Origin of the sequence: Methylobacterium sp. CB376, from assembly GCF_029714205.1 — a bacterium.
In the GTDB taxonomy this organism is placed as follows: Bacteria; Pseudomonadota; Alphaproteobacteria; order Rhizobiales; family Beijerinckiaceae; genus Methylobacterium.
Window position 1 is genome coordinate 5948147 of the sequence record NZ_CP121648.1, and the last position, 225842, is coordinate 6173988.

The 225842-nt window shown below is 68.5% G+C and carries 198 protein-coding genes, 2 tRNA genes and 22 pseudogenes (1 of these 222 cut by a window edge); 97 read left to right on the forward strand and 125 right to left on the reverse strand.

Going from position 1 to position 225842, the window contains the following annotated elements:
- The first annotated feature begins 229 nt into the window (after positions 1–229).
- The 13 genes and pseudogenes from QA634_RS27395 (at position 230) to QA634_RS27455 (ending at position 12462) form a co-directional block, all read left to right on the forward strand.
- Positions 230–694: a CoxG family protein gene (locus QA634_RS27395; protein WP_012335139.1), complete on the forward strand. Its 465-nt coding sequence runs from the start codon at positions 230–232 to the stop codon at positions 692–694.
- 276 nt (positions 695–970) lie between these two features.
- Positions 971–1852 carry a DUF707 domain-containing protein gene (locus QA634_RS27400; RefSeq protein ID WP_012335140.1) on the forward strand — a complete coding sequence of 294 codons (882 nt, stop codon included), beginning with the start codon at positions 971–973 and terminating at the stop codon, positions 1850–1852.
- A gap of 175 nt (positions 1853–2027) precedes the next feature.
- Positions 2028–3137 carry a UDP-galactopyranose mutase gene (gene glf, locus QA634_RS27405; RefSeq protein WP_012335141.1) on the forward strand — a complete coding sequence of 370 codons (1110 nt, stop codon included), beginning with the start codon at positions 2028–2030 and terminating at the stop codon, positions 3135–3137.
- Between the two features lie 227 nt (positions 3138–3364).
- Positions 3365–3865, forward strand: a complete 501-nt coding sequence (locus tag QA634_RS27410) for a (2Fe-2S)-binding protein (RefSeq protein WP_012335142.1) — start codon at positions 3365–3367, stop codon at positions 3863–3865.
- Between the two features lie 76 nt (positions 3866–3941).
- Positions 3942–6311: a xanthine dehydrogenase family protein molybdopterin-binding subunit gene (locus QA634_RS27415; RefSeq protein WP_012335143.1), complete on the forward strand. Its 2370-nt coding sequence runs from the start codon at positions 3942–3944 to the stop codon at positions 6309–6311.
- A 16-nt stretch (positions 6312–6327) separates the two neighbouring features.
- A complete protein-coding gene (locus tag QA634_RS27420; protein ID WP_012335144.1) occupies positions 6328–7131 on the forward strand; it encodes an FAD binding domain-containing protein in 804 nt (267 codons plus the stop codon).
- A 187-nt stretch (positions 7132–7318) separates the two neighbouring features.
- The gene (locus QA634_RS27425) at positions 7319–7648 is read left to right on the forward strand and encodes a HigA family addiction module antitoxin (RefSeq protein WP_012335145.1); all 330 of its coding nucleotides are present in this window, start codon (positions 7319–7321) and stop codon (positions 7646–7648) included.
- The gene (locus QA634_RS27430) at positions 7645–8547 is read left to right on the forward strand and encodes an AAA family ATPase (RefSeq protein WP_012335146.1); all 903 of its coding nucleotides are present in this window, start codon (positions 7645–7647) and stop codon (positions 8545–8547) included. The genes QA634_RS27425 and QA634_RS27430 overlap by 4 nt, the downstream gene beginning before the upstream one ends.
- A pseudogene (locus QA634_RS27435) lies at positions 8544–9727 on the forward strand (vWA domain-containing protein). Before QA634_RS27430 ends, QA634_RS27435 begins: the two are co-directional and overlap by 4 nt.
- Positions 9728–9776: 49 nt before the next feature.
- Positions 9777–10100, forward strand: coding sequence for an XdhC family protein (locus QA634_RS27440; protein ID WP_012335148.1), 324 nt, complete (start codon positions 9777–9779; stop codon positions 10098–10100).
- 36 nt (positions 10101–10136) lie between these two features.
- On the forward strand, positions 10137–10823 hold the full coding sequence (locus QA634_RS27445) for an XdhC family protein (protein ID WP_012335149.1): 687 nt from the start codon (positions 10137–10139) through the stop codon (positions 10821–10823).
- A gap of 9 nt (positions 10824–10832) precedes the next feature.
- Positions 10833–11860 (forward strand): annotated as a pseudogene (locus QA634_RS27450) (molybdopterin-binding protein).
- Positions 11857–12462 (forward strand): nucleotidyltransferase family protein, encoded by a 606-nt coding sequence (locus tag QA634_RS27455; RefSeq protein ID WP_012335151.1) that lies wholly within the window; start codon positions 11857–11859, stop codon positions 12460–12462. The pseudogene QA634_RS27450 and the gene QA634_RS27455 overlap by 4 nt, the downstream one beginning before the upstream one ends.
- Before the next feature lie 134 nt (positions 12463–12596).
- Here the strand turns inward: QA634_RS27455 and QA634_RS27460 are convergent, their stop codons facing one another.
- Together QA634_RS27460 and QA634_RS27465 are read right to left on the reverse strand one after the other, a co-directional pair.
- Positions 12597–13172 carry an exopolysaccharide biosynthesis protein gene (locus QA634_RS27460; RefSeq protein WP_026190719.1) on the reverse strand — a complete coding sequence of 192 codons (576 nt, stop codon included), beginning with the start codon at positions 13170–13172 and terminating at the stop codon, positions 12597–12599.
- A 290-nt stretch (positions 13173–13462) separates the two neighbouring features.
- On the reverse strand, positions 13463–13732 hold the full coding sequence (locus QA634_RS27465) for an usg protein (RefSeq protein WP_012335153.1): 270 nt from the start codon (positions 13730–13732) through the stop codon (positions 13463–13465).
- 317 nt (positions 13733–14049) lie between these two features.
- Between QA634_RS27465 and bcsS the strand changes: the two genes are divergently transcribed.
- Positions 14050–14796, forward strand: coding sequence for a cellulose biosynthesis protein BcsS (gene bcsS / locus QA634_RS27470; protein ID WP_012335154.1), 747 nt, complete (start codon positions 14050–14052; stop codon positions 14794–14796).
- On the opposite strand, the gene QA634_RS27475 is transcribed toward bcsS, so the two are convergent.
- The gene (locus QA634_RS27475) at positions 14719–16320 is read right to left on the reverse strand and encodes a cryptochrome/photolyase family protein (protein ID WP_012335155.1); all 1602 of its coding nucleotides are present in this window, start codon (positions 16318–16320) and stop codon (positions 14719–14721) included. The genes bcsS and QA634_RS27475 overlap by 78 nt on opposite strands.
- A gap of 6 nt (positions 16321–16326) precedes the next feature.
- Entirely contained in the window at positions 16327–17073 is a 747-nt protein-coding gene (locus tag QA634_RS27480) for an SDR family NAD(P)-dependent oxidoreductase (RefSeq protein WP_012335156.1), read from the reverse strand.
- A 143-nt stretch (positions 17074–17216) separates the two neighbouring features.
- On the opposite strand from QA634_RS27480, the gene QA634_RS27485 reads away from it, so the two are divergent.
- Complete coding sequence (locus tag QA634_RS27485; protein ID WP_012335157.1) at positions 17217–18083, forward strand: methionyl-tRNA formyltransferase; 867 nt, start codon at positions 17217–17219, stop codon at positions 18081–18083.
- 3 nt (positions 18084–18086) lie between these two features.
- Positions 18087–18257 (forward strand): DUF2256 domain-containing protein, encoded by a 171-nt coding sequence (locus QA634_RS27490; RefSeq protein WP_198293016.1) that lies wholly within the window; start codon positions 18087–18089, stop codon positions 18255–18257.
- A gap of 137 nt (positions 18258–18394) precedes the next feature.
- Here the strand turns inward: QA634_RS27490 and QA634_RS27495 are convergent, their stop codons facing one another.
- From QA634_RS27495 to QA634_RS27550, 12 genes are all read right to left on the reverse strand, one after another.
- Entirely contained in the window at positions 18395–20404 is a 2010-nt protein-coding gene (locus QA634_RS27495; protein WP_012335159.1) for a putative bifunctional diguanylate cyclase/phosphodiesterase, read from the reverse strand.
- Positions 20405–20712: 308 nt separating this feature from the next.
- A complete protein-coding gene (locus QA634_RS27500; RefSeq protein WP_012335160.1) occupies positions 20713–21882 on the reverse strand; it encodes a multidrug effflux MFS transporter in 1170 nt (389 codons plus the stop codon).
- Between the two features lie 191 nt (positions 21883–22073).
- Positions 22074–22310 (reverse strand): hypothetical protein, encoded by a 237-nt coding sequence (locus tag QA634_RS27505; RefSeq protein ID WP_012335161.1) that lies wholly within the window; start codon positions 22308–22310, stop codon positions 22074–22076.
- Positions 22311–22349: 39 nt separating this feature from the next.
- Positions 22350–22955, reverse strand: coding sequence for an acyl-homoserine-lactone synthase (locus QA634_RS27510; protein ID WP_012335162.1), 606 nt, complete (start codon positions 22953–22955; stop codon positions 22350–22352).
- Between the two features lie 79 nt (positions 22956–23034).
- Positions 23035–23772 (reverse strand): LuxR family transcriptional regulator, encoded by a 738-nt coding sequence (locus tag QA634_RS27515; RefSeq protein ID WP_012335163.1) that lies wholly within the window; start codon positions 23770–23772, stop codon positions 23035–23037.
- Between the two features lie 363 nt (positions 23773–24135).
- Positions 24136–25791 (reverse strand): chaperonin GroEL, encoded by a 1656-nt coding sequence (gene groL / locus QA634_RS27520; protein ID WP_012335164.1) that lies wholly within the window; start codon positions 25789–25791, stop codon positions 24136–24138.
- Positions 25792–25834: 43 nt separating this feature from the next.
- Positions 25835–26149 carry a co-chaperone GroES gene (gene groES, locus QA634_RS27525; protein WP_012335165.1) on the reverse strand — a complete coding sequence of 105 codons (315 nt, stop codon included), beginning with the start codon at positions 26147–26149 and terminating at the stop codon, positions 25835–25837.
- A 426-nt stretch (positions 26150–26575) separates the two neighbouring features.
- Complete coding sequence (locus tag QA634_RS27530; RefSeq protein WP_012335167.1) at positions 26576–26812, reverse strand: hypothetical protein; 237 nt, start codon at positions 26810–26812, stop codon at positions 26576–26578.
- A 155-nt stretch (positions 26813–26967) separates the two neighbouring features.
- Positions 26968–27912 (reverse strand): aliphatic sulfonate ABC transporter substrate-binding protein, encoded by a 945-nt coding sequence (locus QA634_RS27535; protein WP_012335168.1) that lies wholly within the window; start codon positions 27910–27912, stop codon positions 26968–26970.
- A 432-nt stretch (positions 27913–28344) separates the two neighbouring features.
- Positions 28345–29169 (reverse strand): Bax inhibitor-1/YccA family protein, encoded by an 825-nt coding sequence (locus QA634_RS27540; RefSeq protein ID WP_012335169.1) that lies wholly within the window; start codon positions 29167–29169, stop codon positions 28345–28347.
- A 191-nt stretch (positions 29170–29360) separates the two neighbouring features.
- Positions 29361–31949, reverse strand: a complete 2589-nt coding sequence (locus QA634_RS27545) for an ABC transporter permease (RefSeq protein WP_012335170.1) — start codon at positions 31947–31949, stop codon at positions 29361–29363.
- Positions 31950–32138: 189 nt separating this feature from the next.
- The gene (locus QA634_RS27550) at positions 32139–32834 is read right to left on the reverse strand and encodes an ABC transporter ATP-binding protein (RefSeq protein WP_012335171.1); all 696 of its coding nucleotides are present in this window, start codon (positions 32832–32834) and stop codon (positions 32139–32141) included.
- A gap of 54 nt (positions 32835–32888) precedes the next feature.
- On the opposite strand from QA634_RS27550, the gene QA634_RS27555 reads away from it, so the two are divergent.
- Both QA634_RS27555 and thpR read left to right on the forward strand, forming a co-directional pair.
- Positions 32889–33662 carry an arylesterase gene (locus tag QA634_RS27555; RefSeq protein WP_012335172.1) on the forward strand — a complete coding sequence of 258 codons (774 nt, stop codon included), beginning with the start codon at positions 32889–32891 and terminating at the stop codon, positions 33660–33662.
- A gap of 55 nt (positions 33663–33717) precedes the next feature.
- Positions 33718–34260 carry an RNA 2',3'-cyclic phosphodiesterase gene (thpR, locus tag QA634_RS27560; protein ID WP_012335173.1) on the forward strand — a complete coding sequence of 181 codons (543 nt, stop codon included), beginning with the start codon at positions 33718–33720 and terminating at the stop codon, positions 34258–34260.
- Between the two features lie 11 nt (positions 34261–34271).
- Here thpR and QA634_RS27565 read toward each other — a convergent pair whose 3' ends face one another.
- Both QA634_RS27565 and QA634_RS27570 read right to left on the reverse strand, forming a co-directional pair.
- Positions 34272–34877 carry a TetR/AcrR family transcriptional regulator gene (locus QA634_RS27565; RefSeq protein ID WP_012335174.1) on the reverse strand — a complete coding sequence of 202 codons (606 nt, stop codon included), beginning with the start codon at positions 34875–34877 and terminating at the stop codon, positions 34272–34274.
- A gap of 123 nt (positions 34878–35000) precedes the next feature.
- Positions 35001–35198: a hypothetical protein gene (locus QA634_RS27570; protein ID WP_012335175.1), complete on the reverse strand. Its 198-nt coding sequence runs from the start codon at positions 35196–35198 to the stop codon at positions 35001–35003.
- Positions 35199–35405: 207 nt separating this feature from the next.
- Here QA634_RS27570 and QA634_RS27575 point away from each other — a divergent pair, with 207 nt between their 5' ends.
- On the forward strand, positions 35406–35975 hold the full coding sequence (locus QA634_RS27575; RefSeq protein ID WP_012335176.1) for a glutathione peroxidase: 570 nt from the start codon (positions 35406–35408) through the stop codon (positions 35973–35975).
- Positions 35976–36047: 72 nt separating this feature from the next.
- Here the strand turns inward: QA634_RS27575 and QA634_RS27580 are convergent, their stop codons facing one another.
- From QA634_RS27580 to QA634_RS27610, 7 genes and pseudogenes are all read right to left on the reverse strand, one after another.
- A complete protein-coding gene (locus QA634_RS27580) occupies positions 36048–37178 on the reverse strand; it encodes a sulfate/molybdate ABC transporter ATP-binding protein (RefSeq protein WP_012335177.1) in 1131 nt (376 codons plus the stop codon).
- Between the two features lies 1 nt (position 37179).
- Complete coding sequence (cysW, locus tag QA634_RS27585) at positions 37180–38037, reverse strand: sulfate ABC transporter permease subunit CysW (protein WP_012335178.1); 858 nt, start codon at positions 38035–38037, stop codon at positions 37180–37182.
- Entirely contained in the window at positions 38030–38926 is an 897-nt protein-coding gene (cysT, locus tag QA634_RS27590; RefSeq protein ID WP_012335179.1) for a sulfate ABC transporter permease subunit CysT, read from the reverse strand. The genes cysW and cysT overlap by 8 nt, the downstream gene beginning before the upstream one ends.
- Positions 38923–39858, reverse strand: a complete 936-nt coding sequence (locus QA634_RS27595; protein ID WP_236728904.1) for a sulfate ABC transporter substrate-binding protein — start codon at positions 39856–39858, stop codon at positions 38923–38925. The genes cysT and QA634_RS27595 overlap by 4 nt, the downstream gene beginning before the upstream one ends.
- A gap of 75 nt (positions 39859–39933) precedes the next feature.
- Positions 39934–41319: pseudogene (gene cysN, locus QA634_RS27600) on the reverse strand (sulfate adenylyltransferase subunit CysN); the annotation flags it as partial.
- A complete protein-coding gene (cysD, locus tag QA634_RS27605) occupies positions 41319–42254 on the reverse strand; it encodes a sulfate adenylyltransferase subunit CysD (RefSeq protein WP_012335181.1) in 936 nt (311 codons plus the stop codon). The gene cysD and the pseudogene cysN, both read right to left, overlap by 1 nt.
- Complete coding sequence (locus QA634_RS27610; protein ID WP_012335182.1) at positions 42251–43042, reverse strand: phosphoadenylyl-sulfate reductase; 792 nt, start codon at positions 43040–43042, stop codon at positions 42251–42253. The genes cysD and QA634_RS27610 overlap by 4 nt, the downstream gene beginning before the upstream one ends.
- Before the next feature lie 265 nt (positions 43043–43307).
- On the opposite strand from QA634_RS27610, the gene QA634_RS27615 reads away from it, so the two are divergent.
- The 3 genes from QA634_RS27615 to QA634_RS27625 all read left to right on the forward strand — a co-directional run bounded on the left by QA634_RS27615 (position 43308) and on the right by QA634_RS27625 (position 47709).
- Positions 43308–43805, forward strand: coding sequence for an Lrp/AsnC family transcriptional regulator (locus tag QA634_RS27615; protein WP_012335183.1), 498 nt, complete (start codon positions 43308–43310; stop codon positions 43803–43805).
- A 109-nt stretch (positions 43806–43914) separates the two neighbouring features.
- Positions 43915–45684 (forward strand): diflavin oxidoreductase, encoded by a 1770-nt coding sequence (locus QA634_RS27620; RefSeq protein WP_012335184.1) that lies wholly within the window; start codon positions 43915–43917, stop codon positions 45682–45684.
- 216 nt (positions 45685–45900) lie between these two features.
- The gene (locus tag QA634_RS27625; RefSeq protein WP_012335185.1) at positions 45901–47709 is read left to right on the forward strand and encodes an NADPH-dependent assimilatory sulfite reductase hemoprotein subunit; all 1809 of its coding nucleotides are present in this window, start codon (positions 45901–45903) and stop codon (positions 47707–47709) included.
- A 105-nt stretch (positions 47710–47814) separates the two neighbouring features.
- Here the strand turns inward: QA634_RS27625 and QA634_RS27630 are convergent, their stop codons facing one another.
- A complete protein-coding gene (locus QA634_RS27630; RefSeq protein ID WP_012335186.1) occupies positions 47815–48681 on the reverse strand; it encodes a branched-chain amino acid aminotransferase in 867 nt (288 codons plus the stop codon).
- Between the two features lie 99 nt (positions 48682–48780).
- Positions 48781–49230: a cupin domain-containing protein gene (locus QA634_RS27635; protein WP_012335187.1), complete on the reverse strand. Its 450-nt coding sequence runs from the start codon at positions 49228–49230 to the stop codon at positions 48781–48783.
- Between the two features lie 267 nt (positions 49231–49497).
- Here QA634_RS27635 and QA634_RS27640 point away from each other — a divergent pair, with 267 nt between their 5' ends.
- On the forward strand, positions 49498–50439 hold the full coding sequence (locus QA634_RS27640; RefSeq protein ID WP_012335188.1) for an alpha/beta hydrolase: 942 nt from the start codon (positions 49498–49500) through the stop codon (positions 50437–50439).
- A 148-nt stretch (positions 50440–50587) separates the two neighbouring features.
- Here QA634_RS27640 and QA634_RS27645 read toward each other — a convergent pair whose 3' ends face one another.
- Positions 50588–51064, reverse strand: a complete 477-nt coding sequence (locus QA634_RS27645) for a MucR family transcriptional regulator (protein WP_012335189.1) — start codon at positions 51062–51064, stop codon at positions 50588–50590.
- Positions 51065–51251: 187 nt separating this feature from the next.
- On the opposite strand from QA634_RS27645, the gene QA634_RS27650 reads away from it, so the two are divergent.
- The gene (locus QA634_RS27650; RefSeq protein ID WP_012335190.1) at positions 51252–51479 is read left to right on the forward strand and encodes a hypothetical protein; all 228 of its coding nucleotides are present in this window, start codon (positions 51252–51254) and stop codon (positions 51477–51479) included.
- Between the two features lie 144 nt (positions 51480–51623).
- On the opposite strand, the gene QA634_RS27655 is transcribed toward QA634_RS27650, so the two are convergent.
- From QA634_RS27655 to QA634_RS27670, 4 genes are all read right to left on the reverse strand, one after another.
- Positions 51624–51851 carry a hypothetical protein gene (locus QA634_RS27655; RefSeq protein WP_012335191.1) on the reverse strand — a complete coding sequence of 76 codons (228 nt, stop codon included), beginning with the start codon at positions 51849–51851 and terminating at the stop codon, positions 51624–51626.
- Between the two features lie 164 nt (positions 51852–52015).
- Entirely contained in the window at positions 52016–52225 is a 210-nt protein-coding gene (locus QA634_RS27660) for a cold-shock protein (RefSeq protein ID WP_012335192.1), read from the reverse strand.
- A 211-nt stretch (positions 52226–52436) separates the two neighbouring features.
- Positions 52437–52643: a hypothetical protein gene (locus tag QA634_RS27665; protein WP_012335193.1), complete on the reverse strand. Its 207-nt coding sequence runs from the start codon at positions 52641–52643 to the stop codon at positions 52437–52439.
- A 72-nt stretch (positions 52644–52715) separates the two neighbouring features.
- A complete protein-coding gene (locus QA634_RS27670; protein ID WP_012335194.1) occupies positions 52716–53036 on the reverse strand; it encodes a DUF6496 domain-containing protein in 321 nt (106 codons plus the stop codon).
- Between the two features lie 190 nt (positions 53037–53226).
- Between QA634_RS27670 and QA634_RS27675 the strand changes: the two genes are divergently transcribed.
- Positions 53227–53616 carry a hypothetical protein gene (locus tag QA634_RS27675; protein WP_012335195.1) on the forward strand — a complete coding sequence of 130 codons (390 nt, stop codon included), beginning with the start codon at positions 53227–53229 and terminating at the stop codon, positions 53614–53616.
- Positions 53617–53813: 197 nt separating this feature from the next.
- Here the strand turns inward: QA634_RS27675 and QA634_RS27680 are convergent, their stop codons facing one another.
- Positions 53814–54020 (reverse strand): hypothetical protein, encoded by a 207-nt coding sequence (locus QA634_RS27680; protein WP_012335196.1) that lies wholly within the window; start codon positions 54018–54020, stop codon positions 53814–53816.
- A 175-nt stretch (positions 54021–54195) separates the two neighbouring features.
- Here QA634_RS27680 and QA634_RS27685 point away from each other — a divergent pair, with 175 nt between their 5' ends.
- Positions 54196–54768 carry a type 1 glutamine amidotransferase domain-containing protein gene (locus QA634_RS27685; protein WP_012335197.1) on the forward strand — a complete coding sequence of 191 codons (573 nt, stop codon included), beginning with the start codon at positions 54196–54198 and terminating at the stop codon, positions 54766–54768.
- A 163-nt stretch (positions 54769–54931) separates the two neighbouring features.
- Here the strand turns inward: QA634_RS27685 and QA634_RS27690 are convergent, their stop codons facing one another.
- From QA634_RS27690 to tesB, 4 genes are all read right to left on the reverse strand, one after another.
- Positions 54932–57469: an FtsK/SpoIIIE family DNA translocase gene (locus tag QA634_RS27690; RefSeq protein ID WP_012335198.1), complete on the reverse strand. Its 2538-nt coding sequence runs from the start codon at positions 57467–57469 to the stop codon at positions 54932–54934.
- A 363-nt stretch (positions 57470–57832) separates the two neighbouring features.
- On the reverse strand, positions 57833–59335 hold the full coding sequence (locus QA634_RS27695) for an ammonium transporter (RefSeq protein WP_012335199.1): 1503 nt from the start codon (positions 59333–59335) through the stop codon (positions 57833–57835).
- Positions 59336–59372: 37 nt separating this feature from the next.
- Complete coding sequence (locus tag QA634_RS27700) at positions 59373–59711, reverse strand: P-II family nitrogen regulator (RefSeq protein WP_012335200.1); 339 nt, start codon at positions 59709–59711, stop codon at positions 59373–59375.
- A gap of 378 nt (positions 59712–60089) precedes the next feature.
- Complete coding sequence (gene tesB, locus QA634_RS27705) at positions 60090–60959, reverse strand: acyl-CoA thioesterase II (RefSeq protein WP_012335201.1); 870 nt, start codon at positions 60957–60959, stop codon at positions 60090–60092.
- A 133-nt stretch (positions 60960–61092) separates the two neighbouring features.
- Between tesB and QA634_RS27710 the strand changes: the two genes are divergently transcribed.
- The gene (locus QA634_RS27710) at positions 61093–62352 is read left to right on the forward strand and encodes an FAD-dependent monooxygenase (protein ID WP_012335202.1); all 1260 of its coding nucleotides are present in this window, start codon (positions 61093–61095) and stop codon (positions 62350–62352) included.
- A gap of 429 nt (positions 62353–62781) precedes the next feature.
- Here the strand turns inward: QA634_RS27710 and mdoH are convergent, their stop codons facing one another.
- Both mdoH and QA634_RS27720 read right to left on the reverse strand, forming a co-directional pair.
- Positions 62782–64893, reverse strand: coding sequence for a glucans biosynthesis glucosyltransferase MdoH (gene mdoH, locus QA634_RS27715; RefSeq protein WP_012335203.1), 2112 nt, complete (start codon positions 64891–64893; stop codon positions 62782–62784).
- Positions 64893–66581: a glucan biosynthesis protein D gene (locus tag QA634_RS27720; protein ID WP_012335204.1), complete on the reverse strand. Its 1689-nt coding sequence runs from the start codon at positions 66579–66581 to the stop codon at positions 64893–64895. Before QA634_RS27720 ends, mdoH begins: the two co-directional genes overlap by 1 nt.
- A gap of 161 nt (positions 66582–66742) precedes the next feature.
- On the opposite strand from QA634_RS27720, the gene glmU reads away from it, so the two are divergent.
- The 5 genes from glmU (at position 66743) to glmS (ending at position 71991) form a co-directional block, all read left to right on the forward strand.
- Positions 66743–68098, forward strand: coding sequence for a bifunctional UDP-N-acetylglucosamine diphosphorylase/glucosamine-1-phosphate N-acetyltransferase GlmU (glmU, locus tag QA634_RS27725; RefSeq protein WP_012335205.1), 1356 nt, complete (start codon positions 66743–66745; stop codon positions 68096–68098).
- Positions 68099–68219: 121 nt separating this feature from the next.
- Positions 68220–68735: a DUF4188 domain-containing protein gene (locus QA634_RS27730; RefSeq protein WP_012335206.1), complete on the forward strand. Its 516-nt coding sequence runs from the start codon at positions 68220–68222 to the stop codon at positions 68733–68735.
- A 316-nt stretch (positions 68736–69051) separates the two neighbouring features.
- Entirely contained in the window at positions 69052–69318 is a 267-nt protein-coding gene (locus QA634_RS27735) for a hypothetical protein (protein ID WP_012335207.1), read from the forward strand.
- Positions 69315–70004 (forward strand): anti-sigma factor, encoded by a 690-nt coding sequence (locus QA634_RS27740; protein WP_012335208.1) that lies wholly within the window; start codon positions 69315–69317, stop codon positions 70002–70004. Before QA634_RS27735 ends, QA634_RS27740 begins: the two co-directional genes overlap by 4 nt.
- A gap of 160 nt (positions 70005–70164) precedes the next feature.
- On the forward strand, positions 70165–71991 hold the full coding sequence (gene glmS / locus QA634_RS27745; RefSeq protein ID WP_012335209.1) for a glutamine--fructose-6-phosphate transaminase (isomerizing): 1827 nt from the start codon (positions 70165–70167) through the stop codon (positions 71989–71991).
- A gap of 48 nt (positions 71992–72039) precedes the next feature.
- Here glmS and QA634_RS27750 read toward each other — a convergent pair whose 3' ends face one another.
- Positions 72040–72639: a cation transporter gene (locus tag QA634_RS27750; RefSeq protein ID WP_012335210.1), complete on the reverse strand. Its 600-nt coding sequence runs from the start codon at positions 72637–72639 to the stop codon at positions 72040–72042.
- A 190-nt stretch (positions 72640–72829) separates the two neighbouring features.
- On the opposite strand from QA634_RS27750, the gene QA634_RS27755 reads away from it, so the two are divergent.
- The 3 genes and pseudogenes from QA634_RS27755 to QA634_RS27765 all read left to right on the forward strand — a co-directional run bounded on the left by QA634_RS27755 (position 72830) and on the right by QA634_RS27765 (position 75571).
- Entirely contained in the window at positions 72830–73186 is a 357-nt protein-coding gene (locus tag QA634_RS27755; RefSeq protein ID WP_012335211.1) for a hypothetical protein, read from the forward strand.
- Positions 73187–73223: 37 nt separating this feature from the next.
- A pseudogene (locus QA634_RS27760) lies at positions 73224–73490 on the forward strand (dihydroxy-acid dehydratase); the annotation flags it as partial.
- Positions 73491–74128: 638 nt separating this feature from the next.
- The gene (locus QA634_RS27765; RefSeq protein WP_150108734.1) at positions 74129–75571 is read left to right on the forward strand and encodes a methyl-accepting chemotaxis protein; all 1443 of its coding nucleotides are present in this window, start codon (positions 74129–74131) and stop codon (positions 75569–75571) included.
- 36 nt (positions 75572–75607) lie between these two features.
- Here QA634_RS27765 and QA634_RS27770 read toward each other — a convergent pair whose 3' ends face one another.
- Positions 75608–76495 carry a cation diffusion facilitator family transporter gene (locus QA634_RS27770; RefSeq protein ID WP_012335213.1) on the reverse strand — a complete coding sequence of 296 codons (888 nt, stop codon included), beginning with the start codon at positions 76493–76495 and terminating at the stop codon, positions 75608–75610.
- A 163-nt stretch (positions 76496–76658) separates the two neighbouring features.
- Positions 76659–76859 carry a hypothetical protein gene (locus tag QA634_RS27775; RefSeq protein ID WP_012335214.1) on the reverse strand — a complete coding sequence of 67 codons (201 nt, stop codon included), beginning with the start codon at positions 76857–76859 and terminating at the stop codon, positions 76659–76661.
- Between the two features lie 100 nt (positions 76860–76959).
- Between QA634_RS27775 and queA the strand changes: the two genes are divergently transcribed.
- The gene (gene queA, locus QA634_RS27780) at positions 76960–78048 is read left to right on the forward strand and encodes a tRNA preQ1(34) S-adenosylmethionine ribosyltransferase-isomerase QueA (protein WP_012335215.1); all 1089 of its coding nucleotides are present in this window, start codon (positions 76960–76962) and stop codon (positions 78046–78048) included.
- Positions 78045–79181, forward strand: coding sequence for a tRNA guanosine(34) transglycosylase Tgt (gene tgt, locus QA634_RS27785; RefSeq protein WP_012335216.1), 1137 nt, complete (start codon positions 78045–78047; stop codon positions 79179–79181). The genes queA and tgt overlap by 4 nt, the downstream gene beginning before the upstream one ends.
- 150 nt (positions 79182–79331) lie before the next feature.
- On the opposite strand, the gene QA634_RS27790 is transcribed toward tgt, so the two are convergent.
- Positions 79332–80417: a hypothetical protein gene (locus QA634_RS27790; protein WP_012335217.1), complete on the reverse strand. Its 1086-nt coding sequence runs from the start codon at positions 80415–80417 to the stop codon at positions 79332–79334.
- Positions 80418–80518: 101 nt separating this feature from the next.
- On the opposite strand from QA634_RS27790, the gene QA634_RS27795 reads away from it, so the two are divergent.
- The 11 genes from QA634_RS27795 to QA634_RS27845 all read left to right on the forward strand — a co-directional run bounded on the left by QA634_RS27795 (position 80519) and on the right by QA634_RS27845 (position 92058).
- Positions 80519–80594: transfer RNA gene (locus QA634_RS27795), tRNA-Lys, on the forward strand.
- A 1266-nt stretch (positions 80595–81860) separates the two neighbouring features.
- A complete protein-coding gene (locus QA634_RS27800) occupies positions 81861–82763 on the forward strand; it encodes a LysR substrate-binding domain-containing protein (protein WP_012335218.1) in 903 nt (300 codons plus the stop codon).
- A 102-nt stretch (positions 82764–82865) separates the two neighbouring features.
- The gene (locus QA634_RS27805; protein WP_012335219.1) at positions 82866–84419 is read left to right on the forward strand and encodes an FAD-dependent oxidoreductase; all 1554 of its coding nucleotides are present in this window, start codon (positions 82866–82868) and stop codon (positions 84417–84419) included.
- A gap of 14 nt (positions 84420–84433) precedes the next feature.
- Positions 84434–85261: a transporter substrate-binding domain-containing protein gene (locus QA634_RS27810; RefSeq protein WP_150108735.1), complete on the forward strand. Its 828-nt coding sequence runs from the start codon at positions 84434–84436 to the stop codon at positions 85259–85261.
- Positions 85262–85305: 44 nt separating this feature from the next.
- Positions 85306–86052, forward strand: a complete 747-nt coding sequence (locus QA634_RS27815; RefSeq protein ID WP_012335221.1) for an amino acid ABC transporter permease — start codon at positions 85306–85308, stop codon at positions 86050–86052.
- Positions 86049–86885: an amino acid ABC transporter permease gene (locus QA634_RS27820; RefSeq protein ID WP_012335222.1), complete on the forward strand. Its 837-nt coding sequence runs from the start codon at positions 86049–86051 to the stop codon at positions 86883–86885. The genes QA634_RS27815 and QA634_RS27820 overlap by 4 nt, the downstream gene beginning before the upstream one ends.
- Positions 86872–87654 (forward strand): amino acid ABC transporter ATP-binding protein, encoded by a 783-nt coding sequence (locus tag QA634_RS27825; protein WP_012335223.1) that lies wholly within the window; start codon positions 86872–86874, stop codon positions 87652–87654. The genes QA634_RS27820 and QA634_RS27825 overlap by 14 nt, the downstream gene beginning before the upstream one ends.
- 202 nt (positions 87655–87856) lie before the next feature.
- Positions 87857–88843 carry a pyrroline-5-carboxylate reductase family protein gene (locus tag QA634_RS27830; RefSeq protein WP_012335224.1) on the forward strand — a complete coding sequence of 329 codons (987 nt, stop codon included), beginning with the start codon at positions 87857–87859 and terminating at the stop codon, positions 88841–88843.
- Positions 88834–90894: an NADH:flavin oxidoreductase gene (locus QA634_RS27835; RefSeq protein WP_012335225.1), complete on the forward strand. Its 2061-nt coding sequence runs from the start codon at positions 88834–88836 to the stop codon at positions 90892–90894. The genes QA634_RS27830 and QA634_RS27835 overlap by 10 nt, the downstream gene beginning before the upstream one ends.
- 9 nt (positions 90895–90903) lie before the next feature.
- On the forward strand, positions 90904–91119 hold the full coding sequence (locus tag QA634_RS27840; protein WP_265576430.1) for a hypothetical protein: 216 nt from the start codon (positions 90904–90906) through the stop codon (positions 91117–91119).
- A 48-nt stretch (positions 91120–91167) separates the two neighbouring features.
- Positions 91168–92058 carry a mandelate racemase/muconate lactonizing enzyme family protein gene (locus QA634_RS27845; protein WP_265576431.1) on the forward strand — a complete coding sequence of 297 codons (891 nt, stop codon included), beginning with the start codon at positions 91168–91170 and terminating at the stop codon, positions 92056–92058.
- A gap of 88 nt (positions 92059–92146) precedes the next feature.
- Here the strand turns inward: QA634_RS27845 and QA634_RS27850 are convergent, their stop codons facing one another.
- The 3 genes from QA634_RS27850 to QA634_RS27860 all read right to left on the reverse strand — a co-directional run bounded on the left by QA634_RS27850 (position 92147) and on the right by QA634_RS27860 (position 95574).
- The gene (locus QA634_RS27850; RefSeq protein ID WP_012335226.1) at positions 92147–93451 is read right to left on the reverse strand and encodes an NAD(P)/FAD-dependent oxidoreductase; all 1305 of its coding nucleotides are present in this window, start codon (positions 93449–93451) and stop codon (positions 92147–92149) included.
- A gap of 7 nt (positions 93452–93458) precedes the next feature.
- Entirely contained in the window at positions 93459–94190 is a 732-nt protein-coding gene (locus tag QA634_RS27855; protein WP_012335227.1) for an HAD-IA family hydrolase, read from the reverse strand.
- A gap of 436 nt (positions 94191–94626) precedes the next feature.
- The gene (locus QA634_RS27860; protein WP_012335228.1) at positions 94627–95574 is read right to left on the reverse strand and encodes a LysR family transcriptional regulator; all 948 of its coding nucleotides are present in this window, start codon (positions 95572–95574) and stop codon (positions 94627–94629) included.
- 757 nt (positions 95575–96331) lie between these two features.
- Between QA634_RS27860 and QA634_RS27865 the strand changes: the two genes are divergently transcribed.
- Positions 96332–97537, forward strand: coding sequence for an ABC transporter substrate-binding protein (locus tag QA634_RS27865; RefSeq protein WP_012335229.1), 1206 nt, complete (start codon positions 96332–96334; stop codon positions 97535–97537).
- Between the two features lie 123 nt (positions 97538–97660).
- Positions 97661–98726, forward strand: a pseudogene (gene tnpC / locus QA634_RS27870) (IS66 family transposase); the annotation flags it as partial.
- A 1-nt stretch (position 98727) separates the two neighbouring features.
- Here the strand turns inward: tnpC (QA634_RS27870) and QA634_RS27875 are convergent.
- The 7 genes and pseudogenes from QA634_RS27875 to QA634_RS27905 form a co-directional block, all read right to left on the reverse strand.
- Positions 98728–99033 (reverse strand): annotated as a pseudogene (locus tag QA634_RS27875) (CoA-transferase); the annotation flags it as partial.
- A 68-nt stretch (positions 99034–99101) separates the two neighbouring features.
- A complete protein-coding gene (istB, locus tag QA634_RS27880; RefSeq protein ID WP_012290057.1) occupies positions 99102–99977 on the reverse strand; it encodes an IS21-like element ISMtsp8 family helper ATPase IstB in 876 nt (291 codons plus the stop codon).
- Entirely contained in the window at positions 99974–101257 is a 1284-nt protein-coding gene (gene istA / locus QA634_RS27885; RefSeq protein ID WP_012290058.1) for an IS21-like element ISMtsp8 family transposase, read from the reverse strand. The genes istB and istA overlap by 4 nt, the downstream gene beginning before the upstream one ends.
- Before the next feature lie 150 nt (positions 101258–101407).
- Positions 101408–101578: pseudogene (locus tag QA634_RS35955) on the reverse strand (CoA-transferase); the annotation flags it as partial.
- Positions 101579–101681: 103 nt separating this feature from the next.
- Positions 101682–102470 (reverse strand): SDR family oxidoreductase, encoded by a 789-nt coding sequence (locus QA634_RS27895; protein ID WP_012335232.1) that lies wholly within the window; start codon positions 102468–102470, stop codon positions 101682–101684.
- Positions 102471–102519: 49 nt separating this feature from the next.
- On the reverse strand, positions 102520–103872 hold the full coding sequence (locus QA634_RS27900; RefSeq protein WP_012335233.1) for an MFS transporter: 1353 nt from the start codon (positions 103870–103872) through the stop codon (positions 102520–102522).
- Positions 103873–103981: 109 nt separating this feature from the next.
- A pseudogene (locus tag QA634_RS27905) lies at positions 103982–104920 on the reverse strand (3-keto-5-aminohexanoate cleavage protein).
- Positions 104921–105384: 464 nt separating this feature from the next.
- Here QA634_RS27905 and QA634_RS27910 point away from each other — a divergent pair.
- The 3 genes from QA634_RS27910 to QA634_RS35965 all read left to right on the forward strand — a co-directional run bounded on the left by QA634_RS27910 (position 105385) and on the right by QA634_RS35965 (position 107580).
- Positions 105385–106464, forward strand: a complete 1080-nt coding sequence (locus tag QA634_RS27910) for an AraC family transcriptional regulator (protein ID WP_083784819.1) — start codon at positions 105385–105387, stop codon at positions 106462–106464.
- 426 nt (positions 106465–106890) lie between these two features.
- Positions 106891–107235, forward strand: coding sequence for a hypothetical protein (locus QA634_RS35960; RefSeq protein WP_168169191.1), 345 nt, complete (start codon positions 106891–106893; stop codon positions 107233–107235).
- Between the two features lie 234 nt (positions 107236–107469).
- Positions 107470–107580 (forward strand): ArsR family transcriptional regulator, encoded by a 111-nt coding sequence (locus tag QA634_RS35965; RefSeq protein ID WP_083784790.1) that lies wholly within the window; start codon positions 107470–107472, stop codon positions 107578–107580.
- 57 nt (positions 107581–107637) lie between these two features.
- Here the strand turns inward: QA634_RS35965 and QA634_RS27920 are convergent, their stop codons facing one another.
- Positions 107638–108207, reverse strand: a complete 570-nt coding sequence (locus tag QA634_RS27920) for a DNA-3-methyladenine glycosylase (RefSeq protein WP_012330759.1) — start codon at positions 108205–108207, stop codon at positions 107638–107640.
- Between the two features lie 488 nt (positions 108208–108695).
- Here QA634_RS27920 and QA634_RS27925 point away from each other — a divergent pair, with 488 nt between their 5' ends.
- Both QA634_RS27925 and QA634_RS27930 read left to right on the forward strand, forming a co-directional pair.
- Complete coding sequence (locus tag QA634_RS27925) at positions 108696–109790, forward strand: hypothetical protein (RefSeq protein ID WP_168169173.1); 1095 nt, start codon at positions 108696–108698, stop codon at positions 109788–109790.
- Positions 109791–109846: 56 nt separating this feature from the next.
- Complete coding sequence (locus QA634_RS27930; protein WP_012335237.1) at positions 109847–110119, forward strand: DUF2312 domain-containing protein; 273 nt, start codon at positions 109847–109849, stop codon at positions 110117–110119.
- Between the two features lie 36 nt (positions 110120–110155).
- On the opposite strand, the gene recD2 is transcribed toward QA634_RS27930, so the two are convergent.
- Positions 110156–112390 (reverse strand): SF1B family DNA helicase RecD2, encoded by a 2235-nt coding sequence (gene recD2 / locus QA634_RS27935; protein ID WP_012335238.1) that lies wholly within the window; start codon positions 112388–112390, stop codon positions 110156–110158.
- 279 nt (positions 112391–112669) lie between these two features.
- On the opposite strand from recD2, the gene QA634_RS35610 reads away from it, so the two are divergent.
- The 3 genes and pseudogenes from QA634_RS35610 (at position 112670) to QA634_RS27945 (ending at position 114999) form a co-directional block, all read left to right on the forward strand.
- Entirely contained in the window at positions 112670–113113 is a 444-nt protein-coding gene (locus tag QA634_RS35610) for an alcohol dehydrogenase catalytic domain-containing protein (protein ID WP_322597448.1), read from the forward strand.
- Between the two features lie 119 nt (positions 113114–113232).
- Positions 113233–113684, forward strand: a pseudogene (locus QA634_RS35615) (zinc-binding dehydrogenase).
- 889 nt (positions 113685–114573) lie between these two features.
- Complete coding sequence (locus QA634_RS27945) at positions 114574–114999, forward strand: cupin domain-containing protein (RefSeq protein ID WP_012335239.1); 426 nt, start codon at positions 114574–114576, stop codon at positions 114997–114999.
- Positions 115000–115077: 78 nt separating this feature from the next.
- Here QA634_RS27945 and QA634_RS35970 read toward each other — a convergent pair.
- Positions 115078–115203 (reverse strand): annotated as a pseudogene (locus tag QA634_RS35970) (recombinase RecD); the annotation flags it as partial.
- A 319-nt stretch (positions 115204–115522) separates the two neighbouring features.
- On the opposite strand from QA634_RS35970, the pseudogene QA634_RS27950 reads away from it, so the two are divergent.
- A pseudogene (locus tag QA634_RS27950) lies at positions 115523–115792 on the forward strand (transposase); the annotation flags it as partial.
- 237 nt (positions 115793–116029) lie between these two features.
- Here the strand turns inward: QA634_RS27950 and QA634_RS27955 are convergent.
- A complete protein-coding gene (locus QA634_RS27955) occupies positions 116030–117043 on the reverse strand; it encodes an IS110-like element ISMtsp9 family transposase (protein WP_012332367.1) in 1014 nt (337 codons plus the stop codon).
- A gap of 203 nt (positions 117044–117246) precedes the next feature.
- Here QA634_RS27955 and QA634_RS27960 point away from each other — a divergent pair.
- From QA634_RS27960 to QA634_RS27975, 4 genes and pseudogenes are all read left to right on the forward strand, one after another.
- Positions 117247–118629, forward strand: a pseudogene (locus QA634_RS27960) (IS1182 family transposase); the annotation flags it as partial.
- A gap of 68 nt (positions 118630–118697) precedes the next feature.
- Positions 118698–119471: pseudogene (locus tag QA634_RS27965) on the forward strand (nitric oxide dioxygenase); the annotation flags it as partial.
- A gap of 53 nt (positions 119472–119524) precedes the next feature.
- Complete coding sequence (locus tag QA634_RS27970) at positions 119525–119950, forward strand: PAS domain-containing protein (protein WP_012335242.1); 426 nt, start codon at positions 119525–119527, stop codon at positions 119948–119950.
- Positions 119951–121398: 1448 nt separating this feature from the next.
- Positions 121399–121608, forward strand: a complete 210-nt coding sequence (locus QA634_RS27975) for a hypothetical protein (protein WP_012335243.1) — start codon at positions 121399–121401, stop codon at positions 121606–121608.
- A gap of 27 nt (positions 121609–121635) precedes the next feature.
- On the opposite strand, the gene QA634_RS27980 is transcribed toward QA634_RS27975, so the two are convergent.
- A tRNA-Ile gene (locus tag QA634_RS27980) sits at positions 121636–121711 on the reverse strand.
- Positions 121712–122506: 795 nt separating this feature from the next.
- Here QA634_RS27980 and QA634_RS27985 point away from each other — a divergent pair.
- Together QA634_RS27985 and QA634_RS27990 are read left to right on the forward strand one after the other, a co-directional pair.
- Positions 122507–122743: a hypothetical protein gene (locus tag QA634_RS27985; RefSeq protein ID WP_083784741.1), complete on the forward strand. Its 237-nt coding sequence runs from the start codon at positions 122507–122509 to the stop codon at positions 122741–122743.
- Between the two features lie 33 nt (positions 122744–122776).
- Positions 122777–123070 (forward strand): annotated as a pseudogene (locus QA634_RS27990) (transposase); the annotation flags it as partial.
- A gap of 298 nt (positions 123071–123368) precedes the next feature.
- Here QA634_RS27990 and QA634_RS27995 read toward each other — a convergent pair.
- Both QA634_RS27995 and QA634_RS28000 read right to left on the reverse strand, forming a co-directional pair.
- Positions 123369–124427 (reverse strand): annotated as a pseudogene (locus QA634_RS27995) (IS256 family transposase).
- Between the two features lie 259 nt (positions 124428–124686).
- A complete protein-coding gene (locus tag QA634_RS28000) occupies positions 124687–124872 on the reverse strand; it encodes a hypothetical protein (RefSeq protein ID WP_012335244.1) in 186 nt (61 codons plus the stop codon).
- Positions 124873–124952: 80 nt separating this feature from the next.
- Here QA634_RS28000 and QA634_RS28005 point away from each other — a divergent pair, with 80 nt between their 5' ends.
- Positions 124953–126164 carry an extracellular catalytic domain type 2 short-chain-length polyhydroxyalkanoate depolymerase gene (locus QA634_RS28005; protein ID WP_012335245.1) on the forward strand — a complete coding sequence of 404 codons (1212 nt, stop codon included), beginning with the start codon at positions 124953–124955 and terminating at the stop codon, positions 126162–126164.
- A 231-nt stretch (positions 126165–126395) separates the two neighbouring features.
- Here QA634_RS28005 and QA634_RS28010 read toward each other — a convergent pair whose 3' ends face one another.
- Complete coding sequence (locus tag QA634_RS28010) at positions 126396–127235, reverse strand: hypothetical protein (protein WP_012335246.1); 840 nt, start codon at positions 127233–127235, stop codon at positions 126396–126398.
- 164 nt (positions 127236–127399) lie between these two features.
- Between QA634_RS28010 and QA634_RS28015 the strand changes: the two genes are divergently transcribed.
- On the forward strand, positions 127400–127705 hold the full coding sequence (locus QA634_RS28015) for a hypothetical protein (RefSeq protein ID WP_150108736.1): 306 nt from the start codon (positions 127400–127402) through the stop codon (positions 127703–127705).
- Between the two features lie 643 nt (positions 127706–128348).
- On the opposite strand, the gene QA634_RS28020 is transcribed toward QA634_RS28015, so the two are convergent.
- From QA634_RS28020 to QA634_RS28030, 3 genes are all read right to left on the reverse strand, one after another.
- A complete protein-coding gene (locus QA634_RS28020; RefSeq protein ID WP_265576680.1) occupies positions 128349–128510 on the reverse strand; it encodes a hypothetical protein in 162 nt (53 codons plus the stop codon).
- Positions 128511–128714: 204 nt separating this feature from the next.
- Positions 128715–129479 (reverse strand): hypothetical protein, encoded by a 765-nt coding sequence (locus QA634_RS28025; RefSeq protein ID WP_012335248.1) that lies wholly within the window; start codon positions 129477–129479, stop codon positions 128715–128717.
- A 296-nt stretch (positions 129480–129775) separates the two neighbouring features.
- A complete protein-coding gene (locus QA634_RS28030; protein WP_012335249.1) occupies positions 129776–130798 on the reverse strand; it encodes a lytic transglycosylase domain-containing protein in 1023 nt (340 codons plus the stop codon).
- A gap of 756 nt (positions 130799–131554) precedes the next feature.
- Here QA634_RS28030 and QA634_RS28040 point away from each other — a divergent pair.
- A complete protein-coding gene (locus tag QA634_RS28040) occupies positions 131555–131752 on the forward strand; it encodes a hypothetical protein (protein WP_265576432.1) in 198 nt (65 codons plus the stop codon).
- An 8-nt stretch (positions 131753–131760) separates the two neighbouring features.
- Here QA634_RS28040 and QA634_RS28045 read toward each other — a convergent pair whose 3' ends face one another.
- Positions 131761–132192, reverse strand: coding sequence for a MucR family transcriptional regulator (locus QA634_RS28045; RefSeq protein ID WP_012335251.1), 432 nt, complete (start codon positions 132190–132192; stop codon positions 131761–131763).
- Positions 132193–132431: 239 nt separating this feature from the next.
- Positions 132432–132902 (reverse strand): MucR family transcriptional regulator, encoded by a 471-nt coding sequence (locus QA634_RS28050; protein ID WP_012335252.1) that lies wholly within the window; start codon positions 132900–132902, stop codon positions 132432–132434.
- A gap of 114 nt (positions 132903–133016) precedes the next feature.
- Here QA634_RS28050 and QA634_RS28055 point away from each other — a divergent pair, with 114 nt between their 5' ends.
- Together QA634_RS28055 and QA634_RS28060 are read left to right on the forward strand one after the other, a co-directional pair.
- The gene (locus QA634_RS28055) at positions 133017–133817 is read left to right on the forward strand and encodes a hypothetical protein (protein ID WP_012335253.1); all 801 of its coding nucleotides are present in this window, start codon (positions 133017–133019) and stop codon (positions 133815–133817) included.
- 127 nt (positions 133818–133944) lie between these two features.
- Positions 133945–134256 carry a PilZ domain-containing protein gene (locus QA634_RS28060; protein ID WP_012335254.1) on the forward strand — a complete coding sequence of 104 codons (312 nt, stop codon included), beginning with the start codon at positions 133945–133947 and terminating at the stop codon, positions 134254–134256.
- An 8-nt stretch (positions 134257–134264) separates the two neighbouring features.
- On the opposite strand, the gene QA634_RS28065 is transcribed toward QA634_RS28060, so the two are convergent.
- The 5 genes from QA634_RS28065 to QA634_RS28085 all read right to left on the reverse strand — a co-directional run bounded on the left by QA634_RS28065 (position 134265) and on the right by QA634_RS28085 (position 138653).
- On the reverse strand, positions 134265–134429 hold the full coding sequence (locus QA634_RS28065) for a hypothetical protein (RefSeq protein ID WP_168169174.1): 165 nt from the start codon (positions 134427–134429) through the stop codon (positions 134265–134267).
- Positions 134429–135409 carry a transporter gene (locus QA634_RS28070; protein ID WP_043701670.1) on the reverse strand — a complete coding sequence of 327 codons (981 nt, stop codon included), beginning with the start codon at positions 135407–135409 and terminating at the stop codon, positions 134429–134431. Before QA634_RS28070 ends, QA634_RS28065 begins: the two co-directional genes overlap by 1 nt.
- Before the next feature lie 255 nt (positions 135410–135664).
- On the reverse strand, positions 135665–135841 hold the full coding sequence (locus QA634_RS28075; protein ID WP_265576433.1) for a hypothetical protein: 177 nt from the start codon (positions 135839–135841) through the stop codon (positions 135665–135667).
- 567 nt (positions 135842–136408) lie between these two features.
- Positions 136409–136618, reverse strand: coding sequence for a hypothetical protein (locus QA634_RS28080; RefSeq protein ID WP_043701676.1), 210 nt, complete (start codon positions 136616–136618; stop codon positions 136409–136411).
- Positions 136619–137144: 526 nt separating this feature from the next.
- Complete coding sequence (locus tag QA634_RS28085) at positions 137145–138653, reverse strand: cation:proton antiporter domain-containing protein (protein ID WP_265576434.1); 1509 nt, start codon at positions 138651–138653, stop codon at positions 137145–137147.
- A gap of 105 nt (positions 138654–138758) precedes the next feature.
- Here QA634_RS28085 and QA634_RS28090 point away from each other — a divergent pair.
- Positions 138759–139052, forward strand: a pseudogene (locus QA634_RS28090) (IS6 family transposase); the annotation flags it as partial.
- A gap of 50 nt (positions 139053–139102) precedes the next feature.
- On the opposite strand, the gene QA634_RS28095 reads toward QA634_RS28090, so the two are convergent.
- Positions 139103–139840: a GntR family transcriptional regulator gene (locus tag QA634_RS28095; RefSeq protein ID WP_168169175.1), complete on the reverse strand. Its 738-nt coding sequence runs from the start codon at positions 139838–139840 to the stop codon at positions 139103–139105.
- Positions 139841–139967: 127 nt separating this feature from the next.
- On the opposite strand from QA634_RS28095, the gene QA634_RS28100 reads away from it, so the two are divergent.
- Together QA634_RS28100 and tnpC (QA634_RS28105) are read left to right on the forward strand one after the other, a co-directional pair.
- Entirely contained in the window at positions 139968–141158 is a 1191-nt protein-coding gene (locus tag QA634_RS28100; protein ID WP_012335261.1) for an ABC transporter substrate-binding protein, read from the forward strand.
- 126 nt (positions 141159–141284) lie between these two features.
- Positions 141285–142540, forward strand: a pseudogene (tnpC, locus tag QA634_RS28105) (IS66 family transposase).
- A gap of 171 nt (positions 142541–142711) precedes the next feature.
- On the opposite strand, the gene QA634_RS28110 reads toward tnpC (QA634_RS28105), so the two are convergent.
- From QA634_RS28110 to QA634_RS28125, 4 genes are all read right to left on the reverse strand, one after another.
- The gene (locus QA634_RS28110) at positions 142712–143953 is read right to left on the reverse strand and encodes a TAXI family TRAP transporter solute-binding subunit (protein WP_043701679.1); all 1242 of its coding nucleotides are present in this window, start codon (positions 143951–143953) and stop codon (positions 142712–142714) included.
- Positions 143954–143979: 26 nt separating this feature from the next.
- Positions 143980–144957: a hypothetical protein gene (locus QA634_RS28115; protein WP_012335263.1), complete on the reverse strand. Its 978-nt coding sequence runs from the start codon at positions 144955–144957 to the stop codon at positions 143980–143982.
- Between the two features lie 650 nt (positions 144958–145607).
- A complete protein-coding gene (locus tag QA634_RS28120) occupies positions 145608–146138 on the reverse strand; it encodes a hypothetical protein (RefSeq protein ID WP_012335264.1) in 531 nt (176 codons plus the stop codon).
- 55 nt (positions 146139–146193) lie between these two features.
- The gene (locus QA634_RS28125) at positions 146194–147972 is read right to left on the reverse strand and encodes a Rieske (2Fe-2S) protein (RefSeq protein ID WP_265576435.1); all 1779 of its coding nucleotides are present in this window, start codon (positions 147970–147972) and stop codon (positions 146194–146196) included.
- 955 nt (positions 147973–148927) lie between these two features.
- On the opposite strand from QA634_RS28125, the gene QA634_RS28130 reads away from it, so the two are divergent.
- Entirely contained in the window at positions 148928–149059 is a 132-nt protein-coding gene (locus tag QA634_RS28130) for a hypothetical protein (protein ID WP_265576436.1), read from the forward strand.
- Positions 149060–149759: 700 nt separating this feature from the next.
- On the opposite strand, the gene groL (QA634_RS28135) is transcribed toward QA634_RS28130, so the two are convergent.
- Together groL (QA634_RS28135) and groES (QA634_RS28140) are read right to left on the reverse strand one after the other, a co-directional pair.
- Positions 149760–151400 carry a chaperonin GroEL gene (groL, locus tag QA634_RS28135; protein WP_012335266.1) on the reverse strand — a complete coding sequence of 547 codons (1641 nt, stop codon included), beginning with the start codon at positions 151398–151400 and terminating at the stop codon, positions 149760–149762.
- Positions 151401–151489: 89 nt separating this feature from the next.
- Positions 151490–151777: a co-chaperone GroES gene (gene groES / locus QA634_RS28140; RefSeq protein ID WP_012335267.1), complete on the reverse strand. Its 288-nt coding sequence runs from the start codon at positions 151775–151777 to the stop codon at positions 151490–151492.
- 949 nt (positions 151778–152726) lie between these two features.
- Between groES (QA634_RS28140) and QA634_RS28145 the strand changes: the two genes are divergently transcribed.
- Positions 152727–154487 carry a sensor histidine kinase gene (locus tag QA634_RS28145; RefSeq protein WP_012335268.1) on the forward strand — a complete coding sequence of 587 codons (1761 nt, stop codon included), beginning with the start codon at positions 152727–152729 and terminating at the stop codon, positions 154485–154487.
- A gap of 68 nt (positions 154488–154555) precedes the next feature.
- On the opposite strand, the gene QA634_RS28150 is transcribed toward QA634_RS28145, so the two are convergent.
- From QA634_RS28150 to QA634_RS28175, 6 genes and pseudogenes are all read right to left on the reverse strand, one after another.
- On the reverse strand, positions 154556–154930 hold the full coding sequence (locus QA634_RS28150; RefSeq protein ID WP_012335269.1) for a histidine kinase: 375 nt from the start codon (positions 154928–154930) through the stop codon (positions 154556–154558).
- 149 nt (positions 154931–155079) lie between these two features.
- Positions 155080–156180, reverse strand: a complete 1101-nt coding sequence (locus tag QA634_RS28155; protein WP_265576437.1) for a sensor histidine kinase — start codon at positions 156178–156180, stop codon at positions 155080–155082.
- Positions 156181–156897: 717 nt separating this feature from the next.
- Positions 156898–158172 (reverse strand): sn-glycerol-3-phosphate ABC transporter substrate-binding protein UgpB, encoded by a 1275-nt coding sequence (gene ugpB, locus QA634_RS28160; protein WP_445928374.1) that lies wholly within the window; start codon positions 158170–158172, stop codon positions 156898–156900.
- A 139-nt stretch (positions 158173–158311) separates the two neighbouring features.
- Positions 158312–160633 (reverse strand): ATP-binding protein, encoded by a 2322-nt coding sequence (locus QA634_RS28165; RefSeq protein WP_012335272.1) that lies wholly within the window; start codon positions 160631–160633, stop codon positions 158312–158314.
- A gap of 717 nt (positions 160634–161350) precedes the next feature.
- Positions 161351–161491 (reverse strand): annotated as a pseudogene (locus QA634_RS28170) (IS3-like element ISMtsp5 family transposase); the annotation flags it as partial.
- The gene (locus QA634_RS28175; protein WP_012335273.1) at positions 161488–162609 is read right to left on the reverse strand and encodes an IS630 family transposase; all 1122 of its coding nucleotides are present in this window, start codon (positions 162607–162609) and stop codon (positions 161488–161490) included. The gene QA634_RS28175 and the pseudogene QA634_RS28170, both read right to left, overlap by 4 nt.
- A 46-nt stretch (positions 162610–162655) precedes the next feature.
- Here QA634_RS28175 and QA634_RS28180 point away from each other — a divergent pair.
- Positions 162656–162859: pseudogene (locus tag QA634_RS28180) on the forward strand (GMC oxidoreductase); the annotation flags it as partial.
- Positions 162860–162936: 77 nt separating this feature from the next.
- Here QA634_RS28180 and QA634_RS28185 read toward each other — a convergent pair.
- Positions 162937–163398 (reverse strand): annotated as a pseudogene (locus QA634_RS28185) (ABC transporter substrate-binding protein); the annotation flags it as partial.
- Positions 163399–163526: 128 nt separating this feature from the next.
- Here QA634_RS28185 and QA634_RS28190 point away from each other — a divergent pair.
- Together QA634_RS28190 and QA634_RS28195 are read left to right on the forward strand one after the other, a co-directional pair.
- The gene (locus QA634_RS28190) at positions 163527–163952 is read left to right on the forward strand and encodes a hypothetical protein (RefSeq protein ID WP_150108738.1); all 426 of its coding nucleotides are present in this window, start codon (positions 163527–163529) and stop codon (positions 163950–163952) included.
- 137 nt (positions 163953–164089) lie between these two features.
- Positions 164090–165490, forward strand: a complete 1401-nt coding sequence (locus QA634_RS28195) for an IS30-like element ISMtsp4 family transposase (RefSeq protein WP_012330561.1) — start codon at positions 164090–164092, stop codon at positions 165488–165490.
- A gap of 122 nt (positions 165491–165612) precedes the next feature.
- Here the strand turns inward: QA634_RS28195 and QA634_RS28200 are convergent, their stop codons facing one another.
- Positions 165613–167133 (reverse strand): sensor histidine kinase, encoded by a 1521-nt coding sequence (locus tag QA634_RS28200; RefSeq protein ID WP_012335274.1) that lies wholly within the window; start codon positions 167131–167133, stop codon positions 165613–165615.
- A gap of 209 nt (positions 167134–167342) precedes the next feature.
- Here QA634_RS28200 and QA634_RS28205 point away from each other — a divergent pair, with 209 nt between their 5' ends.
- Together QA634_RS28205 and QA634_RS28210 are read left to right on the forward strand one after the other, a co-directional pair.
- Positions 167343–168365: an IS110-like element ISMtsp17 family transposase gene (locus tag QA634_RS28205; protein WP_012335275.1), complete on the forward strand. Its 1023-nt coding sequence runs from the start codon at positions 167343–167345 to the stop codon at positions 168363–168365.
- A gap of 301 nt (positions 168366–168666) precedes the next feature.
- On the forward strand, positions 168667–169629 hold the full coding sequence (locus QA634_RS28210; protein ID WP_012333161.1) for an IS481-like element ISMtsp15 family transposase: 963 nt from the start codon (positions 168667–168669) through the stop codon (positions 169627–169629).
- 12 nt (positions 169630–169641) lie between these two features.
- On the opposite strand, the gene QA634_RS28215 is transcribed toward QA634_RS28210, so the two are convergent.
- From QA634_RS28215 to QA634_RS28225, 3 genes are all read right to left on the reverse strand, one after another.
- A complete protein-coding gene (locus QA634_RS28215; RefSeq protein WP_012335276.1) occupies positions 169642–170010 on the reverse strand; it encodes an IS3 family transposase in 369 nt (122 codons plus the stop codon).
- Entirely contained in the window at positions 170007–170297 is a 291-nt protein-coding gene (locus tag QA634_RS28220; protein WP_157182184.1) for a hypothetical protein, read from the reverse strand. Before QA634_RS28220 ends, QA634_RS28215 begins: the two co-directional genes overlap by 4 nt.
- 376 nt (positions 170298–170673) lie before the next feature.
- Complete coding sequence (locus QA634_RS28225) at positions 170674–171834, reverse strand: alpha/beta hydrolase (RefSeq protein WP_012335277.1); 1161 nt, start codon at positions 171832–171834, stop codon at positions 170674–170676.
- A 122-nt stretch (positions 171835–171956) separates the two neighbouring features.
- Here QA634_RS28225 and QA634_RS28230 point away from each other — a divergent pair, with 122 nt between their 5' ends.
- Positions 171957–173402, forward strand: a complete 1446-nt coding sequence (locus QA634_RS28230) for a sensor histidine kinase (RefSeq protein WP_265576438.1) — start codon at positions 171957–171959, stop codon at positions 173400–173402.
- A gap of 165 nt (positions 173403–173567) precedes the next feature.
- Positions 173568–173942: a histidine kinase gene (locus tag QA634_RS28235; protein ID WP_012335279.1), complete on the forward strand. Its 375-nt coding sequence runs from the start codon at positions 173568–173570 to the stop codon at positions 173940–173942.
- Positions 173943–174475: 533 nt separating this feature from the next.
- On the opposite strand, the gene QA634_RS28240 is transcribed toward QA634_RS28235, so the two are convergent.
- On the reverse strand, positions 174476–174607 hold the full coding sequence (locus QA634_RS28240; protein ID WP_265576439.1) for a hypothetical protein: 132 nt from the start codon (positions 174605–174607) through the stop codon (positions 174476–174478).
- A gap of 210 nt (positions 174608–174817) precedes the next feature.
- Here QA634_RS28240 and QA634_RS28245 point away from each other — a divergent pair, with 210 nt between their 5' ends.
- Both QA634_RS28245 and QA634_RS28250 read left to right on the forward strand, forming a co-directional pair.
- Entirely contained in the window at positions 174818–175342 is a 525-nt protein-coding gene (locus QA634_RS28245; protein WP_012335280.1) for a hypothetical protein, read from the forward strand.
- Between the two features lie 51 nt (positions 175343–175393).
- Positions 175394–175966, forward strand: coding sequence for a PRC-barrel domain-containing protein (locus QA634_RS28250; protein ID WP_012335281.1), 573 nt, complete (start codon positions 175394–175396; stop codon positions 175964–175966).
- A gap of 8 nt (positions 175967–175974) precedes the next feature.
- Here the strand turns inward: QA634_RS28250 and QA634_RS28255 are convergent, their stop codons facing one another.
- From QA634_RS28255 to QA634_RS28265, 3 genes are all read right to left on the reverse strand, one after another.
- Positions 175975–176223: a hypothetical protein gene (locus QA634_RS28255; protein WP_150108740.1), complete on the reverse strand. Its 249-nt coding sequence runs from the start codon at positions 176221–176223 to the stop codon at positions 175975–175977.
- An 8-nt stretch (positions 176224–176231) separates the two neighbouring features.
- Positions 176232–176960 (reverse strand): type 1 glutamine amidotransferase domain-containing protein, encoded by a 729-nt coding sequence (locus tag QA634_RS28260; protein ID WP_012335282.1) that lies wholly within the window; start codon positions 176958–176960, stop codon positions 176232–176234.
- A 293-nt stretch (positions 176961–177253) separates the two neighbouring features.
- Positions 177254–177682 carry a dienelactone hydrolase family protein gene (locus QA634_RS28265; RefSeq protein WP_322597463.1) on the reverse strand — a complete coding sequence of 143 codons (429 nt, stop codon included), beginning with the start codon at positions 177680–177682 and terminating at the stop codon, positions 177254–177256.
- Positions 177683–178025: 343 nt separating this feature from the next.
- On the opposite strand from QA634_RS28265, the gene QA634_RS28270 reads away from it, so the two are divergent.
- Positions 178026–179087, forward strand: a complete 1062-nt coding sequence (locus QA634_RS28270; RefSeq protein ID WP_012335283.1) for a dihydrodipicolinate synthase family protein — start codon at positions 178026–178028, stop codon at positions 179085–179087.
- A 592-nt stretch (positions 179088–179679) separates the two neighbouring features.
- Here QA634_RS28270 and QA634_RS28275 read toward each other — a convergent pair.
- Positions 179680–179991, reverse strand: a complete 312-nt coding sequence (locus tag QA634_RS28275; RefSeq protein WP_012335284.1) for a hypothetical protein — start codon at positions 179989–179991, stop codon at positions 179680–179682.
- Between the two features lie 150 nt (positions 179992–180141).
- Positions 180142–180354 carry a tautomerase family protein gene (locus tag QA634_RS28280; protein ID WP_012335285.1) on the reverse strand — a complete coding sequence of 71 codons (213 nt, stop codon included), beginning with the start codon at positions 180352–180354 and terminating at the stop codon, positions 180142–180144.
- 136 nt (positions 180355–180490) lie between these two features.
- Here QA634_RS28280 and QA634_RS28285 point away from each other — a divergent pair, with 136 nt between their 5' ends.
- Entirely contained in the window at positions 180491–182089 is a 1599-nt protein-coding gene (locus QA634_RS28285; protein ID WP_265576440.1) for a winged helix-turn-helix domain-containing tetratricopeptide repeat protein, read from the forward strand.
- Positions 182090–182220: 131 nt separating this feature from the next.
- On the opposite strand, the gene QA634_RS28290 is transcribed toward QA634_RS28285, so the two are convergent.
- From QA634_RS28290 to QA634_RS28300, 3 genes are read right to left on the reverse strand one after another with little or no spacing between them, the layout of a single operon-like run.
- Entirely contained in the window at positions 182221–182532 is a 312-nt protein-coding gene (locus tag QA634_RS28290) for an AtuA-related protein (RefSeq protein ID WP_012335287.1), read from the reverse strand.
- Between the two features lie 19 nt (positions 182533–182551).
- Positions 182552–183889, reverse strand: coding sequence for an acyclic terpene utilization AtuA family protein (locus tag QA634_RS28295; RefSeq protein ID WP_012335288.1), 1338 nt, complete (start codon positions 183887–183889; stop codon positions 182552–182554).
- Positions 183890–183905: 16 nt separating this feature from the next.
- Positions 183906–185267 (reverse strand): CitMHS family transporter, encoded by a 1362-nt coding sequence (locus QA634_RS28300; RefSeq protein ID WP_012335289.1) that lies wholly within the window; start codon positions 185265–185267, stop codon positions 183906–183908.
- A 119-nt stretch (positions 185268–185386) separates the two neighbouring features.
- Between QA634_RS28300 and QA634_RS28305 the strand changes: the two genes are divergently transcribed.
- From QA634_RS28305 to hmpA, 4 genes are all read left to right on the forward strand, one after another.
- A complete protein-coding gene (locus QA634_RS28305; protein WP_012335290.1) occupies positions 185387–186271 on the forward strand; it encodes a LysR family transcriptional regulator in 885 nt (294 codons plus the stop codon).
- 241 nt (positions 186272–186512) lie between these two features.
- Positions 186513–186851 (forward strand): winged helix-turn-helix domain-containing protein, encoded by a 339-nt coding sequence (locus QA634_RS28310; protein ID WP_083784745.1) that lies wholly within the window; start codon positions 186513–186515, stop codon positions 186849–186851.
- Positions 186852–186898: 47 nt separating this feature from the next.
- A complete protein-coding gene (locus tag QA634_RS28315) occupies positions 186899–187405 on the forward strand; it encodes an IS630 family transposase (RefSeq protein ID WP_043701682.1) in 507 nt (168 codons plus the stop codon).
- A 737-nt stretch (positions 187406–188142) separates the two neighbouring features.
- Positions 188143–189354 carry an NO-inducible flavohemoprotein gene (gene hmpA / locus QA634_RS28320; protein WP_012335291.1) on the forward strand — a complete coding sequence of 404 codons (1212 nt, stop codon included), beginning with the start codon at positions 188143–188145 and terminating at the stop codon, positions 189352–189354.
- Between the two features lie 306 nt (positions 189355–189660).
- Here the strand turns inward: hmpA and QA634_RS28325 are convergent, their stop codons facing one another.
- Genes QA634_RS28325 through QA634_RS28360 form a run of 8 tightly spaced genes read right to left on the reverse strand, consistent with a single transcriptional unit; the run spans position 189661 to position 199971 of the window.
- The gene (locus tag QA634_RS28325; RefSeq protein ID WP_012335292.1) at positions 189661–190626 is read right to left on the reverse strand and encodes an amidohydrolase family protein; all 966 of its coding nucleotides are present in this window, start codon (positions 190624–190626) and stop codon (positions 189661–189663) included.
- A 37-nt stretch (positions 190627–190663) separates the two neighbouring features.
- Positions 190664–191602 (reverse strand): amidohydrolase family protein, encoded by a 939-nt coding sequence (locus QA634_RS28330; protein ID WP_012335293.1) that lies wholly within the window; start codon positions 191600–191602, stop codon positions 190664–190666.
- An 11-nt stretch (positions 191603–191613) separates the two neighbouring features.
- Entirely contained in the window at positions 191614–192534 is a 921-nt protein-coding gene (locus tag QA634_RS28335; RefSeq protein WP_012335294.1) for an SMP-30/gluconolactonase/LRE family protein, read from the reverse strand.
- Positions 192535–192568: 34 nt separating this feature from the next.
- Positions 192569–193888, reverse strand: a complete 1320-nt coding sequence (locus QA634_RS28340) for an MFS transporter (RefSeq protein ID WP_012335295.1) — start codon at positions 193886–193888, stop codon at positions 192569–192571.
- 59 nt (positions 193889–193947) lie between these two features.
- The gene (locus QA634_RS28345; protein ID WP_012335296.1) at positions 193948–194622 is read right to left on the reverse strand and encodes an RraA family protein; all 675 of its coding nucleotides are present in this window, start codon (positions 194620–194622) and stop codon (positions 193948–193950) included.
- Between the two features lie 42 nt (positions 194623–194664).
- Complete coding sequence (locus QA634_RS28350; RefSeq protein WP_012335297.1) at positions 194665–195579, reverse strand: DUF1932 domain-containing protein; 915 nt, start codon at positions 195577–195579, stop codon at positions 194665–194667.
- Positions 195576–198638 carry a D-2-hydroxyglutarate dehydrogenase YdiJ gene (gene ydiJ / locus QA634_RS28355; RefSeq protein ID WP_012335298.1) on the reverse strand — a complete coding sequence of 1021 codons (3063 nt, stop codon included), beginning with the start codon at positions 198636–198638 and terminating at the stop codon, positions 195576–195578. The genes QA634_RS28350 and ydiJ overlap by 4 nt, the downstream gene beginning before the upstream one ends.
- 7 nt (positions 198639–198645) lie before the next feature.
- The gene (locus QA634_RS28360) at positions 198646–199971 is read right to left on the reverse strand and encodes an MFS transporter (RefSeq protein ID WP_012335299.1); all 1326 of its coding nucleotides are present in this window, start codon (positions 199969–199971) and stop codon (positions 198646–198648) included.
- Between the two features lie 560 nt (positions 199972–200531).
- On the opposite strand from QA634_RS28360, the gene QA634_RS28365 reads away from it, so the two are divergent.
- On the forward strand, positions 200532–201236 hold the full coding sequence (locus QA634_RS28365) for an IclR family transcriptional regulator (RefSeq protein ID WP_012335300.1): 705 nt from the start codon (positions 200532–200534) through the stop codon (positions 201234–201236).
- 414 nt (positions 201237–201650) lie between these two features.
- Here QA634_RS28365 and QA634_RS28370 read toward each other — a convergent pair.
- Positions 201651–202273 (reverse strand): annotated as a pseudogene (locus QA634_RS28370) (dihydrofolate reductase family protein).
- Positions 202274–202412: 139 nt separating this feature from the next.
- Between QA634_RS28370 and QA634_RS28375 the strand changes: the two are divergent.
- A pseudogene (locus tag QA634_RS28375) lies at positions 202413–203649 on the forward strand (IS3 family transposase).
- 135 nt (positions 203650–203784) lie between these two features.
- Here the strand turns inward: QA634_RS28375 and QA634_RS28380 are convergent.
- The 6 genes from QA634_RS28380 to QA634_RS28405 all read right to left on the reverse strand — a co-directional run bounded on the left by QA634_RS28380 (position 203785) and on the right by QA634_RS28405 (position 206928).
- Positions 203785–204750, reverse strand: a complete 966-nt coding sequence (locus tag QA634_RS28380; RefSeq protein ID WP_150108742.1) for an NADP-dependent oxidoreductase — start codon at positions 204748–204750, stop codon at positions 203785–203787.
- 10 nt (positions 204751–204760) lie between these two features.
- On the reverse strand, positions 204761–205198 hold the full coding sequence (locus tag QA634_RS28385; RefSeq protein WP_012335304.1) for a cupin domain-containing protein: 438 nt from the start codon (positions 205196–205198) through the stop codon (positions 204761–204763).
- A gap of 200 nt (positions 205199–205398) precedes the next feature.
- Positions 205399–205548, reverse strand: coding sequence for an SDR family oxidoreductase (locus QA634_RS28390; RefSeq protein WP_083784820.1), 150 nt, complete (start codon positions 205546–205548; stop codon positions 205399–205401).
- A gap of 17 nt (positions 205549–205565) precedes the next feature.
- Positions 205566–205847: an SDR family oxidoreductase gene (locus tag QA634_RS28395; RefSeq protein WP_050777519.1), complete on the reverse strand. Its 282-nt coding sequence runs from the start codon at positions 205845–205847 to the stop codon at positions 205566–205568.
- Between the two features lie 76 nt (positions 205848–205923).
- Positions 205924–206217, reverse strand: coding sequence for an SDR family NAD(P)-dependent oxidoreductase (locus QA634_RS28400; RefSeq protein WP_050777520.1), 294 nt, complete (start codon positions 206215–206217; stop codon positions 205924–205926).
- A 60-nt stretch (positions 206218–206277) separates the two neighbouring features.
- Positions 206278–206928, reverse strand: a complete 651-nt coding sequence (locus QA634_RS28405; RefSeq protein ID WP_012335305.1) for an HD domain-containing protein — start codon at positions 206926–206928, stop codon at positions 206278–206280.
- A gap of 201 nt (positions 206929–207129) precedes the next feature.
- On the opposite strand from QA634_RS28405, the gene pdxR reads away from it, so the two are divergent.
- Together pdxR and QA634_RS35975 are read left to right on the forward strand one after the other, a co-directional pair.
- Complete coding sequence (gene pdxR / locus QA634_RS28410) at positions 207130–208548, forward strand: MocR-like pyridoxine biosynthesis transcription factor PdxR (protein ID WP_012335306.1); 1419 nt, start codon at positions 207130–207132, stop codon at positions 208546–208548.
- A gap of 972 nt (positions 208549–209520) precedes the next feature.
- Complete coding sequence (locus tag QA634_RS35975) at positions 209521–210102, forward strand: M23 family metallopeptidase (protein ID WP_415926922.1); 582 nt, start codon at positions 209521–209523, stop codon at positions 210100–210102.
- 440 nt (positions 210103–210542) lie between these two features.
- On the opposite strand, the gene QA634_RS28420 is transcribed toward QA634_RS35975, so the two are convergent.
- From QA634_RS28420 to QA634_RS28460, 9 genes are all read right to left on the reverse strand, one after another.
- Positions 210543–211646, reverse strand: a complete 1104-nt coding sequence (locus QA634_RS28420; RefSeq protein WP_322597449.1) for a L,D-transpeptidase family protein — start codon at positions 211644–211646, stop codon at positions 210543–210545.
- 369 nt (positions 211647–212015) lie between these two features.
- A complete protein-coding gene (locus tag QA634_RS28425; RefSeq protein ID WP_012335307.1) occupies positions 212016–212774 on the reverse strand; it encodes an SDR family oxidoreductase in 759 nt (252 codons plus the stop codon).
- Positions 212775–213805: 1031 nt separating this feature from the next.
- Positions 213806–214360: a hypothetical protein gene (locus QA634_RS28430; RefSeq protein ID WP_012335308.1), complete on the reverse strand. Its 555-nt coding sequence runs from the start codon at positions 214358–214360 to the stop codon at positions 213806–213808.
- Positions 214361–214746: 386 nt separating this feature from the next.
- Complete coding sequence (locus tag QA634_RS28435) at positions 214747–216234, reverse strand: dihydroorotase (protein ID WP_012335309.1); 1488 nt, start codon at positions 216232–216234, stop codon at positions 214747–214749.
- 23 nt (positions 216235–216257) lie between these two features.
- Complete coding sequence (locus QA634_RS28440) at positions 216258–216977, reverse strand: ABC transporter ATP-binding protein (RefSeq protein WP_012335310.1); 720 nt, start codon at positions 216975–216977, stop codon at positions 216258–216260.
- Positions 216974–217735 (reverse strand): ABC transporter ATP-binding protein, encoded by a 762-nt coding sequence (locus QA634_RS28445; protein WP_012335311.1) that lies wholly within the window; start codon positions 217733–217735, stop codon positions 216974–216976. Before QA634_RS28445 ends, QA634_RS28440 begins: the two co-directional genes overlap by 4 nt.
- 1 nt (position 217736) lies before the next feature.
- Complete coding sequence (locus QA634_RS28450) at positions 217737–218690, reverse strand: branched-chain amino acid ABC transporter permease (protein WP_012335312.1); 954 nt, start codon at positions 218688–218690, stop codon at positions 217737–217739.
- A 1-nt stretch (position 218691) separates the two neighbouring features.
- Positions 218692–219561 (reverse strand): branched-chain amino acid ABC transporter permease, encoded by an 870-nt coding sequence (locus tag QA634_RS28455; protein ID WP_012335313.1) that lies wholly within the window; start codon positions 219559–219561, stop codon positions 218692–218694.
- A gap of 132 nt (positions 219562–219693) precedes the next feature.
- A complete protein-coding gene (locus QA634_RS28460; protein ID WP_236728876.1) occupies positions 219694–220896 on the reverse strand; it encodes an amino acid ABC transporter substrate-binding protein in 1203 nt (400 codons plus the stop codon).
- Between the two features lie 131 nt (positions 220897–221027).
- Here QA634_RS28460 and QA634_RS28465 point away from each other — a divergent pair, with 131 nt between their 5' ends.
- From QA634_RS28465 to QA634_RS28475, 3 genes are read left to right on the forward strand one after another with little or no spacing between them, the layout of a single operon-like run.
- Entirely contained in the window at positions 221028–221834 is an 807-nt protein-coding gene (locus QA634_RS28465; protein ID WP_283026960.1) for a GntR family transcriptional regulator, read from the forward strand.
- Between the two features lie 16 nt (positions 221835–221850).
- Positions 221851–222174 carry a hypothetical protein gene (locus QA634_RS28470; RefSeq protein WP_012335315.1) on the forward strand — a complete coding sequence of 108 codons (324 nt, stop codon included), beginning with the start codon at positions 221851–221853 and terminating at the stop codon, positions 222172–222174.
- Positions 222168–223181 carry a CobW family GTP-binding protein gene (locus QA634_RS28475; protein WP_012335316.1) on the forward strand — a complete coding sequence of 338 codons (1014 nt, stop codon included), beginning with the start codon at positions 222168–222170 and terminating at the stop codon, positions 223179–223181. The genes QA634_RS28470 and QA634_RS28475 overlap by 7 nt, the downstream gene beginning before the upstream one ends.
- A gap of 144 nt (positions 223182–223325) precedes the next feature.
- On the opposite strand, the gene QA634_RS28480 is transcribed toward QA634_RS28475, so the two are convergent.
- The 3 genes in view from QA634_RS28480 to QA634_RS28490 are tightly spaced (each overlapping or abutting the next) and all read right to left on the reverse strand, a layout consistent with a single transcriptional unit that may run on beyond the window.
- Positions 223326–224027, reverse strand: coding sequence for a TetR/AcrR family transcriptional regulator (locus QA634_RS28480; RefSeq protein ID WP_012335317.1), 702 nt, complete (start codon positions 224025–224027; stop codon positions 223326–223328).
- Positions 224017–225765, reverse strand: a complete 1749-nt coding sequence (locus QA634_RS28485) for a hydantoinase B/oxoprolinase family protein (RefSeq protein ID WP_012335318.1) — start codon at positions 225763–225765, stop codon at positions 224017–224019. Before QA634_RS28485 ends, QA634_RS28480 begins: the two co-directional genes overlap by 11 nt.
- Positions 225762–225842, reverse strand: the final stretch of a protein-coding gene (locus QA634_RS28490) for a hydantoinase/oxoprolinase family protein (RefSeq protein WP_012335319.1). Its footprint extends 2013 nt past the window's final position; only the last 81 of its 2094 coding nucleotides appear in the window; its start codon lies off the right edge, out of view — the gene reads right to left on this strand; it ends in the stop codon at positions 225762–225764. Before QA634_RS28490 ends, QA634_RS28485 begins: the two co-directional genes overlap by 4 nt.

A 225842-nucleotide genomic window follows, 5' to 3' on the forward strand; every position in this document is an offset into this window, starting at 1 on the left:
GAGCCCGCCCCCGATGTCCGGGTGACGGGCGGTCCTTGGCAAAATCCTTAGCAAGCGCCGCACCACTCCACAATCGGGCGGAGGCGGGCGCGGGATCGGGAGCCGTCGGGGCACCGGCTCGCGGCACCGGCTTGCGGCGCCGGCTTGCGGTGCTGGCTTGCGGTGCTGGCTTGGGCGCGGGGGCTTCGCTATCGTCGGGCGAGAACGGAACCCCGGGGGAACGCGCGCGATGGCGATGACGATGAGCGGCGAGGTGGTGCTGCCCGCCGACCAGCGGACGGTGTGGGAGAAGCTCAACGACCCCGAGGTCCTGCGGCGCTGCATCCCGGGCTGCGAGAGCCTCGAGAAGGTTGGGGAGAACGAGCTGCAGGCCTCCGCCAAGGTCGCGGTCGGCCCCGTCAAGGCGACCTTCAAGGGCCGGGTGACGCTCTCGGACATCGACGCGCCGAACGGATACCGCATCTCCGGCGAGGGCCAGGGCGGGGTGGCGGGCTTCGCCAAGGGCGGCGCCTCGGTGCGCCTCGAAACCGTCGAGGGCGGCCAGACCAAGATGACCTACGACGTCGATGCCAGCGTGGGCGGCAAGATCGCCCAGCTCGGCGGCCGCCTGATCAACGGCGTGGCCAAGAAGTACGCGGACGGCTTCTTCGAGACCTTCGCCAAGGAGGTGCAGGGCGGGCAGGCCTCCGGCTGAGGCGAGGCGGTCCCGAACGCGGGGGCGGCCGGCGGGCGGGCCGGAACGAGGCCCGCCGCGGGGCCGGGCGCGCCCCGGGACCGCGGCAACGCGCGAGGGCGGCGGCGCGGCGCGCCCGGGCCGCTCCCCCTTGAAATTCGCCGGCGACACCGGCGGGCCCGGTTTGAGGCGAGGCGCCGCAGGGTGGTCCGATTGCCGAAACCTGCGCCGTCAGCCTATTTCTGACGCAGAGTTAGCGGGCGTCGATCCGGGCATCGCTGCCGATCCGAGAGGGCCATGCCGAGAAATCTGGTGATCGTGAGGGCCGGGGATCGCTCGGCTCATCCGGAATGGCTGCGCGACCCCCATCGCAACTGGGATCTGGCGATCAGCTATTACGGTGCCGATCCCGAGCAGCTCGGACATGAATTCGTCTTCAAACACGTCATGCCGGGATCGAAGTTCACGGCGGTCGCCGCATTACTTTCAGAATACAGGGACACGGTCTATTCATACGAACGCATCGTCTTGGCAGACGACGACATTCAGACCGATACCGCCACACTCAACCGCTTCTTCGAGATTACGGAGGAGTACGGGCTCGAACTCAGCCAACCGGCGCTGCATGAGGACAGCTTCTTCAGCCACGCCGTCACCTTGCGCAACCCGCTCTTCAAACTCAGATTCTCGAACTTCGTCGAGATCATGTTGCCGTGCTTCGCGAGAGATTTGCTCCGCACGGTGGAAAGGTCATTCGGAGAGAACCGCAGCGGCTGGGGACTCGATTTTCTCTGGCCGCGGCTGGTCTCCGCGCGGGACAGGATCGCGATCGTGGACGAGACGCCGGTCCTCCACGACCGGCCGGTCGGCGGTCCGATGCACGGCTACTTCGCCGCGCAGGGCATCGACCCGCTGGCGGACCGGAACGGCGTCCTCGCGAAATACGCCTTCCGGCAGGGGCCGGCCGTCGCCACGGGGGGCATCGGCACCGACGGCGCCGAGTACGGGCTGGACGGGCCGTCGCGCGACGCCTTCATCGCGCGCCTGCTGGCGGGATACGCGCAGGTCCGGCCGAGGCAGGAGGTGAGCTTCGACCAGCTGGTCCGGGACAGCCTGCGACCCGCGCCGGAGCCGGGCCGAGGGGCGGGCGCGGCCGCGCCCGGCGGCTCCCCGGCGTAGCGGGGGCGGACGGATCCGCCGACGCGGCGCGGCCCAGGCCTCCCCGGGCGGCGCGATGCCGGCTCGCCGCCGGCCTCGCGGCAGGAACGAGAACCGGGCGCGGCCCTCGTTCCGCGCGACTGCCCGCCGGCCCGGCCGGGCGATCGGACAGGGGCGGATCGACCGGAGCATGGTCATGGTGGATTGGTTGATCGTCGGAGCCGGCTTCGTCGGGGCGGTGGCGGCGGAGCACCTCGCGCGCGTGCACGGCCAGACGGTCCTCGTGATCGACCGCAGGGATCACGTCGCCGGAAACGCGCACGATGCCCGCAACGAGGACGGGATCCTGCACCACCGCTACGGGCCGCACATCTTCCACACCAACGCGCCGCGGATCGCGGATTACCTCTCGGGCTTCACGGAGTGGCGGGATTACGAGCACCGCGCGGTCGCGCTGATCGAGAACCGGCTCGTCCCCATCCCGTTCAACTTCACCTCGCTCGACATCGTGTTTCCGGCCGGCAAGGCGGCCCGGATCAAACAGAGGATGATCGAGCGGTACGGTTTCGGAGCCAACACGACGATCCTCGCGCTCAGATCCGAGCAGGACGGGCTGCTGAGGGAATGCGCGGACTACGTGTATGAGTACGTCTTCCTCGGCTACACCAGCAAGCAATGGGGGTTGCGGCCGGACGAGATCGACGCGTCGGTCACCAATAGGGTGCCGGTCCGGGTGTCGTACGACGATCGCTACTTCCAGGACAGTTTCCAGAAGATGCCCCGCGCCGGGTACACCAGGATGTTCGAGCGCATGCTCGCGTCGCGCCTGATCGAGGTCAGCCTGGCAACCGAGTGGCGGGACGTCAGAGATCGCGTTCGTTACAAGAATGTTCTCTTCACCGGCGCGATCGACGAATTCTTCGATTATCGCCTCGGCGTCCTGCCCTACCGGAGTCTCGAATTCGAGATGCAGGTCTACGATCAGCCGCTGCACCAGCCGGTCGCGCAGGTCAACTACCCGAACGGCGAGCGCTTCACGCGCATCACGGAGATGAAGCACCTGACCGGGGAGAGCGGCCCGAGAACGATGGCGGCGATCGAGTACCCGATCCCGCATCGCCCCGGCGAGACGGTTCCGTACTACCCGATCCCGCGGGCCGACAACGAGGCGCTGCACAGGGAGTACGTGCTGCTGAACCGCGCCAAGACCGTTCACTTTGCCGGGCGGCTGGCGGATTACAGGTATTACAACATGGACCAGGCGGTCGGGCGGGCGATCTCCCTGGTGAGCAAGCTGCGCGGATGACGCCGCGGACGCGGGCGGCGCGGCCGCGCGCCGATCCCGCCCCCGCCGGCACAAACCGCGCCATTTGGCACCCGAGAGTCCCCCAAAGCCCGCCTTGACCGCCCGCCGCGGCCGGTTGACACTCGTTTTCGAACGATTCCGAACCAAGAGGGTGGCCGGCCCGGGCGCCCGGCGCGAAGGATCCGCCGCAAGGGTCCGGCGGGCAGGCCGACGAGGAGGAAAGCACCATGAGCTCCGTCAGCCTGACGGTGAACGGCAAGGCCGTGACCGCCGAGATCGAGCCGCGCACGCTGCTCGTCCAGTTTGTCCGGGACACGCTGCGCCTCACCGGCACCCATGTGGGCTGCGACACCAGCCAGTGCGGCGCCTGCGTGGTGCATCTCGACGGGCAGGCCGTGAAGGCCTGCACCGTGCTGGCGGTCCAGGCCGACGGCCGGCAGGTCACCACGATCGAGGGGCTGGCCGAGCCCGGCGGCGCCCTCCACCCGATGCAGGCGGCCTTCCGCGAGCATCACGGCCTCCAGTGCGGCTACTGCACGCCCGGGATGATCATGACGGCGGTCGACCTCGTGCGGCGCAAGGGCCACGCCCTCGACGAGGCCACGATCCGGCACGAGCTCGAGGGCAACCTGTGCCGCTGCACGGGCTACCACAACATCGTCAAGGCGATCGCGGCCGGCGCGGCCGCGATGGGCGGCGAGCCGCCCCTGCGGCAGGCCGCCGAGTAGCGCGCGGGGTTCACCGGCCCGCCAGAGGCCCGGGGACCCGCGAGGGACGCCATCGACGAGGGACGGGAGAGGGAACATGACCGCGAGCGGCATCGGCGCCCCCGTGCGCCGCAAGGAGGACCAGCGCTTCATCACCGGCAAGGGCCGCTACGTCGACGATCTCAACCGGCCGGGCCAGGCCTACGCCTATTTCCTGCGCTCGCCCCACGCCCACGCGGAGATCCGCGGCATCGACGCCGCCGCGGCCCGGGCGATGCCGGGGGTGATCGGCGTGTTCACCGGCGAGGACCTGGCGGCCGACAAGGTCGGCGGCCTGATCTGCGGCTGGATGATCCACTCCAAGGACGGCAGCCCGATGCGGGCCGGGCCGCACCCGGCCCTGGCCCAGGGCAAGGTGCGCTACGTGGGCGACCACGTCGCCTTGGTGGTGGCCGAGACCCTGGCCGCCGCCCGCGACGCGGCCGAGGCGATCAGCGTCGACTACGCGGTGCTGCCCGCGGTGGTCGAGACCGCCCGGGCGCGGGGCGCGGAGGTCGCCGTGCACGATGTCGCCCCCGACAACGTGGTGTTCAGCTGGCACCTCGGCAGCCGGGAGAGCGTCGAGGCCGCCTTCGCTCGGGCCAGGCACGTCACCAGCCTCGACATCGTCAACAACCGCCTGGTGCCCAATCCGATCGAGCCGCGCGCCGCGATCGGCGAGTACGACGAGGCCGAGGAGGCCTTCACCCTCTACACGACGAGCCAGAACCCCCACGTCGCCCGGCTCGTCCTCTCGGCCTTCATCGGCATCGCGCCCGAGAACAAGCTGCGGGTGGTGGCGCCCGACGTCGGCGGCGGCTTCGGCTCCAAGATCTTCATCTACGCCGAGGAGACGGTCTGCGTCTGGGCCGCCAGGAAGGTCGGCCGGCCGGTGAAGTGGACGAGCGACCGCACCGAGGCCTTCCTGGCCGACGCGCATGGGCGCGACCACGTCACCCGGGCGGAGCTCGCCCTCGACGAGAACGGCCGCATCCTCGGCCTGCGGGTCCACACCACGGCCAATCTCGGCGCCTACCTGTCGACCTTCGCCTCCTCGGTCCCGACCTACCTGTACGCGCCGCTCCTGTCGGGCCAGTACAACATCCCGGCGATCTACTGCGAGGTCGACGGCGTCTACACCAACACCGCGCCGGTCGACGCCTACCGGGGAGCCGGCCGGCCGGAGGCGACCTTCGTGATCGAGCGCCTCGTCGAGGTCGCGGCCCGGCAGATCGGGCAGGACCCGGCCCGCTTCCGGCGCCGCAACTACATCAAGAGTTTCCCGCACCAGACGCCGGTCATCATGACCTACGACGTCGGGGATTACGTCGCCTCCCTCGACAAGGCGCTGGAGGCCGCCGACTACCAGCACTTCCCGCGGCGGCGCCGCGAGAGCGCGCGGCGCGGCAAGCTGCGCGGCATCGGCTTCTCCTCCTACATCGAGGCCTGCGGCATCGCGCCCTCGCAGGCGGTGGGGGCGCTGGGGGCGGGCGTCGGCCTGTGGGAATCCGCCGAGGTGCGGGTGAACCCGACCGGCTCGATCGAGGTGCTGACCGGCTCGCACAGCCACGGCCAGGGCCACGAGACCACCTTCGCGCAGCTCGTCAGCGACCGGCTCGGCGTGCCGATCGAGAGCGTCAGCATCGTGCACGGCGACACCGACAAGGTGCAGTTCGGCATGGGCACCTACGGCTCCCGCTCGGGGGCGGTCGGGATGTCGGCCATCGCCAAGGCCCTCGACAAGGTGGTCGCCAAGGGCCGCAAGGTCGCGGCCTTCGCCCTGGAGGCCGCCGAGGGCGACATCGAGTTCAGGGACGGCCGCTTCGCCGTGGCCGGCACCGACCGCTCCCTGAGCTTCGGCGAGGTGGCGCTGCAGGCCTACGTTGCCCACAAGTTCAGCGGCGCCGAGCTGGAGCCCGGCCTCAAGGAGGGCGCCTTCTACGACCCGACCAACTTCACCTTCCCGGCCGGGGTCCACGTCTGCGAGGTCGAGGTCGATCCCGAGACCGGCCAGGTCACGATCGAGCGCTTCACCGCGGTCGACGATTTCGGCAACGTCATCAACCCGATGATCGTCGAGGGCCAGGTCCATGGCGGCATCGCGCAGGGCGTCGGCCAGGCCCTGTTCGAGGGCGCCGTCTACGACGCGGACGGCCAGCTCGTCACCGCGAGCTTCATGGATTACCGCATGCCCCGGGCCGCCGACCTGCCCTCCTTCGCGGTCGGGATGACCGTGACGCCCTGCCCGTCCAACCCGCTCGGCATCAAGGGCTGCGGCGAGGCCGGCGCCATCGCGGCGCCCGCCGCCGTGATCAACGCCCTGACCGACGCCCTCGGGCACGAGAACATCGCCATGCCGGCGACCCCGCTGGCGGTCTGGCGCGCCGCGCAGGCCGCCCGCCAGCCCGAACCCGTCGCCGCCGAGTGAACCGGGAGCCCGCCCCATGTACGCCTTCGAGTATCACCGCCCCGCGAGCCTCAAGGAGGCGGTCTCCCTGCTGACCCGGCAGGAGGACGCCAAGCTCGTGGCCGGCGGCCACACCCTGATCCCGACGATGAAGCAGCGGCTCGCCGCGCCCGGCCACCTGATCGATCTCGGGGCCATCCCCGACCTCGCCGGGATCGAGCGCACGCCCCGCGCGGTCACGATCGGCGCCATGACGACCCACGGCGCCGTCGCGGACTCGCCCGAGCTGCGGGAGGCGATCCCCGCGCTGGCCGAACTCGCCGGCCTGATCGGCGACCCGGCGGTGCGCCACCGCGGCACGATCGGCGGCTCGATCGCCAACAACGATCCCTCGGCCGACTACCCGGCCGCCTGCCTCGCGCTCGGCGCCACGATCATCACCAACACGCGGCGCATCCCGGCCGAGGAGTATTTCCGCGGACTGTTCGAGACCGCCCTGCAGGAGGGGGAGATCGTCACCGCGATCTCCTTCCCGATCCCCCACAAGGCGGCCTACGAGAAGTTCCGCAACCCGGCCTCCCGCTACGCCCTGGTCGGCGTCTTCGTGGCCAAGCGCCCGAGCGACATCCGCGTCGCCGTCACCGGGGCGGGCGCGAACGGGGTCTTCCGCTGGCGGGAGGCCGAGGAGGCCCTGGCCAAGCGCTTCTCGGCCAAGTCCCTCGACGGGCTCAAGGCCTCGCCGGACGACCTGATCGGCGACCTCCACGCGGATGCCGCGTACCGGGCGCACCTGATCGGCGTCATGGCGCGCCGGGCCGTGCAGGCCGCGACGGACCGGTGAGGGGACGCGCCCCGCCGGGCGGGCCGCGTGAGCCCTGTCCGGCAGGACCGCGCATGGGCGGCGGATCGATCGGTTCGGGGGTGAGTCGCGCCGGCACGCGGTCGGTCTCGGCATCCGGCACCTGGCGCACCGCGTTCGACATGGGTGAGGGCGAGATCTACAACCTCGACCTGGAGGATGACCATCGATGGCCGAGCCGCCGATCCGGATCGGGATGAAACCCGCGCATCCCGGCGAGTTCATCCGCGCGGAGGTGATCGAGCCGCTCGACCTCTCGGTCGGCAAGGCGGCGGACATCCTCGATGTCCGCCGCGCGACGCTCTCCGACCTGCTCAACGGCAAGGCGAGCCTGTCGCCCGAAATGGCCTTGCGGGTGGAGAAGGCCTTCGGCGTCAGCATGGATACGCTGCTGCACATGCAGGCAGGGTTCGATGCGCATGCGATGCGCGAGCGGGCGGACAGCATCCTCGTGACGCGCTACGTCCCGGTCTCCGACCCGGAGACAGGGACCGCATGACCCCGCCCGCCTCGATCGACGCCACCCTCGACCTCCTCGCCGCGGCCGGCTACGTCGCCGACCGGGCGCTCGCCACGGTGGCCTTCCTGTCGCTGCGCCTGAGGCGCCCGCTCTTCCTCGAGGGCGAGGCGGGCGTGGGCAAGACCGAGATCGCCAAGGTCCTGGCCGCGAGCCTGGGCCGGCCGCTGATCCGGCTGCAATGCTACGAGGGCCTCGACGTCGCCTCGGCGGTCTACGAGTGGAACTATGCCGGGCAGATGATGGCGATCCGCCTCGCGGAGGCGGGCGGCGGGGTCGACCGCGACCGGCTCGAATCCGAACTCTTCTCCGAGCGCTACCTGATCCGGCGACCGCTCCTGCGCGCCCTGGAGCCGGGGGAGGGCGGCGCCCCGGTGCTGCTGATCGACGAACTCGACCGCACCGACGAGGCCTTCGAGGCCTTCCTGCTCGAGATCCTGTCGGATTTCCAGGTCACGATCCCGGAACTCGGCACCGTGCGGGCGCCCGAGCCGCCCATCGTGGTGCTGACCTCGAACCGCACCCGCGAGATCCACGACGCGCTCAAGCGCCGCTGCCTCTATCACTGGGTCGATTACCCGGACGCGGCGCGCGAACTCGCCATCCTGCGCCGGCGCGTGCCCGGCGCCGGGGAGGCGCTCGCCCGCGACGTGGTCGCCTTCGTGCAGGCGATCCGCAAGGAGGACCTGTTCAAGGCGCCCGGCGTCGCCGAGACCCTCGACTGGGCGACCGCCCTCGTCGAGCTCGACGCCGTCGCCCTCGATCCCGCCCTGGTCTCCGACACGCTCGGCGTGCTGCTGAAGTACCAGGACGACATCGCGGCGATGCAGGCCGGGCGGGCCAAGGCGCTCCTCGACGAGGTGCGGTCGGCCGCGCGATGACGGGCCGGCTGCCGGACAACATCGCCCACTTCGCCCGCGCCCTGCGCAGGGCCGGGCTGCCGGTCGGGCCCGGGGACGTCATCGACGCGGTCGAGGCCGTGGTGGCGGCCCGGATTGGCAGCCGCGAGGACCTCTACTGGACGCTCCACGCCGTCCTGGTGCGCAAGCACGAGCATTCGGTGCTGTTCGAGGAGGCGTTCCGCCTGTTCTGGCGGCGGCGCGACCTCATCGAGGCGCTGATCGCCCAGATGGCGCCGGTCGCGCCGGCCCGGGGGCGCGAGCCGCCGAAGGCCGGGGCCCTGCGGGTGCGCGAGGCGCTCGCGCCCGACGCCCCCGGCCCCGGCCGAAGCAGGACGAGGCGGCCCTGCGCGCCACCCTCACGGTCTCCGAGCGCGAGGTGCTGAAGGCCAAGGACTTCGCCCAGATGTCGACCGAGGAGGTGGCGCAGGCCCGCCGCCTGATCGCCGCCCTGGCGCTGCCCGACGACGCCGCCCGCACCCGGCGCTTCGCCCCGACGGCGCGCGGGCGGATCGACCCGCGGCGCAGCTTCCAGCGCACCCTGCGCGCCCAGGGAAGCATCGACCTCGCGTTCCGGTCGCCGCGGGTGCGGCCGCCGCCGATCGTCGCCCTCGCCGACATCTCGGGATCGATGGCGGAGTACTCGCGCCTCTTCCTCCACTTCCTGCACGCCCTCGGCGAGCGGCGCCGGGTGCACAGCTTCGTCTTCGCGACGCGGCTCACCAACATCACCCGCGAACTCGCCCGGCGCGACCCGGACGAGGCGCTCGTCCGGGCGAGCGCCCGGGCCCGCGACTGGGAGGGGGGCACCCGCATCGCCGCGGCCCTGCACGCCTTCAACCGGCACTGGTCCCGCCGGGTGCTCGGCGGGGGCGCGGTGGTGCTGCTGTTCACGGACGGGCTGGAGCGCGAGGTGACGCCGGAACTGACCTTCGAGATGGACCGGCTGAAGCGCTCCTGCCGCCGCCTCGTCTGGCTGAACCCGCTCCTGCGCTTCGACCGCTTCGAGGCCCGGGCGGCCGGCATCCGGGCGATGCTGCCCCACGTCCACGATTTCCGGCCGATCCACAGCCTCGCGGCGATGGAGGATCTCTGCCGCGCGCTCGGCGCAGGGCCGGTCCGCGCCGACGACCCGCGCGCTTGGTTGCGCCGGGCCGGCTGATGCCTACCTTCTCGGCAGCGCGCCCGCGGCGGGGCGCCGGAGATCCCCGATGCTCTCCACCGACACCGACATCCTCTCGGCCGCGCAGGCCTGGCGCGAGGCCGGGCGCGGCGTGGCGCTCGCCACCGTGATCGAGACCTGGGGCTCGGCGCCCCGCCCGGTCGGCAGCCACCTGGCGATCGACCAGGAGGGCAATTTCCTCGGCTCCGTCTCGGGGGGCTGCGTCGAGGGCGCGGTGATCACCGAGGCGCTGGAGGTGATCGAGGAGGGGCGCCCGCGCGTGCTGGAATTCGGCGTCGCCGACGAGACCGCGTGGCGGGTCGGGCTGTCCTGCGGCGGGCGGATCCGGGTGCTGGTGGAGCGGGTCGCGTGAGGGGGAGCCCGGCGAGGGTCCGGCGCGGGGAACGCCATGCAGCTTGATCTCCTGAAGGCCCTCAACGCCGAGCGCGCCGCGCGCCGCGCCGCGATCCTGGTGACCGCCCTCGACGGCTCCGCGCAGCGCCTCGTGCGCGAGGCCGAGGCCGCCGCCGACCCGCTCGCGGCCGAGCTCCTGCCCCGCTTCCGGACGGGCCGGAGCGGCCTCGCCGAGGCGGAGGGCGGGCCCGTCTTCCTGACCGTGCAGGTGCCGCCGCCGCGGCTGGTGATCGTCGGCGCGGTCCATATCAGCCAGGCGCTGGCGCCGATGGCCCGCCTCGTCGAGCTCGACGTCACGATCATCGACCCGCGCACCGCCTTCGCGACGCCCGAGCGCTTCCCGGACGTGCCCCTCGTGGCGCTGTGGCCGGACGAGGCCCTGGCGGGGCTGCCGCCCCTCGACGCCTACACGGCCGTCGCGGCGCTGACCCACGACCCGAAGATCGACGATCCCGCGCTGGTCGCGGCGCTCGCGGCGGAGTGCTTCTACGTGGGGGCGCTCGGCTCGCGCAAGACCCACGCCCGGCGGGTCGAGCGGCTGCGCGAGGCGGGCCTGTCCGAGGAGCGGATCGGGCGGCTGCGCGCCCCGATCGGCCTCGCCATCGGCGCGGTGAGCCCGGCCGAGATCGCCGTCTCGATCCTCGCCGAGATCGTCGCGGCCCTGCGCCGCGCCGGCCCGTGAGGTGAGCCGATGAGGTTCGGTCCCGTCCCGGTCGCGGATTCCGTCGGGCTGATCTCGGCCCACGCGGTGCGGGCGGGCGGCGCGGTGCTGCGCAAGGGCAGCCGGATCGGCGCCGAGGAGGTCCGCCGCCTCGCCGAGGCCGGCATCGCCGAGGTCGTCGTCGCGGCGCCGGAGCCGGGCGACGTCGGCGAGGACGAGGCCGCCCGGACGATCGCCGCGTCCGTGGCCGGGGAGGGGATCGAGCTCGCCCCTCCTTTCACCGGCCGCGCCAACCTCCACGCCGCCGCGGCGGGCGTGCTCGTGCTCGACGGCGGCGCGATCGCGGCCGTCAACGGGGTCGACGAGGCCGTCACCCTGGCGACCCTCGCCCCGTTCAAGCCCGTCGTCGCCGGCGAGATGGTGGGCACGGTCAAGATCATCCCCTACGCGATCCCGGGCGACGTCCTGCGCCGGGCGCGCGAGGCCGTCCCCCGCCCGGCCGTCGCGGTGGCGCCCTATCGCCTGCGGCGGGTCGCGGTGGTCTCCACCCTGCTGCCGGGCCTCAAGCCCAGCGTCGTCGACAAGACGCTGCGGGTCCTGGGGAGCGCCTCGCGCCGGCCGGCGCCGCACTCGCCGCCGAGACGCGGGTGCCGCACCGGGCCGAATCCGTCGCGGCCGCCCTGCGCGAGGCGGTGGCGGCGCCGGCCGACCTCGTCGTGGTGTTCGGCGCCTCGGCCATCGCGGACCGGCGGGACGTGATCCCGGCCGGGTTGTCGGCGGCGGGCGGGCGGGTCGAGCATCTCGGCATGCCGGTCGATCCCGGCAACCTCCTGCTGCTCGGGCGCCTCGGGGAGGTCCCGGTGATCGGGGCGCCGGGCTGCGCCCGCTCGCCGAAGGAGAACGGCTTCGACTGGGTGCTGCACCGGCTGCTCGCCGGCATCCCGGTCGGGCGCGCGGACCTCGTCGGCATGGGGGTCGGGGGGCTGCTGATGGAGATCGTCTCCCGGCCGCAGCCGCGGGAGGGCGGCGCCCCGGCGGAGGCGGAGGACGGGGCGTGAGCCCGCCGGTCGGCCTCGTGCTGCTCGCGGCCGGCCGCGGCACCCGCTTCGGCCCGGCGCCCAAGCTGCTGGCGCCGCTCGACGGGGTGCCCCTGGTGCGCCACGCCGCCGAGGCGGCCCTGCGCGCCGGGATCGGGCCGGTCGTCGCGGTGTTCGGCCACGCCGAGGAGGCGGTGCGCGCGGCGCTCGCCGGCCTCGACCTCGTCCTCGTGCGCAATCCCGCCTACGCGCAGGGGCTGTCGACCTCCCTGCGGGCCGGGCTCGCGGCCCTGCCGGAGGCGGCGGAGGGCGCGATCATCCTGCTCGGGGACATGCCGCGCGTGCCCCCGGCGCTGCTGGCCGGCCTCGCGGCGGCCTTCGCGGGGACCGACGCGGCCGTGGTGCCGGTCTGCGCCGGGCGGCGCGGCAACCCGGTGCTCCTCAACCGCCGCCGGCTCGCGGCGGAGCTCGCGGCGCTCGCCGGGGACCGGGGCGCGGGGCCGCTCCTCGCCGGGCGGAGGGACGTGCGGGAATGGCCGGTCGAGGAGGCCGGAATCCTCCTCGACGTCGACACGCCCGAGGCCCTCGCCGGCCTCGCGCGATCCCCGAACGATCCGCTCTGAGATGAATCATCCGCTGTCCGAACGATCACGTCCGAAAAGCGGATCCCGGATCACACGCCCGCGCGGCGCTTGGGCGACGCCGACATCCGCATGGCCGAAATGGGAGATGGCGACGCGACCCGTCGGATGTCGGATCAGGCGATCCCGAGGCTGAACAGGCCCACGACGGCGCTGAACACCGCGTAGACGAAGCCGAGATTCAGCAGCACGCCGAGCGCCCCGACCCCGAGCCCGGCCATCACCACGATCCCGTCGCGCTCGACGAGGCCGAGCCCGACCAGGGACACGGCGAGCCCGAGCGGGATCTGCCCGACGATCGGCGCGGCGACGATCAGGACCAGCGCGAGGGTGAGCAGCAGCAGGCCCATCGCCCGCATGCCGACCTCGTTCTCGAAGACGCGCATGCGCGGGCGCGACCAGCGCTCCAGGCGCCGCAGCAGCGGCACCGCCCGGGCCACCGCCCGCTGCAGGTCGGAGCGGGCAATCGAGCGGCCGAGCAGGGCGCGCGGCAGCCAGGGCGCCGACATCCCGGCCGCGATCTGGGCCGCCACCAGCGCCAGCAGCAGCCCGCAGATCAGCGGGATCGGCGGCGGCATCGGCAGGCAGTTCGGCAGGCCGAGCAGCACCACCAGCAGGGCGAAGGCCCGGTCGCGCAGCACCGCCACGATGTCCCCGACCGTGAGACGGTCGGCCTCCTGCGCGGCCAGCACCGTCAGGACGTCGGAGGTTCGCGTCGGTTTGGTCAAGGGGGTGCCGTCCGCTGCCTCGGTCGCGGCGCCCGCTCTAACCTGTTCTTTCCCCTCGGCCAACCCGACCGCCCGTCGTGCGGGCGATGCGTCGCATTCGTCGTCCCGGTCCAGGAGCCCGACCGGCTCCCGGGGCGCCGCCGCCAACCGCGCGCGCGTGCTCGTCATCCGCAGCCATCCTCGCGCCCCCGCGAGAGGGCAACCGGGCCGTCTTCAGCCGAGCAACCGGGCTTTCCTGAGGCAGGCCCCCCGGTTCAGTGCAGCGTGAGCACGCCGTTCACCGTCCGGAACTCGGCCGGCTTGATGAGTTGCGAATGGGACACACGCACCGAATGGAGCGGGCCTTCCAGCTCGCGCTCCCAGAACGCCAGGAAATCGTGCAGGACCGGGAATTTCGGGGCGAGATCGTAATCCTGCCAGACGTAGGTCTGCAGCACCCCGGGATGGTCGGGCATGCGGTACAGGATCTGCGCGGTGGTCAGACCATAGCCCTCGAGTTGACGCAGGAACTCCCTGGAAACCATCGGACCTCCTTCCTCGGCCGAACCGATCGCGGCCGCGCAACTTGCCGGCTAACGGTCCGATGATGGGGTGAAGGCACCGTTAAGCTCAAGACCAAAAATCGGCTTTCGCGTGCAAAAACAAGGCTTTGGCAGCATCCGCGAGGGATTGCTAGCAGCCCCGCGCCGGCCCTGCCGCGTGCCGGACTTCCTCAGAGGAAGGCGCGGCGATCCCGATTCGTTCCGACATCTTGCGATTTTCCTAACGGAAGAGAGTTGACTCGAAAGACGATGGAAAAGACTTTTCCATCGGTTTGCACCGCACCGCACCGGATCGTCCCTTGCGCGGCCCGAATCAGCTTCGCGGATGGGGCGATCTCGCGGCGGCCTGCGGCGCGCTGCTCTGGGCGCAGGCGGCCGCGGCCGAGGGCCGGGACGAGGTCCGGGCGGTGCTGTTCGGCGGCCTCGATGCGGGCCGCTCCACCTTCGTCAACGCGGGCGTCAAGGCCGCGCCGGGCGGCCTCGTCAGCGACGGATTCGTCCTGCTCGGCGGGTTCGGCACCGGCCTGCGGAGCGAGCGCGACTGGTACGGGCGCCCGGCCCCGGACGGGCGGCGCCCGCCGCGGGTGTTCCGCCACACCGTCCTCGCCAACGCCCTGGGGGGCTGGCAGTGGCTGCGGGAATGGGGCGTCGTCGCGGTCCTCGTCGGTCCCGAGATGTCCTTCGAGACGCTGGGCACCGGCGGCGCGCCGCGGCGCGCCCTGCGCTTCGGCCTGCGCCTCCACGCCGAGGTCTGGGCCCGGCCGACGCCCGAGACCCTCCTCACCGTCACGGCGATCACCGGCAGCGCCCGCCGGGATGGCTGGGGCCGGGTCTCCTGGGGATGGCGGGCGGGCCCGGCCTATCTGGGCCCGGAGGCCGCCCTCTACGCCGACGCGACCGGCTACCGGAAGTGGTCGCTCGGCCTCCACCTCACCGACTTCGCCCTCGGCGAGGCCAACGGGCGGGTCTCAGCCGGATGGCTCTACGAGGAAAAGGTCCGGCGTCCCGGCCTCTTCCTGGCGACCTGCCTGTGGCTGCCCCTCTGACCCGTCGAGCCCCGCGAGGAAGCGCGCGGCATCGGCCAGGATCTCCCGGCGGCGGGAGGCGGGCATCCGCGCGAGGGTGCGGTAGGGCATGGCGAGGCGCGGGTTGCCCGAGAGCCGCTCCGCGTGGGTGATCAGGAAGGCCCAGTAGAGGTAGTTGAAGGGGCAGGCCCGCGTCCCGCTCTTCAGCCGCACGTCGTACGCGCAGGCGCGGCAGTAATCCGACATGCGGTCGATGTAGGCGCCGGAGGCCGCGTAGGGCTTGGAGGCGAGCAGGCCCCCGTCCGCCCACAGCGCCATGCCGTGGACGTTCGGGAGTTCCACCCACTCGTAGGCATCCGCGTAGACGACCAGGAACCACTCCTCCAGCGCGGCGGGCCGGATCCCGGCGAGGAGGGCGAAGTTGCCGAGCACCATCAGGCGCTGGATGTGGTGGGCGTGGGCGTGGGCCCGCGTCGCCGCGACGCTGTCGGCGAGGCAGCGCATCGCCGTCTCGCCCGACCAGTAGAACCAGGGCAGGTCGCGCGCCGCCCCGAGGGCGTTGGTGGCCGCGTAATCCGGCATCCTCGCCCAGTAGAGGCCGCGCACGTATTCCCGCCAGCCGAGGATCTGGCGGATGAAGCCCTCGACCGCGTTGAGGGGCGCGCGCCCCTCCGCGTGGGCGCGCTCCGCCGCCCGGCAGACCTCCTCGGCGTCGAGGAGGCCGAGATTGAGGGCGGGCGCGAGCAGCGCGTGGTAGAGGAAGGGGGCGCCCGCCCGCATCGCGTCCTGGTAGTCGCCGAAGGCGGGCAGGCACTCGTCCAGGAAGTGGCGCAGGGCCGCCAGGGCCTGCTCCCGCGTCACCGGCCAGCCGAACCCGTCGAGATCGCCGAAATGCCCGGGGAAGCGCCGGGCCACGAGGGCGATCACCTCCCGGGTGACCGCGTCGGGCGGGAAGCGCAGGCGCGCGGGGAGGCGGTGATCGGCCGGAAGCTTGCGGCGGTTCTCCTGGTCGAAGTTCCAGCGCCCGCCGACCGGGGCGCCGTCCCGCATCAGGAAGCCGGTCCGGCGGCGCATCGCCCGGTAGAAGGTCTCCATGCGCAGGCTCGCGCGCCCCTCCGCCCAGCGCGCGAAGGCCTCGCGCGGGCAGAGGAAGCGGATGTCGGCGCGGATCTCGACCGGAACGCCGAGCGTCTCCGACCAATCCCGCATCATCGCGAGCACCCGCCACTCGCCGGGCTCGGTCACCACCACCCGGTCGGGCCGGTGGCGGGCGACCGCGCGGGCGAGTTCCCCACCGAAGGAGCCGGTATTGCCCGCATCCTCCAGCGCCACGTAGTCGACCGCGACGCCGCGCGCCCTCAGCTCCGCCGCGAAGTGGCGCATGGCCGAGAGGACGAGCGCGATCTTCTGCTTGTGGTGACGGACATAGGTCGCCTCCTCGGCGACTTCGGCCATCAGCACCACGTCGCGGGCCGGGTCAAGGTCGGTCAGGCCGGCGAGGCGCGGGTGGAGCTGGTCGCCCAGCACGAAGCGCAGCGTCCGCACGGCGCCTCAGCCCCTGGTGCGGACGCGCGAGCGCCCGCCATCGACGCCGATCACCTGGCCGGTGATCCAGCCGGCCTCCTCGCCGACCAGGAAGGCCGCGAGGCCGCCCGCATCCTCGGGCCGGCCGAGGCGCTGGAGCGCGTGCATGCCGGCGATGCCGTTCGCCACCGTCTCGTTGGCGGTGAGCGGCGCGGCGAGCGGCGTGCGGGTGAGGGAGGGGGCGACGACGTTCACGCGCACGCTCGGGGCAAGTTCGGCCGCGAGCGCGCGGGCGAGTCCCTCGACGGCGCCCTTGGCCATCGCCACGCTGGCATGGGCGGAAAAGCCCTGGGCGACCGCGACCGTGGAGAACAGCACGACCCCGCTCGTGCCCGTCCCGGCCCCCTCCCGCAGCGCGGGCGCGGCGGCCTGCACGGCCAGGAAGGCGCCGAGCGCGTTGAGGCGGAAATCGGCCTCGATCTCCTCCGCCCGCAGCCGCGCGACCGGCCGCAGGGTGATGCTGCCGACCGCGTAGACGAGGCCGCCGAGCGCGTCCCCGGCCTGCGCGGCGGCGCGCGCGGCGGTGGCCGGGTCGGTGACGTCGCCCGCCGTCACGGTCGTGTCGCCGAGTTCGGCGGCGGCCGCCGCGAGCCGGCCCGCGTCGCGGGCGACGAGGTGGAGGGGCCGGCCGCGCGCCCGCAGCGCCCGGGCCGCGGCGAGGCCGATCCCGCCCGTGCCGCCGAAGATCAGAACCCGTGCCGCCCCGCCCGTCATGCCGCCCCCCTTTGCCGCGCGCCTCGCCGCTCGCCTTGCGGCTCCCCTTGGCCCGCGTCCGGCGCTAGGTATGGCGGGACGGGCTCGGGTCAGCCGAGCTGAACTGCCGCAGGGGCCGGCGGCGATCCGGGGGAGCCAGGGGCATGAAGTTCGCCTTCGCGGGGATCGACTTTCTCGGCGGCGTCTTCGAGGCCCTGGCGGGGGCCGGCTGGCAGCCGATCAAGCTCTTCACCCGGCCCTGCGACGGCATCTACGACTTCAACGACAGCGTGGTGACGCTGGCGCGCCGCCACCGGGTGCCGATCCAGCTCTCGCGGGTGCGGCCGGCGGATCTCGACGCGCTGACCCAGGAGCACGGCCGCGACTGGGCGCTCGTCGTCGCGGGCTATCCCTGGCTGATCACCGGCTGGCCGGGCCGGGTGCGCTACGCGCTCAACTTCCACCCCTCGCCGCTGCCGACCGGCCGCGGCCCCTACCCGCTGTTCAAGGCGATCCTCGATTCCTACGAGACCTGGGGCGTCACCGCCCACGTCCTCGCCGAGGAGGGGTTCGACACCGGCGACATCCTCGCCCAGGAGCTCTTCCCGCTCTCGCCCGGCGAGACCCACGAGACGCTGCTCGCCCGCTGCCAGATCGCCGCGATGCGGCTGGCCGCCGGACCGATCGCCCGCGACCTGCCCGCCCGCTGGCGGGCCCCGGAGCCGCAGGGCGACGGCTCCTACTGGCCGCGGGTGACGGATGCGGACCGCACCCTCGATTTCCGCCAGCCCGTCGCCGCGGTGCTGCGCAAGGTGCGGGCCTTCGGGACGATCGAGACCGTGGCGCGGCTCAACGACGCCCGGGTCTTCGTGGCGGCGGCCGACGGCTGGGTCGAGCCGCACCGCTACGCGCCGGGCGCGATCGTGCACCGCCACCGCCGCCACGTGCTGGTGGCCGCCCGGGACGGCTTCGTGCAGATCACCCGCTGGAGCACGCTGCCGCTGGCGGAGGCCGGCCAGACCGGCCGCTGAGCCGTGCCGCCGATGCGCCGCAAGGGCGACCTGCCCGAGAAGATCTGCGCCCAATGCGGCCGGCCCTTCGCGTGGCGGCGCAAGTGGGAGCGGGTCTGGGAGGAGGTGCGCTACTGCTCGGATCGCTGCCGCCGGGAGGCGAAGCGGGGCGGGGCGGGGCGGAGCCGGTCCTGAGCCGTCATCCGCCATCCGGTTGATGGCTTCGCCATCTCCGATTTCGGCCATGCGGATGTCGGCGTCGCTCAGGCGCCGCGCTCAGGCGCCGCGCGGGCTCGTGATCCGGGACCCGCTTTGATCAAGCGGATCCCGTATCAGGCGGCGCGCGACCGCGGCAGGATCCCGCCGGGGCCGGGCGTCGGGCAGAGCTCGCGCAGGGGCGCCGGCTTGCCGAGCAGGTAGCCCTGGACCAGGCGGCAGCCGAAGCCCCGCAGGCGGTCGAGCTGCTCTTCCGTCTCCACGCCCTCGGCGACGCATTCCAGGCCGAGATACGTGCAGAGGTGCAGGATCGTCTTCACGATCGCCTCGCCGGTGGGCGTGTCGACGCTCGCCACGAAGCTGCGGTCGATCTTGATCCGGTCGAGCCCCAGCCGGTGCACGTAGCCGAGGCTCGAATGGCCGGTGCCGAAATCGTCGAGGGCGATCCGGCTGCCCAGGGCACGGAGCTTGCCGACCGAGCGGCCCGCCGCCTCCAGGTCGGCCATCAGCGCCGTCTCGGTCAGCTCGAAGGTCAGGCGGCTCGGCGCGACGCCGCTGCGCAGGATGAGCGCGACGATCGCGTCGGTCGCCTCGGGCGAGCTGAGATCGTGCGAGGACAGGTTGAAGGACAGGCCGACCGCTTGCGGCAGGTGGTCGATCTCGCCGAGCGCCTTCTCCAGGAGCAGGAGCGTCAGCCGGTGAATCAGGCCGCAGCGCTCCGCGACCGGGATGAACCGGCTCGGCGGGACCGCGCCGAGGAGCGGGCTCCGCCAGCGCGCCAGCGCCTCCACCGTCCGAACCGACCCGGAGGCCAGGTCGTAGACCGGCTGGTAGTGCAGCTCCAGCTCGGCCTCCAGTCCCGCCGCCTGCAGCGCCGCCTCGACGGCGCGCTCGGCCTGGATCAGGTCGTCCTGCTCCTTCGAGTAGACCGTCACGGCGCCGCGGCGATGCTGCTTGGACTGGTAGAGGGCGTGGTCGGCGTGGTCGAACAGGGCGGCGCCGTCGCGGTCGGCGGCGCTGGCGAAGGCGACGCCGCAGGAGCAGCCGGGGGACAGGAGGATGTCGCCGGCGCGGAACGGCTGCCTCAGCAGGTCCGAGACCTCCCGGCAGAAGGCGGCGACGTCGCGGCCGAGGGCCCGCGCGTCGATCAGGGCGCCGAACTCGTCGCCGCCGAGACGGGCCACCCTGACGGCCTTCCCCGCGAGGCTCCCCAGGCGGCGGCCGGTCTCGGCGAGGACGCGGTCGCCGGCCGAATGCCCGTAGCTGTCGTTGATGGACTTGAAGTGGTCGAGGTCGAAGATCGCCAGGGCCAGCTCCGCCCGGTCCGGCCCGTCGCGCAGGCCGTCGAGGGCCGCGAAGAAGTAGCGCCGGTTCGGCAGCCCCGTGAGGCTGTCGGTGTGGGCGAGGCGGAAATTCTCCTCGGCCAGGAGCCGCATCTCCTCCTGCTTGCGGATCAGGGCGGCCTGGGAATGGATCAGCTTCAGGAACGAGTCGTAGTTGGCGCGCAGCACGCGCACCATCACCATCACCACGAAAGCGAGGTTGAGCGAGATGGCGCCGAAGACCGCGTTGCCGGTCGTGAGGTAGTGCGCCAGGAAGACCGCGGTGACGATCGCGGTGACGAGGAGGGCGCATGCCGGCAGGTGCATCAGGCAGAAGATGCAGGCGATGACCGTGATGGCCACGAAGAGCGCGACGTGGCCGCGCTCGAAGGGGCCGCCGTAGCCGTCGAGCATGACGGCCCAGACCACGAAGGCGAGGGACAGGAAGGCGGTGAGAACGACCGTCCGGCGCATGCGGGCCGCCGCCTCGGCCGCGTCGACCCGCCCGGCGTCGAGCCGGTACCAGTGGATGCCGCGGCCGATGCAGATCGGGACCAGGAGGGCGAGCACCCCGACCGTCAGCCAGGGCGGCGCCAGCCGCGCATGCGTGAAGGCGACGGCGACGGCGTTCGCCGTCAGGCAGGCGTAGAGCGCGGGGATCTGCTTCTTGATCTCGGCGAATTGCGCGACGCGGATGCGGTCCCGGAGCGGGTCGGCCGCCTCGGCGCCGAGCCCGCGCGCCCGCAGGGCGTCGCCGGCGCCCCGCGCGAGGGCCGACCATGCCGCGGCCAGAAGGGACCGCATCGGGCCCGGCCCCCGCGGGCCGGTCGGATGACCGGGGACGTCGTGCGGCGCCGATGCGTCCCCGGGTTCCGCGGACCTCAGATCGGGCATGCGCCATTCCCCAACGTCGAAGCACCCGGATCGCGATTCACGCCCCGGTGCCGCGAGTGCAGCCTAGAAACCGAAGATGCTCGTCGTCGAGCTTTGCCGATCAATTCCTAAGGCTTGCATAATCCTCCGGCTCGGCACTGGGGCGAAGTCAGGACGGCCCAAGCAAAAGCCGCGGCGGCGGGCGACGGCTGCACGACCGGGATCGGGGCCGGCCCGCCTCAGCCCCGCCGGAGGGCCAGGGCCGCCAGGCTGGCCGCCGCGAGCAGGGTCACGGCGACCGGCGTCGCGGTGCCGTCGTGCCACGCCGCGACCGAGACCGTGAACGCGGCCCCGAGGGTCATCTGCAGGAAGCCGTAGAGGCTCGACGCGGCCCCGGCGGCGTGCGGGTCGACATTCATCAGCCCCGCCACGGCGTTCGGGCCGAGGAGCCCGATCCCGACCGCGTAGAGGACGAGGGGCAGGATCAGGGTCGCCACGCCGAGCGCGCCGCCGCGATCGACGGCGAGCAGCGCCAGCGCCCCGGCGAAGCACAGGCCGTTGCCGAGGCGCGCGGCGCGCCGGATCGGCATCCGCCCGGCGAGGCGGCCGGCGATCCACGCCCCCGCCACCATGCCGGCGACGACGAGCAGGCAGTCGAACCCGACCTGCTGCGGCGTCCGGCCCAGCCGCTCGCCGAGCAGGAAGGGCGCCACCGCCAGGAAGGCGTAGAGGCTCGTCCCCGCGCAGGCGCCCGCCACCACGTAGGCGCGGTAGACCGGCGCCCCGAGGAGGCGCAGGTAGGAGGCGGCGACGGCCGAGAGGCCCGGCAGGGCGACCGGGTGCCGGTTCGTCTCCGGCAGGCCGCGCAGCACGAGGGCGCCGAGGACGGCGACCAGGGCGGCGAGGAGCACGAACACCGCCCGCCAGCCGAGCGCCCCGCCCACGACGCCGCCGATCGCCGGCGCGAGGGCGGGCGTCAGGGTCATCGCCATGGTGAGGAGCGCGAGCTTGCGCGTGGCGTCCTCCGCGGTCGAGACGTCGCGCACCATGGCGCGGCCGAGCACGAGGGCGCCGCAGGCCCCGAGCGATTGCAGCACCCGCGCCGCCACCAGGACGCCGATGCTGCGCGCCGGGATCGCCAGGAGCAGCCCCGCGAGGTAGAGCGCCATCCCGGCGATCAGCACCGGGCGGCGGCCGTAGCGGTCGGAGAGGGGGCCGTAGACGAGTTGTCCGCAGGCGAGGCCGACGAGGTAGAGGGTGATCGTCAGCTGCGCCACGACCGGCGAGGTGCCGAGATCCGCCGCCGCGGCCGGGAGCACCGGCACGAAGATGTGCAGCGCCACGGTCCCGGTCATCGTCACGGCGACGAGCAGCGGCAGCGAGGCCCGGGCGGGCGCGTCCTTCGTCACGGTCTCGTCGCATCCCCTGGCTGGACGCGAGAGACCCGCGCCGGCGCGCTGGCGCCTCCCTCCGCGGGGAGGGCCCCGCGCGCGGCGTCGCGCCGCGCCCGCGGCCTCGCCCCGCGGACCGCGAGCTTAAGTCGAGCCGCGCCGGGACTCCCATGCCGGATCGGCATGGCAGGGTTCCGCCCCGTCCTCCATCAGTTGAGCTTGGGCTCGCCGCTGGCATCGTCCCGGCCGGACTCGCGAAACACCTCCCAGGCGGCGCGGATCAGCGCCTGGACGGCCGGCCGGCCGGCCACCGCCGGGTCGGGGAGGAACTGCAGGTCGATCGCCGCGGCGGCGGCGCGCAGGATCGCGAGTTCGGCCTGCACGTCGTCGGAGCGGCGCGCGCCCTCGGGCAGGAGCGGGCGCGCGGAGGGTGAATCGCGGTGCATCGGGGGATTCCTGGCAGGGGCTGGACTGGGGCGAGGGGGTCAGGCGGCGGCCAGGACCGGCCGGTCGGCGCCGCGCACGGCCCAGAGCTGGCGCAGGGTGCGCTCGTCGAAGCCCGCCTCGACGGCGATGATCTCCTCGCCCTCGATCACCCGCGGCAGGCCGAGCGGGAAGGCGCGGAAGTGGAGCTGGATCAGGCGCAGGAGCCAGGAGGTCGGGTTCTGCGAGATGAAGCGGGAGACGCCCCGCGGCAGGCCCCACTCGACGATCCCGGTGGTCAGCGCGAGCGCGACCGGGTTCAGGCGCCGGCCGGAGATGCGAGCCCGGTCCGAGACGCAGATCCGGCCCCATTCCCAGATGTGCGGCGCCGACGGCGCGGGCCCGTCGCACAGCTCGGGCAGGACGGAGGAGAGCAGATAGGGCCGCGTGGTCGGCAGGAGGCGAGAGTATCCGACAAGATCATCCCCCTGAATGGCAAGAAGATGAACCGCGTGCTCGTCATCGAACTGATCAACCTCCCGTTGATCCGGCCTCCTCAGATCGCTCCAGCCTTTGTCCTTGACGAAGATGTCGTGGCGGAGCCGGTAGGCCTGCTCCATCTCGGCCGCGTAGAGGTGGATGTTGGTGGCATCGACAACGTGAATCATCGGGAGGCTCCGGTGGTGCGGAGTCCCTTCTACGCATGGCAGCGGGCCGCCATAGTCCAAGAACTTGTACTTTGGGAATTCAACTGATGATACCGAGTCGCAATCCCAATGCAACCGCATGGGCGCGGCTCGTGGTGCCGAGCTTGCGGCGCACGGCGCGCAGGTGGCGGATCGCGCCGTGCGCGGAGATGCCCATGGCGTCGGCGATCTCCTGGTCGGACTTGCCGTCCGCGGCCCATTGCAGGCTCTCGCGCTCGCGCGGGGAGAGCGGCTCGGCGAGGGGGCCCGTCTCGCCCTTGGCGAGCAGCAGCACCTGACCGAGCGCGTAGGTCCCCACGAGGGTGAGCATGCCGCGCACGGCGGGGCTGAGGTCGAGCTTCTCGCCGACGAAGCTGACGCCCGCCGTGTCGCCCTCCAGGGTCAGGAGCGGCAGGGTGAAGCCCTCGCGCAGGCCGAACTCGCCCGCCTCGTCGAGGACGCGGCGGGCGGCGCGGTCGTCGGGGGCGCAGAGGCCCGGATCGGACCACGCGAAGCCGCTGCCGCGCTCGCCGACGCCGCGCACCACCGGGTCGTGGAGTATGTAGTCCCGGGCATAGTAGCGCCGCGCCCACTCGTCCGGGTAGGTGCCGGCGAACACGGTCGGGCGGCGATCGCAGGGCACCGCGTCGCAGATCCGCAGGGTGGCGAGCAGCACGTGCTCGACGCCCACCCCCGCCAGGGTCCTGAGGAGCTGGTCGCGGACATTCTCGGGCGTCGCCGTGCGGTGGATGGCCTGGAGAACCTCGCGAGCGAGATCGAGCGATCGCTTGGACATCATCGTCCCCTTCCGGCGCCGGGCCGCGCGGGCAGGCCGGAGCCGGGGCGCGGGCCGCCGCCATCCCCCGCCATCCCCCGCCTGCCGCAAGATTTCGATGCAAATTCCGTGACAAACGCCGAGCAGAACGCCCAGAGCTGCCCGATCCTGCCTCAACCCGGGCACTGCGAAAAGCCCCGAGAACTTGGACGCCTGGGGACATGGAGGGCACGGAAACCGAAGAGAAAGATTTTCTTGTCCAGGAAAACCACCATAAGCTGCAGCGGTCCGAACCATGGTTAATGATGGTTGTCAACCGCCGGCGGGCCGGAACGCAGAAGGGCCGCCTCGCGGCGGCCCTTCGCTCCGAGTCGGTGGTGGGACGGCTCAGAAATCCATGCCGCCCATGCCGCCCATGCCGCCCATGCCGCCGCCGCCCGGCATGGCCGGCGGGGCCTCCTTCTTGGGCGCGTCGGCGACCATCGCCTCGGTCGTCACCAGCAGGCCGGCCACCGAGGCAGCGTCCTGCAGGGCGGTGCGCACGACCTTGACGGGGTCGACGATGCCGGCCTGGATCAGGTCGACGTAGGTCTCGTTCTGCGCGTCGAAGCCGAAGGTGGCCGAGCCGTTCTCGGCGACCTTGCCGACCACGATCGAGCCCTCGACGCCGGCATTCTCGGCGATCTGGCGGATCGGGGCCTCAAGGGCCCGCACCACGATGTTGATGCCGGCCTGGACGTCGGGGTTGTCGCTCTTCACGCCCTGGGCCGCGGCCTTGGCGCGCAGGAGGGCGGCGCCGCCGCCCGGGACGATGCCCTCCTCCACGGCCGCGCGGGTCGCGTGCATGGCGTCGTCGACGCGGTCCTTCTTCTCCTTGACCTCGACCTCGGTCGCGCCGCCGACCCGGATCACCGCCACGCCCCCGGCCAGCTTCGCCAGGCGCTCCTGCAGCTTCTCCCGGTCGTAGTCCGAGGTCGTCTCCTCGATCTGCGCCTTGATCTGCGCCACCCGCGCCTCGATGTCCGCCTTCTCCCCGGCCCCATCGATGATCGTGGTGTTCTCCTTCTCGATCCGCACCCGCTTGGCCCGCCCGAGCATCGGAAGCGTCACGTTCTCCAGCTTGATGCCGAGATCCTCCGCGATCATCTGACCGGCGGTCAGGATCGCGATGTCCTCCAGCATCGCCTTGCGCCGGTCGCCGAAGCCCGGCGCCTTCACGGCCGCCACCTTCAGACCGCCGCGCAGCTTGTTGACCACCAGCGTGGCCAGCGCCTCGCCCTCGATGTCCTCGGCCACGATCAGCAGCGGCTTGCCGGTCTGCACCACCGCCTCGAGCACCGGCAGCATCGCCTGCAGCGACGACAGCTTCTTCTCGTGGATCAGGATGTAGGGATCCTCGAGCTCGGCGATCATCTTCTCCGCGTTCGTGATGAAGTACGGGGAGAGGTAGCCGCGGTCGAACTGCATGCCCTCGACGACGTCGAGCTCGGTCTCGGCCGTCTTGGCCTCCTCGACCGTGATCACGCCCTCGTTGCCGACCTTCTGCATCGCCTCGGCGAGCATGCGGCCGATCTCCGCGTCGCCGTTGGCCGAGATGGTGCCGATCTGGGCGATCTCGTCGTTGCGGGTGATCTTGCGGGAGTTCTGCTTCAGGTCCTCGACGACGGCGGCGACGGCGAGGTCGATGCCGCGCTTGAGGTCCATCGGGTTCATGCCGGCGGCGACGTACTTGGCGCCTTCCTTGACGATGGCCTGGGCCAGCACGGTCGCCGTGGTGGTGCCGTCACCCGCGAGGTCGTTGGTCTTCGAGGCCACTTCGCGCACCATCTGGGCGCCCATGTTCTCGAACTTGTCGGCGAGCTCGATCTCCTTGGCGACCGTCACGCCGTCCTTGGTGATCCGCGGAGCCCCGAAGCTCTTCTCGATCACCACGTTGCGGCCCTTCGGGCCGAGCGTCACCTTGACGGCGTTGGCCAGGATGTCGACGCCGCGCAGCATCTTCTCGCGGGCATCGGCGGAGAAACGAACGTCTTTGGCTGCCATAATGTCACTCCTCGGGAGACATGACGTGGATCGAAGGCCCCGCTCAGGCGGCCTTCTTGACGGCCTCGGTCGCCACCAGGATGCCGAGGATGTCGGATTCCTTCATGATTAAGAGGTCCTGCCCGTCGATGCGGACCTCGGTGCCCGACCACTTGCCGAACAGCACCCGGTCGCCCGCCTTCACGTCGAGGGGGACGAGCTTGCCGGCCTCGTCGCGGGCGCCCGGCCCGACGGCGACGACCTCGCCCTCCTGGGGCTTCTCCTTGGCGGTGTCCGGGATGATGATGCCGCCCTTGGTCTTCTCCTCCGCGTCGATGCGGCGGACCACCACGCGATCATGGAGCGGTTGGAACGTCATCGAGTGTCTCCAGCGCTTCTCAACCATGTCGTACAGGGCCGGGCTCTCGCCTGAGCCGCCCGGCCGCCGCCAAGCTGGGAGCGCGGACACCGCCGTTCAAGGGGGCGCCGAAAAAATTTTGGCACTCCCTGTTCGGGAGTGCCAGGCAGGGCCGCCCGGCGCGGGGGTGGGTCAGGCCGGGGGCGCGAGCCCGGCGCGCCGCTCGCGCAGCTGGCGGCGGGCCCGCGGGCGCGGGGCGCGGCCCTCCGGGCGGGGCGCGCGGGGGCGCGCGCCCGTTCGGCGGCGGGGGCGGCGGGGCGGCGAAGAGGGGCGTGGGCGCGCAGGCGCTGCAGCGGTCCCGGGCGCCGGCGCCGAGGATCTCGCGCAGGAGGGCGGCGCCGTCCGGGTCGCCCTCCAGGAGGTCGGCGCTGAAATGGGGCATCGGCGTCAGCGCTCGGCGAGGCGCAGGGGCGCGGCGCCGATCACCCGCACGGCGGGCCGCGGCGCGGTCCCGGTGCAGGCCGCCGGACGGTAGGGCCAGGCGGCGCCCGCGCAGGCGTCCGGCGCCGCCGGGGCCGGCGCCGCATGGCTGAGGGCGGCCGGGCGCGGCCCGTGCCCGTTCGCCATCACGACGATGCCGGCCGCCAGCATCGCGCCCAACAGGATCAGTCTCGCCACGCCCATCATGACCGCCCCCGCCCCGTTCCGTCCCTGATTTCAAGCTGAGCTGCGTATAGGGGGCGGCCATGTCCGGGATTTTGCGTCGGACGCGGCGGTTCGGGGCGAAATATTGCGTCGCGCCGGCGCGACGCAATATTTCGTTAACCGGCCGGCGCGGATCAGGCCTTGGGGATCCAGGCCCAGGCGATGTCGCGGACCCGGATCGCGCGCGGGATCAGGCCGAGGCGGTGGAAGCGGTCGGCGGTGGCCTGCTGGCCGTCCAGGACCGCCTCGTCGATCGGCTTGATCCGGAAGCGGGTGCGGGCGACGATCGCCGCCTCGACCTCGAGTTGGATGCCCTGCGCCTCGTGCAACGTCCGCGCGTAGGCGTCGCGGTTGGCCTCGGCCCAGGCGGCTTCCCGCGCCAGCACGTCCGCGATCTGACCGACCACCTCCGGGTAGGTCTCGGCGAAGGCCCGGTTGGCGAGGTAGAAGCTGTGCGGGTTCGCCACCTCGTGGTTGTGGGCGAGGACGCGGGCCCCCTTGCCCTCCGCGATCGCCAGGTAGGGATCCCAGATCGACCACGCGTCGATCGCGCCGCGGGCGAAGGCCGCGACGCCGTCCGCGGGGGCGAGGTAGACCGGGTTGATGTCGCCCCAGCCGAGGCCGCCCTTCTCGACCGCCGCCACCAGGGTGGCGTGGGCGCTCGATCCCTTGGGCACCCCGACCGTGCGGCCCCTGAGGTCGGCGAGGCTGCGCAGCCCCGAGCCCTCGGGCACGATCACGGCCTCGCCGCCCGCCTCCTGGGCGGCCACGTACAGGAGGTTGCCGGAGGCGGCCTGGGCGAAGATCGGCGGGGCGTTGCCCACCGTGGCGAAGTCGATGGCGCCGAGGTTCAGCGCCTCCAGCATGGGCGGGCCGAACTGGAACTCGACCCAGCGCACCGGGACGCCGAGCGGCCGGAAATGCGCCTCGTAGACGCCGCGCTGGCGGGCCGAGACGAACAGGCCGGATTTCTGGAAGCCGAGGCGCAGTTCCCTGGGCAGGGCCGCGGCCGCGCGGGCGGGAAGGCCGCCGGCGGCGAGGAGCGCCGAGGCGCCGGCGAGGAGGTCTCTGCGTCGCATGGGGCAGGTCCTTCGAGGGTGTCCGGGATCGCGGATCCCGTGTTCGGAGACCCGAACACAGCCCTCTCGCTTAAGGCGACCGCAGGGGGAATCAAGACTTCGCGCGATATCTAGACGGCGCAGCACGGGAATGTGCGACGGTCCGCGGCGAGTAGACCTGACGATATCGCCAATTTTGTTCTTCCGAAGCGGATCCGTCCGGAAGAAAGCTCGCGCTCCGGGGGCGGGAGGCGAAAACACCGTCCCACGATTGCGGCATTCGCGCCCAGGTGCGGGCGGGGAGGGAGCCGGCGAGCGGGCGCGGTCGGCCGGGGGCCGATCACCCCGTCGCGGGCGTCCCGCAACGGCGCCCCGCCCGACCGCCCCCGCGCAGCAAAAACCCCGGCCGCCGGGGGCGGCCGGGGTCCGCGAGGCCCCGCAGAGATGCGAGCGTTACTCGTTCCGGTTGCCCATCAGGGCGAGCAGGAACTGGAACATGTTGATGAAGTCCAGGTACAGCGTCAGCGCGCCGAACACCGAGACCTTGGCGGCAGCCTCCTGGTCGAAGTTGCCGTACAGGTACATTTCCTTCAGCTTCTGCGTGTCGTAGGCGGTCAGGCCGGCGAAGATGAGCAGGCCGATCACCGAGATGGCGAATTGCAGCGCGCTCGAGGCCAGGAAGATGTTGACCAGGCTCGCGATCACGAGGCCGATCAGGCCCATGACCAGGAACGAGCCGATCCCCGACAGGCTGCGCGCGGTGGTGTAGCCGTAGAGGCTGAGACCGCCGAACGCCGCCGCGGTGATGAAGAAGACCTGCACCACGCTGGCCCCGGTGTAGCGGAGCAGCAGCGTGGAGAGCGAGGCGCCCATCACCGCCGCGAAGGCCAGGAAGGTCGTGCGGGCGCTCGCCGCCGACATCCGGTCCATGCGGAAGGAGAAGAAGAAGATGAAGGCGAGCGGCGCCAGCGCCACCACCCACATCAGGGGCGTGGTGTAGAGGGTGATGCCGAACTGCGTCAGGTACTGGCCGCCGATCCGCACCATCTGGCCGGCGCCGTTGCGGGCCGCCTCCGCCGGAACGGCGGTGGTGGCGAGCTTGTTGACGCCGAGCGCGACCAGCGCCGAGACGGCGAGGCCGAGCACCATGTTGTTGTAGACGCCGAGCATGAACGCGCGCAGGCCCTGGTCGACCTCGACTTGGCCGCGGGCGTAGCCCGAGGGGGCTCCGTACCCGGTCGCGCCGCCCTGCCGGAACGGGCTGTTCTCGAATGCCATGGGAGATTCCTTCGGAAGCTCTCTAGCGTGGGAGTTCGTGATCGAGGCTCACGCGATCCTCGGACGCCGAAACCGGGCGTCGTGCGCCGAATATGAGAGGCCGGGCTTGTCCGCACAAGGGTCGGTGCCGGCCCCGCACCCCAGAGAAGGGGGCCGTCAATCGGCCGCAGCCGGTTCGAGGGATTAAACGCTCACAGATTTCGTAAGTAAGGCGCCGGCTTCTGACCGAGGATCCTGAAGGTCCCGGCGAGCCCGAGACCGACCGCCACCACCACCGCGAGGGCGCAGGCGAGGAGCGCCCCGGAGAGATCGAGCCGGAAATCGATCCGCATCACCTGGGTGACGATGACGAAGGCGGCGAGCGTGCCGGCGGCGAGGCCGAACAGGGCGGTGGCGAGGCCGAGCACCCCGTATTCGAGGGCGTAGGCGCCGAGCAGCCGCATCCGCGTCGCCCCGAGCACCTTGAGCACGACCGCGTCGTAGAGGCGCGCCCGGTGGCCCGCCGCCAGCGCGCCCGCGAGCACGAACAGGCTCGCCACGAGGGCGACGCCGCTCGCGCCGCGGATCGCGAAGACGAGCTTTCCGACGATGTCGTTCACCGCGTCGAGGGCGTCCTTCACCCGCACGCTGGTCACCGACGGGAAGCGCAGGGCGGCCTCCCGCAGGATCCTCGCCTCCAGGGCCGGGTCCGGGCCCTCCGGCAGGGTCAGGGTCGCGAGGTCGGCGTGCGGCGCCCCCCGGAAGGTGCCGGGCGAGAACACCATCACGAAGTTGATGCCGAGGGTGCGCCATTCCACGTGGCGCAGATTGGCGATCTTCACGGTGAGGTTGCGGCCGAGCACGTTGACCGTGACGCTGTCGCCGACCTTGAGGCCGAGGGCCCGGCCGAGCTGGTCGTCGAAGGAGACCAGCGGCGTCGCGGCCTGCTCGGGATTCCACCACGCCCCCTCGGTCACCCGCGAGCCGTCGGGGAGGTCCTGCGCGTAGGTGATGCCCCGGTCGCCGTCGAGCACCCAGGCGGCGTCCTCCGGCGCCTTGATCTCGCTCGCCGGCCGCCCGTTGAGGGCGACGATGCGCCCGCGCATCATCGGCGCCCGCTCGATCTTGCCCCGCGGCGCCTCGCCGCCGAGGAACTGGTCGAAGGCCGCGGCGTCCCGGCCCGGAATGTCGAGGAAGAACAGGCTCGGCGCCCGGGAGGGCAGCGAGCGGGTCAGGGTGCGGGTGATGCTGGCGTCGATCAGGCTCAGCGCCACCAGGAGCGTGATGCCGAGCCCGAGCGAGAGCACGATCGAGGGCGTGAGCGCGCCCGGGCGGTGGAGATTGGCGAGGGCGAGCCGCGGCGCGGCGCCGCGCGGGCGCGGCAGCCGGCGGGCCAGCGCCATCAGGGCGAGGGCGACGCCCCGCAGCAGGCCGAAGGCGAGGCCCGCCGCCACGATGAAGATCAGGGCGACCCGGCGGTCGAAGGCGGTGAGGAGGGCGAGCGCCACCAGCCCCGCGAGGGCGAGGCCGAGCACGACGAGGTAGCGCGGGCGCGGCCAGCGCCGCTCGGGATCGACCGTGTCGCGGAACAGCCCCGACACCGCGACGTCGTGGGCGCGCCCGAGGGGTCCGATCGCGAAGGCCAGGGCGGTGAGGAACCCGTAGAGGGACGCCACCGCCAGCTCGCCGGGGGCGAGCGTGGGCGTGAGCGGCACCGGCAGCAGGTCCGCGAAGGCGAGGACGAGCCCGTAGGGCAGGGCGGTGCCGACCGCGAGCCCGATCGCGATGCCGATCGCGGCGATCAGCATGACCTGCGTCAGGTAGAGGGCGACGACCTGCCCGCCGGGGGCGCCGAGGCTCTTCAGGGTGGCGATCGAGGCGCGCTTGCGCTCGACGAAGCCGCGCACCGCGTTGGCGACGCCGACGCCGCCCACCATCAGGGCCGTGAGCCCGACCAGGGTGAGGAACTGGGTGAAGCGCTCGACGCTGCGGGCGAAGCGCGGATCGGCGTTGAGCCGCGAGCGGATCTCCCAGCCCGCCTCCGGCAGGGCGGCGCGCACCGCGTCCGCGGCCCGCTCGACCTCCGCGTCGGAGGGATCGGCGAGCCGGACCCGGTAGACCCAGCGGTTGAGGCTGCCGGGCTGGAGCAGGCCCGAGGCCCGCAGGGCCGCCTCGCTGGTCAGCAGGCGCGGCCCGAAGCCGATCCCGTTGGCGATCTTGTCCGGCTCGGCCTGCAGCACGGCCCTGAGCGCGATCGTGGCGCTCCCGACCGTGACCCGGTCGCCGATCTTGAGGTCGAGGCGGGCGAGGAGGGCGGGATCGACCGCCGCCCCGAAGGCGCCGTCGCGCTCCGCCAGTAGGGTCTCGCGCGGGAGGGCCGGCGCGGTGACGAGGTCGCCGGAGGAAGGGTAATCCGGCCCGACGGCCTTCAGCTCGACGAGCGCCGCGCCCTTCTCCCCCGCCACCGCCATGGCGCGGGTGAAGGCCACCACGGAGACGCGGCCCTTCGCCTCCAGGACGGCCCGCTCCGCCGGGCTCGCCTCCCGGTGGATCAACCCGAAGGCGAGGTCGCCGCCCAGGATGGTCCGGCCCTGCTCGGCGAGGCCCCGGGTGAGGGAGCGCGACACCGAGGCGACGCCGGAGATCGCCGCGACCCCGATGGCCAGGCAGGCGAGGAAGACCGCGAAGCCGCCGAGCCCCCCGCGCAGCTCGCGCAGGGCGAGGCGCAGGATCAGCGGGAGCCGCGACGGGACCGCCGGGCGGCGCCCGGGGGCGCTCAGGGGAGGCAGGCTGCCGTGCATGGGGGTGTCCTGCGGGAGGCTGGGGATGCCCTGCGGGGGCGAGGGGCGCGGGCGGCAAGGGCGCGGGCAGCAAGCGGCCCGGGCGGGATCACGCCCCGCCGCCCGGGCCGGCCTCGCGGCGACGGCCGGGCGATGGTCCCTCCCCGCGCGGGGGAGGACGGCGCGGTCGCGGGGAAGGCCGACACGCGGTCACGCCGCCGCCGCGGCCTCGATCCGCCCGGAGCGCAGGCGCACCGTGCGGTCGCAGAGCCGGGCGAGGCCGGGATCGTGGGTCACCAGCACCAGGGTGGCGCCGCGGTCGCGCTTGAGGGCGAAGAGCAGTTCGACGATCGCGGCGCCCGTCGCCTCGTCGAGGTTGCCGGTCGGCTCGTCGGCCACCAGGATCGCCGGGTCCGGCGCCACCGCCCGCGCGATGGCGACCCGCTGCTGCTCGCCGCCCGAGAGCTGGGCCGGGTAATGGTGCAGGCGGTGGGCGAGGCCGACCGCCGCGAGGTCCCGCTCGGCCCGCGCCTGCGCGTCCGGCAGGTCGGCGAGTTCGAGGGGGAGCGCCACGTTCTCCAGCGCCGTCATCGTCGGCACGAGGTGGAAGGACTGGAACACGATGCCGATCCGCCGTCCGCGGAACCGGGCGAGGGCGTCCTCGTCGAGCCGCGACAGGTCCGTGCCCTCGACGAGGACGCGCCCGGAATCCGGCCGCTCCAGGCCCGCCATGGTCATCAGCAGGGTCGACTTGCCCGAGCCCGAGGGTCCGACCAGGCCCACCGCCTCGCCGGACGCCACCGCGAGGGAGATGCCCCGCAGGATGTGGACCCGCGCCGCGCCCCGCCCGAGGCTGAGCTCGACGCCGTCGAGGGCGATGGCCGGTGCGCTGGCCTTGTCGGTCATGGATCCGTCGCCGATCTGTGGGGGGCGTCGCGGAGAACGCCGGAGGGATGAGAGTTGAGCCGCATTGACGACCGCGCGGACGACCGCGCGGGCGGGCGCCCGACCGATATGGTCGGTCGCCGCCGCCTCCGCCAGCGCCTAGGCCGCGACCATGGCGGTCTCGCGACATTCCCGGTCCCCCGCCCGCTCCTGCGCCCGCTCCTCTGCCTGCTCCTCTGCGCCGCGATGACGCTCCCCGCCGCCCCCGCCCGCGCCGCGGAGCGCGCGCTGCACCTCGTCGCGCTCGGCGACAGCCTCACGGCCGGCTACGGCCTGCCGGCCGAGGCGGCCTTCCCGACCGTTCTGGAGCGCGCCCTGAAGGCGAAGGGACTCGCCGTCACGGTCGAGAATGCGGGCGTGTCGGGCGACACCACCACGGGCGGGCTCGACCGGCTCGACTGGTCGGTGCCGGAGGGCACCGACGGCGTCATCCTCGAACTCGGCGCCAACGACATGCTGCGCGGCACCGACCCGGCGGTCGCCGAGAGGAACCTCGACGCCATCGTGGCGCGGCTGAGGGGGCGGGGCATCCCCGTGCTGCTCGCCGGCATGAAGGCGGGGCGCAATCTCGGCCCGGACTACGTGGCGCGGTTCGACGCGATCTATCCGCGCCTCGCGGAGCGCTACGGGCTCGTCCTCTACCCGTTCTTCCTCGACGGGGTCGCGGGTAATCGCGGCCTGACCCTGGCGGACGGGCTGCACCCGACCGCCCGGGGCGTCGAGCGCATCGTCGCCGGCATCCTGCCCACCGTCGAGACCTTCGCGGCGCGCCTCGGCAAGGCGCCCTGACCGCGCCCGGCGACGCGCCCCGGCGGCGCCCCGCACCGAGAGGACGGAGAGTTCCATGCCGCGCCTGTTCACCGGCCTCGAGATCCCGCCCGAGACGGGCGCGGCGCTCAGCCGCCACCGCTTCGGCCTGCCGGGCGCCCGCTGGGTCGAGCCCGCCGACTACCACATCACCCTGCGCTTCATCGGCGACGTGGACGGGGGGCTCGCCGAGGAGATCGCCGAGGGCTTGGGCGAGACCCGCCCGCGCGGGGCGCTCCCCGTCGTCCTCGACGGGCTCGCGAGCTTCGGGGGCGACCGGCCGCATTCCGTCCACGCCCGGGTCGCGCCCTCGCCGGCCCTCGACGAGGTCCGGGCCGAGCAGGAGCGGCTGATGCGCCGCCTCGGCCTCAAGCCCGAGACGCGGCGCTTCACGCCCCACGTCACCCTGGCGCGGCTGCGCCGGCAGGCGACCCGCGAGGGGGTGGCGCAGTACCTCGCCGAGCAGGGCGTCTTCGCGCCGCTCGCCTTCACGGCGGAGCGGGTCGTGCTCTACTCGTCGCGGGACTCGGTGGGGGGTGGGCCCTACGTGGTCGAGGCCGCCTATCCGCTGGAGGCGTGAGCCGCCGCGGCTCACGCCGCCCGCAGGCCCGCCAGCAGGAAGTCGATCATCCCGTCGAGGGGCGGGGCGACGTCGCCGGGGCAGCGCTGGATCAGGACCGGGTGGCAGTAGCGCAGGATCGCCGTCTGCACGTAGCGGGCCGCCTGGGCCGGATCGCCCACCCGGAACTCGCCCGCGGCGACCCCCTCGGTGATCACCCGCTCCAGCACGGCGGTGATGCGGTCGACGTGGTGGTGGCAGACGCCCCAGCTCTCGGTCATCGCCGCCTCCACCATCTCGTGCATGCGCGGATTGGCGGTGATGCGCTCGGCGCTGTCGCGGTGGAGGGTGTGGATGATCGCGCGCAGGCGCTCGGAGGCGGGGCCGGGCCGGTCGGCCACGGCGGCGATCATCGCCTCGACCTCGCCGGTCAGGCGCTCGACCACGGCCTCGTTGATCGCCTTCTTCGAGTCGAAGAAGCGGTAGACGTTGGCCGGGCTCATGCCGAGGGTCTTGGCGATGTCGGCCACCGTGGTCTTCTGGTAGCCGATCTCCTGAAAGAAGCGGGCGGCCGTCGCCAGGATGCGGCAGCGGGTGGTGGGCGCGGTGGACTCGTCCGGCGGCTCGGCAGCGATCATCGGACGAGCCTATACGACGACCTTGGACCGGTTCAAAAGTGCATCGCCCCGCCCCCGGGCGGTTTGCCCGGGCTGTCGCGCATTTGCGTCACCCCGGCCGGCTCAAGAGCCGGATCGGCCGGCTCACGAGCCGAATTGCGAGCCCAGCTGCTCCAGGTATTCCGCCAGATCAACGCCGCCGACGCGCATGCCGTACGCGAAGCGCATGCCGGGACGGATCGGGATGCTCTCGCGCCGCGTGGTCAAGGTGAAGGGCCGGGTGCAGACCCATCCCCCGTCGCGCCGGTGCTCGAAATAGTCCAGGATCTCGTGCCGGTCCATGATCGTCTCCGCGAGCGTCGCTCTCGCACCAACGTGGCCGGGAACGGAAAGTTCATCGTGCGGCGTGCTGCGCCGCGCTACGGCTCAGCTTGGCCGGTCTTGCCGGACGGGCGCGGTCAACATTCTCGTGAGCGCGGCGCCGACGCCTTGCCGGCGCGGCCGCCCCGGCCGATCTTGCGCGGGTCATCCGATGCGGAGACCCCAACCATGTCGATCGCCCGCCGCGAGGCGCTCGCCCTGCTCGGCGGCCTGCTGGCGCTGCCGGCCCGGGCCGCCCCTTCCCCGACCGGCCTGACGGCCGCCTCGTTCTCGTTCGAGACGGTGGACGGCACCGTCCTCGCCCTGGCGGAGATGGAAGGCAAGCCGATCCTCGTCGTCAACACGGCCACGGCCTGCGGGTTCGCGCCGCAGCTCGCCGGGCTGCAGCAGCTCTGGACGCGCTTCGGCCCGCGCGGGCTGACGGTGATCGGCGTGCCCTCGGGGGATTTCGGGCGCCAGGAGCCCCTGGACGGCGCCGCGATCCGGGAGGCGATGCGGCGCTCCCACGGCGTGACCTTCCCGGTCGTGGCCAAGACCTCGGTGACGGGACCGGGGGCGCACCCGTTCTACCGCTGGGCCGCGGGCGAGCGGCCCGGCGAGACGCCGCACTGGAACTTCCACAAGTACCTGGTGGGGCGGGACGGCCACGTGGCGGCGGCCTTCGCGACCGCGGTCGAGCCGACGGACCCGCGGGTCATCACGGCGATCGCGCGGGAACTGGAGCCGCAGGCCGGGTGAGGGGAGGCGGGCGCCCCGTCACCCCGCCCGCCGCGAGGGGCCTCGCGCCGGTCGGTTCGGCAGCGAACCGGATCAGCCCCGCGGGAACACCCGGGCCTCGCTCGCCGTGAGCGCCACCCGGTCGCCCTTGCGGTAGACCTCCGTCACCTTGACCTCGACCGCCCCGTCGGCGCCGTCGAGCTGGATCTCCGCCACCGTCCCGCGGGCGGTGCGGCGCCACTCGCGCACGGTGCCGAACAGGGCCGCCTCGCCCTGGCCCACGCTCATGTGCCAGGGGCGCAGGCAGAGATCGACCGGCCCCTCCGGCCAGTCGGGCGAGGCCGCCAGGGTCGGCCGCCCCTCGACATGGACGCGGCCCGCCCGGATCTCGGCGTCGAGCCGCGCCGTCTCCCCGACGAAGGACATCACGAAGCGCGAGGCCGGGTCGTCCTGGACCTCGTGCGGCGCGCCGACCTGCTCGATGCGGCCCAGGTTGAGGATCGCGATCCGGTCGGCGAGTTCGAGCGCCTCGTCCTGGTCGTGGGTGACGAAGACCGTGGTCTGGCCGGTCTCGCGGTGGATCTCCCGCAGCCAGCGCCGCAGGTCCTTGCGCACCTGCGCGTCGAGGGCCCCGAAGGGCTCGTCGAGGAGCAGCACCGAAGGCTCGACCGCCAGCGCCCGGGCGAGCGCCACGCGCTGGCGCTGGCCGCCCGAGAGCTGGGCCGGGTAGCGCCCCGCCAGGGTCGGCAGCTGCACGAGGTCGAGCAGGTGGCCGACCCGGCGCTTGATCTCGGCCTCGGAGGGCCGCCGCGCGCGCTCGCGCGCCCGCAGGCCGTAGGCGATGTTCTCGAACACCGTCAGGTGCCGGAACAGCGCGTAGTGCTGGAACACGAAGCCGACGCCGCGCCGCTGCACCGGCACGTCGGTCGTGTCGCGCGGCCCGAAGAACACCCGGCCCGCATCCGGGATCTCCAGCCCCGCGATCACCCGCAGCAGCGTGGTCTTGCCCGAGCCCGAGGGGCCGAGCAGCGCCAGGAGCTCGCCCGGCGCGATGGTCAGGCTCACCCCTTCGAGGGCCGCCGGGCCGTCGCCGCTGTAGCTCTTGACGATGCCCTCGACCCGCACCTCGGTGCCGGTGCTGCTCATGGTGCGCGCGGCCGCGGCCTCCCCGCCGCGGGCCTGCACGCGGGGCGCGGCGAGGGCGTCGGCGTAGCCCGCCACCATCTCAGTGCGCTCCCCGGCCCGCAAGGGCGTCGGCGTGGCGCCATTCCAGGAAAGTCTTCCCCGCCAGAGTGATGAGGGCGAGGAGAGCCAGGAGCGAGGCGATCCCGAAAGCCGCGACGTAGTTGTACTCATTGTAGAGGATCTCGACGTGGAGCGGCATGGTGTTGGTGAGGCCACGGATCCGTCCCGAGACCACCGAGACGGCACCGAACTCGCCCATCGCACGGGCGTTGCAGAGCAGGACGCCGTAGAGCAGCGCCCAGCGGATGTTGGGCAGCGTGACCGTCCGGAAGACCCGCCAGGGGCTCGCCCCGAGGGTCAACGCAGCCTCCTCGTCGGTGGTGCCCTGGTCCTGCATCAGCGGGATCAGCTCGCGCGCCACGAACGGGAACGTGACGAAGACCGTCGCCAGCACGATCCCCGGCACCGCGAAGATCACCTCGATGCCGTGGCGCTGCAGGAAGGGCCCGAACAGGCCCTGGGAGCCGAAGATCAGCACGTAGATCAGCCCGGCGACGACCGGCGAGACCGAGAAGGGCAGGTCGATCAGGGTGATCAGGAGGTTGCGGCCGCGAAAGTCGAACTTCGCGACGGCCCAGGAGGCGGCGATCCCGAACGCCACGTTGAGCGGCACCGCGATCACCGCGACGAGCAGCGTCAGGCGGATCGCCGCCTGCGCGTCCGGCTCCGCGAAGGTCGCCAGGTAGGTGGCGAGGCCGCGGCTCAGCGCCTCCGTGAACACCACGACGAGGGGCAGCAGCAGGAACAGGGCGAGGAAGGCCAGGGCCGCCAGGACGAGCGCGAGGCGCACGCCGCGCGGCTCGGTCAGGTAGGCCGGGCGGGAGACCGGCTCAGACATGGCCGAACCTCCGCCGGCTGTGATCCTGGATCAGGTTGATGGTGAGCAGCGCCCCGAACGACATCAGCAGCATCACGGCGGCGATCGCGGTCGCGCCAGTGTAGTTGAACTCTTCCAGCTTGATCACGATCAGGAGCGGCGCGATCTCGGACACGTAGGGCAGGTTGCCGGCGACGAAGATCACCGAGCCGTACTCCCCCACCGCCCGCGCGAAGGCGAGGGCGAAGCCGGTGAGCACGGCCGGCAGGAGCGGCGGCAGGATCACGGTGGCGAGGGCGCGCGGGCGCGACGCGCCCAGGATCGCGGCGGCCTCCTCGCTCGACTTGTCGATCTCGGCGACCAGGGGCTGCACCGTGCGCACGCAGAAGGGCAGGCCGACGAAGACGAGTGCCACCAGGATGCCAAGCGGCGTGTAGGCGACCTTGAGGCCGAGCGCCTCCAGGGGCGCGCCGAGCCAGCCGTTGCCGGAATAGAGCGTCGCGAGGCAGATGCCGGCGACCGCGGTCGGCAGCGCGAAGGGCAGGTCGACGAGCGCGTCGATCACCCGGCGGCCGGGGAAGCGGTAGCGGGTCAGCACCCAGGCGATGAGCAGCCCGAACACCGCGTCGATCGCCGCCGCCGCCAGCGACAGGCCGAAGGAGGTGCGCAGGGCCGCGAGGTTGCGCGCGTCGGTGAGGAGGGCCCACAGGCCGGCCGGGCCGATCGCCGAGGCGCGCAGCAGCAGCACCGCGAGCGGGATCAGCACCAGCAGGCTCAGGTAGGCGACGGCGAAGCCGAAGGTCAGGCGGAAGCCCGGCAGGGCGCTCGGCCGCCGGAACGTCCGCCGGGCGGCCCGCGCCGCCGGCGCCGGCCCGGCGCCGGGCGATCCCAGGGCCGAGGCCGTGCTCACTGCCGCGCCTTCAGGATTGCGTCGAAGACGCCGCCATCGTCGAAATGGGTCTTCTGCGCCTTGCCCCAGCCGCCGAAGGTGTCGTCGATGGTGACGAGCTTCAGCTTCGGGAAGCGGGCGAGGTCCTCCTTGGCGGCGGCGGATTCGTCGCGCGGGCGGTAGAAGTTCTTGGCGATGAGGGCCTGGGCCTGTTTGCCGTACAGGAATTGCAGGTAGGCCTCGGCCTGGCGGCGGGTGCCCTTCTGGTCGACGTTGCCGTCGACGAGCGCCACCGGCGGCTCGGCCAGGATCGAGAGCGAGGGGACGACGATGTCGAACTTGCCCTTCCCGAACTCCTCGTCCGCCAGGAAGGCCTCGTTCTCCCAGGCGATCAGGACGTCGCCGAGGCCGCGCTGCACGAAGGTCGTCGTGGCGCCGCGCGCGCCGGTATCGAGGACCGGCACGTTCTTGAACAGGGCCGCCACGAAGGCCTTGGCCCTAGCGTCGTCGTTGCCGTTCTGGGCGAGCCCGTAGGCGTAGGCCGCGAGGTAGTTCCAGCGCGCGCCGCCCGAGGTCTTCGGGTTCGGGGTGATCACCTGGATCCCCGGCCTCACCAGGTCGTTCCAGTCCTTGATGGCTTTCGGGTTGCCCTTGCGCACCAGGAACACGATGGTCGACGTATAGGGCGTCGCGTTGTGGGGCAGGCGCTTCTGCCAGTCCGCCGGGATCTTCCCGGTGCGGGCCGCGATCGCGTCGATGTCGCTGGCGAGGGCCAGCGTCACGACGTCGGCGGGGAGCCCGTCGATCACCGCCCGGGCCTGCGCGCCCGAGCCGCCGTGGGAGGCGCGCACGGTCACGCTCTCGCCGGTCTTCTGCTTCCACTCGGCCGCGAAGGCGGCGTCGATCGCCCGGTAGAGCTCCCGGGTCGGATCGTACGAGACGTTGAGCAGCACCGCCTGCGCCTCGACCCGCGCGGGCGCGGCGAGGCCGAGGAGGGCCGCCCCGGCGAGGAGCGCGAGCCCCTTCGCCCCGAACAGCCGGCGCAGGCCGGAGAGGAACCCGCCGCGGCGGGCGGCGACCGGGTCTCGCGCCGGGCCTTGGGCTGAAACTTGGGCCGGGACTTGGACGAGGCCGAGGGCGGCCGTGTCGGTGGAGTCGCGGTCGATCAGGATCAGGCTGCCGGTGTCGCGGTTCTCCCGGTAGGCGTCCACCGCCACCGGCCGGTCGAGGCTGAGCACCACGTCGCCGATGTCGTTCACGGCGAGCCGCTCGGCGGGCTCCGACAGGCCGGTCTCGGGATCGATGCGCGAGACGATGCGCTCGACGGTCGCGTTCGCCGTCGCGGTGCCGATCTTGGCGATGAGGGTCGCGCCCGCCGCGACCTCGCTCTCCCGCGCCCAGAACAGGCGCACGTCGAGCCGGTCGGCGACCCGCGGCGGGGCGCCCGCCGCCGCGATCACGCTGCCGCGCGAGGCGTCGCGCTCGTCGGCGAGGACCAGCGTCACCGACTGGCCGGCCACGGCCTCGTCGAGGTCGCCGTCCGCCGTGAAGATCCGCGCGATGGTCGAGGCTTGGCCCGAGGGCAGCAGCGCGACGGCGTCGCCCGGCGCCACCCGGCCCGAGGCGATCATTCCGGAGAAGCCGCGGAAATCGGGGTTCGGCCGGTTCACCCACTGCACCGCCATGCGGAAGGGGGCGGCCTCCTCCTCCGCGTGGGCCGGCACCTCCTCCAGGTGCTGCAGCAGCGGCGGGCCGGCATACCAGGGCGCGGCGGCGCCCGGCAGCACGACGTTGTCGCCGTTCGCGGCCGAGAGCGGGATCGCCGTCACGTCGGCGAAGCCGAGCGGGGCCGCGAAGGCGCGGAACTCGCCCGCGATCGCCTCGAAGCGGGTCTCCGACCAGCCGATCAGGTCCATCTTGTTGACGGCGAGCACGACGCGCCGGATGCCCAGCATCGAGACCAGGAGCGCGTGGCGCCGCGTCTGCCGGCTCAGGCCCTTGCGGGCATCGACGAGCAGCACCGCGACGTCGGCCGTCGAGGCGCCGGTCGCCATGTTGCGGGTGTACTGCTCGTGGCCGGGCGTGTCGGCGACGATGAAGGAGCGCCGCTCGGTCGAGAAGAACCGGTAGGCGACGTCGATGGTGATGCCCTGCTCGCGCTCCGCCTGCAGGCCGTCGACCAAGAGCGCGAGGTCGATCTCGCCGCCGCGCGTGCCGTGGCGGCGGGAATCGCGCTCCAGCGCGGTCACCTGGTCGTCGAAGATCTGCTTGGTGTCGTGCAGCAGGCGCCCGATCAGGGTCGACTTGCCGTCGTCGACGGAGCCGCAGGCGATGAAGCGCAGCACCTCCTTGCGCTGGTGGGCGGCGAGGAAGGCCTCGTAGCCGAAGGCGCGGGTGGACTGGTGCACCGTCATCAGAAGTAGCCTTCCTGCTTCTTGCGCTCCATCGCGCCCGCCCCGTCCTTGTCGATCACCCGGCCCTGGCGCTCGGAGGTGCGGGCGGCCAGCGTCTCGCCGATGATCTCCGGCAGGGTCGCGGCCTCGCTCTCCACCGCCCCGGTGAGCGGGTAGCAGCCCAGCGTGCGGAAGCGGACCTTGCGCAGTTCGGGCGTCTCGCCCGGCTCCAGCGGCAGGCGCGCGTCGTCGACCATGATCAGCTGACCCTCGCGGCGCACCACCGGCCGCTCGGCCGCGTAGTAGAGCGGCACGATCGGGATGTTCTCCCGCTCGATGTAGAGCCAGATGTCGAGCTCGGTCCAGTTCGAGAGCGGGAAGACGCGCAGGGATTCGCCGCGCCTCTTCTTGAGGTTGTAGAGGTGCCAGGGCTCGGCGCGCTGGCGCTTCGGGTCCCAGCGGTGCTGGGCGGTGCGCAGCGAGACGACGCGCTCCTTGGCGCGCGAGGCCTCCTCGTCGCGCCGCGCGCCGCCGAAGGCCGCGTCGAACCTGTGCTTGTCCAGCGCCTGGCGCAGGGCCTGGGTCTTCATCACGTCGGTGTGGACCTCGGAGCCGTGGCTCACCGGGCCGATGCCGCGGGCGAGCCCGTCCGGATTCGTGTAGACCAGGAGGTCGAGGCCGAGCTCCTTCGCGCGCCGGTCGCGGAAGGCGATCATCTCGCGGAACTTCCAGGTCGTGTCGATGTGCAGCAGCGGGAAGGGCAGCCGGCCCGGCGCGAAGGCCTTCAGCGCGAGGTGCAGCAGGACCGACGAGTCCTTCCCGATCGAGTAGAGCATCACCGGGTTCTCGGTCTCGGCGACCGTCTCCCGCATGATGTGGATGCTCTCCGCCTCCAGGCGCTGCAGGTGGGTGAGGCGCGGAGAGGTCTCCGCGAAGGATCTGAGCGCGACGCTCATGCGGCCAACTCCGGCTTCGACGAGGGCAGGCTGACGGACGATTGCGCCGGCGCGGTGGCACCGCGGTCCGGGACGCCGGCGACGTGCAGCCCGCACTCCTTCTTGGATTCCTGCTCCCACCACCAGCGCCCGGCCCGCTCGGGCTCGCCGACCTTCACGGCGCGCGTGCAGGGCGCGCAGCCGATCGACGGGAAGCCCCGGTCGTGCAGGACGTTGTAGGGGACGTAATTCTCGTGGACGACGCGGGCCACGTCCTCCCGCGACCAGTCGGCGAGCGGGTTGATCTTGATGAGACCCCGCGCCGCGTCGGCCTCCGCGAGCGGGGTCTCGGCGCGGTTCGCCGACTGGCCGGCGCGCAGCCCGGTGATCCAGGCCGCGGCACCCGCGAGGGCGCGGCCGAGCGGCACCACCTTGCGCAGGCCGCAGCAGGCCTGCCTTGCCTCCACCGAGTGCCGGAAGCCGTTGATCCCCTGCTGCGCCACGAAGCGCTCCTCGGCCTCGCGGTCGGGCACGTAGGCGCGGATGCGGACATCGTAGGCGGCCTCGGTCTCGGCCCAGACGTCGTAGGTCTCGGGGAAGAGCCGGCCGGTGTCGAGGGTGACGATCTCGGCCCGCGACCGCGCCATGCGCAGGTGATGCGTCAGCGCCTGGTCCTCGAGCCCGAAGCTCGTGGTGAAGACCAGGCGGCCCTCGACGCGCCGGTCGATCAGCGCGAGCCGGGCGGCGATGTCGAGGGGGGCGAGCGCGAGGCTGAGCTCCTGCGCCGCGCGGTCGAGGGCGTCTGTCATGGGCACTCGTTTCGGGCACTCGTTGCGGGGACCCGCTGCGGGGGACACGCAGCGGAACGCGCCTTGTCGGACCCGCTAAGTGTTCGCTATACCGAACAGTGTCAAGGCTTGGGGGCCCCGCGTACACGGGGTTTCGCTGCGCCGCGGCGCGGCCGAGGCGCGTCAGGCGGCCCGCGCGGGCCCTGGACGGTGGCAGAGCGAGAATGTTCTTCTCCGAAGCCCGGCGGCCGGCCACACATCCTTCCAAGAAACCGGAGCTTCCCGCGTGGATGCCATCGACCTGAAGATCCTGGCCCTGCTCCAGCAGGACGCGACGCTCTCGATCGCCCAGATCGGCGAGCGCGTCGGCTTGTCGCAGACGCCCTGCTGGAAGCGCATCCAGCGCCTGGAGGCGGACGGGGTGATCGATCGCCGCGTGGCGGTGCTCGACCCGGTCAAGCTCGGCCTCGGCCTCACGGTCTTCGTCTCGGTGGAGACGAGCGACCATTCCCGCGAGTGGCTCGACCGCTTCGCCTCGGCGGTGGCCGCCATGCCGGAGGTGCTCGAATTCTACCGGATGGCCGGGGACGTCGACTACATGCTGCGGGTCGTGGTGTCGGACATGCAGGCCTACGACGCCTTCTACAAGCGGCTGATCGGCTCGCTGCCGCTCAAGAACGTCACCTCGCGCTTCGCCATGGAGAAGGTGAAGAGCACGACGGCGCTGCCGCTCCCGACCGCGCCCTTCACGCCCGCGCTGGTCGCCGCGACCGGGGGGAAATAATTTTCTCCCGCGGTGCGGCGCGGCAGTGAGGTTGATCTCCGGCCGGCCCGTTCTCTAAAAAGAACATTCCCATTGACTCGGGGCCGCCCTGGCCACACATGGTGCGGGCATGTCTCGATCCGCCCTTCTCCCCCGCACGGCCCCGTTCGGCGATGCCGAGCGGGCCCATCTCGACGCCGCCCTGGGGGCGGCGACGCCGCTCCAGCGCGCGTGGCTCACCGGCTTCCTGGCCGGGCTCGACGCCGCCGCGGGCGCCCCCGCCGAGGCCCCGCAGCCCGCCGCGCCCCCGCGGGCGGCCGAGCCGCTGACGATCCTGTTCGCGAGCGAGTCGGGGAACTCGGAGAAGCTGGCGGGCGACGTCGCCAAGCTCGCCCGCAAGGCCGGCTTCAAGCCGAAGGTGGTCGATTTCGCCGATCTCGACGTCGCCGCCCTGCCGCGGGAGAAGCGGGTCGTCCTGATCGCCGCGACCTGGGGCGAGGGCGAGCCGCCCGCGCGCGCCGTGCGGGCCTACAACGAGATCATGGCGGAGGGCGCGCCGCGCCTCGACGGGGTCGAGTTCGGGGTCCTGGCGCTCGGCGACACCTCCTACGCGGAGTTCTGCGCGGTCGGGAAGCGCCTCGACGCGCGCTTCGAGGCGCTGGGCGGCCGGCGGGTGCTTCCGCGGGTCGATTGCGACCTCGACTTCGACAAGCCCGCCGCCGGCTGGATCAAGGACGCGCTCAGGGCCCTGGCCCCGGCCGAGCCCGCCGGCAACGTCGTGGCGGTGGATTTCGCCCGCGCGGCGCCCGGGGAGGCGCCGGAGGTCAGCCGCGAGCCGGTCACCGCCGAGGTGATCGAGCACGTCAACCTGAACTCCTCGCGCTCCGACAAGGAGACGGTCCACCTCGCGCTGGCCTTCGAGGACGGCGCGCCGGCCTACGAGCCGGGCGATTCCCTCGAACTCTACCCCGAGAACGACCCGGCCCTCGTCGAGGAGATCCTGAGGGCGGCGGGCCTGGAGGGCGACGACGCGCTGCGCCGGGCCCTGCTCGCGGAGCGCGACATCACCACGCTCTCGGCCGCCACGGTGGAGCGCTTCGTCAAGGCGACGGGCCACGCGGAGGCGCGCCGCCTCCTCGAGGCGAACGAGGTGCGGGCCTGGATCGAGGGCCGCCACCTGATCGACCTGCTCGAGACCTACCCGGCCAAGCTCTCGGCCGAGGGCCTCGCCGAGATCACCCGGCCGCTGCCGCCGCGGGCCTACTCGATCGCCTCCTCGCGCAAGGAGGTGGGGGACGAGGCCCACCTGACGATCGCGGCGGTGCGCTACACCAGCCACGGCCGCGCCCGGACGGGCGTCGCCTCGGTGCACGTCGCCGACCGCATCCGCACCGGCGCCAAGCTGAAGGTGCGCGTGAAGCCCAACAGGCATTTCCGCCTGCCGGCCGACCCGGCGACGGACATCATCATGGTGGGGCCGGGCACGGGCGTCGCGCCGTTCCGGGCCTTCGTCCAGGAGCGCCGCGCCACCGCGGCGCCGGGCCGCAACTGGCTGTTCTTCGGCGACCGCCGCTTCACCCACGACTTCCTGTACCAGCTCGAATGGCAGGACGCCCTGGAGGACGGCTCGCTCCACCGCATCGACGTCGCCTTCTCGCGCGACCAGCCCGAGAAGATCTACGTGCAGGACCGGCTCTACGCCCAGCGCCGCGAGGTGGTGGAGTGGCTGGAGAACGGCGCCCACTTCTACGTCTGCGGCGACGCCAAGGCGATGGCCAAGGACGTGCGGGCCGCCCTGGTGCGGGCCTACGCGGAGGTGAGGGCCCTGTCGCCCGAGGCGGCGGAGGCGGCCGTGGCCGCCCTGGAGAAGGCCAAGCGCTACCAGCAGGACGTTTACTGATGCGGACGGCCCGGGATGCCGCCGCATCGGGCCGTTGAGCCTCTCGAAGGGTCGACACGAGCCGGCCGCTCGACGACAAATGGCTCGGCGACCATTCGAGAACGGACCCGGCGGTCATGAGACGTGACCGCTGGCACGACACCCTGTTTCCCACGACGATCGCGGCATCCCCTCTCCCGCCCGAGAGGGGTTTCGCGTCTGGCACGGATCGCCGCCATGGACGACACCAAGACCGCCTCCCCCGCCCCCGCGCGGGCCTACGAGACGCCGCCGGCCGAGCGGCCGATCACCGACGCGGAGGCGGCCCGCGCCGCCGCCCTGTCGGCGAACGAGCACATCAAGATCGCGAGCGGCTACCTCCGCGGCACCCTGGCGGACGGGCTCCTCAAGCACGCGACCGGCGCCATCTCGGAGGATGACGGTCAGCTCGTGAAGTTCCACGGCATGTACCTGCAGGACGACCGCGACCTGCGGCCCGAGCGGACCAGGAAGAAGCTGGAGAAGGCCTATTCCTTCATGATCCGCCTGCGCATCGCGGGCGGGGTGGTGTCGCCCAGGCAGTGGCTCGCCCTCGACGACATTGCCCGCACCTACGCCAACGGCACCCTGCGGGCGACGACGCGCCAGACCTTCCAGTACCACGGCGTGATCAAGTCGAACCTGAAGCGCACCCTGCAGGCGATCGACGCGGTGCTGCTCGACACGATCGCGGCCTGCGGCGACGTCAACCGCAACGTGATGGCGGCCACGAACCCGGCCCAGACCGGCGCCCACGCGGCCGCCTACCGGCTCGCCAAGGACATCTCCGACTCGCTCCTGCCCAAGACCAACGCCTGGCGCGAGATCTGGCTCGACGGCGAGCGCGTGGCGGGCGGCGAGGACGAGGCGGCGGAGCCGGTCTACGGCCGGACCTACCTGCCGCGGAAGTTCAAGACCGTGGTGGCGGTGCCGCCCTCCAACGAGGTCGACGTGTTCGCCCACGACCTCGGCTTCATCGCCATCCTGGACAAGAAGAACGCGCTCAAGGGCTGGAACGTGACGGTGGGCGGCGGCATGGGCATGACCCACGGCGAGCCCGACACCTTCCCGCGCACCGCCGACCTGCTGGGCTTCTGCGAGCCCGCCGACGCCCTCAAGGTGGCCGAGGCGGTCATGACCGTCCAGCGCGACTGGGGCAACCGCAAGTCCCGCAAGAACGCCCGCCTCAAGTACACGATCGAGCGCTACGGCCTCGCGGCCTTCCGGGCCGAGGTCGAGCGGCGGGTCGGCAAGCCCCTGCGGGAGCCGAAGCCGTTCCAGTTCACCGGCAACGGCGACCGCTACGGCTGGGTCGAGGGCGAGGACGGGCGCCACCACCTCACCCTCTACGTGCCGTCCGGCCGCATCAGGGACGTCGAGGGCGGGCCGCGCTACCTCTCGGGCCTGCGCCGCATCGCGGAGATCCACGAGGGCGATTTCCGGCTCACCGGCAACCAGAACGTCATCGTGGCGAACGTGCCGGCGGGGGCGCGCGCCGAGATCGACCGGCTGGTCGCGGAATACGGCCTCACCATCGGGGCGGGCGCCCTGCGCCGCAACAGCCTCGCCTGCGTGGCGCTGCCGACCTGCGGGCTCGCCCTCGCCGAGAGCGAGCGCTTCATGCCGGACCTGCTCACCCGCCTGGAGGAGCGCCTCGCGGCGCACGGCCTCCGGGACGAGGACATCACCGTCCGGATGACCGGCTGCCCGAACGGCTGCGCGCGGCCCTTCATCGCCGAGATCGGCTTCGTCGGCCGCGGCCCCGAGCGCTACAACGTCTATCTCGGGGCGGCCTTCGACGGCTCGCGCCTGTCCAAGCTCTACGCCGACGACGTGGCGGCGGCGGACATCCCGGCCCTGCTCGACCCGCTCTTCGCGGCCTACGCGCGGGAGCGCATCCCGGGCGAGCGCTTCGGCGACTTCGTGATCCGCGCCGGCTACGTCGCGAGGACGGTCAACGGCCCGGATTTCCACGACCGGACCGGGCCGCTCCGGGCGGTGGCCTGAGCCGCGCTCGCCGAGGCCGTCACCGGCGCGCTGGGCGAGGCTGCGGAACCGCGAATCCGAGGGGAATGGTCCTGGGCCATTCCGCCTCGGAAGGCGCTCCGCGGCCTATCCGCCGTGGGCGTAGGCCCAGTAGAGGTCCCGCGCCCGCTGGTAGATCGGGCCGGGCTCCAATTCCCGCCCGTCGATCCCCGTCACCGGCATCACCTTCGAGAAGTTGCCGGTCGAGAAGATCTCGTCCGCCGCGGCGAAATCCGCGTGCGTGAGGGTGGTCTCGGCCACCGTCACGCCGGCCTCGCGCAGCAGGCCGATGACGCGGTTGCGGGTGACGCCCGCCAGGTAGGTGCCGTTCGCCGCCGGCGTGGCGACGACGCCGTCCCGCACCAGGAAGGCGTTGGCATTGGCGAATTCCGCGATGTTGCCGAGCGCGTCGCGCACCAGGCAATTGCCGAAGCCGCGGCTCTGGGCCTCCGCCAGCGCCCGCGCGCCGTTCGGGTAGAGGCAGCCGGCCTTGGCCTCGACCGGCGCCGTCTCGGCGGTCGGCCGGCGGAAGGGCGAGAGCGTCACCGACAGCCGCCCCGGCACCGGCATCGGCGCCTCGTAGAGGCACAGACACCAGTTGGTGGATTCCGGATCGAAGCGCACGCCGCCCGCGAAGCCGCTCTCCGCCCAGTACATCGGCCGGATGTAGAGGGGCGTGCGCGCGTCGAACCGGGCCAAGCCCTCGCGCACCAGGTCGCGCCAGGTCTCGACGGCGACGACCGGCTTCAGGCCCATGGCGGTCGCGGAGCGGTTGACCCGGGCGAGGTGCAGGTCGAGGTCGGGGGTCACCCCCTCGAAGGAGCGGGCGCCGTCGAACACGGTGGAGCCGAGCCACGCGCCGTGCGTGCGCGGGCCCATCATCCGGACATTGCCCGGATGCCACTGATCCTCGAAGAAGGTCCAGGTTGTCTCGGACACAGTCGTCTCCGTCATCGGCGCCCCGCGGCGCGTGGTGCGAGCCCGCCATCAGACCCGCGCAGGACGGGGCGGTCCAGACCGGCCCGCGCGCCGCCGCGGCATGGCTCCGTTGCGTCAGGCGCCGATCGAGACCGGGGCCGGGATCCCGCCGCCGGTGAGCTTGCGCTTCAGGAAGGCCGCCCCCCTGATCGCGACCCCGACCAGCTTCGGCTGCACCCGGCGGCAGAAGGCCACCTTCTTGACGTAGGAATCCACCTGCCAGTGCGCGATCGCCCCCTTGGGCAGGAACAGCACGTCGCCCGCGACGTAGCGCCGGGGCGGGTTGTCGGCGTCGCCGATGATGGCGGAGCCTTCGAGGAAGTAGAGCGTCTCGTCGATATCGTAGTGCCAGACGAACTCGCCCGCCGTGCAGTCCCAGAGCAGGGTGCTCGCCATGCCGTCCGCGCTGCGCGACAGGAGGGCGTTGCGGGCTTCCGGCGTTCCCGACCGGACCCAGTGGGGATTGATCGGGGCGGACTTGAGCGCGACGTCGGTGGGGCAGTAGACGATCGGCGGCAGCGACATGATCTTGAACCTCCTCTGCGGTTCCGGGCGCTTTCCGGCGTTGCGCGCAGGGCGGGCGCTCTCCGGGGAAGAGGCCGGCCCGCGATGCACCGTTCGGTTCCTTCGACACCGAACAGTGACATGACGCCGTTGAAGAACCCTGAATCCGATCCGCGGAAAATGCCGGATCGCCGCCATTGTTTCTAAGGAATGTCTGGCCGCAATCTCGCCCTCCACTTTCTCCGAGGACAATGAGGAGGTGGGCGACACTTCGGAGGATTAAGATTAATGGCGCTCGATCCGCGGCTTCGCCGCTATCTCGAGGTGATCGCCTTCGTGGGGGGGCGGGCGACGACGCTCGAAGGCCGGCGCGCGAGCCTGGAGGGGCTCGGCCGGCTGGCCGGGGCGCCGGTCCCGGTCGCCGCGGTCGAGGATCTCGACCTCGCCGGCCCGGCCGGGTCCCTGGCCGCCCGGCTCTATCGGCCCGTGGAGGCGACCGGGGCGGTCCTGCTCTACTTCCACGGCGGCGGCTTCGTCGGCGGCAGCCTCGATGCCCATGACGGGATCGCCCGGCGCCTCGCGGCGGCGAGCGGCTGCGCCCTCCTCGCCACCACCTACCGGCTCGCGCCCGAGCATCCGTTCCCGGCGGCCTGCGAGGATGCGCTCGCGGCGCTCGCGGCGCTGCCCGGCCTCGCGGCGGCCCGCGGCCTCGACGCGACGCGCCTCGCGGTCGGGGGGGATTCGGCCGGGGCCAACCTCGCGGCGGGCCTGTGCCAGGCGGCGCGCGCGGGCGGGCCCGCCATCGCCCTGCAACTCCTGCTCTGCCCCGTCCTGGACGCGGCCGGGGAGGGGGAATCCTACCGCCTCTACGGGGAGGGCCACGGTCTCGACCGGGCGACGCTGGCGCACGACATCGCCGCCTACGCGGCGGGCGCCGATCCGGCCGATCCGCGCCTCTCGCCCCTGCGGGCCCCGTCCCTGGCCGGGCTGCCGCCGGCGCACATCCACACGGCGGAATGCGACATGGTCCGGGACGACGGCGCCGCCTACGCGGCCCGCCTCGCGCGGGCGGGCATCCCCGTGCGGCACACCTGCCACCCCGGCATGATCCACCACTTCTACGGGATGGCCGGCATCCTGCCGGAGGCGGGCCGCGCCCTCGACGCGATCGGCGCCGCCCTGCGCGCGGCCCTCGCCGAGGGCGGACCGGCGCGGGCGCCGGCTCCCTGAGCCCATCGGCGCCCCGGCCCGGTCGATCGGTCCCGGATCGCTGGCGCCGAGCCTTGAGGCTCGGCGCACGCGGCATCGTCCGCCGATCCGCCGCGAATCCCGGCCGCTCCGGGCCGGAACCGGACGGGGCCGGCCGCGACGGCCGGGTTCAGGCCTTCCGGCGGCGGCGCGACGCCGAGGTCACGACCGAGTCCGGCGCGGCGCGCAGGGCGGCCGCCGGGCGGCGCTTGAGGCCGAGGCCGATGCTCTTGGCCAGTTCGGAGCGCTGCGCCGCGTAGTTCGCCGCCACCATCGGGTAGTCCGGCGGCAGGTTCCACTTGCGGCGGTACTGCTCGGGCGTCAGGCCGCGCGTCGCGAGGTGACGCTTCAGCGACTTGTACTGCCGGCCGTCCTCCAGGCTGATGATGTAGTCCGGCGTGACCGACTTGCGGATGGAGACGGGCGGCACGAGCTTCTCGGGCTCGGCGGCCACGCCGTGGCGCAGACCGCGCAGGGCCGCGTGCACGGAACTCAGGAGTTCCGGCAGCGCCGTGGGCGGCACCGCGTTGCGCGTCACGTAGGCCGAGACGATGTCGCTCGCGAGCGCGACGTCGTTCCCGCCATCTCCAGTCTTCTCCGCCGTCATCAGGCTGTCCTCTGCTCGTTCGTCCCGGCGCCGACCCGCGGCGCCTCATACCTTCGACCTAGTCCGACCCGCGAAGGCCCGGCTGCGGCCGAAGCCGATCGGATTAGTTCAAGGTCAGTCACCCAAATGGGTGATGACGGAGACATGTCAATCGCCTCTGCTGGCAACGTGGTGAATGGAGGCAGATTTGAGCGATTTCGGTCCCGTGCCGCCCTGGGCCCGTCGGCGGATGCAGCGCGTTCACGAGCGCAATCCCAAGGGCAAGATCGCCCGCTGGATCGCATTCGCGGGGCCCCAGCGGACGCAACATCTGTCGGAGGGGCGCGAATCCGGCGGTTCGGCCCTTCAGGCGAGCAACGTCATCGCGTTCGCGACCCGCGTGACCGATGCCGGCACCAGCAACGCTGCGGCATGAGCCCGCGCCGCGCGGGGCAGGAAGGTCCGCTTCACGCGAAGAGGCGGGCCGGCGCCCCGCGCCGGCCCGCCTCGGGCATGATCCGGGTCCTCGTGGGAGGAGTCTCTCGGGGAGGAGTCTCTTGGGGAGGAGTCTCTTGGAAGGTCAGTGCGCCTCGCGCAGGGCCACGGCGTTCGGCGTCAGGCCGAAGCGCTCCGCGAGGTGCCAGCGCAGCTCGCGCGACGAGTGGTAGCCGTAGCTCCTGTCGATGAGGTGACTCACGTCGACCGGTCCGTTGCCGTCATGGACGCGGCTGATCTGGTCGACATGGAACGTGACGCCGTCGTTAAAGACGGTGGGGGCGCCGCAGCGCCGCGTATACTCGAATATCATGATGTCTTTTCTTGTCTCATTGCAGCGCTCGTGAGCGAGCGCCTGTGACGTCCTGGTGGGCGCCGGAACTGTTCGACGCCGGGGCGGCGCACCGCCCGCGGACGGGCCGGGCGGCCCGCCGCTTGGGAGGCGGGCCGTCGAGCGGCCCGCCGGGAACGCGTCCCTCAGGCGGCCTGAAGGTTGGCGGCGGCGACCTTCCCGCTGCGCTTGTCGGTCTGCAGCTCGTAGGAGACTTTCTGCCCCTCGGCGAGTCCGCGCAGGCCGGCCCGCTCCACGGCGGAGATGTGGACGAACACGTCCTTGCCCCCGTCATCCGGCTGGATGAAGCCGTAGCCCTTCTGGTCGTTGAACCACTTGACAGTTCCGGTATTCACTAACGTCGTCCTCGTCTCGTGCAGGAATCCCCGACCGAAGCGGCCTGACGGGCTGTTCGGCGCGACGGCGTCTGCGGTGGGGAGAGCGATGGGCCGACCGGCCCGGCTTGCATCAGGCGCAAGTCGTCGGCCCGATTCGCTGAACCCCATGTAGGGAGCGTATGGGGCCGGAACAAGGCCGCGCGGCGCGGCGCGGGACGCGCCGAGCGGCTCACGGATTGGTGCGCCCGCGCTGGTTGGGGTCGATGCCGCCCTGGGGCGTGACGTCGTTGGCGACGTCGCCCTCGAAGGTGTTGTCGCCTTCGAGCTCCTCCGGATCGGCGCCGGCCCGGGTCATGCCCTTGCTGGTGCCGATGCCGGGATTGCCCTTGAGGTCCGCATCGGTGGGGGTGGTGGTCTTCGGCTGCTTCGAACTCATGCGCCTGCCTTCGTGAGGCCCCGCGGGGCGTGGGCCCCTCGCGGAGGGGGCCCTCGCGGGGCGGATCCTGGCTCAACGATCGAGGGCCTGCTCCAGTTCGCCCCGGCTCATGCGGGACCGGCCCGGGATGTTGCGGCGCTTCGCCTCCGCGTAGAGCTCGGCGCGGCTCGCCCGCGCCCGGGCCGCCCGCTCCTCGCGGCGGGTGCGGCGGAAGCTGGCGCGGTTCGCCTCCGGGCTCTGCTGGTTGGAGGCGCCGGCCTCGCGCAGCGCGATCGCGATGGCCTGCTTCGGGTCGGTCACGGGCCGGCCGCCGTTCTGGGCGAGGTCGCCCTCCTTGAACGCGTGCATCACCCGTTCGATCGTCTGCTTCTGCGCGGGCGTGGTGCGGGCCATGGGGGCCTCCCTCTGCGGCGGCGGGCGGAGCCCGCGCGGGCCTCTCCGGCGGGGGCTCCGCCCCGACAACGCGGGGAGGCGGCCCGCCGTTTCGCCCGTGCGCGCGGTTCAGGCCAGCTCCGCGACCTTGCCTGTCGCTTCCGTGCCGCACTCCCCATATAGAACGGGTGCGCTGACACTCGGATCGTTCATGGCGGGTATCTCGGTTTCCCTCGAAGGCTCCAACATCCAGCTCTCGTTCCAGAAGGACGATCAGGCCACCGCGGTGATCATGGATGCGCGGGCGGCCCGCGCGCTGGTGCGCGCGGTCGGTCAGCTCCTGACCGCGATCGACGAGGGCGAGGAGGGGGATGCGGCCAGCGAGATGAGCGAGGAGGACGTCGCGATGCTGGACGTCACCTCGCCGGTGATCGAGGTGGGGACGGACGAGAGCGGCCAGGCGGTGGTGGCCCTGCAGGCCGGCGCGCTGCCGCCCTTCCAGCTGCGCCTCACGGACGAGGAGGCCCGCCACGTGGCGACGAGCCTCACCGAGATCCTGAACGCGCCGCGCGACGTACGCACGTCGCATGGCGGCCACTGATCCCGGCGCTCATGTCTGATGACCGCCGGTTCGGTTCTCGAATTGGCGCCAAGCTAGCTCTCGCGCCAAGCTATCTTTCGCGCCAAGCTAGCTCCCGCACCAAGCCATCTTTCGCGCCAAGCCATAGGCTTGGTGTCGACAATCCGGGAGGGCCAACGGCCCGATGCGTCTGCATCCCGGGCCGTTGACCTGAGGCGTCAGAAGCGCGTCCCGGGATCGGTCGGGGCGCCCGGCAGGTAGTCGGGCTCGGAGCCGGGTCCCCTGGGGTCGCTCACGCCGGGATCGTTGACCGGGTACGGGCTGCGCGGCCCGGTCGGGCCGGTATCGGGCAGCTCGTCCGGGGGACGCGGCGGCACGTCGGTCGGCGGCGTTCCGCCGGGATTGGGCAGACCGGGATTGGCCATGGGCGGGCCTCCTGTCTCGCGTGTCGGGGAACAACCGAGGGCTGTCCGGGCGGTTCCGGCGCGGTGTCGGGTGCGGCGGTCGGGAACCGGGGTGGGGGCCAAACGGCCGCAGGCCGGAACTGCCTGCCCCTGCGTCGGTTGCCCCGCCGAACCCCTCAACCCGCGGAGACGCAGCATGCCCGATATCCGGCAGGCGAAGATCCTCATCATGGCGACGGACGGTTTCGAGCAGTCCGAACTGGAAGTGCCGAAGGCCAAGCTGAGCGAGGCCGGCGCGCAGGTCACCGTGGCGGCGCCGAAGTCGCGCCAGACCCCCGAGGCGATCCGGGGCTGGGACATGAAGGATTGGGGCCGCCCGGTGAAGGTCGACGCCGACATCGAGAGCGTGGACCCGGCCGGATTCGACGCCCTGGTCCTGCCCGGCGGACAGATCAACCCCGACAAGCTCCGGCTCGAGCCGAAGGCGCTGGAGATCCTGCGCGCCTTCCTGGCGAGCGGGAAGGTGGTGGCCGCGATCTGCCACGCGCCCTGGCTCCTCGTGGAGGTCGGCGCCGCCAAGGGCCGCCGGATGACCTCCTACGCGTCGATCAAGACCGACGTCGTCAATGCCGGGGCCGAGTGGCTCGACCAGGCGGTGGTGACCGACAAGGGCATCATCACCAGCCGCAATCCCGGCGACCTCGGCGCCTTCTCGGCGAAGATCATCGAGGAGGTCAAGGAGGGCCGCCACGACCGCGCGGCCGCCTGAGCGCGGGAGCCCGCAGCCCCCGGCGGGATCCGGAGGCTCCCGAGGCCGGCGGTCGTCGCGGATCACCGCCGGTCCATGCCGGACCGCCCCGCGCGGTCCCGTCCCGGCGCAGGAGGCCGGGATCCGCGGGCGCGGGCGGTCGCCGCGCGCCCGCCGCCCGGGTTCAGGCGTCGCAATCCTCGGCCTCGACCAGGATCTCGCGCTTGCCGGCGTGGTTGGCGGGGCCGACGATGCCCTCCTTCTCCATCCGCTCCATCAGCGAGGCCGCCCGGTTGTAGCCGATCTGCAGCCGACGCTGGATGTAGCTCGTCGACGCCTTCTTGTCCCGCAGCACCACCGCCACCGCCTGCTCGTAGACGTCGCCGCCCGGCTCCCCGAAGGAGCCCTGATCGAAGACGGCGCCGTCGCCCTCGGAACCGCCCTCCTCGCCCTCCTCCGCGGTGATCGCGTCGAGGTAGGCGGGGCGGCCCTGGCGCTTGAGGTGAGCGACCACCGCTTCGACCTCGTCGTCCGACACGAACGGGCCGTGCACCCGCGTCGTGCGCCCGCCCCCGGCCATGAACAGCATGTCGCCCTGGCCCAGCAGCTGCTCGGCCCCCATCTCGCCCAGGATCGTGCGCGAGTCGATCTTGCTCGTCACCTGGAAGCTGATCCGGGTCGGGAAGTTCGCCTTGATCGTCCCCGTGATCACGTCCACCGACGGGCGCTGCGTGGCCATGATCAGGTGGATCCCCGCCGCCCGCGCCATCTGCGCCAGCCGCTGGATCGCCCCCTCGATGTCCTTGCCGGCCACCATCATCAGGTCGGCCATCTCGTCCACGATCACCACGATGTAGGGAAGCGCCCCGAGGTCCATCACCTCGTCCTCGTACACCGCCTCCCCGGTCTCCCGGTCGAAGCCGGTCTGCACCGTCCGGGTGATCACCTCGCCCCGCTCGCGCGCCTCCGCCACCCGCGCGTTGAACCCGTCGATGTTGCGCACACCGAGCTTCGACATCTTCTTGTAGCGCTCCTCCATCTCGCGCACCGCCCATTTCAGGGCGATCACCGCCTTCTTGGGGTCGGTCACCACGGGCGAGAGCAGGTGGGGGATGCCGTCGTAGACGGAGAGTTCGAGCATCTTGGGATCGACCATGATCAGGCGGCACTCCTCGGGCTTCATGCGGTAGAGGAGGGAGAGGATCATGGTGTTGATGGCCACCGACTTGCCCGAGCCGGTGGTGCCGGCGACGAGCAGGTGGGGCATGCGGGCGAGGTCGGCGATGATCGCCTCGCCGCCGATGTTCTTGCCCAGGCAGAGGGCGAGCTTCTGCTTGGTCTCGGCGAAGGCGGGGCTGCTGAGGATCTCGCGCAGGTAGACGGTCTCGCGCTTGGCGTTGGGGAGCTCGATGCCGATGGCGTTGCGGCCCTGGACGACGGCGACGCGGGCGGAGACCGCCGACATCGAGCGGGCGATGTCGTCGGCGAGCGAGATCACCCGCGACGACTTGGTGCCCGGCGCCGGTTCGAGCTCGTAGAGGGTGACGACGGGGCCGGGCCGCACGGCCAGGATCTCGCCGCGCACCCCGAAATCCTCCAGCGTCGATTCGAGCAGGGTGGCGTTCTGCTCCAGCGCGTCCGTCGAGACCGCGGCGCTCGGGGCGGGGCTGCGCGGCTCGGCGAGGAGCGCCATGGCCGGCATCTCGTAGCTGCCCGGCTCCGCCTGGGGCGGGGGCGGCGCCCGGCGGCCGGCGAGGGGCGCCGGGGGCGGGGCGACGCGGGTGCGGGGCGCCGCCTCGGGCGCCGGCGCGCGCGGCGGGGCGGGCGCCGGCCGGGGGTCGTCGAAGGTGGGCTCGCGCCGGCCGGGCGCCGCCGGGGACTCGTCCCACAGGGCCTCGTCGCCCTCCGCGAAGGCGCGCCGGGCCGCGAGGGCCGGGGAGGCCTCGTCCGCCTCGTCCACCACCGCGCCCGAGCGCGCCGCGCGCCACGTGCCGACCTGCCGGGCCACGTGATCGCGGGCGCCCAGGACCAGCTGCGCCAGCGCGTCGAGGCTGGCGACCCCGAAGCCCACGCCCTCCTCCTCGGCCGGGCGCCGCCCGGCCGGGCGGCGGCCCGCGACCCGCGTGGGTGGGGGCAGGTCGAGGTCGAGATCCTCCTCGGCATCGCCCTCGGAGAGGTTGCAGGCGGCCGTGACGCAGATCACCGCCGCCGCCGCGAAGCCGAAGCCCGCGACCGCCCCGAGCGGGCCCAGCACCGCCTTGGCGGCGACCAGCAGCCCGTCCCCGGCGACGCCGCCGAGGCCGCTCGGCAGCGGCCAGCGGGCGGTCGGCGGCAGGGCGCTCGCCACCGCGCTCGCCGCGCCCGCCCCGGCCAGCCAGAGGCCGAGCCGGGCCCGCAGGCGGCCGAGCCGGTGCGTGCGCAGCAAGTGCACGCCCCACACCGCCAGCGGCAGCGCGAGGGCGAGGGAGCCGAACCCGATCAGCTGCATGCCGAGGTCGGAGACGATGGCGCCGACCAAACCCAGGAGGTTGCGGGCCGGGCGGCTCGTGGCGTGGTTGAGGCTCGGGTCGTCGATCGACCAGGTTGCCAGGGCGAGCACGAAGGCGACCGCGCCGAGCAGGAGCGAGAGCCCCGCCAGCTCGGTCACGCGCCGCTTCAGGAAGGAGCGGAGCGTGTCGACGAGTGCATCGTAGGGCGATGCCGAGCGGCGAAGCGAACGCATGCGGGAGCGATACCGGGTACGCGGGACCTGCCCGATCCTAGGTTCGCGGGCCTTAATGCGCGTTTAAGGCTAATGGATCGCCGACAATGCCCGTATCGGCCGCGCATCGCCGCGGGGGCGAGGGCCGAACATCGGTCCAGCCGCCCGACCGATCGCGACAGATCGGGGTCCGCGCGCGGCGATTCCATGACAACATTGCGGCGACCCGCAACCGGGTCGCGGGCGAGCCGCAGCCGGGCCGCGGGCGAGCGACGGCGGGCCGCCGCCGATCCGGGGCGGCCCCTCAACGAGGCGAGCCCCGGCCCGTGAGGACCGGGGCTCGCGCCGCCGTGAGGGACCGCCCGTTCCGGGCGGCGCCCGATCTCAGTAATTGTAGGCGCGCTCGCCGTGATCGGCGAGATCGAGGCCCTCGCGCTCCTCCTCCTGGGTGACGCGCAGGCCGACGATCAGGTCCACGACCTTGTAGAGGATCGCCGAGCCGATGCCCGACCACAGGATGGTGAAGCCGACCGCCTTGGCCTGGGACAGGAAGGCGGGACCGAACTCGTAGGCCGCCGCGACCATCTCGCCGGGCTTGGTGGCGTAGTCGGGCGCCCCGGTGCCGCCGAGGGCCGGGTTGACCAGGATGCCGGTCGCGAGGGCGCCGATGATCCCGCCGATGCAGTGCACGCCGAACACGTCGAGGCTGTCGTCGTAGCCGATGGCGTTCTTCACCGCCGAGCACATCACGAAGCAGGCGGCGCCCGCCACGAGGCCGAGGACGATCGAGCCCATCGGGCCGGCGAAGCCGCAGGCCGGGGTGACGGCGACGAGGCCGGCCACCGCGCCCGACAGCATGCCGAGCAGCGAGGGCTTGCCCTTGGCCGCCCACTCGACGAAGAGCCAGGACAGGCCCGCCGCGCAGGTGGCCACGAAGGTGTTGAGCATCGCGAGCGCCGCGCTGCCGTTGGCCTCCAGGTTCGAGCCGGCGTTGAAGCCGAACCAGCCCACCCACAGGAGCGAGGCGCCGATCATGGTCATGGTCAGCGAGTGCGGGGCGAGGAGGTCGCGGCCGTAGCCGATGCGCTTGCCGATCAGCAGGCAGCCGACGAGGCCCGCGATGCCGGCATTGATGTGCACCACGGTGCCGCCCGCGAAGTCGAGGGCGCCCCACTTGAAGAGCATGCCCGCATCGGCGTTGGCGGCGTCGAGGGCGTCCTGCGCGGCCTTCTTGGCGGTCTCGTCGGTCGCCGCGGCGAGCGCCTTGGCGGCGTTGCCGACCGCGTCCGGGCCCGCCCAGTACCAGACCATATGCGCCATCGGGAAGTAGATGAAGGTCACCCACAGCGTAATGAACAGCATCAGGGCCGAGAACTTCATCCGCTCCGCGAAGGCGCCGACGATCAGCGCCGGGGTGATCATCGCGAACGTCATCTGGAAGCAGATGTAGACGTATTCGGGGATGTAGACCCCGTTCGAGAAGGTGGCCGCGGTGGCGTTCGCGTCGACACCCTTCAGGAACGCCTTGGAGAAGCCGCCCACGAAGTCGTTGAGGCCGCCGCCGTTGGTGAAGGACAGGCTGTAGCCGTAGAACACCCAGAGGATGCCGACGAGGCTGACGATGGCGAAGACCTGGGTGAGCAGCGACAGCATGTTCTTGGTGCGGACGAGGCCGCCGTAGAACAGGGCGAGGCCCGGCACCGACATCAGCAGCACCATGGCGGAGGACACGAGCATCCAGGCGGTGTCGCCCTTGTTGGGCACCGGCGCGGCGGCCGCGGCCGGCGCGGCCTCGGGGGCCGGCGTCTGCGCCAGCGACGGCTCCACCAGGAGAAGCGCCAGGGCGGCGCCTCCCAGGCCGAGAGCCAAGAGGTTGCGAAGCTTCATGGAAACGGAACTCCCGATCGGTCTCGTCACAAGCGGGTCAGAGCGCGTCCGCGTCGGTCTCGCCGGTGCGGATGCGGACCGCCTTCTCGAGCGGCAGCACGAAGATCTTGCCGTCGCCGATCTGACCGGTCCGGGCCGCGGCCGCGATCGTGTCGACGACGCTGGCGACGAGGTCGGCCGCCACCGCCACCTCGATCTTCAGCTTGGGGAGGAAGCTCACCGCGTACTCGGCCCCGCGGTAGATCTCCGTATGGCCCTTCTGCCGCCCGTAGCCCTTGACTTCGGTCACGGTCAGGCCGTGCACGCCGATGCTGGTGAGGGCGTCGCGGACCTCCTCCAGCTTGAACGGCTTGATGATGGCCATGACGATCTTCATGGGTCGTGCCCCCTTTCCGATTGGCGCCCGGTCCGCCCCGTGAGGATCCGGACGGACGCGTGAGCGGGGAGCACTGAGGTCGCTGCGCTCCCGTTCGCGGCCCGGCGTATCAAGGAACGTGCCAGCGTCGGCACCGGGCCTTACGGACAAGCTGCCCGGTTCCTGAGCCGATTGCGGAGATTGAAGCCGATCGGGCCGGCAGGACTGAACAAAATATAAGCAATTGCAAATCGATTAAGCAAAAGCGGGCCGGGGCGGCGCGCCGGCCCGGCCTCCTACGACATCCGATTGCTTGCTTCGCCATGCGGATGTCGGCCTCGCTCAGGCGCCGCGCGGGCTTGGCATCCGTTTTCCGGAAGTGATCTTCCGGAAAACGGATCAGGCCTCCTCGCGGACCGGGCGGATCATGCCCTCCTGGGCCACGGAGGCGACCAGGGTGCCGTCGCGGGTGAAGATCAGCCCGCGGGCGAAGCCGCAGGCGCCCGAGGCGCTCGGGCTGTCCTGGGCGTAGAGCAGCCACTCGTCGGCGCGGAACGGCCGGTGGAACCACAGCGCGTGGTCGAGGCTCGCGGGCTGGATCGTGCGCTCGAAGACGGTCCGCCCGTGGGCGACGAGCGAGGTGTCGAGCAGCGTCATGTCGGAGGCGTAGGCGAGCACGCTCTGGTGCACGGCCGGGTCGTCGGGCAGCGGGCCGGTGGCGCGGATCCAGACGTGGAAGCGCGGCGCGCGCGGGGCGGGCGCGGCGTAGCGCTCGAACTCGACGGGCCGCAGCTCGATCGGGCGCTCGCGCTCGAAATAGGCCCGGACCGGATCGGGCATGCCCGGCATGATCGTGGCCTTCAGGCTGCTCTCGTCGCCGAGGGCCTCGGGCATGGGCACGTCCGGCATCGGCAGCTGGTGGTCGAAGCCCGGCTCCTCCAGGTGGAAGGAGGCCGACATCGAGAAGATCGGGCGGCCGTGCTGGATCGCGTTGACGCGCCGCGTGGTGAAGCTGCGCCCGTCGCGGATGCGGTCGACCTCGTAGATGATCGGCACGCGCGGGTCGCCGCCGAGCAGGAAATAGGCGTGGAGCGAGTGGGGCCGGCGCTCGGCCGGCACCGTGCGGGTCGCCGCCACGAGGGCCTGCCCGATCACCTGACCGCCGAAGACGCGCTGCCAGCGGTCCTTGGGCGAGCGGCCGCGAAACAGGTTCTGCTCCAGCTGCTCCAGATCGAGGAGGGCGAGGAGGTCGTCGACCGCACGCGTCATCGGCTTGTCCGCTCGGGCTCGTCCGTTCGGCCGCCCGGGGGCGGGGAGGGGCGATCTGGCGCGGGGTCGCGCGGCCCGTCAAGCGGCGGCGCCGCGCCCGGCATGCTATGGGGGGCGGCGCAGGGAGGGCGGCATGGCGGAACGGGCTCGGCCTCATCGGGAGATCGTCGTCGCGGGGGGCGGGCTGCCCGGCCTGTCCCTGGCGCTCGGCCTGCGGCGCGCCCTCGGCGAGGCGGTGCGGATCACGGTCTGCGACCCGGCCTTCGCGCGGGCCGCCGATCCGCGCGCCAAGCCGGACCTGCGCGCCTACGCGGTGGCGGCGGGCGGGCGGCGGATGCTGGCCCGGCTCGGCGTCTGGGAGGCGGTGGCGGCGGGCGCGCAGCCGATCCGCGAGATGGTCATCACCGACAGCCGCCTGTCCGACCCGGTGCGGCCGGCCTTCCTGACCTTCGCGGGCGAGGTGGAGGAGGGCGAGCCCTTCGCGCACATGGTGGAGGGCGCCGCCCTCCTGGAAGCCCTGCGGCGGGCCACGGAGGCGGCCGGCGCGGTGCTCGACCCGAACCCGGTCGCGGCGGCCGTGCCGGAGCGCGACGCGATCACGGCCCGCCTCGCGGACGGGCGCGCCCTGCGCGCGAGCCTCGTCGTGGCGGCGGACGGGGCGCGCTCGCGCCTGCGGGAGGCGGCGGGGATCAGCTGGATCGGCTGGTCCTACCCGCAATCGGGCATCGTCGCGACGGTCTCGCACGAGCGCGACCACGAGGGCCGGGCGATCGAGCACTTCCTGCCCTCCGGCCCCTTCGCGGTGCTGCCGCTGTCGCCGGGCGGGTCCCTCGGCCACCGCTCCTCGATCGTCTGGACCGAGCGGCAGGCCGACGTGCCGGCGCTGCTCGGCGGCGGGCCCGAGGAGGCCCTGGCGGAGGTCGAGCGCCGCTTCGGCCTGACCCTGGGCCGGATCGCCCTCGAGACCGGCCTGCGCGCCTACCCGCTCGCCTTCGGGATGGCCCGGCGCTTCCACGCCCCGCGCCTCGCGCTCCTGGGCGACGCCGCCCACCTGATCCACCCGATCGCCGGCCAGGGCCTCAATCTCGGCCTCAAGAGCGCGGCGGCGCTGGCCGAGGTGCTCGCCGACGCGATGCGGCTCGGCCTCGATCCGGGCGGGCCCGAGGTGCTGGATTCCTACGAGCGCAGCCGCCGGGCCGACACGCTCGCCATGGGGGCGGCGACGGACGGGCTTAACCGCCTGTTCTCGAACGACGCCCTGCCGGTCCGCCTCGCGCGGGACCTCGGCCTCGGGCTGGTGGACCGGCTGCCCGCGCTCAAGCGCCTGTTCATCCGGGAGGCGGCGGGCCTGCGCGGCGCACAGCCGCGGCTGATGCGCGGCGAGGCGCTCTGAAATCAGCGGTCATCCGGGATCCGCTTGATCGAAGCGGATCCCGGATCACACGCCTGCGCGGCGCCTGAGCGAAGCCCAAATCCGCCATCCCGCAGGGATCAAGCGGATCACCAGCCCGCGCGGCGCCTGAGCGAAGCCCACATCCGCCATCCCGAAGGGATCAAGCGGATCACCAGCCCGCGCGGCGCCTGAGCGAAGCCCACATCCGCCATCCCGAAGGGATCAAGCGGATTTGGTATCATGAGACATGACCGCTGGTTCCGTTCTCGGATCGTCGCCAAGCCTCTGAGTGGCCAAGCCTCTGAGTCGCCAAGCCTTTGATGTCGACAATCCGGGATGGCCGGGCCGCCGTCCCGACGGGATCGGGCGGATCCGGCAGCGGGCGGGGCGCGCCGGGTCGCTTCCGGGCTCCCGCCGCGATCCCGCGCCCTAGCGCGGCAGCTCCGCCAGCCGCGCCACCAGCGCGGGCGCGTGCAGGGCCGCCATCCGCTCCTTCGGGGTGAGCCAGGACGCCGCCTCGCCGACGCTCACGGCCTCGCCGAGCTTCGCCTCGGCCAGCACCCGCTCGGCCTCGATCGCGCCGCGGCGCCGCGATGCCGGGGGCGGCAGCATGGCGAGGTGGGCCTCCCGCAGGGCCGGCTCGGCGTGGAGTGCCCAGAGCGCGTCGGCCTCGTCGAAGCCGCGGGCGGCGTTCTCGGCCTCGATCGCCCGGGCCCGCACGGCGATCGGCGGCGGCGCGCGCTCCTCGGGCGTCATCAGCAGGCCGCGCCGCTTGAGGGCGAGGCCCCAGGCCAGCTGGCCGCTCGCCCAGGAGAGCGGGATCGCCAGCACGAGGCCGAGGATCGTCGGCGACATCCACAGGAACAGCGAGGTCGCGATCGCGAAGGCGGCCGCCCCCGAGACGAGGCCCAGCAGCGTGTGCCAGCGGTGGCGCCGGACGATGTCGCGCAGCGGGATCGAGCCATCGTCGCGGCGCTGCGGGTTCCAGCCGGTGTCGCGCCCGAGCAGGATCTGCAGCACCGAGCCCGACTGGATCAGCATCGCGATCGGCGCGATCAGGGCCGAGAGCAGGGTCTCGATCAGCGCCGACAGAATGAGGCGCGGCGCCCCCCCGCAGGCCCGCCGCACCGTCGCGTCGAGGAGCGCCAGGATCAGGCCGAACAGCTTCGGCGCCAGCAGGATGCCCATGGTCAGCCCGAAGAGCTGGAGCGCGCGCACCGGGTCGAAGCGCGGCCAGACCGGGTAGAGCCGGAACTCGCTCGGGAAATATTCCGGGCGGATATAGGCGGTCTGCAGGGCGAGCGCGATGCCGACCACGAGCTGCGCCGCCCAGAGCGGCGAGGCGACGTAGCCCGCGATGCCGGTCGCGAAGTGCTGGCGGGAGGCGAGCTTCAGCCCCGCCGCCGCGATGATGCGGGAATGCTGCAGGTTCCCCTGCGCCCAGCGCCGGTCGCGGACGGCGATGTCGATCAGCGAGGGCGGGCTCTCCTCGTAGGAGCCGGCGAGGTCGGGGAGCATGGACACGCTCCAGCCGCCGCGCCGGATCAGCGCCGCCTCGACGAAGTCGTGGCTGAGCACGTGGCCGCCGAAGGGCGGCCGGCCCGGCAGGTCCGGCAGCCCGCACTGCTCCGCGAAGGCCCGGGTGCGGATGATGGCGTTGTGGCCCCAGTAATTGCCGTCCCGCCCCGACCACAGGGCGAGGCCCGTGGCGATGACCGGCCCGTAGATCCGGGCCGCGAATTGCTGCACGCGGGCGAACAGGGTGTTGCGGTTGATGATGAGCGGCAGCGACTGGACGATGCCGGCATCCGGATCCGCCTCCATGGCGGCGGCGAGCCGCACCACGCATTCGCCGCTCATCAGGCTGTCGGCGTCGAGCACCAGCATGTGGTCGTAGTGCCCGCCCCAGCGGGTGACGAAGTCGGCGATGTTGCCGGCCTTGCGGTGGTGGTTCTTCGGCCGGTGGCGGTAGTACAGGCGCGCCCCGGCCCCGAGCCGCTCGCGCAGGGCGAGGAAGGCCCGCTCCTCGGCGATCCAGGCATCGGCCTGGGTCGAATCCGACAGGATCCAGTAGTCGAAGCGCGCGCCCTCGCCGGTGGCCTCGATCGACTCGCGCATCGCCTCGATCGCCGCGAAGGTGCGGGCGGTGGCCTCGTTGTAGACCGGCATCACGACGGCGGTGCGGCGCGTCAGGGGCCCGCGCGGCGCGGCCGCGGGGCGGCGGCGCAGCAGCGCCCCGAAGCCGAGCAGCGCCGAGGTGAAGGCGAGGGCGATCCAGGAGAAGTTGAGCGTGAACAGCAGCAGCAGGAGCAGCTGCAGGACGGTGGCGCTGCCCGCCACCGTCACGACCTCGTACATCTCGTAGGCGCCGTAGGCGGTGAGCAGGGCCGCCGCCCCGAACACGAACAGCCGCGCGGCCCTCGGGCTCGGATGCGCCGCGCCGCGATGGGCCGCGAGGGGGGACCAGCGGCGCAGGTCCTGCACCGGCATGGCGAGGGGCGCCTCGGGCGGCACCGCCGGTGCGCCGGAGGCGCGCGGCATCACGGGGTCCAACGAAACAGCCATGTCTCACTGACGGGTTGGTCGCCGTTCTTGACGACGAGGCGCATCTCGCAGGCGGTCTCGCCGCCCGGGTCCAGTTCGAAGACGGCGCGCACCGTCTTGCGCTCGGGATAGAGGTAGAGGAGGGGGCGGAATTGCGGGTCGCGCTTCACCGGCGGCGCGTCGGGCTTGGGCTGCACGATCGTCCCCGGCGAGGCCGTGACCGCGAGCTTCAGGGATTCGGGCCTCACCTCCGGGGCGAAGAGCGCGTCGCCCGCGAAGTCGACGAGGAAGAGGCGGCGCTTGCCCGAACTGCCCTTGCCGATCCGCGTGCCGGTGCAGCGCGCCAGGGGCGGCGCCCCCGGCACGTCCCAGCACCAGTATTGCCGGAAGGTGAAAGCGGTCTCCCTGGCGATCGGCTCCTTGGGCCGCCAATAGGCCAGGATGTTCTCGTTGACCTCGGACTCGCTCGGGATCTCGATGAGCTGGACCGCGCCCGGGCCCCAGCCGCGCTGCTCCTGGCCGGGCTGCCAGGTGCCGAAGGGCTCGATCCACAGGCTCGGGCGGCGCTCCCAGTGCTGCACGTCGTCCTGGTAATCCGCGTAGTCGCGGTGGCGCTGCACGAGGCCGAAGCCCTTCGGGTCCTGGTCGAGGAAGGAGGAGATCTGCAGCGTCTCGGGGTTCTGCACGGGCCGCCAGAGCGCCTCGCCCCCGCCGTTGCGGATCTGCAGGCCGCCGATCTCGTGGGCGGCGGGGCGGGCGTCGTCGGTGTTGCGGTGGTCGGCCGGGCCGAACAGGTAGGCGCCCGTCATGCCGCCGAGCCCGACATGGTCGAGGCTGGTGCGCGGGCACAGGGTCGCCTCGATGTCCACGATGGTGGCGTCGCCCGGGCGCAGCGTCATGCGCAGGGCCGCGGCGGCGGAGTCGGAATCGATCAGCGCGTGCATCACGATCTGGGTGCTGGCCGGGCCCGGCCGCTCCAGCCAGAAGGCCCGGAAGAGCGGGAATTCCTCGCCCCGCGCCTCGGCCGGGCGCAGGGTGAGGGCGCGCGCGGTGATGCCGTAGCTCTGGCCCGCGGCGAGGGCCCGGAAGAACGAGGCGCCCTGGAAGATCGCGCAATCGGCGGGCGGCCCGCCCCCGAAGCTCCCGTAGAGGCGGAAGCCCGAGAAGCCGAGGTCGCGGCCGGCCTCGGGCGGGGCGGTCTTGCGGAACTCGAACAGGTCGCGGTCGTAGGGGATGCGCCGGACGATCCCGTCCTCGACCGTGTGCAGGCTGACCGGGTTCGTGAACAGGTAGCCCCGGTGCAGGGGCTCGACCACGAAGCCGCGGCCCTCCCCGCGCCAGATCAGGAGTTCGGGCTTCGGCCGGATCGCGATGTACTGCTCGTAGGTGAGCTTGCCGAAGGCGTCCGGCAGGGCGGAGGGCGGGGCCGCGTAGGGCTTGGCCGCCAGCGCCCGGGCCAGGGCCACCACCGCGGCCGGGTCGAAGCGCTCGCCGTCCCCGAGCGCCGGCGGCGCGGGCGGATCCTCCGCGCGGGCGCCCGTCGGCGCGAGGGCGCCGCCCGCCGCGAAGGCACCGGCGAGCGCCAGCACGGCGCGGCGGTCGAGGCCGGCCGCCGCGTCGCGGGCGGGGGCCTGGATCTCTCGCGCGTGGGTCGGCCGGGGCGAGGCGGGGCGTCGTCGCGTCATGCATCCGTTCCGGGGGTGGGCTCCCGCGCCGTTTACCACGACGGAGGCTGAACTGGACGTTAAGATTGTGCCGGGGCCGCTCCCGCCGGGCCCGGGCCTCGGCTTTGCCCGGGCGCGGGATCCGGCTAGATCGGGCGGAGCGCCACTCGACGATGAGCCCGATGACCTCGACCCCGACACCCGCGGGCGCCCGCTCGCTCCTCTGCGTCGTCCTCGCGGCCGGGAAGGGCACGCGCATGCGCTCCGACCTGCCGAAGGTGCTGCACCCGCTGGCCGGCCGGCCGATGCTCGCCCACGTGCTCGCCGCGGTGCGCGAGGCGGGGGCGACCGGCCTCGCGGTGGTGGCCGAGCCCGGCCGGGCGGACGTGGCGGCGGCGGTGGCGGCGGCGGCGCCGGGCGCGGAAGTCTTCCCTCAGGCCGAGCGCCTCGGCACCGCGCACGCGGTGCTGGCGGCCCGGGCCGCCCTGGAGGCGGGCCACGATGACGTGCTGGTGGCCTTCGGCGACACGCCGCTGATCCGGCCCGAGACCTACGCGCGCCTGCGCGCGCCCCTCGCCGAGGGGGCCGCCCTCGCCGTGCTGGCCTTCGAGGCCGCCGACCCGACCGGCTACGGGCGGGTGCTCACCGAGGGCGACCGGGTGGTGGCGATCCGCGAGGAGAAGGATGCGAGCCCCGAGGAGCGCCGGGTCCGCCTGAGCAATGCCGGGCTGATGGCGCTGTCGGGGCGGCTCGCCCTCGACCTCCTCGACCGGATCGGCAACGCCAACGCGGCCGGCGAGTACTACCTGCCGGACGCGGTGGCCCTCGCCGTGCGGGCGGGCGGGCGGGTCGCGGTCGTGCCGGTCGAGGAGGCCGAGGCGCAGGGCGTCAACGATCGGGTCCAGCTCGCCGCCGCCGAGGCGACCCTGCAGCAGCGGCTGCGGCGGGCCGCGATGCTGGGCGGCGCGACCCTGATCGCCCCCGAGACCGTCTTCCTCAGCCACGACACGCGGCTCGGCCGCGACGTGGTGGTGGAGCCGCACGTGGTGTTCGGGCCGGGCGTGAGCGTGGGCGACGGCTGCGTCATCCACGCCTTCTCGCACCTGGAGCAGGCGGTGTTGGAGCCGGGGGTGGTCATCGGCCCCTACGCCCGCCTGCGGCCCGGCGCCGTGCTGGCGACGGGGGCGCGCATCGGCAACTTCGTCGAGGTCAAGAACGCCGCGATCGGCGCGGGCGCCAAGGTCAACCACCTCTCCTACGTGGGCGATGCCGAGGTGGGGCCGCGGGCGAATCTCGGGGCCGGCACCATCACGTGCAACTACGACGGCCTGCGCAAGCACCGCACCGTGATCGGCGCGGGGGCCTTCGTCGGCTCGAACTCGGCGCTGGTGGCGCCGGTGGCGATCGGGGAGGGGGCCTATGTCGGGTCGGGCTCGGTGATCACCGACGACGTCCCGCCCGAGGCGCTGGCCCTCGGCCGCGGCCGGCAGGTGGTGAAGCCCGGCTGGGCCAAGGCCAAGGACAAGGACAGGGGCTGAGACGGCCGGGCCCGGGAGGGCCGCGGCCCGTCCGGGCCGGCCCACCGGGTCGGCGCGCCCGGTGGCGGAACCTGCCCGATGCCTGTACTCTCCTCGTCGCGGCAGGGAGGGGAGAAGGGCCATGATCGGACGCCCTGACACCGGCAGAGTCCCCGACTTCTCCGGGTATCCGGATCTCGTCGTCATGTATCTCGGGATGCATGTCCGCGCACTCTTCGGATTGAAGACTCTGCTCGGCCTCGGCCCGGCGATCGAGAAGGCCGGACTCGGCCGACCGGACGGATTGCTGCACTACGAGAACAACATCATCTACGGATTCTTTCCGCTTCATGTCGGCATGCGCTGGTACTGGCGCGACATGGAAAGCCTGGAGCGCTTCGCCAAATCGGAGCCGCACCGGACCTGGTGGATGAACTTCCTCAAGGATAGCGGCGGCACCGCGATCTGGCACGAGACCTATCACATGCGCGGGGGCATGGAGGCGATCTACAGCGACCCGCGGGCGACGGGCTTCTCGGCCTTCCTGCCGCTGCAGCAGGCCCGCGGCTCGCTGCGGAGCCGGCACCAGGCCTATGGGCAGGCGGATCTCGGTCACCTTCCCGCCGAGAACCCGCCGGACGTCCAGCCGGCCACGTAGGCCGGGCGAGGATGGGACCGTGGCGGCGGGTCGGCCCGGAGCATCGGCCGCGGGCCGCGCCCGGGCGCGCGGGGCGGGGCGCGGGGCGGGAAACGTCGGCCTGACGCCGGGGAGGGCCGCGCCGGGGCGCCCGCCGGGACGAGGCGGCGCTGAGGGCGCTCTCCGGCCTCACCGCATCGAAACTTCTCGGCGTCATCCTGCATATCTGGCAGGGCGCGGCGACCTCCGTGCCGGAGACCGGGAACCCGATGGCGCGGCTCAGCGCGGTCGCGCGCCATCGCGCCATCGACGTCGTCCGCCGCAGGACGGAGGCCCCATGCCGGAGGGTGAGGACGGAGAGGATTGGCAGGCCCGCATCGCCGCTCCGCGCGACGGCGAGGCGGAGATCCTCGACCGCGAGGCCCTCCTGCACGGCCTGCGCATCCTGGAGCCGGCGCGGCGCGACCGCATCCTGCGCGCCTGTTGCGAGCGCCTGTCGCGGGAGGAGCCCGACGCCCGCCACGCGCGGCCGGTCACCACCGCGAGGACGCGGCTGCATCGCGGGCGCGCCTCCCTGCGCGGCGGCCTGGAGCGGGCCGGATGAGCGACGATCCCGACCTGCGCGCCGCCGAATACGTGCTGGGCACCCTCGACGCCGCGCAGCGCGCCGCCTTCGAGCGCGACCGCGATTCCGACCCGAAGCTCGCCGCGGCCCAGGCCTTCTGGGAGGCGCGGCTCGGGCCCCTGGCCGGGGCGGTGCCGCCCGTGGTGCCGAGCGCCGGCCTGTGGGCGGCGATCCGCGACGCCCTGCCGGAGCGCCGGCCCGCCGCCGCGCCCGCGACCGACCCGATGCCGGCCCTGCGGCGCTGGCGCCGGATCGCGCTCGCGGCGGGCGCGCTCGCGGCGGGCCTCGCCCTGGTCATCGCCCTCGACGGCCTGCATCCGGACCCGCCCGAGGCCCGCTACCTGGCGGTGATCGACCGCGGCGGCGACCTGCCGGCCCTCGTCGTCGGCCTCGACGCGCGGACCGGGATCGTGCAGGTGCGCGCCCTCGCCGCCGAGGCGCCGCGCGAGCGCAGCCTCGAACTCTGGTTCGTCGCGCAGGGAGCCTCGCCCCGCTCCCTCGGCCTCGTCGCCGACGCGCCGCGCACCCGGCTCGTCCTGCCCGCCGCCGACCGGGCCGCCCTCGACGGCGCGACGCTCGCCGTCACGGTCGAGCCGCCCGGCGGCTCGCCCTCCGGCAACCCGACCGGGCCGGTCGTCTACAGCGGGCGGTTCGTGCGCGAGTGAGGCGCCCGCCCGGATGGGCTGGCGGGCGGGCGGCCGCTGCGGCTAGACTGGCCCGCCTGAGGGCCCGCGCGCGGGCGGTCCGGCGCTTGCGGCGGGCGGGTGCACAGGCGGCCGGCCGTCCCGGATCGGGGCGCCGCCGACCAGGAACGAGGCGATCAGCATGTGCGGCATCGTGGGTATCGTGGGCCGTGAGGCCGTGGCGGGACAGGTGATCGACGCCCTGCGGCGGCTCGAGTACCGCGGCTACGACTCGGCAGGAATCGCGACTCTCGAGCAGGGCCGCCTGGAGCGCCGCCGCGCCGAGGGCAAGCTCACCAACCTGCAGCTCAAGCTCCTCCAGAACCCCCTCTCGGGCGCGATCGGCATCGGCCATACCCGCTGGGCCACCCACGGCCGGCCCAACGAGACCAACGCCCACCCGCACGCCACCGACCGCCTCGCGGTCGTCCACAACGGCATCATCGAGAATTTCCGCGAGCTGAAGGCCGAGTTGCAGGCGAAGGGCTGCGTCTTCGAGACCGAGACCGACACCGAGGTCGTCGCCCAGGCCGTCACCCAGGCCATGCGCGAGGGCCTCTCCCCCGTCGCCGCCGTGGCGGCCGTGCTGCCGCGCCTGCGCGGCGCCTTCGCGCTCGCCTTCCTGTTCGCCGGCGAGGAGGATTTCCTGATCGGCGCCCGCCACGGCGCGCCGCTCGCCATCGGCTTCGGCGAGGGCGAGACTTATCTGGGCTCCGACGCCCTGGCGCTCGCCCCCTTCACCGACGAGATCACGTATCTCGACGAGGGCGACTGGGCCATCCTGACCCGGGAGGGCGCCGAGATCCGCGACCGGCAGGGCGCGGTGGTCGCCCGGCCCCGGCAGAGGATCGCGACGCAGGCCTTCCTGGTCGACAAGGGCAATCACCGCCACTTCATGGCCAAGGAGATCTACGAGCAGCCGGAGGTGGTGGGCCGCACGCTCGCCCACTACGTCGACCTCGCCGCCGGCCGCATCAGCCTGCCCGAGGCGCTGCCCTTCGACTTCGCCTCGCTCACCCGCCTGTCGATCACCGCCTGCGGCACCGCCTACTATGCCGGGCTGGTGGCCAAGTACTGGTTCGAGCAGCTGGCGCGGCTGCCGGTCGAGATCGACGTCGCCTCCGAGACCCGCTACCGCGAGCCGCCGCTGGAGACGGGCGGGCTGACCCTCGTGATCTCGCAATCGGGCGAGACCGCCGACACGCTGGCCTCCCTGCGCTACGCCAAGGCCCAGGGCCAGCACGTGCTGGCGGTGGTGAACGTGCCGACCTCGACCATCGCCCGGGAGGCCTCGGCGGTGGTGCCGACGCTGGCCGGACCGGAGATCGGGGTGGCCTCGACCAAGGCCTTCTCCTGCCAGCTCACCGTCCTCCTCTGCCTCGCCATCGCGGCCGGGCGGGCGCGCGGCACGCTCGATCCGGCGCAGGAGCGGCGCCTGATCGACGCGCTGATCACGGTGCCGGGCCTGATGGCCGAGGCGCTCAAGCGCGAGGAGGAGATCGAGGTGCTGGCGCGCGAGATCGCGAAGGCGCGCGACGTGCTCTATCTCGGCCGCGGCACCGCCTACCCGATGGCGCTGGAGGGCGCGCTGAAGCTGAAGGAGATCTCCTACATCCACGCGGAGGGCTACGCGGCGGGCGAGCTGAAGCACGGCCCGATCGCGCTCATCGACGACGCGGTGCCGGTGATCGTGATCGCGCCGCACGACGCCACCTTCGAGAAGACGGTGTCGAACATGCAGGAGGTGGCGGCGCGCGGGGGCCGGATCGTGCTGATCGGGGACGCGACGGGGGCGGACGCGGCGGGGCTGGAGACGCTCGCGACGCTGCGGATGCCGGCGCTGGATGCCGTGGTGGCGCCGATCGTCTACGCGGTGCCGATCCAGCTCCTCGCCTACCACACGGCCGTGGTGCTGGGCAAAGACGTCGACCAGCCCCGCAACCTCGCCAAGTCCGTCACCGTCGAGTGATCCGCTGGGGGGACGCGTCCGCGCGCCGGGGCTCCCGCCGCCGCGGGTTCAGGCCTCGGCGCGGTGCTCCTCCCGCGCCGCCTCCCAGACCTCCCGGGCCGCGTCCGCGTTCATGGCGGCGATGCCGAGCCCGACCAGCAGGTCCGGCCAGGCGGAGGGCCACAGGAAGGCCGTCACGAGGCCCGCCAGCACGATCGCCACGTTGGCGACCGCGTCGTTGCGGGCCGACAGGAAGGCCGCGCGGGTCAGGCTGCCGCTGTGGCCGCGATAGGCGGCCAGCATCAGCGCGCAGGCGAGGTTGACCGCGAGCGCGCCGAGCCCGGTGAGCGAGAGCGCCACCGCCTCCGGCGGCACCGGCGCGGCGAACTTCTCGTAGGCCGTCCACAGGGTGGCGAGGCCGGGCACGAGCAGGATCAGCGCCATCGCCATCCCGACCCGGGCGCGCAGGCGCGCGCGCCAGCCCAAAGCCACCAGGATCAGCAGGTTGACCGCGGCGTCCTCCAGGAAGTCGACGCTGTCGGCGAAGAGCGACACCGACCCGATGGCGAGCGCCACAGCGAACTCGACCCCGAAATAGCCGAGGTTGAGGGCCGCCACGATCGCCACCACGCGGCGCAGACCGCCCGGATCCTGGCCGGCGCCCGTCATCGGCCGGTCTTCCCGTCGTGCGACACCGGCATGGCTCCCGCGGTCCCCCGGCCGGGGCGTAGCGGGCCGGCGCGCGCCCGGCAAGCCGTCCGCCCGGGCGGCCGCGCGCGTGCCTGCGCCTTCGAGTTGTGTTAGTTGACCATTGCAATTGCGAGCCGTGACGTTCCGCGGGACAGCCGGAGACCGGACCATGCGGCGGGGGTTGATCGCACTCGGCGTGATCGGCGTGCCGCTCGCGGCCGCGGCGGAGGAGGGCGCCCGGCCGCGGCGGCTGCAGGTGCGCGAGGGCGCGCTCCTCTGCGTCTCCCCCTTCAGCTTCGCGGTCGCCGCCAAGGCGGCGCAGGATCCGGGCTGGCTGGCCGAGAACGGCTGCCTCGTCGCCAAGCCCGGCCTCGCCGTGCTGCGCCTGGGCGCGGTGAGGCCGGTCGCGGGCGGCCCGGCCTGGAACGTGCGGGTGACGGCGGGCGGGCCGGCGGGCCTCGTGGTCTGGGGCCGTCCGCAGGATTTTCGCCTGGAGAGCGGCGAGCCGGTCCCCCAGGATTACTGAGGCGGCCGGCGGGCGCGCCGGCGCGCAGACGGCGCGCGTGGGCGACATCAACGGCCGGTCGCGGCGGGTGCCGGTCCTGTGCAAGATCGCCCCCGCGGTGCCCGACATGCACATGGAGGACGTGCACATCGAGGATGTGCACCGGGCGCGCGGCATCATGGGCATCCTGGGCGACCTCGACCGGGCCGGCCTCATCGACGCGACGGCCGGATCGGTCCATGCGGGGAGCCTCGCCGCCGCCCTCGCGCGCTGGGACGTGCGCCGCACCGACGGCCCGGCGGTCCACGCCGTCTACCGGGCCGCGCGGCGGGTCTGATCCCGGCGGTCATGGCTCACGACCGCCGGGTCCGTTCTCGACGTGTCGTCGAGCCATCGGCTCGAGCCTCTTCCGACGATGTGGATGCCGGTTCGTCGCAGACAATGCGGCACAATCGCGAACCGAGAGCAGCGTTCGACGGCAACGTGATCGGGCGCTGCTCGCGTGTCGACGCTCCGAGAGGGACGGCGGCCCGATGCATCGGCATCCCGGGCAATCGGCACGATCCCGCCGAGCCGGGATCCGCCGGGCAGCCCGGCCCGTCGCCGGAGCCGCTCGCCGCATTCCCCAAGGGAATTTCGTCTTATCGCCGGATTGCGGCCGCCCCGCCCCGGACGGATCCGTCAAACCGGAACACACCTTCCGACATGATGTCGCGACTGCCTGTATTGTGAAAACAACCAGCATCGCCTCACGCCGATCCGCATCGGATCCACGACAGGATCACGATTTCGGAATCGACGGGAATTAGCGGAATCTTCACAGGTGGCTGCAATAATCTCTCTGCACGGCGATCGAAATCCGCAGCATCGGGGCGGTGCAGGATTTTATTCGCGTCATGCCGAGCATATGGTGAGGAGTGTCTTGGAATGTGGACACACGCCCGGAGGCCCAGCCGGAACCGGATGGAGAGTGCGGCCCTCGCGGCGCTGCGGACCAACGTCATGATCGCCGACGCGGACATGCGGATCACCTACATGAACCCGGCGCTGCGGGATTTCATGCGGGCCGCCGAGGCCGACATCAAGGCCGAACTGCCGCGCTTCGATGCGGCGGCGCTGATCGGCAGCACGATCGACATCTTCCACAAGGATCCGTCGCATCAGCGGCGCATGCTCGCCGCCCTGGAGGAACCGCACGCGGCCACGATCCGGGTCGGCACGCGCGTCTTCGACCTGCTGGTCTCGCCGGTGCGCCGGGAGGGCCGGCGCCTGGGCTACGTCGTGGAGTGGAGCGACGCGCGGGAGCGCCTGCTCAACCTGGACTATTCGAGCCAGATCGCCGCGATCGGCCGCTCGCAGGCGGTGGCGGAGTTCAGGCCGGACGGCACCCTCGTCACGGCCAACACCAATTTCCTCACCCTGATGGGCTACGGGCTGGAGGAGATCCGGGGCAAGCACCACCGCATCTTCGTCGAGCCGGAGGTGGCCGCGGGGCCGGACTACGCCGCGTTCTGGGAGCGGCTGCGGCGCGGCGAGTACCAGGCCTCGCAGTTCAAGCGCCTCGCCCGGAACGGCCAGCCTGTCTGGATCGAGGGCTCCTACAACCCGATCCTCGACCGGCACGGGGCGGTCTCGAAGATCGTCAAGTTCGCGAGCGACGTCACGGCGGAGGTGACGCGGCTCACCGAGCTGAAGCGCCTGATGGACCGCAACTTCGTCGAGGTGGACCGCGCCGTCGGGCAGTCGAACGCGCAGGCGGACCAAGCCCGGCAGGCGGCCGGCAAGACCTCCGGCAGCGTCCAATCCGTGGCCGCCGCCGCCGACGAGCTGGCGCAGTCGATCCAGGAGATCGCCGCCAGCATGAGCCGGGCCCGCGGCGCCAGCGACGCGGCCCACCACCAGACCGAGCAGGCCGGCGAGCTGACCCAGACGCTCACCGCGACGGCGGCGGCGATGAACGGCATCGTCGGCATGATCCAGAGCATCGCCAGCCAGATCAACCTGCTGGCGCTCAACGCGACGATCGAGTCCGCCCGCGCCGGCGAGGCCGGCCGCGGCTTCGCGGTCGTGGCCCAGGAGGTGAAGAACCTCGCCCACCAAGCCTCCCGCGCCACCGATCAGATCGCCGGCGAGATCGGCAACATCCAGTCGGTGTCCAAGCAGGTGGTCGACGCGCTCCAGGAGATCCAGGGCTCGGTCGGCACCATGCGCGACCACGTCGTGCGCACGGCCGCGGCCGTGGAGGAGCAGAGCGCGGTGACCCGGGACATGTCCGCCAGCATGCAGGACGCGGCAGGCGCGGTGAGCGCCTTCGCGCAGAACATCGTGGCGATCTCGCAGGCGGTGGAGAGCGTCTCGCAGGCGGTGGAGACCACCAAGGACGCCGCCCGCGTGCTGGCGCGCTGAGGCGCCGGCGCGGCCCGCGCGGACGGCGGTGCGCCGCTACAGCACCGGGACGCCGCGCTGCTTGGCGTGGTCGCCCGGCTCGACGTGGATCGACACCACGGCGCCGGGCAGCGCGGCCTCGATCGCCTCCTCCAGGCGGTCGCAGATCGCGTGCGACTCCGCCACCGTCATCTCGCCCGGCACGACGAGGTGGAAATCGATGAAGGTCGCCTGGCCGGCGTGGCGCGTGCGCACGTCGTGCGCCTCGAGGGCGCCCGCCCCGTGCTCGGAGATCAGGCCGCGGATCTGCTCCAGCATCTCGGGGGCGGCCGCCTGGTCCATCAGGCCGTTGACCGAGTCCCGCACCATCCCCCAGCCCGACCACAGGATGTTGAGCGCGACCAGCGCGGCGATGGCCGGGTCGAGGAGGAGCCAGCCGGTCGCGGTGGTGAGGCCGACGCCCGCGAGCACGCCGACCGAGGTCACGACGTCGGACATCACGTGGCGGCCGTCCGCGACCAGGGCCGGCGAGCGCCACGCCCGGCCGCGGCGCAGCAGCATCCAGGCCCAGGCGGCGTTGACGACGGTCGCCGCGCCGTTCACGGCCAGTCCGAGCAGGGGCAGGTCGATCGCCTTCGGGGCGAGATAGGCCTCGTAGGCGTCCTTCAGGATCATGATCGCCGCGACCACGATCAGCGCCCCCTCGATCACCGCCGAGAAGTACTCGGCCTTGTGGTGGCCGTAGGGGTGTTCCTGGTCGGCCGGCTGGGCGGCCACGCGCAGGGCGACGAAGGCGGTGGCGGCCGCCACGACGTTGACGATGCTCTCGAGCGCGTCCGAGTAGAGCGCGAGGCTGCCCGTGAGCCACCACGCGCCGAACTTCAGGGCGAGCACGACGATCCCGAGCCCCGTGCTCACCAGGGCCGCGGCCTGCGCGCGTTCCATCTCACGAATTCCATCGGCGACGCCCCGGCCGGGCGGGGCGCCGGCCTCATAAGCGGCGCTCCCCCGGGAAGGCCACGGCACATGTCTTAGCCGGGGCTAAGCCCCCGCCGGAAGCGGGGCGGGATGATCGCCGCCGCGCCGGTGGCGCCGGCGGCGACGAGGCTCAGGAGACGGCCGGGGCGCCCCGGCGCGCCTCCTCCCGCACGCGGCTCACCTGCGCGCGCGCCCGCGCGGCGGCCGCCTTGCGGGCGTAGTGGCGGCGCAGGAAGCCGAAATGGGCCGAGGTGGCGAGCGCCTCCAGGCGCTCGGCCTCGCATTCCCACCAGGTCACCAGCTCCGCATCGAGCGTCGGATGGTTCGACATCGCCAGGATCCCTCCTTCGCGGCTGCCTCTAGATGGCGCGGGCGCGCCGGCCGCGCCACCGGGCATTGATCCGCAGGGCCGATCCGTGCTGTTGGCCCCCATGCGCGTGGATCTGTTCGATTTCGACCTGCCGGAGGCGCTGATCGCGCTGCGCCCGGTCGAGCCCCGGGACGCGGCCCGCCTGCTGCGCGTCGCGCCGGGCCACCCCCTGGCCGAGGCCCGGGTGCGCGACCTGCCCGCCCTGCTGCGGCCGGGCGACTGCCTCGTCTTCAACGACACCAGGGTGATCCCGGCCCGCCTGCGCGGCCTGCGCGCCCGTCCGGACGGGTCGAGCGTCCGCGTCGAGGCGATGCTGCACCGGCGCGAGGGGCCGGATTGCTGGCGCGCCTTCGCCCGGCCGGGCAAGCGCCTGCGCGAGGGCGACCGCATCCGCTTCGGCAGCGGCCGGGACGGGAGCGCCTGCGACCTCGGCCACCTCGACGCGACGGTGGCGGCGCGCGGGGAGGAGGGCGAGATCACCCTGGCCTTCGATCTCGCGGGCGCCTTCCTGGACGAGGCGGTGGCGCGGCTCGGGGAACTGCCCCTGCCGCCCTACATCGCCGGCCGGCGCCCGGCGGATGCCCGCGACGCCGCCGATTACCAGACCGTCTACGCCCGCGAGCCCGGGGCCGTGGCGGCGCCGACCGCGGGCCTGCACTTCACGCCCGACCTCCTGGCGCGGCTCGGCGCGGCCGGGATCGGCGAGGCCCGCCTCACGCTGCATGTCGGGGCCGGCACCTTCCTGCCCGTGAAGGCGCAGGACACCGAGGCCCACCGCATGCACGCCGAGACCGGCGAGATCACGCCCGGCACGGCGGCGCGGCTCAACCGGGCGCGCGCCGAGGGCGGGCGGATCGTGGCGGTCGGCACCACCTCGCTGCGCCTCCTCGAATCCGCCGCCGAGCCCGACGGTACGATCCGGCCCTTCGCGGGGGCGACCGACATCTTCATCACGCCGGGCTACCGCTTCCGGGCGGTGGACGTCCTGATGACGAATTTCCACCTGCCGCGCTCGACCCTGTTCATGCTGGTGAGCGCCTTCGCGGGGCTCGAGACGATGCGGGCGGCCTACGCGCACGCCGTCGCGCAGGGTTACCGCTTCTACTCCTACGGGGACGCGAGCCTCCTGTTCCGGGCCGAGGGCCGATGACCGACAGCTTCCGCTTCACCGTCGCGGCGACCGACGGCGCCGCCCGCACCGGCGAGATCCGCATGCCGCGCGGCGTCATCCGCACCCCGGCCTTCATGCCGGTGGGCACGGCCGGCACCGTCAAGGCGATGTATCCCGAGCAGGTGAAGGCGCTCGGCGCCGACGTCGTGCTCGGCAACACCTACCACCTGATGCTGCGCCCCGGCGCCGAGCGGGTGGCGCGGCTCGGCGGGCTCCACGCCTTCATGCAGTGGCCCTACCCGATCCTCACCGATTCCGGCGGCTTCCAGGTCATGTCCCTGTCGGGCCTGCGCAGGCTCGACGAGACCGGGGTGACGTTCCAGTCGCATCTCGACGGCAGCGCCCACGTGCTGACCCCCGAGCGCTCGATCGCGATCCAGGGCCTGCTCGGCTCCGACATCCAGATGCAGCTCGACGAGTGCGTGCGGCTCCCGGCCGAGCCGGCGGCGATCGAGCGCGCCATGCGCCTGTCGCTGCGCTGGGCCGAGCGCTGCCGCATCGCCTTCGGCGAGCAGCCGGGGCGGGCCCTGTTCGGCATCGTGCAGGGCGGGGACGTCCCGGCCCTGCGCGTCGAGAGCGCGCGGGCCCTGGTCGGCCTCGACCTCAAGGGCTACGCCATCGGGGGCCTGGCGGTGGGGGAGCCGCAGAGCACCATGCTGGCGATGATCGAGGCGGTGGAGCCCCACCTGCCGGCGGCCAAGCCCCGCTACCTGATGGGGGTGGGCACGCCCGACGACATCGTGGAGGCGGTGCGCCGCGGGATCGACATGTTCGACTGCGTGATGCCGACCCGCGCCGGCCGGCACGGCATGGTCTACACCCGGCACGGCCGCATGAACCTGCGCAACGCCCGCTTCGCCGAGGACGCCGCGCCCCTCGACCCGGATTCCGCCTGCCCGGCCGCCCACCTCTACAGCAAGGCCTATCTCCACCACCTCGTGCGGGCGGGCGAGATCCTCGGCATGATGCTGCTCACCTGGAACAACCTGTCCTACTACCAGGACCTGATGGCGGGCCTGCGCCGGGCCATCGCGGCAGGGCGGCTCGACGATTTCGTCGGCGAGACCCGCGAGGGCTGGGCGCGCGCCGAGCGCGACCGGGCGGGCGGCTGATCCGGGATCCGCTTGATCGAAGCGGATCCCGGATCACGCGCCTGCGCGGCGCCTGAGCGCGGCGCCTGAGCGAAGCCGACATCCGCATGGCCGAAAGGGGAGATGGCGAAGCCATCGACCGGATGTCGGATGAGGGAGGCGGCGCGCCGGTCAGCCCTGGGGCGGGCGGGCGAGCACCCGGTAGACGCCCTCGGGATCGTCCGCGCCCGTGGCGACGGCCCGCCGCAGCCCGTCGAGCACCCGCTCGGCGATGGGCAGCCGGTAATGCAGGGCGTCCCAGTAATTCGCGTCCCGGGCCGTGACCGGGGAGGGGATGCGGAAATCCACGACCGTGGCGCCGTGGCGCCGGCCGATCGCCGCGACCTCCTCCTTGCAGGCGGCCTCCTGCGCGGCCTCCGGCGAGCCCGGCCGCGGCTGGACGGCGACGTGGGCCGGCATGAAGGCCGCCACCTTGAGCGCGTCGGAGGGGGCCGCGGCGAGGAACCCGTCGAGCCAGACGAGGGCCGGGAAGGTCCGGCCAGGACCAGCAGGTTGCGGGGCGGTTGGCAGCTGGGCGGCGGCCATGGCGCGGATGTGCGCGGCGGCGCGGGCCGCGTCGTAGGTGGCTTCCGGCGGCGTGAACACCTCGTAGCCGTCGCCGCGGATCCGCTCGCGCATCCGCCCGAGGCGGTGCAGGAGCACCCGGCCGGCGATCTCCAGGCTCTGGAGGTTCCACTGCGCGAGGAGGCCGCGCCACGGCGCATCCTCGCCGTAGAGCCAGGGCGGGAAGGGGCGGAAGGTGAGCCGCTTCTCGTCCGCCGCGGGGTCGCACCAGCTCGCGTCGAGCCCGAGGATCACCGCCCGCGCCCGCACCCGGCCGAGGAAGAAGCGGGCGAGCTGCATCTGCTCCCACGGCGTCGCGGCGTTCATGGCGAGGTTGGCGAAGCGCCCCGGGAAGGCGCGCCCGAGCGCCTGGGGGTCGAGGAGCCGCGCCGTCGAGGTGCCGAACACGGCGGCGTCGAAGGCACCGCCGCGCACGATCTGCGGGTACATGAAGCGCTGGTTGAGGTCCATGACCGGCCCCGGCCGGCGCCCGGGCGCGGCGCGCAGGCCGTAGGGGTCCATCGCGGCGATGAACACGAACGCCGCCGCGCCGGCGGCGGCGGCCGTGCCCAGGGTGAGGCCGAGGAAGCGGCGCCAGGCGGCGGGCGGCGCGGGGTCGGGACGGGGATCGCTCGGGGGCGCGGGGCGGGTCACGCCCCTCGTTCGGCGGTTGACCCGGCGGCGTCAACCCCCTACATCGGCGCCTGCTCCGCTCACGGATCACCGGGCTCCCCGCGCCGGGCCCGCGCGGAAGCGAGCGCGTAGCTCAGCTGGTAGAGCAACGGACTTTTAATCTGTAGGTCCTGGGTTCGAGTCCCAGCGCGCTCACCAAAAATATCAAATACTTACGCGGGATTTTGGCCCCCCACGAGGGTCCATTTGTTAATCCGGGTATCTGCACGGGTAACCGTGAACCGCCCGTGTGCCGCGGGGTGGCAAGCGCCTGCCGACGTTGCACTCGCGTCAAGCTTGCGGGGAAGAAGCTTTACACGTGGCGGTGCAGCTCGGTGGATAACGCCATCATGCGGGGCACCTCCCAACTGAGCAGAGGGACTCCGAGGAGCGTGGCACCTGCTGCGACCAATTCGGAGTGACATAGCCGTTGCCCGCTGAACGGCAGAGATGCGCCACTTCCAGACCTTCGATCAGGGCTGCCGGAATGGCCGCTCGGCCCCACAAATCGGACGTCTCTGAAGCTTCCATCCCTCTGGTGGCCGACCCCTTCGCGGACGATCGGCGTCGGACGTGAGCGACGCCGCTCCAAGAGGCTTCAGCAGGTCAAATGATTCGACCGTCTCCGGTCCGTTCACGCGCACCTCCCGTGCCTGCGAAAACGGCTCGTGCGTCTCGGCGGCGCGACGTGCCCTTTGTGTTCGCCACCGGCTGCGCCGCCATGACCGTGCCGGCCGCCTACGCCGTGCCGCATCACCAGAAGCAGTGGATGTCGCCGAGGTCGCGTGGCACGCCGGGTCCCGCTGGTCGCGGGCCGGCACGAGGTGCAATGCTGTCAGCTCGTCCGCTGCACATCGGGATTGTCCGCGGCCCCAATCGGCGGCAGGGCGCCCGTGCCCGGCGTGGCTTCGACCCGCGCCACGGTCCGCCGGAAGTTGGCGAGGTGTGGGCGCCAAGACCGAGCGCCCCCGCTGCGGCGCTCGCCGGCCGCCCTCCGGTCACGCGCAAGGTCGCCCTGGAGGAGCGATCACCCGCTCGACCTCCCCACACAGGGTCTCGTTCTCCGAGATCTTCCTGCCCGGGAGGCATCGCAGCGCGCGGATCTGCCGCTGATCTGCACGGACGTGATCTCCTCGACGGGCCCGGCGCGGGGCGGGCCCTCGAACCCACCAGAGGGTCGGTCCGTTCCGCTACTCGGCTCAAGGGCAAGGGCGTTGACGATCCGGGGCCGGCTCCGCAACCAAGGTGGCACGGGGGGTGTGTTAAGGCTGATGGCGCGCGAACTTCAGCGCATTCGCGTCCGCGACACTCCTCTATGAGGAACGATCCGATGGCGTCCAGCACGGTCACCGGCGTGGTGCGCTGCAGCGGAGGGCGCCAGATCGCAGTGTCTCGGACATCGGACAAGTCTGCGGGCCGCCATCCATGAAACTCCTTTACCTAGCGGCGTTTCGCGCCGTCATGCTGACCGGAACGGTGAGCGCGGCCGCCGAGGTTCTCGGGCGGAGCCAGCCCGCGGTGAGCCGCCTGCTCGACAAGCTGGAGGCGGAACTCGGCGCCAAACTGTTCGAGCGCCGGCGCGGGCTGGTCGTCCCGACCTCCACGGCCCAACTCCTCCTCGACGAGGTCGAGCGGGCCTACGTCTCGCTCGAATCGCTCAAGACCTTCGCCTCGCGGGCCGCCGAGGGCGAGAGCAGCCGCGTCTCGGCCGCCGTGCTGCCGGCGCTCGGGCTCAACTTCATCCCGGCGACGGTCGCGACCTTCGCGCGGGACTGGCCGCGGACCCGGGTGCTGCTCAACGTCCAGCCCTCGGTCCAGGTTGAGGAGTGGGCAGCCTCGCAGCAGATTGATTTCGGCGTCGCGGAGATGCCGGTCAAGCGGTCCGGCTTCCGGACGGAGATCTTCAGCGACCGCCCCTACCTTCTCGCCGTCCCGCGCGATCATCCCCTCGCCGAGCGGGACCAGGTCGGGCCGTCGGATCTCCGTGGAGAGCCGTTCATCGTCGGTTCGTCGTTCACCGCGATGGGGCAGTTGCTGCCCCAGGCATTCCGGACGAGCGGCGTGCCGCTGGAGGCCCGCTACGAGGCCCCGCTGTCGATGGTCGTCTACGAACTCGTCAAGCAGGGCGTCGGCATCGGCCTCGTGGATCCCTACACCGCGCTCATGCAACGCGACGAGCGCCTGCGGCTCCTGCGCTTCGTGCCCACCATTCCCTTCAACGTCGCGCTCCTGCGTCCCGAATCGCGCCCGGCCAACCCGGCCGCCGACGCCCTGCTGGACCTGATGGCCTCGGAACGCGACCGCCTGATGGCGCGCTTCCCGGACTGAGCCTATTATGCGGAACGCGCATAACGCTCCGCGAACAATCAATTTTGCGCATTCCGAATTCCGGTGTTCACTCCATCAAGTCGCTGATTTAGAGGTAGGGCAGTGGGTATTCCCTCACGGCGAGAAGCACAGGGCGATCGCCGCTACGATGTCGTCATCATCGGTGGCGGCATCAACGGCACGAGCGCGGCGCGCGAACTCACCGCGGCCGGGTACAAGGTCCTGCTCGCCGAGATGTTCGACCTCGCCCACGGCGCGTCGAGCCGCTCGTCTCGGATCCTCCACTGCGGGTTGCGCTACTTCGAAACGTCGCGGCCCCTGCGCAGCTTCCTGTCCTCGCCCAGGCGCCTGGCCAGCGCGGCCGGCATGGCGCGGGCGGCGATGCAGGCGCGCGCCGAACTCAGCGCCCTGAGACCGGAGATCTGCAAGCCCTTCACGATGTGCTTCCCCGTCTACGGCGGCGACGCCGTCAAAGGGTGGCATCTCGACCTCGGCTTCGGCCTGCTCAGGCGCCTCGGCCCGGCCCGGCCGGTCCTCGACTACCGGCGCGTCGCGGGGGACTTCGACCGGCACGTGCCCTTCGTGTGCGACCTGAGGGATCGCGATCGCCTGCGCTCCGTCGCCACCTACCGCGAGTACATCATCGACTCCCCGGACCGGCTCTGCGTCGATGCCGCCCTGGAGGCGGAGCGCGGCGGGGCGGAGCTGCGCCTGTTCACCCGTGCTACGATCGCCGGGCGCACGGCGGAGGGTGGCTGGTCATTGCGCCTGTCGGGCCAGGGCAGTGTCGAGATGGTCGAGGCCCCCGTCGTGCTCAACCTTGCCGGGACGTGGTCCGACGAGATCATCGCCGGGATCGCGCCGGAGCCGCGCGTACCGCTCGTGACGGGCACCAAGGGTGCGCACATCGTCGTTCGGCTGCCGCCGCGCTACGCGGGCCACGGCATCGCCTGCCTGCATCGCGGGGGACATCCGTTCTACTGCCTCCCCCTCGGAGGCGACCTGTTCTGCTTCGGACCGACCGAGACGCCCTACGGGGGCGACGCCGCGGACGCCGTGGCCACGGACGAGGACGTTGCCTTCCTGATCGAGGAGGCCAACTTCCTCCTTCCCGGTCTCCGGCTGCGGCGATCCGACGTCGTCTTCACCTGGGCCGGCGTACGGCCACTCGGATACGACGCCCGCCAGCCGATGGGGCGCCGGGTGCGCGAGATCCACGACCTCGCGGATCGCGGCCTGCCCGGGATCTTCGCGATGACCGCGGGGCCGGTGATGTCCCACCTGAGCGCCGGCCGCGACTTGCGGAAGGCGGTCGGCCGCGTGCTCGCGCCGTCCAGATTGCCGCCGGTGCCGCCTCTCCCCGCATCGAGACCGGATCCCGCCGCGGGCGACGCGGCCCGCATGCGCCATGCCGTCGGCGCAGAGCACGCCCGCGACCTTATGGGCATCCTCTACACGCGCACGGGACTCGCGTGGGGCCGCCACCTCGACCGGCGCACCGTCGAGGTGGCGGCGGAGACCGTCTCCGATCTGCTGGGATGGTCGCCGGGCGATGTCGCGACGCAGGTCGACAGCTTCATGCGGCACCAGAATATCAGGTTCGCGCGGCGAGAGACTGATAGATTGTCGGTTGATCGGGTGGAGGCCAGGACATGACGATGGGCGGACCGATGAGGACGATTGTAGTCGTGGCGGCGGTGCTCGGCGGGGGGCTGGTCGCTTCGTCCGCCGGGGCGGCCGAAGGCCGCCTGAAGGAGATCCTCGATCGTGGCGTGGTGCGGGTCGGCGTGCAGGGCGCCTTCAAGCCGTGGTCGTTCCCGGCGCCAGATGGAACCCTGCAGGGGATCGAGGTCGAACTTGCCAAGTCCGTGGCCGACACGCTCGGCGTCAAGCTCGAGCCGGTGATCATCACCTCGGCCAACCGGATCCAGTACCTCCAGCAGGGCAAGATCGACCTCATCCTCGGCGGCATGTACGACGCCAGCGACCGGCGCAAGATCATCGGGATGATCGAGCCGGCCTACTGGTCGTCCGGACCGACGCTCCTCGCCAAGAAGGGCGCGATCAAAGACTGGAAGGACATCGCCAACAAGCCGGTCTGTGGCAAGCAGGGCAACTACTACAACAAGCAAGTGCAGACCGAGCTGCACGCCAACCTGATTGCCTTTGCGGGGAACACGGAGGGCAAGGAGGGGCTGCGGGCCGGAAAGTGCGTCGCGTGGCTCTACGACGACGTCAGCATCATGGCCGATCTCGCCCTGCCGGAATGGGAAGGCTACGAGATGCCGGTCCCCGTGCTCTACAACAATCCCTGGGCTGCCGCGGTCCCCCTCGACGAGCGCGACAAGGCCTGGGGCGCGTTCATGGCCGGCATGGCCTATCGCTGGCAGGCCGACGGCAAGCTGATCGAGCTCGGAAAGAAGTGGGGCGTGACGATGTCCGACTGGTTCGCGCAGCAGCATCAGAAGCTGCACTGGGACACATCCTACCTCAAGTGAGAATGGTCGCTCGCGGGTTGCGGTTCGAGCGCTGAGGTGTCGGCATGCTGGATCTCATAGGGCCATTCTTTCGAAGCCTCTACGATCGTACCGGGTGGAACTTCAACATCTTCTACGATCCCTACGAGTACGGCCGGTTCATCGCGGGCGCCTCGACGACCCTGTGGCTGATCGCCTGGTCGCTGGCCTTGTCCCTGGTGATCGGCGTGCTCGGAGCCTGGGCCCAGGGCGCCCGATCGCGGACGCTGCGCTGGGGCGTGGACGCCTACATCCAGGCGTTTCGCAACACGCCGCCGATGATCCAGCTCCTGTTCTTCTATCTCGGTCTCGGCGCCTTCACGCCCGAGATCGACATGGGCGGCTACTCGCAGCCTCTGATCTCCTCCTTGGCCTGGGCGGTGATCGCGCTCGGCATCTTCGGCGGTGCGTTTAACGTCGAGATCTTCCGGGCGGGCATTGAGGCCGTGCCCGACTCGACCCTAGAGGCCGCCGAGAGCCTCTGCTTCTCGCGGTTCCAGACCTACATCTACGTCACTCTGCCCCTCGCGTTCCGCATCAGCCTGCCCGCCCTTACCAATAACCTGGTGAGCTTGGCGAAGACGACGTCGCTCGCCTACATCATCACGGTTCCGGAGATGACCTACGTGCTGAACCAGGTCTGGTCCGACAACCTGAACACGTCGGAGATGATGCTGGTCCTGTTCGGGTTCTACATCGTCGTCGTGACGCTGCTGGCGGCCGGCCTGCATGCAGTCGAACGCCGGCTCGTGCTCCCGGGATACGGACAATGAGGCAGCCGGCCTTCCAGCTCAGCATCGCGCGCCTGAGGGACGGTCAGGTCCTGAGGGGGTTCCGGGCGTGGCACGTCGCCGTGGTGCTGCTGGCGCTCGTGGTCGCGCTCGCCGCGGCGGTCGTGCGCTCCTCCGCCCTCGGGACCCCCTCCACGGCGCTGACTGCGCTCATCACCTACGCTCCGTTCATCCTGCGGGGCTTCGCGCTCAACCTCGCCATGAGCTTCCTCGCTATGGCGATCGCGACGATCCTTGGGATCGGCCTCGGCCTCATGCAGATCAGCACGAGGGCGGCCGTCCGGCTGCCGGCCCGTTTCGTCACGCACCTCCTGCGCAACTCGCCATGGCTGGTGATCCTGTTCCTGGTGACCTACTTCATGCCCGTCGAGGTCCGGCTGCCGGGCGGATGGCTGGTCCCCGTTCCGGACTGGAGCAAGGCCACCCTGGCCTTCGCGCTGCCGGTCATGGGCAATATCAGCGAGATCCTGCGCGGCGCGGTGCGGTCGATCCCGTCGGGGCAGTGGGAATCGGCCGAGGGGCTGGCCTTCACCCGCGCGCAGACCCTGCGCTACATCATCCTGCCGCAATGCGTCCGCCGCTGCATCCCGCCCTGGATGAACTGGTACGCCATGCTGACATTGTCGACGCCGATGGCGTCGATCTTCAGCGTGCACGAGGCGGTCGCGAACGCCCAGGCGAGCATGGAGGCGGCAGGCGCCCGCCCGGAGCTTCTGCTTCCGTTCTACCTGTTCTTGCTGTGTCTGTTCTTCGTCTACATCTACCCGATCGCGGTGTGGACGCGCGTGCTGGAGCGCCGATATGCTGTTGGCTGATCAATCCACCGCCGAGGGCGCCGCGACCGGCGAGGGCCGCCGCGCCCTCGTCTCGCTCCGCAACGTCCGCAAATCCTATGGCGCCTTCGAGGTGCTGAAGGGCATCAGCCTCGACGTCGGCAGGGGCGAGGTCGTGTGCATCATCGGACCCTCGGGCTCCGGCAAGTCGACGCTGATCCGCTGCATCAACGGCCTCAGCGCCATCCAGGGCGGCTCGATCACCGTGGACGGGCAGGAGGTCAACGACCCGAAGCTCGACAAGCTCGCCCTGCGCCGGAAGGTCGGGATCGTCTTCCAGCAGTACAACCTCTTCCCGCACAAGACGGTGCTGGAGAACGTCATGATGGCGCCTATCAAGGTGTTGCGGGAGCCGCGGGCGCAGGTGGAGGAGCGGGCGAGGCGCCTGATCGCCAAGGTGCGCCTCACCGGCAAGGAGGATGCTTATCCGGGGCAGCTGTCGGGCGGGCAGCAGCAGCGGGTGGCCATCGCCAGAAGTCTCGCGATGCGGCCCGAAGTCATGCTCTTCGACGAGGTCACGGCGGCGCTCGATCCGGAGACCGTCAAGGAAGTCCTCTTCACCATCAGGGAACTGGCCGCCGAGGGCATGACTTGCATCCTGGTGACGCACGAGATGGGCTTCGCGCGCGAGGTCGCCAACCACGTCTACTTCACGGACGGCGGCGTCATCGTCGAGGACGGGCCGCCCGACCAGATCTTCAGGAACGCCAAGGATCCGCGGACACGACAGTTCCTGAGTCAGATCCTCTAAGGATGCGCGATGAGGTAAGCGTTCGTCGCGACGCGCGATGGGATCGATGATCCGGGGCGGCGTCCGTTCCGCGCGGGACGGTCGGGCTTCCGCAAGCGTCACGCCGGAGATCGCCTCGCGCCGGTGAGGCAGGCGTCCAGGCTTGTTCGAGATGGCGGCGCCCCGCGTGCTCACCCCACGCTGGCGGATGGAGCGCGGCCCCATGCCCGATCGCCTCGGGAGCGGCACCACGCCCGCCCCGCGGCGCGCCATGAGCGAGGTTCATACCGGTGAGATCCAATCCTTGACGTCCGACGCCCCACCTCTCGATCCCGCGCCGACGGTCGGCCTGATCGGGCTCGGCCGGATCGGGACCGTGCTGCTCACGGCCCTGCGCCGCTTCGCGCCGGAGACGCGCGTGATCGTGGCTGGACGCGACCCGGCGCGGGCCGCCGCCACGGCGGAGGCCTGGCCCGGCGTCGCTTCCATGGACGTCGCGCGCCTCGCGGCGGAGGCGGACATGGCGGTGCCGTGCCTGCCGCCGGAGGCGTACCGCGAGGGCGTGGCGGCGCTCGCCCCTCACCTGCGCGCGGAGGCCGTCCTGGTCAGCGTCACCAACGCGGTGCCGCTCGCAGATCTCGGGCGCCTCTGCGCCCGCCCAATCGTCAAGGTGATCCCGTCGCCGGCCCTGGCGGTGGGCCGGGGCGTCGCCCTCATCACCCCCGGCCCCAACGCCGGGCCTGCGGAGGTCGAGCGCGTCCGCACCCTGCTGCGGCGCTTCTGCCGGCCGGTGCTCGCCGATCCGGCGGATGGGCGCATTGCCTCGAACCTCGCCGGATCGGCGCCCGCGATCCTGGCCGCGTTCTGCGCGGACTTCCTAGAGGCCAACGCTGTCCGGGCGCGGATCGTCGGGCCGGAAGAGCTGCGCACCATGATGACGGAAGCCGTCGCGGCCCTCGCAGCCCTCCTCGATGAGGGATTGCGATTCGAGGACGTCGTCGCACTCACGGCCACGCCTGGCGGCACCACCGAGGCTGCAATCGCTGCCCTGGACGGACCTGCCCTCTGCGCGCGGCTCGTCGAGGCGACGGTCCGGCGCGAGGCGCAACTCCTCGGGCTCGCCCCCGTCACCCGTCACCGGCCGCCGGCCGGTTCCACACCCGGCGCCGCCCCGTCCATCCTCCCTTCCGGAGAGGTCCCATGCCCTTAGCCGAAGCGATCACCCCGTCCGTCGCGAGCACCCGCGATCCGCTCCTCCAGCCGCTCCGGATCAAGAACCTGGTCCTGCGCAACCGGGTCATGAGCACCAGCCACGCCGCCGGCCTGGAGGAGGGCGGCATGCCTAAGGAGCGTTATCAGCTCTACCACCTTGAAAAGGCGAAGGGCGGGATCGGCCTCAGCATGTTCGGCGGTTCCTCGAACGTGGCGCCCGACAGCCCCAACATCTTCCGCCAGCTCAATGTCGGCACGGACGAGATCGTCCCCTGGCTGCAGCAATTCTCCGCGCGCATGCACGCGGAGGGCGCGGCGCTGATGGTGCAGATCACCCATCTCGGCCGCCGCGGCGAGCCCTACGGCGACAAGTGGCTGCCGACCATCGGACCCTCGGCGATCCGCGAGACGCTGCACCGCAGCTTCCCCAAGGAAATGGACGAGCACGATATCCGACGGGTCGTGAAGGCCTACGCAGCCGCCGCGCGGCGCTGCCGGGACGGCGGCCTCGACGGCGTCGAGACCCTGGCGGGCGGTCACCTCATCGGCCAGTTCCTCTCCCCCTCGACCAACCGGCGGACCGACCGGTACGGCGGCTCGCTGGAGAACCGCTGCCGTTTCGGGCTTGAAGTGTTCGAGGCGATCCGCCGGGAGGTCGGCGACGACTACGTGGTGGGCATGCGCTACGTCATCGACGAGGGCGAGTCCGGCCTGCCGATGGACGACGCCATCAAGGTCGCGCACCTCTTCGAGCGCACCGGCATGCTCGACTTCTTCAACGCCATCGTCGGCCGCATGGACACCGAGCGGGCGCTCGCCGTGGACAACATGCCGGGCATGGCCTCGCCGATCGCGCCCTGGCTGCGGCAGGTCGGCGCCTTCAAGCGGGAGGTCGGGCTGCCGGTGTTCCACGCGGCCCGGATCTCCGACATTGCGACGGCCCGCCACGCGATCCGCGAGGGGCTCCTCGACATGGTGGCGATGACCCGCGCCCACATCGCCGACCCCCACATCGTGCGCAAGATCGCGGCCGGCGAGGAGGAGCGGGTGCGGCCCTGCGTGGGTGCAACCCACTGCCAGTCGCCCCACCGGCCGCACTGCATCCACAATCCCTCGACCGGGCGGGAAGGGCAGCTCCCCCATGAGATCACCCGGTCCAACCGGCCCGGCCGCAAGGTCGTGGTCGTCGGCGGCGGCCCCGCCGGCCTCGAGGCGGCCCGGGTCGCGGCCCTGCGCGGCCACGAGGTCGTGCTGCTCGAGGCGGGCGCCAAGCTCGGCGGTCAGCTCCTGCTGAGCCAGCGCGCGAGCTGGCGCCGCGACGTGATTGGCATCGTGGACTGGCGCGCCGAGGAGATCCGGCGCCTCGGCGTGCGGGTGGAGGTGAACCGCTACGCCGAGGTGGAGGACGTGCTCGCCGAGGCGCCGGACGCGGTCGTGGTGGCCACCGGCGGTGTCCCGGACATCGATTGGATCCCCGGCGCGGAGCATTGCGGCAGCGTCTGGGATGTGATCGGTGGCACCACCCCCTTCGCCGGGGAGGTCCTCGTCTACGACGGAACCGGCCGCCATCCCGGGCCCCAGGCGGCCGAGGCCGCGGCGCAGGACGGCCGCAAGGTGCAGTTCGTGTCGATCGACGCCCAGATCGCGCAGGAGCTGACCTATGCCGAGCGCATCATCTGGAAGAAGCGGATCTACGAACTCGGCGTGCCGACGACGTTCGACCACGAGATCGTCAAGGTCGAGCGGCGCGGCAACCGTCTCATCGCAACCTTCCGCAACCTCGCCTCTGAGCAGCTCAGCGAGCGCACGGCCGACCAGATCCTGGTGGAGCACGGCACCCGGCCGGCGGACGATCTCTATCACGGTCTCCGGCCCCACTCGGCCAATGACGGTGTCACGGATATCGACGCGCTCCTCGCGGGCGCCGCGCAGCCGCTAACCTGGCGCCCCGAGGCGCAGATGGAGCTGCACCGGGTCGGCGACGCGGTCGCCAGCCGCAACGTGCACACGGCGGTGCTCGATGCGCTGCGCCTCTGCCGGGCGCTCTGACCCATGCGGGTGAGGCAGGTCCGCGTCTACGTGGTCGAGAGCGGCGGCATCCGGCCGGTCATCCTCGAGATGACCGCCGACGACGGCACGGTGGGCCTGGGCGAGGCGGCGGTCGCCTACGGGCTCGGCGGGAAGGCGGCTGCCGCGATGATCGGGGAGCTCTGCGAGCGCTGCGTGATCGACCGCGATCCCTTCCGGATCGAGGCCATCTGGTCCGAGATGTAGGACCAGAGCGTCTGGACGAAGGGCGGCGGTCCGATCGTCTTCGCGGCGATGAGTGCGATCGAGCAGGCCCTGGTGGACATCAAGGCGCGGGCGCTCGGCGTGCCCGCCTACGACCTCCTCGGCGGGCGGATCCACGACCGGCTGCCGGCCTATGCCAACGGCTGGTACTTTGGCTGCAAGGACGCCGCCGACCTGCCGCGCCTCGCCGAGGCGACGGTGGCGGACGGGTACGACGCGCTGAAGTTCTATCCCTTCGCGGCGATCCTGGAGACGGGCCGATTGCGGCACCCGTCGCGCCGCGGGACGACCGACGACGGCCTGCGCCGACGGGCCGTGGCGGCCGTCGCCGGCCTGCGGGCCGCCCTCGGACCCGGGCCCAAGATCATGCTGGACCTCAGCGGGGGGCTCACCCCCGACGAGACGATCCGCTTCTGCCGCGAGGTCGAGGCCTTCGACATCGCCTATGTCGAGGAGCCGGCGGATCCGTTCGACCCGCACGCCCTCGGCAAGATCGCCGCCGGGATCTCCCAGCCGATCGCCTTCGGGGAGCGCGTCTATACGCGCTACGGCTTCCGGGACCTGCTCGCCGGGCGGGCCGTCGACATCCTGCAGCCGGACCTCGGCAATACGGGCGGTATCCTGGAGGGCCGCAAGATCGCTGCGATGGCCGAAGCCTACGGCGTGAAGGTGCAGCCGCACGTCTGCGCGAGCGCCCTCTCGACGGCGATCGCGATGCATTTCAGCGCGGCAACGCCGAACTTCTCCATGCAGGAGCACTTCCCGTACTGGGACCGCATCCCCGGCTACACCCAGGTGCTGGAGGATCCGATCGAGCCACAGGTCACGGCCGGCACCATCCCGGTGCGGGAGACCGTCGGGTACGGCGTGACGCTCCGCAAGGAGAGCCTGCGCGATTTCCTCTGGGCCGAGTTCCGGTAGGGCTCGACGCGCCGGCCCTGCTTGGTCGCGCGGAGACAGGGGGCCGCCCTCGCCTCCGCGCGGCAACCCCGCGCGGCGGGACCGTGCGTCAGCGGCCGATCGCGTCGAGGAACTGGTACCAGCCCGCGACGAGCCGTATCACCGGCTCGCGCAGGCCGTAGAACGGCAGCGGCTGGAAAGCGTGGGTGCCGAGCAGACCGACATCGGGCGATTCGCCGAGCGCGAAGGCGGCGGCGTAGCGACCGAGATGCGTCGACATGGCGACGCCGGCGCCGTTGTAGCCCATCGCGAAGGTCACGCGGTCGTCTAGGCGGCCGACATGCGGCAGCGCATCGAGGGTCATGGCGACGAGGCCCGACCATTGGTGGGACACCGGCGTGTCGGCGAGCGCCGGGAAGGTGCGCACCATCGCCCGGCGCAGGTCCGCGAATGCCGCCGCGGTGTCGTGGCGGCCGAAGGCGCCGCGACCGCCGTAGACCATTCGGCCGTCGACCATCCGGAACCAGCGCATCATCCGCCGGGTCTCGACGCAGATGCGGCGGGTCGGCAGCATCGCCGCCCGCAGATTGTCCGAGAGGATTTCGGTGGCGAGGATCGCGCTGCGGAACGGAACCAGGCGGGTGCGCAGGGGCTCCGTCGCGGGGGTGAGGTCGGAGTAGCCGTTGGTCGCCACGATCACCTGGCGGGCCCGGACGGAGCCGCGGGACGTCGCGACGCGGATTCCGCCCGCCTCGCGGCGAAGTTCCGTGGCGGGGCTGCCCTCGTGGATCGCGATCCCCCTGGCATGCGCGGCGCGCGCGAGTCCCCGCGCGTAGTTGAGCGGGTGCAGCCCGCCCGCACGGGCCGAGAGGACGCCGCCGACGAAGTCCCGCGAGCCTGTCTCGGCCGCCACTTCCTCGCCCGTGAGCCTCGTGACCGAAGCGTCGCCGATCTCCCGGCGCATCCACTCCATGTCGGCGACGGCGGATGCCAGGGCCTGCGGGGTATGGGCGCATTTGAGCTGGCCGACCCGGGCGTAACCAGCCTCCGGGATGTCGTGCTCGGCGATCATCCGCTCGAGCGTGCCGACCGAATCGTGCGCGATGGCGTGCATGCGCCGCGCCACCTCGATCCCGTGCGCCGCAGCGATCGCTTGGAAGGGGGCGCGAAATTTCGCCGAGACCACGCCGCCGTTGCGACCGCTCGCGCCCCACCCGACGGTGCTCGCCTCGAGGACGATCGCTCGCTCACCGCGCTCGGCCAGCGCCAAAGCCGCCGACAGGCCCGTATAGCCGCCGCCCACCACCGCGACGTCCGCCTGGACGTCGTCGCAGAGCGGCGCGAAATCCTGAGCCGGCACCGCGCGGGCGGCCCAGAGCGAGGCGGCCGAGGGCCTGGGGAAAGGCGATTCCATGGCCGGGCTACCGCCCCGTCACGGCCGCCGCGAAGGCCGCGTCGGCGGCGTCGGCGAGCTTCTCCAAAGTCGGAAAATGAAAATCGGGAGTGGTCACCCTGGCCGGCTTCGGCGTGCCGCCGAAGCCCTCGAGCCCCTGGCGCCGCTCGATCCAGCACACCGTGTAGCCGAGATCGCGGGCGACGCCGATGTCGTGATGCTGGCTCTGGGCCACGTGCAATATCTCGCTCTGCGTGAAGCCGAAGGCGGATTGCCGGCCGCGGTTGAAGGCGAAGAATTGTGGATCGGGCTTGGCGACGCCCGTCTCGTCGTAGGTGACGCTGTCGTGGAAGGGGGTTCCGAGCGTGTGGGAGTAGAACGAGAACGCGGCGCGGTCGGCATTCGTCATCGCGACGAGTCGATAATGGCCGCGCAGGCGCCTGAGGGCTGCGGCAGAGTCGGAGAAGGCCGGCCAGCGCAGCACCGAGAGCTGGAACGCGTCGGCGGCCGCGTCGCTGTCGGGAAATCCCAGTTCCTTGGCGACGTGGTGGTAGACGTCGACGAAGACCTCGCTCGACCGCTCGTGGTGCAACTCGCGGCCTCGCAGGTAAACCTCGAAGATGCGGGCGTCGCTGAGTTCCTCACGGCTGCGCCCGGACACCGCGCGCAGGTGGTCCAGGATCCCCTTCTCGAAGTCGATCAGGGTACCGACGACGTCGAAGGTGAGAACCTTGAAGCTGTCGAGGGAAGGAGTGGGCATGGGAGTTCCTCTCAGGCGGTGGCGCAGGGCGGCTCGGCCGCCCCAGCGATGATGTCTCGCGGCTGAACCAGGACCGCGAGCGTCGGGCGAGGCGCGGGATTGCACGCCGCCCGCCGATGGGATCGTCAAGCGTCCGGCGATGCCGGGCCGTGCGGCACGGCCCACTCGCGACGGCCCGCCAAGGCGCCGGGGCACCTCGCCGCGTGCGGCGTCGAGGACCGCACGGCCGGGAGGGGGGTGGTCTCCACCGCCACCCACCGCTGCGCGACCCAGCGACGGAACCGACGTTGCGCGCGCCGTCTCGGCTGGACGAGTGATCCGAACGTCACCATCGCGCCGACCGCTCTCCCGCGTCCCTGCGTGCTCTGCCCGCACAGGCTCACAAAACCCGACGGCCCGTTCAACATCAGAAAAGTCGACCCCGCATAACTTGAGGTTATGGCGCCCCGAAACACGCCCGCTCCAGGCCGAGGTCGGGGTAGCGCGCGTCGGCCTTGGCGATGTCGGCCCGCATCTCCGCGATAATCCAATCCCGCACCGCGGCCACCGACGCGCGGAGTGGACGCGCGCGCAGGTGGACAAGTTGGCAGACGCGCGCGGTCCGCGTGAGTCGTTCGCTCGCCGGCACGAGGTCGCCGGTTGCGAGCCAGTGCGACACCACGTTCAGCCAGCCGAGCGCCACGCCCTGGCCGAGGAGCGCGGCCTGGACCACCACCGCGTAGTCGGAGAAGTTCAGGGAAGCGCGGGTGCCGGTCCAGCCCGGCCCGGGATCGACCTCGCGGGTGCGCGCCGGCGAAGTCGCCGTGAGGTTGACCATGGTGGTCCGGCCGCCGCCGGCCGTGCTGCCGGCGAGATAGGTCGGGCTGCAGACCGGGAGCATCACCTCGTTCATCAGGAACAGCGCCTCGTGGTCGCGGTCGGGCCCCTCCACGAAGCGCATCCCGAGGTCGACGCTGTCGACGGGGCCGCCGAGCGCCCCGGGGATGAGCTGGAAGCGGAAGTCGACCGCCGGGAACGCTTCCTGAAGGGTGTTGATGCGGGGCATCAGCCAGTGCGTGGCGAAGGCCGATGAGACCGACAGCGTGACAGTGTCGGTTCCGGTGCGCCTGATGTCGATCTCCCGCAGCGCCGCCTCGATGCCCTGGAATCCGTCCGTCACGCGCTGGAAGAGAAGGCTACCCTCCTCGGTCAGCGCGAGGCCGTCGCTGGAACGGTCGAAGAGCCGCACGCCGAGATGGCGCTCGAGCTGCGAGATTGCCTTGCTAACCGCCGGCTGGGTCACGTTCAGCTCGGTCGCCGCCTGGGTGAAGCTGACGTTGCGCGCCACGGCCTCGAACACGAACAACGCATGGCTGGACGGGATCATCCGGCGCAGAGGCGGCATCCGCGAGCATCCTTTCCCGAGCAGGTTGCGAGGGCGCTGAACCCGTCCCGATCATGCAGAATGTCGGTGTGGAGGATAGCGCTCACGCCGCAGGCCGGCGCATCGTCGCTGCGGTAGCCGACGCTGAAGGCGCCCGCAGCGGGGAGCCATGCGGGAGGCTGGATGACCGACAGGCGAGCTATGTGGCTAGGTGTCCGGTTCATGGCGTCGAGCATCGCGTGCATATCAATCCGTGACAGGGCAGGAGTCATAGCCGCGACATCGGGCTGCTGAGCGCCCGCGGCCGTGCGGGGACAATTCCGCCAATCGCGCAGATGCGCCAGGAATTGGCGTCCGCCCAGTTCGGCTAAGCGCCACTTCCAGACATTCGACCGGTGCCGCTGGAATGGCCGCTAAATATCCGATAGCGGCCCTTCGAAGTCAGCGATTGCCCCTCTTGCACTCCCGCCGATTCGCATCAGGCGGGCGTATGGAACACACTCCCAAGCGTCCTTCGCGAAAGTCTGGATGGACCGCTCGTTTGAGCAGGAGCGAAGAGTTTCGAAAGCGCACGCCGACGCGTGGCTCAGGCTCGCCCACGTGGGGCCAAGCCGTCGAGACCTGGCAATCGGGACGCCGGATAAACCTTGTGCCATGCAGGATTAAAGGGTGGTGATGGGTTCTAACCGGGCAGCCGGCGGCCATCGTCGAGCTTGACGATCGCGTACCAGCTACCACTTTCTGCGTTGAGAACAGGCGTAGGTCGGAGGGCACCTTGATGAACCTGAAGCAATTGCTGCTATCTGCCGGATGTTTTGCGCTATCGACGGTACCTGTCTTGGCGCAAACAAGTGTCAAGGTCGGCGTCCTGAACGACATGTCTGGCGTCTACTCGGATATTGGCGGCAAAGGCTCCGTCGTTGCAGCGCAACTTGCTGCAGAGGATTTCGCCGCAATCAGCAAGGATGTCAGCGTCGAGATCGTGTCCGCCGATCACCAAAATAAACCGGATATCGGCGCGGGTATCGCCCGGCAATGGTATGACAGGGATAGCGTCGATGCCATCCTGGACGTGCCAACGTCGTCGGTTGCGCTCGCAGTCAGCCAGATCACGCGCGAGAAAAACAAGATTTTCATCGACTCGGGCGCTGGTAGCACCGACCTGACCGGGTCGCAGTGTTCCCCCAACACTGTGCACTGGACCTACGACACGTACGCGCTCGCGAACGGCACGGGCAGCGCCATGGTCAAGCGCGGCGGTGACACTTGGTTCTTCCTGACGGCAGATTATGCCTTCGGACAATCGCTACAGAACGAGACCGCCGCAGTCGTCACGCGAAGCGGAGGAAAGGTTGTCGGCTCCGCCAAGGTGCCGTTCCCAGCCAACGACTTCTCGTCCTTCCTGCTTCAGGCGCAGGGATCCGGCGCCAAGGTGATCGGGCTCGCGAACGCGGGCGGCGACACCATCAATGCCGTCAAACAGGCCCACGAATTCGGCATCACGCAGGGCGGGCAGAAGCTCGCGGCACTGCTTTTTTACGTACTCGACGCCAAGGCACTCGGCCTCGAGACGGCGCAGGGGCTGGTGCTCACCGAATCTTTCTACTGGGACCTGAACGACGGCACTCGGGCCTTCTCGGAACGCTTCGCGAAGAGGGCGAACGGCAACATGCCGACCATGAATCAGGCCGGCGTGTACGCGGGCCTGCTGCATTACCTGAAGGCGGTCGCGGCGACGAAGTCGAAGGATGCAAAAGTCGTCATGGACTGGATGAAGGCGAATCCGACCGACGATCCGCTGTTCGGCAAGGGCACAATCCGGGCGGACGGCCGCAAGATCCACGACATGTACCTGTTCGAGGTCAAGAAGCCGGCCGAGTCGAAAGGACCGTGGGATCTATACAACAAACTCGCGACGATCCCCGGTGATCAGGCCTTCAAGCCCATGAGCCAGGGTGGCTGCCCGCTCGTCGGCAAGACCTAACGAAGGCCGGGCGGTAATTACCCACGGGGTGCGCGCGAGCGCGGCGTGACCCACAAGCGAGGCCGCTGGAGGGAGCCTGCCGCGCCTCTTGCCGGAAGCCGATTTCGCTGATTCCCTCGTGAGATGGGCCGCAGCGAACTGGAACGCCTGAGCAAGGAGGAGTTGATCGAGCTGGTGCTGCGCCTGCAGCGCCCGGAGAAGACCTCGCGCACCTCCTCCAAGCCGCCCTCCACCGATCGCAAGGAGCGGCGCGAGCAGGCCAAGCCCGGCGGCGCCAAACCAGGTCACGAGGGGCACAGTCGCATGCTCAGCCCCGATCCCGACGAGGTCGTGGCCCACCGCCCGGGTCAGTGCCCGTACTGCGGCGGTGCCCTGGCAGCGGACCTGCCGGCCGAGATCGTCAGCGTGTGCGAGCGGACCGAGTTGCCCGAGGTGACGCCCGTCGTCACCCAGCATCAGCGGCTGGCGGTGCGCCGCCCGTCCTGCGGGACCCGCGTTGTCGCCCCGGTGCCGCAGGCGGCGGCCAGCACGCCGTTTGGCCCGCGCCTGCACGCGGTGGCGACCTACCTGAAGACCTTCCAGGGCCTGTCCTACGGGCGTCTGCAGGCCGCGCTGGCCAACCTGTTCGGGCTGACCCTGAGCCAGGGCGGGCTGATGAACGGGCTCGCGGCGGGCCCAGGGTCGGTTCGTGGGAGGCCGTGAAGCGGCGGTGCCGACGCTGCGCCGAGCCGCAGTGGTGGCCTCGGACGAGACTGGCGTCCGGATCGAAGGCAGCAACTCGTACCACTGGGTCTCCCGCTCGGACGAGGCGGTCGTTCATCACGCCGCCCCGACCCGAGCCGCCGCGGTGGTGCACGCGATGATGGATGGGCACCGGCCCGCGGTGTGGCTGTCGGACCGCTACATCACCCAGCAGGGGCACGGCGTGCGGCACCAGACCTGCCTAGCGCATCTGGCCCGTGACGTCGCCTACGCGGTGGAGGTCAGCGACGACCCGGTGCCGCTGCGCCTGCAGTTGTGGCTCGGGTCCGTGTTCAGCTTGGCCGAGCGCGTCATCGACTTGGCGGCCTCGACGCTCTCGGCCAAGCGCCGGGCGCTGGAACGGCGGCTGTCCGAGATCCTGTCCGTCCCGAGCCAGTGCGATCTGACCCGCGCTCTGCAAGCCGAGATCGGCCGGGCTCGCGACCAACGGCGCTGCGCGCGGCCACCAGCGCGAACTCGGCTCTCAGCGCAGGCTCCACGAGGTAATCGCGCCCGTCCACCTGCACGATCTGCCGCCCCTCGGCCGCCAGGGTGCCGATCCCGGTGGCGGTGAGTACGCCGCCAAGGCCCGCGCCGCCGGCCCGGACCCGTTCAGCCAGCGTGCCCTGCGGCACGCGTTCCACCGCGATCTCGCCCGCGATCATCGCTTTCTGCGTCTCGGGGTTGGTGCCGATATGCGAGGCGATCACCCGCGCCACGCAGCCCGCCGAGACCAGCCGGCCGATGCCGACGCCTGTCAACGGGCTTCGAACCTTCCGCAATTTCGGGCGCGCAATTTTCCTCAGATCGGCGGGCTCGGCGGTCAGGCGATGCCGAGGTGAGCACCTCCATTCTTGGGCGGGCGTCCGCGCCGACGCGGAGGCGGGGCGAGCGGCGGAGCCTGCAGGGCTGCCTTCGAGCGGATGTGCTCGGGCATGAGCGCGGTGTGCTGGCGCAGCCGGTAGCTTGAGCCCTCGATCTGCACCACCACGGCGTGGTGAAGCAACCGGTCCAGCAGCGCGGTCGCCACCACCGGATCGCCGAACACCTCCCCCCACTCTGCAAAGCCGCGGTTCGAGGTCAGGACCATCGCGCCCCGCTCGTAGCGCGCGTTGACGAGCTGGAAGAACAGGTTGCCCCCGCCCGGCACCACCGGCAGGTAGCCGATCTCGTCCACGATCAGCAGCGCCGGCCGGCAGAAGTAGCGGATCTTCTCGCGCAACGTTCCTTCCCGCTCGGCCCGCGCCAGCGTTCCCACAAGGTCGGCCAGGGTGGTGAAGTACACGCTGCGGCCCGCCTTCACCGCCTCGACCCCGAGGGCCACCGCCAAGTGGCTCTTGCCGGTGCCGGGCGGGCCGAGGAAGTGCAGCACCTCGCAGCGGTCCACGAAGCCCAGCTCGGCCAGGGCCAGGATGCGGGTGCGGTCGAGCGAGGGCTGGAAGGCGAAGTCGAAGCCCGACAGCGTCTTGACCGTCGAGAGCCGCGCCATCACCAGCGCGGTCTTCACCCGCCGGCTCTCGCGTAGGCTCAGCTCCTCGCTCAGCAGGGCATCGACCGCCTCCAGCGCGCTGAGTTCGCCGCGCTCCAGCCGCCGCACGGTGGTGTCGACGATCTCCAGGGCGCGCGGCATCTTCAGCCCTACCAGCGTGGCCTTGATCCGCTCGACCAGTGGGGGGATCAGCTCGCCAGTTCCGCTCATGCCGCGTCTCCCCGGTCGGTCCTGGGCACGCCGGCTCCCGCGAGTTGGCGGGCTACGGCGTCGTAGATGGCCAGCGGGCGACGCGCGACCTGGTCGCCGGCGCGCCTGACGACCACCGGCTCGGCAGGGTCTCGTGGCTCGGGCGGGGGAGATCGCGGCCGCCGATGGGCTGGATCGACCTGCGTCAGCCCACGCCCTTCCAGGGGCAGGTGGCAGGCAACGAGCTCACCCGCCTCGTAGATGCGGATCTGATCGGCCAGCACGTGCACCTCCAGGGCGCGGCGGCGGGTGGTGTCGGGCACGCTGTAGAGATTGCCCGCCACCGAGACGAAGCCCTCGTGGGTGACGCGCCGCTCCAGGCTGAGCACGGCTTCGTAGGGCACGGGCGGCAGCGCCCGCAGCTGGCTGCGCTCCTCCGCGAAGGCGTCGGCGACGATCCGCTTGGTCGTGGCGTGCCGGCGGGCGTTGGCCACGGTGTCGAGCCAGTGCCGCAGCTGGTCGTTCAGGTCGTCGAGGTTGCGGAACGAGCGGGCGAGGAAGAAGTCCTCGCGCAGGTAGCGGAACGGGCGCTCGACCTTGCCCTTGGTCTTGGCCCGGTAGGGACGGCAGGCGCGCGGCAGGAACCCGTAGTGGCGCGCGAGATCGAGAAGGCTGCGGTTATAGATGACCAAGCCGTCGGGATCCTCGCCGATCACGGCGGTCTTCATGCGGTCGTAGAGGATCTCGCGCGGGGCGCCTCCAAGGGCCTGGAAGGCGGCGATGTGGCAGCGCAGGACCGTCTGCAGATCCTGGTGGACGACGAAGCGGGCCCAGAGATAGCGCGAGTGGCCCAGCACCATCGCGAACAGCCAGACGATGCGGGTCACGCCCGGCTCGTCGGCGAAGACGACCTCGAAGCGGGCGAGGTCGACCTGGGCCTGCTCGCCCGGCGGGGTCTCGAAGCGGCGCTCGATAGGCAGAGGAGCTGAGGGGCGAAGCAGGGCCACGGCTCGCTTCACGGCGGTGTAGGCCCCTGCGAAGCCGCGCTCCTTCAACTCGCGCCAGAGACGGACGGCCGTAAGCTGCGGGTAGGCGGCCAGGCGCTCGCGCAGGTAGGGCAGGAAGGCGTCGGTGGCCCGCGCGCGGGGGGATCGCGGTCCGTAGACGGGCGGCTCGAGGCCGCGGGCGATGTACTTGGCGACGGTCTTGCGGTCGAGGCCGAGCTGGCGGGCGATGGCGGTGACCGAGAGGCCCTGCCGGTGGAGGTCCAGGATCGTCATGAGTTCCCCGAGGCTGACCACCGCGCCGCTCCCTCCCGCCACGGGGACCAGCTTCGGTGAGACGGCCGCCGCGCGGGCATCCCGCCTCAAACAGGAGGCTCAGGGGCGGCCGGGAGGGTGGGGAAAATTGCAGGCCCACAAGTGAGGAGGATCCAACGCCCGCTCACAGACGCCGGGCCGGGCCGTGTCGTTGGCGATGATCGTAAGGCCGCGCACGCCCCGCTCGACCAGCGCCGCGATCGCGCGGTTCGGAGTTCCCACGGCCATGAAGCCGCCGATCATCACGCTGGCTCCGTCTGGAACCAGGTCAGCAGCCGCAGCAGGGGTCAGGCTGTTCCTCACGGGAGATCCATTCCGATGTTCTGGTGGCGCGCTGCCATCTGTATCGGCGTCGCGCCGATCCGTTGTTCCTTGAGGTAGTGGTCAGAAAAGCGGCCGCTAGGGGTTACAGATACTCGACATTGCCATCAACACTGATGATCTGACCGGTAATGTTTACTGCCGCTGGCGAACACAGGAACAACGCCATCGCCGCGATGTCATCTTCGGTCACCATTCTGCCAAGCGAGATTTTTTTGAGGTATTCGCCTTTCATTACTTCAAAGCTGACCCCAAGCGCCTGCGCCCGCGCGTCGATCACGCGATCCATCCGCGGTCCAGCAACGAGGCCCGGTAGAACTGCGTTGACCCGCACATTCTCCCGGCCAAGCTCAATGGCGAGCGACTTAACTAACCCTGCAATCGCCCATTTGGTCGAGGCATACGGCGTCCTGAACGGGTACCCGAGACGTCCAGCCACCGACGATATAGCAACGATGCTCGGCGCCTGAGAGCCTTTCAGGATGGGGACGGCGCGGCGCAAAACGTAGAACTGGCTGTTCAGATTGGTCGAGACTGTTCGCTCCCAGTCCTCCGGCTCAAGGGCCTCGATAGCTCCGGTAGGGCCGGCGATCCCGGCGTTGTTGACGATGACATCCAACCCCCCGAGCGCATCGGCAGCAGCGTCGACAAAGCGATCGACACTCTGTCTTTCGGCCACGTCTGCGACAGCGGCACCAATTGCTGGGTTGGCCGTTTTGATGTCCTCGACCGCCGAAGGGTCGATGTCGCAGACATACACGCGCGCGCCGATCTCAGCGAACGCCTTTGCGATGGTGGCACCAATCCCTGCAGCTCCGCCCGTCACCAAAACTTTCAGGCCGGGCAAGGGCTTTAGACGTTCGACCGTACTCATGGAATTCCCTCGCGTGGCAGTTCGAGATGGTTCCTGCGGCGCTCCGTGGTTACGGATGACTCATACGCAGGGCGCTATCATTGTGGGGCTCAGACTCGGATTGAAGGAATTTGGCCAAGATCGGGATCAAGACGAGGCCGAGCACCGACGTTAAAGCGATGACAGCGAAGCCAGAGGCGCTGCGACCCGTTTCTTTCTCCACGAGACCGAATATGTACGGTCCGATAAAACCCCCGATGAGGCCGATTGTGTTAATGAATGCGAGGCCCGCGGCCGCCTGGATGCCATGCAGCCGCTTCATAGCGACAGACCAGAAGATCGGCAGGATGCCACCCGCAAAGAAGGCCGTCGTCGTAAAAAGCACAAGCTGGATTGCAGGCAGCGTCGTCAGCAGAAACAAAATCGAGCTTGCGAGGAGGCCTGCTGTGATAAGGCCTAAAAAGAGCATGTCACCCGTGAAGAAACGCTTGACCCGCGGCAGGATCAGAACACCCAGAAGAAACCCAATCCCGACGGTGCTTGAGAGCAACCCGATCATCAGTGGCGTATTTGCTTGCATTTGCTGAACCATAGAAGGGACGAAAAAGTACAATCCCACAAAACCGATTTGGTTGAAAAGGTAGATGAGCGCGATCACAATCGTGCTCGGGCGCTTTATCGCGGAGATCCACTCCTTCGAGGGTGCGTGAGACTGATGGACTGTCTCTCCGCTCGCGTTGCTTTCGAGAGCCGCCGCTTCAGCCGGTGTCAGCCAACGAGCGTCTCTCGGACGGTCAGGGAAGATAAACCAAAGGACAATACCGAAAATGACGGTTGGGACACCTTCAAGCAAAAACATCCACTGCCATCCATGCAAGCCACCTAAGCCGTCCAATTGCATTAAAGCTCCGCCCAATGGATTGCCGATCGTCAAACCCATTGCGGGGGCAGTGTAGATCCAGCCGACCGCGACGGCGCGGTCTCTCTGCGCGAACCACAGCGTCGTTACATACATGAGGGCCGGAAACAAGCCTGCTTCGGCCACACCCAGCAGCAAGCGGAATGCATAAAAGGACCATTCGCCCTGGACAAACATCATCGCGGCGGAAAGCGCGCCCCAGGTAACCGCAATCCGTGCTATCCACCGTCGCGGGCCTACGCGGTGCGCCAGAAGATTGCTCGGAACTTCCAACAGGGCGTATCCCCAGAAGAAGATCCCCGCCCCAAACCCATACATGGCGGGCGTGATCCCCAAGTCAGTTTGAAATGCGGATTTCGCGAGCGCGACGTTGGTGCGATCGATGAACGAAAGGAAGTATATAAACACCATCATCGGGAGAAGATGGCGCATCACCTTCGCCGTGGCTACCCGGAGCGTCTCGTCTGCTGTTGTTGTCGATGTGCTGGGCGGTGCCTTGTCCATAGCTCATTATCTCCGAAATTTGCGCCGCTCGAGATTCCAGCCGATCGCGCAAGCGTCGTGCTTCCATTTGGATATATTCTGCCTTAACGGATTGAGGTTCATAGGAGGATCACAGCGAAACTTTGTCTCTGCCCTTCAGCTTCAACATCTCCCGGGCTTCATCGGGTGTAGCGATTTCCAGGGAAAGAGCTTCAAGAATACCGCGTATCTTCCTGACCTGCTCAGCACTCGTCTTAGCCTGAACTCCCTTTGAGATGTAGATGCTGTCCTCCAATCCGACGCGAACGTTGCCGCCCATGAGCGCCCCCATCGTTACAAATGGAAGCTGGTGGCGGCCTGCACCCAGAACAGAAAGCAGGTAGGCATCCCGGCCGAACAGCCGATCGGCTGTCATTCGCATCAGTGTCAGGTTTTCAGGATCAGCCCCAAGCCCCCCTAAAATTCCGAATATCGATTGAATGAAGAAGGGCGGTTTAACCAGCCCCTGATCTGCAAAATATGCAAGGTTATAAAGATGCCCGACATCATAGCATTCGAACTCGAACCGTGTTCCCTGGTGGCCCATCTCATCCAGGATATGGGATATATCTTTAAAAGTATTTCTGAAGACGATATCTTCAATTACTTGAAGATATTCCCTTTCCCACTCGTATTTCCATGATTAAATGCGCTCAGCGACCCTATGAATAGAGAAATTCATCGATCCCATGTTCAGCGAGCACATTTCAGGTGCCGCTTCCATGGGATAGGCGAGCCGCTCGCCCATCGTCATGCGCGTGCTGCCCCCGGTGGTGATATTGATGACAGCGTCCGTGGCAGCGGCAATAACGGGTACGAACTGACGGTATACAGCTGGATCTGGCGTCGGACGGCCGTCCGACGGGTCACGGGCGTGGAGATGGATGATGGCCGCGCCCGCTTCCGCGGCCTCGATCGACTGTTTGGCGATCTGCTCCGGCGTCAATGGAAGGTATTCAGACATCGTCGGAGTGTGCGTGGACCCCGTGACGGCGCACGAAATGATGACTTTCCGGTTCGAGCTTTTCATAGCGATACTCGCGGTAACAATAGGCCATTAGTCCTGAGCAAAGCGGTCAGCAATTAGCGCCGAAAACAATAAGTGATGAAGCTATGGAGGACGCGGGAGATCGCCCAGTGTGTGCTGGTTATCGCCACTCCCACTCACCGCGGACGCGTTCCTCTCGTCCGGCAGGTCGCGACTAACGTGGTGATCCGTCGGCAAGCTTGACTGAAGCGCAACCGCCACCGACCACCAAGTGGGGGGACGCGGTATCGGCCCCAGGAATCGTCTTGAGTGCGGAGAAGGCGACATCCACGCCTGGTGAATGCTGAAAAGCGTTGCTGCCGGCCGACAGGCTGGCGACGTGATGGGAAAGGGGTTCAAAGCTCTTCCTCCCCAGGAATTTTAGCGCATGCTACGTCTGCCCTCTGTGGGGACCAAGGTCATTTTCGGACAGGGTCGGGTCTTTATCGGACGTGCTGGAGGGGACGGTGTCTAAGAGGCTGCCGCTGCCAAGCGAGAGGATCTACGCTCCGTACAAAATAGCCGCGCTGGTTGAAATCTTGGGCGAGCAGGGCATCCCGCCCGAGGAGGCTCTGCGCGATACGGGGGTTGAGGCAAGCAAAATCTATGATGCCTCGGCTCTTACGTCGGTGCGGCAGTACGTGGCGGTTTGCAGAAATGCACTCGCGCTATCGTGCGAACCAAGAACACCTTTTCAAGTCGGCGCGCGCCTGCATCTTTCTGCATACGGTATGTATGGGTACGCTTTGATGTCGTGTCTTTCACTCCGGGACTACTTTAGACTCGGAGTAAAATACCATTTATTGGCTACCCCGACCCTTGCAATAGAGTGGAGAGAGTACCCGAATGTGGCGGTGTGGACGTTTCCTGACGAATTTACATTTGCTCCATCCAAGGAACTTCGGCAGTTCCTGATAGAACAGCAGTTTACACAACAGGTCACTCACCTGCAGGACGTTGCCGGCCGGAGTTGCCCACCGGCCAAGGCGCATTTTTCGTACTCGGCGCCGGAACATGCCGCTATTTATGCCGATTATCTTGGGTGTCCGTGTTTTTTTGAGCAAGAACATTGCGAGTTGCACTACGATAGCGCCATTCTCGAACAAAAGCCCCAGCTTGCGCATCGGCTGACGTCCGCTCTGCTTCAGGACGCGTGCGATACTCTGATCGGAAAGGCTAATGCGTCGGCCGGTGTCGCCGGTGAGGTCTACCAGATCTTGATGAGATCGCCCGGCGTGTTCCCTGATATGGAAGATGTAGCACAGACCCTGCGTATGACATCTCGGACACTACGGCGCCGCCTCGACGCCGAACAGGTATCATTTTCAGCAATTATCGATGACGTCCATCGTTCGCTGGCAACGGAATATCTGCGAATGACAAGTATGAGCCTTGAGGACATCGCGCTGCTTGTCGGTTTCAGCGATGCCGCGAACTTCCGGCGAGCCTTCAAACGGTGGACCGGGAAAAATCCAGGGGAGTTCCGTGGCGAGATGCCGCTAAGGGCGACGCACCGGCATCATGTCCCCCGTCACTCCGGTTCTTAAAGCACTTTGCTTGGCCGGAGAACCGGCATAACGACCAATTCTCACGGCCAGGGTAGGCCGCGTCCGCCGACGCACTTGATATGAGAGCTGCCCCAAGCGGCGGATATCAGCAGCCGTGTCGCGACATCAAATGTCTGGAGAGCCCTCGGAACCGGACATTTCCGACATCCGCCGCGAGGGGCCGCTTTGGGTCATACTTTCCCGTTCAGCGGTGGTGCTGTCGGTGACGCTACATCGGAGCGCCGGATGCTGCAGAGAGGCAGGGGAGGGGACGCAACCGATTCGACACGTCCAACTGACATCAAGCTGTGATCAAGCCTGGGGGCGTTCGGCAATGTGACGCCGAGCGAAGCCGCTACTCCGGAACGCTCTGGCGGTTGAGGCAAGGGTTGCGTTCAGCCCGCCCGGAGGGTTCAGGGTTGGTTCATTACGGCCCAGCTTAACTCGCGCTACGAACTCAGCAGTCGAGGGACGACAGTGAAGAAGGTGGCTCTTTCAGCTTTGGCCGCAACCGTCGCAGGCTCCTTGCTCCTTGCTCCTACCGCGGACGCGCGTCCTGGCTACCGGGGCGGCTACGGGTATCATGCCGGTTATGGCTACCGTCATTACGGCTACCGACGGGGCCCCGGGATCGGCGGCGCCCTCGCGGCCGGCGCGGCACTTGGGATTATTGGCGGTGCGATCGCTGCATCCCAAGCGCCCCGCTACTACCCAGCCCCGGCCTACGGTTACGGATACTACGGTCCTGCCCCCTACTATTACGGTTATTGAAATTCGACTTAAGCAACTGTGACGGGGCGCCTGCGGGCGCCCCTTTGTACTGCGCGCTGAGATCCAACGAGAGCTGCCCTAAAGGCGGGAGGTGGACGAGGGTGGCCACCGCGCGATCTTTTCGCAGCGGATCCGGCCGCCTCCTTGCTAGGTTAGTGCTTGCTTACAGTTAGCAGTGGCTAACTCTCTTGACTCCATGCGCTCTCCGTTCTCGACGGCCCCACGCGATGGGCGCTGTTCGAGCGTCTTGCGCAGAGACCGCGTGCTGTCGGCGAACTCGCCAGCACAATGACCATGACCCGCCCGGCCGTGTCGCCGCATCTGCGCGTGTTCAAGCACGGCTGAGCTGCTCTCCCGCCGATGGCTCCGCCGCTGGATTCGTGCGCTGACCAGCTGATAATTCTACCAAACCTTGCCGCGCGGGGTTGGCCGGCTCACGAAGCGAGAGCCCGCGAGCACGAACCGCCACGGTGTCTCGACGGCTCGCGTGATGCCGATACGGCCGCTGGATGAGACCGTGACCGGCCGATCTCCCGCCAACATCTCGAACGGGGCGCGATCGAGTGGCCAGCCGTCATACTCACCCGTAATGGCGAGCGCCTCACACAAGCGGCCAGGCCCGGAGCAGAGGAGGCGGATGTCGCTCGTGCGCCGGCGCGCCCTCATGTTGTCGATCTTCTGCGTCGGCTCGAGCGCCCGCACGAGAACCGCACTCCCTGGCTCGCATACGATGTTCATGCACCAGTGCAGGCCGTAGGAGCGGTAGACGTAGGCGTGTCCCGGTAGGCCGAACATGCTGGCGTTTCGCCGGGTCGGTCCGGCGAAGCTGTGCGAGGCCGGATCGGACCGGCCGTAGGCCTCGGCTTCCACAATGACACCGCCCACCCCGTCGACCAGCAATTGGCAACCGATCAGGGCGGCGGCAACGTTGGCTGCTGGGCGATCGAACCAGGAGAGGTGGATCTGGGCCATTAGGGTTGGTAGATCAATTCATCCTGGAAGTGGTGCTGGTTCGAAGGTCGCACGGTCGGTTTCTCACGACGGAGATCGACGAGGGCGCAGTGCCCCCGTTTCCTCGCCCGATCAGCGACAAGCTGCGCTGTCGAGCCGGATCTTACACGTGGTTCTTTGGTGGTCGAGATCTGAAGTGTCGGATTTCCTCGCCCGAAGGAGCCCCTGGAGCCGCCTTGGCGTCAGATGCCGATGCGAGCCGAGGACGCGCGCTTTCCCGCCGAACTCGCGTCCGGCTTGTTCAGCAATGCGCCACTTCCGGACCTTCAATCAGGGTCGCCGGAATGGCCGCTCGTCACTCGGAACCCGACCTTTTCAGAATCTGCTAATCAGGTCTCCCCGGCGCGATCTACCCCGCATCCTGTACTCTCATGGCGTGGTAACAGGGCGCAGGTCGAGAGCGCCCGATGAGGCCAGACAGCAGCGACAGCCTCGTTTTCGGTGAGAGAGTGGACGGCACGATCGTCCACATCTCCGAGGTCGCCTCAGGCCTCGCATGTGGCTGCCGCTGCCCAGGCTGCGGGGCGCCCCTGGTTGCTCGCAAGGGCGAGCTGATCGACCACCACTTCGGCCATCACAGGGCAGCAGAAGGGTTCAGCTGCCAAACCGGGTCGGAGACGGCGCTCCACAAGTTCGCGAAGGAGTGCCTGGCCCGCCGCCTCGAATTGGCACTGCCCGCCTGGGAGGCGGCGAGCAGCGCAGGCAGTCGACAAGGTTACCCCGGCGGCGTGTTCCAGCTTGATGTGGCTATCCTGGAGCGCCGCCTTGGCGGCATCGTCCCCGACGTGATCGCGCGCCGAAAAGGGCGCGATCTGCTGGTCGAATTTCGTGTTGCGCACCCCTGCGACGCGGCCAAGATTGCGAAGCTCGTCGAGCTGAACATGGCCGCCGTCGAGATCGACCTGTCCTGGGCACCGCGGGATGTGAGCCGGGCGGGCTTGGAGGAGGCGGTCCTCAAGGAGGCCCCACGGCGGTGGCTGCACAACCCCAAGTTCCGGGCCCATGCTCCATCGCCCGAGAACTTCTCTCCGCCAAAGCCGTCCGCGGCGACACATCTCGCGTCCATGGTCCGCGCCTACCGTGCGGCCTGCGCGGAGGTCCAAGCCCTGCCCGTGAACTCCCTGGCGGCTGATCGCATCGTCACTTCCGGCCTCTCCCATGCCATCGGCATCGCGGTGCCGGGTTGCGGCTGCTTCGCGGTGGCACCATCCGACTGGCAAGCAACTATCCTGGAGCAGGTTCTCGACCGAGCGCTCGCAGGCGGTAGACCGGTGATTACCCCCGCAGACGCGCTTCGGCAGCTGAAGCAAAGGGACTGGGTCCGTTCCCGCTTCCTGCGGCTGACCACCGCCGAGGCCACCGTCCTGAGCGGCATCGAGCCCTCCTTCGCGCGGCCTGCTGAAGCCATCTCGGCCTGGGCGATGGCTGCGGCGTGGTCGGGCATTCTCATTCCGGCCGGCGGCAGCGATCGGTGGGCGCTGTGGCCTGGGACCATCTCGATGGTCCGGGACGTTCGCCGCTCTGGCTCCGCGACGATGACTTAACGTCTCGCTTACCGCCATGCCCGAGGCTGCCCCTCGACAGCAACAAAGGGGCAACCATGACTGACGTTCCTGGGATTGCAGGCGACCGCATCCGGTCGATTATCGAGCGGGTTGAGAAGCTCGACGAGGAGATCAAGGACCTGACCGAGGCCAAGAAGGAAGTGTTCCTGGAGGCCAAGAGCGACGGGCTCGATGTGAAGATCCTCAAGGAGATCATCAAGCTGCGCAAGCAGGATCAGGACGAGCGCGACGAGCACGAGACGCTGCTCGACGTCTACCTGCGGGCCATGGACGCGCCGAGCCAGGTGCCGAGTGCACAGGCAGCATGAGATCTCTGGAGCAAGCCTGACCTGGGTGCGCGAGCATCATGCTCGCGCGCACCGTTCCGGCTGTTCGACGGCTGGCCAGGAGAGCCACTCGCGCAGCTTCGTGTAGCGCCGCTTCGCCGCCCCACCGCGTACCGCCATGCCGATGGCCTTTCGCTGCCCGATCAGCACCACCAAGCGCTTGCCGCGCGTCACGCCCGTGTAGAGCAGGTTGCGCGCCAGCATGGTCCAGTGCTGAGTGGTGATCGGGATCACCACGGCCGGGTACTCCGAGCCCTGGCTCTTGTGGATTGTGGTCGCGTAGGCGGGTACCAGCGTATCGAGTTCGCCGAACGGGTAGACCACCTCGCGCGCGTCGAACTCGACCATCAGCGCTCCTTCATCGTCGTCGATGCGCAGCACCGAGCCGAGGTCGCCGTTGAACACCTCGCGATCGTAGTCGTTCTGCGTCTCCATCACTCGGTCGCCGGGCGCGAACTTCCAGCCGAACCGCTCAACCATGGCGGGCGGGCTCGGGTTCAGCACCGCCTGGAGTTCGTGGTTCAGGTTGCGCGCGCCCAGCACGCCCCGGTTCATGGGCGTCAGCACCTGAATGTCGCGAACCGGGTCGAAGCCGAACCGCTTCGGGATGCGCCGGGTCACCACCTCGATCAGCTTCGCCACGCCCTCCTCGGGCTCGGCGATCTCGATCAGGTAAAAGTCGGCCTCGTCGCCCGCTCTGGGCGGCTCCGGCATCTTGCCCGCGTTGATCCGGTGCGCATTGACGACGATCCGGCTCTCGGCCGCCTGTCGGAACACCTCCGTGAGCCGCGCCACCGGAACGCGCCCCGACGCGATCACATCTGCCAGCACCTGCCCCGGCCCGACCGAGGGTAGCTGATCGACGTCCCCCACCAGCAGCAGCCCTGAGCGCTCCGGCACCGCCTTCAGCAACGCGTTCATGAGCGGCACGTCCACCATCGACGTCTCATCGATCACCAGCAGGTCGCAATCCAGCGGGTTCTCCTCGTTGCGCGAGAAGCCGCCGTGCTTGGGGTCGATCTCCAGCAGGCGGTGGATGGTCTTTGCCTCCAGGCCCGTCTGCTCAGTCATCCGCTTGGCCGCGCGGCCGGTCGGAGCGGCGAGGAGAACGCGCACGCCCTTGGCGATCAGGATGCGCAGCACCGTGTCGAGGGTGCTGGTCTTCCCCACGCCCGGCCCACCCGTGATGACCGAGAGCTTGGAGGCGAGCATCAGGCGCACGGCTTCAGCCTGAGAAGGGGAGAGCACCTTGCCGGTCTTCTGCTCGACCCAGGGTCGCGCTTTGCCGATGTCGATCTCAGGCCAGGGCGGCGAGCCCGCCGCTCGGGCGATCAGGCGCTCGGCGATGCTGCGCTCGGCCGCGTGCAGGCCCTTCAGGAACACGCACGTCTCCTCCCCGACCGTGTCGGCGACCACCTCCTCGCCGCGCAGAAGCTCCTCAGTGATGGCGGCTCGGATCAGGTCCGGTTCGACCTCCAGCAGCTTCTGGGCGAGCACGGTCAGGCGCTCGGCGGGTAAGGCGCAGTGCCCCTCGTCCATGGCCGTCTGGAGCGCGAACGAGACGCCCGCCCGGAGCCGCGGCGGTGCGTTCTTCTCCATCCCGAGCTTCATCGCGATCGCGTCGGCGGTGCGGAAGCCAATGCCGCGGATGTCGCGCGCGAGCCGGTAGGGATCTTCAGTCATGACCTGAATAGCCTCATGGCCGTAGGTCTTGAAGATGCGCACTGCCCTGGCCGTGCCGACGCCGTGGGCGTGCAGGAAGATCATGATCTCACGCACGGCCTTCTGCTCGGCCCAGCCGGCTACGATCTTGGCCGCCCGCCACGGCCCGATGCCGGTGACCTCCCGAAGCCGGTCAGGCTCGGCCTCGATGATCTCGAAGGTATTCTCACCGAAGGTGGCCACGATGCGCTTGGCCATAGCGGGGCCGATCCCGCGCATGTGGCCCGACGCGAGGTACTTCTCGATGCCTGCAGCCCCGGTGGGCGGCGTGGCCTTCAGGGTGTCGGCCTTGAACTGGAGGCCGTGGGTGCGGTCGGTGATCCAGATGCCGGTGGCGGTGATCCACTCGCCCGCGCCGATCGCGGGTGCGTGACCAACCACCGGCACGAGGTCGCGCTTGCCCCGCGCTTGCACCTTGAGCACGCAGAAGCCGGTCTCGGGCGAGTGGAAGGTGACGCGCTCGACCGTACCCGCGAGAGCCTCGACGGGGTTGCTCCTCTCGACCTGCTTGGGCCGGACCATCTGGTTCATGTGTCCCCGCGGGACCCATGACCGGCTCCCGTCCCCTTCAGCTAAGCAGGGCCGCAACGCGCAATCCAGAGAAGCTGTCACGCCGTTGACGGGAGTTTAGTTCCTGATTCGTTCCTTAGCTACGTGACTCATCGCCGTTCCGCCGATCGTTCAAGCCGATGTCTCGGCCGCCCGCGGAAAAGGGGTATCGCCCTACCTTGTTGCTCCGTCCGCGATCTTACCTATCGCGGCAGCCCTCGACGCACTCTCGGTCGAGCAAACAGCGCGGAAGGAGCGGAGATGAAGGCTTTCGTCATGCGCGGCCCAGGCGGCCTGAACCGGCCGGAGATCGTCGAGCGGCCCGATCCCGGCCAGCCGGGGCCGGGTGAGGTCCGTGTCGCCCTGCACGCCACCTCGCTCAACTATCACGACCTACTCGTCGCGACCGGTCAGTTCCCGGCTGCCGATGGCCGCGTGCTGATGTCGGACGGCGCGGGTGTGGTCGAGGCGGTCGGCTCGGGCGCGACCGAGTTCAAGCCCGGCGACCACGTGGTCTCCTGCTTCTTCCCGCAGTGGCAGGACGGGCTACCGCAGACCGCGGTGGGCAGCTTCGCGGGCGTGCCGGGGGACGGGATCGATGGCTTCGCCGTGTTGCACGCGGTGCAGGCGGTTCACGCGTTCACGCATGCCCCAAAGGGCTGGAGCCATGCCGAAGCGGCGACCATCACGACAGCGGGCCTGTGACAGCATGGCGTGCGCTGGTCGGGGATGGCGGCCTAAAGGCCGGCGACGTCGTGCTGGCGCTCGGAACCGGCGGCGTCTCAATCGCGGCGTTGCAGATCGCCAAGCTCACGAGAGCAGCCGTGATCATCACCTCCTCGTCGGACGAGAAACTGGAGCGCGCCAAAGCTCTCGGCGCAGATCACGTCATCAACAACCGGCAGCACGCCGATTGGGGCGCGAAAACCCGCGACTGGACGGGTGACGCGGCGTTGACCACGTGCTGGAGATCGGCGGTCCCGGCACGCTGGCGCAATCGATCGAAGCGGTGCGGGTCGGTGGGCACATCTCTCTCATTGGTGTTCTGACCGGGCTCGGAGGCGAGGTGCCCACCGCCCTGTTGATGACGAAGCAGGCGCGGCTGCAAGGTCTGATTGCCGGCAGCCGCTGTCACCAGGAGGAGTTCGTGCCGGCGCTGAACCTGTCCACCAGCCGGCCGGTGATCGACCGCCGTTTCACGTTCGAGCAGTTGCCGGACGCGCTGCGCTATCAGGAGCGCGGGGCGCGCTTCGGCAAGATCTGCGTGGAATGGTAGCCGTTGAGTGGAAGCTGCGTTGCTGGCAAGATGCGCAGGGTCTCATGCGGTCGCTACATGGATGAGGCGAGGGGCGCCGGGCTGGACCTTCTACCGACAGCGACGTCGGCCCGCGCGGTGCGTCTGCTCCGCTCGTGAGGTACCCGCCCACTTCGCCGTGCCGACGTTCCGCGAATGATACAGCCGCCGGCACTCCGTCCGGATCAGCCCGTGGCACTCACAGCAACCCAGTAACCGTAATCCGGGCCTCCCACTGCTGCTTGGGTTCAAGAATAACGTACTGCTTGGATTCGGCACAATCGGGAAAGCCTCGCAGCCTCACAAATCGCTCCGAGACACAAGCTCCTTCTCTCAAGGACCGCGCTCATCTCCTTCCAGGCGGCTTCTCACGAGATCGACTACAAAATCGTAAACTTTAGAATTCCTAATGTAGTTAAACTTTGAATATGTGCGATAAAAAAGTTCCGTCGAAAATATTACCCGAACGAATGCATCCAGCTTCGTCTACGGCCACCAACTGATGAAAGTTCATGATCGACTTGGCGAGCTGGGTCTGACCACGTCTCGCCACGCCTTCGCGATTGGTGCGGAGCAGGTAAGGACTACCTTTACGATCGCGAGCGGCGCGGCGGGGAAGCTTCTCGCGTGGCGCCAAAGATAGTGCGGCGGCTGCGCGGGCGTCTGGCTGAGGCTGCAAGCCTATTACCTCCGGAGCTTGCCACCCAGGTTCGCGAGATCGATGCCGCGATCGTCCGCGATCAGTGGATCGCGGGCCTGCTCGGGCGGCGCTCTTACCGTTGAGGTGCGTCGACCGTGTTGTCACCGGCAACTGTTCCGGCCATGCTGAACGCCACACCGAAAGGCCGTCGTGGGTAGCCCGGAGGCTGTGATGTTGGAGGTGATCCGTATCGGCCCACTGGAACTCCGGTTCCTGCGCAGCAAGCACGAGACCAGCGGCAGCCTCGACATGTTCGAGATGACGGTGCCGCACGAGGGGCGGATGCCGGTCGCGCACTACCACCGCGATTGGGACGAAACCATCTACGGACTGATCGGCACCGTTACCTTCACGGTGGGTGGCAAGGACCACGCGGTTGGTCCGGGCGACGTGCTCTTCATTCCTCGTGGTGTGGTCCACGGCTTCGACAACCGCAGTGGCGCCACCGCGACGTGCCTGGGTGTGCTGACGCCGGGCGTGCTCGGACCGGAATATTTCCGCGAGTTGGCCAGCTTGGTTGCCGCAGGTCCGCCCGACGAGGCAGTCGTCCGCGAGATCATGCTGCGGCATGGGTTGGTACCCGCGGCCGACCGTTGAAGAGGGCATTGAGCGGGAACCCTCACGGGACAAGGTCCTGAAGCCACGCAGCGAGCGATCTTACGACGGCCGCTCCCATCAGTGGGTGGCTAACCACTCGCGCAGCTTCATATATCTACGCTTCGCAACTCCTCCGCGAACAGCGGTGCCAATGGCCTTGCGTTGGCCGATCAGAACCACCTGCCGCTTCCCGCGTGTAATACCAACGGCCTTGAGGGGTGACTCATGGCGCTTCCGCGGCTGGCGCTGACGTGATTCCCTGGCGTGGGGAGGACCCGCGCCATGCCAGCAGCGGTGAGACTCAGGGTGGACTTCACGGCGCGTGAGCTTCGCTATCACGCCACCGTGACAAGGAACGCCAACCAGAGTCGCAGACTGCTCGCGTTGGCTGGGATTGCCCCGTTTCTGTGGCTCTCCCGCACTTTGATATTGGTGGCGAATTCGGCGCGGCTCCTGCGATGAGAGGACGATCCGCGCGGCGCGTTGAGCGACGATGTGGCCCCAAGCCAATCAGGAGGGGGGCATGTCGCTCGACGTGAGACGGACGTATGTCGCGCCTGATCAGACCGCGCAGGTGGCGCGGGCGATCTTTCCGAACGGCAATCCGGTCATGCGCCTCTCCGACGACCTGCATCGGGTCATGGAGGATCACGACTTCGCCGACCTGTTCCCAGCGCGGGGACGACCCGCAGAGGCGCTGGTCCGGCTCGCCCTGGCGACCCTGCTGCAGTTCATGGAAGGGCTGACCGATAGGCAAGCCGCCGACGCGGTCCGCACGTGGATCGACTGGCGACTGTATCGCGGGTCAAGCCTTGGGAGGCGATACGACGGTTTGACCTCTTAGAAACAGGATGGCTGGCCCCGCCCGAGAGGCGTTCCAGCGTCGGGTTGTTCACCGTCGTGTGCGCGTCAAGGCTGGCGCTCCGCGCCATCGCGCGTTGCGCGACAAGGCCTTGACCCGCCCCCGCCGGCGAACGGTCATGAGGCGGAGGGTCGATGCGAGGCATCGACCCTCCGATCAAGCCAGCGATCACGCCAGCGCATGCTGGTGTTGCCCCGTTGTCGCCAGGGGAGCCGTCCCGGACGTCGCCTGACAAGTCACCAGGTCGCTCTGGTCGAAAGTTTTGTTGGCGCGGAGGAGAGCATTCGCCAGGGTCACGACGCGTCGCCCTGTGGCCACGATGGCGAGCTTGGCCGGTTTGCCGGCGTCTCTCATGGCGCGATAGGGTTTTCGGAAAGCGGGACAGGCGCGTGCGGCGACCATGCCGGCCATGTAGAAGGCAGTCCGCAGGCACGGCCGGCCGCCAGCGATGGCATGGCGGCCGGGATGGGCCCCGCTCTGGCTGGGATGAGGAGCCATGCCAGCCAGGCTCGCGGCGGCCTTGCGGTCGAGCCGTCCAAGCTCGGGCATATCGGTGATCAGCACGCCGGCGATGCGCCGGCCGATCCCCGGGATCGAGGTGAGGATGATGCGCTTACGGGCCAAGGCCGGGTCGGCAGCGATGCGCCGGTCGAGCTCGGCTTCAACCTCGGCACAAGTCCGCGTCAGGGCCTCGAGGACGGCCCGGTGGCTGTCGACGATCATCGGATCGAGGGCCTGGGCCAGCCGGGTCTTCTCCATGGCGATCAGCTCGGTGAGCTGGCGCCGGCGCGTCGACAGAGCCTTGAGGGTCACCTGGTCGGCCGTGGGAACCGGGCGCAGAGACTCGCTCATGCGATGAGCAAAGCGGGCGATCAGCGCCGCGTCCAGCCGGTCGGTCTTGGCGATCAGCCCCTCGGCAGTGCGGAAGGCCTTGACCCGTCGCGGATCAATCAGCGCCACCGTGAAGCCGGCGGCAACGAGGGCATGCACGAGAGGCTGAGCGTAAGGACCGATCGCCTCCAGGGCGACGCGAATGACGCCTCGTTGCCGCAAGGCCGCGATCAGGCGCTTGATGCCGGCCGGATTGTTGTCGCAGCGCATCGGCTTGCCGGCAGGATGGAAGCCGAGATCGAGGAAGTGCTTGCCGGCATCGATGCCGGCCACCAGTCCGGGACTGAGCATGGGCGGATCCTGTCCTGTACGCGGGCGTCCGCGCGAGCGGAGCCCCAGCGACTGTTCGGAGGAACGCGACAGGGCATCCGGGATCGTGCCAATCGGCGATCGCGGCACAGGCGTTGCTGAGCTACGCCTGCGTCGGACCGGAAATACCTCAGATCGCCGGACGCCCAAGCCGCACTGAAGCACGGCTCGTCGTCAGGTACAGGAAATACCTCCTGTGCCTGGAACTGCCTGACGCCGGTTTCGACCACACCGTCTTGAGCGAGTTCCGCACGCGCCTTCTCGCGCATGGGGCCGAAAGCCGGCTCTTCGACGCGACGCTCGCACTGGCACGAGTGCGCGGGCTCCTGAAAGGCGGTGGACGTCAGCGCAGTGACTCCACGCACGTCCTTGGAGCGATGCGGACCCTCAGCCGGCTCGAAGTTGTCGGGGAAACACTGCGCCACGCGCTGAACGAACTGGCGACGATCGCGCCCGACTGGCTCCGCACGTGCACGACCCCGACCTGGGTCGAACGCTCCGGGCTCCGAGCGAGCGAGTTCCGGCTGCCCAAGAGCCAGGCAGGACGGCAGGCGTGGGCGGTGCAGACCGGAATCGATGGGTTCACCTTGCTGGCTCTCGCCCCACCCGTCCTGCGTGACGCTGCGGCCCTCGAGACCCTGCGACGGGTCTGGGTGCAGAACTTCCTCCGCGAGGACGGGCCGGAGGGCACCCGTGTCGCATGGCGGACGAACCATCAGCTGCCACCATCGGGTCGATACATCGGCTCGCCGTATGACGGCGAGGCGCGCTACGCGAGCAAGGGCACGACGGTGTGGAGCGGCTACAAAGTGCATCTGACCGAGACGTGCGACGATGACGCGCCGAACCTGGTCACCAACGTCGAGACGACGACCGCCGCGGTCTCAGACGATGCGACGACCTCGACCATCCACGCGACGCTCGCTGCACGGGATCTGCTGCCCAAGATCCACATCGCCGACACCGGCTTCGTGAACGCGGCGCTGTTCGTTGACGCCCAGGCGCGCCACGGGATCGATCTGGTCGGCCCAACGCGGGGTGATCGGCAGTGGCAGGCCCAGGCCGGTGCCGGCTTCGCCGCACGGGACTTTGCCATTGACTTCGCTCGACGGCGGGCAACGTGTCCGGGCGGGAAGGAAAGCCAGAGCTGGACGCCCACGCTCGTCCACGGCACGACACCGGTGATCAAGATCAAGTTCGCGGTCCGCGATTGCCGGGACTGCTCGCCGCGGCCGTACTGCACACGCTCGCGGTCGGCCCGCCGGGCGATCACGATCCGCCCTGAAGCCCAACATAAGGCGTTGCGGGTCAGGCGGGAGCGGGAGAAGACCGCCGACTTCGCAGCCGAGTACGTCCGACGAGGCGGCGTCGAGGGCACGATTGCACAAGGCGTGCGGTCATCTCGGCTGCGGCGAACGCCCTACTTCGGACACGCGAAGACGCACCTGGCTCATCTGATGACGGCAGCGGCAATGAACCTGGTGCGACTACTGCGATGGCTCGCGGACGAACCAAAGGCTCGAACACGAAACTCATCCTTTGCACAGCTGCACGCGCTTGCAGCCTGACTTTGCCGAGCCGAATTCGCCACCAATATCAAAGTGCGGGAGAACCACCGAGCCGGGGCAATCCCAGGAACGGCTGGCGCGAGTTCGTGGTCGAGAGCGTCACGCCCGAGAGCGAGGCCATCCGCTCGCTCGTTCTCGTTCCGGCCAACGGCGGGCCGGTCCTGCACCACCAGCCTGGGCAGTATCTCGGCTTCCTGTTCGACCTGCCGGGTCACGGCGTGCTCAAGCGCAACTACTCGATCCCCTGTGCTTCGAACGACCGCGCCTACCGCATCACCGTCAAGCGCGAGGGCCAACCGGGCGAGCCGGCGGGTATCGTCTCGAACTGGCTGCATGATGAAGCTGGGCCCGGAACAGTGCTGCGCGCAGCACCGCCGGCGGGTGATTTCTATCTGGATCGAGCGGCCAAGGATCCGGTCGTGCTGGTGAGCGGCGGCGTCGGGCTCACGCCGATGATGAGCATGCTGGAGACGATCGCCAGGACCACGCCCGAGCGGCCGACCTGGTACGTTCACGGCGCCCAGAACGGGCGCGTGCACGCGATGCGGGATCAGGTCCGGGAACTCACGGCAAGCAACGAGAACCTGCGCCTGCACACCTTCTACGCGGAGCCCGCGGCGGGGGACCGGCCAGGGGAGCACTACGATGCGCAGGGGCTGATCACCGCGGAGTGGCTGGTGGGGCAGACGCCCCACGAGGCGGCGACCTACTACCTGTGCGGTCCCGAGCCGTTTCTCCGCGCGCTTGTGAACGGATTGCGACGCGAGGGCGTTCCGACCGAGCGGATCCGGTTCGAGTTCTTCGGCCCGGCCGACGAGCTGCTGGAGCAGCAGGCAGCCTGAGTGCGACGGCGCCGCTCCGCCGGAGGGCGGCGCCGCTTCCGGGGAGGATGCTCATGGAGTTCGCGCGCATCGTTGCCGATGCCATTCTGGCCGGATCAGCGGACGCCGTCGTCGCTTCCGACCGCGACGGCATCATCCGTGTCTGGAACCCCGGTGCAGCCCGCATTTTCGGCTATACGGAAACCGAGGCGGTGGGCCAGTCGCTCGACATCATCACGCCCGAGCGGCTGCGCAAGCGCCACTGGGACGGCTACCACAAAACCATGGCGACGGGCGAGAGCCGCTACGGCGAGGGCGCCCTTCTGTCAGTTCCAGGCGTTTGCAAGGATGGGCGGCAGATCTCGGTGGAGTTCACCATCGTGCCTCTCAAGGATGAACAGGGCGCGATGACCGGGATCGTCGCGGTCATGCGGGACGTGACGGTGCGGTTCACCGAGATGAAGGTTCTGCGGGAGCGGCTGGCGAGGGTGTCCGGGTAGCTTCGTGGCAGAACCCAGCGTCGCAGTCATCGAGCCATCGTGGGGAGCACCACGGCCGGACTGCAGGCAAGACACCCGGGACGCTGACGGAGTTCGCCGGCCGCGGGCCGAGCGCGTTGGGCGAGTACAGCTCGCCACCCTGCTTCACGCACGAGCTCGACTCGAGCTTCCTTGGTGTTGAGGCCTGTGGGGAGCAGAATTCCCCACCACTACTCCAGAGCTGCGCAGCGGACTGGCCGACCGTCAGGTAGTGGTGGAAGGAGACTCGGGCCGCCCTGATCGCGCGGCGCATGCAGATCTTGACCCAGGATCGGGAGGCTTGGGGCCCGTATCAGTCAGGGGCTCAGAGCAGCACTCGCCCCTGCATCCGGCAAGCTGATCGGCTTCTACTGGCCCTTTCGTGGCGAGTACGACGCGAGACCTGCCCTGACGGTGCTCTTCGCGCTCGCCCGTCTCGACACGATCCCCCTCAGCCGCACGACATGCCCATGGACGGTCATCGTTATGGAAGAGCACACGCAGTTGGCTCCCAGGCTGTCTGCCTGCCGAGAAAGACAGCACCATGGGCCGCCCGGTACCTACGTTGCCGCGCCGCCCCAGCGCTGCACCCGAGTGCAGAGCACCGGACTGGGCCAAGCCGCCGACGTACCAGGGCCAGGCTTCGTCCCAATTGGACCGGCGCCAGTGCGCCGGAGCCTCTCTCGAAAGCACACGGACTACGCCTCCGGTGTCATCCCACTCGCATAAGGCGCTGTACGGAACCGATTACGGAATCTGCGGACAGTTTCCGGAAGACCTCGGAGGCGGTCCGGCCGGGGCGCCAGTCGAGACCGAGTAGAACGGCTTCCCGCGACCCGGGCCGCGCTGGTGGATCATCTTGGTTGATTTACGACGGCCGGACACGCCCGCGGGGCGCGGAGGGGGTGGAATGCAACCGCTGGCAAGGACCGATTATCCGCACCACGCGTTCAGAGACTCGTTCGCGCAGGTGGACTTTCCAGAGGTTCTTGACCATCTATCATCCCAAGAGGGAAATCAGGACGCTCTGCCAGCCTCCTGATATCACTAGGCCAGTAGATTTTGCCGCCACAGCTGATACGTACTGTGGGATTAAATACGTAATCTTGCGCAAGAAAAAACAGAACGGCCTCTGAGAGCCTCTCAAAGGCTCGTGTTCGGCTGCTGATACCAGCCTCTCTACTTTGAGTGCGCGTCTCTGGCCAATGACATACGGCGTAATGGTTCCAGTCCAATTTGTCGTGCATCGAGGTTTTCCCGGTCCGGACTGCAAGTTACGGCAATACTGACCAATCTTCTCATCCCAGCAGAAGTGTCCACAGCACTCGTACCGTTATTGATTAACAGAAAATGCCAATTTTGGTGGCGCATCTCGCTCCCAAGCTTCGTGGTTTCTGCTAAGACACTTGAGCGAAAAGGGAGGCGGCTGCATGACGCCAGAGCAAAAGCGGCTGATGGCTTATCTCGACGTTGTCGATGGATGGGTGACGCTTTTCGAGCTCACGGAGGATCGCTGTCTGCTGCGCGATGACGACCTGTTTGTCCTTAGTCTCGTTGCAAGAGGTTGGGTCGATCACGACGTCTGGGGCGGTGCGGTCCGCATCAACGAGGCCGGGCGCGCTGCTTTCGAGAGGGCGTAAGCGGAAGTTGTTCACCGCCTCTGTCACTGGTGGGCCCGGCAGGACTTGAACCTGCAACCACACCGTTATGAGCGGCCGGCTCTAACCATTGAGCTACGGGCCCCAAAGCGAAACCCCACCGGTCGGTTTTGATTTCACCGTCCCGGCGACGATAGCAAGTGGAGGGCTAGTTGCAACCTTCTCTCGTCCCGAAATTCAAAGGGCCGCCGGGCAGCAACGTTACCAACTGCCTCGGATCTGTAGGGACGGATCCATCGCTCGACCATCGTTGTCCTAACGCGTGGTGCTTTGCGCTCGTTTCGCGGCTCGTGCTTGGCAGCTGGGACGGCGAGAGTGCTGGGATGCTTCGACATGCCCAGCATCGATGAGCCTACGTGGTTAACACGTGGTTTATGTCTGATGGCTCCCCGGGGAAGCCCGACGCGCATGGAGCGCAGAACCGGATCGCGCTACGGACGGCGATCACGCTGACCCACCGGACGAAAAAGCCCGCCCGGTGGGCCGCCGGGCGGGCTGGTACGGTAGACAGACGTAGCGTGTTTGCCACGCGGCCAGGACTGGCCGCGGCAGCGTGATAGCTCGGCAGCCTTGCCTCGGGCTTCCCGCCCGCCCCAAGCCTGCACCCGGCCACCCCGGCGGGTGACCTTGCTCTCGTCGAAGAGCCGATCGGTCATCACCCGGGCCTGGACCTTCATGCCGTCGTGGGTGTGGACACGCACCGTGCCGCAGCCCTGCTGGGGCTCGGCATCGGCCGGAACGGTCAAAGCGATGCTGCCGTTTGGCTCCCACAATTTCGGGAGCCCTAAATAGGAACTTGCTATGCCAGCGTGCAAAACTCTGATCTAATACACGCTCAGGTTTCATCCCTGAGGGACGGCGAAGCCGGTCTGCAATTCATATGAAGATGCTCGCTCTACCCGTCGCGCTTGCCGCCGTCGCCCTGGCGAGTGCTGCCCCTGCCGAGGCCCGAGGCTGCATCAAGGCAGCCCTGGTCGGCGGTACAGCCGGTCACGTCGCCGGCCATCATGGCGTGCTCGGAGCCGCTGCCGGGTGCGCGGTGGGACGGTGGCACGCCAACCGCACCAGCTCGGTGACCAGGGGCTCGCGCACCAGGAACGCGTCCCACGTCTACTGATTGTCCTGCAATCGATGAGCCCGTCAGGATCGGGCGGGCTATGGGCTGACGCCCCGGCTCTACCAGTCGGGCGAGACGGCGCGGGTGGGCCGGGTGTCGAAGTGCGGGGACGCGATGATGCGGGCGGCGCTCTACGAGGCGGCCCTGGTGCTGCTCACGGGGTGGCGGGACCGCTGGAGCACGCTCAAGGCCTGGGGCATGGGCGTGGCCAAGCGCCGGGGCATGCAGAAGGCCGTTGTGGTGGCGGCGCGCAAGCTGGCCATCGTGCTGCACCGCATGTGGCGGAACGGGTCGGACATCCGCTGGTCGGCGGCTCAGGCGGCCTGAGACACCTGCATCGATCACCAGCAACACCGAGCTCCTCCGGCGTGGAGGAGGTCCCTGCGAGGACGACGGGAGCGGGCGAGACCGGGGAAACTGGAGCGACGGCGCCAGCCGATCGCGCGGCTTAGAGAGCTAAACAGGAAACTGGGTGACGGCGGCGGTCAGGCGGCGCGGTGATCTGGGCTCGCAGTGACCTCGGTCCCATCTCGGAAGGTGACACCCGCCACAACCTTCGGCAACTGGTTCTCGCCCTTAAGCCGCCGCCAAGTTTTTGAGGCCGCCATCACCAGCTTGAACACCATCAGCTTGGCGGTCGGGGCGAGAGCGCGCCCTTGGTGCGCACCGTGCGGTGCCGGACCGTGGCGAACACACTCTCAATCGGGTTCGTGGTCCGAAGATGATCCCAGTGCTCAGCGGGCATGGCGTAGAAGGCCAGCAGGGCTTCGCGATCCTTCGTCAGACACTCCACTGCTCGGGCGTATTTGGCTCCATATTTCTCGACGAAGACCTCATGTGAGACCTTGGACTTGGCTCGGATGGGCGCGCTGTGGATCTCGCGCAAATCAGCTTTCATCGTTCGCTGAACGGATTTCGGCACCTTGTTCAAGACGTTGGCCGACTTGTGCAGCCAACAGCGCTGATGACACGTGCCGGGGAAGACCTCGTCGAGGGCCGTCCAGAAGCCCAGCGCTCCGTCACCCGCTGCGATCTCGGGCGCGAGGCTGAGCCCCCGCCGCTTCACATCCACCAGCAGTTCCCGCCAGCTCTGGGCACTCTCCCGCCCCCGACCTGAAGCCGACCAACTCCTTCTTGCCCTCGGGCGTGGCGCCGATCAGCACCAGCATGCACTCGGCCCGCTCCTCCATCCTGGCCTGCAGTAGACGCCGTCCGCCCAGACGTAGACGGAGTGGCGGGCCGCGAGGTCACGGGCTTGCCAGCGGGCGTACTCGTCCGCCCAAGTCGCGGTCAGCCGGGTGATGACAGCCGGCGACAGGTTCGGGGCGTCCTTGCCCAGGAGGGCGGCGAGTGCCTCCTGGAAGTCGCCGGTCGAGATCTCGCGCAGGTAGAGGACCGGCAGGAGAGCATCCAGGCTACGCGTGCGCCGCGCCCACTTCGGCAAGATCGTCGAAGAGAAGCGGATCCGCTCCTCAGAGCTGGTCGCGCCGCGGTCACGGATGCGCACCCGCGCGACCGACACCGAGCCGATTCCGGTCTGGATCTCGCGTTCCGGGCCGTGCCCGTGGCGCACCAAGCGAGCGCGTCCGTCCGGCAGCCGCAGGTCCTGGATGGCGATGAGGAAGGCTTCAGCCTCCAGTTCGACGGCCTGGGCAAGCAGGTGGCAGGCGCCGGCCCGCAGCACCTCCGTCAGGGGATCGTCGATCTCCTCAGGCTGACGAAGGCGGACGACGTTGGTAGAATGCTCATAGGCGTATCCGCTCTCGCTGAGAGGTCCTGGCAGGCTTCGACACCCCGCCTCGATACGCCGCCTTCATGCCAAGCGCGTCACCCATTCTCCCGCATAGCTCTGCTCGAGGCCCTTTCAGGCTGAGCTACGCCGTGCCGCAACAAACTTGCAAACACAGGCCGGCACATCGCGAACGAGAACAGCCGGCAAGAGTTTACAAGCTTCTCGAGACAACGCCGAGCGCAAGCACAGCGTACGCGCCGATGAAGAACCAAGTCCGGTACTTCATCACCGTTGGGCCGATTGTTGGAATGCGCATGTACAGGCTTGCAATGGCAAGCCCGATCAGCACGAGGGACAGCAAGAAGGTCAGAATGCGCGGTGGCGAGAGGCTGAGCATGATGTCATTGTAGCGATCTCCGGTTGAAGAGTGGTGAAGCGGTTCGGCCTCCCGCGGGCAGGACCTGCAGGAGCAAGCCGATGCCGGTTGCCGCTGACCTCTCCCCGCGCCTCGCCCGCTGTGCCGCCCTCCTTTGCTTGGTGACCGCCGCGCTGGCTGACGACGGCCGCGGGCTCAAGCGGGGTGGCGACCCGAACCAGGTCAGCATCTCGGGCCTGTCGTCAGGCGCTGCCATGGCCGTACAGTACGCCGTGGCTCATTCCGCTTCGGTGACGGCCGTGGGCGCCGTCGCCGGACCGCAGTGGGGGTGCGCCGGCGGGAGCGTGTCACGGGCGATCAATGACTGCATGTGTGGCCGGGCCGCGCTCACCCCAACGATCAACACCGCGCGTCAGCTGGCCGCCAGAGGCGCAATCGACAAACTCACCTTGGGCAGGCCCCAGTCACTGAGGCGTGCATGGGTGTTCCAGAGCCCTGCTGATGAGACGGTCTCATCGCGCTCAGGGGAGGCGGACGCAACCTTCCTAACAGCCTTCATCGGCACCGCTCCCGAGGTCGACCGCGGCAATGCCGTCGATGGGAGTGATCGAGCCGGCCACGGCATCATCGCACCCGGCGGCAGCGACACCTGCGCCTTCGACGGCACGGAAACCAGCTATGTCCGGCACTGCGGTGCGGAGGATAACGCGGGAAAGATGTTTCAGACGCTGTTCGGAGAAGGCTCTGCGTACAACCCGAGCGACCGAGCAGGTGATGTTCCCGAGGCAGAGTTGTGGTCATTCGATCAGAAGCGCTTCATCGAGCAGGCCAAGGCCCGAGGCGTTTCCGTGGCGGACGACTACTACAATCCGTTTTGGTTCTGGTGGCCGGCCAGCAGCGCACGACGGCAGAATTTTGATATGGCGGAGAAGGGCTACATCTACGTCCCTCCATCCTGCCGTGCTGTCGGAAGCGCCTGTCGAGTGCACGTGGCACTGCACGGCTGCAAGCAGGATGCGAGGGTCTTCGCATCGAAGGCCGGCTACAACAACTGGGCGGAGCGCTACAAAGTCATAGTTGTTTACCCGGCGATCGCGCCAGGTGAGCCGGTCGCAGGGACTGTGTGCCGTTCGCCGGCTGTCGACCCGTCGCTCGACGCGGCCTGGGCTGAGCCCAATCCGAATGGTTGCTGGGATTGGTGGGGCTACCTCGATACCTCCTCTCAGCAAGGTCGGTATCTCACCTCAGAAGCTCCGCAGATGCAGGTACTTAGGGCTATTATCACAGCCGCAACCGCATCGCAAGCAAACTAGATGCGCATGCTCAGATTGTTTTCAGGCTGTAAGTGAATATATAGTATTACCGGAAACTGCTGCTTTAATGAAGTTAGTAAATTGTATTTGAGTTATCCTATTCGCAATATTTCATTCATAAATCTTTTTGTTGATGCGTTCGGAGTGCGTTGCTTCCCGAACGCATCATTTTACCCTCGACTTCGACGATCTGGCTAACAATTTTAGCTGCGCGCTATTGCTGCGGAGGCGTCAGTGTGCAGGCCCAGAAGGCTTGTCGATCTGAACGTCAAACTGGAGCACCTGCTCGAACTGCGCCGCCTTCCGGTACTGCCGGTCTCCACGCCACGAGGGCTGCCTCGCGTCACCCGCAAGCCGCGTCTCCATCAGGCCGAACCAGGTCAGCGGGCGTAGCACCCGGCTCTCGAAAGCGAAGCCGGCGTAATCCGTCGGGCCTGTGTCCAGCTCGGGATACCACACCGTGCAGGTGCGCATCAAATCCTCACGGACGAACCAGCCCTGTGCAGCCACTGACAGGCACCACAGTACGAGACCGATGTGGTTCTGCGGCCAAGCTTCTACAGGCACTCGATCGAAGTAGCCGAGGTTGATGCGCCAGAACACGGTCGCGAATAGCACCCGGAACAGCTCGCTGGCCTGATCCTCACGGGCGAGGATCTGACCCATCTTGCTCGCCAACAGCCGCTTCTCTCGTTTGCGCAGCAGCTTGGCGGTCTGGGCGGTCAGGCGAGTGATCTCGACCGGCATCACGTCGGCTTCGTTGAGCACCTTGTTCATGATCAGCACGTCGGCCTTGTCGTAGCCCGGCCAGGTTATGGCATCGAAGATCGCCCGTGTGTCGGCCCGCGAGAGCGCGCCTGTGGCCGTGAGGGTCAGACCTCCGAGAACCTGCGCACGCTCCAGCATCATGCGGGTGGTCGCGATCAGCGGCAGGTCCAGCAAACTTGCGCTATTCGGGTCAGGACGGATCGTGATCGCCGAGGGCGGGCTCCCGCCAGGCCGATCCAGGAGCGCATTGATGCTCGACCGGGTCAGCAGCGACCAGGCGGGCGGACTGATGATCGCGACCATGCAGAGCTTTGTGCCATCGCCCAGCGTGCCTGGCTAGGCAGTGGCGCTGCCCAGTTCGTGCCATGGGGCGGCTTCGGGTTGTTTTCACAGCACGATCCGCGAACACTGGCCTCACGATCTTGGCACCACATATGGCTGTGCGTTCGCTCAGGACGGAGGCTACGATGTTCCTGGCTCGGTTCTCCTACGATGTTCTACCGACCGACCGGCAGCAGGCTATCGAGCACATCCGACGTGAAATCGAGGCAGCGCGGACGAGCGGCCTGAAAGCTCGTCTTCTCATCCCACTCACACGTGGCCAAAACTGCCCGGCCCTGCAGTTCGAAATTGAGCTCACCAGCCTCGATCAACTCGATCAGTTCCGCCGAGGCGGTGTGGGCTCGGCGAGTGAGACGGGTGAATGGATGCGCTCATTCAGCGACATCCTTCGAAGCCCACCGCTGGTTGAGATTTTGCGGGCGGAGGAATGACAACGAGGCGCTATCACGGGAAGCACTCGCATGCGCGCTCTGCGCAGGGTAGGACTGAGGTCGAACAGTTCACCTCGTACGCTGGCCACTGACTGTCGCCCGAAATCCTTCACGTTGCGAGGATGCGGACGGCGGAGATCTGTTAGGCTCCCGCCTTCACGGGGAAGAGGTGACGATGCGGCCACGAGCGCCACGACCAGACTCGCTGCAGAGCATCGCAGTCCTCGAGATCCTTGAAGCTCTTGATCACCAGCACGGCGACGCGGGTGTTCCGTTCAAGGATTTGGAGGCTGCGGCACGACCGCGGCTGCCGTTCCGGGCTCTGACAGACGCTCTGAACGCCTTGGTCAGTGGCGGGGCGGTCGCCCGAGTGTGTGAGAAGCCAGCTCGCATTCGGATTACGCCCGGTGGACGTTCCCTACTCGACGAGTACCGATAGACCGAGACTTGTACGAGGAGGACAAGTGGCACGGCCAGCTCACGAACCTGCGTCAGACCAGGATGGGATGTGACGGAGGAGCCTTTCGGCCCCTCTGTACGGACGCTCAGCATTCGGCCCGGATCATTGGGCAGGGAGGAACTGATGAAGGGATTGACGCGTCGCGGCTGGATCGCCGCCTCGGCGGGCGGCATCGTGGCCGGATTACCGAGCGTCGCCCTCGGCCAGGGTCGCAACTGGCCCGAGCGGCCGATCCGGCTCGTCAGCCGTCCAAAAGGCATTGGCCGAGGCAGCGATGCTGGAAGCGGCAAACAGCGGTCGCATGCGCTGCTTGGCCTCGCGCAGCGACGCCGACCACAGCTCCAACGTGGTCTCCAACGAGGCTCAGGGCATCAGGCTCTCCGTCCGAAACCCGTAAGATAGGCGCATCGACATGCAACTGTAATGCTAGGCGGTGAGCTTGACGCCCAGGATCTCGTTCTCTTTGCTGGCGACCAGCGGCAGGACCGGGGCCCAAGCGTTCGGTTGCTCGCGGCAGCGCCGTCTGAGCCCGGACCATCCCCCGCCCGCCTAGCGCGCGCGGCCAGCAGCGTTCAGCACGGCTCCCGGGTAGACCACCCGCACCACGGGCTCGGTCAGTTGCGCCTGAACCTGGGACGCCTCCGGCGCACCAGCCGGCACCCTGCGCAGCTTGGCCAAGGAGCGGCGCGCCTCCTCGGCCAGAAGCGCGCCTGCGGGCGCGACCATGGCGGCGAGCAGCTTGCGGGTCCTGCGATCCAGGCTGGAGGAGCGCCCGGCGTCCTCGAAGTCGCCGACCCGGTGCTGGTCGCCGCCTTTCCCGGTGAACACCCTCGGTCCCTGGGCGGTGATCACGATGTCCCCGCGCCGCAGCGTGGCATCCCTCAGCAGGGCGGCTCCGGGATCGCCGGCCTTGGCCAGGGTGAGAGCGGCGTTGTCGGCCAGCTTCGGCTTGGGCGCGGGCTTCTCCACCTTCTCCCGCACCTGCTCGGGCCGGGGCAAGGCGGCGTAGCGCACCTTCTGCTTGGGCCGGATCTGCGCGCGCGGCTCTCTGAGCCACTCGCGGCGGGTGGACTGTCGCCAAGCCCGGCGTCGGTGGGCGGGGTAGCGTTCCGCTCCGGACCCGTAGTTGAGCAGGGGCTGCACAACCGGCACGGGCTCGGGCTGCGGCGCCGGCCCGGCCCCAGAGAGGTTGTGGAACAGCAAGCCGAACCCTTCCTCCTCGCCGGCCCGGACGTGGGCGGCCATCGCGAGCACGAGGCACCCGGAGGTGAGTGCGACGAGCACGCGGCGGAGGGGGAGGGTACGGAACAGCATCGGCGTCTCCGCTCAGCCCACGCAGGCAGCGGGCCGGTGCGGCCTAAACGGAGGTTGGCCGATCCCGTTCCGAGCGAACGACGGCCCGGCTTGCTCCACACCATCGGCTGTGCGCTTCATGGGTGTGAGGAGCCCATCCACGAGCCGAAGCAGGAACTGCGGGAGATCATCCCGAAGCTGTGCACGCTAAACGAGGGACGAACAATTCCCGGGTAGCGGGCGGCCCCTGAACAACGGGGGCTCGTGAGTGTGACGTGGGGCAGCGTCAATCTTTCCAATTGGGGGCCTACCGCTCGTCAAGTTTTCAGGACCACGCAGGCACCGCCGGCTGCACGGATCTTCCCGCAGAGTGCGGCCGCTTCCGCTTGGCTCTGGGCCGGCATGCGGACCCGGTAGAACGCCCCACCGCCCCGGCTCAGCAGGCGCGTTCCGATGATCATCGGGCGAGCCTCCCCGATCACCTTGGCATAGGCGGAACGCGTGCGCGCAAAGCTCTCGAGGGCTTGCTCCTTGGAGAAGTTGCCGGCCAGCTGAACGCCCCAGGGACCCCACGGCGGTGGCGCTGGCGGGACGACAATGGGCTCAGGAGTAAGGGGCGAGGAACGCTCGGGGCGTGACGGGACACGCAGCCCCGCGGTGATTTGTGCGCAGCTCAGAGCCGTCTCCGCTCCCCGCCCGGCTGCCGCCAGAGGGGTTGAGGGGGCGGCGTGCTTCGCCTCGCCAGTCTCCGCTGCCTTGCCCACCGCGCGAGTGTTGCCCACCTCCCCGGGAGAGATCGCGCCAGATATCTCGCCAGTGAGCGTATCCGGTCTCGCCATTGCCGGAGGGCGCCACTCCTCCGCTGCTCTGCCGGTGACTGCGTGGACGTAGGCCCGCGTCTCGGCGGGCAGGTTGCCCGAGCCGACAAGCCAGTTGGCCACACGGGTCGGGCCGCCGTTGTAGGCGGCGGCAGCGAGGCCAAGGTTGCCGAACCGCTTGCGCAGATCGGCCAGGAGATGCGCCGCGTGCGGGATGGCCTGCTCCGGGTCAAAGGGGTCAGAGAGGCCGCGCTCGCGCGAGGTGCCGGGCATGAACTGCGCCACACCCTGCGCCCCGGCGGAACTAGTGGCGCCAACCCGGAAGCCGCTCTCTCTCCAGATCAGGCGCGTGAGAAAGGGCACCGGCAGCCCTCTGGCCCTGGCGGAGCTCTCGATGATCCGGCAGAGCGCCTGCCCGACCGTCTCCATCGTGGCCGTACTCGGAGCGGATTGCACTGGTGCCGCGACCAGCGAGGCCCCGATCACGCCGGCCAGAAGTACGCGCGCAAGCTTCTCGATCACGCAGCCGGTTCTAGCTGCTGCAGGCCGGAGTTCAACATCGAACCCGACGCCTGAGGCGATGCGATACCTGGCCCCTGCGATCATCAGAACACCGGCAGAGGGCCCGCTGCCAGTGGATCATGCTCGCCTGCGCACATGGGAGTAGAGCCGAGCAGATCGCCGGAACATCGGACGAAGCACCACTCCCCCGAGCCCAGCGGCATGATCCCCACCAGAGCTGCCGCGTTGAAGATTGAGGTGCCGGCCGGAGAAACGCCGTGATGCGGTCTGTCGTTTTCGCCATCGCCACGCTCGTGGTGGTTTCCCTTCCTGTCGCGGGTCAGCCGGCGCAGCGCCTAGAGCGTGTTACGGACTTGGACCTAAGTGCTAGTGATTGCTCACCAATTCAATGGGACGCTGCGCAGAAAGTTCGTTGCTGGTCAATGGTCTAGCGTCGGTGCGTAACACGCTCTAGGAACAGAGAAGGCCGAGATCATCATCGAGACCGTCGCGCGCGGTCTCGACGGAATCAGAGTTCTTTATCGCGACACAGCCTGGACGATGAGGCTGATCTCGAAGTGGCCGCCCTTGGAGGCGCCACGGGCTTGGCGTTTCAGCGTGTGGGCGAGGACGTTGAGGATCATGGGCCGGCTCCGGAGCGGAGCGGCAAGCTGGTCGTGGTGTGCCTAACGACCGGTGAACGCGGACCCATCCGCGTTTGCGACACGCCCCCCCGCCGACGACGTCGAGGCAACGTGGGGCGCAGCGGTCAGCGCGATGCGCTCCCGGTTGCTCGGCCTGCCCGCGAAGGCCGCCTCACGGGCCGTCACGATGAGGACCGCGGCCGAGGTCGCCGCCCTCATCCGGGCCGAGATGATCGACATCCTCGCCGAGCTGGACGGGGTCGAGGTCACCGTCATGTCACCGATCCGGCCGACCGCCCCGGACGGGGACGACGCGGCCGGCGACGAGTAGGCGCGTCGCTACCCCGCCGTCCTGGCCTTGCCGCCGCGGCCCTGGCCGAGGCCGCTCGCCTTGGCGAGTTCGGAGCGCTTCGCGGCGTAGTTCGCCGCCACCATCGGGTAGTCGGGCGGCAGGCCCCACTTGCGGCGATACTCATCCGGGGTCAGGCCGCGCGTGCCAAGGTGCCGCTTCAGGGACTTGTACTGCCGACCGTCCTCCAGGCTGACGATGTAGTCCGGCGTGACCGTCTTCTTGATCGGCATTAGGGGGGTCAGCGGCGCGGGCTCCTCGGCCGGCGGCGCGGAGAGCTGGTTCAGCGCGTCGTGCACGGAGGCGATCAGCCCTGGCAGGTCGCCCACCGGGGTCGCGTTCTTCGACACGTACGCGGCGATGATTGCAGCGGTCAGTTCGACCGTGTCAGTCTCGGGGGCGTTTTCTCTCATCTCGGCCATCTTTCGCCATCTTTGTTACAGCTTCGAATGACATGAAGCGGCGCTGGATCGGCAATTGAGCTGGCAAAGTCAAGCAGAAACGGCAATTGTTGCCTCACGATTACGGCATGTAGCCGCTATGTTCTGTCCCTATCTTTGGACTTGTTTTGGTATGTGGAGAGGCGGGCGGCCAGCACTCGGCCGCCCGCCTCCTCCCGTGCTCGCGTGAGCGGGCGGAGCGGGCGTATGAGGTGCACGAACTACTTGGGCTTACCCTTTGCGCCTCCTCGACGGAGGGCCCCGAGGCCCATGCTCTTGGCAAGTTCGGAGCGCTGGGCCGCGTAGTTTGGCGCCACCATAGGGTAGTCCCGCGGCAAGCCATACATCTGCCGATACTCATCAGGCGTCAGACCGTTCTTGGTGAGATGCCGCTTCATGGACTTGTACGGCTTCGCATCGATGAAGCTGATCAGAGCGTCCGGCGTGATCGACTTGCGGATCTGGGTCGGGGTGGCCTTCGGCTTCTCCTCGGCCGGAGGCGCGGCAGACTTTCCGAGATCACCCAGAGTTGCGCCGACGGCAGCGATCAGGCTCGGCAGATCGTCTGGTCGAACCATGTTATTTGAGACGTAAGCTGCCACAATATCGGCAACCAATTTTATGGATACTGCGTCAGAAGAAACGGCGTTTCCGTCGTTGACGTTCGTGTTATTATCTTGACCTGCTTGCACTAGAGTCCTCCAAGATGAGATCATAATCTTTAATAAATTCATTTCAGGCCAAGTCAATACCTTACTCGGGCGCGCCTATAAGAGATTAGTTCTAGATGGGAGACCATTCGCAACATGGGCGATCAGGAGGTGACTGACGAGAGCCTGCGATTTCGGATCGGCGTCGACGACCAGTTCTCGGCGCCGCTCGCGAAGCTCCAGGGCGCGCTCATGCGCATCGCCAAGGACGACTCCGTCCATTCGTTCAAGCAGGACTGGACCGAGGTCGGTCGCGCCGTCGAGAAGGTCGGCGGCGTTCCAGGGGCCGGCGCGAGGCGGAGACAGCGGCGGCTCCGCGCCTACCCTGGGCGGCGCTCTCACGCGGCTCCGGCGCAATGCAGGCATCGGCGGCTGGTGGACGGCGGAGCATCACCAGCACGCCGTCTACGTGCTGGTGAAGGGCGGCTCTCGGAGCTGGGCACGAAGGCCCTGGTGGCGCGCTGGTCGGCCGTGGAGGCCCGCAGCGGCCCAACCTCGGTGCACCCGCGCTCGGGGGCGTTCGGGATCGCGCAGTTCAGGTCCAAGTCGGGCGGCTACTCGCGGCTGCGCGACGACGAGGTCGTGAACGACTTCAAGAGCGGGCCGCCCGGCCGCGCCGCGGCGCGCCGCATCGGCGACGAGATGATGGGCCGGCACTGCAACGCGGCCGGGGCCTCGGCCGGCTCCGGCACGGGCCACCTGTACATCACCATGCACGGCTCCCCGACCGGGACGCGCGGCGATCGCCTCGACCAGGGCGAGCAGGTCGTGCACGGCGGCCTAGTATGCAGCTGCTGGGTTGGCGGTACTGCTCATCGGGGCTCCTCTCGCCAGCCGGGAACGGTGGCCACCTGCATGGAGAACGGCCCGGCGGTTTCGACGAACCGGACGCGGTGAGACCCTCGGCTTGGTAGTCGAGGAACAGCAGCCTTCTCTTCAGGTAGCGGCTGAGTGCGCCGGTGGCACCGCGGTTGCGCAACGGTGAGGAGGCCGACGCCCCTATCTCGAAACGAGGTAGAAACACATGCAAGAGCGCCGAAATGCTCCGCGCGATCGGACCTTCCTGGGGGGGAGTATCGCCTTCAACGATCTTACCGTCGACTGCCTGATCCCGAACAGGTCTCGCGATGGTGCAAAGCTGATCGTGAATGGGACGCTCTTTCTCCCGCGCGAGTTCGATCTGACGTTCAAGCGAGAGAAGCGGACGCGGCGCGTCCGCCTGACATGGCGACGGCGCGACGAGGCCGGGGTGGCTTTCACGGCGCCCGCGCGCGAACCGCGCATCATCGCCGTCGACGCAAACGGCTACATCGTTCCGCCTGCAGCCATCGACTGACAGGTCGGTCATGCAGCGTCCCCACCGCGAGCCGCAGCCTCAAGCTCGGCGAGGCTGAGGGCGCGCAGGGTGGCCGCCGCCACGAAGTCGAGGATGGCGACGCCCTCGGGCGTGTCGGGCACCGTCGCCAGCACCTCGACGTCGGAGGCGGTCGCGCAGATCCCGAGGCGCACTACTCACGCGGCGCACGAATGCCCAGAACCCGGATGGCGCCATACGCGAGTACGGCCGACAGCAGCGCCAACCCAATCACGATCCAGGAGCCGTGCTCGTTTTCAGCAAACGGCAGACCCTTGGTGTTGATGCCGAATACCCCTGTGATCAGCGTCGGAGGAAGGAACAACGCCGTCAGGATCGACAGGGTGTAAAGTTGCCGGTTCGACTGCTCCGCCAGGCGAGCCGACAACTCCTCCTGCAGCAGGCGGCTCCGCTCCGCGATCAGGTTCATATCACGGTCGAGGGCGTCGAGCCGCTGCGCGATCCGGGCGGCCGTCATGACGGCGAGATCGGGCAGCTGTTCAGTGTTGCCATCCTCCTCCAACCGATGGAACACCGCGCGCAGGCCGAGCAGTTGCCGGTGCAGGCGCACGGCGTCTCGGCGTATGGGGCCAAGCCGTCGACGGTCGCCCCGCACGCGCTCCTCGAGGATGTGGTCCTCGATCGCGTCCACCTCGTCCGCGAGCTTGGATCCCGAGGCGGCGATCGAGGCAATCACGTACCCGATCAGTCGCTCGAGCAGGAGGATCGGTGAAGCGAACCGTGCGCCCTCCGTCGCAGCGGCGCGGGCGGCATCCGGGCTCTCCACCCGTTCACGCCGGCCGCTGACCAGCAGGCGCGGGCCGAGGACGAAGTGCAGCCGGCCGGTGGCCCCATCTGCGCCCGCGTCAGCCTCGCTCTCCTCGTCCCGGGTGAGGTCAGCGACCACACCGCCGATGTGATTACCCTCGACGGTCACGCGCTGGTGCTCGTCGGTGCTGAAGACGCAGGTCGCGAGCCGTGGCGGACCGAGTTGCCCATCCCTGAATACCGCGTCGAGGTGGGCCGTGGTGAGATCGAAGTGGAGCCAGAGGAAGCCCTGCCCGAAACCACCGAGGTCTGAGAGGTCCTCTTGGGGGTCAACGAGGTGACCACGTCCCGCCTCGTCGAAGCGCATGGCCCAGAGCAGACCATTCAGGAGAGACTCCCCTCGAGCGGATCCGACCGAGCTGGCCTCGGCATGGGACGGCGATGTGAACCGGCTCATCACAACTGGCCTCGATCTAGGAGGGCCACGATACCCTTTCCAGCGACGCCGAACGCTCCGCACTTCTGCCTCAACTGACGACTCGCGAGCTGCGGGTTAGGCGCACCCGTGGATCCTCCGGTCGTATTCTGGCCGGTGCAGGCCGGGTGTGCTGACGTACCAGAGTTAGATGGCCGAGGTGTTGACCCTGCCGAACCGCTGTCGAAGTCGGATCACGCGGCGCGCGCGGTCCCAAATCACCACGGCAGAGTTGGCGGTGAAGGCGCGCGCCTTGAACATCGCCTCAACGTTATCTTGTGCGTCTATTAGCTCAACGCCGGTAATGTGATTGTCCATGTTCATCAAGTACGCTCGATAATCGAGCGTAGGATTTTCATTCTCGTCGCATGATCGCGAGCAAGCGCAACGACATGTCATTTGATGCCCCGCCTCGTTGGGCGAGAGATTCCGGTCTCTCATTGCTAGGCTTGACTTCGATCATATTGGTATCAAGCAGTTTTTTACAATTCCAGTGTTTGTTGCTGTGCAACATGAAAGCAAGCGCTGCCAATTGAGAGGCGCCCAAAAGGACCCACTATCGGGGCTCCTCATGCCAGCCAGCGAGGCCGGTCCATGCTTCGACGAGGGTCGCGGTACGGGCCTCGGCCCTGGCAGGGTCGAGCGCCCGGAACCAGTCGAGGACGAGGCGGAGCGCGTCCGGGCCCGCGGCTTCGGCGAGGGAAAGGCGCCGGTGGCGAACAGGAGCCCCGCAGGCGGCCTTGGCGAATCCAGAGGCGGGGGGGGCCTCGGCAGCTTGCCGAAGGGCGCTGCCGGCCCGTGCATAGGCCACGACGGGGTTCTGGGACGGCAAGCCCCCAAGGGCTAACCTTCCGCCGAGCGTTCGCGCGTCTGGACGCGGCGGCCGAGCTGTCAGGCCGGATCCCAGTCCGGTTGATCGGCCGCGAGTGAAGTCGAGAAGGCCGCCAGCGGCATCGGCTCGCCGCCCGGCGGGGCGATGAAGACCTGAGTAACGCCCTCGCGATCGAGGACACGCCCGCTCTCCAGCGCGGCTTCGGCAGTTTCGCGTCCGACCGAGAGCGGGCCGGCCGCGGTCTGGATCGTGACCGTGAACGTGTTCACCGAACCTTGGACACAGAAACGCTGTCGTGACAGACGGCGGATTGAGTGCCCCGTTCCGCGGTACGCTGTGCGTCGGCCGCTACGGCATCGCTGTGCCAGGGTGAGGCCGCTGGTTTTCATTGTCTGGAGCCGTCCATGATGAGGTTAGGATCAAGGGGTCAGTAGGGCTGGAGCACGACAACGACCAACTTGCCCATATGAGTGCATCAAATCAGCCGTCCTGCCATTAAACTTCAAGCTTTCATTGGATTGTGAGCAGCGAAGCTGAAGCCCAGGGAGGAAGGCTCCCGAGTGGACGGTTTAGCCAACGACTTAGATGCGCCAGTTCCGGACCTTCGATTAGGGCGGCCGGAACGGCGGCTCAATACCCAACACCGGACCTTCCGGGGTCTCGCGGATCGAATCTCAGCACCAAGCCGGCATATGGGTCCAGCCCTCAAGCCTGATTTCTCGCAATTCAAGAATTCTGATGCGTCGTGACATGGCCGTTCGTCTGTGAGTTGGGCGCAGCCTCTCCTTTCGCATTTTAGGGATTAGGAGGACCAGCTCCGGGCAGGGCATCTCCCTCCTCAGCACGGGCCATCAAGTCGGTCTCACGCAGCATCGCGACCAGCACTTCGTCGCCGATGCGATCCTCCTCACGCAGGCGCACCAGAGCCGAACGAGCTGCGTCGAACCCATTAACCTGGTGCGGACCCGGGTTGGCCAAGGCCTCGCCGATGGCGCGATGGGCCAGATGCCGCTCGTGCTCGCTCTGCCGCTCATCGGCGAGCGCCGTCCGCTTGACCACGGCGCGGAGCGTTAGCCCCTGCAGCAGAACGGACGCGACGATGGTCACGGCCGCGAGCGCGAGGATGACGTTGCGCTCCGGGAAGGGGTGGCCGTCGGGCAGGGCTGCCGGGATCGACAGCGCGATCACGAGGCCAATCACGGAGCGCGTCGACGACCATGTCATGACCGTGGCGGCTCGGGCGCAATCGCGTCCAGACGGCACCGATCGGCCGCCTCCGGCCACAAGGGCGCGTGCGATCGGAGGTAGGTGTCCGGCCAGGTACGATGCCACGAACTGCACGGTGAGCACGAGGACTAGAACGCCCGCGGTTGCTGCGGCGAGACGCAAGAGGCCCCAGGTTTCGACACCTTCGAGGGCCTGGGGCAGGGCACGCCCGGCTAGGAAGAACAAGGCGCTTGAGATCATGAGGCTCGCCTGCTCCCAAAAGGCCGTGGAGCTCACCCGAGCCTCGGATGAGGAGATCGGGGCGCCCGTGCGCCGGTCGATGCGCACCGCCGAGACGACGAGGGCCGCAGCCGTGATAGCACCTACCACGGACAGACCGAGCGCGTGGGCAGTGAGGGCTGCTCCGTAGGGCGTCGCGACGGAGATCGCGATCTCGACCGGAGCTGGGTCAACTCGCTGGCGTGCACAAGCAATGCCGTAGCCAATGGTGCAGCCCAGCGCGACACCGGCCGGGAGGTCCCAGAGATAGTGCTCGGCGATGTTCCAGGGCGAGGTGGAACCGCCAGCCTGGGCCATCTCGATCAGGAGGGTGAACGTCGCGAGGATCAGCAACCGGCCGGTTAGCTCGCGCGCCTTGAGCGTATCGGCGATAGCGCGCGGCACTTCCGGGCGACCCTTTGCCTCGTGGAACAGGCGGGTGTCGAAGATCGCCGCGACAGTGCCGAGCAGGAGGGCGCCGGTCCAGGAGAGGCCGGGTAGCAGGACGAAGCGGGCTCCGGCAGCAACTGCGGTGGTGGTCGCCCCGACAAGAAACGCACCAACCAAAACACCTGGCCAGAATGTAAAGCGTAAGAGGTGCCAAGAAACCCGAACGGAGGAGGCGTAGATGATGGGAGGCAGAAGGAGATTGAGCACGAATTGCGGATCAACTGAGGTCGCGGGCAGGCCGGGGAGGATGGCCGATAAAACACCTAGGCCGAACAGGACTATGGAGTCTGGCACCTTCGTCATGCGCGCCAGGGCCAGAACGGGCCCGATTGAGGTGAGGAGAAGTGCAACGAATTGGTAGTTGCTCAAGCTTTGCTCCACCGCCGCGCACTCGCCCCGACGCTTCTACCCTCACCGTGGCGTTGTCACGCGAAGCGGTGGCAGGCCGGCTCGGGTCGGGGTAGGGCAGGGGGCATGCAGCCCATCTCGTACGCTCGCCACCAGTTCCCACCCGAGATCATCCGCCACGCTGTCTGGCTGTACCTGCGCTTCACCCTCAGCTACCGCTACGTGGAGGAGCTCCTGGCCGAGCGCGGCATCGAGACCACCTACGAGAGCGTCCGGCGCTGGGTGATCAAGTTCGGGCTCGTGTTCGCCCGCAATCTCCGCCGCCTCCGACTCCGATCGCCCAGCAGGTGGGATCTGGACGAGATGGAGGTCTTGATCCAGGGCCGACGTATGTACTCGTGGCGGGCGGTCGATGTAGAGATGAAGCTCAGTAGACAAATCTAGAAATTCGTTAGGCATCAAACTGCTCCTTAAACCGCGATGCCCAAGGTTGATCGAGTAAATTTCTCGAGGTACTCCACGAGATGGTCTGATGAGCTCGCCGCCTGCTCTGGCTCGCCTCTGGCCATCGCAATCAAGCGCGCGGCATGCAGCTCAGCAGCCTTCTCGAGACTGCCGTACTTTTCGTAGTGAGCGAACCAGAACCGTCTCGATAGGCCGTGCACCCGACGAATCATGTCAGCGAGAATCTCGTTATCTGCCGCCTCAGCTGTGATCGCGTGACACTCTCGAAGCACCTGCATGAAGGCACGGCCGTCGCCGTCATGGGCCGTCGCGGTAATCTCATCCGCAAGAGCGCGCATTCGCGTTCGCTGTGCCGGCGCGGCAAGCCGAGCCGCGTGACGTACGACCAGCCGTTCGAGCTCCGCCCTGATTTCCAGGATTTTCAGCTGCGTCCGCGTGTCGATCTCCGCGACGATGATGCCGCGGCGGGGAAGCACTACCACTAAGCCCTCCAGCGACAATCGGAGAAGCGCCTCACGTATGGGAGTACGACCGAAGCCGAGCTTTTTGCTCAGCGATGTTTCGGAAAGAAGCGAGCCTGCGGGGAGGACGCGCAGCGTGATGAGCTCTTCAAGCACCTCGTAGGCCTGATCGCGCAGTGAAGGTGCAGCAGCGGGTTCGACGGCGCTGTCGTGAGGCGACGCTGTCCCACCGCGGCAACTCTCCTCACCCAAAGCCTGCCCGTTAGCCTTCGCAATCACCACTCGTACTCCCAAGCGCGGTCACGAACCGCCAGCCACCGCTGACACGTTATAGGGTGGCATCTGATCCTCGATTGACATATCAGATGCGGATGAGTGACAAGCAACCAACCCCGGGGAGAAAATCTCAATGCAACGCTTCGCCGCTACCTTCGCTCTCGCATGTCTCACATGTTCCAGCGCTGGAGCGGGCGAAGCACCGGTTAAGATCGGCCTGCTGACCGACATGTCCGGCGTGTTCGCAGACGCTGACGGCCCGGGCGGAGCCGAGGCCGTGAAGATGGCCATCGAGGATTTTGGCGGGGAGGTCCTCGGGCAGAAGATCACCTTTTTCTCAGCCGATCACCAGAACAAGCCGGATATCGGCGCTGCGAAGGCGCGCGAGTGGTTCGACCGAGATGGTATCACTATGGTGCTAGCAGGCCCGAACTCGTCTGTTGCACTTGCCGTCAACGCGATTTCACGTGACAAGAAACGCATTTTCATGCCGATTGGTGCAACCACGTCGCGCCTATCGAATGAGGACTGCACGCCGTACACCGTACAATACGCCTACGACACAATTGCCCTCTCGAAAGGGACAGGTTCAGCCGTCCTCAAGCAAGGCGGAAAATCCTGGTATTTCGTTACAGCCGACTTCGCATTTGGCACGGCAATCGAGAAGGATACGCGTGATGTTGTTCAGGCTCAGGGTGGAAAGACCCTCGGCTCTGTCCGCCATCCGCTCGGCACGGCTGATTACTCGTCGTACCTGCTTCAGGCTCAAGCCGCAAGACCTGACGTCTTAGCACTGGCGAATGCCGGAACCGACACGATCAACTCCATCAAGGCTGTCGATGAATTTGGCCTCGTCGATCAAATGAAAGTCGTAGCCATGAATATGTATCTCAGTGATGTCCATGCTCTTGGGCTTGATGCCGCAAAGGGCATGTACATGACGGACGGTTGGTATTGGGATCTTAACGACAAAACACGTGCATGGGCCAAGAGATTTTTAGCGCGTACTTCCAAGATGCCGACTCTTGTTCAGGCCGCCGACTACTCCGCAGCGTGGCACTATTTGTCGGCCGTTAAGGCTGCTGGGAGCAGCGATTCAGATGCGGTGGTCGCTAAGATGCGTGAGATGCCGATCAATGATTTCTTCGCAACGGGTGGCCACATTCGGGCAGACGGGCGAATGATACACGAAATGTATCTCATGCAAGTCAAGTCTCCGAGCGAGTCGAAATATCCGTGGGATTACTACAAGGTAATTGAGGTTATCCCAGGCGAACAAGCAGCGTTTACTAAAGAGGAGAGTCGCTGCAATTTGTGGAAGTAAAGCGACACTCACCAGAATGATTACCCACGGGGTGCGCACGAGCGCGGCGCGACCCACAAGCGAGGCCGCTGGAGGGAGCCCGCCGCGACTCTTGCCGGAAGCTGATTTCGCTGATTCCCTCGTGAGATGGGCCGCAGTGATCTTGAGCGTTTGAGCAAGGAGGAGTTGATCGAGCTGGTGCTGCGACTGCAGCGGCCTGAGACGACCTCGCGCACCTCCTCGAAGCCGCCCTCCACTGATCGCAAGAAGCGGCGCGAGCAGGCCGAGCCTGGCGGTGCCAAGCCCGGTCACGAGGAGCACAGCCGTACGCTCAGCCCCGATCCCGACGAGGTCGTCGCGCATCGCCCGGTTCAGTGCCCTTGCTGCGGCAGCGCCCTGGCTGTGGACCTGCCGGCCGAGATCGTCAGCGTGCGCGAGCAGGTCGAGCTTCCGGAGGTGACGCCGCTCGTCACCCAGCATCAGCGGCTCGCGGTGCGCTGCCCGTCCTGCGGAACTCGGGTCGTCGCCCCCCCTGCCGAAGGAAGTGGGCGGCACGCCGTTCGGCCCGCGGTTGCACGCGGTGGCGACCTACCTGAAGACCGTCCAGGCCCTCTCCTGCGGTCGCCTGGAGGCGGCGCTGGCTGACCTGTTCGGGCTCACCCTGAGCCAGGGCGGGCTGATGAACCTGCTCCGTCGCGCCCGGCGGCAGTTCCGGTCCGGTCGCGAACCGGCGGTCTCGGCGCTGCGCCGGGCCGCGGTGGTCGCCTCGGACGAGACTGGCGCCCGGATCGAAGGCTGCAACTCGTACCACTGGGTCTTCCGCTCGGACGAGGCGGTCGTACATCACGCCGCCCCGACGCGGGCTGCCTTCGTCGTGCACGCGATGGTGGTCAGCCTGCGGTGTGGCTGTCGGACCGCTACACCGCCCAGCAAGGGCACGGCGAGCGCCACCGGACCTGCCTGGCGCATCTGGCGCGCGACGTCGCCTACGCGGCCGAGGTCAGCGACGATCCCGTGCCGTTGCGCCTGTAGCTGTGGCTCGGGTCCGTGTTCAGCCTGGCCGAGCGCGTCACCGACTTGGCTGCCTCGACGCTCTCGGCCAAGCGGCGGGCGCTGGAACGGCAGCTGTCCGACATCCCGTCCGCCCCGAGCCGGTGAGATCTGACCCGTGCGCTGCAAGCCAAGATCAGCCGCGCCCGCGATCAGCTCCTGGTCTTCCTCGACCATCCCGGCCGCGTGGAGGTCACGAACAACGGGTGTGAGCGAGCCCTGCGCCCGGCAGTGGTGCAGCGGAAGGTGACGAACGGCTACCGGGCGAAGCGGACGTGCGCACGGCGGTCGACACCGCTCGCCTCTCGGGTGCCGACACCTTCGCCACTCTCCTCAAGACCATCCGCGCCTGAGCCCGCTGCCACGGGCGTGGGTAATTACTGCCCAGCTCTCACACGAATCGGTGCGAAGGCAGCAACCGGGATCGCCCACGTCACCCCGCCTAATTTAAAGCATCTATGGGCGCTCCTCTTGTGGGGAGACTCTCTTCTTTGTCACGAAATCTAAACACATGAGTTGTTATTTTACCTAAGCTGAACTTTCACCAGAGATGAGTTATGCTCCGGCGAACCGGCTAAAGAATGGCCGCGATCTTGACGCCAGCGCAGAAAGACCTGGTACAATCCTTCCTTATCGGCTGAGCCGCGATCTCGACGCCAGCGCAGAAAGGCTTGATACAATCCTTCCTTGTCGGCCGATGCGCTCGGACGCCGCTCGTTGAGGAAGGCCATGAACTCGGCGCCGGGGAGCGGCTCACGGTGGGCATCAAGCCATTCCTGCGCGGGCTCGAACCGCGTCCATCCGCCGACCTCGGCGGCGAGGTTCACATCCCGCCATTTCGAATGGCGTTGAGGCGCCAGGAACTCGTCGAACTTGCCGAAGAAGGCATCCACGAAGCGGGCAAGCCTGGCATAACGCTCGGATCCCTTCGGGTGATTGTAGACCCCCAGCACGGTCCCGACCGCCAGCGTCTCAATTTCATCCTCGTCGCGGACGAGGTTCGGGTAATCCTGACGCGTCAGTGAGGCCGGCAGATAGTCGTCCGAGATCGAAGGGCCGTACTTGGCGGGGATGAGGTGAAACCGATCGCCTGGAGCGAAACCCGCCACCACCGCCACGGGCTTGGCTGCCACGGAGACGACCGCGTCCACCTCGCCTTTGCGCAGCATCTCGAAGGCGGTCGGTTGGTCGACATTGATCGCCTGCACGGTGACGCCGAGGTTCCGGAACATCGCCCGGCCGCTGTAATCGGTGCCGCTGCCCTTGACGTCGAAGGTCACCCGCTTGCCCGCGAGCTGCCGCGCCTCCGTGACGCTGTTCGGACCGATGATATGCAGCTCGTCGTCGAACAGCTTTGCGATGTAGCGGATATGCGGCGCGATGCTGGCGAGGCGCTTGTCTTCGCGCAACTGCTCCTGCGTGTCGGTGCGCAGAAAGGCGAGGTCGACGCCCTTCAGGAACCGGAGATCGTAGGCGTTCTGGCCCGCCCCCTTGCCCAGCATGGGCAGGACGCGCAGGCGCTCGTCGTCAAGGACGAAGGCCAGGTCCGCTCCGACACGGAAGTAGGTTCCTCCAGGCGTGCCGGTGACAACCGAGACGGTTGCGGCGTTCATGCGTTTACCGATCGCATGCTCCGTCTCGCCGGCCGACAATACGGCCTGCTTCCCTGCGGCCTGGGACGCGCCCGCGGCTTGGGAGGTATCCCGCGCGCCTGCCGGGGAGCAGGGTACGCCAGCCAGCAGGAGGGCTGAGACGGCGAGGGCCATCAATCCCGTTGTCCGAGTTTTGCAGCTCATGGCATCCCCCCGTTTGCCACCCCTACGGAGCCCGTTCGTGCCTGGAGTCGGACGCTCCCCTGGCGAGCCTGAGCGGCCGCTTCGGCATGCATGCGTGCTTGCTTCGGGTCGGCCTTCAGCCCTCGACTGCCCAGGCGGTGCAGGAAAGCCTCGTCGTAGGTTTGCCCCAGGAGGTTGATCGCGTCGGCGTCACCGGCCGAGGCCGCCCGCCGCAGGAATAGCCGCGCGCCACTCACGTTGCCCAGTCGCAGCGCTTGCTGGGCCTTCGCCACGAGGGCCTTCGGGAGTGGTTCTGCCGCTGAGCCCTGGCCGGTGGGCGTGGCGGGTTGCGGTTCCGCCTGTGCGCTGCGGCCTGATATGCCTGCCGCACCGGCGGCTTGTGGGACGATCGGGGATGGGGTTGCCGCCGCGGTCCTGGCTTGAACGACCCTTGGCTCGGGCGAGGGAGGCAGAGAGGCTTGCGGGATGATCACCATCGACAAAAGCTTTTCGACGCGAGCGGAGCTGTCGGTCTCGGACGCGGGCAGGAGGCCTGCGATACCCACATAGATCTTCGTCTCTGGTGCACGCGAGACCAGTTCGCCTGGTAGAGTGAACGTCAAATCTTTGAGGTTCAGCGTTGTGATCTCAATTAAATCTGCATCGTTCATCACAGTCATGCTCTGATAATTATCTGAAACGATAGCGCCGTGTGGCAGCCCTACTAAATATATTGTTGAGTATCTGCTTTGTGCGGGTAGCAGATTTTTGATTGGTACGGATATTCGCTCATCACAAGGGGCTCTGATTGTAATCAATCTGGCTTCTTCAGGCTTTATTTCTGTTTTATTCGACAATGATGAGCTTATAGATGGATCATCGTCAAATTGTGCAAGAGATTGATTGCTCAAGATGCAGGCAAAAGATCCCATCACCATGAATGGCAGGGCAACTTTTTTGTTGTATGATCTTGAATTGCACAGTTCTCCTGACATGACAGAACCTCCCACGATTCTTATTATAATTCATTAATTCTTGGAACCTCTGCGGTTCCCAGGCGCCATCCAAGTTCTTTGATGCGTGCATTCACATTCGCATCCCATCGATATGTCAATCACTCAAATGAACTAGGCGGATTACTGTGTTTCATTGTGAAGCTTATATAATTCGCGAACGATACTCGCGGAAGCTGCAACCGGGACTGTTGGCAGCCTTGGGCTTGTTACAAACACGGAACTGGGACGCAGCAGGGGCCTGCCACTCCGTTTTCGTGCTTTGTTATCCAGGGCGGGCCCGACGAGGGAGGCGGGTCCTTCGTAACGTCCGCAGGGGTATGGCTGTGCGGATGGCGAGCGGAGGCGCGAAAACCCTGTCCGTATGGGTCGGTTTCGATACACGTGTCAGGCGACGTCAGGGGCTGACCCCTTGGCGACACGGTGGGAAGACCCCATCCACTCTACCTGCTGCTTAAGGTTGTTCGCCGGCGGGAGCGCGTCCGGGCGAGCGCTGCCCGCTCTCGCGCGTTGCGCGACAAGGCCTTGACCCGCTCTCACCGGCGAACAGCCCTCAGACTGGGGACCGATGCAAGGCATCGACCCTCATCAAAATCAACTCAGGCGGGAGTCGCGCCAATGGCGATAGAGGGTCAGCCCCTGATGTCGCCTGACGCCAGCAGGAAGCGGCGCAGCTGCGACCCGAACCCACCCACGATCCCCGGCGGAAGCGGCGCCACCAGCGGTAAGCCGGCCGGCACAAGCCAGCGCTCGCGCCGATAGCGGATCACGCAGGCCTCCGGCACAAGATCGCTGACCGGCATCTCCTCGTGGCCCTTGGAGCGCGAGCCCAAGGGCGCGGCGACCGGCTGCATCACCTCCGGGATGAGGGCGCTGCACTCGTGCGCCAGGCCGCGCCGCGCTGGCTTGCTCCACGACCGGCCAGCCGACCCGGTGGCCATCTCCAGCCCGGAGGGCGTCAGGCACGTCTGAGGGCGGGGCGGCAGGCCCTTGAGCCGGGCGATCTCGTCGCGCAGTGCCCGGTTCTCCGGCGACAGCCGCTGAACCACACCGATTAGCCTTCCCACCAACGCCCGCAGGTCCGACAACCCGAGCGTCTCATGGCGGCGAACGCGTATGTCGCCCGGATCTTGGATGAGGATGTGAGCGAGAATGCCTATCACGCGGAGGTCCCGCGGGAGCGTCAGGTCCTCTCCAGCTCTACTCCTCGGCGCGTCGTCAAGGCGCGCTCACCTCCCGATGCAACTCGCTCCCCCGCATCAGGCGCCGGGCGATGTCAGCCGTCTGCAACGCCGCCCGTTCGGTCGGTGAGTGGGCTGCAAGATATCGGGCAACCGCGACGAGGATGTGCCGGCCCGCGTCGGTATCGCCCCACTCCGCGAATTGCCGGATCCCGGCCTCCAGCATCTGATAAGCATGGAAGCCCGCATCTTCGCGCAGCACCGCCCGTGCGAGCGTGGCAATCAGTCCCTGTGACGGGTGGCCGAGTGTGAGATGCCGGGCCACGAGCCTCGCCGCGACATCGACATGCCGCTGCCGGTCAAACGCATCGAGCAAGTTGGCGCGGATGGCCTCGGCGTCGGCGGGCAAGTCGTCGAGCGGCTCGTCGCCGTCTCCCGGAATGTGGGCCGGCGGTACGTTGAGGTAGCGGGTAAGGTACAGGGCCATCGCTCCGTGCAGGATGCTGCGCACGGCCGTGACGCGACCGTCGGCGCTGGTAGTCCCGATTCGGTTGAGCAACTGGTGGACGGCGTTGGCGTAGCTGAAGACATGGTGCGCCGCCTCCCAGTCGCCGTGCTCGTTGGCGTTGCCGAACCGCGCCACCCTGAGCGCCGCCCCGTATGCGAGCGATTGGCCTAGGTCAGAGGGGGAGGCTCCTGCGCGGATCGCCGCTTCGAGCATGTCCATGATCCTGACTGGATCGTCACCGAGCAGCTCTCGGGCGAGCGTCACGTGGTTCGACCAGCCTTCGGCCCGGTGGGCAGCAAGCAGGTCCGGCCATTGCCTTGCTGGTTCCTCACAGAGTGCAACCAGATCAACGGGCTGTCGCCACGCGGTCGATTCCTCGGCGCCGCGGGACGCCGCCATCTGGCCGACCACAGTCGGCAGCACCGCCGTCGCGTGCTCCCAGCCGATCAGGTCGAGACACTCGAACGCCTTGTTGATGAAGTCGAGGGAGTGCCCGCCGTCAGCGAACGCCCGCTCCGTCTCGGCCGCGAGAAGCGCGTCGGCGAGTACGGGTGGAGCGAGTCCGGCCGCGATCGCCGTGAGCACGGTGCGCTCGGCCGCTTCGCGATGACGAACGGCGGTCCAGCGCCCCAGCCAGCGCTTGAGCGCAGCCGGGTCGGGCCGGCTTCCAAGCGCCGCCCGATCCCGCCGCCGCGGCGCGCCATCGCAGTCCGCCGCCACGTGGCGTGCGCCGTGGAACAGGGCGAGGTATGCTTCCTCCTCGGGCAGCACCGGCAGGAGATTGGCGAGCGCCGTGAGGATCGTGAGACCCGCGCCCCAGCCGTCGCGGTTCCGCGCCCCGAACAGCGCCACCTGCCGCACGATGTCGGCTCGCGGCACCTCGGCCGCGAGCTGACCCTGCACGGCCTTGGCGATGACGAGGTCGAGGTCGTGGGAGAGGCCGTCCGCAAGCCGCTGCTCCCAGTGGCCGACGGGGTCGGCGTGGGCGAACCCGGTCCTCACCCAGACCTCTCCATCGCGCACCTCGACCGGGCAGACTGGGACATCGTCCGCCCACAGGTCGAAGGTGCAGCCGCTCTCGAGGTCGAAGCGGGCGTGGTGCCAATGACAGGTCAGGATGCCGTCCTCGACGCTGCCCCGCTCGAGCGGGAAGCCCATGTGGGGGCAACGATTGTCGAGGGCGACGACGCGTCCGCGGTCGTGGATCACCAGGATCGGGCGATGGTGGCCGTGCATAACGATCCGCCCCTTCGCGCTCAGCTCCTCGAGACTTCCCGCCAGCGAGAATTCCCTGTTCGGCGCCTCCATGAGCATGCCTCCTGCAGCTATGCTGTGTTCTGAAGCAGGCGGATGGAGCAACCATCCACTCATGGCGATGCGCGCGGGCTGCGCCTCAGTCAAGGCGGCCTGATAGACCGAGGTGCCGTCGCGGGGGTGGTTGGAATGTGACGTTGCGTAGTCTCCGGGAAGCATCACACCGGGAACTGAGCTGCGGTCGCAGGAGGGACAGGGTCCTCCTCATCTGAGGCCGCAACAGTAGTTTTCTGACAAGTTTCCGCGGTTTCAGCCCTGAACAGGTGCAATGTCCGGCGGGAGATCAGGTGATATCGGGTGTAGAACGTGTTCTGGACAGTCGAGCGCATTGCGCGGAGACGCTGCGCCGATCCGGACGACTTGGATACCTATTGATTACGATTTCGCGATGACATGGCGTGCGATAGATTTTATTCGCTGGTGTTCTTACGATAGCTCCGCTCTTGCCCACCAATTCGGCCAAATTGCAGTTGCGCCGCCAGCGCACCCGCATCTGACAGAAAGCCGAGCAGTAAGTGAATTTAATCCGGTTACACCGCTAACAACCCTCGCCAATTTAACTGCCTGTTAACCATCGGGTCTGAGCATTGGTTATCGTGCAGGAGGCAGCGATGACTCGATCTCAGAAGCTCCGGCCCAAGCGCTGGATTATGCGAGCAATTGATCGAGCTCTACCAGAAGAACCTATGGATCCTTCTCAGTACGCTCGCATGGCTGCTTTCGAAAATCCAACTTGGCATCGGAGCGAACCTGCTCGGTAACCCGTACGAGGAACACACAAATTTGACCTGCTTCTTGCCCGAGGAGGGTCCGAATCCGCTATCACTTATCCATTGAAAGGGATCACGCTCCGCGTCCGATGAGACCGGCTGTCACTGGGTATTGAAATTTTCGTCCCATCATTTGGCAGACTATGCAATGATGGCTTCGCTGAACGAGGAGGTTGATCATGGCCTCGGAGAAGAAGCGCGGAAACCGCGAAGCCAAGAAGCCGAAGAAGCCGGTGCCCAAGACCAGCGCGGCAGCACCGTCGACGAAGGACATGGTTAGCGCTGCCGTGAAATCGGCCAATCGGAAATAGGCCTCGCACCCGACTCGCGAGCTCGGCAGCGAACCCAATGGCTGCGGCCAGCGAGGTACCACTCTGCACCCGTGGATCGGGCAGTCGCCCGACGCTGCAACCAAGTGGGTGGTTGATGACGGCGCGTACACCGGGCGACCGGATCCCGGCCATTATCAGGCGCGGACAAAGTCTCCACCGCAGGCGGAGCTACCCAAGGGCCCCATCATGAGTGCGCCGGTCCTGGCGCTTGTGTGCATCGCCATGTCGGGGTCGCAGCTCCCGTTTCGCTCTGCCTGCCGTCAAGCGTCGACCTCGGACTCGAAGGACCTTTGTGGGAAGTGGACCCTGCCGGCGAGATCGCCTGTAGAGGCCGGCGCTGCTCAACGGCTTTCACTCTGTCCATGGAGTTGAAGGAGCGGACTGCGGTCACACCCGAGCAGCGCCTGCGCGGCGGGATCGCTCGGAACGAGCATCCTGGCGGAGGGGGCGGATCATCGGGCCTGTCCACCATGTCGGTCGGCTGTGGACGGCCCGATGGGATCGGGGCTTCGTCAGTCTCATCGAGGTCGGCGAGCGTGACCTCTGGCTCCGGCTCGTCTCGCCCACGCGCCCCGACGAAGCAGGTGGGGAATGGGAGAAAACTGGGCTCGGGCTCCGGTTCGGAGATGGACGGGCCGCCTCGCGGCAGCCTGTCCACCAAGTTTGGAGGTAGCTGACCTCAGAAGTCCATGCCGCCCATGCCGCCGCCGGGCATGGCGGGAGCCGAGCTTTCCTTCTTCGGCGCATCCGCCACCATCGCCTCCGTGGTGACGAGCAGGCCGGCGACCGAGGCCGCACCCTGCATGGCCGTGCGCACCACCTTGGCCGGATCGACGACACCGGCCTCGAGCAGGTCCACGTACTCCTCGGTCTGGGCGTTGAAGCCGTACGTCTCAGAGCCCGTGTTGTTGGAGATCTGGCCGACCACGATCGAGCCCTCGACGCCCGCGTTCTCGGCGATTTGGCGGATCGGGGCCTCCAGCGCCCTGAGCACGATCTTGATGCCAGCCTGGACATCCGGGTTATCGCTCGTGAGCGCGGCCACGGCCGCCTGGGCCCGCAGGAGCGCGGTGCCGCCGCCCGGGACGATGCCCTCCTCCACCGCCGCGCGGGTGGCGTGAAGGGCGTCCTCTACACGGTCCTTCTTCTCCTTGACCTCGACCTCGGTCGAACCGCCGACGCGGATGATCGCAACTCCGCCCGCGAGCTTGGCCAGGCGCTCCTGCAGCTTCTCCCGGTCGTAGTCCGAGGTCGTCTCCTCGATCTGCGCCTTGATCTGCGCCACCCGCGCCTCGATGTCCGCCTTCTCCCCGGCCCCATCGATGATCGTGGTGTTCTCCTTCTCGATCCGCACCCGCTTGGCCCGCCCGAGCATCGGCAGCGTCACGTTCTCCAGCTTGATGCCGAGATCCTCCGCGATCATCTGACCGGCGGTCAGGATCGCGATGTCCTCCAGCATCGCCTTGCGCCGGTCGCCGAAGCCCGGCGCCTTCACGGCCGCCACCTTCAGACCGCCGCGCAGCTTGTTGACCACCAGCGTGGCCAGCGCCTCGCCCTCGATGTCCTCGGCCACGATCAGCAGCGGCTTGCCGGTCTGCACCACCGCCTCGAGCACCGGCAGCATCGCCTGCAGCGACGACAGCTTCTTCTCGTGGATCAGGATGTAAGGATCCTCGAGATCGGCGATCATCTTCTCCGCGTTCGTGATGAAGTACGGGGAGAGGTAGCCGCGGTCGAACTGCATGCCCTCGACGACGTCGAGCTCGGTCACGGCGGTCTTCGCTTCTTCAGCCGTGATCACGCCCTCGTTGCCGACCTTCTGCATGGCCTGGGCGATCATCTCGCCGATCTCCTTGTCGCCGTTGGCCGAGATCGTGCCGACCTGGGCAATCCCCTCCGACGAGACAACTTTCCTGGCGCGGCCAGTAATGTCCTTCACGGTGGCGGCGGTGGCGAGGTCGATGCCGCGCTTGAGGTCCATCGGGTTCATGCCGGCGGCGACGTACTTGGCGCCTTCCTTGACGATGGCCTGGGCCAGCACGGTGGCGGTCGTGGTGCCATCACCGGCGAGATCGCTGGTCTTCGAGGCCACCTCGCGCACCATCTGGGCGCCCATGTTCTCGAACTTGTCGGCGAGTTCGATCTCCTTGGCGACGGTCACGCCGTCCTTGGTGATGCGGGGAGCCCCGAAGCTCTTCTCGAGCACGACGTTGCGGCCCTTGGGGCCGAGCGTCACCTTCACGGCGTTGGCGAGGATGTCGACACCGCGCAGCATCTTCTCGCGCGCGTCGGAGGAGAAACGAACGTCCTTGGCAGCCATAGGTCAGATCCTTGTTGTCGGATTGCAGTCCCAAGGCGCCCCGAATCGGCAGCCTCGAAGGACGAAGTTCACGAACCCGTGGGGCCGCCTCAGGCGAGGACGCCCATGATGTCGGACTCCTTCATGATCAGGAGGTCCTGACCGTCGAGGCGAACCTCGGTACCCGACCACTTGCCGAACAGGACGCGGTCGCCGGCCTTCACGTCAAGGGGGGCCACCTTGCCGGACTCGTCGCGTGCACCCGGGCCGACAGCGATAACCTCTCCCTCCTGCGGCTTCTCCTTAGCGGTATCGGGGATGATGATGCCACCTTTGGTCTTCTCCTCCGCCTCGATGCGGCGGACGACGACACGGTCGTGCAGCGGACGAAACTTCATGGGACCTCCGGTTTCCTGCCTGAACAGGTCAGCGGCTCGTCAGTGCCGCCGCTTGAGAGAAGCTTTTGCCTCCCCCTCCACGCGAAGCGTCTTAGCACTCCACCAGAGCGAGTGCTAACGATCATTGGCCGGTTTCGCAAATCGCTTCTGAGCTGCACGTCTGCGATGTTGCTGCTGGCGTCGTCACGCGAAGCGGGGGTAGGCGGGCTAGGGTCTGGATGCTGGTGAGCGAACGAACCAGAAACGACAATCACGCCCACTGGACCGGCACTGTCCTGGATCCGCGACACTTGCCCTGCTTAGCTGAGGGAGCGGGAGCCGACCATGGGTCCCGAGTGGACGCGTGAACCAGATGGTCCGGCCCGAGCAGGTCGAGAGAAGCACGCCCGTCGAGGTCCTAGCGGGCATGGTGGAGCGCGTCACCATCCATTCGCTCAAGGGCAGGCTTCTGCATCCTCAAGGTGCAGGCGCGGGGCAAGGGTAACCGTGTGCCGGCGGTAGGGGGATGCACTCTCGATCGGCGCGGGCGAGTGACTTAGAGCACCTATCAAAACCGCCTTCTCTCTTGAAATTTCAACCACTTAGCGGGGGCGAAGGAGGATTGTGTTAGGGGCTCTTATTGTGTCCAGCATCTGGATCTGCGACTACGACCAGGGTTACCCGTACGCCAAGCCGATGGCAAACTCGCGGGTGCCGTGGCTGCTCACGACGTGGGCGCAGGAGGCGCGTTCGGAAAGGGTGGTTGAGGAGCGGGCGGCGAGAAGGAGCGTGTAGAACGCGACCCTCCATCAGCCCAGCGGGTCGGCACCGAGACAGTAATCGCATTGCTCCCGAGCCGGAGTTGCCGGCCCGCGGCTTGCGGTTAGATTGTTAACGAACAGCTAGGGTGACTAGCGGCAGGCTGCACAGGCTCGCACGCCCGCGTCGGTCCCGTGAGGAGGTACGCCCGATGCTCGCCATCGTGCCTGTTCAGCAGGCGTATGAGCCAGATCCGCTCAGAGACCTCCTAAACGGCTTACGGGACGGCTTCATCGCCCTCGATGAACGGTGGTGCTTCACCGAGATGAACCCGGCCGCGGAGACGCACTTCGGCCGCGGCCGCGAGAGCGCGCTCGGCGCACCCATTCAAGACCTGATCCTCCCCTTCGCTGGAAGTGAGATCGAGGCACGCTGGCGGCACGTGCTGGTCTCAGGTGAGCCGGCCCTCTTCGAGGCACCCTCGGCCGTGCGACCGGACCGCATCACTGAGTTCAACGTGTTTCGGTTCGGCGCGGGCCTGGGCGTCACATTCCGAGACGTGACGGACGCTCGGCAGGCCGACGCCGCTCTTCGAGAGAGCCAGTCCCGCCTAGAAATCGCTACGGAAGCGGCGCGGCTTGGTGTCTGGGACTGGAACTTGCTCACCGACGAGATGGTCTACTCGGAGCGAGCGTGTGCCATCCACGGTCTCTCCCCGCACGCTCCGGTCACCCTGGACATGCTGCGCGGCGCCACCCATCCCCAGGATCTGCCCCGTACCACTGAGATGGCCGAGCGCGCCCTCGATCCGGCCATTCGGGAGCGCGTCCCCTATGAATATCGCATCATCAGGCCCTCTGACGACACGGTTCGTTGGGTGCTGGCACACGGCGAGGCCGTATTTGCTCCTGTGGATGGCGTCGAACGAGCGGTCCGCTATGCTGGCACGCTTCAGGATATCACCGCCCAACTTGAGGCCGAGGAGGCCCTGCGCTCCAGCGAGGGCCGCCTCCGCCTCGCCCTAGACGCGGGTCGAATGGCCGTGTGGGCCTACGACGTCGCGACCGACTCGGTCCAGGGCTCAGCGGAACTCAACCGCATCTACGGCTTCCCGCCCGAGGCGTGTCCGACGCTGGGTGAATTCCGATCCCGCTACTATCCCGGTGACCGAGAGAGGCTGACCGCCGCCTGGAGCGAGGCGCGAGCGCGCGATGACCGCTACTTCGAGGCAGAGCACCGATGCGTGTGGCCGGACGGAAGCGTTCGGTGGCTGCTCCTGAGGGCCGAAACCAAGGAAGACAGTGCTGGGCAGCCGGCCAACATCGTCGGTGTGGTGCTGGACATCACAGCGAGAAAGCGGGCCGAGGAGCACCGAGCACTGCTCCTCCACGAACTGAACCACCGCGTGAAGAACACCCTCGCCACCGTGCAGGCCATCGCCCATCAGACGTTCAGGGGAGATTCCAGCGACCGGACGGAGACGTTCGAGGCGCGGCTGCTCGCCTTATCCAAGGCCCACGACCTGCTCACGCGTGAGAGTTGGGAAGGGGCGAACCTGACTGAGATCGTGTCGGCAGCTATTGCGCCTTTCCGCCGGACGGACGGCACGCGCTTCCAGATCGTCGGCCGTCAGGTCTGGTTGGCACCGCGGATTGCGCTGGCGCTCGCCATGGCGCTGCATGAGTTGGGTACGAATGCGGCCAAGTATGGGGCGCTGTCCACGATGAGCGGTCGCGTTCTGATCGGCTGGTCTGTTTCCGGTTCGAAGCCCACCCACCTCATTCTGCGCTGGTCGGAACAGGGCGGTCCCTCGGTGGTGCCCCCGACACGCAAAGGGTTCGGTACGCGTCTGATCGAGCGCACGTTAGCGAGCGAGATGCGGGGAGATGTGGACATCAGCTACGAGCCGACTGGTGTTGAGTGTGCCTTGGGGATCGCTCTCGATGATGACGCGAGCAGTCCACCGGTTTAGATCGGTGTTTAATTCGCCCAAAGCATAGGCTTTGCCTCCTACCGGCCCATTTCCGGAGCGCGAGCCGGCTACCTCCTATCTATCAATTTGCTCAATTGACCTATGACTTCTTCAATGGAATCTGGTTTTATGATCCAAGGCGCGCGCTGGAAAACGGGCGAAGATTCGTTCGAGTGGTCATGACCGCTGTAGACAACGAAGGGTATGCCACGGCTCTCAAGATCCTGGGCAAGCGCATCGCACGGCCCATCTGCAAGCGAGTTGTCGAGCACCGCACCGGCAGGCTCGTTGGAACGTAGCCACCGCTCGGCATCAGCGCACGTTGTGAAGGGGCCAGCAGTCTCAAATCCACGGAGTGCCAGCTGGTCGGCAAGATCGAAGCCGATCAACACCTCGTCCTCCGCGATGAGGATACAGGCACGCGATGCGCGTACACTGGCCATTCCGATGCTTCCACCTCACGCCAGCGCCTCCCCCTGGTGTTTCAGGACGAAACGCCGCGACCCGCGGTGGGCGGGCGCTCCTGCGGATCAGCGTGGAATAACGCAGGTGGCCGCCGTGGGCCAGCCAAGCTCGCAGCTGTCCACACCGGTTAATACGCAGGAACCAGCCTTGCTTCGATAAGCGGGGCAGTCACCGTGACGGTGAGGCCCTCGGGTAGATAGTCAACTGTCACTTCTGCCCCGCACTGCACCTCCAGCATCCGCTGAATTTTCGTGCCGACGCCGGCACGGGACGGCGGCTTCACTCCGACCCTGTTGTGCTCCGACCAGACGAGATGTAGCAGGCGCTTGCCGTCTCGCCGTACAAGATCCCATTTCACCTCGACCTTGCCACTGGTTGAGGAGAGTGCACCGTGGCGTTCGCTATTCGACCTGAGTTCATGGAGGACCATGCCGAGCGGGATGGCGAGGTCCGCAGCAAGGTCAAGCTCAGGCCCATTCAGCGTTACGCGGCCATTGCTAATGCTGATGTGCCACTCGAATTCATGCGAGAGGATGTCGTGCAGGCCCGCAGTTTGCCAGTAGTCGTCGGACAACAACGATTGTGTTCGGGCGAGGGAGGCGATCCGGTCGGAGAAGGAGTGGTATAGGTCATTGACGCTGCGACTCGCTCGCGCTGAAGCGCCGAACAGGGCTTGGAGTACCGCGAGATTGTTGCGCGTGCGGTGGTGAAGCTCGCGAACGAGCAGGAGCTGCCGCGCTTCGGTCTGGCGTAGGATCGAGAGTGCCTCGTTGCGTTCGGCCACGGCCTGGCGAAGCTCAAACTGGTTTGTCACCTGCCGAGCTAAGGTCATCAGCGCGGACGCCTGTTCACTACTCAGCCCCTCGCGGGGGGTACGGTCAAGCACGCAGAGACTGCCGAGCGGCAGGCCGTCGGCTGTCTCCAGCCGTGCCCCTGCATAGAATCGAAGGTGAGGATAGTTGGCGATCAGAGGATTGGCAGCGAATCTCGGGTCCACGCTCATGTCGGGTACGACGGAGAGTCCAGGCGTAATGACTGTCGTGGCGCAAACTGAAGCGTTGATAGGTGTTTCTCTGATGCCCAGGCCGACTTCGGCCTTAAACCATTGCCTGCGATCTTCCACGAGGCTGATGGCAGCCATTGGTGCCCGGCAGATTTGCGCCGCTAAATGGACGATTTCGTCGAAATTGTCCTCCCTGGGAGTATCGAGAATCTGGTAGGCGCGCAAAGCTGCCAGTCGCTTCTCCTCGTCCCAAGCTGTGCAGTCGCTCGTACCTATCACGCGCCGTACCTTTGACACTGGCTACAATAACGATGAGGAGCGTTCAGGGTTCGGGGGCCATGGACGATTTCACAGCCTTGTGCCGCGTGCACCTCCGGTCAATCAAAACTCCGTCACGAAAGGGCTGCGACTCGGCCGATTTGGGATCGCGCAGAAAGGGCCTGCTCCGGTGGGCGAAGCGAGGTCCTACAGTCACAACGGCCGACCACGCAGCGGCCGCGCAGGAAATTATGAAATTGGGCCGGGGAGTCGATGTTGTTCTGTCCAGCCTTGTCATGCCGAGAGTGCTGAGCGAGTTTGATATGGCTCAAAATCTTCGGAGCTAACGGCCCGGCCGGCCGGTTCTGCTTGCAACTAGCTACAGAGATCAGCTTGCCAAAGCGATGAATGTGGGCTTGCCGCCGATCTCGGTGCCATACGAGCCCGCGTCATTGCTGCTTGCCGTCGAGCGGAGCGCGTCACCGGTCACTGTTTCTGGACGACGAGGGAATGCTATCCCGCATGTTCAACCAGCGTGTTAATGCCCAGACCAGCGTCGCCATCCAACGACGGCACTTCTACGGGGATGATTGTGAACGGGCTTGGCGACGAAATATGAGCAAGAAGGCTGCGATATTCACAAAATTTCAGATACTTACAAATAAATGGCGAGGCCGTCACTGCTTATCGAGAGGTTCTGCGTTGGAACAGCCGCAACACAGCGTTGCCGCGAGCCACTGCATCGTCCAGAGCTTGCTGCGGTGCTTTCGTACCGGCGAGCGCCGCCTCAATCTCATCCGCCCAAATATCGCGGATCTGCAGCATATTGCCCAGCCGCAGGCCCGAAGTTTCACGCGTCGGCTCTCGATCCGTTATCTCGCGAACCGCGACCTGAAGCATAGGGTAACGCTTGTAAAATCCGGACGCCTGAGCATCGGCGTAGGCTGCGCGGGTAACTGGCATGTAGCCGGAATTGCGGTAGATGAGGGATTGCACAGGGAAACTCAATACAAAATTCAAGAATGCAGCTACGCCAGCATATTCCTGCGACGTCTTTCCCTGCATGACGTACAGAGATCCACCGCCCAGGATAGCGTTTTTAGGCGTATCGACAAGATCGGGATAGTAAGGCATCGGTTGGATCGCCCAGCGAAAATGCCCTCGCGCTGCAATCGTCCCGTACATACTGGAGGAAGTCAAAAAGATACCGCACTCGCCCGAAATAAATTGTGCCTCCCCGCGATTCGTGCGGCCTGAGTAGCTGAACGCACCCTCGCGGTTCAGATCAACGATGTTCTGCAAGTGACGTACTTGGAGCGGCTTGTTAAAGACGAGCTCAGCATCGAATCCGTCGAGGCCGTTCGCGCGACTTGCGACCGGCTGGCCGTGCCATGCCGACAGCTGCTCGATATGAGCCCATGTGGGCCATGCGGTCGAGAGCGCACACTTGGACGGCTCTGCATGTTTTAACGCCCGAGCAGCTACGAATACTTGCGGCCACGTCTCGGGAAGGCGCTGAGGATCAAGACCTGCCTGTTGAAATCGGTCGAGATTGACCCACATTACCATTGCCGAGATGTTAAAGGGCAGCGACAGCATACTGCCATCACGGGCGAGGTAATTGGTCGCGATGACTGGCAGGAATGCGTCAGGCGCGACCGTGCTTCCAGCCGCACTCAGCACTTCCGAGACGGGCTTCACGGCGCCGATCGCCGCTGCCATTGTTCCGTTCCCGACCTCGAAGACCTGCAGGAGGTGAGGTGCGACGCCCGCTCGGTAAGCCGCGATCCCACCATTGATCGTCTCAGCGTACGGGCCCTTGTAAATCGTGATGACCCGGTAGGTACTCTGCGAGGCGTTGAATTCTTCCGCTATCCGGGCCACCAGGGCGCCGTTCGCGCCGTCGAGAGAGTGCCAGAGCTGAAGCTCGGTGGCCGCGTGGGGAGTGACGGGTGACATTGTCAGTATCAGGCCGATGAGGCCGCTGAGGATGTGTACATACACTCGTGAAACGGTTGCTTTGATCTTGATTTCTCGACTTACCGAGCAATGCATTGTCGTTGCCCCTGTGTTTTTTTGAGTCAGAAATTAACTCAGCTTACCCAAGGTGGCACGGAATTTTCAGTTTCAAACGGGTACCTTGTCCTACTGCACTCTGTATCTCTACACTGCCGTGGAGTCGGTGCACAACAAGGTTGTGGATGATGTGCAAACCGAGGCCTGTTCCGCCAGAAGCGCGGGCGGTAGTAAAAAATGGGTCGAAAACACGATCGAGATACTGAGGTTCAATGCCCGCACCGTTATCTATTATTTCGATTGCTACTTGCATTCCTTCGGCTCTCGCTTTGATCGTTGCTCGAAGGATGTGATCCTCTCGCGAGCCATGGTCGATCGCGTTCTTCACAGCATTAGTCAGCACCTGGGCGAGTATGCCCGGATAAGTGTCGAGGCTGAGATCGCCCGGACAGTCCACCGCGAGCTCGTGCCGACCCGGCCGCGCGAGCGCGCGTAAGCTTTTCAGGAGATCCTCAGTCCAGGCACCCAGGTCGATAACGCGCCGCTCCTCGAGAACTTGATCAGAGGCTACTTGCTTGAAGCTGTAGAGGAGGTCGGAAGCGCGCATCAGGTTCGTGGTCACCAGCTGCGCCCCCTCGCGCATTCGCGAAGCGTATTGCGTCAGGCGTGAGCGTGAGAGGCGGTTCTCATTTACAAGGGCCTCGAAGGACGCCGAGTCGACCTGGACTTGAGTTGAGGTGGTCAACGCAATTCCGAGCGGGGTGCTGATCTCGTGAGAAACACCCGCCACGAGCTGCCCCAATGAGGCGAGCTTCTCCGAGCGCACGAGATCGTCCTGGGTTTGGCGCAGGGTGGTCAGCGCTTCGTCGGCACGCCGTGCAGCATCTCTCCAGCCGTCCTCGCGCCGCCGCAGCTCGGCCAAGAAGGTATTCGAGGCGCGTGCGATGTCGCCGAGCTCGTCAGGCCGAGCGGCGAGATCAATATGCTCGATGCTCGGGTCCGAGGTCGCCCGCAGCACGCTGCTTGTGAGCAGGCGCAGCGGCCTCGTGATAGAGCGTGCGACGCTAACCACAGCGATTGTGCCAAGCAGCAGGGCGCCCGCTGCGCCCGCAAGGAGCAGTCGGCGGATCGAAGAGCCGAAGCGGTTGGCATCGTCGATGAAGGCCCGGCTGAGTGCCTGAGCGTTTGCAGCAATAACGGTGTCGCGACGGTCCATCTCGGCGATCAAGGCGTTTTGCTCTCGGACCTTTTCGACAGTGGCGGCGAGACTTTCGCGCCAACCCTGGATCGCGGCCATCATGTCGCCCTGAATACCCAAGGGCATTGCGAGGCTGTGGGCGCGACCAGCGAGATAGGTGCCCTCGACGACGACGTTCGACACCTCCTCGATGCTGCGCCGAGCGAGAGCGGAGGCGGATTGCTGGGCAAGCCGGAGGGCTGCTAGCGCGATGCTCTGCGCCGTCAGCTCCGCTTCGTTCGACGAGACGGAGCTCCGGATCAGCGCCGCGACCTCCGCTTGAAGACGCCGCTGCTTATCAGCATTCTCCCGAATCAGCCTGTCGCACCAGGCGATAAGAGCGCTTCCTGACTGCGTAGCGCGCGTGAGTTCGAAGCCCTCGGCGATGACACGGCTCAGACCGCCATCACTCTGGCTTCTTTCGCGGTAAGACCGCAGCAGCGTCGTCAGCTCGTCGGCCTCAGCCCCGCGTTCGGCCGCCAGGAGCGCTGTATGTAGCTGTGCGCCGGTCAAGTTAAGAAGCCGGATATCCGCTTCCAGCTCGTCGAACTCGATCTGGAAGACGGGCTGCCCGACACGCGTCTTGTTCAGCTCAACTGCCGAGATTGCCTCCCGGAGATCACGGAGGGCACTGACCACCCGTTGGCTGAGCTCGAGTGCAGCGTCTGTTCTGGTGAGGACCGAAACCATGCGGGCATTTTGGGCCTGTTGGCGCTGGCGCTCGGCGTCTGTTAGTACGACAAGCGTGTCAGCCCGGCGCGCCATCTGGGTCGAGGCAACCTCGAGATCACCCTCGAGCTGCACAAGGGAACGCATTTGTTCGATTTGTGCGGTGAGATCGCGTCTAGCGGTTTCGACCCGGGCGAGCTGATCCGCCGTCCGCCCGATTTGCCGGAGCTTTGCAAGCTGAGCGGATGCCTCGGCGGCCAGCCTGTCAAAGTGGCTACGCGCAGCTGCACGGGGAACGGAAGTCCGGCCGACATAGTCGTCGCGCGTCTTATGAAGGAAGGTGAATGTGTGAAATGTCTCACTTGAGAGCACAGCTCCGTCGCGTGCCCGCTCCGCCTCAATCAGGAGTGCCCAGGCGGCCAGAGCAATAAGAACGGCAATAACGACAGGAATGGCGCCGACGGTGAAAACGCGGCGGGAAACGCCAGCTGATCTCATGGATCTCCTTACGTAAAAGGCTTTCCAAATGGCAGGAACGCCTTCTGAGTTGCAAATCTGGAGAATTGGTGTCCAGCCTAGAACGCGGCATTTCTCATGCCCGTTAAGGCAGATTGAATTGTGCACCGCAAAATGCGAAAGAAATGAATGCACCGCGCGACGGCGTCGCGTCTGTGAGTGCCCTCCTTGGCCGTTTCCTTCCTAGACTTCGGGCCGCTCCCGAGAGCGGCCTTCTCTTCATGCGCGGGCTACATACATGGCCTCCCAGCCCGCCCGCAACCCCGGTGAACACACAGTTGCGCGTACTTCGCTGCGAGAGAGGTGAACTTTGCGTGTCGGCTTAAGTCTTATGGCCGATCAACCAAGCCTTACAGCTTGAGAAGTCAGCCGCGGCAGCACGCTGCTGATGTCAGCGTAAGGGCAATGGGCATGCCTTCAGTCCTGCACGATCTGACTGGCCTCGAAATGCCGGCCCCGGAAGCCGCCTTGGGCCTCTCAACAGCTTGAGGGCAGGGGCGTTGAGGATCATCGGCCGGCTCCGGGACAGGGGCGGCAAGCTGGGCGGGTATGCCTAACGGCTCGTGAACGCGGGCCTGTTCGCGTTTGCGACAGGCCCGATCAGAGTTCCGGACCCTGCTGTTTGGGCAGCCCTCGGGGTTGGCAAAAGTGGAGCCAGCATGTGTACCGCCCGTGGATTGTGAGACACCGATCTGAAGCCTACGCGGCCAGAGCCGCGGGTGGAAGCTGCGCAGCGCGGATGGCTGCCGGTGGGCGGAACCCGTGCCGCACGATCAGCCACGTCTCGTTGTAGGTCTGGCGAAACGCCAGCAGGGCTCGGCGTAGATCCTCGACGCTCAGAAGGGATTGACACCAATGCCCGTTACAGAAGTGCAGTGACTCATTTGGCATTTGGATGGTGCAGCGGTGCCGTTGACGGCGTCGAGGATGGCGGCGGCCGGCTTGGTCCAGACGAAGGGCTTGGGCCTGTGATTGTGCTCGGCGATGGAGCGATTGATCGCGGCCTGAAGGTCCACGATCCCGCTGAAGCTGCCACGCTTTAGCCTGCGCCGGGTCAGGGCCGAGAAGAAGCCTTCGACCGCGGTCATCCACGAGGCCGAGGTCGGAGTGAAGTGGAAGGTCCAGCGCGGATGCCGGGCCAGCCAAGCCCGCACCTTCGGGTGCTTGTGGGTGGCATAGTTGTCCAGGATCACGTGGATTACCTTGCCGGCCGGCACCTCGGCTTCGATGGTGTTGAGGAAGCGCAGGAACTCGTCGTGGCGGTGACGCTGCATGCAGCGGCCGATCACGGTGCCGTCCAGCACGTTGAGCGCCGCAAACAGCGCCGTAGTGCCGTGCCGGACGTAGTCGTGGGTCTGGGTCTCGGGGCGGCCCGGCCTCACGCCTCGGCTCGGGCGGGTGCGCTCCAGGGCCTGGATCTGGCTCTTCTCGTCCAGCGACAGCACCACAGCGTGGCGCGGTGGATCCATGTAGAGGCCCACGATGTCCTCGACCTTCGCGGCGAAGGCAGGATCGTTCGAGCGCTTGAAGCTGCGCACGCGATGCGGCTGCAGGCGGTGCGCGTCCCAGATGCGCTGGACGGAGCGCAGGGAGATCCCGACGGCGTCCGCCACGGCCCGACCTGTCCAATGGGTGACCTCGCCGGGCGGCTCGGAGCAGGTGAGGGCGAGCACCCCGGCCACGGTGTCGGCGGAATGGGGCGGCTTGCCGGGCGGGCGGGTCTTGTCGCGCAGCAGACCCTCGACGCCTTCTTCGGCGTAGCGCTGCTGCCAGCGCCAGACGGCGGGCCGGCCGACGCCCGCCTGCCGGGCGACGTCCAGGACGGGGAGGCGCTCGGCCGAGAGCAGGACGATACGGGCGCGCTGGATGTGCTTGAGGGCCCGCGCCCGATCGGTGACGATGGCGGACAGGCGCGTTAGGTCGGTGGCACTCGGGATCACACAGACAGTCTGAGCCATGCCGCAGACTCGCACGGCTCACGCCTCCGGTGAATCCTCTGAATGCGTCATTGCACTAGAGGGTCTGCGTGTGATCGACGCCTCGATCATGCCACAGATCGTAACGGGCAACCTCAACGCCCCGACGATCATGATCGCGGAGAAGATCGCCGACGGCATTCGCGGCCGGACACTCCTGCCGCGCAGCCAAGTAGCTTACTTTGTGGCCGGCGAAACGCCGCCGCGCAGGAAGCCGGTTCGCGCAAGCTGAGACTTTCGCGCTTTGCTGTCGACGAGAGGTGCCTCGGTTTCTCTGAACAGCACCCTGAGTGGATTTATCCTGCATCTTCAGGGCGAAGGGTCAGCGGGACGCAGCGCGGCGCGGATCGCGTCGAGGCCGTCGGTCAGTGCCGCCGGTCCAGGCTGCAGGATCAGCGGCGACTTGACTTCGGTGATCCGGCCCCGCGCCACCGCCGGAATGGCCGACCAGCCCGGACGGGCCGCGATACGGCGCGGCACCACCTTCTTCCCGCACCAGGAGGCGAGGATCACGTCGGGCGCGGCCGCCAGCACTGCGTCGGGCGGCACGATCCTGTCCTTCGCCGCCGCCTGCCGGGCGAGGGCCGGGAAGACGTCCTGCCCACCCGCGATACCGACGAGGTCCGAGACCCAGCCGGTGCCCGAAATCAGCGGCTCGTCCCATTCCTCGAAGTAGACGCGGGGCCGGCCCTCGGCCGCGGCGGCGACGCGCGAGAGGCGGTCCTCGTAGCCGCGCGCGAGTTCCCCGGCCCGTCCGGGCGCCCCCATGAGTGTGGCGTGCAATGTCCCCGGATGTGGTCGTCCTAGCCTTCGGCTATTCGCGGCGACCACAACTGTTGTGGCGCTGCCATCGACTCCAGTGAGCACCCGCGTAGGCTGTGTGCAGGAAGGGAGGGGCGATGATGCCGATCCGGCGAGTGGTAGCGGCTGCTACGGCCCTGGCGTTGTGTGGTTGCCTGCAACAGGTGACGATCCCACCGCTCGAAGCATCGATCAAGGAAGCGTGCCACGGCGAGGACCGTCTGATCGCCAGTGGCGAAGGAGCTTCGGCCTATCGCGGTGGCAAAGGCTCCCGCGCGCGATATGCTGTTTACCGGGACGGCACGCTCTTCCGAGAGGTAACCGAGGACGAGGTTGCTGACTTCACAGCCGGCCTCGCCTGTCTCCAGCGCGGCTACAGGCTGGAGTCTTCCGAGCTGGCTGCCTGCCGCGCGGAGACGGTTAATCTAACGGTGGCGCAGCGTAATCAGATGCGGGGGGTTGAGAATGCCGAGGCACCGGCCCCTCCGCCAGTGGCCGAGCCGCTCCAGCTCCAAGCGCGTTGAATGTTGAGGATATCAGGACCCAGCCAAGGCAACCGGACGAGTCTACGCCTTGGCCACGGTAGCTGCTTCCGCTGACGCGCTTGACGCTAGGGTGGATTCAAGTGGTCGTCGCAACGGCTTGGCGGAGGGCGGTTGTGATGGCAGGTCGGCGGCGTTCGGATCGGGCACTTCGCGAGAAGCTGCGGTCACCGGGTCGTCCCGGGGTCGGTCTGCGCGAGACGCGGCGGGGGTTCTGGGCGTTCCTCGCGCAGGGTCTCTCCAGCGAGGTCGCAGCGATGAAGCTCGGGATCTCGCCACCGGTCGGCTCGCGGTGGTTCCGGACAGCAGGCGGAATGGCACCTTCCCACCTGTCACCATCATCCAAGTCGCCTTCTGCGCGCTACCTGTCGTTGGCTGAGCGGGAGGAGATCGCGATCCTACAAGCGCAAGGTCACGGGGTCCGGGACGTCGCTCGGCGTCTGGGACGGGCGGCGTCGACCATCTCGCGGGAATTGCGCCGCAATGCGGCGACCCGCAGTGGCGGCCTGGACTATCGCGCCACGACCGCGCAGTGGCACGCTGAACGCGCGGCACGCCGGCCCAAGCCAGCAAAACTGGCGGGGAACGCAGCGCTGCGGACGTACGTGCAGGAGCGGCTCGCCGGAACTGTCGCGACACCGGGCGGGAGCGCTCTGCCTGGCCCTAGCGTTGCCTGGAAGGGACGGCGGCACGGGCGACGCCAGAGCCGGCGATGGGGTCGATCCTGGAGTCCGCAGCAGATCGCCGAGCGCCTACGGCTCGACTTTCCGGGCGATACGACGATGCGCATCAGTCACGAGGCGATCTATCAGGCGCTCTACATCCAGGGCCGGGGCGCGCTGAAGCGTGAGCTGACCGCGTGTCTTCGCACAGGACGGGCTTTGCGTGTGCCGCGGGCCCGCAGCCTGGGCCGAGGCAGGTCGTTCGTCACCCCCGAGGTGCTCATCAGCGAGCGTCCGCCCGAGGTGGAGGACCGCGCGGTGCCGGGGCACTGGGAAGGAGATCTGATCCTGGGTCTGAAGAGTTCGGCGATCGGGACCCTGGTCGAGCGCACGACGCGCTTTACGATGCTGCTGCATCTTCCGCCGATGGACGGCCATGGGGTGACACCGCGTGCGAAGAACGGCCCGGCGCTGGCGGGGCACGGGGCCCAGGCGGTGCGCGAGGCGATCGCCGGCACGATCGCGCGCTTGCCCGAGCAGCTGCGGCGCTCGTTGACCTGGGACCAGGGTACCGAGATGGCCGAGCACGCGCGCTTGCGGATCGACGCGGGTCTGCAGGTCTACTTCTGCGATCCACGCTCACCCTGGCAGCGGGGGACGAACGAGAATACGAACGGGTTACTGCGACAGTACTTCCCGAAAGGAACGGATCTGAGCGCCCACAGCGCGAACGATCTTGCTGCTGTGGCCGCAGCCCTCAACAGCAGACCGCGCAAGACGCTGAACTGGAAGACGCCGGCAGAGGCGCTCGACGCTGTGCTGGCTGCCGTGCAAGATGGTGTTGCGACGACCGCTTGAACCCAAGTAGAGACCCGCGAGCCGACTGGTGGCAGGGAATCGCGTCAGAAAATAAATGTCTGGATAACCCTCGTAACCGGACATTCCCGACATCTGCCGCGAGGGGCCGCTTTGGGTCACTCTCATCCGTTCGCATCAGGTTCGGCCAACGGTCCGGACGAGCCGGAAACGGACACGAGGGTCGCGCGCCTCACCGGTTGCGGTTTGGCTGCTTGGCGCACCTCCCCTTCATCCACGGAGAGGGGCAGGTCGATGGTGAAGCACGCGCCTCCGCCCTCGCTGCTCGACAGCGCGATCTGACCCTGCAGGGTCGAGGCGACCAAATTGAAGACGATGTGCAGGCCGAGCCCCGTGCTGCCCTTGTCGCGCCCCGTGGTGAAGAACGGGTCGAATACCCTGCCCAGGTGCTCCGGCGGGATGCCGATGCCGTCGTCCGCTACGATGATGCGCAGCCGATCCTCACCCGAACGAGACGCCGCGACGTCGAGCACGCCTGATCGGCCGTCTGGATAACCGTGCACGATGGCGTTGAGCGCCAGATTGCTGATCACCTGCGCCAGCGCGCCGGGATGGGAATCGAGGACGATCCCGTCCTCGCAGCGGATCCGCACCGCGTGGCCTTTGCGGCGCACGAGCGGACCGAGCGTGCTCATCAGGTCCTCAAGCCAGCCGCGCAGATCAAAGGTGCGCTTCTCCTCGCTGGCTTGGTCCACCGCGACCTGCTTGAAGCTGTGCACGAGGTCGGCGGCCCGCGTCAGATTGGAGAATAGCAGCCGCATGCCCTCGCTCAGTCGGGCAAGGCCTTGCGTGAGATCCGACCGGCGCAGCTGCCCTGACTCGACGGCGCGCTGGAGCTGCCTGAGATCACCCTCAGCGGCTGTCGAGGTGGTCAGCGCCAGCCCGATCGGTGTGTTGATCTCGTGAGCGACGCCTGCCACGAGTTGGCCGAGGGCCGCCAGCTTCTCGGCCTGCACAAGATGGGCCTGAGCCTCGCGCAACTCGGACAGGGCCATCTCCGACCGCTCCTTCTCCCGCCGAAGTGCCTCCTCTGTCCGGAATTGGCGCCGCGCCCGCACCTCCCGCGCTCCGACGGCGTAGAGGGAGAGCGCGTAGGCCATGCCGATCTCGAAGTTGTTCACGAAGCGCATGCCCGCCCGCTCGTGCACCGCGAAGGTCTCGCACACGGCGAAGCAGAGCCAGGTCAGGCCGCAGAACGCGGCGAGCGAGGGCAGGCGCAGCGGCAGCAGCGTCGAGACGAACAGGATGACGATGATCATGCCCGCGGCGGCATGGTCGAAGCCAGGTCCCAGCCGCAGGTAGATCAGGCTGAGCACGCAGCCGGGCACGACGCAGTAGCCGAGGTAGATCTCCTCGGCCCAGCGCCGCGCGGCCGGCCAGCTCAGCGCCGCGGTCGCGGGCAGCAGCACGGCGAGGGCGACGGCAAGGCGAAGGAATAGGGTCTCGGTCCAGTGCGCCGGGTCGAGGATCCAGTCCCAGACGGCGAAGGCGCAGTAGATGAAGGCGCCGAGCAGCATCGCCGCGCGCGTGCGGGGTAGGTCGTCGAGGGTGAAGCGCGTCACGAAGGCGCGCTCGGCGGCGGGAGCTTCGAAGCGCAGGCCGAGCCTGCTCAGGAGTTTGCGCATCAGGACGAAAGAGAGCAGCGGAGCGCCCCTCCTACGCGCTGAAGCCTCGGGATGCACGCCGTTCGATCATCCGCCCTGCGCCACTTCCGGACCTTTGATCAGTGCCGCCGGAATGGCCGCTCGTCACTCGACAGCGTTGGGGTGGACGCCCCCTGACGGCATCGATGTGCCAGAGTGGAGGTGTTGCAACACCACTGCAGGAGGCGTCCATGGGTGAGGTTAGCACAGTCGGGATCGATCTGGCCAAATCGGTGTTCCAAGTTCACGGCTCGGATCCGAGTGGCACAGTCGTGTTTCGCAAGAAGCTTCGGCGTGCTCAGGTGCTGGCGTTCTTCTCGACCCTTCCGCGCTGCGTGGTCGCGATGGAGGCATGCGCCAGTGCTCACTACTGGGCCCGGGAGATCGCCTTGGCAGGTCACGACACGCGGCTCATCCCGCCGGCTTACGTGAAGCCGTTCGTGAAGCGGCAGAAGAACGACATGGCCGACGCGGAGGCGATCTGCGAGGCGGCACAGCGGCCAACAATGCGGTTCGTCCAGGGCAAGACCGCGCAGGCTCAGGCCTGCGCGGTCGTGTTTCGTACGCGCGACCTGCTCGTGCGTCAGCGGACCCAGTTGATCAACGCCCTGCGCGGGCACCTCACCGAGTTCGGGTACGTCGTTCGCCAGGGTGTCGGGCACGTTGGCCAGCTCGTCGCGGTCATCCGCGACCAGACATCCGACGTGCCGGCCCAGGCACGGCCGGTCCTGGCCGTCATCGCGGACACCCTGCAGGCGCTGCAGGCGCAGATCGCGCTTCTGGACCGCGAGATCGCCCAGCGTGCGAAGGACGATGCCGTGGCCAAGCGGCTGATGACGATACCGGGTGTCGGCCCGGTGATCGCGGCCGCACTGGTGGCGCTGGCACCGGCTGCCAGTACCTTCCGCCGCGGGCGTAACTTTGCGGCCTGGCTCGGCCTCGTCCCGCGGCAGCACTCCAGCGGCGGCAAGGAGCGGCTGGGGCGAACGACCAAGATGGGCGAGCGCAGCTTGCGACGGTTGCTGATCCTGGGCGCGAGCTCTGCGACCAAGGTCGCGGCGCGCGATCCCGACAAAGCTGGGGCATGGTTGGCCGGCATGCTGTTGCGCAAGCCGCGCATGCTGGTCACCGTCGCCCTGGCGAACAAGATGGCAAGGATCGTCTGGGCCTTGATGGCCCACGGCGGCTGCTACAGAGCTCCGGCCACGGCGTGACCGCCACGGCCTGAGGCGTCAGCGAGGCAGGGAAGGTCAGGCGAGAGGTATGGCGCAACGGTCAGAAGACGGGGTCGGGAAAACCAGTGAATGGCCAAGCGCCTTGAGCGCGCGACAGCGATTTGGATCCGATCCGCGATCTCCATACAGGCCAGCAGCTGTGAGGTTCGGCGACATCGTTTCAATCTCGCCGTCCGCGCTCCCGGCCGATCTGGCATTCCGATTGCTGCTTCTGCTGTGGAGCTGTGGGCAGCGCGGCACGCGCTGTCCATCAGATCCCCAGCCAACGCGAGACACGGCCATGGATCTGACGAAGGCGCGTCTGGGATGGATTGAACTCTATGCCCAGACCGGCGACGCCGGCCTCGTTTGCCGCCGCTGCGGCATCTCACGCCCGACGTTGCGCAAGTGGTGGCGGAGGTATCAGGCCGCTGGTCCAGCTGGGCTGGTGGAACACAGCCGCCGTCCGCGACGCTTGGCAGCTCAGAAGGTGTTTGCAGAGCACGAGACGCTGATCCTCAGCCTCCGACGCGACCGCAAGCTCGGGATCAAGCAGCTCCGCAATGAGCTCGTCCGTCAGCACGATCTGACGCTGTCGCTCGACACCATCCATCGCGTGCTCGTCCGTCACGGCGAGCAAGTGCTCAAGCGACCGCGGCGGCGCGTCAGAGGGAAGCTCCGCTATAGTCGACCCGTGCCGGGCGATCGGGTGCAGATGGACGCCTGCAAAATCTGCCCGGGTGTGTACCAGTACACCGCCATAGATGACTGCTCGCGCTACGCCGTGTTGGGGATCTATCCACGCCGGACCGCCGCGAACACTCTCGATTTTCTCGACCGCGTGATCGAGGAGATGCCGTTTGCCATTCAGCGGATCCAGACCGACCGCGGACGCGAATTCTTTGCCGAGGCTGTGCAGCAGCGGCTGATCGACTGGGGCATCAAGTTCCGCCCGATCCCGCCACGATCGCCCCATCTGAATGGCAAGGTCGAGCGCAGCCATCGCGCCGCTCTTGAGGAGTTCTGGACCACTGTGGATCCGAAATCCGCGGACATCGCCGACCGCGTGGCCGAGTGGCAGCATCACTGGAACTGGAGCCGCCCCCATTCGGCGCTTGATGGCGCATCTCCCATCGACCGGGTGGCTGAACGCTCGGACCAGACGCCGCTCCGAGAAGAGGTGGAAGCCCTCTTCGACCCCGCTAAAGCGCGCATCCGTCATCCGGACTACCGCATCGATCAGGCCTTGGCCGCGGTGAAATGATCTCCCCAGACCCTACAGTTCATCGGCCGCACAGCTGCGGTCGACCAGGTCCGGAGCTGGTCTGGCCTCCTGATCGCGCCGCGTCGTCATGGGTCCGCCGCGGCGATGGCACGCCCCGACGAGACCCGCCTCGCGCATCAGCCGCGCAATCCGCTTGCGGCTGTGAGCCTCGCCCTGGTCACGCAACTCCGCCTGGACCCGCGGCGAGCCGTAGGTCTGACGCGAGCCCAGGTGGATCGTGCGGATGCGCCGGAGCAGCACCTCGTCCGCCTGAGCCCGCGCCGAGAGGGGTCGGCCGACCCAGGCGTAGTCCCCGGCCTTCGAGACGCCCAGCACGCGCGCCATGACGGCAATCGGGAAGTGCGCCTGGTTCTCGCTCATGAACCGGAAGATCCAAACGGCAGACCTCCGGTCTCGCGCGCAAACCAGGCTGTCGCGCGAGAGAGGATGTCGCGCTCCAGCTTCAACTGACGGTTCTCGCGCCGCAGCCGAAGCAACTCCTCGCGCTCGTTCGCCGACAGCGCGGCCTCAGTAGCAGCAGGCTTCGCCTCTCGGCGTCCCTCCTGCTGGTCGGCCTCGGCCACCCAGGTGCGGATGGCCTGGGCCGACGGCTCGAACTCACGGGCGAGGTCGGTCGGATCGCGCCCGGCGCGGACCAACTCGACCATCTCGCGGCGGAACTCCGCCGGGTACGGGGGACGGGGTCTCGGCATGGCAAACACACCTCACGCGAAAGCGCTCTCGGTGTCCACCGATCCGGGGCAATCCCACTAACTCTTAGAGCATCTATCTGAACCGCCTTCGCTCGTGAAATTTAAACCACTTGGTGGGAGCGAAGGTGGGTTGTGTTAGGGTCTCTTAATCTTGTGCGAGCCTCGCTGGCCGCGCTTCTAGATTGATACTGGACGGCCGATCATCCGCGCAGCTTCATCGCGTCGTGCGACAGACCGCCTCCGAGACCTTCCTGCAGCCGGCATCGCCGCCGAGATCCCGAGGCGGCTGGCCAAGTCGCGTCGACACGGCCCAGCCGCGACCTCGTCAAGCTCAGTGCAGCTTTCCGGTGACCCACCCGACGATCGCGTCCGCAACCTCCAGATTGTTTGATTCCAGCATCATCATGTGTCCATTGCCTCGGATGCCGTGCTCGGCCAGCGCGAGCCGATCCGGCTTCGCGCCAGCCTGTTCGAGGAAAGCCCCGGTACAATCGTCCATTGTTGCTCGAAACGATGCCTCTCCGGTGACGATCACAGCGGGAACTTTCGCGAGGTTCGGCAGCTTGCGCGCTGGCTCGGCCTGCAACCAGCACCGGATCTGACCTGGCCGCAGCGGCTTCTCCGCCTGAGCGATCGTGAGATCCGTGGGCGAGTTGACCGCCGGATCGAAATGCAGCGGCACGCGCGTGATGCCGTACGGCCGAGCCCGAGCGTCGCCGACTTTCTCGTACCAGTCGTCACCGCCCTTGAACCGGATATCGAAGAACGTCGGACCATTCGGCTCGACCGCCACATGCGCCTTCACAAGATCCGGCCGCTGGTCCGACACGGCCCATCCAAAAACACCTGCCTGCGAGTGGGTGAGCAGAACTGACGGGCCGATCTTCTCCAAGAGAGCGATGAGCGCGGGATCGACGAGTTCCTCGCTCTTCAACGCGCTCGCGATGAAGGGCACTTGGGAGAGATAGAATTGGTCGAACGCGGCGTTGCCTTTCACGCCCGGACCTCCAGGCCACTGGGTGTGCAGCTTCGCCTGCGGAAAGAGGCCGAAGTTCTCCTGGCCGGTGAAAATGCTCTCCAGATCGCCCGTAGTGAGCCGGGCGTAGGGGCCATAGACCTCGGGATTGTCGCCGGATCGCCCGCGACCGACCTGATCGACCACGTAGACGGCAAAGCCACGCTCGACGAAGCGATCAACCCAGCCCGGCCGACCATCGGGGGTGCCCAGGAAGTTGATCCCGGTCTGCGCGGTTCCATGCACCATCACCACGGGGTAAGGCTGCGTGACCTGCACCGGAGCGTGGTACTGCACGAACATGTGGCCGACGGCGATCTCCTTCCCTTGGACCGTCTGGTAGCGGCCACCCACGAAGAAGTAACCCTCCTGCTGGGCTGGCTTGAACGCGGCGTGGGTGCCGGGATCGCGATCCGCGGCCGCGGCGGGGAACAAGCAGGCCAGCGCGAGGGCGCAAGCCGTAGAAGCCCGAAGCATGGTTTCCTCCCATCAGCGTCTCCTGCGCCTGCCGAAGGCTAGCATGGCGGTTGAGAGCGGACGCGTGCGTGTTGCGTGGAGGTGGTGAGCGGGTGGAGCAGGGTGGTCCGGAGGGTTGTTAGATGGCGGAGCTGGCGCATGCCTGCCGCTCTGGCGCAGAGCGAACGGTAGGGATGCGCGACTTCCAGAGCTTCGATCAGGGTCGCCGGATTGGCCGCTCGACACTCGACAGCGGACCTCTCGAAAGCGGCGATCGTTTCTCTGCCAGTGCGCTGGCGCCCGCGCGTCTCGAGTGCAGCTTGACGGCCCGCTGCGAGCGCCAGACAAGTAGCAACGCGCCCCAACCAGGCCTCCTGCGATTGAACCCGGGATTATCCTGTGTTGTTGACCCGTATCCGATGGTGAGGGTGTGGTGCGTGACGGACGCGTGTGAAAGTCCAGCATGGGAGGAGAAACGGCTGGCGGCTCTGCGCGCCTACCGAGTTCTCGATACACCCAGAGAAGACGACTTCGACGAGGTCGTTCAGCTAGCGGCCCAGATCTGCCGAACGCCGGTGGCCGCCATCAGCCTCGTCGAGGACCGCCGTCAATGGTTCAAGGCCGAGGTGGGCCTGGGCATCCGAGAGACGCCGATCGATGTGTCAGTCTGCGCCACGACTGTCCTCACGCCCGGGCTCACCGTCGTGCCGGACATGAGCTTAGACCCGAGGTTCGCAGCCAACCCCTTGATCGCGAGCTTTCCGTACCTGCGCTTCTACGCGGGAGCGCGGCTGGAAACGCCGGACGGCCTGCCGCTCGGCAGCCTCTGTGTGCTTGACCGCAACCCGCGAGCAGGGCTGAGCCGTGAGCAGGCATCGGCTCTGATGGTCTTCGCCCGGCAAGTGACGAGCCAGCTTGAGCTGCGCCGGGCCGTGACTGAGCGCGACGAGGCGCTGTCGATTGTGCGTCAGAGCGAGGCGCGCCAGCACCTGCTCGTCCGCGAGCTGCACCATCGCACCCGCAACAATCTCGCCGTACTCCAGGCCCTGTTCGGCGTCACCGCGCGCGCGAGCGGCAGCGTCGATGAGTTATACCGCGCCTTCTCCGACCGGATCGCCTCCCTGGCGAGAACGCAGGCGCTCCTGTCCGACGACTACTGGCAAACCGTACGCCTCGACGACCTTCTCGCGCACGAGTTCGAATGGCACCTCAGCCATGACACCGGCCGCGTGGTGCTGGACGGCCCTGAACTCGATCTTGCTGCGGACCTCGCCGTGCCGCTTGGCATGGCCCTTCACGAACTCAGGTCGAACGCTGAACGCCACGGGGCGCTCTCTTCTGCCGGCGGGAGGGTCAAGGTGCAGTGGGGCCTCGTCAGGCAAGACGGGAAGCGGCTGTTACACCTCGTGTGGTCCGAGCACGGCAGCCATCGTGCGAAGCCGCCGTTCCGGGCTGGCGTGGGCACGAAGATCCAGAAGATGCTGGAGGCCCAGTGCGGGGCGGAGGTGAACACCGAACATCGGCCCGAAGGATTTTGGATCAGCGTGACAGCCCCACTCGTGGAAGCGCGGCTGGTTCCGGAATACTGAGTACCCCACGCTCGCCATCGACGAACTCGCCCGCGGCAGCGGCTTGAGCTAAACTGTATCTGGTCGGGAGGCTCATCGCCGCTTGCGGCGTGTGGCGCGTCATTCCCGTCCACGCAGATCGAGGTCGGCCGTGAGGCGACAGGAGTGGCATGGCCCGAGAGTGGCATGGCCGGTGAACGCGGTCCGCGCGGTTGCATCCTCATCGCCGAGGACGAGGCTCTCATCGGCATTGAGCTTGCCGATCAGTTGGTGCTGCGTGGCTTCACGGTTGCCGGCCCATTCCCGACCTGTTCTCAAGCCGAAGAGTGGCTGCGGGCCAACGAGCCGGTTGCTGCGGTTCTCGACAACGCGCTCGCGGATGGGCCGTGCGAGGCGCTCGCGCGCGATCTTGAGAGCCGCGGAATCCCGTTCCTGGTCTATAGCGGCTATGACCACACGGCGACACTGCCGGTCGTGTTTCAGCGCGTCCCCTGGATCAGGAAGCCGGCACCTGTCGAAGTTGTTCTCGCCGGCCTGACCGCACTGCTCAAGGATGAGTAGGGCATAGCCCCGTCCATTTGGTGCGACTGAACATAACGGAGCCAACTATTTTCGTCCGGGTCGAGCGGAACGCCTTGGCCGACTGGGCACAGCCTCCAGATCCGGCTCCTCTTCCTCGAAATCTGTATTTCCCAACTGGGTCCGACACCATCTGCGCATGTCGAGGTCATGGATCTTCTGACAGTAAGACGGGTCCTCGTGTTCGAGCGACAAGCACAGATTGAGCAGATCCGCGCTGTCGAGAACCACGCACCGCGAAGGATTCTCTTCGGCAGCACTCAGAGTTGCAATGAGTGCTCCAGCGATGGCCAGCGTTCGCGTCATCATCGGAGCAACAGGACCAGCCAGTCGGTGTGCCAGGCGGCACGCTCGTCGTCAGCATATTATGCGCGTGCCGAGACCGCACCTTGATCAGCATCAGGACTCCTCCATCTCAGCCGACGGAGGTTAAGTGCTCACTTGGTCGAAGCTGAAATGATCGAACAGAAAAAATCAAAGAAATCCGGCTCATCGACGGCTATCCTAGCAAGTCGTCATGCAATGCCGCCGAGCATCAGCATCGCGAGTATCAGGCCTGTTGTGGATGCTGCAAACCCGATGAGGGCTTTGCCGATCGACGGCAGCGGCAATATGCTAGCTGCCGCTCGCTCATCAAGCCGCGACATCTTATGCTCCGTAGGACGTGATTTGGCCTTACAACGAGCCGGAGCCTCGGCGGTTCCCTCGATGGGAGAGCAATCAGTTGACGTATCAGGACTGCTACACTCCTCACCAGCCAGGGGTCACCGACCGTAGAAGCAGGCCAACCAGGCTCCGGGCTGGTTGATCCCGCATTGACGGCGCGCCGCGGCGCCCAAGATTGCTGAGGGGGCGGCATGGAGGTAGCCATGACGCGGTTCGATTACATCCTGAATTGGAGGCTCAAGGCCGGGTCCCACCAGTTTCCAGGACCGGACGGCGGCACCTGCATCAACGAAGCCGCCATCGTCGCGGCCGGGTTTCCGTACCAGTCGGTGTGGCGGGTCGATATGATGCCGCGGTGCTTCTCGCGGCCCATCTGCCGCCTCGCGATGCTGCTCAATGACGAAGCGGACGACGTGCAACGCCAACGGTTGCTGCCGTTCGTCACCCGCCTAGCCTGCGCGGACACACCCGAGGTGGAACGCTTGCGCCAGAACTACATCAATGCGCGCACGTACAGGGCGCCGTTGAGCTTCGAGGAAGGGCTGACGGTGCTCGAAGGGGCCCTGGCCATTGGCCGTCAGGCCATCCTTCCGAGCGGGGACGAGGTGAGCGAAAGGCTGGATCAGGCCAAACGCATTCCTGAACCGGCAACGCCAGACCGGACCATGATGGGCAAGATCAAGGAATGGCTCGGGATCGAAGCTGAAGTCGTCTGACCTTGTGTAGGGATGCCGCACCACTGGCGACAGGAACAAAGGGAGGCGTTCATGAGAACGTATTACGTCTTCCAAGCTGCAAGCTCCCCCGACTTGCGCGGGTACACCTACGATCCCACAGGCGAGAGACTGCCCGCCCAACATGGTCCGTGGACCCGCCTCCTGCAGCTAGGCCCTGATGAGGCGTGGACCCAAGACGTGAGCCGAGCGGTGGTGGCCGGCGGCATCTTAGAGAGTGGCTATTACCTGTGGGGTCCCGTCGATCAATCCGGTTCGTTGAAGCCCATTATCGAGAGTGATCGCGTCGAAGGGACGGCTGTGTTCAACCGGGATAATCATCAGATTGGCACAATCCAGCGGCTGTTGATCGAGAAGGTGAGCGGGCGCGTCCTCTATGTGGATGTGACGTTCGGGGGATTTATGGGTCTGGGCGTCCATCATCTCACGATCCCGTGGGGAATATTGACCTATGATAAAGAACTTGAGGGCTACCATACGGACATCACGGAAAATCAGGTCGAAGGCGCGCCGGCCTTCTACAGTGAAGACCGAGTCTGGCCGGGCCCCGAGCGAGAAGAGCAGCTAAGAAAGTACTGGAACAGTGTCGCTCAACGGGCCGGTTGATGGCGCAATCATTTGCTTGAGGCTAAGAACTGGCCCTCATCCCAGTCTTTCTGCCGGCACGGCCCGAGCGCAAAGACCAAGCTGCCGCCAAGGCGTTTGGCCACAGAGGTCGCCGGCATCTGCTCGGGGCATGGTCCTGCTCCCGCCCCGATCGGATCAGGTTCGTCGGTCAGGAGAGAAGGCAGCGACTCGTCGAACTCGACGAGGAATTGATAATCTTGAACATGCCTCAGGGAGATCTTGAACTGGGCCGACACGACTTGGCTCAGAGCGACAGAGCTTGGAGCACGTGGCGGCCGACGAGATCCGAGGATTGCGGGTTCTGGCCCGTGATCAGGTTGCCGTCCCGCACCGCATAGGGCTGCCAGTCCGGACCACGCTCGAACTTGCCGCCGAGCTCCTTCAGCCGGTCCTCCAGCAGAAAAGGAACAACCTTGGTCAATCCGACTGCCTCCTCTTCCGTGTTGGTGAAGGCGCTCACTCTACGGCCCTCGACGATGGGGTGCCCGTCTCGACGCTTAGCGCGCACGAGGCCCGCAGGGCCATGGCAGACCGCCGCAACGAATTTGCCGGCATCGATCATGGAGCCGATGATCCGCGCGAGCGTGTCATCGTTGGCCGCATCCCACATCGGTCCGTGTCCACCCGGTAGGAACACGGCATCGAACGCCTGCGGATCCACGCTCGTCAGAGCCGGAGAGTTCTTCGCTACCGCTCGGGCTCGCTCATCCGCGAGGAAGCGCCGGACCGACGCCGGTACCTCCTGCTGGTCGGCGGGTTTGTCACCGGGTCCCCGGCCGGCCTCGGCCGGTACGCTGCGGGGGTCGAAGGGGATCTCGCCGCCACGGATCGACACCAGCGTGATGTCGGCACCACCGTCCTGCAGGACGTAGTAGGGGGTGGCGAGCTCCTCCAGCCACACGCCGGTGCGATGGCCGCTTGAGCCGAGCTCCGCATGCGAGGTGGCGACGACCAGCACCTTGTTGCCTAGCATGGCTGATCTCCCGATCGTGCTGCCATTTCAACCCCAACCGGCCCTGCCTGTTCGCACCGCTCTCCTCGAAGATCAAGCCACGGCGAACGAGCATGGCAGCTCAGTTCGAGCGAAGTCACCGGTCCAGGAAGCTCGCCACCCGAGCGGCCACATCAACCTGGGCCGCACCGTGAGGCCACGCCCCTGGCCTGGATTGACCTTGGTCTCGTAAGACGTCCCCTGCTCCTTGAGCAGGCGTTCGATCGCGTAAGCCCGCGACACCGGTACGATTGGATCCATGACTCCGTGCAGAATCAACCTGGGCGGGAGCCGCGGCCGGTGCGCGGCGAGCTGTTTCGGCAGGGCCCGAAGCAGTCGACGATGGCCTTCGCGCGCCCATCGGCCGCGGCCGTCTCGAAGGCGAGAGCTGCACCCAGCGAGATGCCCACGATGCCGAGACGGTTCGCGTCCACACCGGGTTGCTTCACCAGCCAGTCCACAGCGTCCCGCACGGTGGCCGCCCAGAGGGAGAAGTTCTGCCGCATTCGTGCGGAGGCGACCCGCCGATCGCCCGTGCGATCGAGGTAGTAGACGAAGGCGACGTGAGAGCCGGAAGCCGCGATGGTGCGTGCGGCCAAACGAGATCCATCTGCGAAAGTCAGGCCGTCTGCGCCGTGCAGGAGCAGAACAGCGGGTGCGTTTCTGGCTATCTCCTCCCCTCTTAACGTGTCCCGATTGAGCAGCGAACCATTCTACCTCGATGTGCGTAGCGCCGCTCGTGAAGCTCAACACTCCCTCTACCCATATGATGTGCCATCGGCCACCGGAGCGGTGCCGTTCAATGGGCATCGTCAACCCATACGCATTCGGAATATTCGCCTGCGCGCCACGTCCGGACCTTCGACCGAGGCCGCCCAGGGCTCCTCGCGCGAGCAAATCCTGGAGGAGCTTCGCCTCGTTCGGCGCGTTATCGCCTCTGACGACGATGGGCTCTGATCCTCTGGTCAGTTGACAGGGGGAGTGAGCTGCTTCGGGGGCGCAGGTTGGCCCCGCGGCTCAAGCGGTGGTGAGCGAGGAGCGGCAACCATGCCTGTAGTTCATGACCTCCCGACCGACCGCACGACGCTCACGGGTCTGCTCTTCCCAGCTGGCGTTCCGATGCTCTGGTCGCCGACACTCGTGTTCTACGATGAAGCGGGACGCATCGATCGCGACCGCCAACTCGCGCATTTGGCTTTTATGACACCTCACGTGAAGGGCTATCTCGTACCTGGCTCAACCGGTGATGCGTGGGAAATGAATGATGCGGAGGCGCTCGCGGCACTGGAAGTTGTGCTTCCCTTCGCTGCTCAACATGGCCTGGATCTCCTTGTTGGTGTTCTGCGCCCAACGACGGATGCCATGCTTGCTCTGATCGACAAAGTTCTGGATTATCTTTGCCGGCGTGCCGGGACAGATTCGGTCGCCGACGCCTTGGCGGCAAGTCACGTCCGCGGGCTCACAGTCGCACCGCCGACCTCCGACCCGCCCCTCTCGCAAGACGCGATCGGCGCGGCACTCGCGCCTGTGTTTGAGCGTGGTCTGCCAATCGCTCTTTACCAGCTGCCGCAAGTGACCGGGAACACCATGACGCCGGCACTGGTCGCTGGGCTGGCGGAGCGCTTCCCGAACCTGCTGCTGTTCAAGGACAGCAGCGGCACCGATGAGGTTGCGCTGTCAGGCCGGATGCCCGCTGGGGTGACGCTCCTGCGGGGCGCCGAAGGCGACTATGCTCAATGGAGCAAAGCGCACGGCGGCGTGTACGATGGCTTCCTGCTCAGCACTGCCAACGCCTTCCCGGCCCAGCTCGCGACGGTGCTCGAGCATCTCCAGCAAGGCCGCTTCACAGAAGCTGAGCAGTGCTCGGCGTCCATATCGGCGGCGGTTGCCGACGCTTTTAGGGCCGTTATCGAAGTGCGGCAGGGCAATGCATTCACGAACGCGAATAAGGCCATTGCTCATATCATGGCCTATGGCCGCGACGCGCTCCAAGCATCGCCGCCGAGGCTCTATGCGGGGGGGCATCTTCCTCACTCGGTTTTGAGGACAGTTATGGAATCCCTTTCCCGTCATGGGCTCCTGCCCGTACGAGGTTACCTGGAGAGCTGAGCTGAGTAGATCCGCGTTGAAAGTAGGCCACCCGCTTTCATCTAGAGCAGCACCCGATCACGTTGCAATCGGGTGCTGCTCTAGGTCTTTGATCTTGCCGCATTTTCTGCGACGAACCGGCATCCACTTCGTCGGAAAATGCTCTAGAGCCAGGCGAGCCACACTCTTTTGCGCTCTACTCGTCGGCTGGCATGTAAACAATGAGACCGATTCTTCACGGCCAGGGTAGCCGCGCCCGCTGACTCGCCTGATGCGGGAGGACGGCGTGCCGGCGGAGATGAGAGAAGCGCGTCCGGACATCAAACGCCCGGAAAACCCACGCAACCGGTCATTCCCGACATCCGCCGCGAGGGGCCGCTATGGGTCATGATTTCGCCTTGGGCGCAGCGAGAGCAAGAACCGATCGCGTTGCAATCGGCTCTTGCTCTAGGCCTCTGGTTTTGCGGCATTTTCCGCGGCGAACCGGCGTCCGCTTCGCCGGAAAATGCTCTGGCTGCGCTCCGCGAGGACAGGCTGATCCTCAGCCCCCGAAGCCGGCCTGAGGTGTGAGCGGACTGAGATCAAACTCGCGACCAGCGGCCCGGTGCTGATCTCAGCTCGGCAGCACCCGCCATGCTCGACCGAGAGCCATGATCGGCCACCAGCGGCGGCGCTCCCGACCCGGACTGACAGTCGAGGCCGGAACCTCAGCCTGGATCAGGCGCGCACGGCGGGCCTGGATCAGGGCGTCGATGCGCGTCATCGCCTCCACGATCTCCGCAATCGTCAGCGCCGCGCCTTCGCGCACCTCGCCACGCTCGCACCGCGACAGGCGTTGCCGCGCCATGTCCAGAAGTCGGCGGCTCTCTTCGGCATAGCCGTCGATCGCGGCACGCTCCGAGGAGCGGTTCGTCAGCGCATTCATGGCGAGAACAGCGAGGAGCGTTAGCTGCGAAGGTGCCTGAAGGCCGCCTCGATACGACGGAGTGTCGTGCCCGCACGCGCGTGCCAGCCGACGGACCGGCGGCGAGGTGCCCTCAGACCGCCGGACCGAATGGATCCGGACCTTAGTCGATTACGATCTCAGAGCCTTGACGGCCTGGGTGGTGAGGCCCTTGCCGCCTATGCCCCAGGCTCCACTCCGGAACTCCTGGACCCGCACCCAGGTCACGCCACGCATGGCCTCGCCTTCGATCTCGACCATGGCGTCGGTGACCTTCTCGATCATCCCCGCCTTCTGCTCTTCCGTGAACACGCCTTCGATGAGCTGAATGTCGACGAGCGGCATGATCCTTCTCCTCTGCCTCCGTCCTGCACCGTCGCAGGGCGTGCTGGCCGCATGTTCTAATCCAGGTGCCCGTAGCGACGCTGGGAGGAGACCTGGAGGGATTGGGGAGAGATCGTGGAGATGTGGTAGAACCGGCATGCTGCATCCGCTCGTCCACGAAGGACCGGCAATGCCCTACCTGTTCGACGAGTTCGAACTCGATGCGGACCGGGTCGAGCTGCGCCGTCACGGGCTGATTGTGCCTGTCGAGCGGCAGGTCTTCGGGCTGCTCCTGCTCCTGGTGGAGAACCGGGACCGTATGGTGCCCAAGGAGGAGATCATCGCGAAGGTGTGGGGCGGCCGGATCGTGTCGGATTCCGCCCTCTCAAGCCGGGTCAAGTCGGCGCGACGCGCACTGGGCGACGACGGCAAGGAACAGCGGCTCATTCGCACCCTGCACGGCCAGGGCTTTCGCTTCGTCGCGGACGTGACGACAGAGGGACACCGATCGCTGCCGCCGGCGCGCGCCCTGGACCCCGCCGAGACGCGACCAGGGCCGGCAGGGCATTCGAGGCCATCCATCGCCATTCTTCCATTCCAGCTCGTTGCCGCCTCGGATCTTCATCCGGCCCTCGGCGAGGCTCTCGCTCATGACCTCATCGTCGCTCTCTCCCGGTTGCGATGGCTGTTCGTCATTGCGCGCGGCTCCTCGTTCCGGTTCCGGTCGGAACATCCGGACGCCTGCCGCATCGGACACTTGCTCAACGCCAGCTACTGCCTCAGCGGCGTCGTCGAGACCGCGGCGAGCCGCGTCCTGATCACGGCCGAACTCACCGATACGCGGACCGGAGAGGTGCTCTGGGCAGACCGCACTGCCGGTCCGATCGACGGCATTCACGAGATGCGGGCTCGGATCGCGGCGAACATCATCTCGGCCCTCGAACTCCAGATTCCGCTCCACGAAGCGGCTCTCGCGAGCCTTGCGGCACCGAGTTGCCTGAATGCCTGGTCCGCTTATCACCTGGGCCTGCGGCATCTCCACCGATTTACCCGTGAGGACAATGCCGCCGCGGCGGCCCTGTTTGAGCGCGCTCTCGCCCTCGACCCCGGTTTCGCTCGAGCCAATGCCGGGCTGTCCTCGACACATTTCCAGAGCGCGTTTCTTCGCTATTCCGGCGACCCGGCCGGCGATACCAGGGCTGCGCGAGCCTTCGCGGAGCGCAGCGTGGACCTTGATCCGCTCGATCCGTTCGCCAACTTCACGATGGGCCGGTCCTTCTGGCTGACGGGGGACGTCGACCGGAGCTTTCCCTGGCTGGATCGGTCGACGGTGCTCAGTCCCAGTTTCGCTCAGGGTTTCTATGCGCGAGCCTGGGCCGATGCGATCTCCGAACGGGATCTGAATGGCATGGAGAACGTCGAGATCGCGATGTCTCTCAGCCCGCTTGATCCCTTCTTCTATGCTATGCTGGCGACCCGGGCGCTGACGTGCCTGATCCAGGGCGATGTCAGGCAAGCTGCCGTCTGGGCCGATCGAGCGGCGCAGTCACCCGGCGCGCACGTGATGATCTCGCTCATCGCCGTCATTGCCCATACGTTGAACCAGGATCGTGATCGTGCGGCGGTCTGGAGCGCTGACGTACGGCGGCGCCGCGGCGACATCTCTCAGGCGCATTTCTTCACTTCGTTTCCATTCCGACACGGACCGCTCCGTCTTCGCATGGCGAAGGCTCTGGACGATAACGATATCCGTTGAATGTTCCCGATCATTGATGCGCGACGGGTCATATCTCATTCGATGTGTGTCGGTGACGATCTGCTCGTACTCAGCGGGTCAAGCGTCGCCGAGCAGCTTATTCCGCTGCGCAAGGCTCGGGCACGACCGGTTCAGATCTGGTCCGGAATTTCCAGGTCGAGCAGCGCCGAGCTGAGACCCTTGCCGTGTGCGTCCAGTGCCAGCGAACGGGTCACGCCGCCGCCGAGTGCCCCCTTCAACACGAAATTCAGCGCCCCAATCTTCGGAAGCGCGTAGCGGACGACCTCGCCCGTAACGATCTCGCGAAAATGCTCCTTCACGCGCTCGGGCGTGACGTGCTCTTCGAGGCGGGCGTAGTCCGCCGGGTCGTAGGCGATGACCGAGATGTTCGAGGTGTTGCCCTTGTCTCCCGTGCGGGAGTGGGCGAGCGCACGCAGTTTCATCGTCTGACCTCTCGGCTTTTCAGGCTTCAACGAACTGGACGGCCGGGCGGGCGAGCTCGGCCGGCACGAGCACCGACTGTACCGCCACGACCTCGCGGGCTGCCTTCCAGGCGCCGCCGCCGCCGGCAGGACCATTGGTGTAGAGCGTCTCGACCTCGTTGCCGATCCGCACCGCCTCGGCCATGCTCTCGGTCCGCCCTATGACGCGCAGGCGGACCTCGTAAGGCTCGCGCCCGCCCGAGAGCGCGTCTCCGTGCAGGGCATCGACGCCGATCAAGTCGCAGCGCAACTCGGTCGTCTGGACACCGGTGAGCGCGAGCCGTTCGCGCACCACTTCGCGGGCGAGCCGACCGCGGGCCAGCGCGCCGGGCCCAGCGTAGGAGATCTGCCCCTCGCCGACGTAGGAGTCCACGTAGCCGACGGAGACCTTGAGCAAGCCGGTAGCGGGCGCGCCTGTCGCGCCGGTCACCCGCACCCTGTCGGGACCTACCTGCTCCATCTCGACCCCGGTGAAGTCGCCGACCACGTCTGGCTGGAGATAGCGGGCCGGATCATGCACCTCGTAGAGCATCTGCTCCTTGCAGGTAGCGAGGGTAATCTGCCCGCCCGAGCCCGCGACCTTGGTGATCTCCACCGTCCCGTCCTCGCCGACGATGCCGATCGGAAATCCGAGGCGTGCTAGGCCAGGCACGTCCTTCTGACCGGGATCAGCGAAGTAGCCGCCGGTGATCTGTCCGGCGCATTCGAGGAGATGGCCGACCAGGGTGCCGCGCCCTAAGCGTTCCCAGTCGTCCATCGCCCAGCCGAACTCGTGCACGAGCGGTGCGAGGAACAGGGCTGGATCGCCAACGCGGCCGGTGATCACCACGTCGGCGCCGTCCGCCAGCCCGTTGATGATGGGGACCGCGCCGAGGTAGGCGTTGGCCGAGATGACGCGGTTGCCGAGGTTTGCCACTCGCTCGCCGCTTTCCTCGAGCGTGAAATTGCCGGCGCGCACCGCATCGAGCAGATCGTCGCCCGTGACCGCGGCGACCTTCAGCCCGTTCAGGCCGAGCTCTCGGGCGATGGCCTGGGTTTTCTTCGCGGCGGCGACGGGGTTTGCCGCGCCCATGTTGGTGACGATGCGGATCCGGCGCTCCCGGCACGGCGCCAGCACTGCCCGCATGCGGGCCTCTAGCAGCGGATCGTAGCCGCCGTCCGGGTTCCGCATCTTCGCCTGCTGCGCCAGCGCAATGGTGCGCTCGGCCAAGCACTCGAACACCAGGTAGTCGATGTTGCCCTTCTCGGCGAGTTCGAGCGCGGGCTCGATGCGGTCGCCGGCGTAGCCGGCGCCGGAGCCTAGGTGGATGGTTTTCATTGTTCGGTCTCCGCTTTCAGAGAGGGAACACGCCGAGCAGGACGCAGGCGAAGGTCATCACCACCGAGGCGGCGAGCAGGAACGGGAAGGTGAACTTCTGGTGGTCGGCCAGATCGATGCCGGTGAGGCCGCAGACGAGGAAGGTCGCGGGGGTGAGCGGGCTGACAGGGAAGCCGGTCGTCATCTGACCGAGTAGCGCGCCCTGAGCGACCTGCACCGGCGGTACGCCGAGTTGGTGGGCGACCTCGGCCACGACGGGCAGAACGCCGAAATAGAACGAGTCGGGGTCGAACAGCATCGAGAGCGGCATCGAGATGAGGCCGAGGGCAAAGGGAATGTGTCTACCCATCTCCGGCGGCACGAAGGTCACGGCCGTCTGGGCCATCGCCTTGAGCATGCCAGTGCCCTGCATGACGCCGGTGAACACACCGGCCGCCAGGAGGATCGAGGCCATCAGGATCGCAGCCTTCGCGTGGGCGTCGATCCGCTGCCGCTGAGCATCGACGTTCGGGTAGTTGATCACGAGCGCCAGGGCCGTGCCGAGCATGAACATCAGCGCCGGGGGCACCTTCTCGGCCATGAACACCATCGTTCCGAGGACGATCGCGGTCAGGACGATGTTTGCCCAGAACCGGCCCGGACGGCGCAGCGCCCGCTCGGCATCGCTCAGGGTCCGCGCAGGCCCGCCGACCGCGTCGGGCGCGGCGGTCGCCGCGGCGCCAAGTGTGGAGGGAACCGGTTGGTCAAGTGCCAAGGCGCCACCCGCAAGACCTAGGCGGCGCTCCTCGCGCAGGCCGAGCCAATACGAGACCGCGAAGATGAACACGAGACCGACCGCCTGCACGGCGACGAGCGGTGTGAAGATCTCCGGGATCGGTAGTTTCAGGGCCGCGGAGGCGCGGATCATCGGCCCGGTCCAGGGCAGGAAGTTCACGCCCGCCGCCAGCGAGGCCGCGCAGGCGAGGATGCGCCGGTCGATGCCGACGCGGTCGTAGAGCGGCAGCATCGCCGGGATGGTGATCAGGAAGGTCACCGCCCCCGAGCCGTCGAGGTGGATGAGCAGCGCGAGCAGCGTCGTGCCGGGCACGATCCGGGTCGGGCGCGTGCCGACGGTGGCGAGGATGCGGTCGATGATCGGGTCGAGCATCCCGGCGTCGCTGACGATCCCGAAGAACAGGATCGCGAACACGAACATGCCGACCACGCCCGCGAGATTCTGGATGCCGGAGAGCACGAACTTGCCGGTGTCGAGCCCGAAGCCACCGATCAGGGCGGCCGCGACTGGGATGACGATTAGCGCGACGAGGGGCGACATCCGTTTGGTGAGAATGACGGCGAGTAGCAGCGCGATCGTGCACAGGCCAAGCAGGGCCAGCATCCGTTCCTCCCATAGGATTTGCGGCACGCTTTGACTCGGCGCCGCTACTTTTGTGAGGAAGCCGCCAAACACTACATAACGCAATTGAAAAGATTGGATCGCTGCGATAAACTCAAACTATGGATCTGAATCTACGGCAGCTCCGAGCCTTCGTATCCGTCGTCCAGACGGGCAGTTTCACCCGCGCGGCCACCCTCCTGAACCTATCGCAGCCCGCCCTCACGGTTCAGATCCGCCGTCTGGAAGAGGCGCTCGATGCACGGCTGCTTGACCGTACCAGCCGCACCGTGGCGCCGACACGGCTCGGCCGCGAGTTGCTGCCGGTGTTCCAGCGGGTGCTGCGCGAACTCGACAGCGTGGTGATCGACACCCGCGACCTCGCAGCCCAACGCTACGGGGTCGTGCGTGTTGCGACGCTGCCCTCCTTCGCTGCGAGTTCGTTGGCCGAAGCGATTGCGCTGTTCCGGGCCGACCATCCCCGCGTGACGTTTCAGATCAAGGACGTGATCGCGCAGCGGGTGTTAGACCTCGTGCGAAGCGAGGAGGTTGATCTGGGCATCATCGGCGGCGAGATCCGCGATCCAGAGGTCAGTACGCTTTATCGGACGAGCGATGTCCTGCATGTCGTCTATCCGCATGACCACCCGATCGGCACGATACCGAATGTCACGACTGAAGTACTCGCCGAGTATCCCTTGGTGTTGATGGACCCCGCTACCAGTGTGCGGGCAGTGGTCGATAGGGCCTTCATCGAGGCGGGCCGGCTTCCCGTGGTGGCCTGTGAGGCGACCTACATGATGACGGCGGTAGGCATGGTTCGGGCCGGCCTCGGCCTAACAATCCTACCAGGCTCCGCCCGTGAGATCCGGGCCGAGGCCACGCTCCGCTCAAGGCCGATCGCCGATCCACGGTTCGAACGCGCGGTCTGTCTGATCAAGAAAGCTGGCCGTACCCTGCCCGCGGCTGTCGAGACATTCTGTAAAACCGTCGCGCTTATATTTTGACTCGTAGAGGGTTTTCACGGATCAGCAGACGTGATTCGCTGCTTGCCTGAAGCGGGGAGGAGCCTGTGACGGGTGCCGTCGAGATCCGGACCGACATCGCCACAGCCGCCGAACTGCGACGGCAGGCCAAGCGGGAGCCGCGTCGGCGTACCGCTCTGCGCCTCCTAGCCGTGGCCAACGCGCTCGATGGCATGAGCCGGGCCGAGGCAGCACGGGCGGCCGGGATCGAGCGACAGGCGCTCTGCGATGCCGTCAGCGCTTCAACGCCGAGGGGCTCGCCGGCTTGGTCGACCGCCCGCCCGGCCGCCGGCCGGAGCGCCTGAGCGAGGGCGAGCAAGCGGTGCTGGTCCACCATATCCTGCGGGGCCCCGATCCCGACCGCGGCGAGCCCGCCAGTTGGACCCTGCCGGACCTGTGCCGCTTCATCGAAGCCCGCTTCGGCAAGACCATGCTGCCCCAGTCGATGTCGCGCCTGGTGCGCCGGCTGGGCTTGTCGAAGCAGAAGACGCGCCCCGTTCATCCGCAGCGCGACGCCAGAGCTGCCGCCGCCTTCGCAAAAAGGGGCTCCGCGCGGCTCTGACGAGCGCCGCCGAGGCGCATCCCGGCCAGCAGATCCGCCTCTTTTTCATGGACGAGGCGCGGGTCGGGCAGAAGGGGCGCAGCGGCCGTCGCTGGTGGATGCGGGGTCAGCGCCCGTCGGGACGCTGCGACGGCCGTTTCCAGTCCGCCTACATCTTTGCCGCCGTCGAGCCGGAAACCGGCTCGGCCTTCGGCCTGGTGCTGCCGCGCGTCTCGACCGAGGCGATGAACCTGTTCCTGGCGCAGTTTGCGGCCACGCGCGAGCCGGACACGCATGCCGTCGTGGTACTGGACGGGGCGGGCTGGCACATCGCCAAGGATCTGCGCGTGCCCGACACCGTGACGCTGGTGCGGCTGCCCGCCTACAGCCCCGAACTCAATCCGGTCGAGCGGATCTGGCTGTACCTGCGCGAGCGCTTCCTCTCTGCACGAGTGTTCCACGATTACGAGGCGATCCTCGACGCATGCTGCACCGCCTGGAACGCACTCGCCGCAGAGCCAGGCCACATCCGCTCCCTGGCCAACTTCCCATACATCGCACGCGTCAGTGCTTAAGCGCGACGGTATAAGGCTTAGCGGTAAGGCACCGAGTGTGGCGCGGCGTCGAGGACGGGCTGCCGCCTCAGCGGCCCATGGACCTTCATCTAGCTCCACGCGAGACACCGCCTCCGCAGGGCTGCTGTTCCGCATGCCATAAAAGACTGACTCCTCACGGCCACGGTAGCTGCGTCCTCTCACGCGCTTGACATGAAAGCCCTGCGGGCTGGCTGGTGGCAGGGAACCGTGTCGGGAAACTCTTCGAAATCGGACGCTTCTTGCACGCGCCGCAAATGTCCGGAACGGGTCACGATCCGACATGTTGACGGCAATGGGCTATGCACCAGCTCGGCTCTTGCGCTAAATCAAGGCTGCGCCGATCGCACGGCCTATACTTGCACGGACCGATGTAATAGGATCCAGTGTCATGCGAATGTTTTTCAGCGCTTCTCACAGGCAGCTGGCGGCAGCGCGGGCCATGATCGCTGGCCGGCCTAGTAACAACGGCTATCGAACGCGTCCGTGCTGAATGGGGCGAATGCCCTCTGCTGTCGAAAGATGCTGTGTGCTAACACCTGCACACTCGCTGAGTCATGAATTTGGCAGCTCAAGGAATATGAAACAGCAGGCGAACTCAGGATCCTCATGCTTAATAACATCCTGCGGGTTTCATCAATGGAAAGCGGGCATTGATTGTCCTGATTCGTCACGCCTCAATAGTGTCATATCCAGCAATTCACCAGGAAGATCAGCTCATGACCGACTCTCTGAGCGACGCGACCATCCACCTCGTCAAGGCGACAGTTCCCGCCCTCCAGCAGCACGGCCTCGCTATCACGCGGCGCATGTACGAGCGCATGTTCCAAAACCCCGACATCCGCGATCTCTTCAACCAGTCGCATCATGGTGAGACCGGGTCGCAGCCCAAGGCGCTGGCCCAGGCGGTGCTCGCCTACGCTCAAAACATCGACAACCTCGGCGCCCTTGCTCCGGCAGTCGAGCGCATCGCGCAGAAGCATGTCGGGCTCACCATCCTGCCCGACCATTACCCGCACGTCGCCGAGGCGCTCCTCGGAGCCATCAAGGACGTGCTGGGCGGGGCCGCAACCGACGAGATCCTCGCCGCGTGGGGCGAGGCCTACTGGTTCCTTGCCCACGTTCTGATCGGGCGTGAGACCGCGATCTACACCAGCTTGGCCGCAGCTCCCGGCGGATGGCGGGGGTGGCGCAACTTCAAGATCGACAGCAGGAGGCGCGAGAGCGAGATCATCACCTCCTTCATTCTGCGCCCAGAGGACGGCGGACGCGTCCTGCGCCACCAGCCAGGGCAGTACCTGACATTCTGGATCGACATCCCGGGCCAGCACCCGCTGAAGCGCAACTACAGCATCTCCAGTGCGCCAAGCGAGGAGGCCTATCGGATCTCGGTCAAACGTGAGCCGAACGGGATCGCGTCCAATTGGCTGCACGACCAGGCACAGGAAGGACAGATCCTGAGAGTGGCGCCGCCGGCGGGCGAGTTCTTCCTCAACGAGGAGTCGCCGCGGCCGGTCGTCCTGTTGAGCGGCGGTGTCGGACTGACGCCCATGATGAGCATGCTGGAGACCATCGCCAGTCAACACCCGAACGTTCAGGTCCAGTACGTGCACGGCACCTTGAACGGTTCGACGCACGCGATGAAGGAGCACGTGGCATCCCTGACACAGGCACACGGGAACATCACGGCCACAACCTTCTACGTCGAACCACGGGCGGAGGACCGCCAGGGGCAGGACTATGATCATGCGGGCCTGATCAGCGTGGACTGGCTTCAGGCGAACACACCGCTTGGCGAGGCGGACTTCTACCTGTGCGGGCCACGCCCGTTCCTGAGAGCCTTCGTAAGCGGTCTCGCTCTAGCTGGCGTCCGGTCGGACCGCATCCATTACGAGTTCTTCGGTCCCGCCGACGAGTTGCTGGCCGCCTGAGCACAGCGGCCAGCCTCGCGAGGATAGCCGGCGAGCAGGCAATCCGCTCCGTTGATGATGACCGATTGAACCGAAAGCATGCGCCCGTTGCGGACGTTCGATAACTGCAAACGGAACGGCTGCTCGACGCTCGACAGCGGACCTTCGAGATCAGCCTCCTGCGCGTCTCAAGCGCGGACGTCGCAGGGCCTGAGACGAGATCCCATAGCCGGAACCAGCGGTCATCCCTCGACACTCGGCCCGACACCGATCATGCAGCGGCGCAGGGATTCAGGCCCCGCCCACGCTTGGCCAAGGGCTCGCTGCTCAGGATGTGCCAAAGCCGTAAAGTGCGGCCGGGTTGTCGATGAGGATGCGCCGTCGCGCGGCCTCGCTCGGAGCCCACTCGGCCAGGAGATCGAACAGGCCGGCATCGTCCGGCATGTGCTTCTCGCCGCGGTGCGGCCAGTCGCTGCCCCAGACCATACGCTCCGGCGCCGCCTTCGCGAAGAGCTTGGCGACGTCGGTCGCGTCCGCGTAGGTCGGCGGGCCGCTCGTGGTGTTGAGGTAGGCGCCCGACAGCTTCATCCAGGTCCGCCCGCCGTCGAGGAGGTTCCTGACGACCGGCACGGCGCGGTGGTTGAGCCCCTGCCCGGGCAGGAGGCGGGCGAGGTGGTCGATGACGAGCGGGGTCGGCAGGCGCGCCAGCACCTCGGCGTGGTCGGCGATCTGATCGCCGGTCATGTAGACCTGGACGTGCCAGCCGAAGGGCTGGACCTTCCGGGCCATCGCTTCCAGTCGCTCCGCCGTCGTGACGCCCCAGGATTGCGGGGTCACGAAGTTGACCCGGATGCCGACCGTGCCCCGGGCGGCCATGTCCCTCAGCTCGGCCTCAGTCACGTCGAGGTCGACGACCACGACGGCGCGGGCGGAGGCGCCGAGCTGCGCCACGCCATCAAGGGTGGCACGGTTGTCGATGCCGTAGGTCGACGGGGTCACGACAACGGTGCGGCTGGTCCCGATCCGCTTCTGGAACAGGCGGTAGGCCGCGACGTCGCTGTCGGACACCGGCTGGCCTTTCCAGTGCGGCGAGGCGGGAAAGCGCGTCGAGAAGATGTGGATGTGCGAGTCGCAGGCCTGCGCCGGCACCTCGGTCTTCGGCTGCTCCGTGCCGGCGGAGAACGGCACTGCGTTTTGCGCGAGGGCGGGGCCGCCCGGCAGCCCCGCGGCCGCGGCTGCGCCGAGGCCAGCCGCCTTGAGGATGTCGCGCCGCGACAGGTCGAAGGTGGTCACAGCATGTCCTCCCGAAGACGATGGGATCGGGCCGGGCTCAGAAGCCGTAGAGCCGGGCCGGGTTCGAGACGAGGATCTTGGCCTGCACGGCCGGATCGGGCGCCCACTCCGCCAGGAGGTCGAGGAGGACGGCGTCGTCGGGCTTGCCCTCGGCCGGCGAGGTCGGGTGCGGCCAGTCGGAGCCCCAGATCAGCCGCTCGGGCGCGAGCGCGACGTAGGCGCGGGCGAGGCGGCCACGATCGGCGTAAGCGGGCGGGCCGGACTTCGAGAGGATGTAGGCGCCGGTCAGCTTCACGTAGGCGCCCCGGGTCTCGATCAGGCGCGCCATCACCCCGAAGGCCGGGTGGTCAGGTCCTTCCGGCTCCGGCAGGTGCCCCATGTGGTCGAACACCACTGGTACGGGCAGGCGCTCCAGCACGTCCCTCAAGCCGATGATCTTCTCGCCCTCGGAGACGAGCTGGATGTGCCAGCCGAGATCCGCGATCCTGCGGGCGACCGGCTCCAGGTCCTCGATCGGCGCGCCGCCCGGTAGGCGCGTCCCGAACCGCACACCCCGGATCCCGGCCTCGTGCAGGCGCTTCAGTTCGTCCGCTGTGACGCTCGCGTCGAGCATCACGATGCCGCGGGCGGTCGACCCGAAGGCCTTGACCGCTTCGACGAGCAGCCGGTTGTCGGTGCCGTAGGTCGAGGGCTGCACCACGACGTTGCGGGTGAGCCCGAGGCGGCGCTGGAGTTGCCGGTAATCCTCGACGCTGGCGTCCGGCGGGCGCAGGGTCGCGGCGGGCGCCGCGGGAAAGCGCGCGTCGTAGATGTGGTGGTGGCAGTCGGTCGCGCCCGGTGGCACGGTAAGCCTCGGCCTCTCCGTTCCGGCGGACCAGCGTACGGCGTGAGCCGAGACGGGCCGAGGGCCGGCGATGGAAGCCGCCCCGGCCGCCAGGAGCGCGAGGTGCCCGCGCCGTGTCATCGTGTGGGTCATGGAGCGTCCGCTCAGGCGTGCGAGAACAGGGCCTGACCGGGCGCGGGCATGCGCGCCGTCAGGATGCTTCCGGTCTGGGATTCGGTGATGAACAGGGTCGCACCGTCCTGCCCGCCGTAGGCGATGTTGGTCGTCGAGATCCCGGCCGGCGAGCGCACGCGCAGGATCGGCTCGGCGACGGGCGAGAGGCGCCAGACCGAGCCGAAGCCCGTATGGGCGACGAGGAGGCAGCCCTCCGCATCGAGCGCGATGCCGTCCGGGCCGCCGAGCCCGCCATGGAGCTGCGAGAACACGCCGACCTTCGCGACGAGGCCGCTGGCGTTGAGCGGGATGCGCCAGATCTGCTGCGCCCGCGTCACCGCGACGAAGAGGTTCTGCATGGCGGTGTCGATCACGATGCCGTTCGGGCTCGGCACGGTGTCGATGAGGCAGGTCAGTTCGCCGGACGGGCGCAGGCGGTAGACCCGGCCGGTCGGATCCTGCAGCCCGGTCTGGCCCTGGTCGGTGAAGTAGAGGTCGCCGTTCCCCGCGAAGCTGAGGTCGTTGACGCCCTTGAACCCTTCCGAGCCGGCCGTCTCCAGGAACGGCGTCACCGACCCGCTGTCGGGATCGAGCAACATGATCCCGCGCTTGTAGCAGGTGATGAAGATGCGCCCGTCGCGATGGATCTTCAGCCCGTTCGGCCAGCCGTCGTACTCGGCGATCAGCTCCCACTCGCCGGCCGGGTCTATGCGGAAGATGCGGCCGTGGGGGATGTCGGTGACGTAGAGCCGGCCGGCGCGGTCGAAGACCGGCCCCTCCAGGAAGGAATCGATGGCGTGCCCGCCGCGGTTGGCGTTCGCCCAGGCGGTGGGGCGCGGGTTGCGGAAGCGATCCGGCAGGCGCGTGAAGATCTCGGCCGTGACGGCCGGCGGGGGCGCGAAGAACGACATAGAGGATCCTCGACAGGGGGGCGAAACGGAGCCGTCAGGCCGCGGCGGCGGCCGTGCGCGCGTCGCGGGCATGCGCGCGGCTGATCATCACGACGCTGAGGGCGGCCGCCGCATCGAGCGCCGCGACCGGGAGCATGCCGAGGGTGAAGCTCCCCGTCGCGTCCTTCACGAGGCCGACGACGTTGACCATCAGGCCGCCGCCGATGAGGTTCGCGATCGCGTTGATGCCGGCGAGGCCCGCCGCGAGCGTCCCGGCCGAGAGCCAGCCGGCCGACAGCGCCCAGAACGGCCCCTTGAAGGCGTAGGCGCCGACGAGCGCGCAGGACACTGCCAGGATCGTCGTGGCGATGCCGCCCGACAGGTTGAGGTAGGTCAGGCCGAAGGCCGCGAGCAGGAGCGGGATCGCCGTGTGCCACGTGCGCTCGCCGCTGCGGTCCGAGCGGCGGCCCCACAGGATCATCAGCACCGTGGCGATGCCGTAGGGGATCGAGTTGACGAAGCCGGTCTGCAGGTTGGTCAGCCCGAAGGACTTGATGATCTGCGGCTGCCACACCGACAGCACGCTGCCGGTGGCCGACGCCCCGGCGCAGACGAGCGCCATGGTCACGAAGTACTTGTTGCGGGCGAGCTGCCAGAGGGAGAGGTGCCCCACGGGCTTCTTGCGCGCGGCCTCCTCGGCGAGGCGCCCGACGAGCCAGTCGCGCTGCGTCTCGCTCAGCCAGCCGGCCTCCCGGGGCTTGTCGACGAGCACGAACAGGCAGGCGATCCCGAGGATTACGGTCGGCAGCCCCTCCAGCACGAACAGCCACTGCCAGCCCTTGAGCCCCAGCGCGCCGTCGAGTTCGAGGAGCGAGACCGAGAGCGGCGAGCCCAGGAAGGTCGCGAGCGGGATCGAGACCGTGAAGGTGGCGAGGATCCGCGCCCGGTACTCGTTCGGCAGCCAGGTGGTCAGGTACAGGATCGCGCCCGGGAAGAAGCCCGCCTCGGCCGCGCCGAGCACGAACCGCATCGCGTAGAGGGAGGTCGGGCCGGTGACGAGGGCCATGCCCATCGTGACGAGGCCCCAGGTAATCATGATCCGGGCGATCCAGCGCCGCGCGCCGACGCGCTGCAGCGTGAGGTTGCTCGGCACCTCGACCAGGAAGTAGGAGACGAAGAACAGGCTCGCGGCGAACCCGAACATCGAGGGCGTCAGCCCCAGGTCCTTGTTCATCTGCAGCGCCGCGAAGCCGACATTCACCCTGTCGAGCAGGGCGAAGAAGTAGCAGAGCATCAGGAACGGCACGAGGCGCAGGATCACCCGGCGCATGGTCGTGCGTTCGATGGACTGCGACGGGTGTTCTGTGGCGCTCACGTCCTGTCCTCCCAGGGTGGTCTTCGATGCAGGCCGCCGTCTCGCGGCCTTCGGGCGGGTCAGAGGCCTTCGCAGCCGGCGTCCCGCAGGGCGCGCTCGACCCAGGAGCGGTCCACGGTGCCGGCCCTGATCGCCGCCATGGTCTTGGCCTCGCCCCGCTGCTTGGCGTCGGCCGCGGCGAAGACCTCTTCCGTGCGGTCGAAGGGCACGCAGACGACGCCGTCGTCGTCGCCGACGATCAGGTCGCCGGGCTCGATCACCATGCCGTCGAGGGCGATGGTGCAATTCACCTCGCCAGGGCCGTTCTTGTAGGGGCCGCGATGGGTGATGCCGGCGGCGAATACCGGCAGGGCGTTCGCGCGGATCCAGCCGGAATCGCGCACGGCGCCGTTGAGGATCACGCCCGCGACCCCGATCTCTTGGGCATGGGAGAGCATCAGTTCGCCCATGAGCGCGTTCGTCAGGTCGCCCCCCGCATCGATGACGAGCACGTCGCCCGGGGCGGCGCGGTTCAGGGCCGCGTGCACCATCAGGTTGTCGCCAGGCCGCGTCCTGACCGTGAGCGCGGCACCGGCGAGGACGCCTGCGGCGTGGAGCGGCCGCAGGCGCGGCCCGCCATGCACCATGCGGTTCATGGAGTCGCTGATGTTGGCGACGGCGATGGCCTTGAACTTCTCGACCGTGGCCGCGTCGACCGCGCGGGGGCGGGAATGGATCTTGAACCCGATGGACATGGCTTGCGTCCTCGATGACGGAAGAAGTGGGAGACGGGAGGATCAGGCCGGGTCGGGCCGCGTGAGGCCGGCCTTGAGCGCCATGGCGTCGAGGGCCTCCTGGTAGGTCGCCGGCACGACGCCGTTGAAGTGGTCCTTGAGGCCGAGGCTCTCCTTCCAGCGCAGCCGCTGGGCGACCGCGCGGGCCATGATCGGCTCGACGCCCGCATCCGCGACGGCGTCGGCCGACATCTCCAGTTCCTCGGCGCGGCGCTTGGCGTGGATGACGCCCGAGGGCGTCAGGCTCTGCACGGTGTCCATCCAGGGCCGCGCCAGGGTCTTGCAGGCGGAGGCGAGCACGACCTCGTCGATCCCGTACTGGCGGGCGGCGAGCAGCATCTCGTCCGTCAGGGCCTCGATGCCCTTGATGAGGACGGAGCGGATGATCTTGATGCCCGAGGCCGTCCCGAGCACCGGCCCGGTGAACGCGATCTGCATGCCCCAGGGCACGAGGAGGTCGCGCACGCGCTCGCCGGCCGGGCCGCTCGACAGCATCCGCATGGAATAGCCGTGGAGCGGCGTGCCCTCGATCGCGCCGTCGCCGAGGAGCGCGCCGCTCGGCCCCAGCCGCTCGGCGACGCCTTGCTTGATCTTCGGCGTGGCGGAGGCGAAGTCGAGGAAGGTATGGCGGCCCGTCAGGACGGGCGCGAAGGCGTCCGCGCTCTCGAGCGAGGCCGCGCCCGGCGTCACGCTGACGATCAGGTCGCTCGCTTCGGCAAGCTCCGCGTTCGAGCGCACCAGGGTGACGCCGGCCTCGCGCGCCCGGCCCTGGATCAGGTCGGCATAGGGACCGTCGAAGGCGTACTTGTCGTAGCAGGCGATCTGTTCGAGGCCGGCGCCGCGCAGGCCCGCCCCGAGCGTGCTGCCGATCTCGCCGTAGCCGACGAGGCCGAGCCTGACTTGCGTGCGGTCCGTCATGAGGAACTCCTTGTCGCGTGTGCGATGGGGGCGGTGCCGCGCAGGACGGAGGCCTTGGCGACGTGGTCTCGCAGGATCTCGACGGGGTGCGGCAGCCGCACGCCGTCGATGAGCTTGGCTTGGCTCCGGCAGGAATAGCCGTCGGCGACGAGGCGGCCCGACCGGCCCTTCTCGGCGACGGGAGCCGCCCAGCTGAGGGCGTAGATGCGCTCGGATAGCGCGCGGTGCTCGGCCTCGTGGCCGTAGGTCCCGGCCATGCCGCAGCAGCCGGAGGGCAGCACCTCGAGGGTCAGCCCGAAGGCTGCGAAGACGCGCGACCACGCCGCCACGGCGGGTTGCGCCGTCGCCCGCTCGGTGCAGTGCGGCAGGAGCCAGTAGGTCTCGGCCTCGGGTGCCCGCGAGGCGCGGTCGAGCCGGGCGGCGAGCCATTCCTGCACGAGGTGGACACGCGGCAGGTCGCGACCGGGCAGGGCCTGGGCGTAGTCCGACCGGTAGGTCAGCGTCATCGACGGATCGAGGCCGACGAGGGCGACGCCGGTCGAGGCCAAGCGGCCGAGATCGGCCGCGTTTCTCTCCGCGAGGCGCTCGAAGCGGCCGAGGAAACCGTGGACGTGCAGCGGCTTGCCGTTCGGGCGGTAGGGCGCGAGCCAGGGCCGGAGGCCGAGGCCGATCAGGAGGTCGAGGAGGGCGAGCAGGACCGGCGTGTCGTAGTAGCTCGTGAACGCGTCCTGCACGACGACGACGCTGGTGAGGCGCTCGGGCGCCGGCAGCGCCGCCAGGACGTCCGCATCCGCGAGCGCCACGCCGCGCCGCGCGATCTCCCGCTTCAGATCGAGCCCGGAGAGCTTCGGCGCGTGGACGAGGCCGATCGCGCCGGCAAGCTTCGTCGCCAGGTTGGCGAGCCGCGGCGCCTTCGCGAGCCAGGGCACGATCGCCTCCAGGGAGGCGACCGCGTGGTGGCGCAGGGGCCGCAGGTAGCGGCCGTGATAGAGTTCGAGGAACCTCGCCCGGAAGCTCGGGACGTCGACCTTGATCGGGCAGAGGCCGGTGCAGGACTTGCAGGCGAGGCAGCCCGCCATCGCCTCGTGCACCGCGTGGGAGACATCGTCGCCTCGGCGTAGCGTCGCCGCGAGCCGGGCCGGGAAGGCGCGCCAGGCCGGCCGCGCCCGCAAGGCGGCCGCCTCGGCGAGCGGGTCGCTGCCCGCGGCCGCGAGCCGGCGCAGCCATTCTCGCATGAGCTGAGCGCGGCCCTTCGGCGAGTGGCGCCGCTCGCGCGTGCCCTTCCAGGACGGGCACATCGCCTCGTCCGGGTCCCAGGTGAAGCAGGCGCCGTTGCCGTTGCAGTGGAGCGCCCCGTCGTAGGCCGCCCGCACCTCCGGCGATATCGCGCGGTCGTGCCCGCCCTTGGTCGGCACGCCGTCGACCGTGAGCAGCGCCTCGCCCGCGGGCACTGCGATCTTGCCGGGGTTGAACTGATTGCCCGGATCGAAGGCGGCCTTGACGGCCTGCAGCACCGGGTAGAGCGGGCCGAAGAACCGCGGCGAGAACTCGGAGCGCACGCCCTTGCCGTGCTCGCCCCACAACAGCCCGCCATAGGCTTGCGTCAGCGCGACGACCTCCTCGGTGACCTCGCGGATCAGGGCCTCGGCGCCGGGTGCCTTCATGTCGATGGCGGGCCGCACGTGCAGCACCCCGGCATCGACGTGGCCGAACATGCCGTAATCGAGGCCGCGCCGGTCGAGCGCCGTCCGGAACTCCGCGATGTAGTCGGCGAGGTTCTCCGGCGGGACCGCGCTGTCCTCCACGAAGGCGATCGGCCGCCGATCCCCCTTCATGTTGCCGAGGAGCCCGACCGCCTTCTTGCGCATGTTCCAGATGCGCGAGACGTGCGTCTCCCCGCGCGCCACCGTGTAGCCGCGCCGTCCCCCGGCCGCACCGCCCGCATCCAGCGCCGCCGTCAGGCGGCCGACCGCCGCCTCGACCGCATCCTCGCCGTCGCCGACGAACTCGATGAGGTTGACGCCCCGCGCCCGCTCGCCGTCGTCCTCGGGGAAGAAGGCGGCGACGCTCTCCCAGACCGGATCCCCTTGCGCGAGCGCGAGTACCGTGGAGTCGACCGTCTCGATCGAGGCGGCCCCGAACGGGACGAGGGCCTGCGCATCGCGCAAGGCCGCGTCGAAGCTGGCGTAGCGGACATTGACCAGGGCCGCATGGCTCGGCAGCGGCAGGACGTTGAGCGTCGCCTCGGCCAGGAAACCGAGGGTGCCCTCCGCGCCGCACAGGAGGGCATTGAGGTCGAAGCGCCCGTCCGGTCGCCGGATATGGGCGAGGTCGTAGCCGGTGAGGCAGCGGTTGAGCGGCGGAAACCGCTCGGCGATGAGCGCCGCGTTCTCGCGCTGGAGCCGGTCCACCTCGCGGTGGATGTGGCCCGCCCGGTCGGGCCGCGCCTGCACGGCCATGAGTTCGTCGTCGTCGAGGGGCTGCGAGTGCCAGACGGTGCCATCGGAGAGCACGCTCGTCAGTTCGAGCACGTGGTCGCGGGTCTTGCCGTAGAGGCAGGAGCCCTGGCCGCAGGCGTCCGTCGAGATCATCCCGCCGATCGTGGCGCGGTTCGAGGTCGAGAGTTCGGGCGCGAAGAACAGCCCGTGGGCCTTCAGCGCCGCGTTGAGCTGGTCCTTGACGACGCCCGCCTCGACCCGCGCGGTGCGTTGCGCGGGATCAATCGCCAGGATGCGGTTCATGTGCCGCGACAGGTCGACCACGAGCCCGTCGGTGAGGGATTGCCCGTTCGTGCCGGTGCCGCCGCCGCGCGGCGCGATCCGGATCCCGGAGAAGCGCTCCTCGGCCAGCAGCGTCGCGATGCGCACGAGGTCGTCGAGGCCGCTCGGGAAGGCGATGGCCTGCGGCGTCAGCTGGTAGATCGAGTTGTCGGTCGCGAGCACCGTGCGGTCGGCGGCACCGAGCGACAGGTCGCCCGAGAAGCCCCGCGCGCGCAACTCGGCGCAGAAGGCCGGGTAGAGCGGCAGCGCGACGGGATCGGGCGGGAGGCGCGGGATCATGGCGGGCTCAGGCCGGGAGCGCGGCCAGGGCGTCGTGCCGCCGGACCCGGCGGCCGAAGCCGAGCATCAGCACCGCGCCGAGGAGGAGGCAGCATCCCACCGCGACGAGCGGCGCCGTGAACCCGCCCGAGAGGTCGCGCACGAAGCCGATCATGTACGGCCCCGCAAAGCCCCCGAGGTTGCCGATCGAGACGATCATGGCGATTCCGCCCGCCGCCGCCCGGCCGGTGAGGAAGCCGGACGGCACGGCCCAGAAGGTCGCCACGAAGGAGTTGATCCCCATGACGGCGACGCAGAGGGCCGCGATGGTGAGGAGCGGCGTCGGGGTGAAGGCGCTCGCCATGAGGGCCGCCGCGCCGACGAAGAGCGAGATGGCGGGGTAGATCGTGCGGTCGCCGCCCCGGTCGGAGAGGCGGCCCCACACCACCATGGCGACCGCGCCGCAGACGTAGGGGATGGCCGTCACCACCCCGACGAGGGACGTGGCGAGGCCGAGCTGCTTGATGATCTGCGGCAGCCACAGGCCGATGCCGAGGGAGCCGACGATGGCGCAGAAATTGATGGCCGCGAGGGTCAGCACCCGCCAGTCCCGCAGCGCCTGGGCCAGGGTGAGGTTGTGCTTCTTCTCGATCGCGGCCTTCTCGGCGGCGAGCTTGGCCACCAGGACGTCGCGCTCGGGGGCGCTCAGCCACGCCGCCTTCTCGGGCCGGTCGGTGAGGACGAACAGGCAGGCGATGCCGAGGAGCACCGCGGGCGCGGCTTCGAGGACGAGGAGCCACTGCCAGCCCTTGAGGCCAAAGCCTTCGAGCTGGACGAGCGCGCCCGAGATCGGCGAGCCGATGATGTTGGCGACCGGGATGCCGAGCAGGAACAGGGCGGTCGCCCGCGCCCGCACGGCGGAGGGGAACCACAGGCTGAGGTAGAGGAACACGCCGGGCACGAAGCCCGCCTCGCCGAGGCCGAGCAGGAAGCGGGCGATGCCGAACTGCACCGGGCCGGTCACGAACGCGGTCGCAGCCGAGACGAGGCCCCAGGTGATCATGATCCGGGCGATCCACAGCCGCGCCCCGACCCGCATCATGATCAGGTTGCTGGGGATCTCGGCGGCGAAGTAGCCGAAGAAGAACAGGCCCGCCCCGACGCCGAACGCCGTCGCGCTGAGCCCGATGTCCTGGTTCATCGTGAGCGCGGCGAAGCCGACATTCACGCGATCCAGGTAGCTGACGACGTAGCAGACGAACAGGAACGGCAGGATGCGCCGCATCAGCTTGCGGTGCAGCGCCGGCTCGTCGACCGCCGCTCCCTGAAGGACTGCCGGCTCCGCCGGGTGCATCCGTGCCATGGCGCTTTCTCCCAAGCCGATTTTGCAACGGCGTTTCATTTTGCGTACAGCGCGCGGCCGGGCGGGTCAAGCGGTTGCAAAGCATTCGCGGGCCTTGGTGCAGGCAATGCTTGGCTCGGCCGCCAACTCGGACAGTCGCGCTTAAGTCATCTGCCGGGATCGGCGCGACGCGTGCGGCGTTGCGGGGATCGTGGTGGCAGCTCAGCGGCTTACAGACGTCCGCAGCGCTGTGGGCAACCGTGCCGCGGCCCGGGACCCACCGCGGGCCGCAGGAGTGGGATGCTGCGGAGTGTCGCACGCGGCCCGCGACCCGACGGGAGGCGCGGCCGGCCGCGACCGCTGCGACCCGTGCCCTGGAAGCCCCGGCCCACTGCCCCGTTTGGCGATGCCGGAAACCGCGCTGGAGCATTTTCCGACGAAGTGGATGCCGGTTCGTCGCAGAAAATGCGGCAAGATCAAAGATCTAGAGCGGCACCCGATTGCAACGTGATCGAGTGCCGCTCTAGAGGCTTCTTCCCCGATCCACTCCAGCGTGAGCGAGCGCGAAACGGATGCCGAAAGAGGCTCGGAAGAGGCCCAAGCTTGAGGGTGTGGCCTCGGCCGACAGAGTGTTGACGGTTCTGACTGCGTTCCGACGCGGCGACGACGCGCTCGAACTGTCGGAACTCGCCCGCCGCACGGGCCTCGTGAAGAGCACGATCATGCGGCTATGCATCTCGCTCGAGAAGTTCGACCTGATCGAGCGCCTGGACGACGGGCGCTACCGCCTCGGCGTCGAGGCCGCCCGCATCGGCTCGGTCTATCAGCAATCCTTCGCCCTGGAGGAGCGCGTCGTCCCCGTCCTGGAGCGCCTCGCCGCCGAGTCGCTGGAGACCGCGTCGTTCTATATTCGCCGCGGCAATCAGAGGCTGTGCTTGTTCCGGGCCGACTCACCGCACCCGCTGCGCATGAACGTTCGGCCGGGCGACATGCGCCCGATGGACGACTCGGCCATCGCGCAGGTGTTGTCGATCTTCGGCGACCGCACGTCCGCGAAGCGGACGGACGTGGCGCTCCCGATCTATACGTCGGGCATCACTGACCCGCATGTCGCATCCATGGCGATGCCGATCTTCGGCACCGAGAGACGGCTCATCGGAGCGCTCGCGTTATCCGGTCCCTCATCCCGTCTCACGGCCGACCAGGCCAGAGCCCTGGAATCCCGATTGCGGGAGGCGGCTGAGCGCCTCTCGTCCGAATTGGGCGCACAGCTTTGAAGGACGATGCTGAGAACTCAGCCACGACCTGTCCCTTCATTCCCGGGAGCCTGCAGGGCATGCCGACCTATTCGCGGTGAGAGGAACCCACGTTGAAGTGCCGGACGCGAAAGCGCCGTGTGGCGGCGAGTATCAGGGAACCTTGTCACTCAGTCAGATGTCCGGAATACCCCCGCAACCGGACATTCCTGGCGTACCCCACGAAGGACTGCTCAGGGTCACTCTGAGGCCTTCGCCGGAACCGCATCGAACGTCCGCTTACCCAAGCCAGGAACACCGAAGCACACGGACCGCAATCGGTCGGACCCGGTCCTTCTGGGCCGCTGAGCCGAATTGCCCGAAAGCGGGCGTTCCCAACTTCCATTTGGGGGTGGGTTCCGGACGTTGAGGCGGCGCCCGGTTCTCTTCCGGCAGTCAGCGCGTGAGCACGATGCGGGTCGCAAGCTCTGTTGGGACCGTCTCCGTCACCCGATAGCCGAGGCCCGGCAGGTCGATGTCCGCAAAGAGGTGCTCGCCCCGGCCCAGAACAAGGGGCGCACCGCCAAGTGCAATTCGTCGATCGCGCCCGCGAGCAGATACTGGCGAACCGTCGACACACCGCCACCGATCTTGACGTCCAGATCGCCGGCGGCCTTGGCCTGGGCGAGCGCTGCCTCAATCCCCCCGGTGACGAAATGGAAGATCGTCCTGCCCTCCATCACGATGGGCGCCCGGGTGTGGTGGGTGAGCATGAAGGTCGGCGCGTAGTACGGGGGATTGTCGCCCCACCAGCCCTTCCAGTCGGGCCCGCCCCAATCGTCGCCGGCCAGCCCGAACATGTTGCGGCCGAGGATGAAGGCGCCGAAGCCTTCCGCCGCGGCGCGGGCGAAACGATCATCGGTCCCGCCATCTCGCCCGATCATCGATCGAAAGGTTCGGGTCGGGAAGAACCACTTGTGTAGCTCCCGACCGCCCTTGCCCATCGGATGCTCCAGGCTCTGGTCCGGGCCGGCCCCGGAGCCGATCACGATGCGCGGCAGGCAAAAACAATCAGACATGTTCCTGATTACTACGAGTGTTAATGCGTGTATAATTATAGAGGCATCGACGCGTCTGCCATAAGCCCGATCGTCCTCCGCCCCACGGTTGCTTGAGACACCCCGTTAGCGGACGGTCTCCGCGGCCGGGGTGAGGCCGATGACCACACACACGAGGGTGGATGCCGGCGCGGCTGGTCCCGGCCGAGGCGGGCGCATGTCCCGGCAGCGCAAGCGGGATGCGGTGCTCCGGCTGCTGCGCGGCGAGGACCTGGAGAGCGTCTCGCGCAGCCCGGGCGTGACCGCCGCAACCCTGTCGGGCTGGCGCGACGCCTTCCTGGCGGCGGGCGAAGCCGGCTTGGCGACCCGACCCGCCGACGGCGAGGCGCTGGAGAGCGGGCAACTGAAGACCAGGCTTGGCGAGATGCTGCTCGAGCGCGAGTTGCTGGAGGCCAAGATCGCTGCCCTGGAGGCGCGGGGCCCCGGCCCTTTGGCCCGCAGGAGGTCGCGGCCATGAGCCAGGTCGTCTCGCCGTCCAGCGGCACAGCTTACGGGCTGGCCCGGGTGTGCCGGATCTGGGGCGTGTCGCGCGCCACCGTCCACCGCCACCTCTCACCCGCCCGGCCCGAGCCGGCGCGGCGTCCCGGCCCGATCGGCCCGATGCCGGATGCGGCTGGAGGAAATCCGCGCCACCCTCACCGGCAGCCCCTTCCACGGCGAGGGCCACCGCAAGGTCTGGGCGCGCCTGCGCCACACGGGCGTGCGCACCTCCAAGTGCCGCGTGCTGCGCCTGATGCGCAACCATGATCTGCTCGCCCCGTCTCGCGTCGGCGCGCCGCGCGGCCCGCGCACCCACGACGGCACCATCATCCCGGAGGCGGTGGACACGATGTGGGGGACCGACCTGACCACCACCTGGACCGGCGAGGGGCAGGTCGCGGTGTTCGTGGCCGTCGACCACTGCTCGGCCGAGTGCGTGGGCCTGCACGCAGCGCGGCGCGCCACGCGCTTTGAGGCGCTGGAGCCGATCCGCCAGGGCGTACGGCAGCGCTTCGGCGGCTTTGCGGCGAAGGTCGCTGCTGGTCTGAGTGTCCGGCACGACCACGGCAGCCAGCACATGTCGGATGACTTCCAGGCCGAACTGGCCTTCTTGAGCATCGCGAATTCGCCCGCCTTTGTGCCTGCGCCGGAGGGCAACGGCTGCGCCGAGCGCTTCATCCGCACGCTCAAGGAGAACCTGCTCTGGGTGCAGCTTCGACACCGTCGCGGATCTCCGCCGAGCCCTGCTGGCGTTTCGCCAGACCTACAACGAGACGTGGCTGATCGAGCGGCACGGGTTCCGCCCACCGGCAGCCGTCCGCGCTGCGCAGCTTCCACCCGCGGCTCTGGCCGCGTAGGCTTCAGATCGGTGTCTCACAATCCGCGGGCGGTACAATCAGGATATAAGAGCTGTCGACGCCTATCCCACGAAGAAGCTAGTCCGCCGCAATGCTGTGAAGGACACGCGGGCGGGCTTCGCCGCTATAGACGAGCTACATAGTCAGTACAATCTTGCCGCGGGGTTTGGCCGAACGCCCTTCGAGAAGGTGATGAGCCGTTCGAGCCTCCGCAATCGGGAGCGTCAGACCGACATCGACGATCACGCGACCTTCGTCGATCATTGCCACAATCGTCTCAAGGCGCGTACGCGTAACTTCCACGAGAAAGAAGGCAGCGCGCACACCGTGTACTTGCGCGAGGGTCTGATCAGGCTGTGAGACCGCCGAGATCAGCACGCCGCCCGGCCTCAAGACCGAGAAGGAGCGCTTCTGCGTTTCGCCACCGACGAGATCGATTACCGCATCGACACTCGTCGCAATATCCTCAAAGCGCGCAGATCGGTAGTTCACGACCTTGTCTGCCCCAAGACCTTCGACGAAGTCTCTGTCCCGCTCGCTCGCAGTCGCGATGACGAGGGCTCCTGCCTGCTTGGCGAATTGTACAGTATAGGCTCCAACGGCGCCCGCACCGCCGTGGATCAGAACTGTATCGCCGTGCTGGACATTCGCCTGCTCGAAGAGTGCCTGCCAGGCCGTAACGGCAACCACCGGAACCGCTGCGGCTTCGACCACACCCAGTGATGCGGGGCGCCGTGCGATCATGTCCGCCGAGGCGACGGCGTACTCCGCGTAGCCGCCCGTGAAGCGGGCGTTCGTGACGCCGAAGATGGGATCGCCGACATGCAGGCCGGTCACTGCGGGGCCGACCGCTTCCACGATGCCGGAGATGTCCGAGCCAAGGGTCAGTGGCAGCGGTTGCGGCAGTACGCTCTTCCCAGCCCGGATCCAGGCATCCCAGGGGCCAACGCCCGCAGCTTCGACACGGACGAGCACCTCACCTTCGGCAGCTGTCGGCCGCTCGATCTCTTCCAGCACAATCGCATCGACATTGCCAAACGCGTGGATGCGCGCCGCGGTCATAATGGATGAATCTGAGGCGGCACGATCGACATTGGTCATGGTCACCTCCTCATTTGCTCGGGGTGGTGAGAACGGCGCCATCATCCGCGACGAAGACCGCAAGCAGGCGTGCTGGCTCGGTCCTGCTAGCGTTCTCTGAGATGAGGTGTTCGCTGCCGGGAGGCTCAAAGAAGCTCTCGCCTGCCTTGTAGACGCGAGCCGCGCCAGTCGCGGAGTTCTGGGAGCGGATCTCTCCGGAGAGCACATACGCGAAGACACTGCCTGCGTGCCTGTGAGCCGGCGAGGCTTGCCCCGGTGCATACGTCACCACGACGGCCGACAGAGTCTTGCCGGAAGCGTTGGCCAAGGCCTGCTGCATGACCGGCGTCACCGTCTCATGGCCGGCGCTGCTGGCCTCGTGCGCATCAGACGTTCGAAGGGCGGACAGGGCGAGGGCGCCTGCGGCGATCATGGCGGTCCTCAACGCGGGATGGGCGACTATGATCATAACGGCTCTCCGGTGCGATGTTGAACTGCCGCCTCGTCGGATAGGAGCACTTGAGCAGGATCCGATCGCGCTGCAATCATATATTACTCTAAGTCATTAATATTTTCGGATTTCCTGCGCCGAACCAGCATCCACTTCGTCTGGATATGCTCTAGTATGCCAGCAAGCACCGGGCCAGAGGGATTGATCGCCTTCAGACCTTACGCCATCCCCTTGCCAATCGAACCGCCGTCATCGACGAAGAGGGTCTGCCCCGTGGTGAAGCCGGCGTCCTCGGACAGGAGGAACTCGATGGCGGCGGCGATCTCCTCGGGCCGGCTAGAGCATTTTCCGGCGAAGTGGACGCCGATTCACCGCGGAAAATGCCTCAAAACCAGAGGCCTAGAGCAAGAGCCGATTGCAACGCGATCGGTTCTTGCTCTCGTCGCCGCGTCGGGATCATGGAGAGAAAGCGGGCTTCAGCTTGGCTGCCGACCGGGGTGTTGCGGCGGAACATCTCCGTCTCGACGGGCCCTGGCGCGACCGCGTTCACGGCGATGCCGGTCTCGGCCAATTCCATGGCCCACGTCCGAGTGAGGCTGTTCAGCGCCGCCTTAGCCGCGGCGTAAGCGCTGCGCAGGGGCGTTCCGGTCACCACGAGGCGGCTCACGTGGACGATCCGTCCCCATCCCTTCCCCGCAGCGCCAGCAAGATCGCCTGCGTGGCCACGAGCGCGGGATGCACATTCATCCTGAAGAGATCGTCGACATCGGCCAGATCGATCTGCCCAAGGGGGCTAGCCGCGCCAGGCCGACGTTGTTGACGACCCCGTCGAACGAAATTCGCTCGGCGAGTTCAGCGATGGCCGCTTGCGCAGCGCGCGTGTCGTTCAGGTCGATCGGGACCAGTGTGCCCGGAAACGCCGGGTCCTCGGCGCGGGCGATCCCAACCACGCGGTGCCCAGCCTTTGCCAAGCGTTCTGACAGCCCGCGGCCTATGCCCCTGCTGGCGCCGGTCACGAGGAAGATGCGTTCGATCATGTCGAGCTCTTGCTCCTGGTAGGAACCGGCGCGTCACGTGCGGGTCTGGGGACGTGTGAGTCAGCGGCCTGCCGCGGCCCACTTCGAGGACAGGATGACGCTGCACATGTCGATCCTGCGGAACTGCGGATCCTTGTAGGCCAGCACGTCGTCGTTGAATGTCCCGACGGTGCTGCCGGGACGGTGCTTCATGCCTTCGTAGAAGGCGTCGATGATCCCATGCTCGAAATGCGGGTCGCGAGGAGCCGCCGCGACAACCGCCTGACGCTCCGCAACGGTGAACTCATCGTATCCGCGGCCCGCGACGTCCATGCCGGCTCCCGCCTGGACCAATGCGATCTCTGGCCGCATGAACTCCGGGATCCCGGGCGTAGTGTGAAGGGCGATCGCGTTCCACACGATCTCAAGATCGGTGTCCGGCAAGCCGTGGCTGCGCAGGAAATCACGCGCGGCGTTCGCCCCATCGACTTCGAACCGAAGCTGGCTGTCGCGGAACGAGCCCGTCAGGCCGATGTCGTGGAACATGGCAGCCGCGTAGAGCAGCTCGGCGTCGAAGGTCATGCCCATGCGTCGGCCCTTCAGAGCGCCCCAGAAATAGACCCGCACCGAATGGTGGAAGAGCAGGTCGCCTTCGGTGTCGCGGACGAACTCGGTCACCTTCCGCGCGAGGGCGCTGTCGGGAACGCTGACACCCGAAATCTCCTGGATCATCACAGTGCTCCTGTTCGATTGCGGAACCCTCCGCGTCACCGGCCCACCGTCCAGCGCCAAGTCCGCATCAGCGCGCTGAAATCGCGTCAGCACGGCCCGTGCCCTGAGTGGCCTCCGGCCGGTGCTTGAGGCCTGAAGATCGTCCCCGCCTGGGCCAGCGAAAAGCACCAAGAATGCGCAAAAACGCTGTACTATGAGCGCATGGCCAAAGCGCTGACGTTAAGCCTCGACCGATCGGCGCAGCGTTCGCTGGCCGAGCAGATCCAGCTGGGGATCTCCAAGGCCATCAACGATGGCGTGCTGAGCCCCGGCGCGCGATTGCCATCATGGCAGGACCTCGCGGCGCAGCTCGGGGTGGCCCGCGGGACGGTGCGGACGGCCTACGAGAAGCTCGCCGCCGCCCAGCTGATCGAGGCCTCCCGCGCCACGGGCACGCGCGTCGCACAGCGGCCTCGAAGCCGAGCGGGCGGCGGGGAGCCCGCAGACGCGGGGCCGTTCATTGCAGCCTACGAGGCAATGATCCAGGGACCGGCTCACTTCCAGATGGGAGTGCCGGGGAGCGATACCTTCCCGGCGACCCTCCTGTCGCGCCTTCGTGCGCGCGCGGTACGCGCCGAGGCGAGCGCCTCGCCGCTCTATCCAGACCCGAGGGGCGAGCTCGACCTCAGGCGCGAGATCGCAGGCTATCTGGCCGTCGCTCGAGGGCTCGCTTGCTCGCCCTCCCAGGTGATCATTACGGCTGGGTTCGGTGGGGGACTCGGCCTGACGCTCCACGTCCTTGGCCTCGACGGCCGCAAGGCATGGATGGAGGACCCCGGCTTCCCTTGGTCTCGAAGGGCTCTGGAGCTCGCGCGCCTGTCGCTCGCGCCGATCCCGGTCGACGCAGACGGAATGGATGTCGACCAGGGGCTGCGCCTCCATCCGGACGCCAAACTTGTGCTGGTGACGCCCGGTCAGCAGGCGCCTCTAGGTGGCGCTCTTTCGCTTGAGAGACGCCTTCGTCTCTTGGAGTGGGCCTCGACGAACCGTGCCTGGATCATCGAGGACGACTACCTCAGCGAGCTGCAATTGTCGGGGCGGGCTGCGCCGGCGCTCGCCTCGCTCGATCGCGCGGGCCGCGTCATCCACATCGGCTCATTCAGCAAGACGATCAGCCCTAGCCTGCGGCTCGGTTTCGTGGTCGCGCCCGCCGAAATGGTCTCGCGGTTTGCTGAGACGGCCGCGTGCCTCTCGCCGCCGCCGGGTCCGTCGGTCCAACTTGCGATCGCCGAGTTCATGCGCGAGGGGCACTACATGCGTCATCTGAGGCGCACCAAGCGCGCCTACGCCACGAAACGGCAGGCGGTGATAGAGCGCCTCAGGGGCTTTGTCGCCGCCGATCAGCTCACGACGTCCGGGTTGGCCGTACTGCTGAGGTTGCCCGGCTCGACGTCCGACCTGCGTGTGGCGAGCGAGGTCTGGCTGCTCGGCATGTCCCCAACGCCTCTTTCGCCCTGGTATACGTCATTGGACGGAGCCAGGTCGGCGCTTCTGCTGGGGGTCGCGACCGCGCCGACAAAGGACCTCGACCGCGTGTGCGAACGGCTGGTTCAGGCGATTGAACGATGTACCCTGCGGTAGGGAAGGTGGCCGAGCTCAGAGGCGTGCTGATTAGGGTGGGTATCTGGGGCCGAGCTCTGCGTCACCGAGCCTCGCTGATGGCGCTCTTCCCCTTCCTCGCTCGAGAAAACCGTATCACGAACTCAAACGGCCGCAAAACCCTCGCAACCGCACATTCCCGACATCCGCCGCGAGGGGCCGCTCAGGGTCATTCTCACCCAGTCTGGATCGGTCCGGCCATTAGCTTAGTTGCGCCGATCGCGATCCCGGCAGACACCCGGGCGACATGGCCCGGCAGTGACGCGCCTGCCAACGAAACGCGAAACGTGGCAGCACATCGGTGTGATCAGGACCGTTTCGATCGTGCCATCAGACGCGTCCCTCGACAGAGTCAATGCCGAGCAGCGGGGTTGTGAGCAGCCTGCGACATGGCGCGTGTCCCGGGAGTGGCTACCCGGTCATAGCCACCCACCTCTCACCAGCGCATCGGGAAGAATGCCCAGGGCGACATGAAACCGGAGCGCGAGGCAAGCTGGCAATGCTTAGAGGTTCGTCAACCATCTTCGATCAAGCATGCCGCTGGGAACGGACGCTCAGTGCCCCCTTCACGGAGGACGTGCTCAACCCGGAGCAGGCGATCCTAGGTCGGGTACGGACACAGAGCGACTCTCGAGCGTCGAACGCCAGTTGTGCGGATCGGATGAGGGCTCTGCAATGCTTGTACCCCGCCTGACCGGGAAAGGTCTGTCATCCTGTTGCGCTCTGACGGTAGGCCTTGGCATACTCGCAAGCCCAGCAAGGTCTACTCCGGCGATCGATATTGAGGCGGTGCTGTCTACTCTGCCTCTGCCCCCGGACGTTGACCCGCCCACGTACGCAAGTCTTACGGAAGAGCTTCCGCTCAAGAAGCTCATACTTGGCAAACCTGTAGCTGACGGGAATTTACGGTCGGGCTTCGGCATCCGGCGGCATCCCATTCTCCATTCGTCCAAGATGCATACCGGTGTTGATTGGGCTGCCCGGCTCGGCGCACCGATTCTCTCAGCCGGTGAGGGAACGGTGATCTTGGCGAAATGGGCTGCAGGCTACGGCCGGCGTCTGGAGATCCAGCATGCTGATGGTGTGGTCACTGCCTACTCTCACATGTCTCGCTTCGGCACGGACATCCAGCCTGGGACCAGGGTGCGCCAGGGGCAGGTGATTGGGTTTGTGGGCAGTACGGGTCTCTCGACGGGGCCGCATCTCCACTTCGAGGTGCTGGTCAACGGCGACTTCGTTGATCCTATGGACATTTATGCGCCGGGAGGTGTGCGCGTCGCGGCAAAAGTCCAGAAGGCCCCACCCACAGACGGGCGGACTGCCACCGCCTCCGCCCAGCGAGTTGCGGCACTCGAAATTTCGGCAGTCCCGCTTGCGCAGCCCGCTACAAAGCTGCCTCAGTTAGCGCAGCATACGCTCGCCCGGCGGATAGCGGCTGGACCTTCCAGATTGGCCGAGAAATGGGCTGAGCATGACCACAGGATGAGGGCGATCGAGTCAAGGATCACTGCCTCATCTCTCATGATTATGCGCTGATGAACCAAAATAGAACGCCAAGACCGCTACTTCGGCGCGCGACGTGCCCGTGCACCCCGATCTCCCGCGAGTTGCCCGTTCACACCAACGCTTCGTGTGGACGTGGAGACCCGAGTTCACAAGCGTTCACTCGGAAGCGCATCGCACTCGGCGGCGGTCATCGATCTGGTGGGAAGCGACAGCCGCGCGTTGATCTTCGCTCCGTCCGACGCTGGTTCATCCGCAAGGCCATGGTCGCGCCTGGGGATGGTGTTGCTATCTTCCGTCAGCGGATCGTTGATGTGGTCGGACACTCGAAGACGGGTAATCCACTTGCTATGACCATGGGCCGCTATCCTGGCCGGGCCTATCTGACGGCGTTACGCACCTGCTTGGAGGCGGTGAAGCGGCCGAATGTTCGAGGCGAGGCAGGTGCCCACGCTGACTTGGCCGAAGCTGTTCTACTCGTTCCAGCCAACCGTGGAGCCGACCTGCCACATCTCAGCAGGTACACGTCGGGCATGATGACCACGCGCGCGGGCACGCGCATCGGCAGTGCGGCTCCGTGCAGTCTTCCCTGCTGACGCTCCGTTCGTGATGGATACCTTGGTGGTACCGGGACCTACAGCTCGGACAAGCGCGAACAGCGCGGCAGCGTTGGCCGGCGCAAGTCGGACGCATCCGTGCGATGCCGGTCGCCCGAGCTGGCGAGTGGCGGTGCTGGCGTGGATAGCGTGGCCCGCCGCCGTGAAGAAGATGGAGTAGGGCATCGGAGCGTCATCCCACTCCCTGGAGTAGTGCTCCTTCGCCAGACGCAAGGGGTGGAACGTGCCTGCGGGCGTCTTATACGGCGCTCGGGCAGTTGAGACTGCCCAGGAATGGCGCAGCTTTCCATCCACCGTCACCCGCATCCGCTGAGAAGCCTTGTCGATCGTGATTAGAACGCGCGGGGGAGACGCAACAGCGAGCCCCGTGGCATCCCGAGCAGGCGCTGCTGTGGGCTGCGGCTGGGCAGGAGCAGGGACGTCGTGGACAGCGCCCGGTGTCAGAGTTGGCAGGAGTGGAACCCCCGGTTCACCCGCCTGGATTTGGGAAGTCGTGACAGAGCTGGGGGCGGGCGCTCCGTTGGCCCTGCCTTCTGAGGAGGCCGGCGAATCAGCTGCTTCCGCAGCAGTCGCGCGAGTTGCCAGAGCCGCGGGTTGGTTAGGCCCGGTCGTTCCGGTTCCGGCGTCACCGGATGCTACTGGCGGCGTAGGAGCGTCGGAAGTGGGTGCAGGATTCGGCGGAGACCCTGCCTGCTCTGCTGACGTAGCAGGTGAGATGCCACTGATTGCCGAGGCTCTTTGCTCATCAAGCTTCCGCTGCGCAGCCGCTTTCGCAGCTTGCTCGGCCTTCTCTTTCTGCCTGCGCTCCGCTGTCTCGCGTGCGAGGCGCTTATCCAGTTCGAGGCGATCACGTCTCGCCTCTTCCAAGACCTTCAAGGGATCAACGAACTGAGCGGAAGCCGTGTCGATGCCGGCTGTGGCGAGCATGCACGATGCGATCAGCAGCTTGGCAACACGCATACTTCGTCTCCGGCCGCGACACCGCCTCAGGGCACCTTCATACAATCGAGCCCAACGGCCAAGGTTCCCCGCTCAGGCTGTGCAGGTGCTGTCGGGGACTGCTGCGTGAGCGTCGCAACTTCGGGTACACGGCGGCGCGGCGGTTGCGACCGCGGTGCCCACCTCAGATCTCGCTCTGCTTCGATAGAACCAGGGCATCATCGACTTCGATACCGGGACCGCATCGTGCTCTCCAGCTTCGTGTGCCCGCGCAGCAGCTGGCAGGCGCGGATGTGGACTGTTCCGCGGATCGCCGACGTTGCCCGGACATTCATCGAGACGAAGCGGCAGGCTGCATGAGGCTGCGCCCGGTATTCGACCCCAAGCGCGTCAGAGCTTGACACCCTCCAGGTAGCCGCGGTTCCACGTCGGACTGATCAGGATCTCGTTGACGCACACGGACGGGGGCAGGCGGGCCACGAACAGGATCGTCTCCGCGAGGTGGTCTGCCTGCAGCATGCGCGCCTTGTCTTCCGCCGTGACCGGAACGGGACGCTTGTCGAGGATGGGCGTCGCGACCTCGCCGGGACAGATGCAGCAGGATCGGATGCCATGGCCGCACTCCTCCTGGTTCAAGCTTTCCGAGAGGGCCACGAGACCGTGCTTCGCGGCCGAGTAGGCCGGCCCCGTCAGTTTGGACACGTAGCGTCCGGCCCAGGACGACACTTGAATGATCAGGCCGTCGCGTTGGGCCCGCATGGTCGGCAGCACGAGGCGCGAGGCATAGAAGGGCCCGTTGAGATCGACCCCGATGACCGTGTCGATGCCAGCCGGGTCGATCTCGCTCCAACTCCGCTTCGGCACGTTCAGGCCGGCGGAGTTCACCAGGATGTCGCAGCGGCCAAAGTGAGATCGAACCGTCTCCCAGGCGCGCTCGACCTCGTCGGCCCGGCCCATATCGGCGGGCGCGACGAGCGCCTCACCCCCAGCCTCCCGGACAAGATCGGCCGTCGATTTGAGCGTCTCCCGGCCGCGCCCCGTCAACGCGAGCCGCACCCCGGCCTTCGCGAGCGCCACCGCGGCGGCCCGGCCGATTCCGGAGCCCGCCCCCGTGACCCAGGCGACCTGCCCTTCGATATCTCGCGGCATGCTCGGTCTCTCCCATCATCTCGCGGTGTTCGCTTCGTATGGCGATCAGAGTGCTTGCTGGTAGAGCTGCTCCTGAGCCGTGTGATAAATTTGCTGTCCTTTTTGACCGTGTCCGACGAGCGGTCAATGCCGAGTGTCCGGACGACGTTCGTAACCGGACATTCCCGACCCACACTGCGAGGGGCCGCTATGGGTCGAGGCTGTGTGAAAACGCAAAGGCGGCAGAAGGATCTTCCCTCGATAACCCTGGGCAGCGCCGGAATAGGCACCCAGCTGGCATCTCAGCCGCTATCCAGGATGCTCGGATAACGGCTTTGTAGAATATTATTCTACGATTTCGGAGCCCGCCTGAGTTTTCACACAGCCTCGGTCACAAGCTTCCGTTGCCGTGTTTGTGAAAGGGGCCTGTCGAGGCTGAGCAGCGTCAGTTCGGATAGCCACCGGGAGATACGAGATCCTCGCCCCAGTCCGTGCCATCTCCAACCCTTTCTGAACCTCTCTCTGTTTATTCATTATTTCTCGTCAGTCCTCGATCTGGACACCAATTCTGTGCGCAATTTTGCCATCTGGCATTCGCTCTCCCAGTTCGGCAGCTGCAACGTTGCGCAATCGTGCGGGATCCCCTGCTATTCTCATAGTCCAAGCGCGTAGCGGCACTGTCGTGGCCGAACCTCATGCGTCGTTCCCTCTTCGGGAAAGGGCTAAGGACGGCCGGTTGGATCTGCGCAATTGGCCGGTGTGAGATTGGTGGTCTTTCGATTTGCAGATTCCAGGTTCGGGAAGGTGGCGGTTTTTAGCGGCGGACAGGCGCTGCACGTGCCACACCCCACCCGGAGATATTCATATATGTACCGGAAGTGGTACTGGAGATTTCCGGTACCGGAAGTGGTGGTACTAGATGTACCGGAACTGGTACTAGAGCAGCACCCGATCACGTTGCAATCGGGTGCTGCTCTCGATCTTTGATCTTGCCGCATTTTCTGCGACGAACCGGCATCCACTTCGTCGGAAAATGCTCTTAGGGCAAATCGTCAGGCGGCGGTCGGAACGGGGTTGAGCCTGTTGCGGCGAGCCGGCCGGATGGAGGCGCTCTCCTCGACCCGCTGCCGTGCGTTCTTCGCGGCTTGCTCCGCCTCCTCAAGGCTGCCGAACCGCTTCCAGTCGTTGCTCGGGGGGCGCCCGTCGACCATCCCGAACCAGGTCAGGCCGAACAGAGCAGCCCGGCCTTTGAACGCGCCCCAGGCACGCTGTCCCTCACGCACGCGCCGGATGAGCCCGAGGGCGATCGCTTCTTCGATGGCCGGCAGGACGGAGTTCGCCCGAACGCCATGCCGCTTGGAGTCGTCGTGCGTGACCGCCAAAGCGCCGTTCGTGAGCCCTCCGTGTCCGATGTGCTCCAGGAGGATCCTGTCGACCACCCGGCGGCAGTTGATCGATTGAGCCCGCCAGGCGTGGCTGTCGAGGAGGTCCCGACCCAGTGAGGTCCAGTGCCCCTCCCAGACTGCAGGTCCCTGGCGGGGATCGGTCTGGACGATCGAGCGGCCCGTCTTGTCCGCCTTGGCCGGCGCTGCGGGGCGCGAGTGCAATGTCGGCGATGACGGCGTTGTGGGGATCGCCCGGATCGAGGGCGATGGTCGCCCGCCCGGTGATCTTCACCGCCGTGCCGCGCTCACCGAAGCTGCGCCCTTGGAGCGCCGGCCGCTCCACCGCAATGGCCTCGAACCGTGTCACCTCGGCCTTGACCGGCTCGGCCGGCAGGCTGCCCCCGATCAGCACCGGGGCAGCGGCCGCTCTCGCTCTCGTCATGCTCAATCCCGCCGGACCTCGTCGAAGGCGCCGCGCCGCGTCCGGCCAGGGCAGCTGCGCGATCCCCGCCAGCCACGCGCCAGCGATGGACCGAGGCGGCGTCCGCGGCCGACGCAGCTCCCCTCGCCGCCTCGTCGTTCCAGCCGGCAGGCGCCGGTGCTGCGCCCTATTCGAGGACCGGGCCGGCCGCTACCTGCCGCGAGGCGGCTTGGGCGACGGCCTCGGCCCGATGGAGCCGCGCGGCGTCCGGCGCCGGTCCGCCGTCCCGGCCGAGGATGCCGGGCGTGAACCGGCCGAGCCCGGGCTCGCCGACGATGCGGGCCTCCTCCATCACCACTTGCCCACGGACGATCGTGGCGACCGGCATGCCGCGGACCCGCATCCCCTCCCAGGAGGTGTGGCCCGCGCGGCTGTGCATGTCCTCCTTGCGCAAGACCGTCTCCCGGGCGAGGTCGACGATCGTGATGTCGGCGTCGGCACCGAGTTCGAGCGCGCCCTTGCGCGGGTAGAGGCCGAAGCGCTGGGCGGGCTGGAGGGCGCAGAACCGCGCGATGTCCTGGAGCGTCATCCGCCCCTCGTTCACCGCGTTGAGCATCAGCGGCACGAATTCCTGGGCACCCGTGATCCCGAGCGGGACGGAGAAATTGTCCTCCCAGCCGGGCTCGACGTCCTCGACGGAGTGGGGCGCGTGCTCGCCGACCAGCATGTCGGCGACGCCGTCCCTGAGACTGGTCCAGCCCGCCTCCGGGCTGTGCGCCCAGAGATACGCGAAGGGGCCGACCCGCTCCGCCTGCTCGCGCGACATGAACAAGGAGGCGGCCTCAAGCTCCGCGGTGACGTCCTGCTTCAGGTCGAACTTGGCATGCCGGAGCATCTCGTACGCGCCGACCGGCATAACCCCCAGGTGAAGCACGTGCAGGCGCAGCTTGGTCAGGCGCGCGTAGTAGAGCGAGCTGGCGAGACCGGCGACCATGCCGTGTCCGTACATGTAGCCGCGCTCGTAGCACTCCATGTAGTATTTGTTCTCAACCTTTCCAGGATTGATGTAATCCCGAAACGTCAGGCGCTTGCACCATTCCGTATCGTCGTGGTGCACCGAGCCGACGAGGCCGGTCTCGGCGATCGCCTCGTAGAGTTCGTAGAGGATGCCGTGATCGACCACCCCGAGTTCGGTGATGTAGGGGTAGACCTCCTTGACGTGCCGCGTGTTGAAGATCTTGATACCGATCGCCCCCGCCTTGCCGAGGTCGAGGCACGTCTTCGGGTAGAGGCCGCCGCCGTAGATCGCGTAATCGACGTGGGCTTTGGGAGCGATCGCCGCTTTCTTCATCTCGAAGGTTTCGAGCGTGGTGGGATGCGGGGTGTTGTTGGTCATGTCGATGCAGAAGGCGATGCCGCCCGCCGCGGCCGCCCTGCTGCCGCTCTCGAAATCCTCCTTGTAGGTGTGGCCCGGCTCCCGGAAATGGCAGTGCACGTGCCACAGGCCCGGCAGGACGTGCCGGCCGCGCGCGTCGATGGTCCGGACGGCCGGCAGGTCGACGCCTGGCGCCACGATCGCGGCGATCCGCCCGTCCACGACCGCGATGGAGCCTCGGTACTCACCGTGCGCGGTCACGACGGTGCCATTGGTGACGAAGAGATCGAACGGCTTCATGGCGGACCTTGAACAGGGCAGGGTCAGGCCGCGACGCCCATATAGGCTTCGCGGATCTTCGGATCGTCGATCAGGGTGGCGGACGGCCCGTCGAGGACGACGCGCCCGGTGTCGAGCACGGTCGCGTGGGAGGCGATCTCCAGCGCCAGTTCCACGTCCTGCTCGACGAGCAGCATCGTGACGCCTTCCGCTTCGTTCACGCTGCGCAACGCCGCGGCGATGCGGTCGACGACGACGGGGGCGAGGCCGAGCGACATCTCGTCGATGAGGAGCAGCCGCGGGCGGGCCATCAGCGCGCGCCCCACCGCACACATCTGCTGCTGACCGCCCGACATCGTGCCGGCGATCTGGCCCGCGAGCGGCGCGAGTTCCGGGAACAGGGCGAAGACCCGGCCGAGGTCGCGGGTCACGGCGGTCCGGTCGGCCCGCATGTGGGCGCCGAGCATGAGGTTCTCGGTCACCGAGAGGCCGGCGAACAGGCGCCGCCCCTCGGGGACGAGCGCGATCCCGCGGCGAACCCGCGACTCCGCCGGGACGCGCGCCAGATCCTCGCCCGCGAACACGACGCGGCCGGCGCTCGGCTGCGCCAGTCCGGCGATGGCCCGCATGAGCGTGGTCTTGCCGGCGCCGTTGGCCCCGACCAGCGCGGAGATCCGGCCCTCCTCGACCGCCAGGTCGACGGACCACAGGACCTGGCTGTCGCCGTAGCGCAGGTCGAGGCTCTCGACGCGAAGGAGGCTCATGCGGCGGCTCCCCGGGCAGCGTGTCGCTTGGCGTAGCGGTCGCCCAGATAGGCGCTGACCACCTTGGCGTCGGACAGGACCGCGTCGGGCGGGCCGTCCGCGATCTTCTCGCCGAACTGCAGGACGACGACCCGGTGGCAGACCGCCGTGATCGCCTTCATCACGTGCTCCACCACGATGATGGTCAGCCCGGTGCGGTTGATGGCGTGGATCAGCGCGATGATGCGTTCGATCTCGGCATGGTTGAGCCCGGCCATCACCTCGTCGAGGAGGAGGAGGCGCGGGCGGGTCGCGAGCGCCCGGGCGACCTCGAGGCGCTTGCGCTCGGACAGCGTCAGCTGGCTCGGGAGGAAGTCCCGCTTGCCCGCGATCCCGACCTGCTCCAGGGCCTCCGCGCAGGCCTCCGCCACCGCGGCGGCCGAGCGTCCCGCGTTGCAGAACATGGCGCCCACCGCGACGTTCTGCGCGACCGTGAGTTTGCGGAACGGCTGCACGATCTGGAACGTGCGCGCGACGCCGCCGCGCGCGATGGCGTGCGCCTTGCGCCCGGTGATCGTCTCGCCGTCGAAGGTGACGCGGCCGGCCGCGGGCTTGACCAGGCTCGACACGACGTTGAGGAGCGTGGTCTTGCCGGCCCCGTTCGGCCCGATCAGACCCAGCACCTCCCCGGGCGCGACGTCGAAGCTCACGTCCTTGATCGCCTGGACGCCGCCGAAGCGGACGCCGATCCCCTCGATGGTGAGCAGCGGCTCGGTCATGTCACGCCTCCGCGGGCCGGCGGCCGCGCCGCGCGGGCGGGCGCAGCCGCGACAGGCTGTCGAGCAGGCCCCGCGGCACCATCAGCACCACGGCCATCACGAGGGCCCCGAGCAGCAGGTTGTGGATGCCGGAGAAGTGGCTCCAGATCGCGTCGCCCACGAGCTGGAACAGGGCGGCCCCGATCACCGGGCCGATCACCGTGCCCATGCCGCCGAGCAGCATCATGATGTAGCCGCGCACCGAGATGGAGACGTCGAAGGCCGTCCCGACCTCGATGAAGGTGAGCCAGTAGGCCCACAGGCCGCCGACCGCCCCGGTCATCGCGGCGCTGATCATCCAGGCCAGGATCTTGGCCCGCACGGTGTCGACCCCCATCACCTCCGCGCCGTCCTCGCTGTCGCGCAGCGCCCGCAGCGCGTAGCCGAGCCGGCTCCGCGACAGCCAGAACACCACCCCGGTCGCGAGGACGAGCGCCGCCAGCATGGCGAAGTAGATGATGCGGTAGAGCGTGGTCGGGGGAAGCGCGGAGAACGGCAGGGGCAGCCCCTGCGCGCCGCCCGTCACGCCGCCGATGTTGATGATCGCCTCCGTGGCGGCGGCGTTCAGCGCCACGGTCGCGATGGCGAAGTAGTGCCCGCGCAGGCGCAGGAGCGGCCAGCCGAGGATCGCCGCGACCAGGGTCGCGACCAGGACGGCGACCGGGACCGCGATCCAGACCGGCAGGCCGAGCGTCATCCCGACCCCCGCGGCGTAGGCCCCGATGCCGAAGAAGACCGAGTTGCCGAAGGCGTGATAGCCCGCGAACCCGACGATCACGTTCAGGCCCTGCGCGACCACGCCGAACATGAACACGGTCGTGAGGACGCGCAGCCAGTAATTGCCGACGAAGGCCGGGGCCGCCAGGGCCGCGGCGAGCAGGACGGCCGCGAGGACGAGTTGCCGCGTGTCGCTCACCTCAGACCTCCCCGAAGAAGCGCTTGCCGAACAGACCCTGCGGGCGGACGACCAGGATGACCAGGAACAGCCCGAAGGCGACGATCTCCTGGTAGTTCACGCCGAGGTAGCTCGCCGCGAAGGACTGGATCAGCGCGTACACGAAGCCGGCCGCGACCGCGCCGGTGACGGACCCGATGCCGCCGAGCACGGTGATGACGAAGACCGCGCCGATGAAGGAGTTTCCCAATCCGGGCGAGATCGGGAACAGCGTGCTGGCCAGCGAGCCGGCCGCGCCCGCGAGCGCCGCCCCGATCCCGGCCGTGTAGCCGTAGATCCGCTCCGGGACGATGCCCATCAGGCGCGCCGCCTCCCGGTCGAGGGCGGTCGCCAGGATCGCCTGGCCGAGACGGGTGCGCGTCAGGACGAGGTACAGCAGGCCCGCCAGGGCGAGGGAGAGGAGGGCGGCCGCCAGCCGGACGTACGAGACCAGCACCGGGCCGATCGCGAGCGCCTCGGAGGAGTAGCTCGTGTTGACGGAGCGGATGTCCGAGGTGAACAGCGCGACGAACACGTCCACGAGGAAGAGGTCGAGCCCGAACGTCATCGCGAGCGTGAGCAGCACGCTCGTGCGCATCACCGGGTTCAGCAGCAGGGACTGCACCGCGAACCCGACGCAGAACAGCGCCGCCATGACGAGCGGCATCGACAGGAACGGGTCGATGCCGAGCCGCGCGGCCATCAGGTAGGCGAGGTACGCCCCCATCATGATGTAGGCGCCGTGCGCGAGGTTGATGATGCTCATCACGCCCCAGACCATCGAGAAGCCGATGGTGGCGACGCCGTAGACGCCGCCGAGGAGGAGCCCGTTGACGAAGGTCTGCGCGAGCATGCTGGACCGGCTCCTCGGGTGAGGTCGGGTGCCGGGGCAGGGCGCGATCGCGCCGCGATCATGCCCCGCCCTCGGCTCTGCTTCGGTCGCGCGTCCCGCGACCAACCGGCATCGGCTGCGCCGGAGAACGCCCTAGGGAACCGCGCGCGGGTAGACCGGGTCCGCCTGCTTGACCGCGAAGGGGTAGATCACCTTGGGCTCAGCGCCGACGATCTGCGAGACGTTGAGTCCGGCCCGCGTGTTCACGCCGTTGGCGTCGAACTTGAACGGTCCGTAGAAGGTCTCGCCCTGCATCGACAGGAGCGCGTCCCGGACTGCCGTGGGATCGACCGACCCGGCCTTGTCGATCGCGAGCTGCAGCACCACGCCGGCCGCGGCGCCGCTCGCCGCGTGGAAGGTGGGCGCCTTGGCGTACTTTGCCTCGAACGCCTTCGCGAAGCCGGCGCTGTCCCCGAAGACCGGATCCTTCCAGGTCAGGGTCGGCACCCAGTAGTCGACGCCCATGATGCCCTCGGCCGCCGGACCCACCGCCGTCCGGAAGTCCTGGACGCCGACCGCGGTCGCGAGCCCGACGAGCTTGGGCGCGACCTGCAGTTCGCGCAGGGACTTGACCAGGAGGATCGAGTCCTGGACGTAGCCGGTCGCCAGGAGGATGTCGGGGGCGGCCGCCTTGATCTGCGTCGCGACCGCCGAGAGGTCGTTCGCCCCCTTCGGGTACTTGCCGGTGTAGACGACCTTGAGGCCGAGGGCCTCGGCGCGCTTGCGGGCCCCCTCGCCGGTGATGTTGGGGAACAGGTCGTCGGGCCCGACGATCGCCACCGTCCCCGGCGCGGGCTTCAGGTCCTTGGCGAGGTCGAGGATCGGCACCAGCCCCTGATCCGCGAGGGGCGAGGGCGTGAAGAGGTACTTGTAGCCGCGCGCGTAGAGGCTGTTGGCGGTGGCCATCGGGGCCAGGGTGAGCGCCCGGTAGCGCTCGCTGATCACCGCGGTCGCGGTGGCGATGCCCGATGAGTACGGCCCGAAGACGAGCGAGACGCCGTCGTCGCTCACGAGCTTCTCGGTCAGCTGGGCGCTCGTCTGCGCCTTCGACTCGTCGTCGTAGTAGACGACCTGGACCTTGTAGGTCTTGCCCCCGGCCTTCAGGCCGCCGGCGGCGTTCACGCGCTCGCGCCAGAGCTCGTAGCCATCCCGGAGCAGGCCGCCCTCGCGGGAGAAGGCGCCGCTCAGGCTGACGGCGGCGCCGATCTTGAGCACCTCCTGGGCCCGGAGCGGCGACGAGAGTGACGCCGCCGCGAGGCAGCCCAGAACGACCCGACGCGTCCACGCTCCAGCCATGATCCCGCACCCCGACCGCCCGACGAACCGCATGCATGCTGCATGTCCGGTCTGGTGAATACAAGCTGTATTTTCCTCGGGCGCCCGCCTATGATCGGGGCTCCATCCGGTGCGACCGCGGAGGCGGCTCGATGACGTCGACGAAACGGCAGCGCGCGAGCGCGCCGGCCAAGGGCGGCCCGGCCAAGGGCCGCCCGGGCGAGAGCCACCCGGGCAAGGGCCGCCCGAGCAAGGGCCGCGGCCGCGAATTCGCCTACGAGACGCTGAAGCGGCAGATCGTGTCGCTGCAGCGCGCGCCGGGCTCCGAGCTCGACGAGCTGCAACTCGTCGGCGAGCTCGGGATCTCGCGCACGCCGCTGCGCGAGGCCTTCGTCCAGCTCGCGAGCGACGGGCTGGTCGTGCTGATGCCGAACCGCGGCGCGCGCGTCGCCCCCCTCGACCTCGCCTACACGCAGGAGCACCTGGAGGCCTTCGACCTCCTGCAGCGCGTCGCGACGGCCTGGGCGGCGGCCCGCTGCTCGGCGGAGGATCTCGCGGGCATCCGGCGCCGCGCCGAGGCCTTCGAGGCGGCGTGGCGGGACCGCGATCCCACCGCCATGATCGACACGAACTTCGCGTTCCACGAGGCGATCGGCCATGCCTGCGGCAATCGCAACGTGGCCCGGACCTATATCGGGCTGCTCAGCGAGAACCTGCGCATCGCGAGGCTCGCGATGGCGTACGAGTGCTACGGGTCGGCCGACGCGTACGAGGCTCACATCGAGTCGATCATCCGGGAGCACGGCGAGATGCTGGACGCGATCGAGACCCGCGACGCGGAGCGCGCCGAGTCGGTCGCCGGCTCTCACGCGGGCCTCGCCCGCAAGCGGGTGATCGAGTACCTCTCGTCCAGCCTGGTCGACGGCCCGATCGGTCGCCTCCTGGCGACGGCGGCGTGACAGGAGACCCCACGCGATGTGCGACGTCTGCGCCGTCTTCGGGATCGGCGACCATTGGACCGATGCCGCCAAGCTCTCGCGGAGCCCCTTCCCGGCGCGCGACATCCAGAGGCACCGGCGCCACCGGCGCGAGAGGATCGCGCTGATGAACCGCCTGGTCGCGCCCGCCGGGCTCGCCTGCGAGGATTGGGACGGGGACGCCTTCCTGCTGACCGACCGGGCCGGCCGCACGCGGGTCGCCGCCAGCCTCGCGGAGTTCTGGGGCGCGGCGGAGGCGCTCTCCGGCCGGATCCTCGATCCCCTGACCGCGCGCTTCGAGGGAGGAGCCCCGCGATGGTAGCCCTGCCCGAGCCCATGCCGCTGTTCGTCCTGACGGGGTTCCTCGGCAGCGGCAAGACGACCCTGCTCGGCCGCATCCTGCGCGCGGACGCGGAGGCGCGCACCGGCGTGCTCATCAACGAGTACGGCCAGGCCGGCCTCGACCACCGCATCGTGGCGCATGTCGCGGAGGCGAGCGCCGTCGTGGCGAACGGATGCCTGTGCTGCTCGGTCCGGCCCGAACTGGCGCGCGCGCTGCTCGACCTGCTGCGCCGCTCCCTGGCGGGCGAGGTGCCCCGGTTCGAGCGCGTCGTGCTCGAGACCTCCGGACTGTCCGATCCCGCCCCGATCATCAACACGGTCCAGACCCATCCGGTGCTGAAGGAGTACTTCCGGGTGGCGGGCGTGATCGCCACGGTCGACGCCGTCAACGGCCTCGCCTCGGCCGACGACCACGCCGAGTTCGCCAAGCAGGTCGCGGTCGCGGACCTCGTGCTGGTGACGAAGTCCGACCTCGCCGCGCCGGCGGCGGCGCGCGGCTTGGCGGAGCGGATCCGGGTCATCAACGCGCTGGCGCCGGTCCGCGACGCCCGCGCGCCGGACCTCGATCCCGCCTCGCTCCTGCGCGAGCAGCCTGTGTCGCGCGTCTCGGCCGTGAGCGCGGACGCCGCCCCGTCCCACGCCGTGAGCACGTTCTCGATCTCCCTCGACGAGCGCCTCGACTGGTCGAGCTTCGTGACGTGGCTGTCCCTCCTCCTCAACCGGCACGGACGCTCGGTCCTGCGCTTCAAGGGGATGCTGAACCTCACCGACGAGAGCGCCCCCGTGCTGGTCCACGGGGTCCAGCACATCATGCACCCGCCCGAGCACATGGAGGGCTGGCCGGATGACGACCGGCGCTCGCACCTGGTCTTCATCGCTCGGGGGCTCGATCCGGCCGAGATCAGGGCGTCCCTCGCCTCCTTCCTCCGGTTCGCGAGGGAGAACATGGCGCCCCGGCCCGGCCTGCTCGTCGCGGAGGAGGTCTGATCGCCGGGCCGGTCTCCCGCCGCGGGAGCCTGCCCACGGCAGGGACGCCCGGCGGGGAGGGGACTTCCGGGCGAGGAGGAAACTTCGGCGGTGGAGCGCCGGGACGACCCCGCCCGGGGCCGGGGCCGGCCCGCGGGAGGCCCCTCACGGACCGACCTCCGGTCCCTCGTGCGCGGCCGCCGGGGACAGGTCCGACCGGGCGCCCGTGAGGTAGCTGAGCACCATCTCCACCACGTGCCGCCGACGCACCGCCACCCGCTCGCCGGCCATGAAGTCGCGGTCGAGCAGCCAGGACAGCGTGTGCTGGTTCGACAGGAAGAAGTAGGCGAGACCCGAGATCGACAGGTAGAGGTCGACGGCATCGACGTTGTGGCGGAACGTCCCCGCGGCCTGGCCGCGCTTGAGGATCTCATCGATCGTGTCGAGGAGGTTGCGGTAGAGCGGCTTGACCGAGGTCGAGCGCTTCAGGTGCTGGCCGAAATGGATGTTCTCGATGCTCATCAGGCGGATGAGATCGGGCGTCGACACCAAGTGGTCGAACGTGTTGGCGACGAGGGCCGCCATCGCGGCCGCGGGCGGCAGGTCCCGCAAGGATTCGTCGCGCTGACGGGTGCGCAGGCCGGCATAGATGCGTTCGAGAATTTCGAGGTAGAGGGACTCCTTGGAACCGAAGTAGTGGTAGATCAGGTTCTTGTTGACGCCCGCCTGCGCGGCGATGCGGTCGACGCGGGCCCCGTTGAGCCCATGCGTGACGAATTCCCGCCGCGCCGTGTCCAGGATGCGCGCGCGCGTCTCCTCGGCATTGCGCGCCGGCCTGTGGGCCGGCGGGGCGGACTCAGCGCCCATCGGGGACGGCCCCCGGCAGCGGCGCGGCCCGCCGCGACGCGCGCAGGTGGCGCGTCGCGGCCTCGTCGACGGTCCCCCGCGCGATCACCACGCCGAAATGCCGCTCCGCGAAGGCCGCGGAGATCTTGCCGTCGAGGCAATCCTCCAGGATCGCCGCGGCGTCGCGGTCGAGCGGGTCACCGAATCCGCCGGCCCCGGCCTGCTCGTGGACGATGAGCGTGCCCCTGCCGACCCGCGTCGTGATCTTGCCGGGGAGAAGGCGGCGCTCGCCGTCGACCTCCATGGCGTTGCGCGACGGACCGCCCGGCTCACCCCCCGCCAGGCCGTAGGGCCGGTGCTTCACCCGGTCGGTCCGCATCTGCAGGAGCGCCTCGTCCGCGAGGATCCGGTAGCTGCGCCGCACGCCCACGCCGCCGCGGTAGCGGCCGGCCCCGCAACTGTCCGGGACGAACGCGTACTCCTCGATCCGGACCGGATGCTCGGCCTCCATGATCTCGACCGGCATGTTGGACAGGTTCTGCGACGCGTTGGTCACCGCCTCCAGTCCGTCCTTGTTCGGTCGTCCGCCCCAGGCTCCGCAGATCATGTCGACGATGATGAAGGGCTGCCGGTTCGGCCTGAGGCCGGAGATGCAGATCACGCTGTTCCCGCCCTCGCCGGCCGCCGGAACCTTGTCCGGAACGATCTGCGCCAGGGCGCCGAGCATGGTGTCGAAGACGCGGTAGCCGGTGAGGGCCCGGGCCGCGCAGGGACCAGGCATCACGGGGTTGAGGATCGAGGCCTCCGGCACCCGGACGCTCACGCAGCGGAACATGCCGACGTTGTTCGGCACCTCCTTGGCGAGGACGCAGCGGACGGAGAGGTAGGTCAGCGAGTGGGTGAAGCTCAGCGTCGCGTTGATCGCGCCCCTCACCTGCGGCGACGAGCCCGCGTAGTCGACGAGCAGGGAGCCGTCGTCCCTCACCGTGATGGCGACCCGGATCGGGATGGGCGCGTCCGAGAAGCCGTCGTCGTCGATGTGGTCGGTGAAGTGCCAGGTGCCCCTCGGCCAGGTCCGGATCTCGGCGCGCGTCATGCGCTCGGCGTAGTCGAGCAGCTCCTGCATGTAGGCGTCGACCTCGTCCGCCCCGTAGCGCTGCATCAGCTTCTCGAGGGCGCGCCTGCCGACCTGCGCGGCCGCGAACTGCGCCGAGAGGTCCCCCCAGACCCGGTCGGGAACGCGGACGTTGATCCTGATCAGCGCCTCGAGGGTGGTGTTGAGGGTGCCGCGCTCGTAGAGCTTCAGCGGCGGGATGCGCAGGCCCTCCTGGTAGATCTCGGTCGAATCGGAGGCGTTCGACCCGGGAACGCGGCCCCCGACATCGGTGTGATGGCAGATCACGACCGCGAAGGCCCGGCGCTTGCCGCCGTGGAAGATCGGCACGAACATGAAGATGTCCGGCAGGTGCATGCCCCCGTGATAGGGGTCGTTCATGATGACGACGTCGCCGTCGTGCAGGTCGCCGTCGAACCTGGCCAGCACCGCCTGCATGGCTTCCGGAATGGCGCCGAGATGCTGCGCGATCGTCTTGGCCTGCGCCACCATCTGGCCGTCGGCGGCGCACAGGGCCGCCGAGAAGTCCATCACGTCCTTGACGATCTCGGAGCGGGCGATGCGCACGACCGTGTAGGCCATGTCGTCGGCGATCGCGTCGAGGCCGCTCTTGATGACCGCGAAGGTGATCGGGTCGACGTTCATGCGCTGAACTCCAGGACGATGCAGCCGATCGCGTCCTTGCGGATGCTGGCGTCGGGCGGGACGACGATGGTCGCGTC

Bases quoted from the DNA above. Each gene is read 5' to 3' on its own strand.
- QA634_RS27830 (WP_012335224.1), top strand. From the start codon at position 87,857: ATGCCCGATCGCCTCGGGAGCGGCACCACGCCCGCCCCGCGGCGCGCC.
- cysD (WP_012335181.1), bottom strand. From the start codon at position 42,254: ATGAGCGTCGCGCTCAGATCCTTCGCGGAGACCTCTCCGCGCCTCACC.
- queA (WP_012335215.1), top strand. From the start codon at position 76,960: ATGCGCGTGGATCTGTTCGATTTCGACCTGCCGGAGGCGCTGATCGCG.
- QA634_RS27690 (WP_012335198.1), bottom strand. From the start codon at position 57,469: ATGCGTTCGCTTCGCCGCTCGGCATCGCCCTACGATGCACTCGTCGAC.
- QA634_RS28435 (WP_012335309.1), bottom strand. From the start codon at position 216,234: ATGAAGCCGTTCGATCTCTTCGTCACCAATGGCACCGTCGTGACCGCG.
- QA634_RS27515 (WP_012335163.1), bottom strand. From the start codon at position 23,772: ATGATGTCCAAGCGATCGCTCGATCTCGCTCGCGAGGTTCTCCAGGCC.
- QA634_RS27825 (WP_012335223.1), top strand. From the start codon at position 86,872: ATGCTGTTGGCTGATCAATCCACCGCCGAGGGCGCCGCGACCGGCGAG.
- mdoH (WP_012335203.1), bottom strand. From the start codon at position 64,893: ATGCCGCGCGCCTCCGGCGCACCGGCGGTGCCGCCCGAGGCGCCCCTC.
- QA634_RS27670 (WP_012335194.1), bottom strand. From the start codon at position 53,036: ATGGCCCGCACCACGCCCGCGCAGAAGCAGACGATCGAACGGGTGATG.
- QA634_RS27440 (WP_012335148.1), top strand. From the start codon at position 9,777: ATGCTCTCCACCGACACCGACATCCTCTCGGCCGCGCAGGCCTGGCGC.
- QA634_RS35975 (WP_415926922.1), top strand. From the start codon at position 209,521: ATGCATACCGGTGTTGATTGGGCTGCCCGGCTCGGCGCACCGATTCTC.
- QA634_RS27485 (WP_012335157.1), top strand. From the start codon at position 17,217: ATGAAGTTCGCCTTCGCGGGGATCGACTTTCTCGGCGGCGTCTTCGAG.
- glf (WP_012335141.1), top strand. From the start codon at position 2,028: ATGGTGGATTGGTTGATCGTCGGAGCCGGCTTCGTCGGGGCGGTGGCG.
- QA634_RS27770 (WP_012335213.1), bottom strand. From the start codon at position 76,495: ATGGAACGCGCGCAGGCCGCGGCCCTGGTGAGCACGGGGCTCGGGATC.
- QA634_RS27775 (WP_012335214.1), bottom strand. From the start codon at position 76,859: ATGTCGAACCATCCGACGCTCGATGCGGAGCTGGTGACCTGGTGGGAA.
- QA634_RS28245 (WP_012335280.1), top strand. From the start codon at position 174,818: ATGGAGGTAGCCATGACGCGGTTCGATTACATCCTGAATTGGAGGCTC.
- QA634_RS28480 (WP_012335317.1), bottom strand. From the start codon at position 224,027: ATGGGCGCTGAGTCCGCCCCGCCGGCCCACAGGCCGGCGCGCAATGCC.
- QA634_RS27580 (WP_012335177.1), bottom strand. From the start codon at position 37,178: ATGGTGGCGGGCTACGCCGACGCCCTCGCCGCGCCCCGCGTGCAGGCC.
- QA634_RS27430 (WP_012335146.1), top strand. From the start codon at position 7,645: ATGACCCCGCCCGCCTCGATCGACGCCACCCTCGACCTCCTCGCCGCG.
- QA634_RS28070 (WP_043701670.1), bottom strand. From the start codon at position 135,409: ATGCGCTTCGACGAGGCGGGACGTGGTCACCTCGTTGACCCCCAAGAG.
- QA634_RS27845 (WP_265576431.1), top strand. From the start codon at position 91,168: ATGAGTGCGATCGAGCAGGCCCTGGTGGACATCAAGGCGCGGGCGCTC.
- QA634_RS28280 (WP_012335285.1), bottom strand. From the start codon at position 180,354: ATGCCGCTCGTCGACATTCAGCTCATCGAAGGCGTGTTCACGGAAGAG.
- QA634_RS27620 (WP_012335184.1), top strand. From the start codon at position 43,915: ATGTCTCGATCCGCCCTTCTCCCCCGCACGGCCCCGTTCGGCGATGCC.
- recD2 (WP_012335238.1), bottom strand. From the start codon at position 112,390: ATGAACCAGATGGTCCGGCCCAAGCAGGTCGAGAGGAGCAACCCCGTC.
- QA634_RS27630 (WP_012335186.1), bottom strand. From the start codon at position 48,681: ATGACGGAGACGACTGTGTCCGAGACAACCTGGACCTTCTTCGAGGAT.
- QA634_RS28385 (WP_012335304.1), bottom strand. From the start codon at position 205,198: ATGATCATAGTCGCCCATCCCGCGTTGAGGACCGCCATGATCGCCGCA.
- QA634_RS28300 (WP_012335289.1), bottom strand. From the start codon at position 185,267: ATGCTGGCCCTGCTTGGCCTGTGCACGATCGCGCTGCTACTCGCCGTC.
- QA634_RS27680 (WP_012335196.1), bottom strand. From the start codon at position 54,020: ATGGCCAATCCCGGTCTGCCCAATCCCGGCGGAACGCCGCCGACCGAC.
- QA634_RS27970 (WP_012335242.1), top strand. From the start codon at position 119,525: ATGGAGTTCGCGCGCATCGTTGCCGATGCCATTCTGGCCGGATCAGCG.
- QA634_RS27765 (WP_150108734.1), top strand. From the start codon at position 74,129: ATGGAGAGTGCGGCCCTCGCGGCGCTGCGGACCAACGTCATGATCGCC.
- QA634_RS27900 (WP_012335233.1), bottom strand. From the start codon at position 103,872: ATGGACAAGGCACCGCCCAGCACATCGACAACAACAGCAGACGAGACG.
- QA634_RS27635 (WP_012335187.1), bottom strand. From the start codon at position 49,230: ATGTCGCTGCCGCCGATCGTCTACTGCCCCACCGACGTCGCGCTCAAG.
- QA634_RS28205 (WP_012335275.1), top strand. From the start codon at position 167,343: ATGGGTGAGGTTAGCACAGTCGGGATCGATCTGGCCAAATCGGTGTTC.
- QA634_RS27695 (WP_012335199.1), bottom strand. From the start codon at position 59,335: ATGAAGCTTCGCAACCTCTTGGCTCTCGGCCTGGGAGGCGCCGCCCTG.
- QA634_RS27550 (WP_012335171.1), bottom strand. From the start codon at position 32,834: ATGACCGACAAGGCCAGCGCACCGGCCATCGCCCTCGACGGCGTCGAG.
- QA634_RS27645 (WP_012335189.1), bottom strand. From the start codon at position 51,064: ATGACGGCGGAGAAGACTGGAGATGGCGGGAACGACGTCGCGCTCGCG.
- ydiJ (WP_012335298.1), bottom strand. From the start codon at position 198,638: ATGATCCCGCGCCTCCCGCCCGATCCCGTCGCGCTGCCGCTCTACCCG.
- QA634_RS27930 (WP_012335237.1), top strand. From the start codon at position 109,847: ATGACTGACGTTCCTGGGATTGCAGGCGACCGCATCCGGTCGATTATC.
- QA634_RS28130 (WP_265576436.1), top strand. From the start codon at position 148,928: ATGGCCTCGGAGAAGAAGCGCGGAAACCGCGAAGCCAAGAAGCCGAAG.
- QA634_RS27895 (WP_012335232.1), bottom strand. From the start codon at position 102,470: ATGAGTACGGTCGAACGTCTAAAGCCCTTGCCCGGCCTGAAAGTTTTG.
- groL (WP_012335164.1), bottom strand. From the start codon at position 25,791: ATGGCAGCCAAAGACGTTCGTTTCTCCGCCGATGCCCGCGAGAAGATG.
- QA634_RS27425 (WP_012335145.1), top strand. From the start codon at position 7,319: ATGGCCGAGCCGCCGATCCGGATCGGGATGAAACCCGCGCATCCCGGC.
- QA634_RS27575 (WP_012335176.1), top strand. From the start codon at position 35,406: ATGTCGATCGCCCGCCGCGAGGCGCTCGCCCTGCTCGGCGGCCTGCTG.
- QA634_RS27975 (WP_012335243.1), top strand. From the start codon at position 121,399: ATGACGCCAGAGCAAAAGCGGCTGATGGCTTATCTCGACGTTGTCGAT.
- QA634_RS28405 (WP_012335305.1), bottom strand. From the start codon at position 206,928: ATGATCCAGGAGATTTCGGGTGTCAGCGTTCCCGACAGCGCCCTCGCG.
- QA634_RS27625 (WP_012335185.1), top strand. From the start codon at position 45,901: ATGGACGACACCAAGACCGCCTCCCCCGCCCCCGCGCGGGCCTACGAG.
- QA634_RS27565 (WP_012335174.1), bottom strand. From the start codon at position 34,877: ATGATCGCTGCCGAGCCGCCGGACGAGTCCACCGCGCCCACCACCCGC.
- QA634_RS28230 (WP_265576438.1), top strand. From the start codon at position 171,957: ATGGCGGAGCTGGCGCATGCCTGCCGCTCTGGCGCAGAGCGAACGGTA.
- QA634_RS27445 (WP_012335149.1), top strand. From the start codon at position 10,137: ATGCAGCTTGATCTCCTGAAGGCCCTCAACGCCGAGCGCGCCGCGCGC.
- QA634_RS28350 (WP_012335297.1), bottom strand. From the start codon at position 195,579: ATGACGGACCGCACGCAAGTCAGGCTCGGCCTCGTCGGCTACGGCGAG.
- QA634_RS27855 (WP_012335227.1), bottom strand. From the start codon at position 94,190: ATGCCCACTCCTTCCCTCGACAGCTTCAAGGTTCTCACCTTCGACGTC.
- QA634_RS27480 (WP_012335156.1), bottom strand. From the start codon at position 17,073: ATGACGGGCGGGGCGGCACGGGTTCTGATCTTCGGCGGCACGGGCGGG.
- QA634_RS35610 (WP_322597448.1), top strand. From the start codon at position 112,670: ATGAAGGCTTTCGTCATGCGCGGCCCAGGCGGCCTGAACCGGCCGGAG.
- groES (WP_012335267.1), bottom strand. From the start codon at position 151,777: ATGAAGTTTCGTCCGCTGCACGACCGTGTCGTCGTCCGCCGCATCGAG.
- QA634_RS28195 (WP_012330561.1), top strand. From the start codon at position 164,090: ATGGCAGGTCGGCGGCGTTCGGATCGGGCACTTCGCGAGAAGCTGCGG.
- QA634_RS27720 (WP_012335204.1), bottom strand. From the start codon at position 66,581: ATGACGCGACGACGCCCCGCCTCGCCCCGGCCGACCCACGCGCGAGAG.
- cysW (WP_012335178.1), bottom strand. From the start codon at position 38,037: ATGTCTGAGCCGGTCTCCCGCCCGGCCTACCTGACCGAGCCGCGCGGC.
- QA634_RS27570 (WP_012335175.1), bottom strand. From the start codon at position 35,198: ATGGACCGGCACGAGATCCTGGACTATTTCGAGCACCGGCGCGACGGG.
- QA634_RS27835 (WP_012335225.1), top strand. From the start codon at position 88,834: ATGCCCTTAGCCGAAGCGATCACCCCGTCCGTCGCGAGCACCCGCGAT.
- QA634_RS27800 (WP_012335218.1), top strand. From the start codon at position 81,861: ATGAAACTCCTTTACCTAGCGGCGTTTCGCGCCGTCATGCTGACCGGA.
- QA634_RS28215 (WP_012335276.1), bottom strand. From the start codon at position 170,010: ATGAGCGAGAACCAGGCGCACTTCCCGATTGCCGTCATGGCGCGCGTG.
- groES (WP_012335165.1), bottom strand. From the start codon at position 26,149: ATGACGTTCCAACCGCTCCATGATCGCGTGGTGGTCCGCCGCATCGAC.
- QA634_RS28060 (WP_012335254.1), top strand. From the start codon at position 133,945: ATGCAAGAGCGCCGAAATGCTCCGCGCGATCGGACCTTCCTGGGGGGG.
- glmU (WP_012335205.1), top strand. From the start codon at position 66,743: ATGACCTCGACCCCGACACCCGCGGGCGCCCGCTCGCTCCTCTGCGTC.
- QA634_RS27410 (WP_012335142.1), top strand. From the start codon at position 3,365: ATGAGCTCCGTCAGCCTGACGGTGAACGGCAAGGCCGTGACCGCCGAG.
- QA634_RS27675 (WP_012335195.1), top strand. From the start codon at position 53,227: ATGGCGGGTATCTCGGTTTCCCTCGAAGGCTCCAACATCCAGCTCTCG.
- QA634_RS27730 (WP_012335206.1), top strand. From the start codon at position 68,220: ATGATCGGACGCCCTGACACCGGCAGAGTCCCCGACTTCTCCGGGTAT.
- QA634_RS28345 (WP_012335296.1), bottom strand. From the start codon at position 194,622: ATGTCCATCGGGTTCAAGATCCATTCCCGCCCCCGCGCGGTCGACGCG.
- QA634_RS28425 (WP_012335307.1), bottom strand. From the start codon at position 212,774: ATGCCGCGAGATATCGAAGGGCAGGTCGCCTGGGTCACGGGGGCGGGC.
- QA634_RS28445 (WP_012335311.1), bottom strand. From the start codon at position 217,735: ATGACCGAGCCGCTGCTCACCATCGAGGGGATCGGCGTCCGCTTCGGC.
- QA634_RS28285 (WP_265576440.1), top strand. From the start codon at position 180,491: ATGCTGCATCCGCTCGTCCACGAAGGACCGGCAATGCCCTACCTGTTC.
- QA634_RS28455 (WP_012335313.1), bottom strand. From the start codon at position 219,561: ATGCTCGCGCAGACCTTCGTCAACGGGCTCCTCCTCGGCGGCGTCTAC.
- QA634_RS28150 (WP_012335269.1), bottom strand. From the start codon at position 154,930: ATGGCCAGTGTACGCGCATCGCGTGCCTGTATCCTCATCGCGGAGGAC.
- QA634_RS28010 (WP_012335246.1), bottom strand. From the start codon at position 127,235: ATGGTCGCGATCATCAGTCCGCCCGCCTGGTCGCTGCTGACCCGGTCG.
- ugpB (WP_445928374.1), bottom strand. From the start codon at position 158,172: ATGTCACCCGTCACTCCCCACGCGGCCACCGAGCTTCAGCTCTGGCAC.
- QA634_RS28175 (WP_012335273.1), bottom strand. From the start codon at position 162,609: ATGGCTCAGACTGTCTGTGTGATCCCGAGTGCCACCGACCTAACGCGC.
- QA634_RS27735 (WP_012335207.1), top strand. From the start codon at position 69,052: ATGCCGGAGGGTGAGGACGGAGAGGATTGGCAGGCCCGCATCGCCGCT.
- QA634_RS27415 (WP_012335143.1), top strand. From the start codon at position 3,942: ATGACCGCGAGCGGCATCGGCGCCCCCGTGCGCCGCAAGGAGGACCAG.
- QA634_RS27505 (WP_012335161.1), bottom strand. From the start codon at position 22,310: ATGCACCGCGATTCACCCTCCGCGCGCCCGCTCCTGCCCGAGGGCGCG.
- QA634_RS27465 (WP_012335153.1), bottom strand. From the start codon at position 13,732: ATGGTTTCCAGGGAGTTCCTGCGTCAACTCGAGGGCTATGGTCTGACC.
- QA634_RS28025 (WP_012335248.1), bottom strand. From the start codon at position 129,479: ATGCTGTTCCGTACCCTCCCCCTCCGCCGCGTGCTCGTCGCACTCACC.
- QA634_RS28475 (WP_012335316.1), top strand. From the start codon at position 222,168: ATGGTAGCCCTGCCCGAGCCCATGCCGCTGTTCGTCCTGACGGGGTTC.
- QA634_RS28045 (WP_012335251.1), bottom strand. From the start codon at position 132,192: ATGGCCGAGATGAGAGAAAACGCCCCCGAGACTGACACGGTCGAACTG.
- QA634_RS27755 (WP_012335211.1), top strand. From the start codon at position 72,830: ATGCGGCGGGGGTTGATCGCACTCGGCGTGATCGGCGTGCCGCTCGCG.
- QA634_RS27540 (WP_012335169.1), bottom strand. From the start codon at position 29,169: ATGGCATTCGAGAACAGCCCGTTCCGGCAGGGCGGCGCGACCGGGTAC.
- QA634_RS28365 (WP_012335300.1), top strand. From the start codon at position 200,532: ATGCCGAAAGAGGCTCGGAAGAGGCCCAAGCTTGAGGGTGTGGCCTCG.
- QA634_RS27685 (WP_012335197.1), top strand. From the start codon at position 54,196: ATGCCCGATATCCGGCAGGCGAAGATCCTCATCATGGCGACGGACGGT.
- pdxR (WP_012335306.1), top strand. From the start codon at position 207,130: ATGGCCAAAGCGCTGACGTTAAGCCTCGACCGATCGGCGCAGCGTTCG.
- QA634_RS28225 (WP_012335277.1), bottom strand. From the start codon at position 171,834: ATGCTTCGGGCTTCTACGGCTTGCGCCCTCGCGCTGGCCTGCTTGTTC.
- QA634_RS28115 (WP_012335263.1), bottom strand. From the start codon at position 144,957: ATGTCAGGAGAACTGTGCAATTCAAGATCATACAACAAAAAAGTTGCC.
- istB (WP_012290057.1), bottom strand. From the start codon at position 99,977: ATGAGCGGAACTGGCGAGCTGATCCCCCCACTGGTCGAGCGGATCAAG.
- QA634_RS28125 (WP_265576435.1), bottom strand. From the start codon at position 147,972: ATGGAGGCGCCGAACAGGGAATTCTCGCTGGCGGGAAGTCTCGAGGAG.
- QA634_RS28275 (WP_012335284.1), bottom strand. From the start codon at position 179,991: ATGAATGCGCTGACGAACCGCTCCTCGGAGCGTGCCGCGATCGACGGC.
- QA634_RS27545 (WP_012335170.1), bottom strand. From the start codon at position 31,949: ATGCACGGCAGCCTGCCTCCCCTGAGCGCCCCCGGGCGCCGCCCGGCG.
- QA634_RS28260 (WP_012335282.1), bottom strand. From the start codon at position 176,960: ATGCTAGGCAACAAGGTGCTGGTCGTCGCCACCTCGCATGCGGAGCTC.
- QA634_RS28400 (WP_050777520.1), bottom strand. From the start codon at position 206,217: ATGATCGAACGCATCTTCCTCGTGACCGGCGCCAGCAGGGGCATAGGC.
- QA634_RS27860 (WP_012335228.1), bottom strand. From the start codon at position 95,574: ATGCCGCCTCTGCGCCGGATGATCCCGTCCAGCCATGCGTTGTTCGTG.
- QA634_RS28460 (WP_236728876.1), bottom strand. From the start codon at position 220,896: ATGGCTGGAGCGTGGACGCGTCGGGTCGTTCTGGGCTGCCTCGCGGCG.
- glmS (WP_012335209.1), top strand. From the start codon at position 70,165: ATGTGCGGCATCGTGGGTATCGTGGGCCGTGAGGCCGTGGCGGGACAG.
- QA634_RS28165 (WP_012335272.1), bottom strand. From the start codon at position 160,633: ATGAGATCAGCTGGCGTTTCCCGCCGCGTTTTCACCGTCGGCGCCATT.
- QA634_RS27955 (WP_012332367.1), bottom strand. From the start codon at position 117,043: ATGCTCAGTCCCGGACTGGTGGCCGGCATCGATGCCGGCAAGCACTTC.
- tgt (WP_012335216.1), top strand. From the start codon at position 78,045: ATGACCGACAGCTTCCGCTTCACCGTCGCGGCGACCGACGGCGCCGCC.
- QA634_RS27810 (WP_150108735.1), top strand. From the start codon at position 84,434: ATGAGGACGATTGTAGTCGTGGCGGCGGTGCTCGGCGGGGGGCTGGTC.
- QA634_RS28220 (WP_157182184.1), bottom strand. From the start codon at position 170,297: ATGGTCGAGTTGGTCCGCGCCGGGCGCGATCCGACCGACCTCGCCCGT.
- QA634_RS27510 (WP_012335162.1), bottom strand. From the start codon at position 22,955: ATGATTCACGTTGTCGATGCCACCAACATCCACCTCTACGCGGCCGAG.
- QA634_RS28470 (WP_012335315.1), top strand. From the start codon at position 221,851: ATGTGCGACGTCTGCGCCGTCTTCGGGATCGGCGACCATTGGACCGAT.
- QA634_RS27865 (WP_012335229.1), top strand. From the start codon at position 96,332: ATGAACCTGAAGCAATTGCTGCTATCTGCCGGATGTTTTGCGCTATCG.
- QA634_RS28015 (WP_150108736.1), top strand. From the start codon at position 127,400: ATGTTCCTGGCTCGGTTCTCCTACGATGTTCTACCGACCGACCGGCAG.
- QA634_RS27985 (WP_083784741.1), top strand. From the start codon at position 122,507: ATGAAGATGCTCGCTCTACCCGTCGCGCTTGCCGCCGTCGCCCTGGCG.
- QA634_RS27740 (WP_012335208.1), top strand. From the start codon at position 69,315: ATGAGCGACGATCCCGACCTGCGCGCCGCCGAATACGTGCTGGGCACC.
- QA634_RS27395 (WP_012335139.1), top strand. From the start codon at position 230: ATGGCGATGACGATGAGCGGCGAGGTGGTGCTGCCCGCCGACCAGCGG.
- QA634_RS28270 (WP_012335283.1), top strand. From the start codon at position 178,026: ATGCCTGTAGTTCATGACCTCCCGACCGACCGCACGACGCTCACGGGT.
- QA634_RS27850 (WP_012335226.1), bottom strand. From the start codon at position 93,451: ATGGAATCGCCTTTCCCCAGGCCCTCGGCCGCCTCGCTCTGGGCCGCC.
- QA634_RS28200 (WP_012335274.1), bottom strand. From the start codon at position 167,133: ATGCGCAAACTCCTGAGCAGGCTCGGCCTGCGCTTCGAAGCTCCCGCC.
- QA634_RS28075 (WP_265576433.1), bottom strand. From the start codon at position 135,841: ATGAACATGGACAATCACATTACCGGCGTTGAGCTAATAGACGCACAA.
- QA634_RS27610 (WP_012335182.1), bottom strand. From the start codon at position 43,042: ATGACAGACGCCCTCGACCGCGCGGCGCAGGAGCTCAGCCTCGCGCTC.
- QA634_RS27665 (WP_012335193.1), bottom strand. From the start codon at position 52,643: ATGAGTTCGAAGCAGCCGAAGACCACCACCCCCACCGATGCGGACCTC.
- QA634_RS27420 (WP_012335144.1), top strand. From the start codon at position 6,328: ATGTACGCCTTCGAGTATCACCGCCCCGCGAGCCTCAAGGAGGCGGTC.
- QA634_RS27400 (WP_012335140.1), top strand. From the start codon at position 971: ATGCCGAGAAATCTGGTGATCGTGAGGGCCGGGGATCGCTCGGCTCAT.
- QA634_RS27700 (WP_012335200.1), bottom strand. From the start codon at position 59,711: ATGAAGATCGTCATGGCCATCATCAAGCCGTTCAAGCTGGAGGAGGTC.
- QA634_RS28305 (WP_012335290.1), top strand. From the start codon at position 185,387: ATGGATCTGAATCTACGGCAGCTCCGAGCCTTCGTATCCGTCGTCCAG.
- hmpA (WP_012335291.1), top strand. From the start codon at position 188,143: ATGACCGACTCTCTGAGCGACGCGACCATCCACCTCGTCAAGGCGACA.
- QA634_RS28290 (WP_012335287.1), bottom strand. From the start codon at position 182,532: ATGAAACTGCGTGCGCTCGCCCACTCCCGCACGGGAGACAAGGGCAAC.
- QA634_RS27820 (WP_012335222.1), top strand. From the start codon at position 86,049: ATGAGGCAGCCGGCCTTCCAGCTCAGCATCGCGCGCCTGAGGGACGGT.
- QA634_RS28240 (WP_265576439.1), bottom strand. From the start codon at position 174,607: ATGTCGCGGCTTGATGAGCGAGCGGCAGCTAGCATATTGCCGCTGCCG.
- QA634_RS28190 (WP_150108738.1), top strand. From the start codon at position 163,527: ATGATGCCGATCCGGCGAGTGGTAGCGGCTGCTACGGCCCTGGCGTTG.
- QA634_RS27710 (WP_012335202.1), top strand. From the start codon at position 61,093: ATGGCGGAACGGGCTCGGCCTCATCGGGAGATCGTCGTCGCGGGGGGC.
- QA634_RS28465 (WP_283026960.1), top strand. From the start codon at position 221,028: ATGACGTCGACGAAACGGCAGCGCGCGAGCGCGCCGGCCAAGGGCGGC.
- QA634_RS28330 (WP_012335293.1), bottom strand. From the start codon at position 191,602: ATGACCCACACGATGACACGGCGCGGGCACCTCGCGCTCCTGGCGGCC.
- QA634_RS28335 (WP_012335294.1), bottom strand. From the start codon at position 192,534: ATGTCGTTCTTCGCGCCCCCGCCGGCCGTCACGGCCGAGATCTTCACG.
- QA634_RS28055 (WP_012335253.1), top strand. From the start codon at position 133,017: ATGGGCGATCAGGAGGTGACTGACGAGAGCCTGCGATTTCGGATCGGC.
- groL (WP_012335266.1), bottom strand. From the start codon at position 151,400: ATGGCTGCCAAGGACGTTCGTTTCTCCTCCGACGCGCGCGAGAAGATG.
- QA634_RS28440 (WP_012335310.1), bottom strand. From the start codon at position 216,977: ATGAGCCTCCTTCGCGTCGAGAGCCTCGACCTGCGCTACGGCGACAGC.
- QA634_RS27750 (WP_012335210.1), bottom strand. From the start codon at position 72,639: ATGACGGGCGCCGGCCAGGATCCGGGCGGTCTGCGCCGCGTGGTGGCG.
- QA634_RS27495 (WP_012335159.1), bottom strand. From the start codon at position 20,404: ATGCGGTCCCTTCTGGCCGCGGCATGGTCGGCCCTCGCGCGGGGCGCC.
- QA634_RS27640 (WP_012335188.1), top strand. From the start codon at position 49,498: ATGGCGCTCGATCCGCGGCTTCGCCGCTATCTCGAGGTGATCGCCTTC.
- QA634_RS28380 (WP_150108742.1), bottom strand. From the start codon at position 204,750: ATGACCAATGTCGATCGTGCCGCCTCAGATTCATCCATTATGACCGCG.
- QA634_RS27945 (WP_012335239.1), top strand. From the start codon at position 114,574: ATGTTGGAGGTGATCCGTATCGGCCCACTGGAACTCCGGTTCCTGCGC.
- QA634_RS28485 (WP_012335318.1), bottom strand. From the start codon at position 225,765: ATGAACGTCGACCCGATCACCTTCGCGGTCATCAAGAGCGGCCTCGAC.
- QA634_RS28100 (WP_012335261.1), top strand. From the start codon at position 139,968: ATGCAACGCTTCGCCGCTACCTTCGCTCTCGCATGTCTCACATGTTCC.
- QA634_RS28295 (WP_012335288.1), bottom strand. From the start codon at position 183,889: ATGAAAACCATCCACCTAGGCTCCGGCGCCGGCTACGCCGGCGACCGC.
- QA634_RS28000 (WP_012335244.1), bottom strand. From the start codon at position 124,872: ATGCTCAGCCTCTCGCCACCGCGCATTCTGACCTTCTTGCTGTCCCTC.
- QA634_RS28210 (WP_012333161.1), top strand. From the start codon at position 168,667: ATGGATCTGACGAAGGCGCGTCTGGGATGGATTGAACTCTATGCCCAG.
- QA634_RS28145 (WP_012335268.1), top strand. From the start codon at position 152,727: ATGCTCGCCATCGTGCCTGTTCAGCAGGCGTATGAGCCAGATCCGCTC.
- QA634_RS27920 (WP_012330759.1), bottom strand. From the start codon at position 108,207: ATGGCCCAGATCCACCTCTCCTGGTTCGATCGCCCAGCAGCCAACGTT.
- QA634_RS28360 (WP_012335299.1), bottom strand. From the start codon at position 199,971: ATGCACCCGGCGGAGCCGGCAGTCCTTCAGGGAGCGGCGGTCGACGAG.
- QA634_RS27655 (WP_012335191.1), bottom strand. From the start codon at position 51,851: ATGATATTCGAGTATACGCGGCGCTGCGGCGCCCCCACCGTCTTTAAC.
- QA634_RS27815 (WP_012335221.1), top strand. From the start codon at position 85,306: ATGCTGGATCTCATAGGGCCATTCTTTCGAAGCCTCTACGATCGTACC.
- QA634_RS27535 (WP_012335168.1), bottom strand. From the start codon at position 27,912: ATGCGACGCAGAGACCTCCTCGCCGGCGCCTCGGCGCTCCTCGCCGCC.
- QA634_RS28110 (WP_043701679.1), bottom strand. From the start codon at position 143,953: ATGGCCCTCGCCGTCTCAGCCCTCCTGCTGGCTGGCGTACCCTGCTCC.
- tesB (WP_012335201.1), bottom strand. From the start codon at position 60,959: ATGACGCGTGCGGTCGACGACCTCCTCGCCCTCCTCGATCTGGAGCAG.
- QA634_RS28250 (WP_012335281.1), top strand. From the start codon at position 175,394: ATGAGAACGTATTACGTCTTCCAAGCTGCAAGCTCCCCCGACTTGCGC.
- QA634_RS28005 (WP_012335245.1), top strand. From the start codon at position 124,953: ATGCCGGTTGCCGCTGACCTCTCCCCGCGCCTCGCCCGCTGTGCCGCC.
- QA634_RS28040 (WP_265576432.1), top strand. From the start codon at position 131,555: ATGCGCTCCCGGTTGCTCGGCCTGCCCGCGAAGGCCGCCTCACGGGCC.
- QA634_RS27530 (WP_012335167.1), bottom strand. From the start codon at position 26,812: ATGGGCGTGGCGAGACTGATCCTGTTGGGCGCGATGCTGGCGGCCGGC.
- QA634_RS28420 (WP_322597449.1), bottom strand. From the start codon at position 211,646: ATGCGTGTTGCCAAGCTGCTGATCGCATCGTGCATGCTCGCCACAGCC.
- QA634_RS28315 (WP_043701682.1), top strand. From the start codon at position 186,899: ATGGACGAGGCGCGGGTCGGGCAGAAGGGGCGCAGCGGCCGTCGCTGG.
- QA634_RS28235 (WP_012335279.1), top strand. From the start codon at position 173,568: ATGGCCGGTGAACGCGGTCCGCGCGGTTGCATCCTCATCGCCGAGGAC.
- thpR (WP_012335173.1), top strand. From the start codon at position 33,718: ATGCCGCGCCTGTTCACCGGCCTCGAGATCCCGCCCGAGACGGGCGCG.